Source organism: Williamsia maris, assembly GCF_024171815.1.
In the GTDB taxonomy this organism is placed as follows: domain Bacteria; phylum Actinomycetota; class Actinomycetes; order Mycobacteriales; family Mycobacteriaceae; genus Williamsia_A; species Williamsia_A maris.
The window spans coordinates 515,976-746,661 of sequence record NZ_JAMTCJ010000004.1 but is presented as its reverse complement, the minus strand read 5'-3'; the positions used below and the strand labels follow the sequence as shown (position 1 = coordinate 746,661).

The window sequence follows — 230,686 nt, the reverse complement described above, 5'->3', positions numbered from 1 at the left end:
GCGCCGACCGCAACACCAGCGACGGCACCCCGACATCGAGTCCGCGGTGCAGACGGGCGTGTCCACGGCGCACGGCGGAGAGGAACCCGAAGGTCACCGGGAACCCCGACAGCGGCTTGAGTCGGAGGTCGTAGTCCCACTCGCCGTGGGCCGAGGAGTGCAGACTCTGCCCGTACCCGCCGGGCAGTGTGCGCGGGATCACCCGCAGGCCGCCCAGTTTCGCGACAGCGTTGACGAAGACCGTTCCGTAGGAGCGCAATCCGGGCGGCCCCTGCAGGTCGAACCACGGACTGTTGAGCACCAGGCCGGTGACCCGGTTGTGTCGCTGCGGATCGCGGGTCCGGAGGCGGTCGAGCCACAGAGGTGTGATCAGACCGCCGGTCGAGTGTGCGGCCACCACGATCGGCGTCCCCGGGTGCGCGGCGTCGATGACGTCGAGGGCGGCGTCGAGTTCGGCGTCGTAGAGCGCGAGGTCGGAGATGTAGTGCGGCGTGTGCCCCTCGTGCAGCGACCGGCCGCATTTGCGCAGGTCGAGGGCGTGGAAGTCGTAGCCGGCCTCGCCGAAGGCGTCCGCGAGCGCGACCTGGAAGAAGTAATCGGTGAAGCCGTGGACGTAGAGCACCGACGGTCGTACGCCCTCGGTGTCGGCGGGCGTCGCGGTCCGGCGACGGCGCACCAGCGTCGCGTCGACCCGGGCCTCGCCGTCGGGATCGTCGCCGAGGTCGATCGTCAGGGCCTCGAAGCTGTCGCCGAGCAGGTCTGGACCCCACTGCGCGGACCCGGCCGCGAGGGGTGTGTCGGAGGTGGGGGGCACGGGTGTGTGCGATGTGGAAGCCACCGCCCAACTGTACTGAGCTGCCGGTGCGCTTTCCCACACCGACGTTTCGATCGGTGCTCTCATGGGGGACAATGGACCGGAGATGTTCCCGGACCAATCGGCCCGGAGTACGGCAAGGGAGTTGAGCGTCAAGTGTCTTCATCGTCTGCGGTCGTCAAAACCGACGTCGTCCTGGTCGGAGCAGGAATCATGAGCGCCACCCTGGGTGTGCTCATCCGATCGCTGCAGCCCGACTGGTCGGTCAGTGTCTTCGAGCGCCTCGACGCGGCGGCGGCAGAGAGCAGCGATCCGTGGAACAACGCGGGTACCGGGCACTCCGCCCTGTGTGAGCTGAACTACACCCCGCAGACGGCCGACGGTGGTGTCGACATCACCAAGGCGATCACGATCAACGAGCAGTTCCAGGTGTCGCGCCAGTTCTGGGCGCATTCCATCGAGAACGGCATCCTCAGCAACCCCAGCGAGTTCATCAACCCCATCCCGCACGTGAGCTTCACCCACGGCGCCGACGGGGTGGACTACCTGCGCAAGCGGTACGACGCGCTGGCCGGCCAGACGCTGTTCAAGGGCATGGAGTACATCGACGACCCGGCCGAGTTCACCAAGCGCCTGCCGTTGATGTCGACCGGTCGTGACTTCTCCGACCCGGTCGCGTTGAACTGGTTCGAGGGCGGCACCGACGTCGACTTCGGCGCGCTGACCCAGAAGCTGCTCAACACCGTCGCCGACGGCGGCAACGTCAACTTCGGGCACTCGGTCACCGACCTGAAGAAGCAGTCCGACGGCAGCTGGATGGTCAAGGTCGTCAACCTGCGCACCAAGCAGAAGACCACCGTGCACGCCGGCTTCGTGTTCGTCGGCGCCGGCGGTGGCGCCATCCACCTGCTGCAGAAGTCCGGCATCAAGGAGGCGCGTCAGTTCGGTGGGTTCCCGGTCAGCGGCGCGTTCTTCCGCTGCACCAACGCAGAACTCATCGACGAGCACCACGCGAAGGTCTACGGCCGCGCCGCGGTCGGTGCGCCGCCGATGTCGGTGCCGCACCTCGACACCCGTGTCATCAACCACAAGCCGGGTCTGCTCTTCGGCCCGTACGCGGGCTGGTCGCCGAAGTTCCTCAAGGAGGGCAGCAACCTCGATCTGCTCAAGTCGGTGACGCCCTTCAACGCGTTCCCGATCGCGAGCATCGCCCCCAAGGAGTTCGGGCTGCTGAAGTACCTCATCAGCGAGCTCGCGGCCAACTCGAACGACCGGGTCAAGACCCTGCAGGAGTTCGTCCCGCGCGCCCTCGGCGCCGACTGGGAGCTCATCACCGCCGGACAGCGTGTCCAGGTCATCCGCAAGAACGGCGCCATGAGCGGCGCCCTCGAGTTCGGCACCGCCGTGGTCAACTCCGAGGACGGCACGATGGCCGGCCTGCTGGGCGCCTCGCCCGGTGCGTCGACCGCGGTTCCCGCGATGCTCGACGTCCTAGAGCGCTGCTTCCCGCGGCACTTCGAGGCCTGGAAGCCGACCCTCGCCGAGATGATCCCGTCGTTCGGTCACAAGCTGTCCGACGACGAGTCGCTGTTCCGTGAGGTGTGGGACTGGACCTCGAAGGTGCTGGAACTGTCGAGCACCCCCGCCGACGACTCGGTCGCCGACGACGAGCGCCGCGTGGCGGCTCCCACCCCCGTGTGATAGTCACAACCACATGACTGCCACCGCGACCCTGCACCGGAGTTGGGCCCAGGACCTCGACACCGCTCTGATGTACAAGATCCTGAAGTTGCGGGTGGACGTGTTCGTCGTCGAACAGTCCTGTCCCTACGCCGAACTCGACGGACGGGACCTCGACCAGGACACCCGTCACCTCTGGCTGCAGCAGGAGGGCGAGGTCGTCTGCACCTTGCGTCTGCTCGAGGAGCACGACGACGGCAAGTCCTTCCGCATCGGGCGGCTGTGCACCGAACGCGGACACCGCGGACAGGGGCACACCACCCGACTGCTGCGGACCGCTCTGGCCGAGGTCGGGTCGCACGCCTGCCGCATCGACGCGCAGACGTACCTGGTGGACATGTACGCCAAGCACGGTTTCGCGCCCGAGGGGCCCGAGTACCTGCTCGACGGGATCCCGCATGTGCCGATGCGTCGTGGCGGCGGGGAGCCCTGGCAGGCCTCGTGACCGACTCCTCCCACCCCGATCCCGACCCCACCGACCGTCCTCTCGCCCCCTACCCGTTCACCGCGGTGGTTGGTCAGGACGCGCTCAAGCTCGCGTTGATCCTCTGCGCGATCGCACCGTCGATCGGTGGCGTGCTCATCCGCGGTGAGAAGGGCACGGCCAAGTCCACGATCGTGCGCGCACTGGCGCCGCTGCTGCCCGCCGACGACCGGACCGGCGCCGCCGGACGCGTCGTCGAACTCCCGATCGGTGCCACCGAGGACCGCGTCGTCGGATCGCTCGACGTGCAGAAGGTCCTGCGGGACGGCGACGCGTCGTTCACGCCGGGGCTGCTGTCGGCGGCCGACGGTGGCGTGCTCTACATCGACGAGGTGAACCTGCTCGCCGACCATCTCGTCGATGTCCTGCTCGATGCCGCCGCCATGGGACGGGTGACCGTCGAACGTGACTCGGTGTCGCGCAGCTACGCCTCCCGCTTCGTCCTCGTGGGCACGATGAACCCGGAAGAGGGTGAGCTGCGCCCACAGCTGCTCGACCGGTTCGGACTGACCGTCGCGGTCACCGCACCCCGTGACGTCGACGACCGGGTCGAGGTCATCACCCGTCGGATGGACTACGACGCCGACCCGACCGCGTTCGCCGACCGCTGGCGTACCTCCGACGAGTCGATCGCCGCATCGATCGCGACCGCGCGGGCCGCCGTCGGATCGGTTCGTCTGCCCACGTCGGAGATGCGTCGCATCGCCGCCATCTGCACCCAGCTCGACGTGGACGGCCTGCGTGGCGACATCGTCGTCGCCCGCACCGCCCGCGCCCACGCCGCGTGGCGCGGAGCCGACGAGGTCGACGAGACCGACGTCCGGGCCGCCGCGGAACTCGCGTTGCCGCATCGCCGCCGCCGAGATCCCTTCGACGACACCGACATGAGCCGCGACGACCTCGACTCGGCCATGGACTCCGCAGCCGAATCGGCCCAGCAGGACACCGACCGCGACGACGGCGACGGCGACACAGACGGGGACAGTGGTGGGCCGACGGATCCCGATGACGGCGGTCGGGACCCCGACGACGACCCGACCGACCCCGGTCCCGACGACGATCCGGGATCGGGATCGCCTGCCCCGGAGAGCTCGTCGCCCGCCGACGGACCCGCCCGCTCGGCCGACCCGTCACCCACCGACGACGCGGACTCGCGGCGTGACCCGATCCCGGTCGGGCCATCGCCGTCGAACCTCGCCCTGTCGCAGACCGCCTCGGTCACCCGCACCCTGCGGGTCTCCGGCGTCGGTGACGGCGACCCCGGTCGGCGTTCCCCGGCACGCAGCCGACGCGGGCACACCGTCGGATCGACCACGTCGGTCGACGGTTCCGGTGTCCACCTGCACGCCACCGTTCTGGCCGCAGCGGCCGGCCACGGTGAGCGCGGCGGCGGGCCACGACTGCGGGTGACGCCCGCGGACCTGCGGGGAGCGGTGCGCATCGGTCGTGAGGGCAACCTGGTGGTGTTCACCGTCGACCTGTCCGGGTCGATGACCGCACGTCGGCGACTCGACGCGGTCAGCGGCGCGTGCGCGGCACTGCTACGCGATTCCTACCAGCGACGCGACCGCGTCGCGGTGGTGGTGCTCCGCGGGTCGAGCGCCACCGTCGTCGTGCCGCCGACCCGGTCGGTCAGCATCGCCCTGCGAGGCCTGTCCGGGGTGGCCACCGGCGGCCGAACCCCGCTGGCCGAGGGGCTGATCGAGGCCACCGCACTGGTCGAACGTGCCCGACACACCGACCCTCGCCGCCGGCCGTTGGTCGTGGTCCTGACCGACGGCCGCGCCACCAGCGGTCCCGACGCGGTCGGACGCTCCGCATCCGCCGCCGCCCGCCTGCGCACCCGCGGTGTCGACAGCGTGGTCGTCGACTGCGAGCAGGGCATGATCCGTCTCGGCCTGGCCCGTACGCTGGCCGGACACCTCGGTGGCGGCTACGTGGCGATCGACGAGATCACCGCAGACGCCGTGACCGGCGCCGTCCGGGCCGCGGCCTGACCACGCCGCAGTTCACGACCGGACACCTATCGAGAGGAGTACGACTGTGCCGCAAGGAGTTCCCGCCGTCGTACCCGACGACGGTCTGACCACCCGCCAACGCCGCAACAGTGCGCTGCTCGCCGTCCACACCGGCGACGGCAAGGGGAAGTCGACCGCCGCGTTCGGCATGGCCATGCGCGCCTGGAACGCCGGCCTCGACATCGGCGTGTTCCAGTTCGTCAAGAACGCCAAGTGGAAGGTCGGCGAGGAGACCGCGATGACCGCGCTCGGCGAGCTGCACGACCGGACCGGACAGGGCGGGCCGGTGCAGTGGCACAAGATGGGCTCGGGTTGGTCCTGGATCCGGCACGGCGACGCCGAGACCGACCATGCCGAGCAGGCCCGCGAGGGGTGGACCGAGATCGCCCGCCGGCTCCGTGCGGAGACACACGACTTCTACGTCCTCGACGAGTTCACCTACCCGCTCGGCTGGGGCTGGATCGACCTCGACGAGGTCCTCGACGCCCTCGCCGAACGCCCCGGCAAACAACACGTCGTCATCACCGGTCGGCGGGCGCCCGAGGGCCTCGTCGCCGCCGCGGACCTCGTCACCGACATGACCAAGACCAAGCATCCGATGGACGCAGGACGCAAGGGACAGAAGGGAATCGAATGGTGACACCCGCGATCCCCACCGTGGTCGTCGCCGCGCCCGCATCGGGCAGCGGCAAGACCACCGTCGCGACCGGACTGATCGGGGCGCTCTCACGTGCCGGACACCGGGTGGCCCCGTTCAAGGTGGGCCCCGACTTCATCGATCCCGGCTACCACGCGGTCGCCGCCGGTCGTCCCGGACGCAATCTCGACCCGAACCTCGTCGGTCCCGACCGCGTCGCACCGCTGTTCGCCGCCGGGTGCGCGGGTGCCGACTTCGCCGTCGTCGAGGGCGTCATGGGCCTGTTCGACGGCAGGATCATCGACGACGATCTGGACGGGACGGGTACCGGCCCCGCACTCGGATCCACCGCGCACGTCGCGGCGCTCATCGGCGCCCCGGTCATCGTCGTCGTCGATGCATCGGGACACAGTCAGACCCTGGCGGCGATCCTGCACGGCCTGCGCAGCTTCGACCCGTCGGTCGACATCTGCGGCGTCATCCTCAACCGCGTGGGATCACCCCGCCACGAACACGTGCTGCGACAGGCGTGCGACCGCGTCGGCCTGCCGGTGTTCGCCGTGCTGGGCCGGGCCACCGAACTGGTCGTGCCCTCGCGCCACCTCGGGCTGATCCCGGCCGTCGAACACGGGGGAGCGGCGCGCACCGCCGTCGACGCGATGGCCCAACTGGTCTCCGCCACAGCCGATCTCCCCGCCGTGGTCGCCGCCGGCCGCGCCCGCCGGGCGATGTTGGGGCCGGTGTGGTCGGCCGCCGAGGAGGTTGCCGTCGCGCGGGCCCGCGCCGACGTCCGTGCGCCACGACGACCCATCCGGGTCGCGGTGGCCGGTGGCGCCGCGTTCACCTTCAGCTACGCCGAGCACGCCGAGCTGCTGGCAGCCGCCGGAGCCGAGGTGGTCGCCTTCGATCCGCTGCAGGACGGCCTGCCCGAGGGGTCCGACGCGGTCATCGTCGGTGGAGGGTTCCCCGAGGAACACGTGCACACCCTCGCCGCCAACGTCGGACTGCTCGACCAACTCCGCGCGCACGCCGACGCGGGCCGACCGATCCACGCCGAGTGCGCGGGCCTGCTCTATCTGGCCCGTGACCTCGACGGCCACACCATGGCCGACGTGCTCCCGGTTCGGGGGCACTTCGGCCCGTCGCTGACGCTGGGCTACCGCGACGCCGTCGCGCTCGCGGACTCCACGGTCTTCACCGCGGGCGCCCGGATCACCGGACACGAGTTCCACCGCAGCGTCGTCGAGCCGATCGGGCCCGCACAGGCCGCCTGGGGATGGCGACGTGTCGGGACGTCGATGACCGACGGTGTCATCGCGGGGTCGGTGCACGCCTCCTACCTGCACACCCACCCGGCGGGTGCGCCCGAGTCCGTTGTCCGACTGGTCGATTCCGCCGCCGCGGTGACCGGCGAGGCGGAATTGGTCCCCGGACACACCTCGTCGGTACGGTCTACGCATGTCCGCACCCACCCCTGACGACCCGGCCGTGGCCGACGGGTCCGGCGACGACCACTACCTGGTCGGCCTCGACCTGCGGGGGCGACGTGTCGTCCTCATCGGCGGGGGATCGGTCGTCACGCGTCGGCTCGGCACCCTCTCGGCCAGTGGCGCCGACATCCACGTCATCGCGATCGACCCGACGCCGACCGTCGAGTCGTTCCCCGGCATCACCGTCGAGCGCCGCGCCTACCGCGACGGTGACCTCGACGGCGCCTGGTACGCGCTCGCCTGCACCGACGACGCCGAGGTGAACGCCGCGGTGGTCGCCGAGGCCGAGCGTCGGCGGATCTTCTGCGTCCGCGCCGACGACGCCCGCCACGGCAGCGCCGTCACCCCGGCGTCGATCCAGCACGACCGCCTCAACATCGGGGTGCTCGCCTCGGGCGACCACCGACGTTCGGCCCGCATCCGCTCGGAGATCGGCCAGGGGCTCATCGACGGGACCCTGGGCACCGCGGTCCCGGGGACCTATCCGGCCGGCGTCGCGCTCGTCGGCGGCGGCCCGGGCGATCCGGAACTGATCACCGTCCGTGGCCGCCGGCTCCTCGCCGCGGCCGACGTGGTCGTCGCCGACCGCCTCGCACCGCCCGCGCTGCTCGCCGAGTTGGCGCCGTGGGTGGAGATCATCGACGCCGCGAAGGTGCCCTACGGCCGCGCCATGAAGCAGGAGGCGATCAACCAGGCGTTGATCGACCACGCGCGGGCCGGGAAGTTCGTGGTCCGTCTCAAGGGCGGTGACCCGTATGTCTATGGCCGCGGTTTCGAGGAACTGGCCGCGTGCGTACAGGCCGGAGTCGCGGTGACCGTCGTCCCCGGCATCACCAGCGCCATCGCCGCCCCCGCCGCGGCCGGGATCCCGGTGACCCACCGCGGGGTGACCCACGAGGTCGTCATCGTCTCCGGTCACCTGCGGCCCGGACACCCCGACTCGCTCATCGACTGGCCTGCCCTCGCTCGGCTGCGGGGCACCATCGTGCTGATGATGGCGGTCGAGCGGCTCGAGGAGTTCACGGCCGCGCTCATCGAGGGCGGCCGTGACCCGCAGACCCCGGTGGCGATCATCGAGCACGCGTCGATGCCCACCCAGCGGAGCGTCACCGCCGATCTCGCCACGGCCGGCGACACAGCCCGTGCGCAGGACATCCGACCGCCCGCGATCGTCGTGATCGGCGAGGTCGCCGCGTTCGACGCACTGACCGGGTCCCTGGGCCGGGTCTCGGCCTGACCGTCTCCCGCATCCGCGACGACCTCAGTCGGTGAGGATGACCAGTTCGGTCGCCGAGGCGATCTCGGTGCGCTGACCGCCGTCGGACACCACGGCGGCGAGCGAGTCGATGTCGCGGACCCGCTTGCGGGTCGTCACCAACGACCGCGCCATCACACCCTTGTAATGTTTGTTGAAATGGCTGACCACGCTGCGTGATCCGTCTGCGGCCTCGGTCAGCACGGTCACGTCCATGGCGCCGGGGATCGGACCCAACGCGCGGTAGCCGCCCGACCGCAGGTCGACCACGACCTCGTCGTCGAGGTCGGCCAGAGCATCGGTCAGATCCGGCTTCCACTGCGCCGCCAGCGTTCCCATCCCGGGCAGCTTCGATCCCGACGACAATCGGTAGGCCGGGATCAGATCGCGGGCCCGCACGACCCCGAACAGCGCGGATCCCACCGCCAGCCGCTCGTCGGCCTTGGTGCGCGACGCCCGGGTCAGGCCCCCGACGCCGAGGGCGTCGTAGAGCACCCCGGTGTACCGCTCGATGGCCGGTCGGGTCGGCGAGGTCCACAGCGCCGCGTTGCGGTCGACCTCGGCGAGTTGCCGCTGACCGAGACCCAGGACCGTCGCGCTGCGGGCCGGGTCACCGGCCAACTCCACCAGTGCCGTCGCTATGCGCTCGCGGACCGCCGTCAGTGACGGGAACGACAGCGTCGCCAGGTCCAGCGGGGCGCCACGCCCGCCGTCGGACTTGGTCTCCGAGGGCGGCAGAACGATGAGCACAGACGTTGACGGTAGTGCGCCCGTCCCCACGGCCCCCACCCGAGGGACGGCGGGGGACGACAGGGCAGCCGACCACTAGGGTTGGCGTTCGTGATCACCCGCATGTCGAACCTGTTCGTCCGCACTCTCCGTGACGATCCCGCGGACGCCGAGCTGCCCAGTCACAAGCTGTTGGTGCGCGCCGGCTACATCCGCCGCGTCGCCCCCGGCGTCTACAGCTGGTTGCCGCTGGGACTCAAGGTGTTGCGTCGTGTGGAGGCGGTGGTGCGCGAGGAGATGGACGCCATGGGCGGCCAGGAGATCTCGTTGCCCGCACTGCTCCCGCGTGACCCGTACGAGGTGACCCATCGGTGGTCCGACTACGGCGACGACCTCTTCCGGCTCAAGGACCGTCGCGGCGTGGACATGCTGCTCGGACCGACCCACGAGGAGCTGTTCGCCCTGCTGGTCAAGGGGGAGTACACCTCCTACAAGGATCTCCCCGTCACCCTGTACCAGATCCAGAACAAGTACCGGGACGAGGCGCGACCCCGCGCGGGCATCCTCCGCGGTCGGGAGTTCCTCATGAAGGACTCGTACTCGTTCGACCTCGACGACGCAGGCGCCAAGGTCTCCTACGCGAGCCACCGCGACGCCTACCAGCGCATCTTCGCCCGCCTGGGTATCCGTTACGTCATCGTCGCTGCGACGTCGGGTGCGATGGGCGGCAGCGCGTCCGAGGAGTTCCTGGCCGAGAGCAGCAACGGCGAGGACACCTACGTCCGGTCCACCGAGTCGGGTTACGCGGCCAACGTGGAGGCGGTCTTCACGCCCGCGCCTGCGCCCGTGCCGACCGACGGACTGCCCGCCGCCACCGTGCACGAGACGGGATCGACACCCACCATCGCGACGCTCGTCGACTGGGCGAACTCCGCCCTCGACCATCCGGTCACCGCCGCCGACACCCTGAAGAACATCCTGGTCAAGGTGCACCACCCGGCGGGGGAGACCGAGATCATCGGGATCGGCATCCCCGGTGACCGTGACGTGGACATGAAGCGACTCGAGGCATCCTTCGAACCCGCCACGGTCGAGCTGCTCGACCAGGCCGATTTCGACGCCAACCCGTTCCTGGTCAAGGGGTACATCGGCCCGAACGGGCTGCTGCACAACGGCGCCCGCTACCTCGTCGACCCGCGCGTCGCCGACGGCACCAGCTGGATCACCGGCGCCGACGAGGCGGGTAAGCACGTCGTCGGTCTGGTCGCGGGCCGCGACTTCGTCGCCGACGGCACGATCGAGGCCGCCGAGGTCCGCGACGGCGACCCCTCGCCCGACGGCAAGGGCACCCTGGTGGCCGCCCGCGGTATCGAGATCGGCCACATCTTCGCCCTGGGCACCAAGTACACCGACGCGTTCGGCGTCGACGTGCTCGGCGAGAACGGGAAACCGGTCCGACTCATCCAGGGGTCCTACGGGGTCGGGGTGTCCCGCCTGGTCGGGGTCATCGCCGAGCAGACCCTCGACGAGAAGGGCCTGGCGTGGCCGAAGTCGGTCGCGCCGTTCGACGTTCACGTCGTGATCGCGAACAAGGACGCCGGCGCGGCCGACGGTGCGCTGGAGATCGCGCAGAACCTCGACGCCTCCGGTCTGTCGGTCCTGCTCGACGACCGCAAGGCGTCGCCGGGCGTTAAGTTCAAGGACTCCGAACTGCTGGGCATGCCCACGGTGGTGGTCGTCGGCCGTGGTTTCGCCGACGGACTGGTCGAGGTGCGCGACCGTGCGACCGGTGAGGTCACCGAGGTCGGGCTCGACGCCGTCGGATCAGCGGTTGCCGGTACCCGGTAGCGCCACGGTGGACGGGGAGACCCGGAGGACCAGGCGCCACGCCGCCGCCCGGCGCGCGCTGTCGGTGAGCCCGCCCAGCCCGGCCCGGCGCTGCGGGTCGGAGTCGGCGCGCTCCAGCAGTGACCGGTGCGCCCGCGCGCAGTCCTCCTCGGCGACCAGCACGGCCCGGATCGCGGTGATCGGGTCGGTGACCGCCACCGGGATGACGTACCCCGGCGCGGATGCGGGTGCGGTACCGCCGGCCGCGACGATCAGACCCTCGAGTTCGTCGCGGCGCGAACGGTGTTCGGCGGTGAAGTCGTCGATGTCGGATCGCCGCGTCGTCGAGGCGTAGGCCACGGCCACGCCGTAGACGAACACGGCGGCGTTCTCGGAATCGATCGCGGCACCCAGGCCGTCGGTGGCGGTGCTCATCCGAGCTGCACCTCCACCTGGGCGTTGCATGCGGCGGCGATCGAGCCGAGCATCCCCGCGCGGTAGCCGCTCATGCCCACGGCCAGATCCCCGGTCGACGACGCGGCCGAGGCCAGTCGTTCCCGCAGCTGGTCGACGGTCGTGACCGCGGGCTCGGTGGGTGCGGCGGGTGCACCCGATGTCGGCGTGGCGCCGGAGGCGGGCACGGAGGCCGCCGCCACCCCGGAGGACGTACTCGGGCGGGCGAGATCGGGCGCGAGCCGGGCGATCTCGTCGTTGATGGTGGTGGCGTGCGTCTCACGTTCGGACGCGATCACGGCCAGCGCAGCGGACCGGTCCGGATTGCGCGCGCCGAGTGTCCGTGCCGCGGCCGCGTCGTCGGACGCGGTGAGCGACAGCGGAGCGAGCTGTTCGGCGATGCGGGTCGACTCACTGATCCCCGAGCCGCTGCCGCAGGCCGCGAGAACCGTGCCGGTCGCGGCGAGACCGCCGGTCACGGTTGCGGTGCGCACCAGCATCGAGCGGCGACTGATGGGTCGCGCGATGCGCGGGCGGAGGGGATGGGCCGCGACGGTGGGCCCGGGACGTGGCTGCGCGATGGTCACAGCCGCAATAGTGCCACCGCGCGCCCGCGTCGTTCGCGCCAGGCGACACCGTTCTCGGCCTGCGGCCGATCGCCGATGGCGGGATCGGCGCCGTGCGGGGGGTAAACTCCTGGGGCACCGCAGCGGCCCGCGGCGGGCGGATCCGGGTATCGCCGGGTCGCCCACGCGGTGAGCACCGTGAGACAACTACAGACGAGGAGGCCCAGATGTCCGGCGACACCGAGGCGATCACCGTCCTGATCTCACCCGTCGTGCACGCGCAGGGTTTCGACCTCGAAGAGGTCATCGTCCACCGATCCGGCGACCGCAGTGTGGTCCGCATCCTGGTCGATCGCGACAACGGGACCGAGCTCGACGTGTTGGCCGACCTGAGTCGCGAGATCTCCGCTGTCGTCGACGACGCCCCCCAGCCGATCCTGGGAGCGCTGGCCTACACCCTCGAGGTCACCTCGCCGGGAGTGGACCGTCCGCTGACCGCGCCTCGTCACTGGCGACGGGCCCACGGCCGCAAGGTCATCGCCCAGATCTCGTCGGGTGGCGCGGCCGATTCCCCGACCGAGAAGGTCGCGGGGCGCATCGGGCGACTGAACGAGGACGAGACGGTCGTCGACCTGGTGATCACCCACGGCGGACGCAGCGACGTCCGCCGGGTGGACCTGGCCGATGTCGCGTCCGCGGTGGTGCAGGTGGACTTCGGAGGGCCCAGTGCCGACGAACGCGAGCTGTGCGGACTGCTGGAGAAGAACGTGAAAGGAAACACATGAACATCGACATCGCCGCACTGCGCATGATCGAGGCCGACAAGGGCATCCCGGCCGACACGGTCATCACGGCGATCGAGACCGCCCTGATCACCGCCTACCGCCACACCGACGGCTATGCGCCGCACGCGCGCATCGACGTCAACCGCAAGTCGGGGGAGGTGCGCGTGATGGCGCAGACCCGCGACGAGAACGACCAGCTCATCTCCGAATGGGACGACACCCCCGAGGGCTTCGGGCGTATCGCGGCCACCACCGCCCGCCAGGTCATCCTGCAGCGGCTGCGGGACGCGGAGAACGAGAAGAACTTCGGCGACTTCGTCACCCACGAGGGCGAGATCGTCGGTGGTGTCGTGCAGCAGGACTCGCGCGCCAACGCCCGGGGTCTGATCATTGTCCGCATCGGCAGCGAGGCGACCGGTACCGAAGGCGTGCTCCCGTCGGCCGAGCAGGTCCCCGGTGAGACCTATGTCCACGGCGACCGGATCAAGTGCTACGTCGTCGGTGTCGCACGAGGTGCCCGCGGTCCGCAGATCACGCTCTCGCGCACCCATCCGAACCTGGTGCGCAAGCTGTTCTCACTCGAGGTCCCCGAGATCGAGGACGGATCGGTCGAGATCATCGCGGTCGCCCGCGAGGCCGGTCACCGGTCCAAGATCGCGGTGCACACCCGCGTGTCCGGTCTCAACGCCAAGGGTGCGTGCATCGGCCCGATGGGCCAGCGGGTGCGCAACGTGATGCGCGAGCTCAGCGACGAGAAGATCGACATCATCGACTACGCGCCCGACCCCGCGGTGTTCGTCGGCAACGCGCTGTCGCCGTCGAAGGTGGTCTCGGTGACGGTCATCGACCCGGTGGCCAAGGCCGCCCGCGTCGTCGTGCCCGATTACCAGCTGTCGCTCGCGATCGGCAAGGAAGGTCAGAACGCCCGGTTGGCGGCCCGGCTGACCGGATGGCGGATCGACATCCGGTCCGACGCCGAGGCGCCCGTGGAGGCGTCCGCCGACGCGGCGGAGAGCCCCTCCTGAACCGATGCCGGTGCGTCGCGACACGGCCCGTCGGGCTCTTGTCGTCGGCGATTTGCGGTGGGCGGTAGACTCTTCGATGGTAGAAAAAGCGCTGACGACCACCGGTCCCGTGCGAACGTGCATCGGCTGTCGGCAACGTGCCGCGATCGCAGAACTCGTGCGGGTCGCGGCGGCAGCAGAGCACGGTGCGACGGTCGCCACGATCGACCGCACCTCGACCATGCCGGGTCGGGGCGCCTGGCTGCATCACGATCCCGATTGTCTTCGGGCCGCGATGCGGCGGAAGGCGTTCGGTCCGGCGCTCAGGGTGCCAGGACTCGTGGTGGACGCCGACGTTCTCGAACGTGAGATGACGGCCGGACACCCACCGGGCGCGTAGGAAACCGATCGCGATGCGATCGGGGTGTGAGCCGGTCACAGACGTGACCGGTCGAGAGCGGGGGACTCAACAGTCCCTCCGCAGAACGGGTGGCAGAAGACATGAGCACACCGTGAAGTTCCCACGATGAGCACGTTTCTAACGTAATCCGAGGTCGCAGCGGGCAGCCCGCTCGACCTCCAAGTGAGGAGAGCAGTGGCAGGCAAGGCCCGCGTGCACGAGTTGGCAAAAGAACTCGGCGTCACGAGCAAAGAAGTCCTGGCTCGCTTGAGCGAGCAAGGCGAATTCGTCAAGTCGGCATCGTCGACGGTGGAGGCCCCGGTCGCACGACGACTGCGTGAGTCCTACCCCGCCGAGAAGGCCGCCGCACCCGCGTCGGCGTCCCCGGCACCCGCATCCAACGGTTCGACCGGCGCCGCGCCCACCCCGGGCGGCACCCGTCCGTCGCCGGCCAAGCCCGGCGCCCGCAAGCCCGCGGCACCGGCGGCCCCGACCCCGGCTGCGCCCACACCGAGCGCACCGGCCCCGGCCGCACCCGCAGCCCCGACACCGGCGGCTCCGACCCCGGCCGCGGCCGAGGCGACCCCCGCACCGGCCCCGAGCGCTCCCGCGCCGACGCCCGCACCGGCCGCTCCGGCTCCGCAGGCCCCCGCGGCCTCGGCCGATGCGCCGGCCGCACCCACCCCGGGTGCTGCTCGTCCCGGCCCGGCCGGACCGAAGCCGGGCCCGAAGCCTCCCCGCGTCGGCAACAACCCGTACTCATCGGCGCCCGCGCCCCGGCCGGCCGCTCGACCCGCTCCGGGTCAGGGTGCAGCCCCGGCTCGTCCGGGTGCAGGTCGACCGGCCGCAGGTCCCGGCGGTCCCCGCCCGGCCCCCGGTGCCGGTGGACCCCGTCCCAGCCCGGGCAGCATGCCTCCCCGCCCCAACCCCGGCGCGATGCCGTCGCGTTCGGCCCGTCCCGCACCCGGTGCGGGCGGTCCCGGTCGCCCCGGTGCCCGTGGCGGTCCCGGCGGTGCCGGTGGCGGTCGTCCCGGTGGCGGCGGCGGTGGATACCGCGGTGGCGGTGCCCCCGGTGGCGCCCCGACCGGTGGTCCTCCCGGTGGCTTCCGCGGTCGTCCCGGCGGCGGCGGAGTCCGTCGCGGTGGCGGTGCCGCAGGTGCGTTCGGTCGCCCCGGTGGTGCGCCCCGCAAGGGCCGCAAGTCCAAGCGCCAGAAGCGCCAGGAATACGACTCGATGCAGGCGCCCGCCGTCGGCGGCGTCCGGTTGCCCCACGGCGACGGTCAGACGATCCGACTGGCGCGCGGTGCGTCGCTGGTCGACTTCGCCGACAAGATCGACGCCAACCCGGCCGCCCTGGTCCAGGCCCTGTTCAACCTCGGCGAGATGGTCACGGCCACCGAGTCGGTGAACGACGAGACGCTGGAGCTGCTCGGCGGCGAGATGAACTACGTCGTGCAGGTCGTCAGCCCGGAGGACGAGGACCGCGAGCTGCTCGACAGCTTCGACCTCACCTACGGCGAGGACGAGGGTGGCGAGGACGATCTCGAGCAGCGTCCGCCGGTGGTGACCGTCATGGGTCACGTCGATCACGGTAAGACGCGACTGCTCGACTCGATCCGTAACGCGACCGTCCGTGAGGGCGAGGCCGGCGGCATCACGCAGCACATCGGTGCGTACCAGGTGCTCACCGAACTCGACGGCAACGAGCGTCTGGTCACGTTCATCGACACCCCCGGTCACGAGGCGTTCACCGCCATGCGCGCCCGTGGTGCGAAGGCCACCGACATCGCGATCCTCGTGGTCGCGGCCGACGACGGCGTCATGCCGCAGACGGTGGAGGCCATCAACCACGCGCAGGCGGCCGACGTGCCGATCGTCGTGGCGGTCAACAAGATCGACAAGGAAGGCGCGGATCCGCAGAGGATCCGTTCGCAGCTGACCGAGTACGGCCTGGTCGCCGAGGACTTCGGCGGCGAGACCATGTTCGTCGACATCTCCGCCAAGCAGGGCACGAACATCAACGCCCTGCTCGAAGCGGTGCTGCTGACCGCGGACGCGGCGCTCGATCTGCGCGCCAACCCCGACATGGACGCCCAGGGTGTCGCCATCGAGGCACACCTCGACCGCGGCCGCGGCCCGGTGGCCACCGTGCTGGTGCAGCGCGGAACGCTGCGGGTCGGCGACTCGATCGTGGCGGGCGACGCCTACGGTCGCGTCCGACGCATGGTCGACGAGCACGGTGCCGACGTCACCGAGGGCCTGCCCTCGCGTCCGGTCCAGGTCATCGGTTTCACCTCGGTGCCCGGTGCCGGCGACAACCTGCTGGTCGTCGACGAGGACCGGATCGCCCGTCAGATCGCCGATCGACGCAACGCCCGCAAGCGCAACGCGCTCGCTGCGCGCAGTCGTAAGCGGATCAGCCTCGAGGATCTCGATTCGGCTCTGAAGGAGACCTCGCAGCTGAACCTCATCCTCAAGGGTGACAACTCCGGAACCGTGGAGGCCCTGGAGGAGGCGTTGGTCAACATCGACATCGGCGACGAGGTGACGCTGCGCGTCATCGACCGCGGAGTCGGCGGCGTGACCGAGACCAACGTCAACCTGGCGTCGGCGTCGAACGCGATCATCATCGGGTTCAACGTCCGCGCCGAGGGCAAGGCCACCGAGCTGGCCAACCGCGAGGGTGTCGACATCCGGTACTACTCGGTGATCTACCAGGCGATCGACGAGATCGAGAAGGCCCTCAAGGGCATGCTCAAGCCGATCTACGAAGAGGTCGAGTTGGGCCGTGCGGACATCCGCGCGATCTTCCGCTCGTCCAAGGTCGGCAACATCGCCGGCTGCCTGGTCACGTCGGGCATCATGCGACGCAACGCCAAGGCGCGTCTGCTGCGTGACAACGTCGTGGTGGCCGAGAACCTCACGATCTCGTCGCTCAAGCGTGAGAAGGACGATGCGACCGAGGTGCGCGACGGCTACGAATGTGGTCTGACCATCACCTACGGTGACATCAAGGTCGACGACGTCATCGAGACGTACGAACTGGTGGAGAAAGCGCGCAGCTGACCCTCCCGTTCCGCCGACGCCCGACCGCCCCGGTTCGCCCGGGCCGGTCGGGCGTTTGGTTCACCCAGTGTTCTCGGACAGGAGTCCGGGGCCGACGAAAGACAAGGTGGTTCCCATGGCAGATCCAGCACGCGCACAACGGTTGGCCAAGCGGATCTCGGCGATCGTCGCGTCGGCCATCGCCACCGAGATCAAGGACCCGCGGCTCAACGGGGTCACGATCACCGACACCCGGGTGACCGGCGACCTGCACGACGCCACGGTGTTCTACACGGTGATGGGGGAGTCGCTGTCGGTCCCGCCGGACTACGTCGCCGCGGCCGCCGGGCTGCACCGCGCGACCGGCATCCTGCGGTCGAAGGTCGGTGCGGGTACCGGTGTGCGGTTCACTCCGACCCTGGCGTTCCAGCTCGACACCGTCCTCGACACCGCCCGCGACATGGAGGAACTCCTCGAGCGCACCCGCGTGGCCGACGAGCTGCTCGCCCAGCAGGCGCGCGACGCCGTGCCCGCGGGTGATCCCGATCCCTACAAGGAGCCCGAGTCGCGCGGTCACGATGACCACGACTCCACCGAAGAACGCTGACGACGTGCCAGGATTCGATGATGGGTCACACGGAGCGCACCCGATGAGCACGACCGGGGCTCGTCGATGAGTCAGGCCGTGGCGGGTCCACGGGCACAGGTCGCCCAGATCCTGCGCGAGGCGCAAGCGGTCACCGTGCTGTGTCACGTGCGTCCCGATGCCGACACCATCGGCAGCGGCCTCGCGTTGGCCCTCGCGCTCGACCGCGCGGGCGTCGAGGTGGAGGTCGGGTTCCCCGGACCGTGGTCGCTGCCGGACGCGCTCGGCGCCTTGCCCGGTGCGAAGCTGATCGTCGACCCCACCGAGCTGGTGGGCCACCGCGTCGCGGTGGCGATGGACTGCGCCTCGACCTCGCGCCTCGGTGATCTGGCCGAGCTGATCGAGCGCGCCGATCACGGGGTCGTCATCGACCACCACGCGTCCAACCGCGGCTTCGGCGACGTCAACGTCATCGACCCGTCGGCGGACTGCACCGCCGAACTGGTGCTGGAGTTGCTCGACGACCTCGAGATGCCGATCGACAGCGACATCGCCACCTGCCTGTTCGCCGGCCTGGTCACCGACACCGGGTCGTTCCGATGGGCGCGGGCGGGTGCGCACGAGGTCGCGGCCCGGTTGCTCGAGACCGGGGTCGACGGTCCGGCGTGGACCCGCCTGCTCCTCGACACCCATCAGTTCGGTTGGCTGACGATGGTTTCCGAGGCCCTGCAGTCGGCCGTCCTGGTCCCCGAGGCGTTCTCGGGTGCCGGTCTCGTCTACGCCCTGGTCGGTTTCGAGTGTTCCAAGCAGATCGACTGGGCCGAGGCGGAGAGCGTCATCGACCTCGTCCGTACGGTCGGCGACGCCGAGGTCGCGGTGGTGTTCAAGGAATCCGAGCCCGGGGAGTGGACGGTGTCGATGCGGTCGCGCTCCGACGTCGACCTCGTGCCCCTGGCCCGGACGCAGGGTGGTGGCGGACACCGCCACGCCGCCGGTTTCAGCATCACCGGCTCGGCCACCGAGGTCGTCGAGAAGCTGCTCGCCTCGGTGTGAGCACTCCCGCGGCCGACGCGACGACCGATCCGTCGGCGGTCCCCGGTGTGCGGGCCATCCTGCACCTGACCGTCTCGGCGCTCGCCGTGCTGGTCGCCGAACCGCTGTACCTGATGGAGGACCTCGCGGTCGTCGGTCGCCTCGGTGCCGTGGCGCTGGCCGCGCTCGGCGTCGGTTCGCTGATCCTCGGCGTCGTCAGCACCCAGCTCACCTTCCTGTCCTACGGGACGACGGCCCGATCGGCCCGGCTCTTCGGACGCGGGGACCGCGCGGGTGCCGTCGACGAGGGGATCGCGGCCAGCTGGATCGCGGTCGTCGTCGGGCTCGTGATCGTCGCGGTGATGCAGGTGATCGCCCCCTGGGTGGTGGGCGTCATCGCACCGTCCGGCGGGGTGTCGGGGGAGGCGACGGGCTGGGTCCGGATCGCGGTCTGCGGCGTCCCGCTGATCCTGTTGTCGATGGCGGGCAACGGGTGGATGCGGGGTGTGCAGGACACCCGACGGCCGGTGGTCTACGTCGTCATCGGTCTCGGTGTGAGCGCCGTGATCTGCCCGCTGCTCGTCCACGGACTGCTCGGCTTCCCGGACCTCGGGCTGCACGGGAGCGCGGTCGCCAACCTCGTCGGCCAGTCCATCAGCGGGCTGTTGTTCGCGCAGCGACTCCTGGCGGAGAAGACCTCGGGCGGGCTGCGGCCACGCTGGACGACCATCCGCGCACAGCTGGCGTTGGCCCGCGACCTCATCGTGCGCAGCCTGTCGTTCCAGGTCTGTTTCCTCTCCGCGGCCGCGGTCGCCGCGCGCTTCGGCGTCGCGTCGCTCGCCGCGCACCAACTGGTCCTGCAGCTGTGGAACTTCGTGTCGTTGCTGCTCGACTCGCTGGCCATCGCGGCGCAGTCGCTGGTCGGTGCCGCCCTGGGCGCGAAGGCGATCCCCGGCGCGATCGGGGTGGCCCGCAAGGTGACGGCGATGTCGGTGGCCGCGGCCCTCGCCCTGGTCGCCCTCTTCGCGGCCGGGCAGCCCGTGCTGGCGCGGATCTTCACCGACGACCGCGATGTGCTCGACGCCGTGGTCACCCCGTGGTGGTTCTTCGTCGCGATGCTGCCGGTCGCCGGCGTCGTGTTCGCCCTCGACGGGGTGCTGCTGGGTGGTGGTGACGCGGCCTACCTGCGGACCAGCACCGTTGTGTGCGCACTGGTGGGTTTCCTGCCGATGATCTGGGCCTCGCTGGTGTTCGACTGGGGACTGGCGGGAATCTGGACCGGCCTGTGTCTGTTCATGGTGTTGCGTCTCGTCGCCCTCGTGGCGCGGATGTCCACCGGCCGGTGGACGGCGATCGAGTTGCGCTGAGCCGGGTGCGTACCGGGTCGGTCGGACCCGCCCGGACCGGCCGATACAGTTGACGCCGACGGTGACCGCCCATCCGGGGCGCCCGTCATGGTGGGAAAGGAGACCGGTGGCCACCCTCTGGGCGATCAGCGACCTGCACGTCGGGCATCGCGGGAACGAGGCGATCCTCGACAAGATCCGACCGGAGAGCGACGACGACTGGCTCATCGTGGCCGGCGACGTCGCCGAGCGCACCGACGAGATCGCCGAGACCCTGCGCCGACTCAAGCAACGGTTCTCCACGGTCATCTGGACCCCCGGCAACCACGAGCTCTACACCACCGCGAAGGACCCGCTGCAGATCCACGGCGTCGCACGCTACGACTACCTGGTCGCGAGCTGCCGCGAGCTGCACGTCATCACCCCGGAGGACATCTACCCGCTGTTCGATCCCGGTGACGGCACCCCGCCGGTCCGGGTGGTCCCCATGTTCCTGCTCTACGACTACACCTTCCGGCCGGCCGGGACGACGAACAAGATCCAGGCTCTCGCGGTGGCGCGGGAGAACAACGTCGTCGCGACCGACGAGTTCCTGCTGTCACCGGAGCCGTTCGGGACGCGGGACGCGTGGGGTCGCGACCGGGTCGAACGCACCCGCACACGACTCGATGCCCTCGACCCGAGCGAGCAGACCGTCCTGATCAACCACTGGCCGCTCCGCCGGGAACCCACGGACACGCTGATGTATCCCGAGTTCGCCCTGTGGTGCGGCACCGAGCTCACCCACGACTGGCACACCCGCTACAACGCGGCCTGCGTCGTCTACGGCCACCTGCACATCCCGCGCACCACCTGGTACGACGACATCCGGTTCGAGGAGGTCTCGGTCGGGTACCCGCGCGAGTGGCAACGCCGTGGACTCCCGGATCCGTTGCTGCGCCGGATCACCCCGGACAACGGACTGCGTCCCGACGACCTGCCAGAGCACGGCGCCCGCTTCGAGCTCCCGCCCGACTACCGCGAACGCGCGGCCGAGTTCGCCGAGAACCTCGCGGCCAAGCGCGCCGAGGCCAAGGCCAAGCGTGAGGGTGGGCCCCGATGATCGACCAGGTCCTCCCGCGCGGCGTGGTGGCGGCCGAGGCGTTCGGTGACGACGGCGACGGCGCGCTGCTGCCCGCCGAGGAGTCGTTGGTGGCCCGTGCGGTCGGCAAACGTCGGACCGAGTTCACCACCGCCCGGACACTGGCGCGTCGTGCGCTCGGCGAGTTGGGGGTCGAGCCGGTGCCGATCCTGCGCGGCGACAAGGGCCAACCGCTGTGGCCGCGAGGCATCGTCGGGAGCCTGACGCACTGCGACGGGTACCGGGCCGCGGTGGTGGCCCACAAGTTGGCGCAGCGCTCCCTGGGCATCGACGCCGAACCGCACGGCGAGCTCCCCGAGGGGGTCCTCGACCACGTGAGTCTGCCCGCCGAGCGGGACGTCCTCGCGACCCGACCCGATGGGCTGCACTGGGACCGACTGCTGTTCTGTGCCAAGGAGGCCACCTACAAGGCCTGGTTCCCACTCACCGAACGGTGGCTGGGTTTCGAGGACGCGCACATCACCTTCACGCCGACCGGTCCGGACTCCGGGACGTTCCGCTCGCAGATCCTCATCGACGGTTCGGTCATCGACGGCGGCCCGCCGCTGTCGGTGCTCGACGGGCGGTGGCGGGTCGAGCGCGGTCTCGTCGTCACCACGATCAGCCTGTGAACGGTGACGCGCAGATGAGCACGGAGAACGCGAGCACCGAGAACCGCAGCATCGCGACGGCGGGACTGGTCGTCGTCGACAAGCCCGGGGGCATCACCAGCCACGATGTCGTCGCGCGGTGCCGAAAGGCGTTCAAGACCAGACGCATCGGGCACGCGGGGACCCTGGACCCGATGGCCACCGGGGTGCTCGTGCTCGGCGTCGAGCGCGCCACGAAACTGCTCGGGCTGCTGTCGCTGACCACGAAGTCCTATCAGGCCACCATCCGGCTCGGTGCGTCGTCGGACACCGACGACGCCGAGGGCGTCGTCTCCGAGCGTGCCGACACCACCGGCCTGACCCTCGCGCAGGTGACCGACGCGATCGGCGCCTTCGTCGGCGAGATCGATCAGGTCCCGGCGACGGTCAGTGCGATCAAGGTCGACGGGCAGCGCGCGCACGCCCTGGCGCGGCAGGGAACCGAGTTCGAACTGAACTCCCGTCGGGTGACGGTGACGCGGTTCGACGTCGTCGACCACCGGATCTCCGGCGGGTGGTTCGACCTCGACGTCGTTGTCGACTGCTCGTCGGGAACCTACATCCGTTCGCTCGCACGAGATCTCGGATCCTCGCTGGGTGTCGGCGGACACCTCACCGCGCTGCGTCGCACCGCGGTCGGACCGTTCGACCTCGAGCAGGCCACCCCGCTCGAGCAGATCGAACAGCACGGCGAACTGACCTTCGACATCGACCACGCGGTCGCGGTGGCGTTCCCGCACCGCGTCATCGGCGCCGACGAATCCGAGGCGATCAGTCAGGGCCGCTGGCTCGAACCCGTCGGCATCAAGGGTGTCCACGCGGCGATCGACGAGAACGGGCGGGCCATCGCGCTGCTGCAGGAGAAGGGCAAGCGCTCCGGATCGGTGATGGTGGTGCGGCCCGCGACGCTGCGCTGAGCTGCTGCCGCAGGGCTGAGCTGCGACCGCCGGGGCTGAGCGACCGAAGGGCTCAGGCGCTCCGGCCGGCGACGGGGTCGAGCCAGATGGCGCGGGTGGCGATGTCACCGAGGTCGATGGGCTCGGCGCCCTCCACCGCGACGGCGACCGTACCGGCGAACGGACGCTGCTCGACCACCTCGATGTGGCGGTCGAGTGCGATGCCGACGGAATCGAAGTAGCGCAACATGTCCGGGTCGGTGTCGGCGATGCGTGCGACCCGACCGAGGTCGCCGGGACCGAAGTCCGCGAGCTGACGGGCACTCGACTCGGGGACGGTCCCGTGCAGGTCGGGGATGGGATCGCCGTGCGGGTCGCGGGTCGGGTTGCCGAGCTTGGTGTCGAGGCGCTCCATCAACCGCTCCGAGACGGCGTGTTCGAGGACCTCGGCCTCGTCGTGCACCTCGTCCCAGCCGTATCCGAGTTCGCGGACCAGGAACGTCTCGATCAGACGGTGCCGGCGGACCATGAGCACGGCGGCCGACCGGCCGACCTCGGTCAGCGTCACCGACCCGTAGCGCTCGTGCGACACGAGTCCCTGATCGGCGAGTTTGCGGACGGCCTCGGACACCGTCGACGGCGAGACCGCCAGCTTCTCGGCGAGGAGTTTCGTGGTCACCTTCGTGGCCGACCACTCCTGCGCCGTCCAGATGACCTTCAGATAGTCCTGTGCGACAGCGGACAGTTCGGCGACCGGGATCGTTGCCGCCGGTGCATGACTGCTCGGCGCGCCGTCGGAGGAGGGCATTGTCCGAGCTTAGGTCAGGCTGCCCGATTCTCGGAAAGTACCGGTGCTCACACGGGGAGGTCTGGTCCGGTTCAGCGCACACCCGTAGGCTTGCCCCGTGTTGCGATGGCGAGGGTTGGAGGATATCCCCGCGGGATGGGGCCGATGTGTCGTCACCATCGGGGTGTTCGACGGCGTGCACCGGGGTCACGCACAGCTGATCAAGACCGCAACCTCGGCCGCGGCGAAGCGCGGCGTCCCCGCGGTTCTCATGACGTTCGATCCGCACCCGGCCGAGGTCGTCCGACCGGGCAGCCATCCACCGCAGCTGTCGACCCTGACCCGGCGCGCGGAACTGGCCGAGGAACTCGGCATCGACGTGTTCTGCGTGATGCCGTTCACCCCGGTCCTCGCGGCGCAGACCCCCAAGGACTTCGCCCACGGCGTCCTCGTCGAGGGACTGCACGCCGCCGACGTGGTGGTCGGCGCGAACTTCACCTTCGGCAAGAAGGCGGCGGGCACGGTCGAGGTGCTGACCGACCTCGGTCGAAAGTTCGGCTTCGACGTGCAGGCGGTGTCGCTGCTCGGGGAGGACGGCACCGACGGATCGACCAAGTCCACGGTCACGTTCTCCTCCACCTACATCCGGTCCTGTGTCGCCGCCGGCGACGTGGAGGCCGCGGCCGAGGCGTTGGGCCGACCCCATCGCGTCGAGGGCGTCGTCGTCCGGGGCGACGGTCGCGGACGTGAGCTCGGGTATCCGACCGCCAACGTGGCCCCGCCCATGTACTCGGCCATCCCATCCGACGGCGTCTACGCCGCCTGGTTCACCGTGCTCGGTGCCGGGCCGGTCGTCGGACAGGTCGTGCCGGGGGAGAGCTACCGCGCGGCGGTGTCGGTGGGGTCGAACCCCACGTTCTCCGGGCGGACCCGCACAGTCGAGGCGTTCGTCCTCGACACCAAGGCCGACCTGTACGGCCAGCACGTGGCGGTCGATTTCGTCGGACGCATCCGCGGCATGGAGAAGTTCGACTCGGTCGACGACCTGATCGTGCAGATGGACGACGACGTCGTGCGGACCCGCGCGGTGCTGTCCGACCCCACCGTCTGACCTGCGCCCGCTGATTTGGGCGGGGTGATCGGCGCTGGTAGATTCCCTCGTTGGCGCGCGCTGCGGTTCGCGGTGGCCACGCCCGGGGAGTCGACGACCATGTCGGCCGACTCCCACCCACCAGGACGCGAACATCATCACCAGGAGAATCACACGTGGCACTGACCGTCGATCAGAAGAAGACGATCCTTTCCGAGTACGGCCTGCACGAGACCGACACCGGATCCCCCGAGGCGCAGATCGCGATGCTCACCAAGCGCATCAGCGACCTGACCGAGCACCTCAAGACCCACAAGCACGATCACCACAGCCGTCGCGGACTGCTGCTGCTGGTCGGACGTCGTCGTCGCCTGCTCAAGTACATCGCCAAGGTCGACGTCGCCCGCTACCGCTCGCTGATCGAGCGCCTGGGCCTGCGTCGCTGACCTCCCTGCGTCGCTGACCTCGTAGTACCGGCTCGACCCACATCGTCACCGCGGACCGCGGCACTCCTCGAGTGTCGCGGTCCGCGTCGTTCGCCCCGCGTGCCGCGCGGCGAGCAGGTCCGGGAGTGTCCAGGTGATACCCTCGGCCACGGACCCGATGCCACGAGATGACAATCTCCTCACGCGTGCCCTGCGTTCGCGATCGGTCTTCGGTAGTGGCTGCCGGAACCCATGGGTTTGCCCACACGGTTCCGACCGCTTCGATCGACGGCCGTCGCCGAACCTCCTCCGCCTCCACAGCGCGGACATTCGCACCTGCGGCGATATCACCTCTCGGGCATCGACCCACAGCTCCCGTCCACCTGGACAGGCGCTGATACACCGATGCGCTGCGATCACTCGCGCGCATCGAACGAGAGGAATCACCCACACATGACCGATGTGACAAACGCGCCCGCGGAAGCGGACTTCGACGACGACGTCACCGAAGCCACCGCCGTCATCGACAACGGCAGCTTCGGCACCCGCACCATCCGCTTCGAGACCGGACGTCTCGCGCAGCAGGCCGCCGGCGCCGTCGTCGCCTACCTCGACGACGAGAACATGCTGCTCTCGGCCACCAGCGCCGGGAAGCACCCGAAGGACAACTTCGACTTCTTCCCCCTGACGATCGACGTCGAGGAGCGGATGTATGCCGCCGGCCGCATCCCCGGATCGTTCTTCCGCCGTGAGGGCCGCCCCTCGACCGACGCGATCCTGACCTGTCGCCTCATCGACCGGCCGCTGCGCCCGTCGTTCGTCGACGGACTCCGCAACGAGATCCAGGTCGTCATCACCGTCCTGTCGCTCGACCCGAACGACCTCTACGACGTCGTCGCGATCAACGCCGCCTCGGCGTCCACCCAGCTCGCCGGCCTGCCGTTCTCCGGCCCGGTCGGTGGCGTGCGCGTCGCGCTCATCCCGACCGAGTCCAACCGCGCCGGCCAGTGGGTCGCGTTCCCGACCGTCGAGCAGCTCGAGGGTGCGGTGTTCGACATGGTCGTCGCCGGTCGCATCGTCGGCGAGGGTGACACCGCCGACGTCGCGATCATGATGGTCGAGGCCGAGGCCACCGACAACGTCATCGAGCTCATCTCCGGTGGTGCGCAGGCGCCGACCGAGGCGATCGTCGCCGAGGGCCTCGAGGCCGCCAAGCCGTTCATCGCCGCACTGTGTGAGGCCCAGAAGAGCCTCGCCGCGCAGGCCGCCAAGGCCACCGGCGAGTTCCCGCTCTTCCCGGCCTACCAGCCCGACGCCTACACCGCCGTCGAGTCGGCGGGCAAGGACCGTCTGTCGGAGATCCTGACCATCGCGGGCAAGACCGAGCGCGACGACAAGACCGATGAGCTCAAGGCCGACATCCTCGCGTCGCTCGGCGATCAGTTCGCCGGACGCGAGAAGGAGATCGGCGCGGCGTACCGCTCGCTGACCAAGAAGCTCGTGCGTCAGCGCATCCTGACCGACCACTTCCGCATCGACGGCCGTGGCATCACCGACATCCGGTCGCTCTCGGCCGAGGTCGCGCTGATCCCGCGTGCGCACGGCAGCGCGCTGTTCGAGCGCGGCGAGACCCAGATCATGGGCGTCACCACCCTCGACATGGTCAAGATGGCCCAGCAGATCGACTCGCTCGGGCCCGAGACGTCCAAGCGCTACATGCACCACTACAACTTCCCGCCGTACTCGACCGGTGAGACCGGTCGCGTCGGTTCGCCCAAGCGTCGCGAGATCGGTCACGGAGCGCTCGCCGAGCGTGCGCTCATGCCGGTCCTGCCCAGCGTCGAGGAGTTCCCCTACGCGATCCGTCAGGTCTCCGAGGCGCTGAGCTCCAACGGCTCGACCTCGATGGGTTCGGTCTGTGCCTCGACGATGTCGCTGCTCAACGCCGGTGTGCCGCTCAAGGCCCCCGTCGCGGGTATCGCCATGGGCCTGGTGTCCGACGAGGTCGACGGTGAGACGCGCTACGTCGCACTGACCGACATCCTCGGTGCCGAGGACGCCTTCGGTGACATGGACTTCAAGGTCGCGGGCACCAAGGACTTCGTGACCGCCCTGCAGCTCGACACCAAGCTCGACGGCATCCCGTCCGCCGTGCTGGCCGGCGCGCTCGCGCAGGCCAAGGACGCCCGGACCACCATCCTCGAGGTGATGGCCGAAGCGATCGACGAGCCCGACGAGATGAGCCCCTTCGCTCCTCGCGTCACCACCGTCAAGGTGCCGATCGACAAAATCGGTGAGCTGATCGGGCCCAAGGGCAAGAACATCAACGCGATTACCGAGGAGACCGGCGCCAACATCTCCATCGAGGACGACGGCACCGTGTTCGTCGGAGCCACCGATGGCGTCAAGGCGCAGGCCGCGATCGACCGCATCAACGCGATCGCGAACCCGCAGCTACCCAAGGTCGGCGAGCGGTTCCTCGGAACCGTGGTCAAGACAACGGCTTTCGGCGCCTTCGTGTCGCTGCTGCCGGGTCGTGACGGCCTCGTCCACATCTCGAAGCTGGGTCAGGGCAAGCGCGTCAACAAGGTCGAGGACGTCGTCAACGTCGGCAGCAAGCTCCGCGTGGAGATCGCCGACATCGACGACCGCGGCAAGATCAGCCTCGTGCCGGTCGCCGACACCGAGTCCGAAGACGCGGCTCCGGCCACGGTCGACGCGTAACCGCGCGGGTAACGAAACACACTGAGTAAGAACTCCGTACGCACGCAGCCCACCGGGACCCCGGACGCCATCAGGCGATCGGTCCTCCCCGGTGGGCTGCGTGTCGTCACCGAGCAGGTTCCCGGCGTCCGGTCGGTGTCGGTCGGACTGTGGGTCGGCGTCGGCTCCCGCGACGAGAAGCCGTCGGTCGCCGGTGCCGCACATTTCCTCGAACATCTGCTGTTCAAGGCGACGCCGACCCGTACCGCGGCCTCGATCGCGCAGGACATGGACGCCGTCGGCGGCGAACTCAACGCCTTCACGTCGAAGGAACACACGTGCTTCTACGCGCACGTGCTCGACGAGCACGCCGACATGGCGATCGACATGCTTGCCGACGTCGTGTTGCGCGGACGGTGCGCGTCCTCCGACGTCGACACCGAACGTGATGTCGTGCTCGAGGAGATCGCGATGCGCGACGACGACCACGAGGACCTGCTCGCCGACGCGTTCATGACCGCCATGTTCGGCGATCACCCCATCGGCCGACCGGTCATCGGTTCCGCCGAGTCGATCACGGCCATGTCGCGCAGGCAGATCCATTCGTTCCACACGCGGCGGTACACGCCGGACACGATGGTGCTCGCCGTGGCGGGCAACATCACCCACGCGGCGGTCCTCGCGCAGGTGCGCACCTCGTTCGGTGCCCATCTGCGACAGGGCATCCCGGCCGCCGGTGTCCGGTCCGCGGGCACGGCACCACGGGCGAGTGCCGGGCTCGAGTTCATCCACCGCGACACCGAACAGACTCACCTGCTGTTCGGCATGCCCAGCCCGGGCGTCGGCCACCCCGACCGTTTCGCGCTGTCGGTGCTCAATGCGGCCATCGGTGGCGGCCTGAGTTCCCGGCTGTTCCAACAGATCCGGGAGGAACGCGGCCTGGCCTATTCGGTGTACTCCTCGGTCGACAGCTTCAGTGACGTCGGCACGTTCTCCGTCTACGCGGGCTGTTCACCCGATCGCGTCGCCGATGTCGCCGATGTCGCGATGAGTGTCCTGCGCGACGTCGCCGAGAACGGGATCACCGATGCCGAGTGCACTCGCGCCCAGGGGGCTCTACGCGGTTCGCTGCTGCTCGGACTCGAGGACACCCAGTCCCGGATGCACCGGCTCGGCAGCGCCGAACTCGACTTCGGTCGACGCCGACCGGTGAGCCGGTCGCTGACCCGGATCGAGGCGGTCCGTCCCGCCCAGGTGCGGGCCGTCGCGCGCCGAGTTCTCGCACAACGACCCGCGGTGGCGGTGGTGGGCCCGTATCGACGTGCTCGCGACCTGCCGAGATCGGTACGGACCCTGACCGAGCGCTGACCGCCTGCGCTCGGGCACGGTCGCTTGTTAGCATGGCGCAGAGGCCGGGGGGCCTCGTGTCATTTCTCAGCTCGTCCGGGGGGGTTCCGGTGTCCGATCCAGTTTCTGCCGTGTCCGTGTCGCGATCGACGTTCGAACGTCGATCACCTGATCGCCTCGACTCCTGGCGTTTCCGGTCCCTGGCCCAGGCGATCGCCGTGCACGCATTCGTCCGTCCCGACGGTGTCGCGCTGGTGACCGAGTCGGCGACGGTGACCTCGGCGCAGTTGTACGCCCGGATCGAGCAGGCCCTTCCGGTGATCGCCGATCTCGGCGGGACGGGGCGACGGCCGGTCGCGGTCGAGATGGACGGCTCGATCGAATCGGTGATCGCCGCGATCGCGGTTCTGATGTCGTCGGTGCCGCTGGTCCCGGTGGACCGCCACCAGCCGCAGTCGCGTCGGGCGTTGATCTCCGAGCTCACGGGGGCGATCGTCCTCGACCACCGTGAACTGTTCATCGCCCCGGCCCCGACCGAGCCCCGGTGGTCGCCGCCGGGCCCCGGTCCCATCGCCGATCCGGACCCCGACGAGGTGGCGATGATCCTGATGACCTCCGGGTCGACGGGTACGCCCAAGGGGGTGATGCTCAGTCACCGGATGTGTCTGGGCAAGGCCTACGACGTGATCGGCCCGCTGGTGTTGGCGCAGACGGATCGGTTGGGCAACGTCCTGCCGCTGGGGTTCGGCGCCGGGATCAACACCTTGACCGCCGGCCTGCTCGCAGGCGTGCCGGTCATGTGCCGCGATCCGCGTTCGACGGACCCGGCGGCGCTGCGACAGTGGTTGCGTGACTCAGGTGTCACGACCCTGCACTGTTCGGCGGCCCTCGGGCGGGCGCTGGCCACCGCGGGCGTGTCGGCGGCGGCCGTATCGACGGTGCTCCCGGAGCTGCGGGTGGTGGTCTACTACGGTGAGCCGCTCTCGGGTTCGGACCTGCGGACGACCCGTGCCGGGTTGGCGCCCCGGGCCACGGTCGTGAACTGGTACGCCTGCACCGAATGTGGGGTGGTCGCTTTCCGGTCGTTCGCCCCGGAGGACGAGGTGCCCGACGGGCGGCTCGCGGCCGGCCGGGCCGTACGTGGTCGCCGGATCATGATCGTCGACGCCCAGGGGCGTCCGGTCGAGCCCGGCGGGATCGGCGAGATATGGATCCGCGGAGGCGATTTCGCGGTCGGATACCTCGGGGAAGTGGCGCTGCCGACCACGCGGACCGCCGACGGCGAGCAGTGGTACCGGACCGGGGACCGAGGCCGTGTCGACGACGAGCGCGTCCTACACGTCATCGGTCGGTTGGGCTCGGCGGTGAAGATACGTGGGTACCTCGTGGAGCCGGGTGAGGTGGAGTCGGCGCTGCGACGGGTGTCGGGTGTCGTCGACGCCCACGTCACGGGAGTGGAATTCGAGGGGCACACCGAACTGGTCGCACACGTCGCGCTGGACGCGCCGGTCAACGGTCCGGCCGACGCGCGCTCGGTGCGTGCCCTCGTGCGCCGCGACCTCCCCGACTGGATGGTTCCGCGGTTCGTCGAGAGCTATGACCGGATCCCGCGCACCGACCGGGGCAAGATCGATCGAGAGCGGTTGCGCGCACCCGCATCACCCCGAGATGCCGTCGCCGGGTCCACGTCGCCGTTGCGTACGTCCGACCTGACGGTGCTGGGAGTTGCCGACATGGTGCGAGACGTGATGGGGCGCAATGACATCGGTGTCGACGACGACCTCATCGAACTGGGAGCCGACTCGTTGGCGCTCACCACCATCCTGGCCCGGGTCACCGCGAACTTCCACGTGCGTGTCGACGTCGCACGGGTCGCCGCGGCCCCGACGATCGCGACCGTCGCGTCGATGGTGCGTGACGAGGTGGCCGCGGACGCGCGTACCCGCGCCGGCCTGTCCGTCCTGGTGCCGCTGCGGAGCGGCGGTGACCGGACGCCGTTGTTCATCGTCGCCGGTGCCGGAGCGCCCGCGGTGTCGCTGATCCCGACGGCCCGCCACCTGGCCCCCGACCGTCCTGTCTTCGGGCTGCAGGCGTGGGGACTCGAGAACCGTGGCCGGCCGGATCGAACCGTGGCGGCCGCCGCCCGTCGGAACATCGAGGCCATCGGTGATGTCGCACCCCGAGGGCCGTATCTGCTCGCGGGTCACTCCATGGGCGCACACGTCGCGTGGGAGATGGCCGCCCAGTTGCGGGAACGCGGGCACGACGTCGCGGCGGTTATCCTGATCGACCCCCACCTGTCCGAGCCCATGCTGGCCGACCTGCGCGGCGGCGCCGTGAGCGCGCCTGCGGACGGGGTCACCGAGTCCGCACTGCACACCGGGGAGGCGCTGGACATCGGTCTGCGCCGACTGGTCGCGGTGCGGCTGAAGATGATGGTGGCCGGTCTGGTGCAGTTCGAACCGCTGACGCAGTGGCTGCTGTTCTACAACCTGGGCATGGCGACCCTCGGACGGCACCGGCCACGTCCACTCGATGTGCCGGCCGCGGTCCTGCGCACGTCGGACAACCCGCACGGCCGGGCCCACTGGTCTCTCCTCGCGCGTGGACCCCTGCACATCGATTCGGTTCCCGGCGGCCACACCGACCTGCTCCGCGAACCCTCGGTGTCCTCCGTGGCCGCGGCCGTCGACACCGCGATCACCGAGCTGGGGGCCGGCTGACGCCACGCGGCGCCGAGCGCACCATGCGTGTGCTCGGCGCCGCGCGGGGTTCCTAGGGGCGTGCTCCGTCGGATGCGGCGTTGTGCTCGCGCTCCTTGTCGGCCCACACAGACTTCAGCATTCCGCCGGTGTGTTCGGTGACCTGACCGCGGATCAGATACCAGCCACCGATCAGTGCGGCGGCGATCAAGGGGATGCCGACGACCACGACGTAGAAGTCGATCCTGCCGCCCTCCTTGTCGAGCCAGCCCGAGACCCCCAGTCCGATGATCACCGCGACGAGGAAGACCAACCCGAAGATCGATGTGTACGGATAGCCGGGTGCCTGGAATTTGGCCTTCGGGATGATGCCCTTGTTGACCAGGGATCTCAGTTTGAGCTGACACGCGAAGATGGTTCCCCACGTGAAGACGATGCCGATGGAGGAGGCCTCCAGGGCGATGTCGAAGGCGCGTCCCGGCACCAGCACGTTGAGGACGATTCCCAGCAGGTAGACAACCGTGGTCATCGCGATGCCGGCCCAGGGGACACCACCCGCGCTCATCGAGGTGGTGAAGCCCGGCGCCTGCTTGCTCATGCCGAGACTGCGCAGCACGCGTCCGGTGGAGTACAGACCGGAGTTCAGGCTCGACAGTGCGGCGACGATGAGAACGATCTGGATCACGTCGGCCATCCACGCGAAGCCGAGTTTGTCGAAGACCGTGACGAACGGACTGGTCCCGGATGTGTACGACGCGGTCGGGAGAATGGCGCAGAGCAACAGGATCGAGCCGATGTAGAACACGGCGATACGGAAGATGACCGCGTTGACCGCGCGCGGGACCTCCTTGTCGGAGTCCTCCATCTCGCCGGCCGCGACGCCGACCATCTCGATCGCGGCGTAGGCGAAGACCACACCGGACATCACCAGGATCGGGCCGTACCAGTTGTAGGCGCCGCTGGTCGGCCAGAACCCGCCCGGGTTGTCCCAGAGGTTGGAGAAGCCGGCCTGTGAATCGCCGACGTGGACTGCGCCGAGGACGACCACGAGGCCGACGATCAGGAACAGCACGATCGCGCCGACCTTGAGGATCGACGCCCAGAACTCGAACTCACCGAAAGCCTTGGCGCTGAGGAGGTTGACGACCAGGACCACGACGAGAGCGATCAACGCCGACAGCCAGTTCGGCATGGACTCGAACTTGTTGTGCACGTACACGCCGACCGCGGAGAGTTCCGCGATGCCGGTCAGCGCCCAGTTCAGCCAGTACATCCAGCCGGTGACGTACGCGGCCTTCTCGCCGAAGAACTCGCGCATGTACGAGACGAACGCGCCACTGGTGGAGCGGTGCAGGACCAACTCACCCAGGGCCCGCATCAGGAAGTACGCGACGAGCCCGGCGATCGCATAACTCACCAGCAGGGCGGGGCCGTTGGCGACGAGTCGTGAGGATGAGCCGAGGAAGAGGCCGGTACCGATGGCGCCACCGATGGCGATCATCTGCACCTGTCGGCGCCCGAGCGATTGTTTGTAGCCGACCTGTTCGGCGTCGAACTGTGAAGTATCCGGTGGTGCTGTCATGTCTGCCTCCGTCGCCGGATGAATCCCGGTTGATCGTGATCGGTGTCCGGATCCCGCAGATGCCACGGTGTTCGAGCCTGCCCGGAGTTGGTCAGTATCACGGCGATTCGTTTCGCTCGTATTACGTTTGGCGATACCAATATTTCGCAAAGCCGTAAAGCGGACACAGGCCCGTGTGGATGGCGACGTGGCGCAGGACGAGCCGACTTGCAAAGATGATCCGATGACCGCGGTCGCGCAATTCCTGGGGCTCCATCCGCCGTTCGATGCCCTCGAACCCGCGGCGCTCGAGCGACTGGCCGCCCGGGCCACGGTCGGCGAGTTCGCCGCGGGCGCGGAGATCTTCGACGGCTTCCGCGACACCGTCGAGGAGCTGGGTGTGGTGATCACCGGCGAGGTGGGTCTGTGGAGTCTCCCCGACCATCTCGACGGTGAACCCGACGAGATCCTCGGTCCCGGCGGCGTATTCGGCTATTTCTCACTGCTGACCAATGCCGCTCGTGGCCCACGCGCGGTCGCCACCGCGGTGAGCACGATCTGCCGGATCCCCAGTGACTCGGTCCACGCGGTCTTCTCCAGCATGGCCGGCGCGCGCTTTCTCGCGGGGCAGCTGCGGTTGCCGCGACGGACGGAGTCCGTGCGGCCGCGCGGGGGCATCGTCGACGAGTTGATCCGGACCGCGCCGGTGACGGGTACGCCGTCGATGTCGGTGAGCGAGGCCGCGCGGTTGATGACGGCACGATCACGTGACTACGTGGTGATCCCGGCGGGCGACGGAACCGTCGGGGTCCTGACCGATTCCGACATCCGGTCGCGGGTGGTGGCGGCGGGCGAGTCCGGCGACATCTCGGTGAGCCGGGTGGTCACCCCGCGTGCGCGCACCGTGGTCACCGGTACCCCTGCAGCCGACGCTCTCCTGCAGATCCTCGAGCACGGATTGGGATGTCTGCCCGTCGTAGACCCCGGGGGACGTGTGATCGGTGTCGTCGGTCCCGGCGATTTCATCTCCGCCCCGGGCGGCGCGAGCGTGACCCTTCGACATCAGATCGGCCGCGCCCGGTCGGTGGAGACCCTCGCCGAACAAGCACAACGGATGCCCTATGTGGTCGCCGACCTCGTCCGACAGGGGCAGCCCTCACACGAGGTCACCGCGATGTTGTCGCTCGTGCACGACGCCGTCGTGCGGCGGGCCCTGGAACTGGTTGTCGAGCGTCACGACGAGGTGGATCCCGACAAGCTGACCTGGCTCTCCCTGGGCAGCAACGCTCGTCGTGAGGCGGTGTTGAGCTCCGACGTCGACAGCGCGGTGGCGCTGGACGAGTCGGTGTCGACGCCCGAACAGATCGCCGTCTACCGTGCTGCGTTCGCCGAGGTCGACGAGATCCTGCGCCGATGCGGACTCGCCATCGACAACAACGGCGCGGTCGCCTCGTCGACGTTGTTCACCCGGACCCATACGCAATGGCGGACCGCTGCGCACCAGTGGTTGGCAGCACCCTTGGAGAACAAGGGCATGATCATGACCTCGCTGATGCTCGACGGACGCCCGATCTGGGGTGACCGGGGCCTGTCCGGTGTGGCCGAGGTCTTCGGAGATCTCCGGTCGCATCCCGGCACTCTGCGACTGTTGCTCGCGGAGTCGTTGTCGCACAAGGCGCGCATCCGGTCGGTGCGCGACGTGCTCGCCCGCCGCGGTGGCACCTTCGACATCAAGACGCACGCGCTCACGCCGCTGGTCAACATCGCCCGGTGGGCCTCGCTCAGCGTCGAGTCCATGGAACTCGACACCCGGTCGCGGCTCCGTGTCGCGGCGGGCAGTCCGATGCTGACCGAGGACAACGCGCAGGTCCTCATCGAGGTGTTCGATGTGCTGCAGAAGATCCGGATCGCCTATCAGGTGGCGCAACTCGACCGTCGCGAAGCCGCGGGCGACGTGCTCACCATGCGCAGATTGTCTCCGCTCGATCGGAGCCTGCTCGCTCAGGGTGTGCGTGAGGTGTCGGCGATCCAGCGGCGCATGACCAACCTCTCGCACTACACACCGGTCGGGGAGTGAGCCGCCGCAGCACATGACGCGAGCCCGGCTGACGTGGGGGCAGCCGGGCTCGTGTCGTATCGGGGGAGGCGGGTGCGCCTCAGTGCAGCGGCGACGCTCCCAACGGGAGGTCGAGCGCGGTCGCGACGGTGGGGCAGAGCAGCTCTCCTGCGTGGGTGCTGAGGCCGGCCGCGAGGCTGGGATCGGCCTGGCACGCGGCCTGGAAACCCTTGTCGGCCAGTGCGACGACGTAGGGCAGCGTCGCTCCGGTGAGCGCCGAGGTGGAGGTCCGGGCCACCGATCCGGGCATGTTCGCGACGCAGTAGAAGACCGAGTCGTGGACGGTGAAGATCGGATCGTCGTGCGTGGTGGGACGCGAGTCCTCGAAGCAGCCACCCTGATCGATCGCGATGTCGACGAGCACCGAGCCCGGCTTCATCTGTGCGACGAGGTTGTTGGAGACGACGATCGGGGCCTTGGCGCCCGGGACCAGCACCGCGCCGATGACGAGGTCGGCACGCTTCACGGCCTCCTCGAGCGCGAGGGCGGTGCTGTAGCGGGTGTGCACGCGACCGCCGAAGCGGGCGTCGATGGCGCGGAGCTTGGTGATGTCGAGGTCGAAGACGGTGACCTGCGCGCCCATGCCCATCGCGATGGTCGCGGCGTTGACACCGCTGACGCCGCCGCCGATGACCACGACGTCGGCCGGCTCGGTTCCGGGGACGCCGCCCATCAGGACGCCGCGGCCTCCGGCCGAGCGCATCAGGTGGTACGCGCCGACCTGCGGGGCGAGACGTCCGGCGACCTCGCTCATCGGGGCCAGCAGCGGCAGCGAACGGTCGGGCGCCTGGACGGTCTCGTAGGCGATCGAGGTGATGCCGGACGCGAGGAGGGCGTCGGTGCACGCGCGGCTGGCGGCGAGGTGCAGGTAGGTGAACAGGGTCTGCCCGTCGCGCATCCGGTGGTACTCGTCGGCGATGGGCTCCTTGACCTTGAGCACGAGGTCGGCCTGCTGCCACACCTGGTCGGCGGTGGAGAGGATCTGCGCGCCTGCGGCCTTGAAGTCGTTGTCCTCGATGGACGACCCGAGGCCTGCCCCGGCCTCGATGACGACCTCGTGGCCACGTCGGCTCAGTTCGGAGACGCCGGCCGGGGTGATGGCGACCCGGAACTCGTTGTTCTTGATCTCGCGGGGGATACCGATGCGCATGACATGTCCAATCGTGGTCGTCGGGTGGGCTCGTCGATGGTCCAAGCGTGAACACCATTCGGTCGGTCCGCAAGATCGATGAAGATAATTCTCTCAGCCGCGCCATCTGTGACGTTCATACGAGATACGGTGTCGGGATGACCGCTGAGTCGAAGATCGTTCGGACGCCGCCGGCGTCATCGGGGCTCGACGAGATCGACGCCGCGCTGCTCCGTCTCCTGCAGACCGATGCGCGGATGCCGAATCGTGAGTTGGCCGACCGTGTGGGTATCGCGGCCTCGACGTGTCACGGGCGGGTACGACGCCTCATCGATCTCGGCGTCATCCGCGGCTTCTTCGCCGACATCGACCCGGCCACCGTGGGTCGGACGCTGCGCGCCATGGTGGCGGTCAGTCTGCAGTCGGATGCGCGCGGGCAGATCCGGCATTTCGTCGGTCAGATCGGTGTGCGCGACGAGATCATCGACGTGTTCTTCCTCGCCGGCACCGACGACTACCTGCTGCACGTCGCGGTGGCCGACACCGAGGAGCTCCGCGGGTTCGTCGAGATGCTCAACGCGCGTCCCGAGGTCGCGGGCACGACGACCTCACTGGTGTTCGAGCACGTGCGCGGCTCGGCCCCGATCTACTGAGATCGCCTCGCGCGCCGCGGCGTCCATCGCCTTGCGTGCGCGCATGAAGGTGCGGGGACTGTCGACCGCGGCGACCGCCAACGGCCCGGCCGGGTCGCCGAAGACGGCGACGAAACGGTCCTGCGCGACATCGCCTTCGACAACGGTGGGGGCCAGGCCCACCGGGATCTCGCCGCAGACCTGGATGCGGTGCCCGTACTGGTCGCTCCAGAAGTAGCGGGACCGCACGGCAGGCGCGGGTGCCCCCATGATGCGGTGGGCCACCCGTCGTCCCTGATCCACCGCGGCGCTCCAGTGCTGGTGTCGCACATGCAGACCGGTGCGCTCGTCGAGTGGTCGTGCGCAGTCGCCGATGGCGTAGACATCGGGCATCGAGGTCGCACCGTCGGCGTCGGCGACGAACCCGTCGTCGATCGCGATGCCCGACGCCGCGGCCCATTCGGTGTTCGGGACCGATCCGATACCGATGATCACGAGATCGGCGGGCAGCACCGTCCCGTCTCCCAGGGTCACCGACCGGACGTGGTCGTCGCCGACGAGGGTGTCCACCGCGGCGCCGGTGATCAGATGCACCCCGGCGCGGGTGTGCAGCGTCGCCGCCCACCGGGCGATGTCGGGGCCCAGGGTGTTGGCGGCCGGGACCGCGGCCGCCTCGACGATGGTGACGTGTTTCCCCAGAGCGACGGCGGTCGAGGCGATCTCGGCTCCGATGAACCCCGCGCCGATGATCACGACGGTGCGCGCGGTGGCGAGGCGGGCACGGATCGCCCGGGTGTCGTCGACGGTCCGCAACACGTGCACACCGTCGAGGTGATCGCCGATCAGCGATCGCGGCCGGGCGCCGGTGGCGACGATGAGGTGATCGGCCGCGGGGAGGTCGATCTCGGGGCACGTGTGGACGCGGTACCCGTCGCTCGACGACTCGAGGCCGTCGGCCCGGACCCCGAGCTGCCACGAGAAGTTCTGGTCCTCGCCCTCGGTCAGCAGTCCCGTCGCGCCTGCGTGTGGAGCACTGCCCGACCCGACGGTCTCGTCGGTCAGCGCGTCCTTCGACAGCGGCGGGCGGTCATAGGGGAACCACGGTTCGTCCCCGATCAACGTGATCGGGGCGTCGCACCCCAGCGACCGCAGCTCGCGGGCGGCGGTCAGGCCGGCGAGCGAGGCGCCGACGACGGTGATCACGCGGCATCGGTGGCGTCCTGCGCGGAGGTGTTCGAGAGGGATGCGCTGCGGGCGAGCAGCACGTAGACGAGCCCGTCGACCACCGACACCGGGTGGGTGGCCACCGCGCGGGTCGCCGGCGGCCCCTGCGGGATCCCGGTACGCAGGTCGAAGCACGTCTCGTGCAGCGGGCACTCGATGGCGCAGTTCTCGACCCATCCGTCGGACAGCGAGGTGTCCTGGTGGGTGCATGTGTCGTCGATCGCGAACACGCCGTCGTCGGTGCGCACGACGGTGATGGCGGGATGGTGCTCGGGTGCACAGCGCACAGGGGTGTCGAGCTCCATCTCGGACAGGACGGAGACGTAGTAGGACGTCGTGTCGGACAGTGTGGTCATGAGGTCACCTCGGAAGAGAACGGACGTCGTCGAGTCGCGGTCGCGTCGTTGCGTCCAGTGCAACACTGTGCGACTTGCGCAACAGAGTGACATCCGTGGCGGTACACGTCAAGCGTGCCTGGCGGTTAGCCGACGCAACGGTTGCGGGCAACTAAGGTGAATGGAATATGGACATCAACGACAACGTGGCCGAGGAGCGACCCGACGGCGCTCGCGCGCGGACCGCGTCCATCCAGTCGGTCGACCGCGCCCTCGAGGTCCTCGAGATCCTGGCCCGCCACGGTGAGGGCGGCGTGTCCGACATCGCCGATACCCTCGGGGTGCACAAGTCGACGATCTCGCGGCTGGTCTCGGTCCTGGAACGTCGCGGGTTCGTCGAGCAGGTCGCCGATCGCGGCAAATACCGACTCGGTTTCACCATCGTCCGACTGGCCGGCGCGACCATGGCCACCCGCGACCTCGCGCGGGAGAGCCGCGACATCTGTCAGCCGCTGGCCGACGAGGTCGGCGAGACGGTGAATCTCGCCGTTCTCGACAACGGTCGGGCCGTCAACGTGACCGAGGCCAGCGGGTCGGCCGGCATCGGGCTGCGCACGTGGGTCGGGCAGAGCTGTCCGGCACACGCCACCTCGAGCGGCAAGGTGCTGCTCGCCGGACTGCCCAAGGACGACCTCGAGCCGTACGTCGCCGCGCCCTTGGAACGCTTCACCGACGAGACGATCACCGAACCGGATCTCGTGCGCGCCGAACTCGACGACATCCGGGGTCGCGGCTGGGCGCTGGCCCGACAGGAACTCGAAGAGGGGCTCAACGCCATCGCGGCGCCGGTGCGCGACCAGACCGGTGAGGTCGTCGCCGCGCTGAGCGTGTCCGGTCCGACCTTTCGTCTCGACGACGACCGCATGACCGAACTCGTCGGCCGCGTCACCGATGCCGCCGACCGCATCAGCATGCGCCTGGGCCACTCCGGCTGACCGGCCCCCCCGCGCGACTTCCTCCACACCCCTCCTCGTCGTGTCCCTGCGCGCGCCGAGTTGACTCGACGCGCGCTACGTCCCACGATGTGTTGCACATGCGACATCACGTTGCATAAAGCGCAACAATGTCAGGAGCGGCGGATGAGCAACCCGCACGTCGTGATCATCGGTGCCGGCATCGTCGGCACCTCCCTCGCCGACGAACTCGCACTGCGCGGCTGGACCGATGTCACCGTCGTCGACCGTGGACCGCTGCCCGCGACCGGCGGATCGAGTTCGCACGCACCCGGCCTCGTCTTCGCGACCAACGCATGCGAGACCCTGTCGGGTTTCGCGCAGTACACCATCGACAAACTGGTCTCCCTCTCGACGCCGGATCGGTTGTGTTTCAACCAGGTCGGCGGTCTCGAGGTCGCCGCGACGGCGGCCCGGATGGACGATCTGCACCGCAAGGCCGGGTGGGCCCGCTCGTGGGGCGTCAGCGCCGAGGTCGTCGACGCGGACCGCTGCGCGCAACTGCATCCGCTGCTCGATCCGTCGCGGGTCCTCGGCGGGCTGCACACCCCCGACGACGGGCTCGCCGACGCCCAGGCCACGGTCGACGCGCAGCGTGCCCGGGCGACGGCGGCGGGGGTGCGGTTCCGTGGCGACGAACAGGTGCTCGCCATCGAGACCGGCGGCGGACGGGTGACCGGCGTCCGCACCGCACGCGAGACGCTGCCCGCCGACATCGTCGTGTCCTGCGCCGGGTTCTGGGGTGTCGAGGTGGGGGCGATGGTGGATCTCGCCGTGCCGCTGGTGGCGATGGGCCACCAGTACGTCACCACCGGCGCCGTCGAGAACATGGGCGGTTACGTCGACGAGCGGCCGGGAAAGGCCGCGGCGGCGATGCCGATCCTGCGCCATCAGGACTCCGACCTCTACTACCGCCAGCACGGCGACCGGATCGGCATCGGCTACTACGGTCACCGCGCGATGCCCGTCGCCATGGACGAGCTGTACCGCGACACCGCCGGACAGCCGATGCCCTCGATGCTCCCGTTCACCCCCGAGGATTTCGACCCGGCGTGGACCGAGTCCACCCGGCTGCTGCCCGCGCTCGCGAAAACCCATGTCGCCGAGGGCTTCAACGGGATCTTCTCGTTCACCCCGGACGGCAGCCCGCTCCTCGGCGCGCACCCCGGGCTCGACGGGTTCTGGATCGCCGAGGCGGTCTGGGTCACGCAGTCCGCGGGCGTCGGTCGGACGATGGCCGAGTGGATCACCACCGGGACGCCCGACGTCGACGTCTCCGGGTGCGACATCGCCCGGTTCTCCGCCCTCGAGGTCGAACGCGACCACGTCGACGTGCTCAGCGCCCGCGCCTTCGACGAGGTGTACGACATCTCCCATCCCCGCGAGCAACGCACCGTGGCGCGCGACCGGCAGACCAGCCCGATGCACGCCGGGCACCTGCGTCGGGGTGCACAGTTCGTCACCTCCCACGGATGGGAGCGACCCGCCTGGTTCGAGGCGAACGACCCCCTCGCAAGCGGTGGACGAGATGCTTTGGGCGACGAATGGTTTCGCAGGTGGTGGTCACCGACCGTCCTCGCCGAGGCGGCCGCGACCCGCACTGCGATGGGTCTCTACGACATGACCTCCCTGATGCGCGTCGAGGTCACCGGAGCCGATGCGGCGAGGTTCCTCGCCCCACTGCTGACCCGCGACCCGGACCGGCCGATCGGCACGGTGCTCTACGCGCTGATCCTCGACGACACCGGCGGGATCCGCAGCGACGTGACCGTCGCCCGCACCGCCGCCGACCGATTCCAGATCGGCGTGAACGGCCCCGTCGACATCGCGTGGCTGACCGCACACGCCCGTCGGGCGCGGGCGGGCGGCATGTCGGTGTCGGTGCGCGAGACCACCACGGAGACCAGCTGTCTCGGTGTGTGGGGGCCCCGCGCGGAGTCGGTCATCGCGCCGCTGACGACGACCGCCGTCGACGCTACGTCGTTGCCCTTCTATCGATGCGCGCCGGCCACGGTGGCCGGTGTCGAGGTGTTGCTGATGCGGGTGTCCTACGTCGGCGAATTCGGCTGGGAGATCTACGCCGACGCCGCCGACGGCGCCGAACTCGCCGATCGGATCACCGAGGCGGCGCAGCCCGTCGGAGCGGTCTGGGCGGGCCGAGGTGCACTGGACTGTCTGCGCATCGAGAAGGGTTTCCGTTCGTGGGGGACCGACATGAGCGCCGTCGACTCGCCCGACGAGGCCGGGCTGGCGTTCGCGGTGGCCAAGAACCACGAGTTCGTCGGCCGCGCAGCGATGCTCGAGCGGCCGGTTCGGCGGCGACTGCACACCGTCATCGCCGACGACCCCGCCACCGTTCTGATGGGATCGGAACCGGTGTCCACCGCCGACGGGCCCGTCGGACACATCACATCGGCGGCCTTCTCCCCGACGATCGGGCGGACGATCGCCTACGCCTGGGGGCCGGCCGACCTGCGTACCGGTGATCAGGTCGGCGTCGACTGGTTCGACACCACGGCGTCGTTCACCGTCTCGCCGACCACCACCGTGGACCCGGAGAACGCTCGGATCAAGGGAAGGTACTGATGAGCTCATCGCAGCGGTACGACGTCATCGTCGTCGGACTCGGGGGCATGGGATCGGCTGCGGCATACCACCTCGCGGCGCGCGGACAGCGCGTCCTGGGTCTGGAACGGTTCACACCGGCGCACGACCGGGGGTCCTCGCACGGCGGGTCGCGGATCATCCGCCAGTCGTACTTCGAGGACCCCGCGTACGTGCCGCTCCTGCTGCGCGCCTACGAGCTGTGGGAGGAACTCGCCCGTGACTCGGGTCGCGAGGTCTACTGCATCACCGGAGGACTGTTCGTCGGTCCACCGACCTGCGCGACGGTGTCGGGGTCGCGCCACGCGGCGCAACTGTGGGGACTGCCCCACGAGGTGCTCACTGCCGACGAGGTCCGCCAGAGGTTCCCCGCGTTCGCGCCCGCGCCGGGGCAGGTGGCGGTCTACGAGCCGATGGCCGGGTTCGCCCGACCCGAGGAGACGGTCACCGCGCACATCGAGCTCGCCAGCCGCGCCGGAGCCGATCTGCGTTTCGGCGAGACGGTCACCGGGTGGACGGACTCGGACACCGGCGTCGAGGTGACCACCACCTCCGGCGTCTTCGCCGCCGACCGTCTCGTGGTGTGTCCCGGGGCGTGGGCCCCGGAGATGCTCGCCGACCTCGGCGTGCCCATCGAGATCGAACGACAGGTCATGTACTGGTTCGAGACCGAACCGGCCCCCGAGGGCGACGGTGTCCCGATGGACGACATCCCGATCTACATCCACGAGACCGACGCGGTCGAACAGATCTACGGGTTCCCGGCCATCGACGGCCCCGGCGGCGGCGTGAAGGTGGCGTTCTTCCGCAAGGGCCGGACGTGTTCACCCGACACCATCGATCGTGTGGTGGGCGAGGACGAGACCGCGCAGATGCTCGACCGCGTCCGACAGTTGCTCCCCGGCGTGCGCGGGCCGGCGCTGGACGCCGCAACCTGTATGTACTCGACCACCCCCGACCACAACTTCGTCATCGCCGAACACCCCACCCAGCGCAATGTGGTGGTGGCGTGCGGATTCTCGGGCCACGGTTTCAAGTTCGTCCCGGTGGTCGGGGAGATCCTCGCCGATCTCGTGATCGACGGCGCGACCCGGCACCCGATCGACATCTTCGATCCGCGCCGGGCCTCGGTGACCACGGTGGACGCCCGATGACGGCCATCGATCCGGACACCCGTCCCGCGGGCGTGTCGACCCCGGTGGCCGACGAGCTGCCGCCGACGCTGTTGCGCACCCTGCCCGGCGGCGCCTACACCGACGCCGGGTTCTTCGCGACCGAACAGGAGCGGATCCTCGAGCGCCGCTGGATGTGTGCCGTACGCGTGGCCGATCACCCGAACGCCGGCCAGTTCGCCACCGTGCACGTCGGTCGCGAGAGCGTGCTGGTGGTGCGCGGTCGCGACGGGGGACTGCGGGCGTTCCTCAACAGCTGTCGCCACCGCGGCGCACTGATCTGCACCGAGGACGCGGGCGCGGTCCGACGGAACCTGCAGTGCCAGTACCACGCCTGGACCTACGGCCTGGACGGCAAGCTGGTCGCCGCGCCCAACCTGAGCAGCCTGGGCGACATCGACCGCAGCGCCTACGGACTCATCCCGGTGGCCTCCCGGGAGTGGCTCGGATACCTGTGGGTCTGTCTCGACGACGACCCCCCGTCGTTCGACGAGACCGTCATCGGTGCGGTCGTCGAGCGCCTCGGCGACGCCACGATGATCGACAACTACCGGGTCGGCGATCTGGCGCTGGCGCACCGGGAGACCTATCGGGTCGCGGCGAACTGGAAGCTCATCGTGGAGAACTTCATGGAGTGCTACCACTGCGCAACGATCCACCCCGAGCTCACCGAGGTGCTACCGGAGTTCGCCGACGGCCTCGCCGCGCAGTACTACGTCGGTCACGGCGCCGAATTCGCCACGGAAGCCGACGGGTTCACCGTCGACGGGTCGGCGGGGTTCGACCGGCTGCCCGAGCTGGCCCCCGAACAGGACCGGCGCTACTACGCCATCACCGTCAACCCGACCGTGTTCATCAACCTGGTGCCCGACCACGTCATCGTCCACCGGATGTTCCCGGTCTCGGTCGACGAGACCCTCGTGGTCTGTGACTGGCTGTTCCATCCCGACGTGGTCGCGGCCGGCGCCGACGTCGGGGCGGGGGTCGAGCTCTTCCATCGCGTGAACCAACAGGACTTCGAGGCGTGCGAGCGCACCCAACCGGCGATGGGTTCCCGGGCCTACCGCCGGGGTGGGGTTCTGGTACCGGCCGAGCACCACATCACCGCGTTCCACGATTGGATCACCGAAATGTGCTCCGAGGGGTAAGGATGGGACCGTGCAGAACGACGCCGTGAGGTGGTCGTCCGTGTTCGACGATGTGTGAGACGAGGGTGCCGGTGACCGCTGACCTGTTCATCGACGGCAGCTGGACCGATTCGTCGACCGGTTCCCGGCGCGACTGCATCGACCCGGCCGACGGCACGGTGATCCGATCGGTGTCCGAGGCGTCACCCGACGATGCGCTCGCCGCGGTGGCCGCGGCCCGTGCGGCGTTCGATCGTGCCGAATGGCGGGACACCACCGTCGCCGACCGCTCCGATCTGCTCCGCCGCATCGCCGACCTGCTGGTCCGCGACCGCGAGAAGATCGCGCTCATCGAGACCCAGGACACCGGGAAGACCCTGGTGGAGAGTCGGATCGACATCGACGACGTGGTGTCGGTGTTCCGGTACTACGCCGACCTCGCGACCACGACCGCCGATCGTCTCGTCGACGTCGGCAACCCGGCGGTGATCAGCCGCGTGGTGGCCGAACCCATCGGCGTCTGCGTGATGATCGCCCCGTGGAACTACCCGCTGCTGCAGATCTCCTGGAAGATCGCACCCGCCCTGGCCGCCGGCGCGACGATGGTCCTCAAACCCAGTGAGGTGACGCCGCTCTCGACGATCGCGCTGACCGAACTGCTGATCGAGGCCGGCGTCGGACGCGGCGTGGTCAACCTGCTGCTGGGCAGCGGGGCCGACCTCGGCCCGGCCCTCACCGACAACCCCGACGTCGACCTGATCTCGTTCACCGGAGGCCTCGCCACCGGGCAGATCATCGCCGAGACCGCGGCGAAGCACGTCACCCGCGTGCTGGTCGAACTCGGCGGCAAGAACCCGCATGTCGTGTTCGCCGACGCGTGCGCCACGCGCGAGTCGTTCGACGCGACCGTCGACCAGGTCCTCACCGGCGTGTTCCTGCACTCGGGCCAGGTCTGCTCGGCGGGTACACGTCTGATCGTGGAGGAATCGGTGGCCGACGATGTCGTCGCCGCCCTGGCCGACCGGGCCGGCCGCATCGTGATGGGACCCGGTGTCGACCCGGCGAGTCTGACCGGCCCGCTCGTGTCGGCGGCGCAGCTGACGAAGATCACCGACTACGTCGCACTCGGGATCGACGAGGGTGCCGAGCTGGTGGTCGGTGGGGAGCAGCCGTCCGATCCCGACCTCGCCGACGGATACTTCTTCCTGCCCACGATCTTCGACCGCTGCGACCGCTCGATGCGGATCGTCACCGACGAGACCTTCGGGCCGATCCTGACCGTCGAACGTTTCGACACCGAGGCCCTGGCGCTGGAACTGGCCAACGACACCGACTACGGACTCGCCGCAGGTGTCCGCACCTCCGATGCGGCGGTCGCCGAACGGATGGCGCGGGGGCTACGACACGGCACCGTGTGGATCAACGACTTCGGGTACTACACCCCCGCGGCCGAGTGGGGTGGTTTCGGCCGGTCCGGCAACGGCCGGGAACTGGGGCCGTCCGGGCTCGCCGAATACCAGGAACAGAAACACATCTGGAACAACACCGCCGCCCCGCCCGCGGGGTGGTTCCCGCCCTGAGCAGACCGCGGGACCGTTCTACCGCGTCACGAGTTCGTCGTATCTCACCGTAGAGAGCAGTCGTCGCCACATCTGTCACACCAGTGCTAGGGGCCCACATGACCATCGAGAAGAGCGTCGATCCCGACAACGGGATGGAACACTTCGGATACAAGGAAAGTCTCGATCGCAGCATCGGGAAATTCGCCAGCTTCGCCGCGGGCGTCAGCTACATCTCGATCCTCACCGGCACGTTCCAGCTCTTCTACTTCGGCTTCGGAACCGCAGGCGCGGCGTACCTGTGGTCGTGGCCGATCGTGTTCGTCGGGCAGTTCGCCGTCGCACTCTGCTTCATGGAGCTCGCCGCGAAGTATCCGATCGCCGGGTCGGTCTACAACTGGGCGAAGATCCTGGGCAACAAGGTCGTCGGCTGGTTCTCCGGATGGATGATGCTCACCGCATCGATCGTCACGATGTCGGCGGTGGTGCTCGCCATCGACTCCACGCTGCCCAAGATCTGGAGCGGTTTCCGCCTCATCGGGTCCGAGGATCTGGCCGTGGTCTCACCGTCGAACGCAGTCCTGCTGGGGTCGATCCTGGTGGTGGTCACCACCGCGATCAACGCCTTCGGCGTACGCCTGATGTCCATCATCAACAGCACCGGGGTGTTCATCGAACTCATCGCCGCGGTCCTCATCGCGGTGATCCTCGCCTTCAACATCGAGCGCACACCCGCGGTGTTCTTCTCCACCAACGGGTACGGGGCGGGCCAGAGCGGCGGGTATCTCAGCGCCTTCCTGATCGCCTCTCTCGCATCGGGTTACGTCATGTACGGCTTCGACACCGCCTCGTCGCTGGGGGAGGAGACGGTGAACCCGCGCAAGACCGCGCCGACGGCCATCCTGCGCGCCATCCTGGCCTCGTTCGTCATCGGCGGTGCCATCCTCGTCTTCGCGATCCTCGCCGCCCCCAACCTGTCCGATCCGGCGCTGGGTGTCCAGGGTGGTCTCCAGCAGATCGTTCTCGACGTCATGTACGGCCCGGTCGGCAAGATCTTCCTGATGTGCATCGTCGTCGCGGTGTTCGTGTGCACGCTCGCCGTGCACACCGCGGCCATCCGCCTGACCTTCGCGATGGCTCGCGACAACGCGCTGCCGTTCGGCGAGTCGTTGGCCAAGGTCCACCCGAAGACCCAGGCCCCGGTCATCCCGGCCGTGCTGATCGGGGTGCTGTCGATCCTCATCCTGGTGATCAACATCAACCAGCCGACGATCTTCCTGCTGCTGACCTCGGTGGCGATCATCATGATCTACATCGCGTATCTGATGATCACCGGACCGCTGCTCCTCAAACGACTCAAGGGTGAGTGGCCGCCGAAGGACCTCAAGGAGGGCGGGTACTTCACGATGGGCCGCTGGGGACTGCCGGTCAACATCGTCGCCGTCGTGTGGGGCATCGGCATGGCCCTGAACCTCGCCTGGCCGCGAACCGCGGTCTACGGATTCAACTGGTACAACACCTGGGCGGCGTTCCTCTACATCGGTGTCATCGGCGGTGTCGGGTTGCTCTGGTATCTCGTCAAGGGCAGCAAGGGCATGGGTACGCTGAAATCCCATGCGTCGGAAACGAAAGCAGACGCACCCGCGGCCGATGCCGCACAGCCGTTCCCGGGACCCGAAGGAGTCTGAAGAGCCCATGGCAGATCCGTTGCGCGACGACGCAGTGACCGCAGGAACCTTCGACTACGTCATCGTCGGCGGTGGGACCGCGGGGTGCGCACTGGCGGCTCGCCTGACCGAGGATCCGGATGTGACCGTCTGCGTCCTCGAAGCGGGCCCGACCGACGTCGGCAACGACGACATCCTGGTGCTCAGCGAGTGGATGCATCTGCTGGACTCGGGTTACGACTGGGACTACCCGATCGAACCGCAGGAGCGGGGCAACGATTTCATGCGTCACGCCCGGGCCAAGGTGCTCGGCGGATGTTCCTCGCACAACTCGTGCATCGCGTTCTGGCCGCCCGCGGAATACCTCGACGAGTGGGAACGCATCGGCCTGACCGGATGGGGTGCTGCCGACATCCATCCGCTGACCCGCCGGTTGGAGAACAACGACGCCCCCGGCGACCACGGGCACGACGGCCCGGTGCGTCTGCGCGACGTCCCGCCCCTCGATCCCTGTGGCGCAGCGATTCTCGAGGCCGCGGCCGCGGCCGGACTGCCGACGGTCGGGTTCAACCGCGGCGAGACGGTTCGCAACGGTGCGGGCTGGTTCCAGATCAATGCGGGTGAGGACGGTCTGCGGATGTCGACCTCGCACGCCTACCTCCACCCCATCATCGGGCAGCGGCCGAACCTCGAGGTGCGTACCGGCTGCTGGGCGCAGGGCATCACGTTCGACGGCGTCACCGCGACCGGTGCGCGTTACCAGCGTCCCGATCTCACCGGTTTCGACGTCGTGGGTGCGCGGCGCGAGGTCATCGTCACCGCCGGTGCGATCGACACCCCGAAGTTGTTGATGCTCTCCGGGATCGGGCCGGCCGCGCAACTGCGTGAGTTCGGGATCGACGTCCGGGTCGACCTGCCCGGCGTCGGCGAGAACCTCGACGACCACGTCGAGGGTCTGGTGTTCTGGGAGGCCGCGCAGCCCATGGTCACCGAGTCGAGTCAGTGGTGGGAGATCGGCGTGTTCGCCACCACGAAGGACGGCCTGGAGATCCCGGACGTGATGATGCATTACGGCAGCGTCCCGTTCGACATGAACACCCTGCGGTGGGGATATCCGACCACCGACAACGGTTTCTGCCTCACGCCGAACGTGACGCAGGGGCTCTCCCGCGGCACGGTCAAGCTGCGCAGCCCGGACTTCCGTGACCGCCCGCGCGTCGACCCGCGGTACTTCACCGACCCCGACCACCACGACGAGACGACCATGCTGGCGGGTCTGCGTCTGGCCAGGGAGATCGCCGCCCAGGCACCGATGAAGCCCTGGGTGGCAGCCGAACTCGCACCCGGACCCGACGCGGTCACCGACGACGAGTTGATCGACTACATGCACAAGACGCACAACACCGTTTACCACCCGGCCGCGACGGCGAAGATGGGTGTCGATTCCGACCCGATGGCGGTGCTCGATCCGCAGCTGCGTGTGCGCGGCACCCAGCGCCTTCGGGTCGTCGACGCCTCGGCCATGCCCAAGCTGCCCTCGGTCAACCCCAACATCACCGTCATGACGATGGCGGAGAAGTGCGCCGACCTGCTCAAGGCGGCGTCCGCCTGAGGCCGACCGCGCCCGCCCGTGTCGTCGACCCGCACCGATAGAATCGTCGGACGTCCTCGGCGTCTGCCGCGGGACCTTTCGACGACGAGGAGTCTGTGCGTGAGCAACGGCACTGTGGGTGACCGGATCCGGGTCGGCGTACTCGGCAGCGGCGGCAAGGTCGGTCAGGCCATCGTCGACGCGGTGTCCGCCTCCGACGACCTCGAGTTCACCGTCGGCATCGACAAGGACGACGACCGCGCCGCGCTCGTCGACTCCGGCACCCAGGTCGTCGTCGACTTCACGCACCCGTCGGTCGTCATGGACAACCTCGAGTTCCTGATCGGCAACGGGATCCACGCCGTCGTCGGGACGACCGGGTTCGACGACGATCGCCTCGAGGCGGTGCGCGAGTGGTTGAGCGCGCAGCCGGGCGTCGGCGTCCTCATCGCCCCCAACTTCGCGATCGGCGCCGTGCTGAGCATGCGATTCGCCGCCGCGGCCGCCCGCTTCTACGACTCGGTCGAGGTCATCGAGCTGCACCATCCGCACAAGGCGGACGCCCCCTCGGGCACCGCGTTCCGTACCGCACGCCTGATCGCCGAATCCCGGGCGCAGGCAGGATGTGCCCCGATGCCCGACGCCACCACGAGTTCGCTCGACGGCGCGCGCGGCGCCGATGTCGAGGGTGTCCGGGTGCACTCGGTGCGGCTCGCCGGCCTCGTCGCCCACCAGGAGGTGCTTCTCGGCACCGAGGGAGAGACGTTGACGATCCGCCACGACTCGCTCGACCGCACCTCGTTCGCGCCCGGTGTGCTGCTCGGTGTGCGTCAGATCGCGCAGCGGCCCGGCCTCACGGTGGGGCTCGACGAGCTCCTGGATCTGTAGGCCGACCGTGACGGACCTGCGATGAGCGGCGGCAAGCGCGACTTCTACACCCGCGACTCCCGACCGATCGTGCTGGTGATCGTGCTGATCGTCATCGCGTTGATCTTCTACATCGGGCTGCTCGGCTATCGCGGCATCGAACTGATCCAGGACGGGTCGGTGGTCGGCATCGGACTCGGGGTCGGTGTCCTGCTGCTCCCGCTGTTGGGGATCTGGATGCTGGTCGCGACACTGCGGGCAGGCATCACCCATCAACGCCTCGGTCGCCGCATGCGCGAGGAGGGGCGGGAACTCGACGTCTCCTCGCTGCCTCGGCGTCCGTCCGGACGGCTCGAACGTGACGCCGCCGACGAGCTCTTCGCCACCGTTCGCACCGAATGGGAAGCCGATCCGGACAACTGGCGCAACACCTACCGGATCTCGCGGGCCTACGACTACGCGGGCGACCGCACCCGTGCTCGCGCGATGATGAAACGTGCTGTCGCCCAAGAAAAAGCCGAGAGCTCCTGAAGACGTATGGCCACCCTGCTGATCGTGCACCACACGCCGTCGCCGCACTGCCACGAGATGTTCTCCGCCGTCGTCGCCGGGGCGACCGACCCCGAGATCGAGGGGGTCGACGTACTCCGCCGACCGGCATTGACGGTCTCACCCGCGGAGATGCTCGCCGCGGACGGGTATCTGCTGGGTACCCCGGCGAACCTCGGCTACATCAGCGGAGCGTTGAAGCACGCGTTCGACACCGCCTACTACCAACTCCTCGACGCGACGCAGGGGCGCCCGTTCGGGCTCTATCTGCACGGCAACGAGGGCACCGAGGGCGCGCAGCGCGCGGTCGACTCGATCACCACCGGGCTCGGTTGGACCCGCGGAGCCGAGGACGTCATCGTCTCGGGCAAGCCGACCAGGGATGATCTCGAGGCCTGCTGGAATCTCGGCGCGACGGTGGCCGCGTCGTTGATGCCCTGAGTCGACCACGAGCCGCAGTTCCTGTTCACCGACGTCCTGATGCCCGGCGTCACACCGCGGTTCTAGACTCTCAGGCGTGACCGTGTCCCACAGTGCAGCCATCCCCACCCCGGCAGCCATCCCCACCCCGTACGAGGATCTGCTCGCGCTGGTCCTGCGCGACGGGGTCGCGAAGTCCGACCGCACCGGCACCGGCACCCGCAGTCTGTTCGGCCATCAGCTCCGCTACGACCTGAACGACGGCTTCCCGCTGATCACCACCAAACGTGTGCACCTCAAGTCGATCCTCTACGAACTGTTGTGGTTCCTGCGCGGCGACTCCAACGTGCGCTGGCTACAGGAGCGGGGCGTCACGATCTGGGACGAATGGGCCGACGAGGCCGGTGAACTCGGACCGGTCTACGGCGTCCAGTGGCGCAGCTGGCCGACGCCGTCCGGTGACCACATCGACCAGATCTCGAACGCGCTGGCCCTCTTGAAGTCCGACCCGGACTCGCGACGCAACATCGTCTCCGCCTGGAACGTGGGGGAGATCCCGCAGATGGCGTTGCCGCCGTGCCACGCGTTCTTCCAGTTCTACGTCGCCGACGGCAAACTGTCGTGCCAGCTCTACCAGCGCAGCGCCGACCTGTTCCTCGGGGTCCCGTTCAACATCGCGTCCTACGCACTGCTCACCCACATGATGGCCGCCCAGGCGGGGCTGCAGGTCGGGGAGTTCGTCTGGACCGGCGGCGATTGCCACATCTACGACAACCACGTCGAACAGGTCGAACTGCAGCTCTCCCGGGAGCCCTACCCCTATCCGACGCTCCGGCTCGCCGAGCGATCATCGCTGTTCGACTACGAGTTCACCGACATCGAGGTCGTCGACTACCAGCACCACCCGGGCATCAAGGCGCCCGTCGCGGTATGACCGTCGCGCTCATCTGGGCACAGGGCAACGGCGGGGTCATCGGTCGCGACAACACCATCCCCTGGCGGGTCCCCGAGGACGCACGCCACTTCCGTGAACGCACCACCGGGCACCCGGTCGTGATGGGACGCCGGACGTGGGATTCGCTGCCGGAGCGATTCCGTCCGCTCCCGAATCGGATGAACGTGGTGCTGACGGCCGATCGGTCGTGGACCGCCGAGGGGGCGGTCGTCGCGCACGACCTCGCCGACGCACTGCGTCGTGCCGCCGACGCCGACCCTGAACTCACCGTCGTCATGGGTGGCGCGCAGATCTACACCGCGGCACTGCCCGTGGCCGACCTCCTGATCGTCACCGAGATCGACGTCGACGTGCCCGGAGGCGATGCCTTCGCCCCCGCGATCGACGTGACGCGGTGGCGACCGCAGAACGACGGCGAGTGGATGACATCGGAGAAGGGGCCGCGCTACCGGTTCTGCGACTACCGCAGGATCGACGGCTGATGGCCCGGATCGGCGACCGGCTGTCCATCGAACGTGCACGACGTATCGCCTTGACAGCACAGGGTTTCACCGATCCGCTCCCGTCCGGCCCGGTCACCCGTCGCCATCTCCAGCGGGTGCTCGCACGCACACGGTTCCTGCAGATGGACTCGGTCAGCATCGCGGTCCGCGCGCACTACATGCCGCTGTTCAGCCGACTCGGGCCGTACGACCGCGACCTGCTCGATCGTGCGGCCGGCGAGTCCACCGCCCGCGCCCCGCGCCTGCTGGCCGAGTACTGGGCGCACGAGGCCGCACTGATCCCGGTGCAGGACTGGCCCCTGTTCGGGTGGAGGATGGCCGACTACCGGTTCGGTCGCTACGGGTCGGCCGTCGACGAGCCGGCCGAACGCACCGCATTGCGCGCCGAGATCGCCACGGCGATCGACGATCTGGGGCCGTCCACCGGTGGCGAGCTGGAGGAGTACCTCGGACGCCGCCGAGAAGGACCCCGCCGCGGGACCTGGTGGGACCGCAGCGAGGTCAAACACGTCTGTGAGGTGATGCTCGCCGCGGGGGAGCTGTCGGCCATCCGCCGGGGCGGGTTCAACCGACACTACGATCTGGCCGCGAACATCGTCGGACCGGAGATCGCGGCCACGGTCATCGACCGCGACGTGGCCATCCGCACCCTGGTGGGCAAGGCCATCGGCGCCCTCGGCGTCGCCACCGAGACCGACCTACGCGACTACTACCGACTCCCGGTCGCCGACGCCCGGTCGGCCGTCGCCGATCTCGTCGACTCCGGTGACCTCGTGTCGGTGGAGGTCGAGGGCTGGGACCGACCGGCCTTCGTCGACCCGGGCGCGACGGTGCCCCGGCGGGTCGAGCGTTCGGCACTGCTGGCGCCGTTCGACCCGCTGGTGTTCTTTCGTCCCCGGCTGCTCCGACTGTTCGACACCCACTACCGCATCGAGATCTACGTACCCGAACACAAGCGAGTCCACGGGTACTACGTGTTCCCGTACCTGCTGGACGAGACCATCGCCGCCCGTGTCGACCTCAAGGCCGAGCGCGCCGATGGTGTCCTGGCCGTTCTCGGAGCCTTCGCCGAGGAGGGAGTCGACCGCGCACACGTCGCGACGGCACTGGCCGCCGACCTGAGGTCGATGGCGACGTGGTTGGGCCTCGACGGCGTACGCGTCGGACACCGGGGCGACCTCGCGCCCGGGTTGCGTGCGGCACTGCGCAGCGCCGGCTGAGCGGGGACGATCAGCGGCGCGTCGGCGTGAGCAGAACCGACCGCAGCGTCGTGATGTCGCGTGCGCTCAGGCCGAGCCCGGCGCGCACGTAGCCGTCGATGCTGCCGTACCTCGCGTCCGCGGTCGCGAACGACGACCGCAGCCACGCGACGTCGACGCCGTTGATCCGGTCCGACGCCGAGGTGTGGCGGTAGGTGTTGCTGGCCAGGAAATCGGCCTCGATGGTCGGGCGATCGACGCCGAGCACGCTCAGCAGCACCGCCGACACCCATCCGGTGCGGTCCTTGCCCGCGGTGCAGTGGATGAGCGTGGTGCCCCCGGCGGCGGCGGTGGACTCGATACCGCGCAGGGTCGCGGCGATCGCGACGCGCGCGCCGGAGTCGGTCACGAAGGAGCGGTAGGCGGACGGCAGGTCGACCAGCGTGGTGATCGGAGAACGCCCCAAGACGTCGTGGGTGACCTCGACGGCGCCGGGCAGACGACGGTCCGGCTGTAGGGCTCGCTCGACCCCGGTGCGCAGGTCGACCACCGAGCGCACCGACCGAGTGGTCAGCCGCGCGACGTCCTCGGAGGTGATGCGGGACAGGTTGTCGCTGCGAATCACCTTCGAATTGACCTGCGCGCCTTCGATTCCGCGGTAACCGGCGAAGTCGCGGGCGTTGGGTGCGCCGGTCAGGTGCAGGGACCGATCCGTCGCCTCGCGCGTGGTCGGTGACGGCGCCGCGCCGGCCGGGGCCCCGAGCGTCGGTGCGGCGACCGGGATCAGGAGGAGGGCGGCGGAGGCGAGCAGTCCTGCGATGGCGCGCCGCGGTGTCGTCGATTTCACGAACCGATTGTTCCCCCGCATCGGTCGTTCGCACCAGAGATCGAACGGTCCCCGTCGGATAACTCGTGACATTCACTAACTGTTTGCCATCCGTATTCCCCTGCGCCCCATCGGAGATGGCGTGAGTCGCTATTGGCGGATCGGGGTGTCGTAGGGCACAATCACGGCGTTGGTACTGCAGGGGACCAGGGGAGTACCACGAACGACCAGGGGGAATTCACATGCGCTTTGTGCCGTCGACGTCACGTCGCACCACACCCGTTCCGGCTGCGCCACCGCGTGCCCACACCGGCGAGACCCGCGAGGCGCTCGTCGCCCACGCGGGACATCACGGGTGGGATGTCGTCGGGCATCGGTGGCTGCGGATGACCCGGGGCACCGTCACCGTCGAGGTGTGGTTCGCCGACATCTCGACGCGCGTGGTCCGGGCGCGGCACAGCATCGGCGGTGTCCAGACCCGCGAGATCGACATCGTCCACAACCGCGAGTACCGGCTGTCGCTGGGCGCCCTGGTCATGCAGTGGCTCGGGGTCACCGATCCGGAGAGTGTGCCCGCCCGTACGTCGCATCGGCCCGCATCGGCCGCGCACTCCCGCGAGTTCGAGGCCATCAGCGCCACGGTGGTCGACCGCGTCGGCGGTCCGATCGCCGGAACCGGCGTTCGCGGCCTCGCGCCGCGTGCCTCGGACCGGGTGCGTACCGACCTCAGTCCCGCCTGAGCGGACCCCGAGGCGAGCGGACACGGGGGCGGCGGCAGTCGGTCGCGGTCGACGCGGGACAATCGACGCCTGCGCCGTGTGGCTGTGCTCGGTGAGCGCGGCGGCGGTGCCGCCGATCTGATCCGAGGAGTCGCAGGTGTCGCAGTTGGTCCCGTTGCAGGTGCACATGATCGCGCACACGGAATTCCACGCCCCGGCGGAGGTCGACTGGTCGACCGACGTCGACGGGGGCGAGGCGCTCGTCGAGTTCGCGGGCCGGGCCTGCTACCAGAGCTGGGACAAGCCGAACCCGCGCACCGCGACCAACGCCGCCTACCTCCGCCACATCCTCGAGGTCGGGCACCTGTCGCTCCTCGAACACGCGTCGGTGACCTTCTACATCACCGGTATCTCGCGGTCGTGCACACACGAGCTGATCCGTCACCGTCACTTCTCGTACTCGCAGCTGTCGCAACGTTTTGTGCCCGAGCATGATTCGAATGTGGTGTGCCCCCCTGCGATTCGAGGCGACGAGGAGCTCGAGGCCTTGTTCGTGACGGCCACCGACGCCGCACGCGCCGCCTACGTCGAGCTGCTGGGAGCCCTGGAGGCCAAGTTCGCCGATGTGCCCAACGCGATCCTGCGCCGCAAACAGGCCCGCCAGGCCGCCCGCTCGGTCCTGCCCAACGCCACCGAGACGAAGATCGTCGTGTCGGGCAACTACCGGGCATGGCGCCACTTCGTCGGCATGCGGGCGACCGAGCACGCCGACGTCGAGATCCGGCAGCTCGCCATCGAATGTCTGCGTCAGTTGTCGGCTCTGGCGCCCACGGTTTTCGGCGATTTCGAGATCGGGACGCTCGCCGACGGCACCGAGGTCGCGACATCTCCGTTCGTCATCGAGGGTTGAGCGGGATGCGATGTCGTCGGACGGTAGCCTGACCACCATGAACAGCGGCCATACGCAGCATGGGCTGCATCCGTTCGGAACCGTGGGTGTCGCGATGGTGACCCCGTTCGCACCGGACGGCAGCCTTGACATCGGCAAGGCCGTCGAACTCGCGACGCATCTCGTCGATCGGGGAGTCGACGGGCTCGTGATCTCCGGGACCACCGGTGAGTCGCCGACGACCACCGTCGACGAGAAGCTCGACCTGCTCAGCGCGGTGCTCGCCGCGGTCGGCGATCGTGCACGCATCACCCAGGGCGCGGGAAGTTACGACACCGCCGAGAGCGTTCGGTTCGCGATCGAGGCCGCCGCGCGAGGGGCCCACGGTCTGCTCGTGGTCACGCCGTACTACTCCCGGCCGCCGCAGACCGGGCTGCTCGCGCACTTCACCGCGATCGCCGACGCCACGGAACTCCCGGTGCTGCTCTACGACATCCCGCCCCGGTCGGTCGTGCCCATCGAGCACCGCACTCTGCTCGAGCTCGCACGCCACCGTCACATCGTCGGCGTCAAGGACGCCAAGGGAGACCTCAACTCGGCCGCCGCACTGATGGCCGACGCGGGTCTGGAATATCTGTCCGGAGAAGACGCCCTCAACCTGCCCTGGTTGGCGGTCGGCGCGTCCGGATTCGTCTCGGTGATCGGCCATCTCGTGCCCGATCGCCTTCGTGAGCTGCTCGAATCGGTCGACAAAGGCGACATGGTCCGGGCCCGCGAGATCAACCTGTCACTGATCCCTCTCGTGAATGCGATGGGTCGCCTCGGAGGAGTCACCATGGTCAAGGCCGCACTACGCATCATCGGACTGGACGTGGGTGATCCGCGCTTGCCGCAGATGCCCGCAACCGGGCCGCAGATCGAAGCTCTCATCGCCGATTTGCGTGCAGCGCAGGTTCTTTCGTGACCGAGACCCCGAACGCCGGACGTCGCCCCCGGCGCGCCGCCACCCGACGCAGCGGCCCGCCCGAGCCCACCCCCGAGGTCAGCGCCGCGCCGCAGCCCGTCGCCGAGACCGCGCCCGCCGCGGCCGAGCCTCAGTCGTCCCCGGCGCAGTCGTCGGCTCCGGCCGATCAGCAGACGGCACCGGCCAAGTCGCGACGGCAGAAGTCCGGATCGGCGAAGTCGGCTCCCGCAAAGGGATCCGGCGATCGCGCCCCGGCGAAGTCATCGCGCTCGGACAACCGCACGGGCGGCGGCAACCGCCGGTCCGAACCCGGCCGCGACCGCTCGCCCCGCGCCGCGTCGCAGCCGATCGGGGACGCCACCGATCGCCTCGGTCTGCCCAACAAGCTCCCGCGCGGCGGACTGCGTGTGGTCGCGCTCGGCGGCATCGGCGAGATCGGCCGCAACATGACCGTCTTCGAGTTCGACGGCAAGCTGCTCATCGTCGACTGTGGCGTGCTGTTCCCCGAGGACCAGCAGCCCGGCGTGGACCTGATCCTGCCCGACTTCCGCTACATCGAGGACCGGATGGACGACGTCGTCGCCATCGTCCTCACCCACGGTCACGAGGACCACATCGGCGCGGTCCCGTTCCTGCTGCGCCTGCGCGCCGACATCCCGGTCGTCGGGTCCCGCTTCACCCTCGCCCTGCTCGCCGCCAAGTGCCGCGAACACCGTCAGCGACCGAAGCTGGTGCAGGTCACCGAGGGCGAGACGTCGAAGTACGGGCCGTTCGCCCTCGAGTACTTCGCGGTCAACCACTCCATCCCGGACGCACTCGCGATCGCCATCCGCACCCCGGCCGGCCTGGTCCTGCACACCGGTGACATCAAGCTCGACCAGCTGCCCCTCGACGGTCGGCTGACCGACCTCGCCGGTTTCAGCCGTCTCGGCGACGAGGGCGTGGACCTGTTCCTGGTGGACTCCACCAACGCCGAGGTCCCCGGGTTCGTCACCCCCGAGCGCAACATCGGCACGGTCCTGGACCAGGTCATCGGCAAGGCCAGACAGCGCGTGATCGTCGCGTCGTTCGCCAGCCATGTGCACCGCATCCAGCAGGTCGTCGACGTCGCCGCGGCGCACGACCGCAAGGTCTGCTTCGTCGGACGGTCGATGGTGCGCAACATGCAGATCGCCCAGGAACTCGACTACCTCCGCGTGCCCGACGGCGTCGTCGTCGAGATGGACGCCGCCGCATCGCTTCCCGATCACCGGGTCGTGTTGGTGTCCACCGGATCGCAGGGCGAGCCGCTCTCGGCCCTGTCGCGGATGGCGCGCGGCGAACACCGCCAGATCAACATCCGGGCCGACGATCTCGTCGTGCTCGCGTCGTCGCTGATCCCCGGCAACGAGAACTCGGTCTTCGCGGTCGTCAACGGTCTGGCCAAGCGTGGCGCCACCGTCGTCACCCAGCAGAGCGCCAAGGTGCACGTCTCCGGACACGCATCGGCGGGTGAGCTGCTCTACCTGTACAACGCGGTCCGCCCGTCCAACGCGATGCCGGTGCACGGCGAATGGCGCCATCTGCGCGCCAACGCCGCGCTGGCCGAGGCCACCGGCGTCGACCCGGATCGGGTCGTGCTCGCCGAGGACGGCGTGGTCGTCGACCTGGTCGACGGTCGCGCGGGCATCGTCGGACGCGTGCCCGTCGGGTTCGTCTACGTCGACGGCCTGTCGGTCGGCGACGTGGGGGAGTCGACCCTGTCGGAGCGTCTGGTCCTCGGCGAGGGTGGCTTCATCGCAATCACCGTGGTCATCGACGCCGCGGACGGAACCCTGGTCAGCACCCCCGAGGTGTCCGGACGCGGCTTCTCCGACGATCCGGCGGCGCTGAAAGAGGCCTCGGACATGATCCACACCGCGCTGTCGGAGCTCGCCGCCGAAGGTGTCACCGACACCCATCGCATCGCACAGATGATCCGGCGCTCGGTGGGCCGCTGGGTGGCCGACACCTACCGTCGCCGGCCGATGATCGTGCCCACGGTGCTCTCGGTGAACACGGACCCGGCCAAGAAGAAGCGCTGAGTGCGACCGCACGGTTCGCCCGGTGGGGCGGGCCGTGCGGACGTTAGGGTCGACAGATGACCGCTGCACGCGCCGAACGCGCCGCTCTCGTCGAGACCCTGCGCCTGTCCGGGCCGGACGCCCCCACCCTGTGTGAGGGGTGGGTCACCCGGGACATCACCGCGCACATGGTGATCCGCGAGGTGCGACTCGACGCAGCCCCGGGGATCCTCCTGCCGCCGTTGGCGGGTTACACCGAGCGGGTGCAGAAGGGCTACGCCCGGCGGGACTGGACCGGGCTCGTCGATCAGCTCGCGTCCGGCCCGCCCTGGTATTCGCCGCTGCGCCCGCTGGACCGGTTCGTCAACGCCGCGGAGATGTTCGTCCACCACGAGGACGTCCGTCGCGCGGTCGCCGGGTGGACTGTCCGACCGTTGGACCCCGATCTGACCGCGGCCCTGCGACGGCCGCTGCCGTTGATCGCCAAGAAGAGTCTCGGATCGGCGCCCGCTCGTGTCGAGTTGCGCACCCCCGACGGCTCGACGGTCACCACGGTCGGCTCCGGCCCGTCGGTCACCGTCACCGGGGAACCGGGTGAACTGCTGCTGTTCGCGTTCGGTCGCGACGAGGTCGCATGCGCGTTCACCGGGGACGACGACGCGATCGCCGCGGTGAAGGCGTCGGACCGCAGCGCGTAGTCCGTCGCGGCGAGATCGTGACGCCGAGGAACGGCGTCGGGTCACAAAAGGGACACGCCCCCGGTAACCAGTGAGGCGCGCGAGGCTTATGTGACAGATGCGGTTTATCCTGAGCTGCATGAGCCCCAAGTCCACGGCCCGCGGTTCCACTGCGGCCGCGAAGCGCACATCGTCGGGGTCGTCTACTCGTCGTGCCTCCGGAAAGCCCAGTTCAGCGGCATCGTCGACCCGGTCGCGGTCGGCCTCGACGGCCGGCGGTCGGTCCACCGGTTCCCGCTCCACCGGGTCGCGCGCGACCGGGCGGACCGCCGCCAAGCGGCCTCCGGCGTCGACTCGCTCCACCGGCAGGTCCCAGACCGCCCGTACGGCCACGATCGCGCCGACCGACGAGGCTCCCCGCGGCTCGGTCGTCCGATCGGTGGGCCGCGGCGTCGGGGCCGGGTGGCTGATGATGGCCCGCGGCGTCGGTGGCATGGCCCGCGTCGGATCGTCGTCGCGTGCCGGGGCGCGAACCGCCCGTGCCGACGTCGACGACCGATACGACGATCTCGAGATCCCCGACCTGGACTTCGACGATGACGAACCCGCCCCGGCCGCGTCCGCGGCGACGCCGGCGCCTGAACACACCCACCGCCGCGACGGGGTCGCCCTGGCGTTGATCGCCGCCGCCATCCTGATCGGGGCAAGCGTCTGGTTCCACGCCGCCGGTCCGATCGGTGCCTTCGTCGACACCGCCGTGCGCTCGATCGTCGGGCAGGCCGCGCTGGTCGTGCCCGTGGCGGCCGCGGGTCTGGGCATCGCCCTGATGCGTCGCGGTCCGAATCCGACGCAGCGCGGTCGGCGCATCGGCACCGCGCTGTTGATCGGGCTCCCCGTCCTCGGCCTCTGGCATCTGGTGGCGGGTGCACCCGTGGCGTTCGACGGACGTCTCCGGGCCGGTGGCTTCCTCGGGTTCGCCGCCGCGGGACCGCTCACCAGCGGACTGACGGTCTGGGTGTCCATCCCGATCCTGCTGCTGTGCATCGTGTTCGGTGTGCTCCTCGGTCTGCGGATGACCGTGCGCGAGGCGGTCGACCGGTCGCGTGACTACCTCGGGATCGGCCGGATGCGAGACGACCTCGACGAGCTCGACGACCTGGGTCCGGAGCGTTTCGACGACGACGACCGCTACGCCGACGACCCGGCCGACGCGCCCTACGGCGACGACCCGTACGCGAACTACCCGCCCGACGACACGCTCACCGACATCGCACCGACCACGCGGCTGCGTCGGCGCAGTGGCGTCAGCGCGGGCGACGCCCTGACCGAACCGCTCATCGACGACGGTGACCGCACGGTGCCCGCCGCGGAGGCGGACCGGCCGACCGAGGTGGTGGCTCGTCGCCCCAAGCGCACCTCGGTGCCGAAGAAGCCCGCTCCCGTCGCAGCTCCGCCAACATCGGAGGACGTCGCCGAGTTCGTGGAACGGGCGATCGAGGGTGACTACCGCCTGCCGCCCACGTCGCTGCTCATCGACGGTGAACCGGCAAAGCTGGGCAGCGCGGCCAACGACGACATGATCGACCGGATCACCGCGGTGCTCGAGCAGTTCAAGATCGACGCCGCGGTCACCGGCTTCACCCGGGGACCCACGGTCACCCGGTACGAGGTCGAGCTCGGTCCCGGCGTGAAGGTCGAGAAGATCACCGCGCTGGCCCGCAACATCGCCTACGCGGCGGCCACCGACAACGTCCGTCTGCTGGCCCCCATCCCGGGCAAGTCGGCCGTGGGCATCGAGGTGCCCAACAGCGACCGCGAGATGGTCCGTCTCGCCGACGTGCTCAAGGACCCCTCGACCCGTAAGGACTCCCATCCGCTGGTCATCGGCCTGGGCAAGAACATCGAGGGTGAGTTCGTCAGCGCCAATCTGGCGAAGATGCCGCACCTGTTGGTCGCCGGTTCGACCGGGTCGGGCAAGTCCAGCTTCGTGAACTCGATGTTGGTGTCGCTGCTGACCCGTGCGACACCCGACGACGTCCGGATGATCCTCATCGACCCCAAGATGGTGGAACTGACGCCCTACGAGGGCATCCCGCACCTGATCACGCCCATCATCACCGAGCCGAAGAAGGCCGCCGCGGCGCTGGCCTGGCTGGTCGAGGAGATGGAGCAGCGCTATCAGGACATGAAGGCCTCGCGGGTCCGCCACATCGACGACTTCAACTCCAAGGTGCGTTCCGGCGAGATCAGCACCCCACTGGGATCCGAGCGCGTCTATCGCCCGTACCCGTACATCCTCGCCATCGTCGACGAGCTCGCCGACCTGATGATGACCGCACCGAAGGACGTCGAGGACGCGATCGTCCGCATCACCCAGAAGGCCCGTGCCGCCGGCATCCACCTCGTGCTGGCCACCCAGCGCCCGTCGGTCGACGTCGTCACCGGTCTGATCAAGACCAACGTCCCGTCGCGCCTGGCCTTCGCCACCTCGTCGCTGACCGACTCGCGCGTCATCCTCGACCAGCCCGGCGCGGAGAAGCTGATCGGTATGGGCGACGGCCTGTTCATCCCGATGGGCGCCAACCGTGCGATCCGCATGCAGGGTGCGTTCATCACCGACGAGGAGATCTCGGCGGTCGTCGAGTTCGCCAAGGAACAGGGCGACCCGCAGTACCAGGAAGGCGTCACCGCGCAGAAGGTCGCGGACTCCAAGGACATCGACGGCGACATCGGCGGCGACCTCGACGACCTGTTGCAGGCCATCGAGCTCGTCGTGAGCAGTCAGTTCGGATCGACGTCGATGCTGCAGCGCAAACTACGCGTCGGGTTCGCCAAGGCGGGCCGGTTGATGGACCTGATGGAGACCCGCGGGGTCGTCGGCCCGAGCGAGGGGTCGAAGGCGCGCGAGGTGTTGGTCAAGCCGGAGGATCTCGCCGGGGTCATCGCCTCGATCAACGGCGGCGTGGCGGGCGGCGACGACTCCGACTGAACACCTCGTGACGGATTTGCCCGAACCCGAAAGCCCCTGACCTGTGCATGTGGCAGCACCGTCGGCCCAAAGGTAAAGTAAATTTTGCTTTCGAGGGGAGTATCCCTGTCGCGGCGATCTCGTCAATACGTTCGTCACCGGACCGGTGCCATCACCGGGACCATGTGGCGTTCCGGGACGTCGGCCGAGTGGTCAGCCACACGGCGGGAGAGACCTCTGGCACCCGTGTTCGGTCAGCTGGAGGATTTTCTGTATGAACGTGTCCGCAACAACCTGGATCATCACCCTCGTGGTGATCCTCGGGTTGTTCATCTTCGACTTCTTCGCCCACGTGCGTACGCCACACGCCCCGTCGCTCAAGGAGTCCGGCGCCTGGTCGGCGGTCTACATCACGATCGCCCTGATCTTCGGCGGCTTCGTCTGGTGGCAGTGGGGTGGGACCTACGGCGGTGAGTACTACGCCGGATTCGTCACCGAGAAGGCGCTGTCGGTCGACAACCTGTTCGTGTTCGTCATCATCATGGCGAAGTTCGCGGTCCCCAGGGAGTACCAGCAGAAGGTGCTGCTCCTCGGCATCGTGATGGCCCTGGTCATGCGCGGCGGCTTCATCGCCGTCGGTGCGGCCGCGATCAACGCCTACAGCTGGGTCTTCTACCTGTTCGGCGCGTTCCTGATCTACACCGCCGTCAAGCTCATCCGCGAGGCCACGTCGTCCGAGGACGACGAGGAGGAAGGCGACAGCGCGATCATGCGCTTCGTCAAGCGCTACCTGCGGACCACCGACGAGTACAACAGCGACAAGCTGTTCACCAAGGTCAACGGCAAGCGTCTCGCCACCCCGATGCTGATGGTCCTCATCGTCATCGGCTTCACCGACGTTCTCTTCGCGCTGGACTCGATCCCGGCGATCTACGGCCTGACCACCGAGCCGTACATCGTCTTCACGGCGAACGCGTTCGCCCTGATGGGTCTGCGTCAGCTGTTCTTCCTGCTCGACGGACTCCTCGATCGCCTGGTGTTCCTGTCGTGGGGCCTGTCGATCATCCTCGGCTTCATCGGTGTGAAGCTCGTGCTGCACGCACTGCACGAGAACACCCTGCCGTTCCTCAACGGAGGCGAACACATCAAGGTCCCGGAGATCTCGACCGGACTGTCGCTGGGCATCATCGTCGGCGTCCTGGTGATCACCACGGTGGCCAGCCTCGTCAAGGCCAAGTCGAACGACAAGAAGGAACAGGAAGAGGTCTCGAGCACCTGATCGCGGCCGACGATCGCGTCGCGGACCCCGCCCACCTCACGGTGGCGCGGGGTTCGCCCGTCTCAGGGGGCGAGAGGCCCGAAGAGCGGCTTCCACTCCGTGACCCGGGTCCCCGCGATCGCGTCGACGTCGGAGAACGGGTCCTGGGTCAGGATCGTCGCGAGCGCGTCGGCGTCGTCGGCGCGAAATATCAGCAGGGCGCCGCTCCCGTCGGGGTACGGGCCGGACTCGAGGACGGTGCCCTCGTCGACCAGGCGGGCCAGCCACGCCCGGTGGTCGGACCGGTGCTCGTCGCGCAGGCCGGTGGTGGTCTCGGAGTACGTGTACTCCACTGCGAACACGGTCATCGTGTGTTCTCCGTTCCCCGGCGATCGCCGGCGGTAGGGCCGGGCGGGCTAGAGCGCGGCGATCATGCGGGTGTTGCCCAGGGTGTTGGGTTTGACGTAGCTCAGGTCCAGGAACTCGGCGACACCGGCGTCGTACGAGCGGCACATCTCCTCGTACACCTCGGCGGTCACCGGGGTGCCGTCGATCTCGGTGAAACCGTGCCGGGCGAAGAAGTGGGTCTCGAAGGTCAACACGAAGACCCGCGTCAGTTGCAGTTCACGCGCCACGTCCATCAGCCGTGCGACGAGTCGGTGGCCGATGCCCCGCCCGGCGTGGGAGGTGTCCACGGCCACCGTGCGCACCTCGCCGAGGTCGGCCCACAACACGTGCAGCGCACCGCATCCCACGATCACGCCGTCGATCTCGGCGACCCAGAACTCCTGCACCGCCTCGTACAACGTGACGAGGTTCTTCTCCAGCAGGATCCGGCCCGCGTACTGGTCGATGACCTCTTTGATGCGCGGGACGTCGGAGGTACGAGCCCTGCGAACCACCATGTCGGTGCCGGCGGAGTCGTCGTCTGCCATGCGAGCACAGTAGTACGGTCGCACCGGTTCGAGGACACATGGCCGCGTGCAGGTGGACCTGCGCGGTCGGGTGGGGTGATGCACGGATATTCTGACCGAGTGGGTGATCTGCGACGCATGGACGCGCGACCGCGATGTCGTGACGCCGCGGCATCGGTACCGATGCGCGGTGGGTGCGTGCGATGACCGATCGCCTGCGGAACTCGATGAAGCCGACCGACGCGGATCCGATCGCCGATCCGGTCAGCAACGTCCCCATCGTGAACATCGCCAACATCCTCACCGTCTTCCGCATCGTGCTGGTCCCGGTGTTCCTGGCCGCACTGTTCGCCGACGGTGGTCACAACCCGTGGTGGCGGGTGGCGGCCTGGGCCGTGTTCGCCCTGGCCGCGATCACCGACCGATACGACGGTCGGATCGCCCGGCAGCGTGGTCTGATCACCGACTTCGGCAAGATGGCCGACCCCATCGCCGACAAGGCCCTCATCGGTTCCGCACTGGTGGCGCTCTCGCTGCTGGGGGACCTGAACTGGGCGATCACCGCGGTGATCATCGCGCGCGAGGTCGGGGTGACGCTCCTGCGGTTCTGGGTGCTGCGCCACGGGGTGATCCCGGCCAGTCGCGGCGGCAAACTCAAGACTCTGTTGCAGGTGGTGGCGATCGGGCTCTACATCCTGCCGCTGCCGGGCCCGCTGCACTGGATCGCCGTCGCGGTGATGGTCGCGGCGATCGTGGCCACCGTCATCACCGGCTTCGACTACGTGTGGCGCGCGGTACGCCTCCGGGCCGAGGGCACGGCGCGCGCACGTGACGCCGGGTGAACCGATCTCGGCGGATCAACGAGAATAGGACGGGGATCGGGAACTGTATCGACCCTCGCCGCGTTGAACCCGGAGTACGTGAGGAGGACTCAAATGGCAGTGCTACTTCGTGAGGCTCTGGGTGGCAGTCTGCGCCGGGTCCGGACGGATCAGGGACGCACACTGCGCGAGGTGTCGAGCAACGCCCGGGTGAGCCTCGGGTATCTGTCCGAGATCGAGCGTGGTCAGAAAGAGGCGTCGAGCGAACTGCTCGCCGCCATCTGTGATGCGCTCGACGTGGAGATCGCCGAGGTGTTGCTCGATGTCGGCAACTCGCTCAAGCTGCGGACGACCATCGCCGAGGACACGCGCGTCGTGATCCCGGCCCCCACCGACTCCTCCACCCTCACCGCGGCCTGAGACCGCGGCACGCCGTCGGCGATCGCCCACACGAGCCCGGAGTCAACCGCGCCGGTGTGCGTCGGTCACGGCCACGCCCGGGTGCCGAGCGGCTAGATTGGTGCCAAGCAGATCCGTCCGTGGATCGGGGCGGGGCCTCCGATCCGGTAATCGAGAGATCGAGGAACCAATGGCAAACCCATTCGTGAAGGCCTGGCGGTACATGATGGCGTACGGCAACGCCACGATCGACGAGAAGGCCGACCCCAAGATCCAGATCCAGCAGGCCATCGAGGACGCCCAGCGTCAGCACCAGGCGCTGTCGCAGCAGGCCGCCGCCGTGATCGGCAACCAGCGCCAGCTCGAGATGAAGCTGAACCGCCAGCTCGGCGAGGTGGAGAAGCTCGGGGCCAACACGCGACAGGCCATCACCCTGGCCGATCAGGCGACCGCCAACGGCGATACCGCCAAGTCGCTCGAGTACAGCAACGCCGCAGAGGCCTTCGCCGCGCAGCTGGTGACCGCCGAGCAGAGTGTCGAGGACCTCAAGAACCTGCACGACCAGTCATTGCAGGCGGCGACACAGGCCAAGAAGGCGGTCGAGCAGAACTCGATGATGTTGCAGCAGAAGCTCGCCGAGCGCACCAAGCTCCTCAGCCAGCTCGAGCAGGCGAAGATGCAGGAACAGGTGTCGTCCTCGCTGCAGCAGATGAGTGAGCTGTCGGCGCCGGGGAACACCCCCAATCTCGAACAGGTCCGCGAGAAGATCGAGCGTCGTTACGCGACGGCGCTCGGTTCGGCGGAGCTGTCGCGCAACACCGTCGGCGGTCGGATGATGGAGGTCCAGCAGGCGACGGTGCAGATGGCGGGACACTCCCGGCTCGAGGAGATCCGCGCGAAGATGCAGAACGAGGCGATCTCGGGTCCGAGCGCCTCGACGCCGGCCGTCGAGCAGGGCAACCCGGATCTGCGCAAGCGCCCCGAGCAGTCCTGACGTATCTCGTCCACCCCCGTCAGGGTCATCCCTGATCTTTCCCCCGTCTTCGCTCCGCAGCGGTGACGCGGCGTGTCCGCGCTGCCACCCTGGATGCATCGGGCCGGTATCCGACCGGCGCGGGCAAAGGAGAGATGTCATGTGGTGGAAGATCGCACTCGCAATCGTGGTGGTGTGGTTGTTCTTCGGTCTGATCGTGGCGGCGGTGAAGGGATTCGTCGCCGTCGCGGTCATCGGTCTGCTCGCCGTCGGTGCGTTCACCGTCGTGAAGTGGTTCGGCCGATCGGGTGAATCGTCCGAGAAGTTGTCGGGTCCGCCGACGATCTAGCAGGATCTCACGGAAGGAACGCATCGGTGCGGATCGCGATCGTCGCAGGACCCGATGCGGGACACGCCATCCCGGCGATCGCCCTCGCGCAGCGGCTCGTCGCGGCAGGGGAGTCGGTCACGGTGTTCACCGGGACGGCGTGGCTCCCCGGCACCGGACCGACGCGGCCGATCCCCGACGGCGTCGCGGTGGCCGAACTGCCGGGTCTCGACGTCCTCGACACCGAGGACGACTCCGACGCCGGCGCCAAGCTCAGCGTCCGCGCGGCACGGATGTGCACCGAACTCGTCCCGGTCCTGCAGGCCGACCCGGTCGATCTGGTGATCTGCGACGTCATCACCGTCTGCGGCGGATGGGCCGCCGAGCGTCTCGGCATCCCGTGGATCGAGTTGTCACCCCACCCGCTCTACGAACCGTCGGTCGGTCTGCCGCCGATCGGCAGCGGACTGGCCCCGGGGACCGGACTGTCGGGCCGACTGCGGGATCGCCTGATGCGGGCCGCGACGACACGCTCACGGGCACAGGGGGACCGCCAGCGGGGAGCCGCCCGTGAATCGATCGGCCTGCCCGCCGCGTCCCCCGGACCGGCGGCACGACTCGTCGCCACACTCCCGGCACTCGAGGTCCCCCGCCCGGACTGGCCCGCGGACGCACACGTCGTCGGCCCCCTGCTCTGGGAGCCGACCCGGCAGGTGTTCACCCCGCCGGACGGAACAGGGCCGCTGGTCGTCGTCGCGCCGTCCACCGCCACGACCGGGGTCGCCGACCTCGTCGACACCGCACTCGAGGCCCTCGATCCCACCCACACCGGCGTCGCCGTGCGCGTGGTGATCTCGGCGCTGCGACACGGCGATCGGACGTTGCCGCCCTGGGCGGTCGCGGGCACGGGCCGCCAGGACGCCCTGCTCGCGCACGCCGACCTCGTCGTCTGCGGTGGGGGACACGGGATGCTCGCGAAGTCGTTGCTCGCCGGCGTACCCGTGGTGACCGTCCCCGGCGGCGGCGATCAGTGGGAACTCGCCAACCGGGTGGTCCGCCAGGGTGGTGGCGCGCTCGTGCGCCCGTTGGACACCGAGACCCTGCGGGCGGCATGCCTGGCTGTCCTGGCCGATCCCGACACGGCGGCCGCGGCACGCCGTGCCGCCGACGGTGCGGCCGACCTCGCCGACCCGGTCGCGGTGTGCCGATCGGTGATCGACGACTAACCTCGACGGCGATGCGTCTCACCGAGTTCTCCGAGCTGATGCAGACCGAGTTCGGCAGCCTCACCGCCGATTCGATGCTGCGCGACCACGTGCTGATCGACTTCGGCGGCCGCACGGGTGCCGAGGCCCTCGAGGCCGGCATCGACCCGAAGCTGGTCTGGGTCGCCCTCTGTCGCGAGTTCGACGTCCCCCGCGAACGCTGGTGACGGTCGCCGGTCCACCCTCGTGGGTCGGATCGGCGACACCCCGGCGTGTCACGGCGTCACGTGCTTGCATCGAACAGATGTTCGCCTAGTCTGGGGTTGTTCGAACACGTGACCTCCACCGAGGTGACCGCCGGATCTCTCCACAGATGCTGTTCATCCACAGCACGTCGTGAGGATTTTCCGCCGCTGTCGGTGGTCCGGTTTAGCGTGACGCACACCGACGATCGCAGTGGCGATCCGCAGGCCACCTCATGCCGATGACCATCGGTGGAGAACAACCACCGATGAACCGATGATCAGGAGACACCCCATGGCAGGATCGCAGGATCGCGAGAAGGCGCTGGATCTGGCGCTGGCGCAGATCGACAAGAACTTCGGCAAGGGCTCGGTGATGCGCCTGGGCGACGAGGTCCGTGCGCCGATCGAGGTGATCCCCACCGGGTCGATCGCCCTCGACGTCGCGCTGGGTATCGGCGGGCTGCCCCGCGGCCGTGTCGTGGAGATCTACGGCCCGGAGTCCTCGGGTAAGACCACCGTCGCGCTGCACGCGGTGGCCAACGCGCAGGCCAACGGCGGCATCGCCGCCTTCATCGACGCCGAGCACGCGCTCGACCCCGACTACGCGCAGAAGCTCGGTGTCGACACCGACGCGCTGCTGGTGTCGCAGCCCGACACCGGTGAGCAGGCCCTCGAGATCGCCGACATGCTGATCCGCTCCGGCGCGCTGGACATCCTGGTCATCGACTCCGTCGCGGCGCTCGTGCCCCGCGCCGAGATCGAGGGCGAGATGGGCGACAGCCACGTCGGCCTGCAGGCACGTCTGATGAGCCAGGCGCTGCGCAAGATCACCGGCGCCATGAGCAACTCGGGCACGACGGTCATCTTCATCAACCAGCTGCGCGAGAAGATCGGCGTCATGTTCGGCTCGCCGGAGACCACCACGGGCGGCAAGGCGTTGAAGTTCTACGCGTCGGTCCGCCTCGACATCCGTCGTATCGAGACCCTCAAGGACGGCACCGACGCCGTGGGCAACCGCACCCGCGTCAAGGTCGTCAAGAACAAGGTGTCGCCGCCGTTCAAGCAGGCCGAGTTCGACATCCTCTACGGCCACGGGATCAGCAAGGAGGGCTCGCTGATCGATCTCGGCGTCACCGAGGGATTCATCCGTAAGTCCGGCTCGTGGTTCACCTACGAGGGTGACCAGCTCGGACAGGGCAAGGAGAACGCCCGCAAGTTCCTGCTCGAGAACGTCGACGTCCGTGACGAGATCGAGAAGAAGATCAAGGAGAAGCTGGGTATCGGTGCGGTCCTGACCGCCGACGACACGATCCCGGCTCCGGCACCCATCGACTTCTGATCCTGCGCACATCATGACGGACCCGGATGTCCGAGCGCGTCTCGACGACGCGACCCGCGAGATCCTCGCCCGTACCGAGCAGACCTCCCTGCCGACGACGCCGAACCCGGCGCCGTCGGCAGGGTCGTCTCGCAATGCACAGGGCGGCGGTGCGAGCGCCTACGACAGCGCCCTGCGGCTGCTCGGGGTCCGGGCCCGCAGTCGTCACGAGCTCCGTACCCGACTTCTCGACAAGGACTTCGAGCCGACCGAGGTCGACACCGTTCTCGACCGGCTCGCCGGCGTCGGTCTCGTCGACGACCGCGATTTCGCCCACCAGTGGGTCCGTGCCCGACACACCTACAGCGCCAAGGGACGTACCGCCCTGCGCCACGAACTGCGCACGAAGGGAGTCGATCCCGGCGTCATCGCCGAGGCGCTGGGCACCATCGACGACGACGACGAACGCACCCGGGCCGCGGAGTTGCTCGAGAAGAAGATCGGACGCGTTCCGGTCGACGCACTCGACGACCCGGCCGAACGCAACAAACATCTCCGGCGGCTCGTCGGCATGCTCGCCCGGCGCGGTTACGGTCCAGGGATCGCGATGGAACTGGTCCGCACCGCGCTCGACGAGCGCCGCCGCAACTGAGAGCCTCGGCGCTCGTCGCCGGCCGGACTCACTTCCCGATGGCCACACCCGGGATCGCGTCCTGCTCGGTGGGCAGGTCGTCGGATTTGGCCCGTTTGCCCTGGCGGAGTCGTCGCTCGACGTTGGTCGCGAGAGTGGACAACGTGAAGTTGATGATGATCATCACGATCGCCACCACGACCAGCGCAGGCAGATAGTTGCCGTAGTACGACGCCGACTGGATGCCCGAGCGGACCACCTCGATGTAGCCGATCACATAGCCCAGCGCGCTGTCTTTCAAGGCGATGACCATCTGCGAGATGAGAGCCGGAAGCATGGCGGTGACCGCCTGGGGGAGCAGGATCAGTCGCATCAACTGAGACTTGCGCAGCCCCAACGAGTTCGCGGCCTCCGCCTGGCCGGACGGCAGCGAGTTGATGCCTGATCGGATGATCTCGGCGATGACCGAACCGTTGTAGAGGGTCAGCCCGGTGACCACCGCGGCCAGAGCCAGTTGTTGCGATGGGAACACCGCGTATTTGGCGAACAGGTAGTAGGCGAAGATGATCAGGATCAGAACCGGGATGGCCCGGAAGAACTCCGCGACCGCGCCACTGAGCCATCGGGTCGCCCGGTGGTCGGAGAGTCGACCGATGCCGAGTACGGCCCCCAGGATCAGCGCGAAGACGATCGACAACGCCGCTGCCTTCAACGTGCCCCACAAGCCGGGCAGCAGGTAGGTCGTCCAGGTGTTGCCCTCGATGAACGGCTTCCACTTCTCCGAGGTCAACTGATCATTGCCGGCAAGCGTGACGATCACGAAGACCGCCACAGCCACGAGGATGATGCCGAAGATCGCCGCGATCCCCACGTTACGACGGCGGGCGCGGGGCCCGGGCGCGTCGTAGAGAACCGTCGCGCCGCTCATCGTGTGCCGCCCGTCATCGTGTGACTGCCGTTCATCGCTTGACCGCCAATCTCTTTGCGAAGTAACCGAACACGAAGCCCTCGAGCAGCGTGATGATCATGAATCCGATCGCGATGATGACGAAGATCGCGACGATCTGATCGGCATGGTTCTCGATCTGCTCCTTCATCAGCAGCGAGGCCTCGGCCACGCCGATGGCCGAGGCGATGGTTGTGTTCTTGGTGAGTGCGATCAGCACACTGCCCATCGGTCCGATCACCGACCGCGTCGCCTGGGGCAGCACGATGGTGCCGAACACCCGGCTGAAACCGAGACCCAACGAGCGTGCCGCCTCGGCCTGGCCGAGCGGCACGGTGTTGAAACCGGAACGCAACGTCTCGCACACGAAGGTGGACGTGTAGATCACGAACCCCAGCACCGCGAGCCAGAAATTGTTGTTCTCGATGAAGTTCTCGTTCTCCGGCGCGAGTGTCAGACCGAGGTTCTGATAGAGCCCGATCGAGCAGAAGATGATGATCAGCGTGAGCGGTGTGTTCCGGACAACGTTCACGTAGGACGTCCCGAACAGCCGCATCACCGGTACCGGGGACACCCGCATCCCGGCGAGGATCGTGCCCCACACCAGCGACCCGACGGCCGCGAAGAAGGTCAGCTTGATCGTGACCCAGTACGCGGGCCACAGTTCGGGACCTATGTCGCTCCACAGTTCGTTCATGACAGACCCGCCGGACACGGCGTCGACTTCGAGTCGAGGAACGACAGATCGCCGGGTTTCGGGGTGAACGTGAACGGTGAGTCCGGCGCGTCGGCCCGCTTCATCAACGTGTCGACCTCTTCGTCACCGACGGACTCGCGCAGCGCGCGTTCCCACGGCGACGACCCCGAGCCATCCGGCGTGAGCATCTTGTCCAGCGCCTTGTTGGCGGCGGTCACGTTGGCCGGGTAGTTCTTCGGCATGCCGATGCCGTACCGCTCGGTGGAGAACGGTGCGCCCTCCTTGCGGAGCGCCTTCTTCCCGGACGAGGTGACGCAGGCGTCCTTGGGGTAGGTCATGTCGACGATCTTGAACTGATCGTCGTAGATGTCGAAGTTGGCGAAGCCGGCGAGGATGACCTCGTCGGTGGTCAACGCGTCGATCTTCTTCAACCTCAGCGCCTCCACACAACCGGAGTAGGAGTCGTACTCCTGCAACTGGATGCGGGGGAGCTGCGCCTTGACGTTCTGCGCCGACGTCGAGCCGGTCACCGAACAGAGCTTCTTGCCCTTGTCGAGATCGGTGAGCGTGCCGATGCTGTCGTCGTCCTTGCGGACCAGTAGTCCCTGATAGTTCACCAGGTAGGGGCCGGCGAAGGCGACGCGCTCCGAGCGTGCGGCGTTGATCGAGTAGGTGGCGGCGATCATGTCGACCTCGCCGTTCTCGATGAGGGTCTCGCGCTGGGCGGACGGTGTCTCGCGCCAGGTGATCTCGGGATGCTTGACGCCGAGGTCGTCGGCGATCGAGTTGACCACGTATCGCGAGACGAGCGTGTCGAAGCCGGTGAAGTCCTTGCTCGGTTCCCGGAGTCCGAGGCCGGGCTGGTCGTATTTGGTGCCGAGGATGACCGATCCGTTCTTGATCGAGTCGATCAGATCGCGCGGATTGGTGTTGCCGCAGGCGGTCAACGATGCCGCGGTGACGGCGAGTGTCATGGTGAGAATGCCGAGGGTCGACCATCGACGCCGGCGGGGATGTGCAGTCGTCATCAGTGGCCCAGGATCTTGCCGAGGAAGTCACGGGCGCGATCGGATTCGGGCCGGGTGAAGAAGCTCTCCGGATCGGTGTCCTCCACGACCGCTCCGTCGGCCATGAAGATGACGCGATCGGCGGCCTTGCGGGCGAAGCCCATCTCGTGGGTGACCACCACCATGGTCATCCCCTCCTTGGCCAACGACACCATCACGTCGAGGACCTCGTTGACCATCTCCGGGTCGAGCGCGGAGGTGGGCTCGTCGAACAACATCACCTTCGGCTCCATCGCGAGTGACCGCGCGATGGCGACGCGTTGCTGTTGACCGCCGGACAGCTGCGCGGGGTACTTGTCCTTCTGGGCGGCGATGCCGACACGCTCGAGCAGTTCCATCGCGCGCGTGCGTGCCTCGTCCTTGCTCTTGCGACGCACCTTGATCGGCGCCAGCGTGACGTTGTCGAGGATGGTCTTGTGTGCGAAGAGGTTGAACGACTGGAAGACCATGCCGACCTCGGCGCGCAGCGCGGCGAGTCCCTTGCCCTCGGACGGGAGCAGGTCTCCGTCGATGCGGATCTCGCCGTTGTCGATCGGCTCGAGACGGTTGATGGTGCGACACAGCGTCGACTTGCCCGATCCCGACGGACCGAGCACGACGACCACCTGACCGGCGGGGATCTCGAGGTTGATGTCCTTGAGAACGTGGAGTTCACCGAAGTGCTTGTCGACTCCCCGCAGCGAGATCATCGGCGGTCTGTCGGTCTGCGGCGCCGGTGCGGCGGATCCGGGTTGCGAAGCGGTCATGGGTGGCAACCTTACGTTTGCGAGTACCGGAATCGGCGCACAATCACCGCCTTGGGTAACGAAAACTTTACTGTGTCGTCCCCGATCTCGCCGGGCTGCGCGCCCGTGGACGACCACCTCCGATCCGCTGAGTACCCTGGTCACGATGAGTGCCACCGCCATACACAGCCCCCGTGGCGCCGAACGTCCGGCGCCGACGACCGGTGCCACCGGGTCCCCGCGCAGCTACCAGGTCCGCACCTACGGCTGTCAGATGAACGTGCATGATTCCGAGCGCATCTCGGGTCTGTTGGAGGACGCCGGGTACGTCCGTGCCGTCGACGGATCCGACGCGGACCTGGTGGTCTTCAACACCTGTGCGGTGCGCGAGAACGCCGACAACAAGCTCTACGGCAACCTGTCTCACCTGGCGCCGATCAAGGAGCAACGCCCGGACATGCAGATCGCCGTCGGTGGCTGCCTCGCGCAGAAGGACCGTGCGACGGTGGTGGACAAGGCGCCGTGGGTGGACGTGGTGTTCGGTACCCACAACCTCGGGTCCCTGCCCGCCCTGCTCGATCGCGCACGGCACAACGAGACCGCCCAGGTCGAGATCCTCGAATCGCTCCAGGAGTTCCCGTCCACGCTCCCCGCGCGACGGGAGTCGTCCTACGCGGGGTGGGTGTCGGTGTCGGTGGGCTGTAACAACACCTGCACGTTCTGCATCGTTCCCGCGCTGCGCGGCAAGGAGGTCGACCGGCGTCCCGGCGACGTGCTGGCCGAGGTGCAGGCGCTCGTGGACCAGGGCGTCGTCGAGGTCACCCTGCTCGGGCAGAACGTCAACGCCTACGGGATGTCGTTCGCCGACCCGGAGCTCGGACGGTCCCGCTCGGCGTTCGCCGACCTGCTGCGTGCGTGCGGCGACATCGAGGGCCTCGAGCGGGTGCGGTTCACCTCGCCGCATCCGGCGGAGTTCACGACCGATGTCATCGACGCGATGGTGGAGACCCCCAACATCTGCCCGCAACTGCACATGCCGCTGCAGTCGGGGTCCGACCGGATCCTCAAGTCGATGCGTCGCAGCTATCGCCGGACGAAGTTCCTCGCCATCCTCGACGAGGTGCGTGACCGGCTGCCCGACGCCGCCATCACCACCGACATCATCGTGGGTTTCCCGGGGGAGACCGAGGAGGACTTCGAGCAGACCCTCGACCTCGTCGCCCGCGCCCGGTTCACCTCGGCCTTCACCTTCCAGTACTCGCCGCGTCCCGGCACCCCCGCCGCGACGATGACCGATCAGGTACCCAAAGCGGTTGTCACCGAACGGTATCTGCGGCTGACCGCGCTGCAGGACGAGATCTGCCTGGAGGAGAACCGACGCCGGATCGGCTCGACGGTGGAGTTGCTCGTCGTCGCCGACGCCGACGGCAAGAACGGCGGCCGCAAGAACTCCGAGACCAACCGGATCTCCGGCCGCGCCCGGGACGGGCGGCTCGTGCACTTCGTGGGCGACCGCGCGGAGATCCGGGCCGGCGACGTCGTCGAGTCCGTGGTCACCGGCGCGATGCCGCACTACCTGATCGCCGACGGACCGCTGCGCTCGCATCGGCGCACCCGCGCCGGGGACGCGTCGCAGGCGGGACGGACCGCCCAGACACCACCGATCGGTGTCGGGCTGGGCATGCCGACGATCGGCCGAATCGATTCGCCACCCGCAGCAGCGGTCGGCGGCTGTGCAGGAGGATGTGACGTATGAGCGAAGGAACGAATCGGGCGCCGGGAGCGGACGGATCCGACGGGTTCTCCCAGTTCGAGGGGGACCTGCGTCGTGCCGAACGCAAGGTCGCCGGTGAGATCGACCCGGGTGCGCGGGCGGTGGTCGTCGCGGCCGCCGTGCTCGTCGCGATCCTGTCGATGATCCTGCCGCACACCGGGTCGGCGAACGGTATCGACGTCCTCACCTTCGCCGCGGACGCCACGACCGAACGGGTGACGATCACCTCGCGCGTCTTCGTGTTCCTCGTGGTGATCTTCGGTATCGGGTTCTCCATGCTCGCGCTGGTGACCCGCCGATGGGTTCTCGCGTGGATCGCGTTGTGCGGCAGCGCCGTCGGGTGCGTCGCGGGGATGCTCGCCTGGTGGTCGCGCAACACCCCCGGGGTCGACGGCATCGCGCCGCCCCACGGTGTCGGCATCGGTCTCGCGCTGGGATGGCTGGCGATGTTCGTCATCACGTTCCACTGGGCGCGGGTCGTGTGGGCGCGCACGAACTATCAGCTCGCCCTGGAGGAGCGGCGTCGGGCCGACGCCGCGGCCGCCGAGGACCGGGCCCGCGCACTGCAGCGCAACGTCACCCCCACCACCGCGCACACGCGTCCCGCCCCCGAGGATCGACCTGCTTCCGACGACCTGGCCGGACCGCCGTCCGCCTGACCTGAGGGGCTCCGGGGACTAGCGGTCGGAGACGGCGCTCGCCGCCGCCTGCGCCCACTCCCGCCACTGCTGGGCCTGTGCCCGCAGATCCGCCGCCTCGCGGTCCCGACCACGGGCGTCGGCCTTCTCGGCCTGTTCCTCGAGCTGTGCCACCCGCGCCTCGAACTGCTGCGCGCGGGCGATGACCTCGGGATCGGTCGAGCGCCAGTGCTTCTCCTCGGCGTCGGAGATGCGCTTCTCGATCGCCCGCATGCGCTTCTCGAGGCTCTGCATGTGCTCGCGTGGCACCTTGCCGATGGCGTCCCACTGCTCGCGGATGGTGCGGAACTCGCGGCGGGCGGCCTCCAGATCGGTGGCCGGGTCGACCGTCTTCTCGGCCGTGGCCAACAGATCGCGCTTGGCGGCGGCGTTGGCGTCGAACTCGGCGTCCCGTTCACTGCCTGCGGCGTTGCGCGCGGCGAAGAACACGTCCTGCGCGCCCTTGAACCGTTCCCACAGCGCATCGTCCTGATCGCGCGGGGCGCGTCCGGCCGCCTTCCAGTCGGTCAGCAGATCCCGGAACTTCCCGGCGGTCGGACCCCAGTCGGTCGATCCCGACAGCGCCTCGGCGGCGGCGATCAACTCCTCCTTGCGCGACTTTGCGCCCGCACGTTCCCGGTCGAGGTCGGCGAAGTGCGCACCGCGGCGCCGGTTGAACGCATCACGCGCCTTCGCGTAGCGCTTCCACAGGACGTCGTCGGTCTTGCGGTCGACCCCCTTGATGGTCTTCCACTCGTCGAGGATCGCGCGGAGACGGTCGCCCGCGGACTTCCACTGTGTCGTCTCGGCGCCGATCTGCTCTGCCTCGGCGGCCAACTCCTCCTTGCGGGCGATCGCGGCGGCGCGCGAGGCATCGCGATCTCGGGTGCGCTGCGCCGCCACCGAGTCCGCGTCGTCGATGATCGCGGTGAGCCGCGTCTCGAGTGCGGGCACGTCGCCGAGGACCGCGGCGGTGGGCAGGGTCTCCCGCAGTGCGATCGCGGCGGTCTTGGTCTTGCGGGGATCTCCGGTGCCCGCCGCGAGACGTTCCTCGAGGATCTCGACCTCGGTGGCCATGTCGTCGAACCGACGTCCGAAGTGGGCCAGCCCCTCCTCGGGCGCGCCGGCCTGCCACGAGCCGACCTGTCGTCGGATGTCGCCGACCTCCAACCAGACCGCACCGTCGGTGTCGATGTGGCCGAATTTGCTCGGGTCGGTCTGCGGTTGATGGTGCGCGTGCACGACGACCTCGGGGGCCGCGGGCGCATGCGGTCGTGGGCCCGGGCGGGGACCGGGCTTGGGCGGTCCCGGGGTCGGGCGCGGCGGTGCCGGTACCTCGGATGCGGCCGGCTCGGTGGCCTGCGCGTCGTGCGGTGTCGGATCGGTCATGTCGGTGTCCTCGTCCCTGCCGCGCGTCACGGCTGCCGTGTACCTGAAGCGGATACGCCCGGCCCGAGGGCCGGTTGCGGTGTCCATTCAAACAGGTGGGCGCCGTTTTCGTGTGCACTCGTCACAGGACGCCGCGGCGTCCCGCGGGCGCTGCGGCGCCGCTCGGTCGACTAGCGTTGCGAACTGTGTTGACCGCAGCCGCTTTCGTGCCCGGTGCGCCCCTGGTGGTCCCGGCCCTGGCCGGCCCCGGTGCCACCGACGTCGTCGACCTCCGCGCCGCGGTTCTCGAGGCGGTCCGGCGCCTGTCGGACACTGCGCAGCGATGGGTTGCGATCGGGGTGGGCGACACCGCCACCGCAGACCTCACGCGGGGCACGTTCGCGGGTTTCGGTGTCGACGAGATCGTGTCGTTGCGACCCGGCGTCGGCGAGCCCGCGTCGGCTGTCATGGCCACCCCGATGCTCGTCGCCGGCTGGCTGCGTGGACAGATCGCACCGTCGGCACAGGTGTGCGCGACGCTGGTCGACCCGTCGACCAGCCCGGGGGAATGCGCCCGGATCGGGGCCGAACTGGGCGCCCGGGTCGCCGGCACCGATGACGCCGTCGGAGTGCTGGTGGTGGCCGACGGCTCCTTCGGGTTGTCCCTCGGCGCGCGCGGTGGGGAGATCGCCGGCGCCAGGGAGATCCAGGACCGACTCGATGCGGCCGTCGCGACCGCCGACCTCGACGCCATCGAGGCGCTGGGCCGGACGGAGACGGCGCGGGCCGGGATCGACGGTCGCGCCGCGTGGCAGGTGGCGTCCGCGGTGTGGCGGACCGCGACCCCCGAGGGGTTCTCGACCGAATCCCTCTACCGCGCCGCCCCGTTCGGCGTCGGCTATCAGGTGGCGTGGTGGGGTCCCCGACCGTGAGGACACCGGTCGCGGTGATCGGGCCCACCGGGACCGGGAAATCCGACCTCGCGCTCGATCTGGCCGAGCGGTTCGACGGCGAGATCGTCAACATCGACGCGATGGCGCAGTACCGCGGTATGGACATCGGCACCGCGAAACCCGCACCGGCGCAACGTCGTGGCATCCCACACCACCAACTCGACGTCCTCGACGTGACCGAGACGGCGACCGTCGCGCGCTATCAGCAGGCCGCCCGTGCCGACGTGGAGACGGTCTTGGCCGCGGGGCGGCTGCCGGTCATCGTCGGCGGCTCCATGATGTACATCCAGTCACTGCTCGACGACTGGAGCTTCCCGGCCACCGACGCCGGCGTGCGGGCGCGTCTCGAGGCGGAGCTCGCCGACGTCGGGGTCGCGGAGATGCACCGACGTCTCGGCACGGTGGACCCGGCCGCGGCCACGGCCATTCTCGACACCGACGGCCGCCGGATCGTCCGCGCTCTCGAGGTGGTGGAGCTGACCGGCGAGCCCTTCGCCGCGTCGGCGCCGCAGAAGGGGACCCCGCGATGGTCGACCGCGATCGTGGCGCTCGACCGGGACACCGACACACTCGACGACCGGCTGCGCGTGCGGACGGACGCGATGTTCGACGCCGGGCTCGTGGACGAGGTCACCCACCTGATCGATCTCGGACTGCGGGACGGACTGACCGCCTCCCGGGCGATCGGCTACGCACAGGTGCTCGATGTCATCGACGGGACGCTGGACCTCGACACCGCCCGCGAGCTCACCTTCACCGGCACCCGCCGCTACGTCCGAAGGCAACGATCGTGGTTCCGTCGCGACGACCGCATCCGCTGGTTCGACGCCGCCGACGACCGGTTGCTCGACCACGTCACGACCCACCTTCGCGACCACGACGTCCGGTAACCTGGGCGGATGCGCAGCAGTGGGCGGTCGGCAACCGAGTCCCTCGATGCCGCCGGGATCGACTTCCTCAAGGGGCACGGGACGCAGAACGACTTCGTGCTGCTCCCGGACGCCACCGCGTCGATCGATCTGACCCCCGACCTCGTCCGGGCGCTGTGCGACAGGCAGCGTGGCATCGGCGCCGACGGTGTCCTCCGTGTCGCCCGGGCCGACGCCTTGTGCGCCACCGGTGTCCTGACGGAACTTCCCGCCGGCGTCCGTACCACCGACTGGTTCATGGACTACCGCAACTCCGACGGCTCGGTGGCCGAGATGTGCGGCAACGGCGTCCGCGTGTTCGCGCACTACCTCGCGTCCTCCGGCGCGGTCTCGGGGTCGACGTTCACCGTCGGCAGCCGGGCGGGCGGCCGACGCGTCGAGGTGCACCACGCCGACGACACCACCGCCGACGTCAGCGTCGAGATGGGCGCGGTGAGCACCGGTGTGGAGAGCAAGGCGGTCCTCGGTGACACCACGGTCGCCGGACTCGCCGTGGACGTCGGAAATCCCCACCTCGCCTGTGTCGTCAGCGGTCTCGATGTGGCGACACTGGCCGGGATCGACCTCGCCCACGGAGCAGAGTTCGACCCGGCGGTGTTCCCGGACGGGGTCAACATCGAGATCATCACGCCCGTCGCCGACGGTTCGGTCGACATGCGCGTCCTCGAACGCGGTGTCGGCGAGACGCGTAGCTGCGGCACCGGGACCGTCGCCGCGGCTGCGGCCGCACTGCGTGCGAGCACCGGGACGCAGGTGGGCACGGTCGACGTCCGTGTGCCGGGCGGTCAGGTGACGGTGCGCATCGACGAGACCGGTGCCGTGCTGCGGGGGCCGTCGGTCCTGGTGGCCTCGGGCACCCTGCGCGCCGGGTGGAACACCCCGTGACCGGGGACGCCGACGGAAATAGACATGCGCCGTGCACGGTTTGCATGAGATACATGAGTGAGACCCGCGAGGCCCCGGCACCCAGCCGGTGAGTTCTCGACACAGATCAGGAGAACACCTTCATCTTCGACACACACACCTCAGATGACGCGACCGCCACCGACGTGACCGACGCGCTTCACGACGACGACACGCTCGACACCGATGCGCCGACAGCCCGGGTGCCGTGGCGATCCCCGACCACCGGTGAGTTCCAGCTCGACGAGCGGTCGTCTCTGCAGCGTGTGCCCGGTCTGTCCACCGAGCTCGAGGACGTCACCGAGGTCGAGTACCGCCAGCTGCGACTCGAGCGGGTCGTGCTCGTCGGTGTGTCGCTCGACAGCTCGGTGGCCACCGCCAACGCACGGATGGCCGAGCTCGCCGCACTGGCCGAGACCGCGGGGTCGGAGATCCTCGACGCCGTCATGCAGCGTCGCGACAAGCCCGACCCGGCCACCTACATCGGCTCGGGCAAGGCCCACGAATTGCGTGAGGTCGTCCTGGCGACCGGCGCCGACACCGTCATCTGCGACGGTGAGCTCACACCCGCCCAGCTCAACGCACTGGAGAAGGTCGTCAAGGTCAAGGTCATCGACCGGACGGCACTGATCCTCGACATCTTCGCCCAGCACGCCACCTCCCGGGAGGGCAAGGCACAGGTGGCGCTCGCCCAGATGGAGTACATGATCCCGCGGCTGCGTGGCTGGGGTGAGTCCATGTCCCGACAGGCGGGTGGTCGCGCAGGCAGCAACGGCGGTGTGGGTCTGCGCGGACCCGGCGAGACGAAGATCGAGACCGATCGTCGGCGCATCCGTGAGCGGATGGCCAAGCTGCGTCGTGAGATCCGGCAGATGAAGACCTCGCGGAACACCAAGCGCAGCAAGCGCAGGGATTCCTCGGTGCCGTCGGTGACGATCGCCGGCTACACGAACGCAGGCAAGTCCAGCCTCATCAACGCCATGACCGGCGCCGGTGTACTGGTGCAGAACGCCCTGTTCGCGACGTTGGATCCGACCACCCGCCGGGCCACCCTCGACGACGGTCGTGAACTCGTCCTCACCGACACCGTCGGGTTCGTCCGACACCTGCCGACCCAGCTCGTCGAGGCCTTCCGGTCGACGCTGGAGGAGGTCGTCGACGCCGACCTCGTGCTGCACGTGGTCGACGCCTCCGATCCGCTGCCGATGGAGCAGATCTCGACCGTGCGGACCGTGATCGACGACGTCGTGCGTGCCGAGAACGCCACGGCGCCGCCGGAGGTGTTGGTGATCAACAAGATCGACGCCGCCGACCCGACCACCCTGACCGCGCTGCGCAGCGAGTTCCCCGACGCGGTGTTCGTCTCCGCGCTCACCGGCGCCGGACTCGAGGAACTGTTCGACCGTGTGCGTGACGTGGTCGGTCGCGACGACGTCGAACTCACCGTCGAGGTCCCGTACTCACGTGGAGACCTGGTGTCGCGCATCCACGCCCAGGGCGATGTGCTGTCCACCGAGCACCGCACCGAGGGGACGTTCATGCGTATCAAGGTGCCCGCGGCACTCGCCGGGGAACTGGCCGGTCTGGCACTCAGCGGCTGACCGACGCCGGCCGCGGCCGGGCGTCAGACGTCTGGGCCGTGGCCGCATCCACCGACACGAGAACGCCCCGGGGACCATGTCCCCGGGGCGTTCGTCGTCGAGACGTGTCTACTCGGCGTCGAGATCCTTCGCGACGAGACCCGCGATCGAGTCCAACGTCTCCTGGTCGTCGGCGCTGACCACGACCGAGGTGCCCTTCTCGGCACCGAGGGTCATGATCATCAGGGCCGAACCGGCGTCGACCGGCTCGCCGCCCTCGACGGCGAGGGTGACCGCAGCCCCGGCCGCGGCGACGGCCTCGGCGATGATGGTCGCCGGTCGGGCGTGCAGGCCGACGGCGGATCCGACGGCGATGGTGGTGCTGGGCATATCAATTCCTCCTGGTTGTGGGGTCTGGTGGTCCGGGGTGGATCAGGCTGCGACCGGCTGGGCCGCGACGGTCGCCGGGGTGGCGACGACGGGCTTGCTGCGCATCTGCTTGGCGGCGACCACCAGAACCGCTCCGACCACTGTGCCCGCCGCGAGGGAGATCAGGAAGCCCAACACGTTGGTCATCGCGAAGAAGACGAAGATACCGCCGTGCGGGGCACGCAGGCCCACGTCGAAGGCCATCGTCAGAGCGCCGGTCACGGCGCCGCCGGCCATCATCGAGGGGATGACCCGCAGGGGGTCGGCCGCCGCGAACGGGATCGCGCCCTCGGAGATGAACGACGCTCCCAGCAGCCAGGCCGCCTTGCCGTTCTCCCGCTCGGGCTCGGTGAAGAGCTTCGGACGGATCGTGGTGGCCAGGGCCATCGCCAGCGGCGGGACCATGCCCGCACACATCACGGTGGCCATGATGCGCAGGTCCGCGGACCCGCCGATCGCCAGCCCCTGGACCGCGAAGGCGTAGGCCGCCTTGTTGACCGGGCCGCCGAGGTCGAAGCACATCATCAGGCCGAGGATGACACCGAGGATGATCACCGAGCTGCCCGACATCGACGAGAGCGCGTCCTGCAGCGAGGTGGTGATCCACTTGAGCGGTCGACCCAGCACCATGAACATCAACGCGCCCGTGATCAGTGTGGCGAGCAGCGGGATGATGACGACGGGCATCAGGCCTCGAGCCCACTGCGGCAACGGGATCCGGCTGATCCACAGGGCGACGAAACCGGCGATCAGACCACCGACGAGACCGCCGATGAAGCCGGCGCCGACGACCGACGCGATATAGCCGGCGGTGAAACCGGGGGCCAGACCGGGCCGGTCGGCGATCGCGAACGCGATGTAGCCGGCCAACGCGGGGACGAGGAAGAAGAAGGCCAGCGAACCGATCTCGAAGAAGACGCCGCCGAGGTACTGCAGGAACCCGCCGGAGGGCAGGTTGGTCAGGCTGTTGGACAGCGCGATGGTCGCACCGATGGGATCGGTGGCCCCGTTGGGCTTGAGCGCCATCTCGTATCCGCCGAGCAGGAACCCGAGCGCGATCAGCAGTCCGCCTGCGGCGACGAACGGGATCATGTAGCTGACGCCGGTGAGCAGGATCTGCCGGGTACGGGTGCCCCAGCCGAGCTCGCTGGAGCCCGACGCCGCCGCCGTGGCCGTCGATGCCGATCCGCCGACCTTCTTGGCGTTCGGGTCCTTCGACGCCGCAACGGCTTCGGTGATCATCACGTCCGGCTCGTTGATGGCCCGCTTGGTGCCCGACTCGATGACGGGCTTGCCGGCGAACCGCTCGCGGCCCTTGACGCCCACGTCGGTGGCGAAGATGACCGCATCGGCCCGGGCGATGACGGCCGGATCGATCGGGGTGGTCTTCGACGACCCCTGGGTCTCGACCACGAAGTCGACGTCGAGACGCTCGGCGGCGTAGGTGAGTGAGTCCGCGGCCATGTAGGTGTGCGCGATCCCGGTGGGGCAGGCGGTGATCGCCACGACGGTCGGGCGATCGGCTGCGGGCGCGTCCGCGACGGGCGGCGGGGTCACCGCCGCGGGGGCGGTCGCGGGTGCACTCGGCGCGGCCGGTGCGGGCGAGACGACGCCCTGCACCAGGTCGACGATGGTCGCCGCGTCCTTCGCCGAGCGCAACTGCGCGACGAAGTCGGGGCGGACCAGCGCGCGGGCCAGCGAGCTGAGCAGCTTCATGTGCTCGGAGCCGCCGGACGCCGGTGCGGCGATGAGGAAGACGATGTCGGCCGGTGCGTCCTTGGCGCCGAAGTCGACCTTGGGGGACAGGCGGGCGAAGGCGAGGCTGGCGCGCTGGGCGGCGTCGGAGCGGCAGTGCGGGATCGCGATCCCGCCGGGCAGTCCGGTCGCCGACTGGGCCTCGCGGGCCATCGCCGGGGTGACGAGACCCTCGACGTCGGTGGCCCGACCCGCGGCGACGAGCCTCTGGGCGAGATAGGTGATGACGGCCTGGTTGTCGCGGCCTGCGTCGACATCGAGTGCGACCGTGTCGATCTCGATGATCTGGGTGGGATCCGGACCCTGCGCACCCCCGTGCGCGGTGCCGGCGGTATGTGTATCGGACATCGTTGTGCCTTTTCTGATGAGTGGATGACGCTGTTGGGAGTTGTGGTGGAGAGGGGAGCGCGGGCGCGCGCTCAGACCGCGTGGGTCGCGACCTCGCTCACGTGCACCGCGGCGAGTGCGAGATCCGAGGGAGTCGGTGGTTGCGTCCCGGCCAGCGCCGCTGCGGCCGATCCGTAGGCGACCGCGCGGCGCAGACGCTCCGCCGGTGTCGCCTCGTCGAGGGTGGCGAGCAGGTAGCCCGCCAGGGTTGCGTCGCCCGCGCCGACCGTGCTGACCGGGACGATGGGGGGCGGCGTCGCGAGCCACGCGCCCTCGGCGGTCACCAGCAGTGCGCCGGCGGCGCCGAGCGTCGCCAGTACCGCGCACCCGGCGAACTGCTGCAGGGAGCGGGCGGTGTCGAGAGTGGGCCCGAAGTCGCCCGCATCGGCGGACCGTTCCAGCAGATCGAGGTCGGCGCCGGTCATCTCGCACAGCTCCTCGACGTTGGGCTTGATGACGTCGACGGCCACGTCGGGCATCGCGGCGCGGAACGCGGTCAGCGGGGCACCGGAAGTGTCCACGGCGACCCGGCAGCTCAACGGAGCGAGGAGCGAGGCCACCTCGGCGTACCAGGAGTCGGGCACCCCCGGCGGCAGGGAGCCGCACAGGGCCACCCAGCTCGCCGTGGCGGCGGACTCCACGATCAGCGCGGTCAGCGCGGACAGATCGGCGGGGCTCATCGGGTTGCCGGGGAGGTTGAGCTTGGTGGTGGTGCCGTCCGGTTCGGTGACGGTGAGGTTGCTCCGTACGTCGGCGGCGACATCGACCGTGCGGTACCGCAGTCCGACGGTGTCGAGTCCGGTCAGCAGGGGGTCGCCGGAACGGGCGGGCAGCAGTGCGGTGGTGGCCACCCCGGCCATCTGCACGGCGCGGGAGACGTTGACGCCCTTGCCGCCGGGCTCGGCGCGGGAGGCGAGCGCTCGGGTCACCGAGCCGCGGACCAGCGGTCCGGGCAGGGTGACGGTGCGGTCGACGCTCGGGTTGGCGGTGACGGTGACGATCATGCGATCACCACCTCCACCCCGCGCGCGGACAGCCGCGCGGAGAAGCCGGCGTCGATGCCGGCGTCGGTGATCAGGACGTCGACGCGGGACAGATCGGCGAAACCGGTCATGTCTTCCTTTCCGAGCTTCGATGAGTCCGCCAGGACGACAACGCGATTGGCGGCATTGATCATGGCCGACTTCATCGCACCCTCGTCCGGGTCCGGGGTGGACAGCCCGTGGCGTTCGGTGATGCCGTTGGTGCCGATGAAGGCGACGTCGACGCGGTAGTTCGACAGGGCCGCGATCGGCGCGGCCCCGACGGCGGCCTGGGTGAGACCGCGGATGCGGCCACCGAGGAAGTGCAGGTGCGCGCTCGGGTGATCGGCGACGGTCGACGCCACGGGCAGCGAGTTGGTGAAGACGGTGATGGTCCGGTCGCGGGGGAGGCAGGCCGCGGCCTGGATGGTGGTCGTGCCCGCGTCGATGACGAGGCTGCCGCCCTCGGAGGGGACGAACCGGCAGGCCGCCATCCCGATACGGATCTTCTCGTCCGGGCGGGCGGTCGCACGCTCGGCGACACCGAGCTCGGTGACCCGTACCGCGTCGACCGGTACCGCGCCACCGTGTACCCGGCGCAGGAACCCGGCGCGTTCGAGGAACGCGAGGTCGCGACGCACGGTCTCACTCGTGACGTCGAATTCCTCGGCCAGCGCCGCCACCGACGCGCGACCGTGGTGATGCACCTGGTCCGCGATGGCTTGCTGTCGCTCTTCGGCGTACATGGGAGAACGTCCCCGTTTCGGTTGGATTGTGTTGCTTTTGATGTTGATATGAGTCTGTTTACGCCTGGATGTGTTGACAAGTCAAGCTTTTCTTGTAATTTGAATCACATGGCACCGCAGAATGACGTTCAGCTCGCTCATCGCACCCCGTCGACGGACACGTCGTCCGAGTCGCCGTCCGTGCTGTCCGGGACCCCGGTCGTGGCCGGCGTCGCCTACGCGCCGGTGATGTGGCCCGGCCCGCGACCCGAACTACCCGGTGCGGGAGCGCCGCCTGCCGACGTCGAGGCCGAGTGCGACCGCTTCGCCGCCGCGACGGTGATCGTCGCCGACCGACTGCGGGTGCGGGCCTCGGCCAGTACCGGCGTCGCCTCGGAGGTGCTCTCGGCGACCGCCGCGCTCGCCGAGGACCGCGGCTGGATCGGCGCCGCGCAGAAGCTGATCCGGGCGGGCTCGCCCGCGCCGAACGCCGCGGTCGACGCCACCGAGCAGTTCGCCGCGGTGTTCACCAAACTCGGCGGACTGATGGCCGAGCGGGTCACCGACCTCATGGACGTCCGCGACCGCGTACTCGCCGAACTCGCCGGTGACCCCGAACCCGGACTGGCCCAACCGACGTCGGAGGTGATCCTCTTCGCCGACGATCTCGCTCCCGCCGACACCTCCGGCCTCGATCCGTCGATGGTGCGGGGACTGGCCACCCGGTTCGGCGGACCGACCAGCCACACCGCGATCATCGCCCGCCAGCTGGGTATCCCGTGCGTGGTCGCCGTCGCCGATCTCGCCGCGGTGTCCGCAGGGACCCCGGTGATGCTCGACGGCACCGCGGGTACGGTCACCCTCGGGTGTGACCCCGACGACGCACGCGCCCAGGTCGCGGAGTCGTTGCGTCAGTCGGCGTTGGTGTCGCGGTGGACCGGACCCGGTCGGACCGCCGACGGGGTCGAGGTCTCCATCCTGGCCAACGTGCAGGACGGCGCATCGGCCCGCACCGCGACCGACTTCCCGGTGGCCGGCATCGGACTGTTCCGCACCGAGCTCGCGTTCCTCGATCGTGCCTCGGAGCCGACGGTCGCCGAACAGACCACCCTCTACCAGGAGGTCGTCGACGCGTTCGCGACCGATTCGGGCGCCCACACCGCGAAGATCGTCATCCGCACCCTGGACGCCGGATCGGACAAGCCGCTGCTGTTCGCCGACCAGGGAACCGAGGCGAACCCCGCGCTCGGTGTCCGTGGCCTGCGCATCGCGTTCGCCGATCCCGGCCTGCTGGACCGTCAGCTCGACGCGATCGCCGCGGCCGCCCGCGCGACCGGTGGGTCACCCTGGGTGATGGCGCCGATGGTGGCGACCGCGGCCGAGGCGCGGGGTTTCGCGGCCAAGGTGCGTGAGCGTGGCCTGACCGCCGGGGTGATGATCGAGATCCCGTCGGCCGCCCTGCTGGCGCCCGCGATCCTCGCCGAGGTGGACTTCGTGTCCATCGGCACCAACGATCTGACCCAGTACACGATGGCCGCCGACCGGATGTCGTCGGAACTGGCCGGTCTGACCGACCCGTGGCAGCCCGCGGTCCTGGCCCTCATCGATCGCGTCGCGTCCTCCGGTGCGGCGGTCAGCAAATCGGTCGGGGTGTGCGGCGAGGCCGCCGCCGATCCGCTGTTGGCATGCGTCCTGGTGGGCATGGGCGTCACCTCCCTGTCGAGCGCGCCGGCCGCGGCTGCAGGCGTGGGTGCTGCGCTCGCCGACGTCACGCTCGCGCAGTGCCAGGCTGCCGCCCGTGCGGCGCTGGCCACGGCCGATCCGGCCGCCGCGCGTCTCGCCGTCGCAGACGCGTTGCACGCCTGACGATCTCGATCACCAACCGGTGCCCTTTCGGGGGCCTCGACCGCTGCGGTGACAGCCGTGCGGCGGGGTTCGCACCACATGGGCACTAGAGTCGTGGGGCGAGGTGAGGAGGACGTCGAGGTGGTCGAGGAGACAGGCCGGCGCTACGCCGGGCGGGACCCGGCGACTCGTCGTGCAACACGGCGCGAGAAGTTGATGGCCGCCGGCCTCGACCTGTTCGCCACCCAGGGGTACACGCGGGTGTCGGTCAAGCAGGTCTGCGACGCCGCGAGACTGACGCAGCGGTACTTCTACGAATCGTTCGTCGATCGCGAAGATCTCCTCCTCGCCGTGTACGACTCGGTCGTCGCCGACACCCGTGCGACGATCGACGGTGCGCTCGCCGAGAGTGCCTCGGATGTCGTCGATCTCGCGCAGTCGGCCCTCGGCGCGTTCATCGGACACCTCACCGACGACCCGCGGCTCGCCCGCATCATGCTGCTCGAGGTGGTCGGTGTGAGCCCGCGGCTGGAGGATCGTCGGTATCGCGTCATCCACGACTTCGCCGACCTGATCCTGGCCGCCGGGATGACCTCGACACAGATCGAGGACACGTCGGCGCCGGAGTTCCGTCTGGTGGCGGTCGGTCTGGTGGGGGCGGTCAACCAGTTGTTGGTCGACTGGGTCCTCGGCAACGGGTCGCACGATCCCGATGCGATCCTGTCGGTGTGCACCGGCCTGTTCGCGGCGTCGTTCGAGCGGTTCTACGACCGGGCCTGATCGGCCTGCCGAACACGGTTGCGCCTCAGCGCAATCGACGTCCGGAGCGTGTCTCCACCTGGCGGACGAGGTCGAGCAGCGTCGCATCGCGACGCAGCGACCGGTCCAGCAGCGGGTTGACGATGCCCCGCAGTGTCGCGACCGGGATCCAGCGGCGCGGGATCTGCACGCGCGCGGCGCGTCGTTCGATCCCGGCGGCGACCGCACGCCCCACCCGCTCCGGGGCGATGGGGGTGCGCAGCGGGGCCGGGAACGCCCGCGCGACCAGAGCGGTCGCCAACTCGTCCTTGCCGAAGGCCACATCGGCGATGGGGGTGGCGACCCACCCCGGGTACAGCACACCCGCGGAGGCCCCGTGTGCCGCCAGTTCGACGCGGAGCGCCCGACCGATCTGTTCGACCGCGGCCTTGGTCGCCGCGTAGGGCGCGTTGACCATGCCGTTGAGGTAGGCGTAGGTCGAGGAGGTGATCAGCAGATGTCCCTGCGACTCGACGATGTACGGAAGCGCCGCGCGCACCGTGTTCCACACACCGGCCAGGTTCACGGCGATGACTCGCTCGAACGTGCCGTCGGCGACACTGAGCACCGTGTCGGCGGATTCACCGCTGGAGATGCCCGCGTTCGCGTGGACCACGTCGATGCGGCCGAAACGCGCTGCGGCAACGGTCATCACGTGGCGCAGATCATCGGGAGAGGTGACGTCGGCCCGCAGGGCCACAGAGCGGGAGTGGCCCAGTTCGGCGGCCACCGCATCCACCGAGCCCTGATCCAGATCGACCAGCACGACGATCCCGCCGCGACCGTGCAGCTCGCGCGCGACGGCTCGACCGATCCCGCCGGCGGCGCCGGTGATCACGACGACCGCACCGGACAGGTCGATCTTCTTCTCGCTCATGCGGTCAGTGTGACACGCCGTCGGGTCAGATCGGCGGGTCCAGGTCCGGCCGCGACGCCTCAGATGCGACGCATGACGGTGACGACCTTGCCCAGGATGGCGGCCTCGTCTCCGGGGATGGGATCGAACAGCGGGTTGTGCGGCATCAGCCACACCGTGCCGTTCGTCCGCTTGAAGGTCTTGACCGTGGCCTCGCCGTCGATCATCGCGGCCACGATGTCGCCGTTGTCGGCCACGTTCTGCTGCCGGACTACGACCCAGTCGCCGTCACAGATGGCCGCGTCGATCATCGATTCACCCACCACCTTGAGCATGAACAGGGCGCCGTCGCCGACCAGCTCGCGGGGGAGCGGGAAGACCTCCTCGACGGCCTGCTCGGCGAGGATCGGACCACCGGCGGCGATGCGGCCGAGGACCGGCACGTAGGTCGGTGTCGGCAGCGCGTCGGCCTCGGGCGTGATGTCGGCGGGATCCTGGTCCTGGACGTTGACCGCGCGGGGGCGGTTGTGGTCGCGCTTGAGGAAGCCCTTGCGCTCGAGCGTGCGCAGCTGATGGGCGACCGAGGACGTGGAGGTGAGGCCCACGGCGTCACCGATCTCACGGATGCTCGGCGGGTATCCCCGCTCGCGGACCGACGCGCGGATGACCTCGAGGACCTTCGCCTGCCGCGAGGTCAGATCGGCCTCGCTGATGGGTCCCTCGGCGGCCTCGGTGGTGCTGACGGTGGTGTCGGACACGGTGTCCCTCCTGTCGCGGTCCGCCTCCGACGGGCCTGTGGGGCCTGTTCGAGGAGCGCGCGGACCTGCTGTCACCTGGGACAGTAGTGGACTTGATAACAACTTTCAAACATTTGTTCGATCGTGTCGGGACATTGTCGGACCCCCGTGATCTAATCGAACATACGTTCATTCGAACGTCTGGTCGATGAGGAGAACGTCATGAATCAGACTCTCACGCGTCACACGAGCACCACAGCCGATGCGCCGGTCCGTCCGTCTGAGCCCGCCCGCCGGGGCGCGTCGCACGGTGCACCCGCGCGTCGACGCACCACCACCGACGGTCTGCGCCCGGATGTCCGTCGTCCCGCGGGACGACGCCCCGAGGTCGTGCGTCCGCGGTCCGGTGTCGTCTGTGGTGACGCCCGTCGGCAGGCCCCGCAGTCGCTGCGGCCCGCCCCGATCGGCTGGGCGGTCGCCGTCGTCGTGGGCATCGGGCTCGCGGTCGTGATGTGGATGATGGTCGTCAGCGGCTCGGTGTTCGCGGACTCCACCGCGCCGGCGGTCAGCGGTACCGAACTGGTGCACGTGCGCGGGGGCGAGTCGCTGGGTGAGCTCGCCACCCGGGTCGCACCGGATCAGCCGATGTCCTCGGTCGTCGCGACCATCAAGGACCTCAACCACCTGAGCGGATCGGCGGTCACCGCCGGCCAGCCTCTGCTCGCCCCGACCTACCTGCGCTGAGCGGTCCGGTGGGCGTCGAGGACGGTCGGCGGGTGCGTCGGAACCCCGATGTCACCACGGCCGTTCACGCCGTGTCCGGCCTCGGATACACATCGGTATCCTGGGCACCAGGGGTTCGTCTCGGACTCCGCGTCGACGCCGGGGGCATGTTCCCGTCGTCCCGCCCACGGACCCGGCTCGAGGACACATCGATGCATTGCCCCTTCTGCAAGAACGAGGACACCCGTGTGGTCGACTCGCGTGTTGCCGACGAGGGACAGGCCATTCGCCGGCGCCGCTCCTGTTCGGAGTGTGGTCGCCGCTTCACGACGGTCGAGAGCGCGGTGCTCGCGGTGGTGAAGCGCAACGGTGTCACCGAGCCCTTCAGTCGCGAGAAGGTCATGCTGGGCGTGCGTCGGGCGTGCCAGGGCCGTCAGGTCGACGAGGACAGCCTGCGCCAACTCGCCCAGCAGGTCGAGGACTCCGTGCGGGCGTCCGGATCGGCCGAGATCCCCAGCAACGAGGTGGGTCTGGCCATCCTGCAGCCGCTTCGTGAGCTCGACGAGGTCGCGTACCTGCGTTTCGCCTCGGTCTACCGCTCGTTCGAGTCGGTCGAGGACTTCCAGCGTGAGATCGATGATCTGCGCGCGCTCCCGTCTCGCGCCGCGAACGCCCACGCGACGGTCGGCTCAGCCGCCGAGGGCGTCGATCGCCCGTAGTATCCGCTTCTCCGACACCGGGTAGGCCGTCCCGATCCGCTCCGCGAACAAGCCGATCCGGAGTTCTTCGACCATCCAGTGGATCTGTTCGTTGACCGCTGCGCGCCGTGCGGGCGTGGCTCTCGCCACCGCGCTGTTCCACCGGGCGGTGACGGTGTCGACGGCGCTCATGGCGCGGGCATCCTGCGCTGCCGCCGCGGGCAGCTTCGCGAGTCGGACAACGATCGCGTCGAGGTAGGCATGCAGCCGTAGGAGGTGGTCGAATCCCGTGTCGGCGATGAACCCCTCGTAGACGAGGTGGTCGAGCTGCTCCATGACGTCGTCGGACACCGCCCCGGGACCGACCCTCTCGAGATCGGTACGGATCGGCGCCATCCGGGTCATCGCGTCGCCCACGGCGGCGAGCACCCGCCGTGCCGACTGCGGCACGTCGCGGGCCACGCGTGCTCGCAGGGCGGCGTACCCGGCACTGTCGGTGACGGTGTCGGTCGGACCGAGCGCGCCGCGGATGGCCGCTCCGGTGCAGTCTCGTAACAGTGCGTCGGTGCTCGCGTACGGACTCTGCGACAGCGCGATCCGGTCTCCGACCGGGAGTTGCCCCACCGCACTGGGTTTGAGCTGCGGGATGGACAATTCGAGCAACGCGATGATGCCCTGACGTGTCTGGGCGCGTGCCTGCGCCGGTGACGAGGCCATGTCGACGACCACACCACCCGGCACCGCACGCAGCGACGGGTGACTGGTGACGCGTTGCCCGGCGATGGTGTCGACCACGGACTCCGCGAGAGTCCCGATGGTGGCCGGCGTCCACTCGGTCACGACCGTCGGGGCGGGTTGCGTCACGGCACGATCGGCGGTGGGCCGTTCCGTTGTGCCCTTCGTGGCCTGCCGCCGAGACGTCCGGGGTTCGACAGCGGCCACACGCGGTCGGTCGGCCGCCGCGACGGCCGCGGCGAGGTCGGTCAGCGACGACGCGGACGCGACGGGCGTCCCGTCGTCGGTCTCGGCGGCGTAGGTCATCCGCAGGTGATCCGGCAGACCGGCCGGATCGAAGTCGGTCGGTGCGATCACGACCCCGGTGCGTCGGGTCAGCTCACGGGCGAGGCCGGTCGCGATGGGCTCACTGCGTGGGGTGAGCGCGGCGAGGGCGGGACCCGCGGCATCGGCTGCCGGCGGCAGCCTTCGACGGATGGCCTTGGGAAGGGTCCGGACCAGCGCGACCGCGAGTTCGGACCGCAGACCCGGTACCAGCCAGTCGAATCCGGACGGCCGGATGCGGGGGAGCAGCGCGACGGGGATGTGCACGGTGACGCCGTCGCGATCGGTGCCGGGGCGGAACTCGTACGTCAGGGCCAATCGAGCCTCGCCCTGCTGCCAGTGGTCGGGGTACTCGTTCGCCGAGATCGCGTCGGGATCGGCGACGGCGTCCGCAGTCAGGTCGAGGAGGTCGGGATCGGCGGCGCGCGCGGTCTTCCACCAGGTGTCGAAGTGTGCGCCGGACACCACCTGCGGACCGATGCGGTCGTCGTAGAAGTCGAACAGCTGATCGTCGTCGATGACGAGATCGCCACGCCGAGCGCGGTGTTCGAGGTCGCGGGCGTCGTCGAGCAGTGCGCGGTTGCGTTCGAAGAACGGATGCCGGGTGCGCCACTCGCCGTCGACCAGCGCGTGGCGGATGAACAGCTCGCGCGAGACCTCGGGGTCGATCCGGCCAAACGGCACCGGCCGGTTCACCACCAGTGGCACGCCGTAGAGCGTGACCCGCTCGTAGGCCATCGCGCACGCACGCTTGATCGACCAGTGCGGTTCGCTGTACTGGCGTTTGGCCAGCGGCCCGGCGATCTTCTCCGCCCATTCGGGTTCGATGCCCGCGGCGGTGCGTGCGAACAGCCGTGACGTCTCGACGATCTCGGCCGCCATCACGAAGCGCGGCGGTTTCTTGGCCAGGGGGGACCCCGGGAACACGACGAACCGGGTACCGCGGGCGCCCAGGAACTCGCGCGCCTCACCCTCCCGGATCCCGAGATGTCCCAGGAGGCCGGCGAGCAACGACTGGTGCACGGCCGCGGGCGCCGCGGCGGTGGAGTTCGGCGACCACCCCTTGTCGGCGGTGATGCGCTCGAGCTGACGGTGCAGTTCCCGCCACTCGCGGATCCGCAGCCAGTGCAGGAACTCCCGCTCGCATTGCCTGCGGAACTGGTTGTTAGACAGGTCGCGGCGGGCCTCCTCGAGGTGGTCCCACAGCGCGAGGATCGACAGGAAGTCCGACCCGGCGACCGAATATTTCTTGTGCGCCTCGTCGGCGGCCTGACGGTGCTCGGCCGGCCGCTCTCGGACGTCGGGCAGCGACAGCGCCGAGACGATGACGAGCACCTCGGCCAACGCGCCGTTGTCGCGGGCGGCCACCAGCATCCGAGCCCACCGGGGATCCACCGGCAGGTCCGAGAGGTCGCGGCCCACGGGCGTGAGGGTCCGCTCTGCGCCCTGTCCCTGGACCGCACCGAGCTCGTCGAGCAGTCCGACGCCGTCCCGGATCGAGCGGGCATCGGGGGCCTCGACGAACGGGAAGGCCGCGATGTCGCCGAGACCGAGCGCGGTCATGGTGAGGATCACCGAGGCGAGATTGGTGCGCAGGATCTCCGGTTCGGTGAACTCCGGCCGTGCGTCGAAGTCGTCCTCGCCGTACAGCCGGATGCAGATTCCGTCCGCCACGCGGCCGCAGCGACCGGCCCGTTGTCGGGCGCTCGCCTGCGAGACGGGTTCGATCGGCAGCCGTTGCACCTTCGTGCGCAGCGAGTACCGCGAGATCCGGGCGGTACCGACGTCGACGACGTACCGGATGCCGGGCACCGTCAACGAGGTCTCGGCGATGTTGGTGGACAAAATGATCCGTCGCTTCGCCGACGTGGTGAACACCTCGTGCTGCGCCGCGGTCGAGAGCCGGGAGAACAGCTGCAGGATCGTCACACCGGAATCGGCCAGACCGCGTAGGGCATCGGCGGTGTCGCGGATCTCTCGTTCGGTCGCGAGGAACACCAGGATGTCGCCCGGGCCGTCACGGCTGAGCTCGTCGATCGCCGCCCGGATGGCCTGGATCTGGTCGAGGTCCTCGTGGTCGTGTTCGGGGTCGTCGGATTCGACCGACAACGGTCGGTACCGGACCTCGACCGGGTAGGTGCGCCCGGACACCGCGATGATCGGCACCGGGTTGCCCGGCGTCGCGAAGTGCTCGGCGAAGCGGCCGGGATCGATGGTCGCCGAGGTGATCACGACCTTCAGATCGGGCCGGCGGGGGAGCAGCTGCTTGAGGAAGCCGAGGATGAAGTCGATGTTCAGACTCCGCTCGTGCGCCTCGTCGACGATGATCGTGTCGTAGGCACGCAACAGCGGATCGCGCCCGATCTCGCGCAGCAGGATGCCGTCGGTCATGACCTTGACCAGGGTGTCGTCGCCGGACTTGTCGTCGAAGCGGACCGAGAACCCCACGGTCCGTCCGAGTTCGGTGGCGGTCTCCTCGGCGATGCGGGCGGCGACCGCGCGGGCGGCGATGCGACGGGGCTGGGTGTGGCCGATCGTGCCGCGGACGCCGCGGCCGAGTTCCAGACAGATCTTGGGCAGCTGGGTCGTCTTGCCCGATCCGGTCTCGCCGGCCACGACGATCACCTGATGGTTCGCCAGTGCCTCCGCGATTTCCTCCCGGGCGGCCGAGATCGGGAGCTCGGGCGGATAGTCCAGCGCCGGCACGGACTCCCGACGGCGGACGAGTCGCGCCTGGGCGGACCGCAGGGCGCCGGTGAAACGATTCCGGTCGGTGTCGGTGCGCAGGCGTGACCGGCGGCGTCGCAGCCGGTGCTCGTCGGCGATCGAGACCTCGTCCCAGGCGATCGCCTCGCCGTCGGGGTCGGCGCTCGGACGGGGCCGACGGGTCTGGTTGGACATGATGTTCCCCAGGATATTCGTCCTCGCCGAGGCGGTGCCGGTGGCGTCGGAATCGGCGGCTGCGGACGCCGCAGGCATGATGTGTGCCATGACATCGACGTTGTGGCATGGATTCGCCGACATGGGCGCAGTGAGCGCGAACGGTCCGTTCGCCATCGCACGGGGCGAGGGCGTCCACATCTGGGACACCGAGGGCAAGCAATACCTCGACTCCACCGCAGGCCTGTGGTTCACCAACGTCGGACACGGCCGGACCGAGATCGGCGACGCCGTCGGACGCCAGCTCGGTACGCTCGCCCATTACTCCGGCTTCGGCGACATCGCCCCGGCGATCACCATCGAACTCGCGGAGCGTCTCGGTGAGATCGCTCCGGTGCCGGGCAGCAAGGTGTTCTTCACCTCCGGTGGCAGCGACTCCATCGACACCGCCGCCAAGCTGGCCCGACGGTACTGGCACGAGAAGGGCCTGCCCGACAAGAAGCTGATCGTCGGCCGGACCAAGGCCTACCACGGGATGCACGTCGCGGGCACCGCGCTCTCCGGGCTGCCGCCGAACCGCGACGGGTACGGCGAGCTGATGGCCGACGCCGCCACCATCGACTGGGACGACGCGAAGAGCCTGCTCGGCCTCATCGAGCGTGTGGGCGCCGACTCGGTGGCCGCGTTCTTCTGTGAGCCGGTCATCGGTGCGGGTGGCGTCTACCTCCCGCCGGAGGGCTACCTCTCCGAGATCCGGCAGATCTGCCGCGACCACGACGTGCTGTTCGTCGCCGACGAGGTGGTCACCGGGTTCGGTCGTATCGGTGGATCCTGGTTCGCGTCACAACGATTCGACCTCGCTCCGGACATGGTGACCACGGCCAAGGGCCTGACGTCGGGGTACGTCCCGATGGGCGCGGTGTTCATCGCGCCGCACATCGCCGAGCCGTTCTACTCCGGCGGCGTCTGGTGGCGCCACGGCTACACCTACGGCGGTCACGCGGGCGCGGCGGCCGCGGCGATGGCCAACCTGGACATCATCGAACGCGAGGGTCTCGTCGGGGAGGCGAAGCGTATCGAGTCCGATCTGCACACCGCACTCGCACCGCTGGCCGACCATGTGGCGGTCTCCGAGGTCCGCAGCGGCATCGGCGCGATCGCCGCGGTCCAGCTGGCCGACCCCGCCACCGCCCCCGCCGCCGTTGCCGCACTGCGCGCCCACGGTGTCAGCGGTCGGGCCGCGGGTCAGGGTGCGCTGCAGATCTCGCCCGCGTTCGTGATGACGACCGAGCAGGTCCACGAGCTGGCGCAGCGTATCGGCGATGCGCTCGACCACCTGGTCTCCTGACGCCCGGGGCTGACGGTTGGTTCGACATCCCGGTGTCGGCCACGACCGTGCGCGGAGCCATCGAGCTCGAGGAGACCGGGCAGGGAACCCTGCCGCACCGGCTACCACGGTGGGCCCTCGAGCAGGTCGGAGACGACCGCCTGGCCATGTCCGAGACGCAGCCCGCCGGGGTGCGACTCGCGTTCCGCTCGGCCGCCACGTCGGTCGAGGTGGACGTCCGCGCGACCAGGGTCGTCTACCCGGGACTCCCGGCCCGTCCCGTGGGGCTGCACGACCTGCTCGTCGACGGCCGACTCGTGGCGCAGGCGAGCGCGGTGACGCCCACGACGGTGTCGGTCGACATGGCCACCGGAGGAGTGAACACCCGGCCGGGTGAGGTGTCCACGCTGCGGTTCGACGGGTTACCGGGGCGCGCCGAGGACATCGTGATCTGGTTGCCGCACAACGAGACCACCGAGATCGTCGCGATCCGGGCCGACGCCGCGATCGAACCCGTGGACGTCTCCGGTCGCCGCAGGTGGCTCCATCACGGCAGCTCCATCAGCCAGGGCTCGAACGCCGAGTCCCCGTCGAGCACGTGGCCCGCCCTGACCGCCACCGCAACCGGCCTCGAACTGACCAACCTCGGCTTCGGCGGCAACGCGTTGCTCGACCCGTGCGTCGCCCGGGTCATGCGGGACACCCCGGCCGACCTGATCAGCGTGGAGATCGGCATCAACCTGGTCAACACCGACCTGATGCGCCTGCGTGCGTTCGGTCCGGCCGTCCACGGATTCCTCGACACCATCCGCGACGGACACCCCGACACCCCGCTGGTGGTGGTGTCGTCGATCTGCTGCCCCATCCACGAGGAGACCCCGGGCCCGGGTGCGTTCGACCCCGCCGCTCTGGCCACCGGGCAGGTCCGGTTCCGTGCGACCGGCGATCCCGCCGAGATCGCAGCCGGGAAGCTCACGCTGCGGGTGATCCGGGATCGTCTCACCGACATCGTCGCGCAGCGGCGCCGTCACGACCCGGCCCTGCACCACGTGAACGGTCTCGACCTCTACGGCCCCACCGACGCCATCGAACTCCCGTTGCCGGATGCGCTGCACCCGGACACTGCGGGACACCGACGGATCGCCGAGCGCTTCGGCACGCTGGCGTTCGGACCCGGCGGGCCGTTCGCGCGCTGACATGTCCGACGCGACGTCGCCGGGCCGCGTTCGACCAGTGTGTGACCGCCGCCACGATCGGTCGTCTCATCACCGAGGACGAGGTCGCGCAGTCGGTCGTTCATCTGCTGCTCAACGGCGCGATGACGGGCTCGGTGGTCTACCCCGACGGCGGCTACTCGTTCCGCTGACGTCGTCGAACCCGGGTCGTTCCGTACTGCGAGGTCCGGGCAGCTCTGGTTGAATCCCGGCAAATGCGGCAGAGACTCGATGCGGTGCGGTCATCGGAGAACGCGGACACGGTCGGCGATCTCCTGACCGTCGCCGCGCGTTCGGTTCCGGACATGATGGCGATCGTCACCTCCACCGGTCGGATCGCCTACCGCGACCTGCACCTCGCCGCGGCCGCGCACGCCCGCCGACTCCGCCTCGACGACGAGCGGTCGCCAGTGACCGTGCTCCAGGACGGGACCGCCGACGCGGTCGCTCGGTCGCTCGGCGTCATGATGTCGGGCCGCGCACTGGTCGCGATCGACACCGGCCTGCCCGCCGAGCGGGTCGCCCGCATCGTCGACGCATGTGCGGCGTCGACCATGTCGCCGCACTCGACACCGGATCCGGCGGCCCACGATGTCGAGCCCGGCGATCGCGTGGACCCCGACGCGATCGCGATGATCTGTTACACCTCGGGATCGACGGGAGATCCCAAGGGCGTCATGCTCAGCCACCGGACCTTGGTGGCGAAGGTGCTCGACATCGTCGAGGGCCAGGGACTGCGCCCCGACGATCGTCTCGGGGATCTGCTCCCGTTGGGGTTCAGTGCCGGGATGAACACCGTTCTCGCCGGGATCGCCTGCGGTGCAACGGTGGTGTGCGCCGATCCGCGCGACACCGATCTCGGTTCGTTGGCCACCTGGCTGCGCTCGGAGTCGGTGACGACCCTGCACAGCTCGGTGGTGGCGGCCCGGTCGCTCGGCGCGGCCGTACGGTCCGGGGCTGCCGGACCCATCCCGACCGTCCGGCAGGTCGCCTACTACGGAGAGGCGGCCACCGGTGCCGATGTGGCCTGGACCCGGCACATCGCGGAACCGGCCCCGTCCATCCTGAACTGGTACGCCGCCACCGAGGTGGGGATGATCGGGCATTGCGTCCTCACCCCGCGCGACGACCTCCCGACCGGGCGTATCGCCGCCGGGCATCCACTGCCGGACCGCGCCGTCCGCATCGTCGACGAGCATGGGAACCGGATCGGTGACGGCTCGGTCGGCGAGGTGGTCGTGGTCGGTGGGCCGATCGCCGCCGGCTACCTCGGTCGGTCGTCGGCGCGGTTCTTCACCGATGACGCGGGAATCGCCGGATACCGGACCGGCGACCGCGGACATCTCGATCCCGGCGGCGGTCTCCACCTGGCCGGTCGGATGGACGACGCCGTCAAGATCCGGGGGTATCTCGTCGAACCCAGCGAGGTGGAGTCGGCGCTGTATCGCCACGACGGCGTGCACGAGGCCGTGGTCTGCGCCACCGACGTCGGCGGCGGCAGCGACCTGGTCGCCTACATCGGTGGGCCGATCACCTCGGAGGCGAACCTGGACAACCGGATCCGTGGTCACCTGCGCTCGGTGCTGCCCGAGTGGATGGTGCCGCGGTACGTCGTCGGTGTGACGGCGCTCCCGAGAACCGAACGCGGCAAACTCGACCGGTCGGCACTGCCCGCCCCGGCCGTGCGCACCACGGCACCCAGACGTCGTGCGGCCCCCGACATCGTCGACTCGGTCGCCCGCTTCGCGGTCGCGCTGGCGATGGGGACCGACGACATCGACGCCGATCAGGATCTGATGGCACTCGGCGCCGACTCGCTGGCGCTCGCCCGGATCGCGACGACCGTCCGTCAGCGGATCAACGGCGACATCGACTTCGCCGCGTTCACCACCACCCCCACGATCGCCACGTTGGCGGCGAGCATCCGTGACCACTACCGCAACGGCGGCGGGGTCCGCGAGGGCAACGGTGTCCTGGTACCGATCCGCGCCGCGTCAGCCGAGACCCCCGAGATGACCCCGCTGTTCGTGGTCGCCGGTGCCGGCGGCCCGGCGTCGTCACTCATGGCGATGGCCCGGCACCTCGTACCCGGCCGGCCGGTCCACGGCCTGCAGGCGCTCGGCCTCGAGCGGACCGGGCGGCCGGATCGCAGCGTCACCGCGATGGCGCGCCGCTACGTCGACCTGATCACGACGGTGCAGCCGCACGGTCCGTACCTGGTGGCCGGACACTCGATGGGTGGGGTCGTGGCGCTGGAGATGGCGGCGCAGCTCGCCGACCGGGGTGAGCAGACGCGTCACCTGATCGCGATCGACACGTCGTTGTCGGAGAAGCTGATCGCCGATCTCGACCCCGCCGATTCGCCTGACGCCGAACCGGGTGAGGTCGGCGAACCCGAGGTGCCGTATCAACCCGACGTGTCGGTGTCGAAGCGGCAACTGCTCACGTTGGTCGCGAAGATCCCGCTCGCCGGTCGGGTGATCTTCGACCCGGTGACGCAGTGGATCATCTTCTACCGCCTCGGCGGACGCCTCACCGACCGACACCGACTGCGCCGGGTCGATGCGCCGATCACCGTGCTCGCCGCGCCGGGAACCCGTCACCGACGTCACTGGTGGCAGGCCGTGACCGGCGGCGAGGTCAACATCCGACCGGTGCGCGGCGGGCATGTCGAACTGCTGCACGAGCCCTTCGTGGCCGAGGTGGCGAGGATTGTCGACGACGTTCTCGACGGGTGACCACGGCGGTTCAGCCGGGGTGTATCTCCATGTCCGTCATGCGGATTCGGTCGGCTTCGTCGACGTCCGGGTCGGTCGCGATCTCCACCTGCGCGGTGAGCGACCACCCGCGGTCGCCCTGCGGGTCGTCGAAGGTCTGACGCACCCGCCAGGTTTCGTCGCTCTCGTCGAGGGCGAACAGCTGCGGGCTCCGGGCCTGCGGACCCGCGTCGAGCTCGCCGTACTCGTCGAAGTACTCGGCGAGCTCCTCGCTCCACGCGACGTCGGGGTGGGTTCGGTACAGCGTGGGCCAGTCTCGACGCGAGATCGCGCTGATCAACGCGAACATGTGGTTGCGGATCTGTACGCGGCACGCGCGGAGGTTCGGACCCGTCGTCGGCGGCCGGGCGTCGGTGGGGGCACCGTCGTCGTCGGGGTGGGTGAGCTGTTCCCACTCGTCGATCAGGCTGGAGTCGACCCGGCGCACCAGGTCGCCGAGCCACTCGATCAGGTCGTCGAGCTCGGGGGTGTGCTGCGCGGTCGGTAGACCGTGGCGTGCCGAGCGGTAGACGTCGGTGAGGTAGCGCAGGACGACCCCCTCGCTGCGTGCGAGTTTGTAACGGGCCACGAAGTCGTTGAAACCCATTGCCTGCTCGACCATCTCGCGGACGATCGACTTCGGTGACGGGGGAGTGCCGGAGACCCACGGGTGTCCGCGACGGTAGATGTCGAACGATCCCTCGAGGAGGTCGAACAGCGGCATGGGCCACGTGATCTCCTCGAGCAGCTCCATCCGCTCGTCGTATTCGATGCCGTCGGATTTCATCTCCGCGATGGCGACGTCGCGAGCGGCGCTGCGTTGGGCCCGCAGGATCGGTCGGGGGTCTTCGATGGTCGACTCGATGACCGACAGCGCGTCGAACGCATAACCGGGATCCTCGGTGTCGAGGATCTCCATCGCAGCGATCGCGAAGGAGGACAACGGGTTCGACAGCGCGAAGTTCGCCGGGAGGTCGGTGGTCAACCGCACCGCTTTGCCCGAGGCGTCCGGCTCCATCGACTCGACGAGACCCGCGGTGCGCAGTCCCCGGTAGATCTCGATGGCCCGCAGGATGTGTTTGCGCTGTCGCTCGCGCGGTTCGTGGTTGTCCTCGAGGAGATGGCGCATCGAGGTGAAACAGTTGGCCGGCCGGGCGATCACGTCGATCACCATCGAGGTGGTGACCTTGAAGTGTGACCGCAGGGGCTCGGGTGGTGCGGCGATGAGCCGCTCGAAGGTGGGCTCGCCCCACGAGACGAAACCCTCCGGGGCCTTCTTGCGCTGGATCTTTTTGAGCTTCTTCGGATCGTCGCCGGCCTTCGCGGTGGCCCGCGCGTTCTCGACGTCGTGCTCGGGGGCCTGGGCGACGACGAAACCGCGCGTGTCGTAGCCGGCACGGCCTGCGCGTCCGACGATCTGATGGAACTCGCGTGCCTGTAGGTGGCGAGTCTTGACGCCGTCGTATTTGGTCAGACCGGTGAGCAGCACCGTGCGGATCGGGACGTTGATCCCGACGCCGAGGGTGTCGGTACCGGCCACCACCTTGAGCAGTCCCTGCTGCGCAAGACGTTCCACGAGTCGTCGGTAGCGGGGGAGCATGCCGGCGTGGTGCACCCCGATCCCCGCGCGGACCAGTTTGGAGAGCGTGTTGCCGAACCCGGAGGTGAACCGGAAATCGCCGATCGCGACCGCGATGGCGTCGCGCTGCTCCCGGCTGCAGATGTTGGCACTGAGCAGGGCCTGGGCACGTTCGACCGCCGAGGCCTGGGTGAAGTGCACGACGTAGACCGGCGCCCGGTCGGCCTCGATCAAGCGCTCGATCGTGTCGTGCACCGAGGTCAGCACGTAGGAGTAGTCGAGGGGGACCGGTCGTTGGGTACCGGTGATCGACGCCGTCTCGCGGCCGGTGCGGCGTCGGAGATCGTCGGCGAAGAAGGTGACGTCACCGAGGGTGGCCGACATCAGCAAGAACTGCGCGCGCGGCAACTCGACGATCGGGACCTGCCAGGCCCACCCGCGTTCGGTGTCGCCGTAGTAGTGGAACTCGTCCATGACGATCAGTCCGACGTCGGCATCGGCCCCGGTGCGCAGCGCAAGGTTGGCGAGCACCTCGGCGGTGGCGCAGATGATCGGGGCACCGGCGTTGACGGTGGCGTCGCCGGTCATCATGCCGACCGAATCGGCCCCGAACTGAGCGCACAGGTCGAAGAACTTCTCGCTGACCAAGGCCTTGATGGGCGCCGTGTAGAACGTGCGCTGACCGCGGCCGAGCGCGAACGACGTCGCGCCCGCCGCGACCAGGGACTTCCCCGATCCGGTGGGGGTGGACAGGATGACGTTGGCCCCGGAGACCAACTCGATGAGGGCCTCCTCCTGCGCGGGGTAGAAGGTCAGTCCGCGTGACTCCGCCCAGCGGGAGAACTCGTCGAACAACTCGTCGGGGTCCGACGTCCCCGAGGGGATGAAGGTGGCCGGTGCGTCACCGCTCACGCATCACCCGGCAGAACCCGGCTGTGCATCGTCGTCGGAGTCGTCGTCCGGGGCCGCATCCGGCTGATCTGCCGTCGACGTGTCGACCTGATCTGCCGTCGACGTGTCGACCTGATCTGCGAGGAAGCGCTCGAGCTCCGCGCCGAGCTCGTCCGGGGACGGCAGTGCCTCCTCGGCGGCGAGCAGCGAGGCCTTCTCGGTCTGCGCGGTGTTGAACGCGTCGTACTGGTTCTCCAGCGCGGAGACCACCGACTCGACCTCGGAGTTACCCGAGACCTCGGCGTCGACCTGGGTGCGCACCTTGGCCGCTGCGTTCTCGAGGGCGGCGACCGGCAGGTCCAGTCCGGTGACCTGGGCCAGCGACTGGATCAGCGTGGCCGAGGCACCCGGGTACTGCGCCTGCGAAAGGTAGTGCGGCACGTGCACCGACAGGCCGGCGGTGTCGTATCCGCTCTGCGCCATCCGCAGCTCGACGAGCATCGAGGCGCTGGCGGGGATCTTCAGCTCGCTGCCCCATCGGGGCAGGTCGCCGAGCATCTCCTGATCGGATCCGTGTGCGGTGATCGACGACGGCCGGGTGTGCGGGATCGCCATCGGGATCGCGTTCAGGCCGACCACCGACGACACCTGGAAGTGATCGGACAGGCGCCGCACGGCCTCGACGAACCGCTCCCACCGGAGATCGGGTTCGGCGCCCGCGAGCAGCAGGAACGGGCGACCGGCGTTGTCGCGGATCGCGTGGATCGTCAGCGTGGGCATCTCGACGTCGGTGAACTCCTGCCCGGAGAACTCCATGGTGGGACGACGCGAGCGGTAATCGATCAGCTCGTCGGTGGAGAACGTCGCGACGAGCTCGGACTCGAGGCTGTCGCGCAGGTGCTCGGCCGCCAACGCGACGGCGTGCCCGGCGTCGGCGAAACCCTCCATGGCGTGGACCAGAACCGGGCCGTTGCCCTCGTCGCCGGTCACCTGGGGTACGGGAAACTCCAGCTCGTACAACGTGGATTTCTCGTCCATCATGGCCTCCTTGTCGGCGCAATTGTCGCCCACCGCCGTGTCGACGGCCAAATGACCCGCGGCCGGGGCCGGAGGGACTCGTGTGGGGACGTTCGCCTCTGTGCAACGACCGCGACGGGGTCAGGTGTTCCCCGCGACTCAGGTATGCCTGTTCGCGCATGACAAACTCGGAGATGCACGACACACTGGTCGCGAGACGTTCTGGACAGGTGTCCATCGACCGGATGTGCCCGACAGATGTCACGAAAGGGCGGAAAACGCATGCCACAGCAGGTTCGCGGGGTTGTCTCGATGAGCAAGGGGGCGCCGACCGAGGTGGTCACGATCACCCTGCCCGATCCCGGCCCGCGCGATGTGATCGTCGACATCGCCGCGTGCGGGGTCTGCCACACCGATCTCGCCTACCGCGAGGGTGGCATCAACGACGAGTACCCGTTCCTGCTGGGACACGAGGCGGCCGGTGTCGTCGAGCAGATCGGCGACGAGGTCACCCACGTCGCGGTCGGGGACTTCGTCGTCCTCAACTGGCGCGCGGTGTGCGGACAGTGTCGGGCGTGTAAGCGGGGTCGTCCCTGGTACTGCTTCGACACCTTCAACGCCAGCGTCCCGATGACCCTCGAGGACGGAACAGAACTCACCCCGGCGCTGGGGATCGGCGCGTTCGCCGACAAGACCCTCGTCCACGAGGGCCAGTGCACCAAGGTCGCCCCCGACGCCGACCCCGCCGTGGTCGGTCTCCTCGGATGCGGCGTGATGGCAGGTCTGGGCGCGGCGATGAACACCGGTGAGGTGGGTCGCGGTGACAGTGTCGCGGTCATCGGCTGCGGTGGCGTCGGCGACGCGGCGATCGCGGGTGCCCGTCTGGCCGGCGCGACGACGATCATCGCCGTCGACCGGGACCGACGGAAACTGGACTGGGCCACCGACCTGGGGGCCACGCACACCATCGACGGGTCGCAGGTCGACGACGTCGTCGCTGCGATCCAGGATCTCACCGACGGCAACGGCGCCGACGTGGTCATCGACGCGGTCGGTCGCCCGGAGACCTACGAGACCGCGTTCTACGCGCGCGACCTGGCCGGGGTCGTGGTGCTGGTCGGGGTGCCGACACCGGAGATGAAACTCGAGTTGCCGCTGGTGGACTTCTTCTCCCGCGGCGGCGCGTTGAAATCGTCCTGGTACGGCGACTGCCTGCCCGAACGTGACTTCCCGATGCTGGTCGACCTCTACCAGCAGGGACGTCTGCCGCTGGAGAAGTTCGTGACCGAGCGGATCGGGCTCGACCACATCGAGTCGGCCTTCCACAAGATGGAGGCCGGCGAGGTCCTGCGTTCGGTGGTGCTGCTGTGAGCCTGCGCATCGACCACGTCGTCACCTCCGGGAAGTTCGAACTCGACGGCGGGAGCTGGGACGTCGACAACAACATCTGGATCGTCGGTGACGACCACGAGGTGGTCATCATCGACGCGGCCCACTCCGCGGATCCGATCGTCGAGGCCGTCGCCGGGCGGACGGTGCGCGCGATCGTCGCCACGCACGGCCACAACGACCACATCACCGTGGCCCCGGAACTGCGCGACCGCCTCGACGCGCCGATCCTGCTCCATCCCGGTGACGACATGCTGTGGCGCGACACCCATCCCGACGTCGACCACGGTGACATCACCGACGGCCAGCGGATCTCGGTCGCCGGTACCGAGTTGATCCTGATCAACACCCCGGGTCACTCACCGGGCTCGTGCTGCCTCTACGCACCGGAGGCGGGTGTCCTGTTCAGCGGCGACACGCTGTTCTCCGGCGGCCCGGGGGCCACGGGTCGATCGTTCTCGAGCTTCCCGACCATCATCGAGTCCATCCGCGACAAGATCTTCACCCTCGACCCGGAGACGTCGGTGCGCACCGGACACGGCGATTCCACGTCGGTGTCGGCGGAGGCCCCGCACCTCGAGGAATGGATTGCGCGCGGGAACTGACAGCGGCGTGATCGTGTCGGTCACCTCCCGCACCGTGCTCCGGTGGCACAGTTGCGTCGTGACATCCGTGCCCCGCCGCCCAGGCGTCCGTCCCGTCCGACGGTCGTGGATGCGGTCGTCGGTGGGTGTCGGTGCGCTGGCGCTGTGCGCGATGCTGACGGTGGCCGGGTGCGCCGACGGCGTCGACGGCGACCCGGTGGCGGCCTCCGGTGCCGCCTCGGGGTCGTCGGATGGGTCGTCGGCCCGACTCGACCGTCTGTCGCTGACGCCGTCGGACTTCCCGGCGTCGTACCCCGCCACCCGATTACGCAGTGAGCAGGCCGGTCAGGCGCTCGCCGATCTCAGCGGACACGCTCCGGGGACGACGGTGACCCCGTCGGAGTGCGAGCCCCCGCAGATCCCGTCGGGCGACGGCGAATCGGTGGTGCTGGTCGGCATGTCGAGCACCGGCGGCGCCCTGACGGTCGTCACCACCACATCGCAGACACCGTTGTCCGACCTCGCCGATCAGATCCGCCGGTGCGGGTCGTACACCACCGACATCGGCGGCGTCACCGCGCAGGTGAGCACGGAGGTGCTGCCGCCGTCGCCGATCGACTCCCCGCAGTCGCTGGCCTACCGCCGGGTCGTACGCTCCGGACAGTCGCCGGTCACTCTCACCCAGTCGACCACCGTGCTCGCGGCGCAGAACGACGGCGTTCGTGTGTTCGCGAGCTACCTGTCGTTCTCCGGCTCACGGCCCGACGGGGCCGCGCTCGACGCGATCTTCACCAAGGCGGTCCAGAGGTCCCGGTCGGGGTAGAGGCGACACTGTGGGTGTCGGCCGTCATGTGCACAACCTGACCGTCGCGCCCCGCCGGAGCCCGGTCACGTCGTCGTCGGGACGCAGAGTGGCCGACATGACCACAGACCCGCGCACCGTCACCTTCCGCGACCCCGGTGACCTCATCGCCGCCGTGCCCGCCATGGTGGGCTTCATCCCGGAACGATCCCTGGTCCTGCTGGCGTTCGATGCGAGCGGCACCAGGATCGGCGTCACCATGCGTCACGATCTCGACCTCGACGCCGACGGCATCGCCACCGAGGCGATGGAGGTGATGATCGCTCACCTGTGTGAGATATGTCTGCGCGACAACACATCCGGCGTCTTCGCCCTCGTCATCGACGATCGTTTCGAGATCGACGCCCCGTCCTGGGACCACCTCTTCGCCCTCATCGACACCGGTCTCGACCACCTGGGTCTGTACACCGGGTTCGTGGTCGCGGACATGGCTCTGGGCCAACCGTGGCGGACCCGCTGGGGAGCGATGGGCACCCATGGTGACCGAGGCATCCTCGATGATCCACGGTCCAGCCCGATGGCCGTGGCGCACGCGGTCACCACCGGCCGCGTCGTGCTCCGATCGCGCAGCCAGATGGTCGACTCGACGGCCCGCACGACGCATTGCGGCGACCCCTCGTGCACCTACGCCGTCGACTCACGGACGAAGGCCGCGGCGGTCGGTCTCGGCGAGAGCGAACTGCTGCGGCGAGTGCTCGACGCCGTCCTGCACGGGTTGGACACCCACATCGGTTGCACGCAGCTGCGGGTCCTGGAGGCGGCGATCCGCCGACCCCCGGTGCGCGATGCGCTGCTGGCCCTGGCGGTCTCCGACGTCGCCGACGCGGCCGAGGCGGTGTGGGCCGAGCTGACCCGCCGGCTGCGTGGGGGCGGCCGCGCCTGTGCGGCAACGCTGTTGGGCCATCTGCACTATGTGCGCGGAGACGGGGCGATGGCGGGGGTCGCCCTCGACTGCGCACTCGACTCTGACGTGGGTCACTCGCTGGCAGCGCTTCTCGACCGGTCGCTGCGGGCCGGACTGCGACCGTCGACCCTCGAGGAACTTCTCCCGACCAGCTACGCCGCCGCGGACAAGCTCGGCGTGATCATGCCCGCGCCCGCTGAGCGCGCGGCCGGCTGAGGCAATCGGGCGGGGGCGATTGGGCGGGGGCGATCAGGCGGGGGCGGAGTGGGCGCGGTCGCCGAGGGCTCGGGTGTACTCCCACGCGTCGGCCACGATCGTCGGCAACGCGGTGTTGGTCGGCTCCCAGCCGAGGTCGCCGATGGCCTTGTCGCTCGATGCGATCAGTACGGCCGGATCGCCCGCGCGGCGAGGTGCGTACACGACCGGGATGTCGAGACCGGTCACCTCCGAGCACGTCTCGATGACCTGCCGTACGGAGAAGCCGGATCCGCTGCCGAGGTTGTAGATCGCATGGCGGCCGGCTATCGCGGCCTCGAGTGCCAGGGCGTGCGCACGAGCCAGGTCGTAGACGTGGATGTAGTCGCGGACCGCGGTGCCGTCGTCGGTGTGATAGTCGGTCCCGAAGATCTTCACCGACTCGCGGTGTCCCATCGCCGCCTGCAGGACGATCGGGATCAGATGTGTCTCCACGCGGCGGTTCTCCCCGGCGCCGCCGTGGGCGCCCGCGACGTTGAAGTACCGCAGGCTGATCGCGGCCAGCCCGTGGGCGTTGGCGTAGGAGGTGATGGCGTGATCGATCGCCAGCTTGGTCGCGCCGTACGGGTTGGTCGGTCGCGTCGGCGACGACTCCACGATCGGCACCGCATCGGGCTCGCCGTAGGTCGCGGCGGTCGAGGAGAACACCAGTCGTGGCGTCCCGGTGGTGCGGATCGCCTCGAGCAGCTTCAACGACTCGACGACGTTTCCCTGCCAGTACTTCTCGGGCTGCTCCACCGATTCGCCGACCAGCGACTGCGCCGCGAAGTGCAGCACCCCGTCGAAGGATCCGCCGCCGAGGATCTCCGGTGCGAGCGCACCGACGTCCCCCTCGACGAAGGCGGCCGCCTCGGGAACCGCGTCCCGATTACCCGTGGTCAGATTGTCGACGACGGTGACGTCGTGCCCGGCGTCGATCATGACGCGGGCACAGACGCTTCCGACGTAACCGGCGCCGCCGGTCACCAGGAGCTTCACTGTTCTCAGACCTTCTCGACGTGCACCGAGTGGGCCATCTCCGAGGACAGCCGCAGTCCGGCGTGTCCGGGGGTGTTGATGGTCACCGATCCCGGGTCACTGGTCACGGTCACGCGGGCGTTCGGGACCACACCGGCCTCACGGAGTGCCGTGATGAGGCTCGGGTCGTCCTGGGCGTGCTCGGAGAGTCGGCGGATGATCACCGCGACCGGCTCCCCCTCGGGGAGGTCGGACAGCCGGGTGGCGTCACCGACCGCCGGGCCGCTCTCGACGCCGAGCAGTTCGAGGCCGGGAATCGGATTGCCGTACGGCGAGGTCGTGGGGTGCTCGAGGACCTCGACGAGGCGGCGCTCGACGTTCTCGCTCATCACGTGCTCCCAGCGGCAGGCCTCGGCGTGGACGTCCTCCCAGGGCATCCCGATCACGTCGACGAGCAGGCGTTCGGCGAGCCGGTGCTTGCGCATCACCGAGATGGCCAGCGTGCGGCCGTGTTCGGTGAGCTCGAGCTGCCGGTCACCCGCGACGCGCAGGAGGCCGTCACGTTCCATCCGGGCCACCGTCTGCGACACCGTCGGGCCGCTCTGATCGAGGCGCTCGGCGATGCGTGCGCGCAGGGGAACGATGCCCTCTTCTTCCAGGTCATAGATCGTGCGTAGGTACATCTCGGTGGTGTCCACCAGATCGTTCACAGTGCCAACCCTCCGTCATACGGCCAGTCCCATCGAGCCGGTGACCAGATTACCCGTATCCGACCCACATCTTTCACAGCCGCGGACCACTACCGTTGGGCTCATGAGTTCTGACACGGTCGCGAGCGCCGGCACCGGTCCCGCGGCGGACGACTCGCTGATCGTGTGGAGCGAGGACTTCCTGCGCTATCGGTGGGGGGAGACCCACCCGATGAACCCGATCCGGTTGGCACTGACCATGTCCCTCGCGCACGGTCTCGGGGTCCTCGACGGTGTCGAGATGCGGGCGCCCGCCTCGGCCGACGACGCTCTGCTCGAGACCGTGCACCGCCGGGAGTACATCGCCGCGGTGCGGGCGGCGGGGGAGATGGCCGCAGGTGGATCGGTGGCGGGCTTCTCACCCGCGGTGGCCGAACGGATCTTCGGACTCGGCAGCGTCGACAACCCGGTGTTCCCCGGGATGCACGAGGCCTCGGCCCTGCTCGTGGGCGGCACGGTGGCGGCCGCGGACGCGATCGCGAGCGGGTCGGTACGCCGCGCGGTCAACATCGGAGGGGGGATGCACCACGCCCTGCCCGCCCGCGCGTCGGGTTTCTGCGTCTACAACGACTGCGCCGTGGCGATCGCCCACCTGCTGGAGCGCGGATTCGACCGGATCGCCTACATCGACATCGACGCCCATCACGGCGACGGCGTGCAGAACCGGTTCTCCGGTGACCCGCGGGTGCTGACGGTGTCGGTGCACCAGCACCCCGCGACGCTCTGGCCGGGCACCGGATATCCCGAGGACATCGGCCCGGAGACCGGACACGGCACCACCGCCAACGTCGCGTTGCCCCCGAACACGCCGGACCGGTTGTGGCTGCGCGCGTTCCACGCCGTCGTGCCGTCGCTGGTGGCGAGCTTCCGACCCCAGGTGATCGTCAGTCAGTGCGGTGCCGACAGTCACCGCGCCGACCCGCTCACCGACCTCGGGCTCACCATCGACGGGCAACGGGCCGCGATCCTGGCCATGCGCGACCTCGCCGACACGTACTGCGACGGGCGCTGGCTCGCGGTCGGCGGTGGCGGTTACGGCGTCGCCGACGTCGTGCCGCGCATCTGGACCCACCTGATGGCCGCGGCGTTGGGACGGGACATCGACCCCTCGACCCCCACCGGCGACGACTGGTGCGACTCGGCGGCCCTCGCCGCCCGCACCGTGCACCCCGACTTCGTCACCGAGGTCCCCGCGCACACCATGTCCGACGGTGGGGACACCGATTTCCACGCGTGGGAGGGCAACTGGGGGCAGGAGGCCCCCGACGGGATCTCGGCGCACCTGCACCAGTCCACCGACGCGGCCATCCTCGCGACCCGGTCCGCGGTGTTCCCGCTGCACGGACTCGACCCGGCGGATCCCCGTGACTGACGCCGATCCGGATGGGGGCGCGGTCTCCTCGGCGGTGACCGGCCCGATCGAGACCGGTGGCGGTCCCTGGGATTTCCCACGGCACTGGATCGCCGACGTGCTCGCCTCCGACGGGGGCGCGGTGCACCTGCGGCCGATCGTCCCGGCCGACGCCGATCGGATCGTCGCGTTCCACTCCAAGCTCTCCGAACGCACCCGCTACATGCGGTATTTCGGCCCGTATCCGGTCATGTCACCGCGCGACGTCGTCCACATGACGACTCTCGACCACCGCACTCGCGTCGCGTTGGTCGCGTTGCTCGGCGGCGAGATCATCGCCGTCGGCATCTACGAGGGCCTCTCGAGTCTCGGGCGGCCGGAGTCGGCCGAGGTGGCGTTCGTCGTCGCCGACGACCACCAGGGCCGCGGTCTGGGCACCGTGCTGCTCGAACACCTCGCCGGCGCGGCCGCCGAGAACGACTTCACCCGGTTCGAGGCCGAGGTCCTGACCGAGAACCGCGCCATGCTGTCGGTCTTCCGGGACGCCGGTTATCAGCTGACCCGCAGCTTCGACGGGTCGACGGTGCACGTCGAGTTCCTGATCGACCCGACCGACGCCCTGCGCACGGTCCGCAACGCCCGCGAACTCGGCTCGGAGTCCCGCAGTGTCGCCAACCTGCTGCGGCCGTCGTCGGTGGCGATCATCGGCGCGTCGACCGATCCGAGCAAGGTCGGGAACGCGTTGTTGGCCAACGTGATCAGCGGTGGGTTCACCGGACCGGTGTTCCCGGTCAACGCCGAGGCCCGTGCGGTCCACGGCATCCGCGCCTATCCGTCGGTCCGCGACATCCCCGACCCCGTCGACCTCGCGATCGTCGCCGTGCCCGCCGACACCGTCGGTGACGTGCTGCAGGACTGTCTGACCAAACGGGTCAAGACGATGGTCGTCGTGTCGGCCGGCTTCGCCGAGTCCGGCGATGTCGGTGCCCTCGCCGAACGGACGCTGGTCCACGAGATCCGCGCGCATGGGATGCGGCTGGTCGGACCCAATGCGCTGGGCGTGATCAACACCAGCCCCGACGTGGCGCTGAACGCCACCCTCGCGCCGCGGGTGCCGGGTCGGGGCCGCATCGGGTTCTTCTGCCAGTCCGGTGCTCTGGGCATCGCGATCCTCGACACCGCCGCCCGCCGACAACTCGGCCTGTCGACGTTCGTCTCCGCGGGCAACCGGGCCGACCTGTCCGGCAACGACCTGCTGCAGTACTGGGACACCGACCCGCAGACCGACGTGATCCTGTTGTACCTGGAGAGCTTCGGCAACCCGCGCAAGTTCTCCCGCCTCGCGCGGCGGGTGTCGCGCAACAAGCCCATCGTCGCGGTGAAGTCGGGACGATCGTCGGTGGCGCCGTCGCAGGTGCGTCGCGACTCCACCCTCGACGACGCGAGTGCTCGGGCGGTGCTCGAACAGTCCGGGGTCATCCAGGTCGACACGATCGCCGACCTCTTCGACTGCGCCACCGTGCTCGCCTACCAACCTCTGCCCCGCGGTCCGCGTGTCGGCATCGTCGGCAACTCGACCGTGCTCGGGGTCCTCGCGGCGACCGCGGGGGAGCGCTTCGGGCTGCGCGTGGTCGAACAGATCGACCTCGGACCCGCCGCCGGCGCCGACGAGTTCTCCCTGGCGCTGCACCGCGTGATCGCCGACGACGGCGTCGACGCGGTCATCGCGGTGTTCGTCCCGCCGGTCGCGGTCGCGGCCGACACCTACGCGCGGGCACTGACCGAGGCGACCGCCGGTGCCGACAAGACCGTCGTGTCGACGTTCCTCGCCGTCGAGGGCATCCCGGACAACCTGACCGTGCGCGACGAGTCCGGCGTGCCGACGTGGGGTTCGATCCCGTCCTACCCCGCACCGGAACGCGCCGCGTCCGCCCTGGGCCAGTCGTGGCGCTACGCGCAGTGGCGCGCCACACCGGAGTCGGAGGTCATCCGTCCGGCCGACGTCGACTCCGACACCGCGCGCGAGATGGTGCGTGCCGCGATCGTCTCGACACGGGTGGGAACCGACGAGACGTTGGCCTTCGACGAGCGGGACTCGGCACGGCTGCTGTCGCGCTACGGCGTACACGTCACCGACTTCGCCGAGGTCTCCGACGCCGATGCGGCCGCCGAGGCCGCACAGACCCTGGGGTTCCCGGTCGCGGTCAAGGCGATCTCGTCGCGCTGGCGGGGACGCCTCGACGGCGAGGGTGCGCGTCTCGATCTGTCCGGACCGGCCACCGTCCGGGCGGCGTTCGACGAACTCGTCGCGCTCACCGGCGACCGGCAGCTGCACGTGCAGCGCATGGCGCCGCGTGGTGTCGCGACCGTCATCCGGGTGCGCGACGACCCGTCGTTCGGGTCGCTGATCGCGTTCGGACTGGCCGGGGCGACGTTCGACCTGCTCGGCGACCACGCCTACCGGGCCATCCCGCTCACCGAGGCCGACGCCCGCGACCTCGTGGCCGCGCCGCGATCGGCACCGTTGCTGGCCGGCTACCGGGGCGAGCCCGCGGTCGACACCGACGCTCTGGTCGATCTGTTGGTACGGGTCTCGACACTCGTCGACGACATCCCGGAGGTGCGTGAGCTGGTGCTCGATCCCGTCCTGGCGTCGGGATCGGGGGCAGTCGTGCTCAGCGGCCGCGTCCGGGTCGGTCCGGTGCCGTCCCGTCGCGACGCGGGACCCCGCCGACTGAGCTGAACGGCGCCGACCGGATTGGTTCTGGTGCACCGACGACGACGGCCCCCGATCATCGGATGATCGGGGGCCGTCGTGTCGGTACGGGACTCAGCTGGCGTAGGCGCGCAACCGCTCGGCGCGGTCACCCTGACGCAGCTTCGCCATCACCTCACGCTCGATCTGACGGACCCGCTCGCGAGACAACCCGAAGAGCCGGCCGATCTGGTCGAGGGTGCGCGGCTGACCGTCGTCGAGGCCGAAACGCAGGCGGATGACCTGCTGCTCACGCTCGTCGAGGGTCGAGAGCACGCTGCGGACGTCGGTGTGGAGCAGACCGGCGATGACGGCACTCTCGGCCGAGGTGGCCTCGGCGTCCTCGATGAAGTCGCCCAGGGGCGCCTCCTCGTCGCTGCCCACCGGCATGTCCAGGCTCACCGGGTCGCGGCTGTGGTCGAGCAGATCGGCGATCTTCTCCGCCGGGATGCCCGACTCGGCGGCGAGCTCGTCGTCGGTCGCCTCACGGCCGAGCTGCTGGTGCAGCTCACGCTTGATGCGGGCGAGCTTGTTGACCTGCTCCACGAGATGGACGGGGAGCCGGATGGTCCGGCTCTGATCGGCCATGCCGCGGGTGATCGCCTGACGGATCCACCAGGTGGCGTACGTCGAGAACTTGAAGCCCTTGGCGTAGTCGAACTTCTCCATCGCGCGGATCAGACCGAGGTTGCCTTCCTGGATGAGGTCGAGCAACGGCATGCCGCGACCGGTGTAGCGCTTGGCCAGGGACACGACGAGACGGAGGTTGGCCTCCAGCAGATGCGACCGCGCCGACTCACCCTCGCGGATGAGCTGCGCGAGATCGCGCTTCTTCGTCGGTGACAACCGCTTCTTGGTGGCCAACACGTGCTTGGCGTAGAGGCCGACCTCGATCGCCTTCGCGAGTTCGACCTCCTGCTCGGCGTTGAGGAGAGCGGTTCGACCGATCCCGTTGAGGTACACCCGGACAAGGTCTGCAGCCGGGCTCTGGGCATCGAGATCCGCATCGGTCATCTGCGGCCGCACGGTGTCTGCGGGCCTTGTCGTGGTGGCGGTGGTGATGGTCATATCGGCCTCCTCGCGAGCGTGTGTCTTCATAGGGTCCAACGGTTCGCCGTCCGCGAATAGTTCCCCCGCCCGTTCCCGCCGAACCCCGGCTGACCTGGGCAGATGCGTTCGGTGGTCTGAGAAGATGCTGAGAACTCGTGAGACATCCCGATATCGGGAACCAGTGAGATGCCCGTCACACCCGTGGAGACGGTTGCGACGTCCGCGTCAGCGGGCCGGGAGGAGCAGTCCGTGGCGCACCAGCGCCGCGACGAACCCTTCGATCGCGCCGGGCTCGGGTTCCTCGCCGGTCGCGGCGGCCAACAGCGCTGTCACATCCCCGAGGGGCAGACCGTCGGCACGCAGGCCGGCGACCAGCGACCGGCCCCACGAGTCGATCTCATGGGTCCAGCGTGGTCCGTCGGCGCGATGCAGCCGGGCGACGACCTCGCCCCAGCCGAGACCGTCGGCGGCCGAGCCGGCGGACAGGGTCGAGATCTGCTCCAGCGCAACACCGTCGGCGGCACGGAACCGTGACGCCTCCAGGTCGGCCGTCCGCAGCCAGGCGACACGGTCGAGGTACTCCGATGCCTCCGGGCCCAGTGGATCGTCGAGCGCGTGGCTCAATTCCTCGGCCAGCAGATCGGTGGGCTCGCCCGTGGAGCGCAGGAACACGAAACCGAAACCGATGCCCTCGACCCCGGATCGCTCGAAGTGCGCCAGCCAGTCGTCGGCGAGCGCCGCTCCCGGGCCGGAGCGGGGGTCGTATCCGGCGTCACGCAGCCAGGTCCCGACGTAGAGCGCAGGATCGGCGACATCACGCTGCACGACCCACGCGTCGACACCGTGGTCGGGGATCCACGACGCGACCCGGTCGCGCCAGTCGTCGCCGGTGATGACCCAGGAGGCGAGCATGCAGGCGGTCCCGCCGTCGGCGAGGTGATCGGCCGCGCCGGACACGACCAGTTCGCTGGCGCCGTCGAGGTCGAGTCCGGAGTCCCGATAACTGTGGGTCACGGTCGGTGGTCCCACCACGAACGGCGGGTTCGCCACGATCCGATCGAACCGCTGCGATCCGGCCGGGGAGAACCACGGACCGGACCGCAGGTCGTACCGGTCGGGGGCGATGTCGTTGATGGCCAGACCCGCGCGGGTCATCGCCAGCGATCGCGCGGTGATGTCGGTGGCGGTGACTTGGTCTGCCGACGACAACGCGTGGACCGCCTGCACGCCGCAGCCGGTTCCCAGGTCGAGGACCCGTCCGGCGGGTGCGACCGTGGCCCGCAGCAGCGACAGCGACGCCTGCCCGACCCCGAGGACGTGATCAGGGGTGATCGTGGTCGGTCGCATGGCGCCGTCGAGGTCGGAGAACAGCCATCGGGTGCCGTGTCCGGAGTCGAGTGGACGCACGTCGATTGCCGCGCGGACGTCGTCCCCGTCGGCGTGCAGCATTCCCACCGCGACGGCCGCGTCGATGTCAACCGATCCGAGCGCCGCGGCCACCTCGGCCCGCGGGCACGAGTCGTTCAGGAGCAGCAGCCGGATCAGGGTGCCGAGCTCACCGGCGTCGCGGCATGCCCGCCGCACGGGCACCGGCTCGGCCCGTCCGAGCGCGGCGTGGGCGTCGACCCCGAGGAGGTCGAGCACCCCGTCCGCGTCGTAGCGGTGCGCTTCGAACGCCTGCCGGAGACCGGGGGTGATGGTGTGCAGGTCATCGACCGGGGTGATCGGCGGTGAGGTCATGGGGGATCAGGGTGCCACGTGCGGCGACGAGATCAGCTGTCGTGACCTTTGAGCTGGCGGAAGTGGGTCGGCTCGACCGCGGGAGGGTTGGCGTCGCCGGACCACTTGTACCGGGGGATCTCGCCCTTCTCGCGCGGCGGGCGGTCGTTGGCGATCAGGACCGCCACCCACGGGATCGGGATCGACAGGGCGATCACGGCCAGCGCGAGCAGTCCCGAGCCGGTGGCGCCGTAGACGATGCCGGCGATGACGAGGGCTGGTACGCGGAAGGCCATGAGCGTCAGATATCGCCGCACCCGGGCCTTGTGCTGGGCGTCCTGGGACACCTGTGCCTGGGTGATGAGAATCGCTTCACGTGCCTCTTCATGTGCCACGTCCTCCACTGTTGCACTTTCTGTTCAGTAATGCATCGGTGCAGCTCAGATGAACGTGTTGAGACCCTGAGACATCGGGCACAATGACTGCCATGGACACCCAGACGATCGAGCGCCCCGACGTCGACACCGATGAGACGACCGACGACGAAACACCGAAATTCTTCCACTACGTCAAGAAGCACAAGATCGCCGAGAGCGCGGTCATGGGCAGTCACGTGGTGGCGCTCTGCGGCGAGGTCTTCCCGGTGACCCGGTCGCCGAAACCCGGATCGCCGGTGTGCCCCAAGTGCAAGAAGATCTACGAGAAGATGAAGAAAGACCAGTGAGTGCGTCCGCCGGTCACTGCGGCGGGCGCGTCTGCTTGCGGATGGGTCCGGTCTGCATCCGTTTGGGCATCGACTTCAACTGATCGGTGAGGTCGGTGGTCTGCTGGGAGACCCAGTCCTTGACCTGCTCGACGTGGGTGGGCGCCAGGGAGGGCCAGGTGGCCTGGATGGCGGCGTTGAACTGGGCACCGATCACGATGGCGAATCCCAGGAAGAACGTGAACAGCAGGAACGCGATGGGTGTCGCGAGCGCACCGTAGGAGTAGCCGGTCTTGGTAATCGTGCCGAGATAGACGCGGAGCGCCGCGCTGGCGCACCAGAACACCACCGCGGCCAGCACCGCGCCCGCGACGAGTCGGTGCCACGGCAGCGGCTTGGGCAGCGAGATCCGGTAGAGCGTGGTCAGCGCGACGATCAGCAGTACGCCGACGGCGGGGTAGTAACCGAAGTCGATCAGGTTCGTGCTGACCGGATGCCACGAGTCCGGGATGATGTCGTTGATGTAGGTCGGGCCCAGCGCGACCAACGGCAGCATGAAGATCGACACGACCAGGAACACGATGTAGAGGTTCAGCGCGAACACCCGCTGCCACACCGCGTTTCGCACGTCGTGCTGGTCGTGGGCCTTGTTGATCGAGTCGACGAAACTCGACATCGCCGAGGACCCCGACCACAGCGACAGGACAAATCCCAGTGAGATCAGCTCACCGCGCCCCCGCGCCAGGACATCGTTGACGGTCGGCGTGATGATCTCGTCGACGACGTTGTCGCTGAACACCCCGCCCGCGAATTCGACGATGCCGCTGCGGATCGTCTCGAGGGTGTCGGGCCCGAACCATCCACCGACGTAGCCCAGACTGCCGAGCAGACCCAGCAGCAGGGGTGGCAGGGACAGCGTCTGCCAGAAGGCGGCCTGCGCCGACATGCCGAAAATCGAGTCATCCCAGGCCTTGACGATGGTGCGCCAGAACACTCGCGGCAGGCTGCGCAGGACGGGCGGGCCGCTCCGGGACGCGGAGCGCCCAGGACCCGTCTCGTCAACATCACCGGTGGCATCGATGTCATCAGCATCCCCGATCGGGTCCACGGATGGGCGACCCGGGCCGTTCGCGTGTCGGTGGGACGTCCCCCCGGCGGGGTACGATCATGCACGACCCGCGTGCCGTCGAAGCGGCCGTTTCACGCCTGTCACAAGCCGCAGTACGTCGAGGAGTTGTCGATTTCCGAGGTTATGGTTCCGGACGCGTCCGCGTCGCTCCGGACATGGCAGCGCCGCGCTCTGACGAAGTACCTGGCCACCGCGCCACGGGACTTCCTCGCCGTCGCGACGCCCGGCGCAGGCAAGACCACGTTCGGTCTGCGGATCGCCAGTGAGCTCATCCGCGACCGCACCGTCGAACAGATCACGGTGGTCGCACCCACCGAGCACCTCAAGTACCAGTGGGCTCAGGCCGCGTCCCGCGTCGGCATCGCGCTCGACGCCCGGTTCAGCAACTCCGCGGGCGCCACCAGCGCCGACTACGACGGTGTCGTGGTCACCTACGCCCAGGTCGCCGCCCATCCGTTCCGGCACCGCGTGCGCACCGAGAACCGCAAGACGCTTGTGATCATGGACGAGATCCACCACGGCGGCGACGCCAAGAGCTGGGGCGACGGCATCGCCGAGGCGTTCTCCGACGCGACGCGTCGGGTCGCGCTCACCGGGACACCGTTCCGGTCCGACGACTCGCAGATCCCGTTCGTCACCTACGAGCCCGACGGCGACGGCGCGCTGCGCTCGAAGCCCGACCACAGCTACGGCTACGCCGACGCCCTCGCCGACGGTGTGGTGCGCCCGGTGGTCTTCCTGGCCTACTCGGGTCAGGCCAGCTGGCGGACGAACGCGGGGGAGGAGTTCTCCGCCCGTCTCGGCGAACCGTTGTCGGCCGAGCACACCGCCCGCGCCTGGCGTACCGCGCTCGATCCGCACGGCGACTGGATCCCCGCCGTGCTCACCGCGGCCAACACCCGTCTCGGTCAGCTCCGTGCGGGTGGCGTGCCCGACGCCGGCGGACTGGTCATCGCCACCGATCAGAAGACCGCCCGCGACTACGCCGAACTGCTCGAGGAGATCTCGGGGTCGCCGGTGACGCTGGTGTTGTCCGACGATCCGAGCTCGTCGTCACGGATCGACGAGTTCGGTGCGTCCGACGACCGCTGGATGGTCGCGGTCCGCATGGTCTCCGAGGGCGTCGACGTGCCGCGGCTGGCCGTGGGCGTCTACGCCACGTCCGCCTCGACCCCCCTGTACTTCGCGCAGGCCATCGGACGGTTCGTGCGGTCGCGGCGGGCGGGGGAGACGGCCAGCGTGTTCCTGCCGTCGGTGCCGGTGCTGCTGCGGCTGGCCAGCGAACTCGAGGCCCAACGTGATCACGTGCTGGGCAAACCGCACCGCGAGGAGGAGGGGTTCGACGACCAGCTGCTCGCCGAGGCGAACAAGGTCGCCGACGAGCCCGGTGACGACGAGCCCGCGTTCATCTCGTTGCACGCCGACGCCGAGCTCGATCAGGTCATCTACGACGGATCCTCGTTCGGTACCGCGACGTTCGCGGGCAGCGACGAGGAATCGGACTATCTGGGGCTGCCCGGACTGCTCGACGCCGATCAGGTCCGGGATCTGCTGCGCAAACGTCAGACCGAGCAGGTCGCGGCACGATCGGCGGAACCGGTCCCACCCACGCCGCGACCCGATGTGGGCACGGGTCCGCAGCTGGCGGCGCTTCGTCGGGAACTCAACGGACTGGTCGCCATGCACCATCACCGGACCGGCAAACCCCACGGTCTGGTGCACAACGAACTGCGGTCGCGGCTCGGTGGGCCGCCGACGGCGATGGCCACCGTCGATCAGCTCAAGGAACGCATCAGCGCACTTCGTCAGTGGAAGTGACGCCACGTCGCCCGAGTCGCCGACGTCGAGTCGGGCGCGGCGAACCGGGTCCGGATAGCACTGACCTCCGGCACCCGTGGGGGACACCGGAGGTCAGTGGCTATGAGGTCAGACCAGTTCTTCTTCGGAACGGGTCACTGTGGCACCGAGGTCCGCCAGGCGCGCCTCGTGCTCGTTGTAGTGGTGGCGGCAGAACAGCAGTTCGCCTCCCGCGGGAAGGTTGGCGCGTACGCGTGCTGCTGCCCCGCAACGGTCACAACGGTCGGCAGCGGTGAGGGGCATGGAGATCGAGGTGGTGGTGATGACATCTGACATGGTTCCTCCGTCCCGGGCGAGCGCGAACGCTTCCCTTCGCGAGCTGACCCACCAGGAATGGTGGGCTTCTCTCACTCTCTCAGACGATTCGCGTCCCCGTATTGTTCCCGCGCCCGGGGAGTCGTCTCGTCATGCACCCGTAACACGTGGTCGGAGCGGGCGGTGAGTGTGCTCACGTCGCGCCTCGGTCGGCGGCCGTCGGGCGATCCGGTGCGGTTCGTCTGGGTCCTGTTCGTCGTCAGCGCGGTGTGCCAGTACCTCGGTGCCGGCATCGCGGTGCCGCTGTTCGACCACACCGACCCGGCGGTGATCGCGTGGTTGCGCACCGTCACCGGCGGGATCGTGCTCGTCGCGATCACCCGGCCGATCTGGGTGGTGCGCGACCCACGACGTCTGCTGCGCGCGACGATGTTCGGTCTGGTCACGACCGGGATGAACGTCGCGTTCTACCTGGCCATTTCCGACATCGATCTGGGCGTGGCGGTGGCCATCGAGTTCATCGGTCCGACCGCCGTCGCCGCCGTCTCGACCCGCGGGCCACGCGGCGTCGCGGCCATCGTCGCGGTGGTGCTCGGTGTCGTCCTGGCCAGCGGGGCGTCACCGAGCGGTTCGGTGTTCGGGGTGTCGTTCGCGGTCCTCGCAGGGGTTCTGTGGGCCGGGTACATCGTCCTCGGGGCGCGAGTCTCGGGTGCGACGGCGACCGAACTCGGTGGACGCCGACGCTGGCGAACCGGGGTGGAGGATCTCGGCGTAGGCCTTGCGGTCGCGGGCCTGCTCACCGCGCCGGTGGTACTCGGCGTGAGTGAGATCACAGGCTCGATCGGGTTGTCGGTCGGTGTGGTCGCGGCGGTCGCGGCGGTGGGGGTGCTGTCCAGTGTCATCCCCTACGTCCTCGACCAGGTGGTGCTCACCCGGATCGGACGCGGGCGATTCGCCCTCATGCTGGCGCTGCTACCCGCCACCGCGGTTCTCGTCGGGGCGGTCGTGCTCGCGCAGGTCCCCACGATCACCGAACTCGTCGGTATCGCGCTGGTCATCGTCGCGATCACCCTGTCCGCGGGTACCGACCGTGCCGACGAGGTGGGTTCGGAGCCCGCGGTGCCGGGCTGATGTGGCACCGTGGAGAGCGATGACCGATTCCACTCGATCTCCCTCCTCCGAGTCGTCCGCGTCGCGGGCGCACCCGTCGACGCCGCTCGTGCACCTGTGCGCCAAGCCCGACTGGGTCCGTGCGCACGCGTACGGGCGGCTCGCACCCGAGTCGCTGGATGAGGTGGGGTTCATCCATCTCTCGGCGCTCGAGCAGGTGCACATCCCCGCCAACGCGATCTTCGCCTACCGCACCGATCTGGTCCTGCTGGAGATAGACCCGGCGCGTGTGCCCGCCGACATCGTCTGGGAGGACGGCGATCCGCCGCACCCCGACGGGATCCAGTTCCCGCACCTCTACGGCCCGTTGCCGGTCACCGCGGTGTCGCGCGTGCATGACTATCTCCCCGGGTCGGACGGCACCTTCGCGCCTCGTACGACCTTCGACTGATCTCGACAACTCAGCTGCAATCGCAACAGTCGCCACAATCACAACAGTCGCAGCCGTCGCAACAACAGTCACCGCAGCAGTCGCCGCCGCAATCTTTTCCGACCCTCGCGCACCATCCCTCCTCGGACCCGTCGGCCGCAGACGGGCCGGGACCGACCGCACACAGCGCCGCTCCGACGGCGAGGAGCGCGCGGGGTCCGCTGCCCGCTCGGCTCGCGCCGGTCGCGGACGGCGCTGCAGGGGCGAAGGCGTCGGAGATGGAATGCCCGAGGCCGCGCACCAGCATCGCGCGTACCAGGCGGTCGTCGCGGAGTTCGAGCCGACCGATCTCGTCGGAGATGACGCGATGGAGTCGACGGCACTCGGTGTGCACCTCCTCGATCGACACCCCGGTGGCGTCGATGAGGTTGTAGGCACCTGAGGCACGATCGGCCCTGCGGTCCTCGACAGCGTCGACGAGATGTCCGCATCGCCCGAACGCCGCACCGATGGTCGCCAGCCGCGCGCGATTGTCCGGACGGCCGGCCAGGTCGGCCGTGGCCGCGAACACCTCGGCACACGCACGCTCGGTTTCCGCGACGATCTCGTCGAGATCGACCGACCGCTGCTCGATGGCCGCCTGTCCGGTGATCCGCTCGATGACCCCTGCGGTGTCGAGAGCCGTCCCGACGGCCGGGTCTCGTCCTGCGTGTCGCCGTAGCGGTCCGACGACCCCCCGAGCCACCGCGGCCCGTGCGCGTGTGTGGCCGGACGAGTTCAGTTCGTGTTCGCCCACCTCGTCGGCTGCCTTGGCCGCAGCGAGAGTCAGTGACGTAGCCGCCCCGATCCGGACGCTCAGTGAGTTCGCGCTGATCACCTCCGCCGGTTGCATTCCGCGCAGTGCGCACCGTCCGGCCCTGACGCGGGAGTCAGAGATCGGTTGTTGCGCCTCGAGGAGCACCGACGCCGCGATGGCGTCGGTGTTGAGGGTGGCCCTGGCCCACTGGCCGTGCCGGTCCCGCAGGGTGAGGCACACGCCGCACATGTGCGCGCGCCACAGCTCGATCACATCGGGATCGGATGTACGCAGGCATGGTCGGAGTAGTCCCAGCACCGCACGATTGGATCACAAACACACCACCGGGATCGGGTTGAGTCCGAGGTCAACGGGACTCGCGCGCGACGATCGCCGCCTGCACGCGGGACTGCAGGTCGAGTTTGGTCAGGATGTGCGACACGTGGGTTTTCACGGTGGTGGGGGAGATGAACAGGGTGCGGGCGATGTCGGCGTTGGACTGCCCCTCACCGAGGCAGTCCAGGACGCCCCGCTCCCGCTCGGTGAGCACCCCGAGGTCGACGCCCTGCCGGTCCGGGGTCGTCGGACGGGAGGTGGTCGGTCCGGTCGCGCGGGCGATGACACGGCGAGTCACCTCGGGCGCGAGCACCGCGTCGCCGCGTGCGACGGCACGGATGGCGTCGATGATGTCCTCGGTCTCCGCGGTCTTGAGCAGGAATCCGCTCGCACCGGCGCGTAGGGCGTCGAAGACGTTGTCGTCGATGTCGAACGAGGTGAGGACGAGTACGGCGGAGGCGTCCGCGCGGGTGATCGCCGCGGTGGCCGCGATGCCGTCAGTGCCGGGCATCCGGATGTCCATGAGCACCACCTCGGGGCGCAGTCGGTGGACCATCTCGATCGCCTCGTCGCCGTCACGGGCCTGACCGACGATCTCGATGTCGTCGACCTGACCGAGCAGCAGCGCCAGGCCGGAACGGATGGCCGCGTGATCGTCGGCGATCACCACGCCGATGCTCACCGCGATACCCCCGGGGCGTCGACGCCCGGTGTGTGATCGACAGGTGTGCCGTCGGATCGCAGGGGGAGCGAGGCATCGACCACCCACCAGTCGCCCTGCGGCCCGCCCGAGCAACGCCCGCCCACGGACTCGGCCCGCAGCGCCATGTTCACCAGACCGTGTGACGGCCGCCCGGTGTCGGCCGGGTGATCACCGCCGGTCAGCGGGTTGCGCACCGTCACGGCCAGGTCGGTGCCGGTTGCATCCAGGGAGACCGAGATCGGCTGTGCCGGAGCATGCCTGGCGGCGTTCGTGAGCGCCTCGGCCACGATCCGGTAGGCGCAGACGTCGACCGACGGCGGGAGTGCCGGCGGCGCCGACCCGGTGATCGTCACCGGTGACCCCGCGGTGCGCGCAGTGGTCACGAGACGGTCCAGTCGACGCAGGGATGCCGTCCGTCGGCTCTGTTCCTGTTCGCCGTCGGTCCCGGTCTCCGCATCGACGCCGCCGAGGACCTCGATCATGGTGCGCATCTCACCCAGTGCTTCCACGCTGTTGCTGCGCACCGACGCGAGTACCTCGGCGGTGATCGGTGAGCCGGGCCCGGCCCGCAGGGCCGCGGCCGACTGCAGCGCGATGCCGGAGAGGTGCCCGGCGACGATGTCGTGGAGATCGCGGGCCAGCCGGCGGCGTTCGTCGGCGACGGCGTCGGCGCGATCACGCGCGGCGAGCTGGGCGACGGCGAGTGATCGTTCGCGTTCGCTCTGCGCGGCCAACCGGTGCTCGGCGATGGCCCGTCCGTATCCGATGGGGGAGATGACCAGCGCCAGCAACCACAGCAGGATCAGCAGGACCGAACGCCAGCTGCCGTCGACGGCGAGCACCGATGCGACCGCGAGGACGGTGATCGCGCCGACCGTCGCGTACATCACGTGGACGGTACGACGGCCGGCGTACAGCGCGACCGCGTAGGCGACATCGGACAGCACCAGCCACACCGAGATCGACTGCGCGAGGGCGACATCGACCCCGACGACGACGAGACACAGGGCGAACGACAGTCCGGGTTCGGTGGACCGCATCGACTGGACGGCGCACGCGGCGGCCAGGGTGATCAGCGCGAGCCAGCGCGGCATGTCGAACGGTGATCCGGAGTTGCCGCCGATGACGGTCAGATCAGCGGCGTAGAGGACGAGGCCGAGTGCGAGGAACGCGAGACACACGACGAGGTCACGCAGACGCGGCCGCCCGGCCATCCGACTCCACATCCTCGCCGCCTCCTTCCCGTCCGGACCGACCCATCACACCATGTGCGACACGGTGGGCGGATCGTCCGAAGTGATGACGGGGGCGCGGTGATCTCGTGCGCGCGGCCGATGTGCACGCCGGGCATCCGTATCAGGCTGAGGGACATGGAATCCCCCGTGCTCCTCGTCATCATCGGTTGTGAGATCGGCTTCTGGGTCGTCGTGTTCGCCGGACTCGCGGTGCGCTACGGCCTCCGCGCGCCCCGCGCGTCGACGATCATCCTGCGCATGGTGCCGGTCGTCGATCTGGTGCTCCTCGTGGCGGTCGCCCTGGACCTGCACTCCGGCGCGACGGTGGAACAGATCCACCGGATCGCGGGCATCTACCTCGGGGTGACGGTCGCGTTCGGGCACTCGATGATCCGGTGGGCCGACGTGCGGTGTGCGCACTGGTTCTTCGACGGCCCCGCGCCGACACCGCGTCCGAAGCGCGGCCCGGAGGCCGTGCGGAACGAGATCGTCGGATTCGGACGATGGCTGCTGGCCGCCGGTGTCGCCGGGATCGCCGTCCTGGGTCTGGCCGTCACCGTCGCCGACACCGACCAGGCCCACGACCTGTACGGCATCTTCCCGCTGCTCGGCATCATCACCGCGATCTGGTTCGCGACCGGACCCGCCTGGGCATGGTTCGACCAGGGGAGCAGGGTCCGCTCGTAGGCGTGAGCAGCGTCCGTCGGTCCACAGACGACAGCGCCGCCCCGGAGGATCTCCGGGGCGGCGCCGTCGTGCGTACGGATGCGACTAGTCGAGGTAGTCGCGCAACACCTGAGAGCGCGACGGGTGGCGCAGCTTCGACATCGTCTTCGACTCGATCTGGCGGATACGCTCGCGCGTCACGCCGTAGACCTGGCCGATTTCGTCGAGGGTGCGCGGCTGACCGTCGGTGAGACCGAAGCGCAGACGCACCACGCCCGCCTCGCGCTCGGACAGCGTCTCGAGCACCGACTGCAGCTGATCCTGCAGCAGGGTGAACGACACGGCGTCGACGGCCACGACGGCCTCGGAGTCCTCGATGAAGTCACCGAGCTGGCTGTCGCCCTCGTCGCCGATGGTCTGGTCGAGCGAGATGGGCTCACGGGCGTACTGCTGGATCTCCAGCACCTTCTCCGGCGTGATGTCCATCTCCTTGGCGAGCTCCTCGGGGGTGGGCTCGCGGCCCAGGTCCTGGAGGAGTTCGCGCTGAATGCGACCGAGCTTGTTGATGACCTCGACCATGTGCACCGGGATGCGGATGGTGCGGGCCTGGTCGGCCATGGCGCGGGTGATGGCCTGACGGATCCACCAGGTGGCGTACGTCGAGAACTTGTAGCCCTTGGTGTAGTCGAACTTCTCGACCGCTCGGATCAGGCCGAGGTTGCCCTCCTGGATCAGGTCCAGGAACGCCATGCCGCGACCGGTGTAGCGCTTGGCCAGCGACACGACGAGGCGCAGGTTGGCCTCGAGCAGGTGGTTCTTGGCGCGGTTGCCGTCACGGGAGATCCAGCTCAGGTCGCGACGCTGGGCGACGGTCAGCTTCTCGCCGGCGTCGGCGATGCGACGCATCCGCTCGGTGGCGAAGAGTCCGGCCTCGATGCGCTTGGCGAGCTCGACCTCCTCCTCGGCGTTGAGCAGGGCGACCTTGCCGATCTGCTTGAGGTAGGCGCGGACGGAGTCGGCCGATGCGGTGAGCTCGGCGTCCTTACGGGCCTGCCGCAGCGCCTCGGACTCGTCCTCGTCCCACACGAAGTCGCCGGACTTCTTGTCTTCCTCGGTGGGCTCTTCGATCTCCTCGGCGTCGGCCTTCGCGGCCGGCTTCACCTTGGCGGTCGTGGTGTCGTCGTCGTCATCGACCTCGACGTCGTCGACGACGATCTCTTCGGCATCGATCTCACCCTCGGGTGCGTCGATGTCGTCGATGGTGTCGGCGTTGGCCTCGTCAGGGGCCGAACCGTCGGCCGCCTTGGCGGGCGCCTTCTTCGCGACGGCCTTGCGCGCGGCCTTCTTGGCCGGGGCCTTCTTCGCGGGTGCCTTCTTGGCGGCGACCTTGCGGGCCGAGGTCTTCTTCGCCGGCGCCGGTGCGGTCACGTCCTGTGACTCGCTCTCGGTTTCCTGGCGAGTTTTGGTGGCTGCCACGTACGACCTTTCACAGACTTCAAACATGTGGCTTCACACCGAGCGATCACCTCGGCGGAGCGGGGACTTGAGGGCCGGTAACTGGTGCCGACTGACACATTGTAACGATTCTCGGGCCGCTCGGTCTCCACACCACGCCCACCGACCCCGACCGATGGCCCGGACCTGCGTCGATGGGGACCGGTTCAGACCTTCAGACGGGCGTTGACGGCCATCGCGGCGCCGACGATCCCTGCGGTGTTCTGGAGCGTGGCCGGCACCACCGGGGTGCGATTGGTGAGGTGTGGGATCCACTTGTGTGCCTTGCGGCTGATGCCGCCACCCGCGATGAACAGATCGGGCCAGAAGAGGTTCTCGTAGGCCGTGAGCACCGTCGACACATGCCCGGCCCACTTCTCGTAGGACCAGTCGTTGTCCTCTTTGATCTTCGACGACGCCTGGTGCTCGGCCTCCTTGCCGCCGACCTCCATGTGTCCGAGTTCGGTGTTGGGCAGCAGCTTGCCGTGGAACAGGATCGCCGAACCGATGCCGGTCCCGAGCGTCAGCAGCATGACCATGCCCTTGGCGTCCTTGCCCGCGCCGTACGCGTCCTCGGCCATGCCGGCCGCGTCGGCGTCGTTGAGGACCGCGAGCGGACGGTCGCCGAGCACGCCCGTCAGCAGCGCGTAGGGATCGCTGTCGATCCAGCCCTTGTCGATGTTCGCGGCCGTCTTGACCACGCCCCCGGACACGACGCTGGGCAGGGTGACCCCGACGGGGCCGTCCCAGGAGAAGTGGTCGACGACCTCCTTGATGCCCTGGGCCACCGCGGCCGGGGTGGACGGCTGCGGGGTGAGCACCTTGAACCGGTCGCCGATGAGTTCACCGGTGTCGAGATCGACGATGCCGCCCTTGATGCCGGATCCGCCGACGTCCACGCCGAAGGCGCGTCCGAGCGTGTCGGTGATGGGTGCGTCCGCACCCGGGCTGGCGGCTTGCGACATGACGTGTGTCCTCCATGCGATCGTCCGACTCCGGTACGCGCTCAAGGCTAGTCATGCCGTCGGCGCGCCGCTTGCTCTCGGTGATTCGGCCCGACCCCGTCCGACCACCCCACCGGGCGGAGACGACACCGCGATGCATCGTGTGCTGAGGTTGTCCGGTGACATCCGCCGCGGAACTGACCGCCATCGCCATCGAGATCGCCGAGACCGCCGCCGACCACGCCCGCGTCCGCCGGGGCGAGTTGTTCGACGATGCGGGGGCCCCGCCGCGGTCGTCGTCGGTCAGCACGAAGAGCACGCCGACAGATCCGGTCACCGTGGCCGACACCGAGACCGAGACCCTGATCCGTGCGGCGCTGACCCGCCTGCGGCCCGACGACACCGTCCTGGGCGAGGAGGACGGCGGCACCCTGGAGGTGCCCGAGGGGGTCCGCTGGGTGGTCGACCCGATCGACGGCACGGTGAACTTCCTCTACGGCATCCCGGCGTACGCGGTGTCGGTGGGCGCGCAGGTCGACGGCGTCTCGGTCGCCGGTGCCGTGGTCGACGTGGCCCGTCGGATCACCTACTCGGCGACGCGGGGTGGCGGTGCGTTCCGCGACGACGGGTCCGGGCCGACGCCGTTGCGCTGCACCGACGTGAGCTCGGTGGCGCTGGCGTTGGTGGCGACCGGTTTCGGCTACGACGAAGACCGTCGCCGCGCGCAGGGAACGGTCATCGCCGAGTTGCTCCCGCAGGTCCGCGACCTGCGGCGCGTCGGATCCGCTGCGCTCGATCTGTGCATGGTCGCGTCGGGCTCGGTCGACGCGCACTTCGAACACGGACTCAACCCGTGGGACTGGACCGCCGGCGCCCTGATCGCCGAGGAGGCCGGGGCTGTCGTGACCGTGCCCGGACCGGCGACACGCGGATCCGACGGTGCGGTGACCATGGCCGTCGCCCCCGGGATCGCCACCGAGTTCACCGCGCTGCTCGAGCGGATCGGCGCGCTGGGCTCCCTGCCCTGATCCGGGTCGGCGTGTGTGATCTGCGTCGGATGGGACGCGGCGGTCAGCAGGAGGAGTTGTGCACCGCGCGGACCAGGGCCGGATCGGCGCCGGTCTTGGGGTTCTTCGGGTCCGCCGACCGGAGGGACTCGAGCGCGGCCTGGGCGTCCTGCGACTGCTCCTTGCTGGTGAACGCGGTGCCCAGCACCAGGTCGACAACCGCGCCGCTGCGGCCGTCGTCGATCAGTTCGGCGCACGGCTCGGCCAGCCAGAGGGCGGCGGCCGCGGCGCGACTGGCCTGCCCGAACCGGATCTGTCCGATGCAGGCGAGGTTCTGGTCGTAGATCGTGTCGTCGGCGTAGGGGGTGTCGGTGGCCGGGGTGAACCCCTGCGACGTGAGGTCGTCGAGCACGGTCCGAGCCTGACCCCGCTGTGCCGACGCGTTGAGCACGCGGACCTGGAAGGTGGACAGCGCGCCCGGTGCCACGTCGATCAGGTCGGCCGCGGGGACGGTCGTCAGCGACGGGGCGGCCGCCGCGGAGGTCGGGGTGCCCGCGGCCGCCGAGGGGTCGGTGGACGCTGCGGGCGGCTGATTGCAGGCCGTGTTCACCGACGAGGAGTCGCCGTCGGCGAGCGCGCTCGCCCAGATGACGATGCCCGCGACGAGCAGCACGACCGTCGCGATGGCGAACGGTATGTAGCGGCGACGTCGGAACGGCCGCCCGTGATCGTCGGTGGGGAATCCGGTGGTGATCTGCGAAACCACGGGTCTGACATCCTTCCGGAGGGTCGGCCGCGCCCGCGACGTCGTCGTGGCCGACATCGTCGTGTCGACACCTTCCGGGGCAGCGCATCACACTCTAAACGTCGACCGGCCCTCACCACCCTGCGACTCGCTGTTGACCCTGGGAATCCATTGCGCTACGCTTCGCCCGCTCCCCGGGTTCCAGCCTCAGAAACACGGTTTCGCCGGGTGTGGCAGACATCACTGAAGTTCCGCCCCGCTGGGGCAACAAATTGCCCATAACCGTCGTTGTGTTGGGGCAGAGCGGCCGACTCGAAGAAACCGGGTCGACGGCAGTGATGGCGCCGTCGGACACGAAGTGAGATGTCCGAGCGGCAGCGCTAGTCGGAAGTATTGAAGTTAAGGCGGAAACCCATGGCAACTGATTACGACGCCCCACGTCGCACCGAGACCGAGGACCTCAGCGAGGACTCGCTCGAGGAACTGAAGGCACGCCGCAGCGAGGCGCAGGCCGCATCGGTCGACGTCGACGAAGCCGACACCGCCGAGTCGTTCGAACTCCCGGGAGCAGACCTCTCCGGTGAAGAACTCTCGGTGCGTGTCGTGCCCAAGCAGGCCGACGAGTTCACCTGTACGAGTTGTTTTCTCGTGTACCACCGCAGCCGTCTGGCTCGGGAGAACGGCAACTCGCGCATCTGCGTCGACTGCGCCTGACAACTACACAAGCGATGCGCCGATCCGCCCACGGGCGGGTCGGCGCATCGTCGTTTCCGGACGAGCGGGGTCGGCCTCAGGCCTCGTCGGCCGCGGCGTCGGGCATCCCGAGGGCGGCGATGAGCTCACCGGGCCGGCGCGTGCTGACCAGCCAGTAGGGGGTCGGATCGTCCGGATCGTCGAGCACGAGCAGGACCATCGTCTTCACCCAGGCTCGGTGCATCATGAACGCGGCCGGATCGAGCTGTCGTCCCAGTGCCGAACTCTTGGCCGTCGCGGGGATGGTGGCCGCCCGGGTGATCACCGTGGCGGGCAGACGCGCCTTGTGCGCGAACAGTTCGCCGTCAGGGCTCACGCGGATCTGCGCCCGGCCCATCGACCACAACATCCACGCGCCCAGCAGGGCCAGGATCACGTAGACGACGGGGCTCCACGACGCCTTGTGCAGTGAGAGTTGCAGCTCGTACCCGAAGACGGCGACGACCACGGCCCCGGCGAGCCACCACCACCACGGGACGCGCAGACGCTCGCTGAAACGGTCGGTGACCGGCGGGGAATTCCTTGCGTCGGTCGATGAAAACGAAGCCACCGCTCCAGCGTAGTCTGCGTTCGTGGCAGTCGATGTGCAGGTGGGGACGGTCGCGTTCAGGCGACTCGATCCCACGATCCCCGTCCCCGTGCGCGCCCATCCCGGTGATGCCGGCGTCGATCTGTGCAGTGCCATCGACACCGTCCTCGCGCCCGGCGCACGTGTGTTGGTGCCGACGGGCATAGCAATAGCGCTCCCCGTGGGGACGGTCGGACTGATCCATCCCCGCTCCGGTCTCGCGGCCCGTGCGGGCCTGTCGATCGTGAACACGCCGGGCACAGTGGACGCCGGCTACCGGGGCGAGATCAAGGTGTGTCTGATCAACCTCGACCCGAGCGAACCGATCTCGATCGCCCGTGGCGACCGGATCGCGCAGCTGCTCGTGCAGCGGGTCGAGCTACCGGAATTCGTCGAGGTGGACTCACTCGACGAGACCAGCAGGGGTGCAGGCGGTTACGGTTCCAGCGGCGGACATGCGCTGCTGTCGGCGACCGACCGACCCGCCCCGGACGAAGAAGGCTGAGGAGATATGGCCGCGCGACGCGGATCCCGTTCCAAGGACACCACCGACGTCGATCCCGCTGCGGGGTCGGATACCGGACCCGGCGAGGAGATCGGCGCCGGACGCGGTCCCTACGACATCGAGGACCTCGCGTCCGAGATCGACCTCGGCAACTCGCATCTCGACCTGGGGTCGGTTCTCGTCCCGGTGGTCGAGGGCGGACAGGTGACCGTCGAGATGACCGCCGACCACCAGCCGCAGGCGGTGTATCTCGTGACGCCACACGGACGGATCAGCGTCGCAGCCTTCGCCGCGCCGCGGTCGCCGGGCATGTGGCGTGAGGTCGTGGGCGAACTCGTCGAGTCGCTGCAGACCGAGGGCGCCCAGACCGCGATCGAGGACGGGCACTGGGGCCGCGAGGTGGTCGCCACCGTCCCCGGTGCGGTGCACCGGTTCATCGGTGTCGACGGCCCGCGGTGGATGGTGCGCTGCGTGTGCAGCGGTCCACCCGAACTCGCCGACGACCTGGCCCCGGTCGGGCGTGCCGTGCTGAGCGAGTCGGTCGTGCGTCGTGGCTCCGATCCGCACCCGCCCCGCGATGCGCTGCCGGTCATCCTGCCGCCGGTGTTGGCCGAGCAGGTGGCCGCGGCCCAGGAACACATCATCGCCGAGGGAGTCGAGCCCGGCGCGGTGGCATCCGACGTCGAGGAGCAGACCTCGTCCGACGAGCTGGTCATCGACTCACTGACCGAGGGTGAGGGAGCGCGTGAGCAGATCGCCCGCGCCCAGGTGATCGCCGAGTCCGATCCGGCCCCCGAGCCCGTCGCCGAGGTCGAACCGGAACCCGAGCCCGATCCGGAACCGGCCCGCCGCTCGTCGGGGTCGGCTCTGCAGCGTCTGCGTCGCCGTCAGGGGCGCTGAGACCCCGACGGATCGTCCCCATCGGTCATCGCGATCCATCCCTGGACGCTCTCTCGACCGAGGATCGCGGCGTCGGCGCCCCACTGTTCGAGGGTGACCGAGCGCAGGACCGACATGGTCGCGCACTCCGCCCAGCGTCGGGCGACCGCGATCGGGTGGACCGGGTCGTCGACGGCGGCGGTGATGATCAGCGGGACCCGCAGCGCGGCGATCCTCTCGTGGGTCGGGACGGCCATCTCCGCGGCCTCGCCGAGGTGTGCCCGCAACGCCGGCCCGATGGCCGACCACGAACGACGCAGCTCCGCACCGAGCCACGCCGGGCTGCCCGCGACCATGTCCTCGATCGCGCCGTCCAGGCCGAGGCGGTCGATGAGCGCCGCGGTGGCCCGGGCGCTGTGCGAGGCCGGGGCGTCGCGCGCGGAGTCGATCCAGGGCGGCAACGCCGCGAACACACCGACACACCGGTCGTCGTCCACGGCCCAGTCCAGGGCCACGCACGCCCCGATCGACACGCCGCCGACGAGCAGGTGTCGGTGCCGTGCGGCCGCGGCGTCGAGCGCCCGTCGGTATCCCGCCTCGATGCCGTCGGCCGTCGGGTCCACCGCGATCAGCTCGACCCCCAGTGCTTGCGCGGCCGGAGCGAAGGCCCGCCGGGCGTAGTCGGCGTCGGATCCCGTCCCCGGCAGCGCGACCAGCGCAGATGGCCTCGACAGAGTGGCCGCGGACACGGCGTCGGAGTCGGTCATACCGCGATCCTGCCCCGCAGGTGGTGGGTTGTGCGGACGGGGGTTACGCTGGCGCAAGAGGGGCACCGCAGCCCCAGTGCCGTAGGCACCGAAAGGGTGGAGATGACCGCAGCCGGATACCTCAAACGCCTCACGAAGAGGCTCACCGAGGATCTCGAGCAGCTCGACGCCGAGAAGATCTCCGAGGAGTCGCAGGCGACCGGAGCCCAACGCGCATGTGACTGCGCGCGGGGCGAAGAGGTCAGCATGCTCGGCGAGCTCCGCTCGGTCCAGACCTGTTCCAAGGCAGCCAAGACCGGCGTGGTCGCCGAGTTCTTCGACGGCACCGACGTGGTCAACCTGAAGTGGATCGGTCGTAACCGCATCCCGGGCATCGAGCCCGGCCGCAAGCTCACCGTGCGCGGTCGTCTGGGCGAGAAAGACGGCGCGAAGGTGATCTACAACCCGTACTACGAGCTCCTCGGTGACGACTGATCCCGAGTCCGACCCGACGGTGACGGCCGAGGTGGAACGGGTCGCCCCGACCCTGCTCGAGCAGATGGGCGGCATCGCCGGCCTCATCTACTCGACGGTCCCCATCGTCGTGTTCGTCACGGTCAACTCGATCTTCGACCTCACCCCGGCCATCGTCGCGGCCGTCGCGGTCGCCATCGCCGTCCTCGCGTTCCGACTCCTGCGTCGCGAACCGATCCAGCCTGCTGTGTCCGGACTGTTCGGCGTGGCGATCTGCGTGTTCATCGCCCACCGCACCGGCGATGCCAAGGGCTTCTTCCTGTTCGGCATCTGGACGTCCCTGCTGTACGCCGGGGTGTTCGTGCTGTCCATCGTGGTGCGCTGGCCGTTGGTCGGTGTGATCTGGAACGTGGTGAACGCCAACGGAACCGCGTGGCGCAAACACCGCCGCACGCTGATCGCCTACGACATCGCCACCGCGATCTGGGCCGCGTTGTTCGGGGTGCGGTACCTGGTCCAGTCGTTCCTCTACGACTCGGACCAGACCGGCCTGCTCGCCGCAGCTCGTATCGGGATGGGCTGGCCCTTGACCGCACTTGCCGCCCTCGCGACCGTGCTACTGGTACGTCGGGCCGAACGCATCGAGGAGTCGGTGCTCGACCCCGAGGTCACCGACGTCGATGTCACCGACACCGACACCGATTCCGAGCCGAGCGGCGAGATCTCCTCTAGAGATTGAGAATCGCCTCGCGGAGAGCTTCCTCGACCTCCGCGGGTGCGATGAAGACCAACTCGTCGCCACCCTCCACCGGGTCGTCGGACTGCGGCACGATCACGCGTCCGCCCCGCAGGATCGCCACCAGCGCTGCATCACGCGGTAGATCGAGCTTGCGCACGGGTTTTCCCGCGAACGCAGTGTTGGGCGGCAACGTCATCTCGACCAGGTTCGCCTGCCCCTGCCGGAACGTCATCAGTCGCACCAGATCGCCCACCGACACCGCCTCCTCGACCAGCGAGGCCAGGATGCGCGGGGTCGAGACCGCCACGTCGACACCCCATGCCTCGTCGAACAGCCACTCGTTGCGGGGGTCGTTCACGCGGGCCACGACGCGTCCCACGGCGAACTCGGTCTTGGCCAGCAGGCTGACGACGAGGTTCGCCTTGTCGTCACCGGTCGCGGCGACCATGACGTCGTAGGTCTGCAACTGAGCCTGTTCGAGGTTGTCGAGCTCGCACGCGTCGGCGTTGACCCAACTCGCACCCGGCACGGCCGAGGAGTCGATGTGGTCGAGCTGACGTTCGAGGAGCATCACCTCGTGGGAGTTGCTGAGCAGTTCGCGGGCGATCGAGCGCCCGACCGCGCCGGCGCCGGCGATGGCGACCTTCATCGACGTGTTCCCTCGGTTGTGCTGGTGCCGCGCATGGACGGACGGGTGGACCGGGACATCTGTGCCCGGGGTCGGGACGCGGTCACGCGCCTGCGTCCCGCTGTGCGCCGGCGATGGACTCGGCGTTCTCCCGGTTGTCGCGCAGCACCGCCACGAAGACGTTGTCGTCCTGCTGCAGCACGGTGCGGGGTTCGGGGAGCAGGGCGTTGCCGAGGCGGTTGATGAACGCGACCCGGGCGCCGGTCTCCTCCTGGAATGCCTTGACCGTCTGGCCGACCCACGACTCGTGGAACGCCATCAGCGTGACGACCACCGATCCGGACGGGTCGCGCCACGCGGTGGCGGGGCTGCCCTCGCCGAGCGCGGCGACGAATCGCTGTGTGGTCCAGGGGACGGTGGCGACGGTCGGGATACCCAGCCGTTCGTAGACCGCGGCGCGTTTGGCGTCGTAGATCCGGGCGACGACCTTCTCGACACCGAAGGTCTCGCGGGCCACGCGCGCGGCGATGATGTTGGAGTTGTCGCCGGAGGACACCGCGGCGAACGCGTCGGCCTCGGCGATGCCCGCCGACCGGAGGATGTCCTGGTCGAAGCCCACACCACGCACCGTCGTACCCCGGAAACCGGGGCCGAGACGACGGAACGCCGACTCGTCACGGTCGACGACGGCGATCGAATGTCCCTTGTCCTCGAGGGCGAGGGCCAGCGACGAACCGACCCGGCCACACCCCATGATCACAACCCGCACCTGCGGCCTCCTCGGTAGGCGCTTCGACCTGCGCATCGAACCGTACCGCCCCGCGTCGCCCGGGGACTCACCACGCCCTATGGTTGCCACGTGTCCCGAATGTCGAAGGTGTCCGTCGCAACGAAGCGGATGGTTCTGGGTACCCCGTTTCGCAGCGACAAACTCGGGCACACGCTGCTGCCGAAGCGCATCGCGCTGCCGGTGTTCGCCTCGGACGCGATGTCCTCGGTGGCCTACGCCCCGCAGGAGATCTTCCTGGTCCTCTCGGTCGCGGGCCTCTCGGCCTACACCTACACACCGTGGATCGGTCTCGCCGTCGCGGTGGTGATGGTCGTCGTGGTCGCCAGCTACCGGCAGAACGTGCACGCCTACCCGTCGGGCGGCGGCGACTACGAGGTGGCGACGGTCAACCTCGGGCCCCGCGCCGGACTGACCGTGGGCAGTGCCCTGCTCGTGGATTACATTCTCACCGTTGCGGTCTCGATCTCCTCGGCTGCGGAGAACATCGGTTCGGCGATACCGTTCGTCGAGCAGCACCGCGTGCTGTTCTGCATCGCGGCCATCGTGTTGATCACGAGTATCAACCTGCGCGGTATCCGCGAATCGGGCACCGCGTTCGCCATCCCCACCTACGCGTTCATCGCCGGCATGGTCGTCATGCTGGTCTGGGGCTTCATCCAGATCTTCATCCTGGGCACCGACGTCTCCTCCGACACCGCCGATTTCGGCGTGAAGGCCGAGAACAGTCACCTCGTCGGCATCGCGTTCGTCTTCCTGATCGCGCGTGCCTTCTCGTCCGGATGTGCGGCGCTGACCGGTGTCGAGGCGATCAGCAACGGCGTCCCCGCCTTCGAGAAGCCCAAGTCGCGCAACGCGGCCACCACGTTGCTGCTGCTCGGCGGGATCGCCGTCGTGCTGCTGATGGGCATCATCGTGCTCGCCCGCGAGATCGGCGCGAAGTACGTGGAGAACCCGGCCAAGGACCTGATCGGTGCACCGGCCGACTACCAGCAGAAGTCGCTCGTGGCGCAGCTCGCACACGCGGTGTTCCGCGACTTCACGCCCGGCTTCTACTTCATCACCATCGTCACCGCGCTCATCCTCGTTCTCGCGGCGAACACCGCGTTCAACGGTTTCCCGGTCCTCGGTTCGGTGTTGGCGCAGGACCGCTACCTGCCGCGTCAGCTCCACACCCGCGGCGACCGGTTGGCGTTCAGCAACGGCATCCTGTTCCTCGCCATCGCCGCGATCGTGTTCGTCGCGGCCTTCGGGGCCCAGGTCACCGCACTGATCCAGCTCTACATCGTCGGTGTGTTCGTGTCGTTCACCCTCAGCCAGATCGGCATGGTCCGGCACTGGACACGTCACCTGCGCACCGAGACCGACCCGAGCGCGCGCAACCGTATGCAGCGGTCGCGGGTCATCAACTCGATCGGCCTGCTCATGACCGGCACGGTGCTCATCATCGTGCTCATCACCAAGTTCCTGGCCGGTGCGTGGATCGCGATCGTCACGATGGTCGCCATCTACATCCTGATGCAGCTCATCCACCGGCACTACGCGTCGGTGCAGACCGAGCTCGACAACACCGACTTCGAGACGATCCTGCCCAGCCGTACGCATTCGGTGGTCCTGGTGTCGAAGCTGCACCTGCCCACCAAGCGGGCGCTGGCCTACGCACGGGCGACCCGTCCGGACAACCTCGAGGCCATCACGGTCAACGTCGACGACCGTGACACCCGTCGCCTCGTCGCCGAGTGGGAGGGCAGCGACATCTCGATCCCGCTCAAGGTGATCGCCTCGCCGTATCGCGAGATCACCCGTCCGGTCATCGATTACGTGCGGCGGCTGCGACGTGAGTCGCCCCGCGACGTCATCACCGTGTTCATCCCGGAATACGTCGTCGGTCACTGGTGGGAGCAGATCCTGCACAACCAGTCGGCGCTGCGACTCAAGGGCCGCCTGCTGTTCGAGCCGGGCGTGATGGTGACCTCGGTGCCGTGGCAGTTGAGTTCGTCGGACCGTCGCAAGAACCGCGATCGCGTCTACAACGCACCGGGCGACACCCGCCGCGGCATGGTCCCCGGTGACGGCCCCTCCGGTCCGGCCGACACATGAGCGAGCAGCGACCCGACTCGACGGTCACCGCCGGTGACCGGTTCGAGATCGACGGCCTGCGCGCGGCCCACGGCGGTGTGGTGGTCGGACGCCACGACGGCCGTGCGGTGTTCGTGCGCAACGCCCTCCCGGACGAGCGGGTGCTCGTCGAGGTCACCGACGCCCGCAAGCCCTCCTTCTGTCACGCCAGGGTCATCGAGATCCTCGACCCCTCACCCCATCGGATCGACCCGCTCTGTCCGGCCGCGGCGGCCGGGGCGGGGTGTTGCGACCTGTCCTTCGTCGACGACACCCACGCCCGTTCGATGAAGAGCCTCGTGGTCGGCGACCTGCTGGAGCGTGTCGGCGGGTTCGACGCCGGGCAGTTCGAGGTCCCGGTCCGATCGCTCGGGGCACCCACCGGGTGGCGTACCCGCGTCCGGATGGGTGTCGACGCCACCGGCACCCCCGGGATGCGCGTACACGCCTCCGACGCGATCGTCGTCGGCGTCGACTGCGCGCAACCCGTCGACGGGCTGCTCACCGACCTCACCGCGCACCGATATCGTGCCGGCTCCGAACTCGTCGTCGTGCGCGACGCGGACGGGGCGCGACATCTCACCGAGATCACCGCCTCGGGAGCACCCGAGCCGGCCGATCGACGGTCTCGTGACCGGCAGGGACGCCGACGCAGCAACCGGTCCTTCAGCGGCGATCGCGGCCGCGCACAGCGCTCACGCGCCGCCCGACCGCGCAGCGTGGAGACGGTGATCGCCGGCGGCGCCATGGCCGTGCACCGTGTCGGCGACCGACGCTGGGATCTCCCGGTGACCGCGTTCTGGCAGGCCCATCGGGAAGCGCCCGGCCGCTACGGCGCCACGGTGGTGTCGATGGCACAGGCCTACGCACCGGGCGCACGCGTGGCGTGGGACCTCTACGGAGGCGTCGGCGTGTTCGCCGGGCAGCTCGTGGACGAGCTCGACGGTCTCGACCGGGTACTCGTCGTCGAGGCCGACTCGGCCGCGGTCACCGCGGCCGAGGCCACGTTCGCCGATGACGACCGGGTGCGGCTCGTCCGCGCGCCCGTCGCCGACGCCCTCGACACCCTCGACGCGCCCGACATCGTCGTCGTCGACCCGCCGCGCTCCGGTGCCGGACGCGGGGTCGTCGGCGCCATCTGCGACGCGGAGCCCGAACTCGTCATCCACGTCGGGTGCGACGCAGCCACCTTCGCCCGCGACCTCGGCACCTACCGGGAACTCGGGTACCGGCCGGTCGAGATCGAGGGCTTCGACGCCTTCCCGATGACCCATCACGTCGAGGCGATCGCGGCACTCGTCCCGACCCGGTGAAGTCCGCCACGGTGGGCCACGACACGTGACGGTGACGCCGCAGGCACCCCGCCTTTCCGTAGACTGGCCGAACGCACGTGGAAGGAGCGTCGATGGGTGTGTTGGATCGGATCGATTCGCCGCAGGACCTCAAGGACCTGTCGGCCGCTGAGTGCATCGATCTGGCCGGCGAGATCCGCGCGTTCCTCATCGACAAGGTCGCGGCCACCGGGGGACACCTCGGCCCGAACCTCGGCGTGGTCGAGCTGACGCTCGCGATCCACCGGATCTTCGATTCCCCGTCCGACGCAGTCATCTTCGACACCGGGCATCAGTCGTATGTGCACAAGATCGTCACCGGTCGTCGCGAGCAGTTCGACACCCTGCGCCAGCGCGGCGGCCTGACCGGATACCAGGAACGCGCCGAGAGCGAGCACGACTGGGTCGAGTCGTCGCACGCGTCGGCGTCGCTGTCCTACGCCGACGGGTTGTCGAAGGCCTTCGAGCTCCGGGACGAGCAGCGCCACGTCGTCGCCGTGGTCGGGGACGGTGCACTCACCGGTGGCATGTGTTGGGAGGCGCTGAACAACATCGCCGCCGGAGATCGCCCGCTGGTCGTGGTGGTCAACGACAACGGCCGCTCCTACGCGCCGACGATCGGTGGCCTGGCCAGTCACCTGGCCGGCCTGCGGCTGCAGCCGGGCTACGAGAAGCTCCTCGACGACGGTCGCCGCGTACTCACCGGGCTGCCGATGGTCGGATCGCTCGCCTACGCGGTGCTGCACAGCATGAAGAGCGGCATCAAGGACTTCCTCGCCCCGCAGGCGATGTTCACCGACCTCGGCGTGAAGTACGTCGGCCCCGTCGACGGGCATGATCTCGAGGCACTCGAAACCGCGCTCGCGCACGCCAAGTCGTTCGGCGGCCCGGTGATCGTGCACACCGTGACCCGCAAGGGCATGGGGTACGCACCCGCCGAGGCCGACGTGGCCGACCAGATGCACGCCATCGGCATCAGCGACCCGCTCACCGGGCGCGCGACCAGCGTCCCGCCCCAGGACTGGACGTCGGTGTTCTCCGCCGCCCTGCTCGAGGCCGGCTCGCGACGCGACGACATCGTCGCGATCACCGCGGCCATGGCCGGCCCCACCGGCCTGGCACCGTTCGGAGAACGTTTCCCGGACCGTCTGTTCGACGTCGGCATCGCCGAGCAGCACGCCCTCACCTCGGCCGCAGGCTTGGCGCTGGGTGGGATGCACCCCGTCGTCGCCATCTACTCGACGTTCCTCAACCGCGCGTTCGACCAGTTGCTCATGGATGTCGCGCTGCTCAAGCAACCGGTGACGCTGGTCCTCGACCGCGCCGGCGTGACCGGTCCGGACGGCCCGAGTCACCACGGCATGTGGGACCTGTCCCTGATGGCGCTGGTCCCGGGACTCCGCGTCGCCGCACCCCGCGACGCGGTCCGGCTGCGCGAGGAACTCGGCGAGGCCCTCGACACCGACACCGGGCCCACCGCCCTGCGGTACTCCAAAGGAGCCGTGCCCGAGGACATCCGGTCGGTCGAACGTCTCGGCGACGGTACCGACATCCTCTACCGTTCCAGCCCGCAGGCCTCCGACGTGCTCATCGTGGGCGTCGGCGCGTTCTGCGCGTTGGCCGTCGACACCGCCGAACGTCTCGCCCGGCAGGGGATCGAGTCCACGGTCGTCGATCCGCGCTGGGTGCTGCCGGTCGCCGACTCGATCGTCGACGTCGCGCGGACCCACCGGCTGGTGGTCACGGTCGAGGACAGCGGAGTGCACGGCGGGGTCGGATCGGCGATCGGGGACCGGCTGCGCACCGCCGGTCTGGACGTCCCGGTCCACAATCTCGGCATCACGCAGGAGTTCCTGACCCACGGGAGTCGGGGAGAACTGCTCGGCGATCTGGGCCTCACCGCCCAGGACATCGCCCGGACCATCACCTCGACGGTGTCGACGATGCAGTCGTCGTCCCCGGTCGACGACGTCACCGACCCCCAGCCCGCCGACCAACAGCCTGCCCCGCGCCGCCGCGCCGAACAGCAGTAGTCGGTCAGGCCTCCGAGGCGGGTTCGACCTCGGGTGGCTCGGTGAACGCGGTCAGCAGCAGCGGCGCGCACAGATCGCGCTGCCACGGCCGGGCCCCGCCCTTCGCGAGTCGATCGTCGATCGCCTCGATCGTGACCGGTTCGGCCACCCCGTCCCAGCAGATCTGCCGCAGCAGGTCAGGCTGTAGCAAGTTCTCCACCGGTGTGCCGACCCGCTCGGACGTCTCCGCGAGACCGGTGCGAGCGGCCGAGAGTCGTTGCGCTGCTTCTGGATTGCGTCCCGCCCAGCGGTTGACCGCGGGCAGGCCCACGCCGCCGGCCGAACGTGGTGGCAGTTCGGAATCGGGGAGGCGTCGGGCACGCTCGAGCGCATCGAGCCAGCGACGTGCCTGACGGCGCTGGCGGTGGCCGCCGAACACCGGGAGGGCGGTCAGGTCGTCGACGGTGCGCGGAGCGGCAAGGGCCGCCGCGACGATCGCCGAGTCGGGCAGGACCCGACCCGGGGCGATGTCGCGGGCGACCGCGATCTCCTCACGCGCGGTCCACAACTCGCGCACCGCGGCGAGGGCACGGGTCGACTTCACCGTGTGCAGCGACGAGGTCCGCCGCCAGCGATCCACCCGCGGTGCGGGGTCGGGCTTGATGCGTACGTGGTCGAACTCCTGCTCCGCCCAGGTGTCCTTGCCCGTCGCGACGAGCTCGGCGGCCACCGCGTCGCGCAGTTCCACCAGCACCTCGACGTCGAGGGCGGCGTAGTTCAGCCAGTCGTCGGGCAGTGGGCGGCGGGACCAGTCGGCGGCCCCGTGGCCCTTGGCCAGGCCGAGCCCGAGGTGGTGGGCCACCATCGCCGCCAGGTTGACCCGGGGGATGCCGAGCAGGCGTCCGCCGAGTTCGGTGTCGAAGAGGTCGGCGCACACGAAACCGAGCTCGCGCAGGCACGGCAGATCCTGATCGGCGGCGTGCAACACCCACTGCGGACCGTCGAGCGCCTCGATCACGGGGCCGAGGGCATCGGGGTGGTCGATCGGGTCGATCAACAACGATCCGGTCCCGCGCCGACGGATCTGGATCAGGTAGGCCCGGCCGGAGTAGCGGAAACCCGAGGCACGCTCGGTGTCCAGGGCGATGGGTCCCTCACCGGCGGCGAGACGCGCACCCGCGTCGGCGAACTCGGCCGGGGTGCTGAGTACGGGCGGGACACCCTCGACCGGCTCGGTGAGCGGCGTGATCTCGGGCTCGTCGACCACGGGGGAGTCGACGGACTCGTTCTCGGGTGTGGGGACGTCGGGGGGACCGGATTCGGTCATCGGGTGCCTTGTCTACGGGGCGGTGGTGCCGACGCCGAGGTTGGTGACCCCGGTCGGCGGAAGCCCCGCTGCGGACGAGAGGACCTCACAGAACGCCTCGACATGACCGGCGAGGGCGATCCCGGTGGCCGTCCACGACGCGCGGAGTTCGAGTTGATGCGCACGTGGCGGACCGGAGATGTCGCCGTATCGGACCGAGGTGGTCGATGTGACGGTACCCCCGAGCGCGGTGATCTCGGTGTCGGCGAGCGCCTCGGCCAACCAACTCCACGCCACCTCGGGCAACAGCGGATCGGTGGCGAGCGCGGCTTCGACCTCGGCCTGGACGAAGGCCACGAGACGCATCGTCCCGTTCCAGGCCTCGTGGCCGTCAGGGTCGTGCAGCAGGATCAGGCGGCCGAAGGCGCTGCCCTCGGAGTCGGTGGGCACCTCGCCGTCGGGTTCGGGCTGGCGCACCTCGGCGCCGAGCGCATGGCTGTAGGGGGCCAGACGTTGCGGCGGTCGGATGCTGCCGACCTCGATCTCCGGACGGATACGGGCCTGATGCATCGAGTCGACAGCGCTACGGAAATCGACAGGCTCCGCGCAAGCCCCGGGTGAGGTCACACGAGCGACCGTAGGCGGCCCGGGCGGCCGGAGGTAGGAGGCGCGCCGCAGCCGTGGCAGCATTGAGACCGTGATGACCCAGCTCCGGAAGCCGTTGATCGCCGCCGCCACCGGAGAGCGACCCAGCCGTCGCCCCGTGTGGTTCATGAGGCAGGCGGGACGATCGTTGCCCGAGTACCGGGCGCTGCGGTCCGGTCGCGGGATGTTGGAGTCCTGCTTCGACCCCGACATGGTCGCCGAGATCACGATGCAGCCGGTCCGCAGGCACGACGTGGACGCGGCCATCCTGTTCTCCGACATCGTCGTGCCGCTCAAGGCCGCCGGCATCGACCTCGACATCGTGACCGGCACCGGCCCGGTCATCGCCTCGCCGGTCCGTGACCGCGCCGCAGTCCGTGCGCTTCCGCGCCTCGTCCCCGAGGCGGTGGGGTCCATCGGCCATGCGATCGGCGCGATCCGCGAGCAGCTCGACGACGCCACGGCCCTCATCGGCTTCGCCGGTGCGCCCTTCACGCTCGCCTCGTATCTCGTCGAAGGCGGGCCGAGCCGCAACTACGAGCGCACCAAGGCACTGATGCACGGCGATCCCGACACCTGGCACGAGCTGGTCGGCGCCCTGGCCGACATCACCATCACCTTCCTGCGCGTGCAGCTCGAGGCCGGCGTCGACGCGGTGCAGCTGTTCGATTCCTGGGCGGGGATGTTGTCGCTGGCCGACTACGAGCACTTCGTGGCCCCGCACAGCAGGCGGGTGCTGGCCGAGGTCGCCGACTTCGGCCGCCCGCGCATCCACTTCGGGGTCGGGACGGGTGAGCTGCTGCACGCCATGGGTGACGTCGGTGCCGATGTGGTCGGCGTCGACTGGCGGATCCCGCTCGACGTGGCCGGTCGCCGTGTCGGCGGGGGCAAGGCACTGCAGGGCAATCTCGATCCCGCGATGCTCGCCGCGTCCTGGGACACCGTCGCGGCGTCGGTGCGCCGCATCGTCGCCGAGGGGGATCGGGCGGTCGCCGCCGGTGCCGGCGGGCACATCTTCAACCTCGGCCACGGCGTCCTGCCCGCGACCGATCCCGACGTCCTGACCAAGATCGTCGAGCTGGTCCACTCACTGTGAGCCCGTCGCGCGATGAGTGAGTCCGAACCGCGGGTGGCGGTGATCGGCGGCGGGGTGTCCGGGCTGGTCGCCGCGCTGCGTCTGCGACAACGTCTGGGGCCGCACGCGGTCATCGACGTCTTCGAGGCGTCGTCGTCGCCCGGCGGGCTGCTCGCGTCGCAACGGGTCGACGGACTGCTCCTCGACTCCGGCGCCGAGTCGTTCATCGTGCGCAGACCGGAGGCCGTCGCGCTCATCGACGAGCTGGGGCTGACCGATCACGTCGTCACGCCCACGACACGTCGGCCCGCGGTGCTGGCCGGTGGGCGCCTGCATCCGCTGCCCCGACCCACCCTCATGGGTGTCCCCGCCGACGTGTCGGCGGTCGACGAGCTGATCATCCCGGCCGATCGGGACCGGATGCGTGGCGAGGCCACCCGCGAGTTGGACTGGTCGTCCGACGGTGACGTCTCGATCGGGGAGTTCGTCGCCGACCGTTTCGGACGCTCGGTCGTCGACCGCAGCGTCGATCCCATGCTGTCGGGGGTCTACTCCAGCCGGTCGGACGACATCGGCCTGCGCGCGGCGTTGCCGCAGTTGGCTGCCCGTCTCGACGCCGGCGCGGACAGCCTCGGCGCCGCGGTCACCTCGCTGCTGCCGCCGTCGTCGTCCGCACCCGTCTTCGGGGCGCTGGACGGGGGATACCGGCTGCTCGTCGATCGGCTTGTCGAGACATCCGGGGCACGTCTACATCTCGACCACCCGATCGGCGCGCTGACCCCGGACGACCACGGCTGGACTGTCGACGAGGTGGCCTACGACGCCGTGATCGTGGCGCTGCCCGCGCCGGCGGCGGCGAACCTGCTCGCGGTCGGTGCGCCCGGCCTCGCCGCGCCACTGGGACGCATCGAGACCGCGAGTTCGGCACTGGTCCTGCTCGCGATCGCCCCCGGCGTCGACCTGCCGGACCATTCGGGGGTACTCGTGGCCACCGGTGAGACGACCACGGCAAAGGCCATCACCCTGTCGTCGCGTAAGTGGTCGCATCTGGCCGGTGGCCCCGGCCTGGTGCGGGCGTCGTTCGGTCGTTTCGGCGATCCCGTGGACGACACACCCGACCGGGCCCTGATCGACGCCGCGATCACCGACCTGGGCACCGTCGTCGAGCTGACCGGCTCCGGACCGGTGTTGACACCGGGCGACGTGATCGACGCGGCCGTCCAACGCTGGCCGGTGGGACTGCCCCGCTACGCCCCGGGCCACCGCGACGTCATCGCGGAGCTGGCCGCGCACCGCCCGTCGGGCCTGGCCCTGTGCGGGTCGGCCTACGACGGGGTCGGTGTACCTGCCTGCATCGCCCGGGCCGGGGTGGCCGTCGGGCAGGTGGTGACCGATCTCGCGTCGGCGGGCGCGAGCGCCGGTGGCACGATGGAACCATGACCCGCCTCGACTACGCCGAACTCAACTCGACGGTCCGCTACCTGATGTTCTCGGTCTTCTCGGTTCGTCCCGGTGAGCTACCGGAACAGCGCGACGAGCTGATCGCCGACACCCGCACGTTCTTCGAGAAGCTCGAGACCACGAACGTGGTCGTCCGTGGCCTCTACGACGTCGCAGGTCTGCGCGCCGACGCGGACTACATGATCTGGTGGCACGCCGAGGACGTCGAGGACCTGCAGCGCGCGTACGCCGACTTCCGGCGCACCACCGCGCTAGGTCGCGCGAGCAACGCCGTGTGGAGCAACGTCGCGCTGCACCGTCCGGCCGAGTTCAACAAGAGTCACCTGCCCGCGTTCATCACGGGCGAGGAGCCCGGGCGCTACATCTGCGTGTACCCGTTCGTCCGGTCCTACGAGTGGTACCTGCTGCCCGACGCCGAACGCCGCACGATGCTGGCCGATCACGGCAAGGCCGCGCGGGAGTACAAGGACGTCCGCGCGAACACGGTCTCGTCGTTCGCCCTGGGCGACTACGAGTGGCTGCTGGCCTTCGAGGCGCCGGAGCTGCACCGGATCGTCGACCTGATGCGCGATCTGCGTGCCACCGAGGCCCGGATGCACGTGCGGGAGGAGACCCCGTTCTTCACCGGGCCGCGGGTCGAGGTCGAGCAGTTGGTGAGCGCGCTGCCCTGACCGGTCCGGTCAGGCCTCTTCGAGGCGCATCGACACCGAGTTGATGCAGTACCGCAGGTCGGTGGGGGTGTCGTAGCCTTCGCCCTCGAAGACGTGTCCGAGGTGGCTGCCGCAGTTCGCGCACAGCACCTCGGTGCGCTTCATGCCCATCGAGCGGTCGACCTTCTCGATGATCGACTCACCGGCGAGCGGGCTGAAGAACGACGGCCACCCGCAGTGCGATTCGAACTTCTGGTCGCTGCGGAAGAGTTCGGCGTCACACGCCCGGCAGCGGTAGACACCGGTGGTGGTGGTGTCGGTGTACTCGCCGACGAACGGCGCCTCGGTGCCCGCCTGCCGCAGCACGCGGTACTCCTCCGGGGTGAGCTTCTCGCGCCACTGCTCGTCGGTCAGTTCGGTACCGGTGTGGCCTGTGTTGGACTCTGTGCTCATACCTCTACGGTAGCGCGATCGCGCCGCAGGTCCAGATGACGGAACAGCAGCACGCAGAACACGACGATCATCAACAGCGACCAGCCCCAGGTCACCTTGTTGTATTCGAGTGCGCGTCCGAATGCCGCCCAGCGCGTGGAGTAGAAGGCGTCGAACGTCATGCAGCCGTACACACCGAGCCATGCGGGCCAGTTGCGCATCACCGAACCGGGACGCACGACGGTCATCAGGAGCGGGAACAGCATCATCGAGTAGTAGCCCTGGCCCAGTCCGAGAACCAGGAACGACGTGCCGAGCAGGACACCCGACGACGTCGCCATCCACAGCAGCTCGTCGGTCTTGCGGTAGTGCTTGTAGAGGAACCACAGGCTGAACACGGCCATCAGCACGAACGCGATGCGCAGCACATAGATCAGCCACGACTGCACCCCGAAATAGGCGCCGTTGCCCGCGATCGAGCTGTTGTAGTAGTCACGCGCCTCGGTCAGATACGGGACGGTCCGCTTGACGAACGACATCGGGTCGACGCTGATCGGCCAGGCCAGAGCGGTCAGCACCAGCGGCACACCGACGGCACCGATGAAGACCTTCCACTGACGGTTCAGCAGCGGCAGCAGGAGCAGCACCGCGAGCACCGGCTTGACCGCGAACGTGATGCCCAGCGGGACACCGGCCCACAGATCGCGTCGGCGAAGCGCGAGCAGCATGAACGCCAGCTCGCCGAGCAGCACGAACGAGTTGAAGTTGGTGAAGATCAGCGTGTGCGCGACCGTCTCGGTGCTGAAGAAGAAGAACAGCACGGCCGGGAACGCGACCGACGACACCGCGAAACCGAAGAGTTTGACCAGCAGCCAGGCCGAGACGACGAGGGCGACGACCGAGACCCCGATGAACAGCCACCGCGCGCGTTCGGGGTCGATGTAGGCGAACGGCGCCATGAGCAGCGTCCCCGACGGCGGGTACAGGTAGTGCGGATCGACGGTGTTGTAGTTCTCGGCGTACACCGGCTGATCGCGCAGGAACCGCAGCGCGGCGTTGTAGACCGGGGTGAAGTCATCGGTCCGGTCGCCGTTGACCCCGAGGATGATCGACCGTTGGATGATCAGGAGTATGGAGATCGGCCACAGCACCACAGACGCTATCCGCGATATGTCCATGGTCGGGAACAGACGTCTGTCGGCAACCGGCACCCGCGAACCGTACTACGGCGTGCGCCCGATCTGCCCGCGGCACCCCGAGGACTAGGACGGGCAGGCGCCGGTGTCCGGCACGGTGCCGGTGTTCGCGTAGCGCCCGACGATGTCGGCCGCGCAGTCGGAGTGGGCGGCGACCGAGTAGCCCAGGCCGTCCCAGGTGACGGTGCTCGAGGTTCCCCTCGCCGCGAGGATGAGTGGTTCGACCGCACCGACGCCGGTGGCGCCGTTGATCGTGTCGGTGCCCCCGTTGAGGACCAGGACGGCGACGTCGAAACCGGTGGGTCGCGGCGCGGCCGGTCCGGCCGGCCACCCGTTGCATCGCAGCAGCGACAGCGCCGTGTCGGCGCCGGTGAGCGGGTACTGCTGGGTCCACGAGGTCACCAGGTCGCCGATCTCGTTCTGGCCCACCGGTTGCGAGGTGTCGTTACAGCGCGACAGCAGTTGTCCGTCACTGCCGCGGATGGCCCGTGCGCGCGCGACCGCTGCGGTCAGCGGGGCGACGTCGCCGGTGATGGCCGACTGCAGCAGTGTCGCGACACGGGTCACGGTCGCGGCACGATCGGAGGTGGTCACCGCCAGCTCGGTGGTGAGCGCGCTGAGCACGTCGGCGTCCGACAGCGTCGCCAACCGCCCCTGGGCGGCCTGCGCGATCAGTCCGGTGATGGCTCGGCGCGGGTCGGACCCCAGCGCGCAGCGCGCAGCGGCGCAGAGGGTGGCGAACTGGGCCAACGCCGCGTCGGTGCCTGCGGCGAGTTGCTGGCCGCGTACCCGGGCGGAGGTGAGATAGGGGGTGGGGGTGTCGAGGACAACGCGTCCGACGCGGTTGCGGTAGAGGCCCGAATAAGCGAGCGCAACATCGGCCCCGGATCCGACACCCAGCAACCCGATCCGATCGACCTTCCAGATGGTGCGGAGTCGTTCGATGTCGCTCGCGGCGTTCGCGGCGGTGAACGCCACCTGGTACGGACTGATCGTCTCCGAGCACCCGTCCGCGGCCTCGGCTGCGGTCGAGATCAGTCGCTGCTGTCGAGATGCGTCACCGCCGGCGATGTCGCTGCTGTCGAAACCGTTGTCCAGCAACGCGTTGCGCTCGCGGACGGTCAGGCAGTCCAACGGCGAGCTCTCACCGATGCCGCGGCGGTCGACGGCGACGATCGGGTGGTCGGACAGCAGGGAGCGGCCCGGAGCGGACGCGAGCAACATCGCGGTCAGCGCCGACGGCATGTCGGTGCCCGAGGTGAGGACCAGCGGAGCGGCCGTGGCGGGGGTCGCGGCGAGGCGCACACGCACGGCTGACACGACGACCGCGTCGATGGTGGCGACGCCGGGGGTGATGCTCGACTGGTAGTCGGCGCAGTCGACCAGCACGCCCGCAGGTACCGCGGGCAGACCGAAGCGGGCGGTGACCGGACTCGCGCACGGCTTCCACGCCAGGTCCGCGTTCGGTGCCGTCAGTTGCGGCGGCGGGGGCGGGCCGGCACTCGAGGCCGGTCCGTTGCCGTCGTTGCCGTTGTCGATGACCAGCGCCGGGCCGGTGTCCGGGCCGACGGCGCATCCGGTGGCCAGCGCCACGACCACCGACAGCGCGCACAGCAGTCGAACCGGCAAGACAGAGCGCATGCCGCGAGCCTAGTGGCTCCGTCGGCGGTGCCGGCGTGGGCGCGTCGGCACTAGGCGCGCACCCACCTCGTGAACAAGTAGCCCTCGTCGTCGGCGAGCACGTGGGCCCGACGCATCTGTCGGGTCGGTGCACCGTCGGGACCATGGGTGATGCGCCCGGCCGAGCCGCCGACGATGGTGGGCCCGATGGTGACGCAGAGGTCGTCGACCAGGTCGGCGGCGTACAGGTTGGCCAGCAGACCCGGCCCGCCCTCGCACAGCACCCGATTGCGGCCGCGGTCGGCCAGTGCGGACAGGACGCGGGGGAGTTCGACCTCGGTCTCGCCGCAGTCGACGAGTGTCGCGCCGACGTCGAGCAGGCGACGGCGATTCTCCTCGGGCGCCGAAGCGCAGGTCATGATCACCGTGGTGGGTGCGGCGACACTGCCCTGCGCGGGATCGATGCTCAGCGACCCCGACACCATGGCCAGCCGTGGCGCGGTGTCGGCATCGGAATCACCGCGGATCGGTCCGTAGTCCTCGCCGATGACGGTTCCCGACCCCACCAGCACCACGTCGCACAGTTCCCGGAGGAGTTCGAAGATCTCGTGGTCGCCGTCGCCGCCGAGGGCACCCGAGACCCCGCCGACCATGGCGGCACCGTCGAGGGAGGTCACCATGTTCGCGACCAGGTGGCACCGCCCGTCGAGGTCCGGGGCCGGCGGGTACGCGTAGAGGTCGGTCAGCGTCGCGCGGTCGACTGTGAGCTGGGTCGCTTTATCCAAGAGGTACACGAGATCATTCTTACGGCCTGGCTACTGTCGGGACATGACGGCACGGTTGAGCGATCGCACTCCCCAGGTGCCGCCCGAGGCACTGGTCGACGAGATGGTTCCGCCATCGATGTTCGACGAGGTCAGCTTCGAGAGCTACATCCCTGATCCGAACGAGCCGAGCCAGGCCGCCGCGGTCGAGGCCGGGCGCGAATTCGTGACCAAGGCACGCAAGGCGCGTGAGGGCAAACGCAGCATGCTCGGCAAGCGCAGCCCCAGCCAGGGCGTCGGCATCTACCTCGACGGCGGCTTCGGTGTGGGCAAGACCCACCTGCTGGCCTCGATCTACCACCTCATGCCCGAGCCGAAGGCGTTCGCGACGTTCGTCGAGGTGACCCATGTCGTCGGGGCACTCGGCTTCACCGCATCGGTCGAGCGGCTGTCGAAACACAGTGTGATCTGCATCGACGAGTTCGAACTCGACGATCCCGGAGACACCATGCTGGTGTCGCGACTGCTGACCGAGCTCACCGCGCAGGGCGTGTCGATCGCGGCCACGTCGAACACCCTGCCGGGACAGCTCGGAGAAGGTCGGTTCGCCGCACAGGACTTCCTGCGCGAGATCCGCAAGCTCTCCGGCGTGTTCGAGACCATCCGGGTCGACGGCCCGGACTACCGCCATCGCGACCTCCCGCCGGCACCCGATCCCGCCTCCGACGAGGACCTGCGCGCGCTCGCCGAGAAGACCGAGGGTGCCACCCTCGACGACTTCGACGAGCTGTGCGCCCACCTCGCCAAGCTGCACCCGTCGAAGTACAAGGCACTTGTCGACGGGGTGACCCTGGTGTGCGTGTCGAACGTGCACCCGGCGTCGGATCAGACCGTCGCGCTGCGGATGGTCGTCCTCGCCGACCGGCTGTACGACGCGGGCATCCCGTTGATGGTCTCCGGGTGCAAGCTCGACGAGATCTTCACCGAGGAGATGTTGGCAGGCGGATACCGCAAGAAGTATCTGCGCGCGACCTCTCGTCTGTTGGCCTTGTCGCGCTTCGCGGAGAAGGCCACCTAGTCCATCGGCCGGAGCATCACGAAGTCGCGCTGCTCGTCTCCGTTGAGCCAGAACGACTTGTGGCCCACCTGGGTGAAGCCCATCTTGGAGTAGAACCTCTGCGCACGTAGGTTCACGTTGCTCACGCCCAACCACGTTGCGACACTGCCGCGTTCACGCGCCGAGATCAGCGCCCGGTCCATCAGTGCGTGCGACGCCCCCGTGCCGTGGGCCTCGGGGAGGACGTACATCTTCGACACCTCCGACACCGGGCTCGCGGTGACCACCGCACACACCTCGGGATCGGTGGGGCCGGTGTGGTCGACAAGCGCGTAACCGACGAGTGCGCCGTCGACGCGCGCCCCGAGGACGTCGTGGTCCGGTGATGCGAGATGGTCGCGGAAACGCGCGGCGGTCAGGTGCCGGGCGATGTGTTCGGCCGTGTCGGCGTCGGTGGTGCCGGGCGGACATGCCAGCGGGAACGTGACCGCGGCGACGGCCGCGAAGTCGTCGGCGAGCTCGGCGTCGGTGTCGATGGTGACGATCAGATCTGCGGGCACGGTCACTGATTCCAGCACACGCGCGGCGGCGACGGCCCAACGGTTCAGCTCACACCGCGTCCGTCGTAGATGTCAACTGCTCTGTCCACAGGAAAGACGCCTGTGGACAACATCTTTGGCGAATCCGCGCCGTCGGCGCACAGTGCTCCGCATGACATCGAACCCCACGTCCTCGCCCGACCCCATCCCGAACATCGCCACGGCCTCGGAGGCCTTTCACACCGGCGACGAACTCCGTGAGCGCTGGCGGGCCCTGATGGGGCCGCTGGGGTTCTCCGAGAGACTGCTGTGGTTCGCCTTCGTCGACACCACCGGGCACATCCTGCCCGCGCTCAACCAACTCCCACTCGACGGACCGCCCGAGCCCTACCTCGCCGACCTGCTGATGTACCGGTTGTCCGACGTGATCGACGGACACGACGTGGTGAGCGTCGCGATGCTCATCACCCGGCCCGGCGCCGACGCGATCACCCCCTGGGATCGGGGCTGGGCCCGGCTGTTCACCACCGCGGCCGACCTCGCCGGCGTGGCGATCGAGCCGATCTTCCGGGCCAACGCCGTGGATCTGGTTCAGGTGAGCGATCCCCGAGCCGACGGCCGGTCGGTCGCCTGACGTGGCACGTGTCCGCGGTCAGTGGCCGTGCGGCATGGGGCCCCAGGCGGGCAGCGGGTCGTCGTACCGCCGCCAGGCGCCCGCGCCCGCGGCGACCTCGTCGTCGGTCAACAGCGCTGGATCGAGCAGGCCTGCGATCGCACTCGGGTCGAGGTGGACGCCGATGAACACGATCTCCTGACCGGGAGTCTCGTCGGGGACGGCCGACCAGAGGGCCGCGGGTTCGATCACCAGATTCGGTCCCGCCTGCGACCAGATCGCCACCACGTCGGCCCGCGACGCCACCCAGCAGAAACCCTTGCTGCGCAGGACGCCCCGCAGTTCGCCGAGCGCCACTGCCAGGCGGGCGGCGTGGAACGGGCGGTCGGCCCGGTAGGTGGTCGACGAGATGCCGTATTCCTCGGTCTCCGGCGTGTGACCGCCCGCGAGTTCGGTCGCCCAGTCGGGATGGTCGGCGGCGAGATCGGGGTCGAAGAGCCCGGTCTCGAGGACCCGGTCCAGCTCGACCACGCCGCCACGGGCGCGGATGATCTGCGCGTGCGGGTTCAGCAGGCGCAGGGTCGCCTCGACGGCGCCGACGACGGTGTCGCTGACCAGATCGATCTTGTTCACGACGAGGACGTCGGCGAACTCGACCTGGTCGACCAACAGGTCGGAGATCGTGCGTTCATCGCCCTCGGCCGCCTGCAGGGATCGGCGCTGCAGGGTGTCGCCCGTGGCGATCTCGCGCAGGATCGTCGACGCGTCGACCAGGGTCACCATGGTGTCGAGTCGCGCGACGTCGCCGAGGCGGGTGCCGTCCTCGAACTCCCAGTCGAAGGTGGCCGCGACGGGCATCGGTTCGGAGATCCCGGTGGACTCGATGATCAGCTGATCGAATCGCCCCTGTGCCGCAAGGGCTCCGACCGATTCGACGAGATCCTCGCGCAGGGTGCAGCAGATGCACCCGTTGGTCAGCTCGACGAGCTTCTCCTCGGTGCGATCGAGTCGGCTCTTGCCGCGAGGGCCGTCGATCAGCGCGGCGTCGATGTTGACCTCGCTCATGTCGTTGACGATGACGGCCACACGGCGTCCCTCTCGGTTCGCCAGCACGTGGTTGAGCAGTGTCGTCTTCCCGGCGCCGAGGAAGCCGGACAGGACCGTGACGGGAAGGAGAGGGGTTGCGGTCATCGCTAGATGATAACCATTGTCATTAAGCGGCGGCTTCTCGAGGCCGCTCCGATGGCCTCAGTCGATGAACCGGCTCTCGACCAGGCGACGTTGCGGGCCGGACTGTAGGAACTGCCGGTGGCTCTTGCGGGTACCCGATCGCAGCTCGTCGATGCGGTCCAGGGTGCTCTGAAGGTCGAGCCCCTGTGCGCCGAGCCAACACGCGACGACAGTGCTGGTCCGCCCCACGCCTCCCCAGCAGTGCACGTAGACCCGTCCGTCACGGGCGATCTCGTCATCGATGTACGCGAGGATCGCGTCGTAGCCGGCATTGTCGATCACCCCGAGATCCGGGATCGGGAAAGACCAGTGGGCGATGGTGTCGGGCAGGTGCTCGGCGTAGGGGAGCAGGGGATCGTCGCGCGTCGTCAGGTCGACGATCGCGGTGACCCCGGCGTCGGACAGCAGATCGATCTTGGCGCGCGCGGCGTCGGATCGCTTGTCGCCGGGGTACTCACCGGCGAGAAGGTCCGGTGTGACCCACCACGCATGTAGTTGCCGGTCATGTGGCCACGTCGGGTGGGTGGTCATCGGTTCTCCTCGTCGTTGATGGCAGCGGCGATACGGGCGCCGAGGTCGGTTCGATCCCGTCGCACGACCACCGATTTGGCGATCGTCATGGATTCATCGCAGCGCACGAACTCGATACCGAGAGCGGTGGTGTTGAGCTGCCGGGCGTGGGCCGCGAAGAACACGCTCCAGGCATGGGTGACGGTGGTCAGCGCGCTGAGCGGATCGGCGCCGGGGGACAGCACCTGCAGGCGCGGCTCGATCCCCGCCCGTCGACACGACGCGATCGTGGTGGTGCACACGGGTTCACCGATCGCGTCGACGGTGAAGACGAGCGGATGCTCGGCGAGATCAGCGAGACGTACTCGATCGACGGATATCGCAGGATGGCCTGTCGCGACCACCACGAGAAGCTCATCGGCGGGTAGCGCGTAGCTGACGAGGTCTGAGTGCGTGGGGTGTGTGCGGACGATGGCCGCGTCCAGTTCTCCGTCGACGACCTTCTGCTCGCGGTCGGGGCTGGGGACGCCGATCACCTCGACGGGTGCGGGCAACACTCTCGGCGGCACGGCACTGATCGCTGCGGTGACGAGTGCACCCAGTCCGGTCGGCACGCCGATTCGCGTCGGTCCTGTCGGGCTGGACGGCGACAGTGCGCTCCGAGCGGCACGCTCGGTGTCGAGCATCGACCGGGCGAACGGTTCGAACTGTCTGCCGGTGACGGTGAGCTGCACTGTTCGGCGCTTCCGGTCGAACAGGTCGGTGCCGAGCTCGCGTTCGAGGCGGGAGATCTGTTGGCTCACCGCGGATTGCACGATGGACAACGACGCGGCGGCACCGGTGAAACTCCCGGTGTCGATCACCGCGATGAAGTACCGCACCTGCCTGAGTTCCATGCGCCCACCCATCAGTTCTCGTGATGAGACTAGTCGCGAAGTGCTCGTTGTTCGTGCGGCTGCGCGACGGTGTGCTGATCACATGCCTCTCATCGACATGGATCACACCGTCCTTCACTACACCGATCGACCCGCTGACACATCTGTCGAGCGTGGGGTCGACATCGTCCTGCTGCACAGCTTCGGTACGACCGCCCGTGTGTGGGAACCGATGCTCGCGATGCTCGATCGTCGTCACCGCGTCGTCGCGCTGGACGCACGCAACCACGGTCGATCAGGCGCCTCGACCTCGAGTTCACTGAACGACAACGTGTCCGACGTGACCGCCGTGATCGGTCGGTTGTCGCTCGATCGTCCTGTCATCGTGGGTAGTTCGGTCGGAGCCCTCGTCGCCGTCGCGGTGGCTGCGCGGGCCCCGGAGTCGGTGCGCGCCGTGGTCTCGGTCGGTGGCGCCTCGCACGCGCCGGTCACCGTCCCCGAGCTCGCCGCCGCGATGACCGCGATGGTCGAGGGGCTGCGCACCGATCCGGAATCGACGATCAAGGCTGTCACGCCCGGGTGGTTCGGCCCGCTCGTCGGACCGCGTGTCCATGACTGGGTCGCCGAGCAGATGCGGGAGATGCGCGCCGAGGCGATCGCGATCGCCGACGACGCGCTGATCGCGGATCCTCGCGCAACTCTCGCCGCACTGCCGGTTCCGGTCCATCATCTACACGGGGCGCTCGACCCCATCCCGGCCGCGATCGCCCGTGAAAGCGCGGAACTGTCGCCTCTGGCGACCATCACCGTGCTCGAGCGGGTCGCGCACATGCCGCACATCGAGATGCCGGGGTGGTTCGCCGGGTGGTTGGGGGATGTCGTGGGCGCCGCCGACGATGACCATCGTCTGGGCTCATCGCGGTGGGCGCGGCCCTGACAACAAGAAAGGCACCCGAGTCGGGTGCCTGACCTGCGTGAAACGTGGTGCGCGATACTGGGATTGAACCAGTGACCTCTTCCGTGTCAGGGAAGCGCTCTCCCACTGAGCTAATCGCGCGGGTATGTAGTTGGAAAACACTGCGTGGAGGCGGCGACGGGAATCGAACCCGTGTGCACGGCTTTGCAGGCCGTTGCCTCACCACTCGGCCACACCGCCACGGTGACATCTTCTCCGAGCGGACGACGGGATTCGAACCCGCGACCCCAACCTTGGCAAGGTTGTGCGCTACCAGCTGCGCCACGTCCGCGTGCCCCGCGCTGCCGTAAACGGCTTCGCGGTGCGCTGTGAAACATTATCCGAATCCAGGGCTACGCAACAAATCCGCAGGTCACAAGCGAAGCTGAGGTGAAAGTCCGGTGAATCCGGGAGTTCCGGCACATCGATCGTGCTCCCAGGTGTGGCCCGGGTGGCGATTTGGGGCGGGGGTGCACCCGCGTGATAAAGTTCAGCGGTCGTCGGCGCGTTGGTATTTCGCCGCAACGGTCCCGTGGCTCAGTGGAAGAGCGTCCCGTTCACACCGGGAAGGTCGCTGGTTCGATCCCAGCCGGGACCACCCCCTCGCATCGCGAGTTCCATCTTCCGATCGATTCCTGCCGGAGACCGGTGACCGTAGGGTTGAACCCGACATATCCGCCGCACACGCGGATCGGCACCGAGTGAGGACCACGCCAGCGATGACCGACCAATCGGAGTCCACCGCCCGCCCCGATGCCGACGCACCGTCCGACGATCCCGGCGGTCTGCTGCCCGACGCGCTGCAGCGTCGGCGGGACAAGATCGCCGAGAAGCCCACGCTCAACCTGGTCTACCGGATCGGCGTCGGCGTCATCGGCGCCGCGGTCCTCGTCGTCGGCATCATCGCGATCCCGTACCCGGGCCCCGGCTGGCTGATCGTCTTCGCCGGCCTCGGCATCCTCGCGACCGAGTTCTCCTGGGCGCACCGACTGCTGATCTTCGCCCGCGCCAAGTACGACGCGTTCGCCGACTGGCTCAAGAAGCAACACTGGTCCGTCCAGCTGCTCTTCGGCGTGTTCACCTTCGCGATCGTGCTCGCGACCCTGTGGATCCTCGGTGCCCTGAAGCTCGCCGGGGGTTGGGTCGGCCTCGAATGGAGCTGGCTCCAGAGCCCGATCTTCTGATCGTCGGGACCGCACCGGGGTCGACGCGCGCGAAAAGCCGTGGCCGGGGCCGATACGATCATGGGGTTGATTGCCGCGGCCGGTCGCCGTGGTGGTCGATTTTGTCTGTGATCACCGAGGTCACCACATCTGAGGAGCTGACACCGTGCCCGAGAATTCCGTAGTCGCCAGTCCAGCCACGATTCGTGTGCCGGCCGGGACCACGGCGGGCACCGCGCTCCGCGAGGCCGGCGCCGAGAACAAGGGGCCGGGCGCGGTCGTGGTCGTCCGCGATCCCGAGGGCGCCCTGCGCGATCTCTCGTGGACCCCGGACGTCGACGTCGACGTCGAACCGGTCATCGCGGCCAGCGATGCGGGCCGCAGCGTCATCCGGCACTCGGCGGCGCATGTGCTGGCCCAGGCCGTCCAGGAACTGTTCCCCGACGCCAAGCTCGGCATCGGGCCGCCGATCACCGACGGCTTCTACTACGACTTCGACGTCGCCGACCCGTTCACCCCGGACGACCTCGTGGCGCTCGAGAAGAAGATGAAGCAGATCATCAAGTCGGGTCAGCGGTTCTCCCGACGGGTCTACGACTCTCTCGACGCGGCGAAGGCCGAACTGGCGGACGAGCCGTACAAGCTCGAACTCGTCGACGACAAGGGCTCGGCCGACGACCCCGAGGTGATGGAGGTCGGCGGCGGTGAACTCACCGCGTACGACAACCTCAATCCCCGTACCGGCGAACTGATCTGGTGCGATCTGTGCCGCGGGCCGCACGTCCCGACCACCAAGTACATCGCCGCGTTCAAGATCACCCGCAGCTCCGCCGCCTACTGGCGCGGCGACCAGGCCAACGCAGGCCTGCAGCGCATCTACGGAACGGCGTGGGAGTCCAGCGAGGCGCAGGATGCCTACCTCGAGCTGCTCGCCGAGGCTGAGCGTCGCGACCATCGTCGTCTCGGCGTCGAACTGGACCTGTTCAGCTTCCCCGACGAACTCGGCTCGGGACTGCCGGTGTTCCACCCCAAGGGCGGGATCATCCGCAAGGAGCTCGAGGACTACTCGCGGGCCCGTCACTCCGCCGCCGGCTATGAGTTCGTCAACACCCCGCACATCACCAAGGGACACCTGTTCGAGGTCTCCGGTCACCTGGACTGGTACCGCGACGGCATGTTCCCGGCGATGCACGTCGACGAGGAACTCAACGACGACGGCACGATCCGCAAGCCCGGCCAGGACTACTTCCTCAAGCCGATGAACTGCCCGATGCACAACCTGATCTTCCGGGCGCGTGGGCGTTCCTACCGCGAACTGCCCCTGCGGCTCTTCGAGTTCGGGTCGGTCTACCGGTACGAGAAGTCCGGCGTCATCCACGGGCTGACCCGCGTCCGCGGGATGACCCAGGACGACGCGCACATCTACTGCACCCGCGACCAGATGGCGGGGGAGCTGACCTCGCTGCTCACCTTCGTCCTCGACCTGCTCAAGGACTACGGACTCGACGACTTCTACCTGGAGCTGTCGACCCGCAACCCGGAGAAGTCGGTCGGCTCCGACGAGGTCTGGGAGGAGGCGACCGCGACGCTCGCTGCGGTCGCGGCCGACTCGGGTCTGACCCTCGTGCCCGACCCCGGGGGCGCGGCCTTCTACGGCCCGAAGATCTCGGTGCAGGTCAAGGACGCCCTGGGGCGCTACTGGCAGATGTCGACGATCCAGCTCGACTTCAACCTGCCCGACCGCTTCGAGCTCGAGTACACCGGCAACGACGGCGCCAAGCACCGGCCGGTGATGATCCACCGCGCACTGTTCGGATCGATCGAGCGCTTCTTCGGAGTCCTCACCGAGCACTACGCCGGCGCGTTCCCGGCCTGGCTGTCCCCGGTTCAGGTGGTCGGCATCCCGGTGGCCGAGGACTACGCCGCGCATCTGCAGGGCGTGGTCGGGAAGCTGCGCGCCGCCGGTATCCGCGCGGAGGTGGACCACTCCGAGGACCGCATGCAGAAGAAGATCCGCAACCACACGACCGGTAAGGTCCCGTTCATGATGCTCGCCGGCGACCGCGATCTGCAGGCCGACGCCGTCAGTTTCCGCTTCCGCGACGGCACCCAGGTCAACGGTGTTCCGGTCGATCAGGCGGTCGCCGCGGTGTCGGACTGGGTGTCGGCACGACGCAACGAGTCGCCGAGCGCGGAGTACTTCGCGCACCTCGCCGACACCGCGACCACGAGCGGCGCCGGAGCACAGTGACCGAGGAGCAGATCCGCGACAGCGGCGCCGGCGAACCCGACCGGCTGTCGCGTCTGTGGAGTCCGCACCGGATGTCCTACATCACCTCCGCGGTCAAGGGATCCGACTCCGGGTCGGCGGCGTCGAGCCACCCGTTCCTCGACATACCACGGCTGTCCGACGAGGACGGTCTGGTCGTTGCGCGCGGGGAGTCGGTGTACGCGGTGCTCAACCTCTACCCCTACAACCCGGGTCATTCGATGATCGTGCCGTATCGGCAGGTGGCCGACCTCGAGGATCTGACACCGGCCGAGAGCGCCGAGTTGATGGCCTTCACCCAGAAGTTGATCCGGGCCATCAAGACGGTGTCACGACCGCACGCGTTCAACGTGGGGCTGAACCTCGGGACCGCGGCCGGCGGGTCGCTGGCCGAGCACCTGCACCAACATGTCGTCCCGCGGTGGGGCGGCGACGCCAACTTCATCACGGTGATCAGTGAGACGAAGGTGATGCCGCAGTTGCTGCGCGACACCCGCTCGTTGCTCGCCGACGCCTGGACGGCACTCGGGGACTGACATGGCACGCTTTCTGAGCATCACCGGCCGGGCAGGCATGAGCAAGATCACCGTGCCCATCGCCCGCAGCCTCCTCAAGGTCGGTCTGACCCCGGACGCCATGACGATCATCGGCACCGTGGCGTCGGTCGCGGCTGCGGTCACCCTGTTCCCGATGGGTTACCTGCTGGCCGGTGCGCTGGTCATCTGGCTGTTCGTCATGTTCGACATGATCGACGGCGCCATGGCCCGCGCCCGCGGCGGCGGAACGCGCTTCGGAGCCGTCCTCGACGCCACCTGCGATCGCATCGCCGACGGCGCCATCTTCGCCGGACTCGGCTGGTGGGCCGTCGTGCACGAGGAGCACACGATCCTGTTCATCGGGTTGATGATCTGCCTGGTGACCTCGCAGGTGATCTCCTACGCCAAGGCCAGGGCCGAGGCGAGCGGTCTGAACGGCAACGGCGGGCTGATCGAGCGGCCCGAACGGCTCATCATCATCCTGGTCGGCGCCGGACTCAGTCAGCTCGCGATGCCGTGGCTCGTCCACGTCGCGGTGTGGGCCCTCGCCGCGGGCAGCATCGTCACCGTCGGCCAACGCATGCTCTCCATCTCGAACTCCCCGGGTGCCCGCGACCTGCTGCCGATCGAGGACAAGTCGGAGCAGACCGCCACCGGGCAGCCCACCACCGAGCAGACCACCGAATCCGAGCCGCCCAGGTGAGTCTCGGCGGACGGGTGGCCGATTGGGGTTACGGCGCGGGGTGGTCGCTGGTACGCCGACTCCCCGAGCGGACCGCGCGGCGCGCGTTCGACGCCGTCGGGTCGCGGGTCGGCTCACGCGGCGGACCGGACCAGCTGCGACGCAACCTCTCCCGAGTGTTGGGCGTTGCGCCCGAGGACGTCCCGGCCGACCTCATGCGCGATGCCATGCGGTCCTACGCCCGGTACTGGTGCGAGGCGTTCCGTCTTCCCGCCATGGACTTCGCCACCGCGGCGTCCCGGGTGTACGTCGCGCCACCGGATCTGGCGAACTTCGAGACCGCCTACGCCAAGGGCAAAGGCGTGGTGTTCGCGTTGCCGCACAGCGGCAACTGGGACATGGCCGGCGTGTGGCTCGTCCAGCGGACCGGACAGTTCGCGACGGTCGCCGAACGACTCGAGCCCGAGTCGCTGTTCCGCAAGTTCGTCGACTTCCGTGAGAGCCTGGGCTTCGAGATCTTCCCGCTCTCCGGAGGCGAACGCCCACCCTATGAGCAACTGGCGCAACGCCTCCGCGACGGCGGTGTCGTCTGCCTGCTCGGTGAGCGGGACCTCGCGAAGCACGGCGTCCCGGTGGAATTCTTCGGCGAGCCGACCCGCATGCCCGCGGGCGCGGCCAAACTGGCCATCGACACCGGCGCCGCATTGATGCCGGTGCACCACTTCTTCACCGACGGCGCCGACTCGCAGATCCTGTGCGACCCGCCGATCGACGTCTCGGACGGCATCGGACCGGCCACGCAGGCCGTGGCCGACGCCTTCGCCCGCAACATCTTCGCGCACCCGCAGGACTGGCACATGCTCCAGCCGCTGTGGGAGGCGGACTGGTCCGACGAACGACGCGCACGCATCGAGAGTCCCGGCCGATGAAGATCGGGATGATCTGTCCGTACTCCTTCGACACCCCGGGCGGTGTGCAGGCCCACGTGGTCGAACTCGCGCAGGTGTTCATCGAGCGCGGACACACGGTGAGCGTCCTCGCGCCCGCGAGCGACGACACCACGTTGCCGGACTACGTAGTCTCGGTGGGGCCGGCGTTGGCCGTGCCCTACAACGGGTCCATCTCCCGGGTGAACTTCGGGCCGAAGGCCTACGCCCGGATCCGGGAATGGTTGCGCGACGGCGAGTTCGACGTGCTGCACGTCCACGAACCGAACGCCCCGAGCATCTCCATGCTGTCGTTGATGGTGGCCCAGGGGCCGATCGTGGCGACCTTTCACACCTCGACCACGAGGTCCTGGTGGCTCAGCACGTTCCAGGGCATCCTGCGTCCGTACCACGAGCGCATCGTCGGCAAGATCGCCGTCTCCGAGCTGGCCCGCCGCTGGCAGATGGAATCACTGGGGTCGGATGCGGTCGAGATCCCCAACGGCATCCACGTCGCCGCCTTCGCCGAGGCGACGCCGCTCGAGGGGTTCCCTCGCGAGGGACGGACGGTGCTGTTCCTCGGCCGGTACGACGAGCCGCGCAAGGGCATCGACGTGCTGATGCGCGCGCTGCCCGCGATCGTCTCCCGGTTCCCCGACGTCACCGTCCTCGTCGTCGGCGGCGGCAACGAGCGCGCGCTGCGCCGTCGCGCGGGCACGCTGGCCGATCACCTCGTCATCCTCGGACAGGTCGACGACGCGACGAAGGCTCGCGCGCTGGCGTCGGCAGACGTCTACTGCGCGCCCAACCTGGGCGGCGAGAGTTTCGGGATCGTGCTCGTGGAGGCCATGGCCGCGGGTGCTGCCGTCGTCGCCAGCGAACTCGACGCGTTCCGTCGGGTCCTCGACGACGGCCGATCGGGACGACTGGTGACCACCGGCAACGGGCAGGCCCTCGCCGCGGGCGTCATCGACCTCCTCGGCGACGACGCCGCCCGCGCCGAGCTGACCGCCCGCGCGTTCGACCGCGCCCAGCGCTACGACTGGTCGCGTATCGCCGACCAGATCCTGCAGGTCTACGAGACCGTCACCGTGGGCGCCGACCCCGTGTTCGTCAGTGACTGACCCGCAACCGACCTCAGCGCGACCCGATCGAAGAACCGACCACCGGCCAAGGGGTAGAAGATGACTGTTTCGGCGTTGACGATCCTGGTCACCGGCATCGTCGTGCTGGTGGTGGTGATCGTGTTCGGGTGGATCTACAAGACCGCCAACCGACTCGACCGGCTACACGTCCGTGTCGACCTGGCCTGGCAGTCCCTCGATGCCGCGCTCGCCCGTCGCGCCGTGGTCGCCCGCACGATCGGTGCCGGACTCGGTGCCGACGGACGGGAACTGATCGCCGCCGCCGACCGAGCCGAACGCGCCGACCGGACCGCACGGGAGTCCGCCGAGAACCAGGTGTCGTCGCATCTCGCGCAGGTCGACACGTCCACCCTGCGTGCTCAGGTGGTCGCCGAACTCGCCGACGCCGACGCTCGGGTGATGATCTCCCGGCGGTTCTACAACGACGCGGTACGCGACACCCTCGCACTGCGCGGCCGCCGACCGGTGCGGTGGCTGCAGCTCGGTGGGACCGCCGAGATGCCGCGGTACCTCGAGATCGTCGAACGCGTTGTGATCTGAATCATCACCCAGCCGGTCGTCGCGGGATCGCTCTCGCGAACCGGACGGCCGTGTGCAGGTCAGCGCACGGTGTGGGCCTAGAATTGTCCCGACACCCCGGCGCGGTCGGACCGCACCGCGGCCCCGACACCGCCCGAACACAGCGAGAATCGCGGCGCCGCACGGCACCCGTGGAGGAGAGCATCACAGTGAGTAACAGCCAGGGACCCGAATCCACCCAGCCGACCGGCGCGGGCACCGCACGGGTCAAGCGCGGCATGGCGGAGATGCTCAAGGGCGGCGTGATCATGGACGTGGTCACCGCCGACCAGGCGAAGATCGCCGAGGACGCAGGCGCGGTCGCCGTGATGGCGCTCGAGCGCGTCCCCGCCGACATCCGCGCCGAGGGCGGCGTCTCGCGCATGAGCGACCCCGACATGATCGACTCGATCATCTCCGCGGTGTCCATCCCGGTCATGGCCAAGGCCCGCATCGGTCACTTCGTCGAGGCGCAGATCCTGCAGAGCCTGGGCGTCGACTACATCGACGAGTCCGAGGTCCTCACCCCGGCGGACTACCGCAACCACATCGACAAGTGGAACTTCACCGTCCCGTTCGTCTGTGGCGCGACCGGTCTCGGCGAGGCGCTGCGACGGATCACCGAGGGCGCGGCCATGATCCGCTCGAAGGGCGAGGCCGGAACCGGTGACGTGTCGAACGCCACCACGCACATGCGCACCATCCGCGACGAGATCCGACGCCTGACCTCGATGCCGCAGGACGAACTGTTCGTCGCCGCAAAGGAACTCGGCGCCCCGTACGACCTCGTCGTCGAGGTCGCCACGGCAGGCAAACTGCCGGTCACCCTGTTCACCGCGGGCGGCATCGCCACCCCGGCCGACGCGGCGATGATGATGCAGCTCGGCGCCGAGGGCGTGTTCGTCGGCTCGGGCATCTTCAAGTCGGGCAACCCGGCCGAGCGTGCCGTCGCCATCGTGCAGGCCACCACCTTCCACGACGACCCGGACGTGCTGGCCAAGGTGTCGCGCGGACTCGGCGAGGCCATGGTCGGCATCAACGTCGAGCAGCTCCCGGTGGATCACCGCCTGGCCGAGCGCGGCTGGTAACGGCGCGATGGGGCGGGGGCCTGTGAACGCGCGCGTGAACCCGGACGTCGTCGTCGATCCCGTGGGGGAGTGGCGATGACCGGCCGGCCGTTCCCGACGGTGCGCAACGCATCGACGTCGGGAACGCACGACTTCGCCGGCCTGCGGGTCGACTGGGCCGCGGTCAGCGACCGCGGTCTGGTGCGCGAGGCCAATGAGGACGCCGCCCTGGTGACGGACCTGTCGTACCTGCTCGCCGACGGCATGGGCGGGCACGACGCGGGCGAGATCGCCAGCGAGGCAGCGTTACACGCCCTCGGCGCGGTTCACCCCAGCGATCGGTCGACGACGAGAGCAGCGGTGCTCGACGCCCTCGACACCGCTCGACACGACATCGAGAACATCGATTCCAGTCACGGTCGCCGCGCCGGGACCACGGTCAGCGGCGCACTGCTGGTGACCTTCGACGAGCAGCCGCACTGGTTGGTCCTCAACATCGGCGACTCGCGTACCTACCGCTGGTCGGCGTCGGACATCGAACAGGTCACCACCGACCACTCTCAGGTCCAGGAACTGATCGACGCCGGCTACCTGACCCCCGAGGCGGCCCGGACGGACCCGCGGCGCAACGTCATCACACGCGCACTGGGTGCCGGGATGGACGCCGAAGCCGACTTCTTCACCTTTCCGGTCATCCCCGGCGACGTGGTCCTGGTCTGCTCCGACGGCCTCACCGGAGAGCTCCCGGATTCCGAGATCGCGCAGATCATCACCGACACCACCCCGGACGCGGCAGCCATCGCGGCCGAGCTGGTCGGGGCGGCACTGTCGTTGGGCGCACGGGACAACGTGACCGTCGTCGTCGCCGTCGTGGCCTGAGCCACGGGTATGGCGGACATCACCGCGTCGACCGGGTGACACACTGAGCCGTTGAGAAAGCCACGTGACCAGCCGCGTGCGCATGCATGAGGAGGAGTCACATCATGGCGACCATCGAGGAGATCCTGCAGCTCGAGACGATCGACGCGGACATCTACCGCGGCGGGGCGCACGCCAGCCAGCTGCAGCGCACGTTCGGCGGACAGGTCGCGGGGCAGGCGCTGGTGTCGGCGACGCACACCGTCGACCCGGCCTACCGGGTCCACTCGCTGCACGGATACTTCCTGCGCCCGGGCAACCCCGATCAGCCGACGATCTTCCTGGTCGACCGCGTCCGCGACGGACGGTCGTTCTGCACGCGACGCGTCACCGGCATGCAGGGAGGCGAGGCCATCTTCTCGATGTCGGCGTCCTTCGGCATCCCGTCCGACGGTCTGGAGCATCAGGACGAGATGCCGCCCGCGCCGGACCCCGAGAGCATCGCCGACCCGTTCCTCACCCGCACCGAGGCCCAGAAATCGGTGTTCCGCGAGTGGGAGAACTTCGACATCCGGATCGTCCCGCACGAGCAGATGGTGCGCTACGAACGGTTCGCCGCACAGCAGCGTGTGTGGTTCCGCTACCGGCACCGGCTGCCCGACGACCAGGTCTTCCACGTCTGCACCCTGGCCTACATGAGCGACATGACGTTGCTCGGTTCGGCGAAGGTCGCCCACCCCGACGCCAACCCGCAGAGCGCCTCGCTCGATCACGCGATGTGGTTCCTCCGGCCGTTCCGCGCCGACGAGTGGTTGCTCTACGACCAGACCTCGCCCTCGGCCGCCGACGGCCGCGCCCTGACCCAGGGCCGCATCTTCGACGCCGCCGGCCGCATGGTGGCCGCGGTGACCCAGGAGGGACTCGCTCGCGTCGGTCGGCAGATGCCCGTCGACCAGCACGCGAGGCGCGCCCAGGACTCGAAGTGACCGACACGCGGTGAAACCCATCGTCGGCGTACTCGCCCTGCAGGGTGACGTGCGCGAGCACATCGCCGCCCTCGACGAGGTGGGCGCGCGCGGGGTCCTGGTCCGGCGTCCGGCCGAACTCGCCGCGGTCGACGGCATCATCATCCCCGGTGGGGAGTCCACCGCGATGAGCCGACTTCTCGAGTTGCTCGACCTGCTCGATCCCCTGCGCGACCGGTTGGCCGAGGGGCTGCCCGCCTACGGATCCTGCGCAGGGATGATCCTGCTCGCCTCCGACGTCCTCGACACCCGACCGGACGCCCATCATCTCGACGCGCTCGACATCACGGTGCGGCGCAACGCCTTCGGGCGACAGGTGCAGTCGTTCGAGACCGATCTCGAGCTCTCCGGGATCTCCGGTGGCCCGATGCGGGCGGTCTTCATCCGCGCCCCCTGGGTGGAGGCGACCGGCGAGGGCGTCGAGATCCTGGCGCGCGTGCCGAACGGACCGGCCGCCGGACGGGTGGTCGCGGTGCGCCAGGGCCAGGTGTTGGCCACCTCGTTCCACCCGGAGGTGACCGGCGACCGGCGCGTCCACCGCCACTTCGTGGAGATGATCACCCGGTCGGCGTGACGACCGCGGGTCCTCGATCGGCGACGGGTGTGAATGCGTGGTGGCGCAGGGGTGTCCGGGTAGGATCGCTTCGGCACCGACGCCGCTGCGCGCCCCGATGACGACGGGCGCGGCGTGGCCGCACAGGTGTGAGACGACGCGAAGAAACCCCGACACGCCGTGGGCGTGATCGGGTGAGAAAGGGGCACCTGCGATGAGCGGCCATTCCAAGTGGGCCACCACCAAGCACAAGAAGGCGGTGGTGGACGCCAAGCGCAGCAAGATGTTCGCGAAGCTGGTGAAGAACATCGAGGTCGCCGCGCGGACCGGCGGCGGCGACCCCGTCGGCAACCCGACCCTGTTCGACGCGATCCAGAAGGCCAAGAAGTCCTCGGTGCCCAACGAGAACATCGAACGCGCCCGCAAGCGCGGCGGTGGCGAAGAGGCCGGCGGCGCCGACTGGCAGAACATCACCTACGAGGGGTACGGCCCCAACGGTGTCGCACTGCTCATCGAGTGTCTGACCGACAACCGCAACCGCGCCGCCGGCGAGGTCCGCACCGCGATGACCCGTAACGGCGGCAACATGGCCGACCCCGGGTCGGTGGCCTATCTGTTCACCCGCAAGGGCGTGGTGACGTTGGAGAAGTCCGACCAGTCCGAGGACGACGTGCTCGACGCGGTCCTCGAGGCCGGTGCCGAGGAGATCACCGACCTCGGCGACTCCTTCGAGATCATCAGCGAGCCGACCGATCTCGTCGCGGTCCGCTCCGCCCTGCAGAGCTCGGGCATCGACTACGACTCGGCCGAGGCCAGCTTCCGTGCGTCGGTCGAGGTGCCGGTGGACGCCGACGGCGCCCGCAAGGTGTTCAAGCTGATCGATGCCCTCGAGGACTCCGACGACGTGCAGAACGTCTACAGCAACGTCGACATCAGCGACGACGTACTCGCGGAACTCGACGAGGACTGACCCACCTGCCTCGCTGACGCCCGTAGGAGTCAGTCGTCGACGGGTGGGTGCTCGGCGACGCAGAACAAATTGCCCTCCGGGTCGGCGAGCGTCGACCACTGCACCCAGGGCACCTCGTCGAGTACGTCCCACCGATGGGTGGCGCCGAGTGCGACGAGTCTGTCCACCTCGGACCCGCGCGTGCCCCATACGGCGGTGAGGTCGAGATGAGTGTCCTGGTCGGCGGGTCGCGGATGAGTCCGTGGCCGGAAGAACATGGCGAAACCGCCGTCACCGGCGGCGACGAAAACGCTCTCACCCGCGGTGCCGGCGACGCGTCCCCCGATGACCTGTGCCCAGAAAGCCGCGAGGTCGGCGGGACGTTCGGCGGTCATGTTGACGGCGCCCAGCGCGAGGTGGGCGGTGGGGACGGATGCGTGGGTCACGCACCGACCGTACGGGTCGTGGGTCAGACCTCGGTCCTGATGGCCGGCCGGTCGGCGTGCTCGTAGCGCACGGTCAGGTCGGCCTCGTCGTGCACGGAGCGCTCGTGCTCGATGACCGCCTCGACAGTCCACTCGTCGTCCGACGGTGTGGTCCGTCGTAGCGCTGCCGCACTCATCGTCAGTCGGACGGTCGGGGAGAGGGCCAACCCGCGCCCCAGCAGCATCGGGCCCGCGACGATCACCACCTGATCGGGTCCGGCCGTCATCGGTCGATCGCGAGGGGAGCGATCGGTGCGTTCGTCCCAGAGTCGGGGGAGCCACACGCCCGAGCCCCGGACCGCGGTGATCACCTCGCGGTCGAGGGCGTCGTAGTCGAACCACAGCGTCCGGTAGCTCTCGGTGTCGGTGCGGCCGAACTCCATCCGCACCGAGGCGGGGCGGATGTAGTCGACGACGCGGACGACCGCGGCCGGACGCCCGGATGCGCGCAACGCCGCCGCGACATCGTCGGCGAGTCGGTCGGGGTGTGCCGCGTCCGCGCCGTCGATCGCCCCGACGACCGGGCCGCTGCGTTCGGCGAACGCCGTGACACACGCCTGCACGAGGTCGGCGGGAGTGGTCGGTCGGTACGTCGGCATCGGTGTCGATTGTCCCGTGTTGCTGCCGTGCGGCCGTCACGGACCCCGCTAGACTCTCGAACAACTGTTCGCTTCTGCTCGGAGGTACATGTGCGTGTCATGGGTGTCGACCCGGGTCTGACCAGGTGCGGTATCGCGCTGGTCGAGTCCGGTTCCGGGCGGTCGGTGACGGCGCTCGACGTGGACGTGGTGCGGACCCCCGCCGACATGGACCTCGCCGAACGGCTCCTGGCCATCCACACCGCCGCCGTGCACTGGCTCGACACCCACCACCCCGACGTCGTCGCCGTGGAGCGGGTCTTCGCGCAGAACCAGGTGAGCACCGCGATGGGCACCGCCCAGGCCGCCGGCGTGATCGCACTCGCCGCGGCGCAGCGGGGCGTGCCCGTCCGCTTTCACACCCCCAGTGAGGTGAAGGCCGCGGTGACCGGCAGCGGACGCGCGGACAAAGCGCAGGTGACGACCATGATCACCCGCATCCTCGGGATGCAGGAGAAGCCCAAACCCGCCGACGCGGCCGACGCGCTGGCATTGGCCATCTGTCACTGCTGGCGCGGTCCCGCCGCCGAACGCCTCGCGCAGGCCGAGGCCCGGGCCGCCGCGATCACCGCGTCGCGGCTCGCCGCGGTCAAGGCCGCGGGCACGCCCGTCCGGGCCCGGGTGCGTCGATGATCGCGTCGTTGCGCGGCCCGGTGCTGCACATCGCACTCGACCACCTGGTGATCGAGTGCGCAGGCGTCGGCTACCGCGTACTGGCGACCCCGTCGACCCTGGGCGCGGTCTCACGCGGCTCGGAGATGACGCTGCTCACGACGATGATCGTCCGCGAGGACTCGATGACCCTGTACGGGTTCACCGAGCCCGACGCGCGGGAGCTGTTCGCGCTGCTGCAGACGGTGACCGGCGTCGGCCCGCGGTTGGCGATGGCCACCCTCGCCGTCCTCGAGCCCGACTCCCTGCGGATGGCGCTGGCCGACTCCGACATCAAGGCGCTGTGCACGGTCCCGGGCATCGGCAAACGGGTCGCCGAGCGACTCACGGTCGAGTTGCGCGACAAGGTCGACCGCCCCAGTGCCGGACCGCGGTCCCTCGGGGGCGCCGGCGTCCCGATGGGTGTCAACGACCAGGTCGTCGAAGCGCTCACCGGTCTCGGATTTCCCCTGCCTGCGGCCGAGCGGGCGGTGGCGAGCGTCCTCGCCGACGAACCGGACGCGGACTCGGCGAAGGCGCTGCGCGCGAGCCTCGCCCTGCTCGGGAAGGGCACGCGATGACCGACGGAGCAGAGCCGTACCCCGGCACCGACGCGTTCGGTGAGCCCGACGACCGCGACATGAGCCCGTTCTCGGTGACCGGTGACGGCGACTTCGACACCAATCTGCGGCCACGGAGCCTGGGCGACTTCATCGGACAACCACGGGTGTGCGAGCAACTCGAACTCGTCCTCGCCGGCGCCCGCGGTCGCGGTGGCACGCCGGACCACATCCTGCTGTCCGGCCCGCCCGGACTCGGCAAGACCTCGCTGGCGATGATCATCGCCGGGGAGATGGGGGCGGCGATCCGCGTGACGTCGGGTCCCGCTCTCGAACGCGCCGGTGACCTGGCTGCGATGCTCTCCAACCTCGTCGAGGGCGACGTGCTGTTCATCGACGAGATCCACCGGATCGCCCGGCCGGCCGAGGAGATGCTCTACCTCGCGATGGAGGACTACCGCGTCGACGTCGTGGTCGGCAAGGGCCCGGGTGCGACGTCGATCCCGCTGGACGTGGCCCCGTTCACGCTGGTCGGGGCGACCACACGTTCAGGATCACTCACCGGACCGCTGCGCGACCGGTTCGGTTTCACCGCGCACATGGAGTTCTACGAGGCATCCGAGCTTCTGCAGGTGATCACCCGGTCCGCCGGGATTCTCGGCATCACCATGAACCGCGAAGCGGGCGCCGAGATAGCCGGACGGTCCCGCGGCACACCGCGTATCGCCAACCGACTCCTGCGTCGAGTGCGCGACTACGCCGAGGTGCGCGGGGACGGCGTGGTCACCCTCGACGTCGCGCGGGCCGCTCTCCGGGTCTACGACGTCGACGAACTGGGTTTCGACCGCCTCGACCGCGCGGTCCTCAACGCGTTGGTGAAAGGTTTCGGCGGGGGACCGGTCGGGGTCTCGACGATCGCGGTGGCGGTCGGCGAGGAGCCTGCGACCGTCGAGGAGGTCTGCGAGCCGTTCCTGGTGCGGGCCGGGATGATCGCACGCACCCCGCGCGGCCGGATCGCGACCGCGGCCGCATGGCACCACCTGGATCTCACCCCGCCCGCCGGTGCCCTCAACGCGTCGTTCGGCGTTCGGGTGCGCGACGACGACACCCTGTTCGGCCCGGACCTGTAGAACCGTCATCGTGCGAGGTCATGCCGCGGATTCTGGACGTGCCGGGAGAAGGTGGCACACTGGTACATCAGCGTGACCCATGTCGCGTTCTTCGATGCACCACCCGAGACGACCGCTTTTCCCCAGACAACCCTGACGAGGACTGAACGACACCATGGAATTCCTGTTCCCGATCCTGCTGATCTTCCTGGTCGGCTTCATGTTCCTGTCCGTCCGGCGCCAGAAGAAGGCCGCCACCGCCGCGCAGGAGATGCAGGACTCCCTGCAGCCGGGCGCGCGGGTGCAGACCACCTCGGGCACCTACGCGACCGTCGTCGGCCTCGCCGACGGCGTCGTCGACCTGGAGCTGGCGCCCGGCGTCGTGTCCCGCTGGAACCGACTGGCCGTCCGTGAGGTCGTGCACGCCGACGACCTCGCCGCATCGTTCCCCGGTGCCGCCACCGAGCGTCTCGACGATCTCGACGCCGACGACGAGCTCGAGGCCCACGACGACTTCGAGTCGATCGATCACGACACCGACGACACGGTGACCCTCGACAAGAGGGCCGACAGCGACAAGTGACGCAGTGGCCGCGACCCTCGGGTCGCGGCCATCGCCACGTCCGACAGGGCTACGTACCCGGTTCGCGAGACCGGGCACGTAGCCTGTCGTGCGGGCCGACGACTTTTCACCCGTCGTCGGTGAGTGGATCCAGCCCGGGTCGGCACACCAGTTCATACGAGGAGACGTAAGCAGCGTGGCATCGTCCAATCGCGAGATCCCGCCCGTGCGGATGTTGACCATCTTCTTCCTGTTGATGGCCATCGTCTTCGGGCTGGTGTTCTTCACCGGCGGCGGCAAACCCGAACCGAAGCTCGGCATCGACCTGCAGGGCGGCACCCGCGTGACGCTCACCGCGCGCACACCGGACGGGAGTGCGCCGGCCAAGGACCAGCTCGACAAGGCCAAGCAGATCATCGAGCAGCGCGTCAACGGCCTCGGTGTCGGCGGTTCCGAGGTCATCACCGACGGCAACAACCTCGTGATCACCGTCCCGGGCACCGACGGACGGCAGGCCCGGTCTCTGGGCCAGACCGCCCGTCTCTACGTTCGTCCGGTCGAGACCGTGCAGGCCGCCGCACCGCAGCAGCCCGTGACCCCGCCCGCGGATCAGACCGCCGCGCAGGCCATTGCCGCGGCGAAGGCACTGCGTCAGGCCCCGGCCGGTGACGCCGCGGCCAACCAGGCGGCGGTCGCGAAACTGACCCCGCAGCTGGCCAAGACCGACTGCAGCACCCGCGCCACCGACCCGCTGCAGGGCAACGACGACCCCTCCCAGTACCTCGTCGCGTGCAGCCAGGACGGCACCCAGGTCTACCTGCTCGGCCCGCAGATCATCGACGGCCGCGACATCGCCGACGCGAGCGCGACCACCAGCTCGCAGGGTGGCGCGTGGATCGTCAACGTCGAGTTCCGCAACCGGGCCAAGGACTTCTGGCCGCAGTACACCGGCGCCAACATCGGCAAGCAGACCGCGTTCACCCTCGACTCCCGTGTCGTCAGCGCCCCGCAGATCCAGGGCGCGATCAACACCCCGAGCACCGAGATCAGCGGAAACTTCAACCAGTCCGGCGCCAAGGACCTCGCGAACGTGCTCAAGTACGGCTCGCTGCCCCTGTCGTTCAGCTCGTCGGACGCCGAGACTGTCTCCGCCACACTGGGACTCGCATCACTGCGGGCCGGCCTGATCGCCGGCGCGATCGGACTCATCGCCGTCCTCGCCTACGCGCTGCTGTACTACCGCATGCTCGGTTTCCTCACGATGCTGTCGCTGATCGTGGCCGGGCTGATGGTCTACGGGATCATGGTGCTGCTCGGCCGCTACATCGGCTTCACCCTCGACCTGTCCGGCATCGCCGGTCTGATCATCGGTATCGGCATGACCGCCGACTCGTTCGTCGTCTACTTCGAACGAATAAAGGACGAGATGCGTGAGGGCCGAAGTTTCCGGTCCGCGGTGCCCAGAGGCTGGGTGCGGGCGCGGAGAACGGTCTGGTCGGGCAACGCGGTCAGCTTCATCGCCGCCGCCGCGATCTACTTCCTGGCCATCGGTGAGGTGCGTGGTTTCGCGTTCACCCTCGGCCTGACCACCATCCTCGACCTCGTCGTGGTGTTCCTCGTGACCCATCCGTTGGTGGCGCTTGCGAGCCGGTCGACGTTCCTGTCCAAGCCGTCGGTCAACGGCCTCGGTGCCGTCACCGACGTGGCCAAGGAACGCCGTCAGGCGGCCGCCGACGCGGCCTCGTTGCAGAAGGAGACCGTCTGATGGCCAGAGAGACCTCAGGACGCGACGACTCGGGTCGCGAGGACTCCGGGCGCTCCGTCCGCGACGAGACCCCGGTCTTCGACCAGACCACCGAGGACCGCAACCGCGCCGTCGCCCAGAAGCACTCACTGTTGTCGCGGCTCTACACCGGCACCGGCGCCTTCGAGATCGTCGGCAAGCGCAAGATGTGGTACCTCGTCAGCGCCGCGATCATCGCGATCTGCCTGATCAGCATCGCCGTTCGTGGCTTCACCCTCGGCATCGACTTCGAGGGCGGCACCCAGATCTCGTTCAAATCGACCAGCCAGACCTCGGTCTCGGCCGTGGAGGACACGTTCTCCGAGGCGATGGGCAGCGACCCGCAGACGGTGCAGACCGCCGGGTCGGGTGCGTCGAAGACCGTCCAGATCCGCACCGAGACGCTCAACCAGGCCGAGACGGAGAAGATCACGGCGGCACTGGCGCAACGGTTCGGCCCCGAGCTGACCCCCAACGACATCAACTCGTCCGACGTCAGCTCGACGTGGGGCGGTGAGATCACCGAGAAGGCGCTGCTCGCGCTGGCCGTGTTCCTGGTGATCGTCCTGATCTACATCGCGGTCCGCTTCGACAAGGAGATGTCGGTCGCGGCGATGGCGTCGCTGATCTTCGACATCGTCTGTACCGCAGGCGTGTACTCGCTGGTCGGTTTCGAGGTCACCCCGGCCACCGTCATCGGACTGCTGACGATCCTGGGCTTCTCGCTCTACGACACCGTCGTCGTCTTCGACAAGGTCGAGGAGAACGTCCGTGCCGTGCTGCACACGACCCGAAGAACCTACGGCGAGCAGGCCAACCTCGCCGTCAACCAGACACTGATGCGGTCGATCAACACGACCATCATCTCGGTGCTGCCGATCATCGCGCTGATGATCATCGCCGTCTGGTTGCTCGGCGTCGGAACGCTCAAGGACCTCGGTCTGATCCAGCTCGTCGGTGTCGTCGTCGGTGCGTACTCGTCGATCTTCTTCGCCACGCCGCTGCTGGTCACGCTCAAGGAACGTCGCACCGACATCAAGCAGCACACCGCGAAGGTGCTGGCCCGTCGCTCGGGATCCGACATCGCACCGGTCCCGGCCGGTGTCGGCGCGGGTTCGGGATCGCGTCGGTCGGCCGCGGTGGACACCACCAAGCGGTCCACTGCCGACGACGTGCGTCCGTCCGGCAAACGCCGCCGCAGCAACTGACCCGCCCCGAATCGGTGGGCGCCTCGACACGGATCCGCCCCGCACGGCGCGGCGTCATGGTGATCGCGATCGTCGCGGCCGTGATCGCCGGAGTGACCTCGTGTTCAGGTGCGTCCGAACCCGACGGGATCGACTACGTCACCGACGCGACCCTGAGCACCTACAACTCCGCGAGCACGGCCGGCTCCTCCGGCGGTGCGCTGATGGCGTTCACCCGTACGCTCGGCGGGTTCAGCTATCTCGGCCCGGACGGACGAGTCGTCGCCGACCCCGACGTGGGCACCGCCACCGTCGTGCCGGGTGACCCCGATCGGCTGGTCGTGCGCTATGACGTCAACCCCGCCGCGACCTTCTCCGACGGCTCGGCCCTCGACTGCGACGACCTCGTGCTCGCGTGGGCGGCGAACAGCGGACGGTTCCCCGGATTCGCGCCGGCCACGACGGCCGGTTACCGCGACATCGACACCGTGGACTGCGCCGACGGGCAGCGTTCGGCCACGGTGACGTTCGCCGCCGATCGCCCGTACCGCGACTGGGCCGCACTGTTCGGTGCGGGCACCCTGATGCCGGCGCACGTCGCGGCCCGCGCGGCCGGGGTCGGCTCGGTCATCTCACCCATCCGGGCCCGCTCGACCGGCCCGCTCGGCGCGATCGCCCGGTTCTGGAACACCGGGTGGGATCTCAAGGCAGGATCGGTCGACGAGAAACTGTTCCCGTCCGCGGGGCCCTACCGCCTCACCTCGGTCACCCGGGACGGCGCGGTGCAGCTCGAGGCGAACCCGCGCTGGTGGGGTGAGGCGCCGCAGGAGAAGGCGATCACCGTCTGGCCGCGTGGGTCGGCCGGATCGTCGGTGCTCGCCGACGACGACGCCGAGGTCGTCGACGTGGCCACCGGTACCTACGAGAGCACCGACGGAGCGTCGACCTCGACCACGACACCGACCGTGGGACAGCCGGCCACCCAACAGGATCCGGGACCCGCGGTGGACCAGCTCGTGTTCGCGACCACCGGGGTGTTCGCCGACCCGGCCACCCGCCGGGCGGTGGCGGCCTGCGTGCCCCGCGACCGACTCGCCGCTGATTTCGGGTACGGCGCCGACCCGTGGAATCTGCACCTGATCGGCCCGGGCGACGTCGCCGCGGCCGAACTCAACGCGCAGTACGGTTCCGACTTCGCCCGCGTCGACATCCCCCGGGCCCGCGGTGCCCTCGGCCGGGAGATCACCGTACGGATCGGGTTCGTCGAACCGGACGCCCGCCGCGCCGCGATGATCGCCGCGATTGCCGAGTCGTGTTCGGCCGCAGGCGTACGGGTGCAGGCCGTTCCGCAGGCCCGTCCCACCTTCGACGCGGGTGTCGACGCGCTGGTCCTGACCACCGGATCGTCCACTGCGGCGTCGGGAGCCCTCGACCCGACCCGCGACAGCTACGCCTTCGTCGCCGGCGACCCCGCCGACATCGACCGCTTCGTCGACCCGCAGGTGTCGGCGGCGATCAACCGCCTCGCGGTCAGCGATGACGAGGAGCTGCGGCTGAACCTCGTGCGGTCGGTCGAGAACGCCCTGTGGACCAAGCTGCCCGCGCTCCCGCTGTTCGCCACCCCGCGCACCCGAGGCGGCAGCGCCGAGATGACCGCCGCGGTGCCGGGTGTCGCCCGCAGCGGCACCGGCTGGAACATGGACCGGTGGAGCCGCAACTGATGCGCCCGTGTCCCGACCCGCGACCGACCACCCCACCCACCGCATCACCGGAGGCCAGATGACCGACACCCAGATCACCGACGCCGCCGACCGGGCCCGGGCGGCCATCGCCCGGCACACCCGTCTCGTCCCGGACTTCCCGAGCCCGGGGATCGCGTTCAAGGACCTCACCCCGGTGCTCGCCGACGCCGAGGGCCTGTCGGCGGTGACGACGGCGCTGGCGCAGGCCGGTGGCGACATCGACCTCGTCGCGGGGATCGACGCGCGTGGCTTCCTGCTCGGCGGTGCCATCGCGCTGCAACTCGGTGTCGGGGTGCTGGCCATCCGCAAGGCGGGCAAGCTGCCGCCGCCGGTGCGCAGCGCCGACTACGACCTGGAATACGGCACCGCCAGCCTCGAGGTGCCCGCCGACGGAGTCGATCTGCACGGCCGGCGGGTGCTGGTCGTCGACGACGTACTCGCCACCGGTGGAACACTCAACGCCGCCATCGGGTTGTTGGAGGCGGCGGGCGCGGTCGTGCCCACCGCGGTGGTGGTCATGGAGATCGACGGCCTGCCGGGACGCGACGCCGTGGAGTCCGCGCACCGCGACCTCGTCCTGACCAGTCTCGCGGCAGGGTGAGGACTACGATCGCGAGGAAGTCCGACAGTCCGGTCCGGCCCGACCGACGAGCAGTTCACGACCCCGTGGCGAGGAGGTGCGCATGACCGAGCCCCCGACGGTCCGCGAATCGAACGAGTCGTCGCCGACCGAGGCGTCCGGCGAGAACGGGACCGGTGAGACGTCCGGACTGCGCTCCACGGTCGCGTCGTCGTCCTCGACCTCACGCCGGGTGCGGGCCCGCCTGGCGCGGCGGATGACCGCCACCCGCAACCCCATCCGGCCGGTCCTCGAGCCGCTCGTCGCCCTGCACCGCGACCTGTACCCCAAGGCCGACGTGGTCGTGCTGCAGCGCGCCTACGACGTCGCCGACCAGTACCACGAGGGCCAGTTCCGCAAATCCGGTGATCCCTACATCACCCATCCGCTGGCCGTCGCGTCGATCCTCGCCGATCTCGGCATGGACACCACGACGCTGACCGCGGCCCTGCTGCACGACACCGTCGAGGACACCGGCTACAGCCTCGACGCGCTGGCCGCCGACTTCGGCGACGAGGTGGCGCATCTCGTCGACGGGGTCACCAAGCTGGACAAGGTCGCGCTGGGCAACGCGGCCGAGGCCGAGACCATCCGCAAGATGATCATCGCGATGGCCCGCGACCCCCGCGTGCTGGTGATCAAGGTCGCCGACCGTCTGCACAACATGCGCACGATGCGTTTCCTGCCGCCGGAGAAGCAGGCCCGCAAGGCCCGCGAGACGTTGGAGGTCATCGCGCCGCTGGCCCATCGACTCGGCATGGCCACGGTCAAGTGGGAGCTCGAGGACCTGTCGTTCGCGATCCTGCACCCGAAGCGGTACGAGGAGATCGTGCGCCTCGTCGCCGACCGGGCGCCGTCGCGCGACACCTACCTCGCCAAGGTGCGCACCGAGATCACCAAGGCGCTCGACGGGTCCCGGATCGACGCCACCGTCGAGGGCCGCCCGAAGCACTACTGGTCGATCTACCAGAAGATGATCGTCAAGGGCCGCGAGTTCGACGACATCCACGACCTGGTCGGCATGCGGATCCTGTGCGAGCAGATCCGCGACTGTTACGCCGCGGTCGGAGTCGTGCACTCGCTGTGGCAGCCGATGGCCGGCCGGTTCAAGGACTACATCGCCCAGCCGCGTTTCGGTGTCTACCAGTCGCTGCACACCACCGTCATCGGACCCGAGGGCAAGCCGCTCGAGGTGCAGATACGCACCCGGGACATGCATCGCACCGCCGAGTTCGGGATCGCCGCGCACTGGCGCTACAAGGAGACCCGGGGTCGTAACGGCGGCAAGACCGACGACGCCGCCGAGATCGACGACATGGCGTGGATGCGCCAACTGCTCGACTGGCAGCGGGAGGCCGCCGACCCGGGGGAGTTCCTCGAGTCGCTGCGTTACGACCTCGCGGTCAAGGAGATCTTCGCGTTCACCCCCAAGGGCGACGTCATCACACTGCCCGCCGGGTCCACGCCGGTCGACTTCGCCTACGCCGTGCACACCGAGGTCGGCCACCGATGCATCGGTGCCCGCGTCAACGGTCGGCTGGTCGCCCTCGAGCGCACGTTGGAGAACGGCGAGGTGGTCGAGGTGTTCACCTCCAAGGCCCCCAACGCCGGGCCGTCGCGCGACTGGGCGACGTTCGTGGTGTCGCCGCGGGCGAAGACCAAGATCCGTCAGTGGTTCGCCAAGGAGCGCCGCGAGGAGGCGCTCGAGAACGGCAAGGACGCGATCACCAAGGAGGTCCGCCGTGGCGGACTGCCCTTGCAGCGCTTGATGAGTGCCGAGTCCATGGGGTCGATCGCCACCGAGTTGCGCTACGCCGATGTGTCGGCGCTGTACACCGCGATCGGTGAGGGACATGTCTCGGCCCGACACGTCGTCGGCCGGTTGGTCGCGGCACTGGGCGGACTCGAGGACGCCGAGGAGGAACTCGCCGAACGGTCGACGCCGTCGACGATGCCGACCCGGCCGCGTCAGACCGGTGACGCCGGTGTCGTGATCCCCGGGGCCGACGGGGTGCTGGCCAAATTGGCGAAGTGCTGTACCCCGGTGCCCGGGGACGAGATCCTCGGGTTCGTCACCCGCGGTGGTGGCATCAGCGTGCACCGCACCGACTGCACGAATGCCGATGCGCTCCAGGAACAGTCCGAACGCATCATCGAGGTGAAATGGGCCCCGTCGCCGTCGTCGGTGTTCCTCGTGGCGATCCAGGTCGAGGCCCTCGACCGTTCGCGTCTGCTCTCGGATGTGACAAGGGTGCTGGCCGACGAACGGGTGAACATCCTCTCGGCGTCGGTGACGACGAGCCGGGACCGGGTGGCCATCAGCAAGTTCACCTTCGAGATGGGCGACCCGAAGCACCTCGGACACGTGCTGAACGTGGTGCGCAACGTCGAGGGCGTCTACGACGTCTACCGGGTGACCTCGGCCTCCTGAGACCGCGGGAAGACCGACGAGAGTCGGTCCGACCGCACCGGATCCGGCGCGGTCGGACCGGTCGGTGTCAGCTGACGGTGACCGTCTTGATCTCGACGGGCAGCTTCGGCGCACCGTCACCGGGGGTCGGTGCGTAGGTCACGGCGCCGGTGTTCGGGTCCTGGCTCGGCCGGATACCCGGGTTGATGCCGCCCTTGTAGACGGTGTCGAGCACCTTGAGGCCGTTCTCGTCGACCTTGCCCACGACGCTGTAGTTCGGCGGGAGCTCACTGTCGTTGATCACCAGGAACATCTGCGCCGAACCGGTGTTCGTGCCGCTGGCCTGACCGCCCTGTCCGGGCTGGTAGCTGTTGGCGATCGCGACGGTCCCGCGCGGATAGATCGCCGAGTTGGGCAGTCCCATAGCGGCGAGCTGCTGGCTCTGCGGGATCACCTTGAGGTCGGTGGGGAACTCGTCGGGGCTGCTCCAGCCCGGCGCGCCCGCACCGGTCCCGGTGGGGTCGCCACACTGCAGCACGGCGATCTTGCCGGTGCCGCCCTCGGTCATCCGGTGACACGTGGTGTTGTCGTAGTACTTCTGCTTGATCAGCGTGGTCACCGCGGCCACGTTGCAGGGGGCCGACGACCGGTCGAGGGTCATCGTGATCGGCCCCTGGCTGGTGGTGAACTGTGCGGTCAGCTCGCCCTTCTTCAGTTCACGGTCGGCGGGGATCGTGGCCGTGCGCTGCTTGGACTTGCCCGCGGTGAAGTTGTCGACGAACTCCTTGGCCAGCACCTGCTGGGCGGCGGGGAGGTTCGGCGGGACCTGCGGCGCCTGGGCGAACGGGTTCGCGTCCGCCGGGGTCGGTGTGTAGGCGCAGGCGGTGTAGCGGGCCTTCTCGCGGTCGTCGAGCACCTTGTTGACCACGAGGGTGGTCACCGCCGCGGCGACGACCAACACCACGATCACCGACGACGACACGATGATGATCTTGCGTTTGCGTGCTGCGGCCTGCTGGGTCTCCAGGCGCTGCTCGAGCTTGCGTTTCGCGTCCTGGCGGCGCTGCTCGTTCGTGGGCTGGTCGTTGCTGGGTTGCTCGTTGCTGGGCAAGCCGCGATCCCTCCATCGACAGATGCGGAACGCATCGCGCATTCCGATCGTCGAACTCGTAGATGAGGCGCCGGTGGCACCACTGCCGGTGAAAGTGTGCCAGGACACCCTGTGAACATCCTCAGTGGGCACCGGCGGGTCGCCCCGGACGGCACCCGCACGAATGTTTGCGATGATGTACCCCGACCAACCCGAAGGAGCACTCGATGCTGATCACCGGTTTCGCCGCCGGCATGTTCGCGACCAACTGTTACGTGGTCGCCGAGCAGCCGGGCTCCGAAGCCGTCATCATCGATCCCGGACAGGATTCCGCCGCCCAGGTGCGGTCGATCCTCGCCGAGCACTCGCTGACGCCGGTGGCCGTCCTGCTCACCCACGGTCATCTCGATCACACCTGGGACGCCGCGGATCTGTGTGACGAGTACTCGATCCCCGCCTACATCCATCCCGAGGACCGCCCGATGCTCGCCGACCCCGCATCCGGGATCGGTCCGGCCCTCGGATCGGTCATCGGCGGCATGGTGTTCCGTGAGCCGGAGAAGGTCATCGACTTCGTCGACGGAGAGGACGTCGAACTCGCCGGAATCGACTTCGACGTGGTCGCGGCGCCCGGGCACTCCCGCGGCTCGGTCCTGCTCACCGTCGACGTCCCGACCGAGGGCGCGACACTGCCCGTGTGTTTCTCCGGCGACGTGCTGTTCGCCGGGTCGATCGGGCGGACCGATCTGCCCGGTGGGGACCACGAGCAGTTGCTGAGGAGCATCGCCACCACCCTGTTGCGGCGCACCGACGACACCCAGGTCCTGCCCGGCCACGGTCCGCAGACCACGGTGGGCCAGGAGCGGACCACCAACCCGTTCCTCGTCGGACTCCCCGGGGTGTCCGACGCCGCGGCCGATTCACCCACGAAAGGACGTCACGGACTGTGACTGCGCAATTCCAGGCGCCGCGAGGGATTCCCGACTACATCCCACCGGCGTCGTCGCGATTCGTCGCCGTCCGGGACGAACTGACGCGTGCCGCGCGGCTCGCCGGCTACGCCCACATCGAACTGCCGATCTTCGAGGACACCGCGCTGTTCGCGCGCGGGGTCGGGGAGTCGACCGACGTCGTCTCCAAGGAGATGTACACCTTCGCCGATCGCGGGGACCGCTCGGTCACCCTACGACCCGAGGGGACCGCGGGCGTCATGCGCGCGGTGCTGCAGCACGGGCTCGATCGTGGTGCCCTGCCGGTCAAGCTGAGCTACGCAGGCCCGTTCTTCCGGTACGAGAAGCCGCAGACCGGTCGGTACCGGCAGCTCCAGCAGGTCGGTGTCGAGGCCATCGGAGTCGACGACCCCGCACTCGACGCCGAGGTGATCGCGATCGCCGACGAGGGTTTCCGTCGGTGCGGGCTGACCGGCTATCGCCTGGAGATCACGACGCTGGGGGACGACACCTGCCGCCCGGCCTACCGCGAGGCGCTGCAGGCGTTCCTGTTCGGTCTCGACCTCGACGACGAGACCCGCCGGCGTGCCGAGATCAACCCGCTGCGCGTCCTCGACGACAAGCGGCCGGAGATCAAGGCCGCCACCGCCGACGCCCCGCTGATGATCGACTTCCTGTCGGACTCGGTCCGCGAGAACTTCGAGTCCGTCCGCGGACACCTCGACCGCCTCGGCGTCGCCTACGAGGTCAACCCGCGCCTGGTCCGCGGGCTCGACTACTACACGAAGACCACGTTCGAGTTCGTCCACGACGGGCTCGGCGCGCAGTCGGGTATCGGTGGCGGCGGTCGTTACGACGGGCTGATGAGTCAGCTCGGCGGCAAACAGGAGCTGTCGGGCATCGGTTTCGGACTCGGCGTCGACCGCACGGTGCTCGCACTGGAGGCCGAGGAGGTCGCCGATCTCGGGGCGGCCCGCTGCCAGGTCTACGGCGTGCCGATGGGCGCCGCGGCCCTCGACCGTCTCGTGGTCCTCGCCGGCGAACTGCGCGCCCAGGGCGTCAGCACCGACCTCTCCTACGGCGGCCGTGGGCTCAAGGGCGCCATGAAGGGCGCCGACCGGTCCGGGGCACGGTTCGCGCTCGTGCTCGGTGACCGGGAGCTCGACGCCGGTCAGATCGAGGTCAAGGACCTGGCCGACGGGTCGCAGCGCACCGTGGCACTCGACGCGGTCGTCGCCGACGTCGCGGCCGGCCTGCGCGGGTAGCCGCGACGGACCGCTCTACGTCCGGCCGATCAGCTCCGCACGCAGCACGTCGAGGCTGACCCCTCCCAGGCGCAACGCCCGGGAGTGGAAGTCCTTGAGGTCGGCGTCGGGGTGCGTGCGCAGGAACTCCGCGCGCGCCTGCTCCCAGACCCGCTGTCCGAGAGCGTAGGACGGCGCCTGCCCGGGCCATCCGAGGTAGCGGTTGAGCTCGAAGCGCAGGACCGACCGGTCCATCGCAACCGCGTCGCACAGGAACGTCCACGCCTTGTCGGCGTCCCAGGTGCCGCCGCCGACGGAGTCGGGGGCCGTGAGACCGCAGTGCACGCCGATGTCGACGACGACGCGGGCGGCCCGGAGGCGTTGCGAATCCAGCATTCCCATCCGGTCACCGATGTCGTCGAGCCAGCCGAGTTCGGACATCAGGCGCTCGGCGTAGAGCGCCCACCCCTCGCCGTGACCGGAGGTGAACGACGCGAGTTTGCGCCACCGGTTGAGCTCGGGGCTGGTCATCGCCTGGCCCAGCTGCAGGTGGTGTCCCGGCACACCCTCGTGGAAGACCGTGGTGGTCTCCTGCCAGGTGTGGAAGACCGTCTGTTCCGGCGGCACCGACCACCACATGCGGCCGGGACGGCTCAGGTCCTCGCTGGGCATCGTGTAGTAAATGGTCCCGGTCGCCGAGGGCGCGAGCCGACACTCGATGCTGGTCAGCGCGGTAGGGATGTCGAAATGGGTGCCCGCGAGCCCGGTCGTCGCCCGGTCGGAGAGCTCCTGCATCCAGGCGACGAACGCGTCCCGGTCGGTCATCTGGTAGCGGGGGTCGGCGTCGAGGGCGGCCAGTGCGCCGGCCACCCCCGCTCCCGGCGCGATCTGCTCGGCGAGCGTCTTCTGTTCGGCCACAATCGATTCGAGGTGGTCGAGGCCCCACAGGTAGGCCTCGTCGGGGTCGATGTCGGTGCCGACGAACTCCGCCGAGTGCAGTCGGTACCGATCGCGCCCGACCCCGTCGGCCTCGGTCGCGGTCGGCAGCACCTCGTCGGTGAGCACGGCACGCAGTCTGTCGAACGCGGCGCCCGCACGGCTGTGGCCGGCGGCGAAGTCGGTCGAATACCTGGAGTCGGTGTCGAGGGCGCGGTCGATGTTGCTCAGCAGCGCGGACGCCGCGTCCGCCGCCTGCCCGGCCACCAGCTCGACCTGGCGGCGCGCCGGTGGTGGTCCGGCGGCGATCCGATGCCGTAGGCCCTCGACGATCGAGTCCACGCTCTCGGGGACGGCGCGGACACGGGCGAGCATCGTCGAACGATCCTCGTCGGTGTCGACGGGCATGAGATCGAACACATCCCGGATCGACTGCAGCGGGGACTCGATGACGTTGACCTCACCGGTCCGCAGGCCGGCCTCGTCCACGGCGAGTCCGCGGCCGAGCTGATCGGTCATCGTCGCCACCGTCACCCGGTCGACCTCATCGACCGGGGTGGCTGAGGCCAACGCACGCACAGTGTCCCGGGTGAGTGCGGCGCGGTCGTCGATGGCGCCGGGGGAGTAGTCGGTCAGGGCGTGGTCGTTTCCGCTCACCCCGGTCAGGGTCGAGAACACCGGATCGGCGACACACGCCCGGGTGAGGAAGTCGTCGGCGATCGCGTCGATGGCGGTGGGGGTGCGCGGGGAGTCGGGACCGGTCATGGCATCCATGCAATCAGATGGTCATGCCGGATGCATCGCTGATCGCCCTCGCGCGGTGGGCCGTGACGTTCGCGTGTTGGGCCCTCGTTCCCGCGTGTTGGGCTCTTGTTGTCGTGTGTTGGGCCGTGGCGCCCGACACAGCGAAACGATGGCCCAACACAGCGAAACGATGGCCCAACCCGGAGCAACGACGGCCCAACCCGGCGAGACGACGGCCCAACAGCGGTGGGGTCAGAGGCGGTTAGTGGAGAAGGTGTCGCAGCTCGCGGGGTCGCCGGACCGGTAGCCCGTGGTGAACCACCTCGTCCGCTGCGCCGCCGACCCATGCGTCCACCCCTCGGAATCGTTCTTGCCCGACAGGGTGTCGTCGCCGATGGCCTTCGCGGTGGTGATCACGTCACCGATCTGCTGCTGGGTCAGCGGTTCGAGCAACGCGTCCGGCCCCTTGTCGGCGTGCTCGGCCCAGACGCCCGCGTAGCAGTCTGCCTGCAGTTCGAGACGCACGGATCCCGATGTGGCACCACGGGATCCGAGCTTCTGCGCCTTGTCCATGGTCCCCTGCAGGTTCTGCACGTGGTGCCCGAATTCATGGGCCACCACGTACTCCTGGGCCAGCGGCGCATCGCTGCCACCGAGCTGGTCGGCGAGAGTGGTGAAGAAGGTGGGGTCGAAGTACGCCGTCTGGTCGCCCGGGCAGTAGAACGGCCCGACCGCCGACGTCGCCGAGCCGCACCCGCCGGTGTCGACGGCATCGGCGAAGATCACGGTCTCGGGCTTCGTGTAGTTCGGCATCAGGGTCGGCCAGACACGGTCGAGACTGTTCTTCGTGGCGACGATGCGGCAGATGGTGTCGGAGTTCGCCTTCTCGATGGTGCAGCTGTCGATCTGGCTCTGGATGGCGCTGTTCGACGATCCGGAGCCGGCGGTCGAGCCACCGCTGCTGTCGCCGCCGAGGATGTCGCCGGGGTTGACCCCGAACAGGATCGCGACGATCGCCACCACGATGCTCGCGCCGCCGCCGAGGGCGATCCGGCCGCGACCACCGCCCCCGCCGCCCCCGGAGACACCGCTGGTGTCCAACGGTCCGTTGCCCTGGAACGTCATGACTCTCCTGTTCGACGACAACGCATTCGTGATGGGTTCCTCATGCTACGTAGGATGACCCTCGTCCCGTACCCAAGACCCATGCATCCACATCGGCGATCGCCACGGCGACGCCATCGGAAGGACTCCCGTGCTGCGCACCCATTTCGCCGGATCATTGCGAGCCGACAACGCCGGTGACACCGTCACCGTCGTCGGCTGGGTGGCGCGTCGCCGTGATCACGGCGGGGTGATCTTCATCGATCTGCGCGACAGCTCGGGTCTGCTGCAGGTGGTCTTCCGTGACGAGCAGGTCGCCGAGGCGGCCCACCGACTGCGCGCCGAGTACTGCGTGCAGGTGACCGGCACGATCGAGGCACGCCCCGAGGGCAGCGAGAACCCGAACCTCTCCTCCGGCGCGGTCGAGCTCAACGCCGGGGAACTGGTGGTGCTCAACGAGTCCGCGCCCCTGCCGTTCCAGCTGGACGAGAAGCCCGGCGAGGAGGCGCGCCTGCGCTACCGCTACCTCGACCTGCGTCGTGAGGGCCCGGGCAAGGCCCTGCGTCTGCGGTCGAAAGCCAACGCCGCCGCGCGCTCGGTGCTCGCCGGCCACGACTTCATCGAGGTCGAGACCCCGACGCTGACCCGGTCGACGCCCGAGGGTGCACGTGACTTCCTCGTCCCCGCCCGTCTGCGCCCCGGCTCGTTCTACGCCCTTCCGCAGAGTCCGCAGCTGTTCAAGCAGCTGCTGATGGTCGGTGGGCTCGAGCGGTACTACCAGATCGCGCGCTGCTACCGCGACGAGGACTTCCGCGCCGACCGGCAGCCCGAGTTCACCCAGCTCGACGTCGAGATGAGCTTCGTCGACCAGGACGACATCATCGCGCTCGCCGAGCAGATCCTCGTCGCCCTGTGGGACCTCGTCGGCTACCAGGTGCCCACCCCGCTGCCGCGGATCACCTACGCCGAGGCCATGCGTCGCTTCGGCAGTGACAAGCCCGACCTGCGCTTCGACCTCGAGCTCGTCGAGTGCACCGAGTTCTTCGCCGACACCCCGTTCCGCGTGTTCCAGGCCGACTACGTCGGCGCCGTCGTCATGCCCGGCGGTGCGGGTCAGCCCCGTCGCCAGCTCGACGCCTGGCAGGAGTGGGCCAAGCAGCGCGGCGCTCGCGGTCTCGCCTATGTCCTTGTCCAGGAAGACGGTTCGTTGGGCGGCCCGGTCGCCAAGAACCTGTCCGACGCCGAGCGCGACGGACTCGTCGCCCATGTCGGGGCCGCTCCCGGCGACTGCGTGTTCTTCGCCGCGGGCCCGGTGAAGGCGCAGCGCGCACTGCTCGGTGCCGCCCGTGGTGAGATCGCCTCGCGCCTCGGCCTGATCGACGAGAACGCCTGGGCCTTCACCTGGGTCGTCGACGCCCCGCTGTTCGAACCGGTGGCCGAGGCCACCGCCGGAGGCGACATCGCCGTCGGGTCGGGCGCCTGGACCGCGGTGCACCACGCGTTCACCGCACCCAAGCCCGAGTCCCTCGACACCCTGGAGTCCGATCCCGGCTCCGCGCTCGCCTTCGCCTACGACATCGTCTGCAACGGCAACGAGATCGGCGGCGGCAGCATCCGTATCCATCGTCGCGACGTGCAGGAGCGGGTGTTCGCGATCATGGGCATCGACAACGCCGAGGCGCAGGAGAAGTTCGGGTTCCTGCTCGACGCCTTCGCCTTCGGCGCACCGCCGCACGGCGGCATCGCCTTCGGCTGGGACCGCATCACCGCGCTACTGGCCGGCGAGGGATCGATCCGTGAGGTCATCGCGTTCCCGAAGTCCGGCGGCGGTGTCGACCCGCTGACCGACGCGCCCGCCCCGATCACCCCGGCGCAGCGCAAGGAGTCGGGGATCGACGCAGTGGCCAAAACGGGTCCCGCAGACCGGTCGCAGACACCGGAGGCCGACTCGGCCTCCACTCCGGAGGCCTGACCGCCCAGGTGTTGCACCTCCGGATCGTCGCGCCCACCGAGCGGGGGACCGCGGTGGTCGACCTGCTGCGTGAGGCGCTCGGTGTCACCCACCTCATCGTGCATCCCGGCGCCGCACTCGAGCCGGCCGGTGATCTCGTGGAGGCCGACATCACCCGTGAGGCCGTCAACGACGTGCTCGACGGCCTCCTCGCCCTCGGTCTCGTCCACGACGGTGCCATCACCATGGAGCCGCTCGACACGGTCATGTCCGATGCCGCGGTGCGCGCCGAGAAGCAGGCGCCCGGCGACCCCGACGACTCCATCGTCTGGGAGGAACTCACACGCCGAACCCGTGAGGACGCGACGCTGAGCGTCACGTTCGTCACCTTCCTGGTCCTGGCGTGCCTGCTCGCCGCAGTCGGCGTGATCACCGACTCCCCGGTCACCGTGGTCGGTGCGATGGTGGTCGGCCCCGAGTTCGGGCCGCTCGCGGGGATCGCGGTCGGACTGGTGCGGCGTCGGTTCGACCTCGCCCGCAGGTCGGTGTACGCGCTGATCATCGGGTTCCCGGTGGCGATGGTGGTCACCGGTGTGGCTGCCGTCGTCGGAGAGGCCACCGGCACCGTGGACATCACCGACGTCACCGCGGCCGACCAGGTGGATTTCATCTATCAGGTGGGCCCGTTCTCCCTCGTGGTGGCGGTTCTGGCCGGTGCCGCGGGCATGTTGTCGTTGGTCTCGGCCAAGTCGGCGGCGCTGGTCGGCGTGTTCATCTCGGTGACGACCGTGCCCGCGGCCGGATACGCGGTGGTCGCCGCGACCCTCGGCCAGTGGCAGGTGGCGGCGGAGTCGACGGCGCAGCTCGCGGTGAACATGGTCGGCATCGTGGTGTCCGGCGTCGGTGTCCTCGCCGTGCACCGGCTGCTCGCCCGTCGGCGCGCGGCGACCCCCGCCCATCTGTGATGGGATCGGTGGGCGTCCGATCGCGGCGCGTCGAGGCGAGGAACAGGGGTACGTGGCGTTGACCATCAAGGTGGCACTGGAACACCGGACCAGCTATTCCTTCGACCGCCCGGTCAAGGTGTACCCGCACGTCGTCCGGCTCCGGCCGGCGCCGCATTCACGGACCCCTATCGAGGCCTACACGCTCACCGTCGAGCCGTCGGGCCACTTCGTCAACTGGCAGCAGGACGCGTTCAGCAACTACCAGGCACGCCTGGTGTTCCCCGAACCGACGACCTCGCTGAGCATCACCGTCGGCCTGGTCGCCGACCTCACCTCGATCAACCCGTTCGACTTCTTCATCGAGGACTGGGCGGAGAACTACGGGTTCGCCTACCCCGAGCAGATGCGCACCGACCTCGAGGCCTATCTGCGACCCGTCGGCGGTGAGAGCGGGGGACGACACTCCTCGGACGAGGAGGACGACAGCTCGCTGGTCGCCGCCTGGGTCGAGCGGCACCGTCCCACCACCGGCGCGCGCATCATCGACACCCTGGTGGCGCTGAACCAGGCCGTCCGTGACGACGTCGGCTACACCGTCCGTCTCGAGGCAGGCGTCCAGTCACCCGAGTACACGCTGTCCAGCGCGATCGGATCGTGTCGGGACTCGGCGTGGCTGCTGGTGGCGATCCTGCGCCGGCTCGGTCTGGCGGCGCGGTTCGTGTCCGGCTATCTGGTCCAGCTGACCTCCGACGTCGCGTCGCTCGACGGACCGTCCGGGCCGTCGGCGGACTTCACCGACCTGCACGCGTGGACCGAGGTGTTCCTCCCCGGCGCGGGGTGGGTCGGCATGGATCCCACGTCGGGACTGTTCGCGGGCGAGGGCCACATCCCGCTGGCCGCGACACCACAACCTGGTGGGGCGGCGCCGATCACCGGCGCGACCGGTCCGTGTCACGCCACGATGGATTTCTCCAACACCGTCACCCGTTTCCACGAGGACCCGCGGGTCACGCTGCCCTACACCGACAGTCAGTGGGCGGGCGTCGTCGATCTCGGTGCGCTGGTCGACGGGCGGATGGCCGAGCGCGACGTCCGGCTGACCATGGGCGGTGAACCCACGTTCGTCTCGATCGACAACCAGACCGCGCCGGAGTGGTCGACGACCGCAGACGGCGGTCACAAACGCCGCCTGGCCTCGGTGCTCGCCGAACGACTGCGCACCATCTACGCGCCGTCCGGTCTGGTGCAGCGCAGCCAGGGCAAGTGGTACCCCGGAGAACCGTTGCCGCGCTGGCAGATCGGTCTGCTGTGGCGGGCCGACGGCGAAGCCCTGTGGCAGCGACCGGAGCTGTTGGCCGATCCCTGGGCCGACGAGACCACCGCCGCGGCGTCGATGGACACGGAACCGCCGGTGGCGACCGCGGACTCCGCCACGCGCAGCGCCGCGTTCCTGTCCGCGTTCGCCGGCGCCCTCGGACTACCGGACACGACCGTCACCCCTGCCTACGAGGACCCGTTGGTACGGCTGGCCGAACTGCTGCGCTCACCGCCGGGGGAGCCGACGGCCGAATCCGGCCCGGAACCCGATGAGGACGAGGACGATCCCACCGCAGGCCGACGCGGTCGTGGGCCGGACCTGACTCCCGAACAGGACACCGTCGCCGCCCGGAAGGCGTTGCTGGCGCGACTCGACGAGCCGGTCAGCGCCGCGACCGCGCACGTGCTGCCGGTCAGCCGCACCGACGACGACACCGCATGGCGCAGCGTCGGGTGGTTCACCCGCCGTGGACGTCTCGTGCTCACCGCGGGCACCTCACCCGCAGGACTCCGCCTGCCCCTGGACTCGCTGTCGTGGGGTCCCGCCCCGGTGGTCCACGAGACCGATCCCACCGCCCCCACCCGACCGCTGCGAGCGCCCCTGGCCGCCGTCGTCGGCCCGGATGACGACGGTGACACCCACAAAGCGGACACCCGAGAAGCAGACGCCGACAAGGACGACACGGTCGACCTGTTCGACGGCCCGGTCCCGCGGACCGCTGTGGTCGCCGAGGTGCGCGCCGACATCCTGCACGTGTTCCTGCCGCCGACCGAACGACTCGAGGACTACGTCGAACTGGTCGAGACCACCGAGGCGGCCGCGGCCGCCGTGGGCACCCCGGTCATCGTCGAAGGCTATGGGCCGCCGTCGGATTCGCGCGTGCAGTCGCTCACGGTGACCCCGGACCCCGGGGTGATCGAGGTCAACATCCAGCCGACCGCGTCGTTCGCCGAGCAGTCCGAGCTGCTCGAGACGCTCTACCACGAGGCCCGCGTCGCCCGTCTGGGCACCGAGTCGTTCGACCTCGACGGCAGCCACGGCGGTACGGGCGGCGGCAACCACATCACCCTCGGCGGCATCACACCGTCGGAATCGCCGATGCTGCGTCGACCCGACCTGCTGGTGTCGATGCTGAGCTACTGGCAGCGGCACCCGTCGCTGTCGTACCTGTTCTCCGGTCGCTTCATCGGGACGACCTCGCAGGCGCCCCGCGCCGACGAGGGGCGCGAGAGTGCGCTCTACGAACTCGAGATCGCGTTCGCCGAGATCGATCGGCTCTCGGCGACGGGCGCCGAGGCAGGCCCGTGGATGATCGATCGCGCGCTGCGCCATCTGCTCACCGACATCACCGGCAACACCCACCGGGCCGAGTTCTGCATCGACAAGCTCTACAGCCCGGGGGCGGCCCGCGGACGTCTCGGACTGCTCGAGCTCCGCGCGTTCGAGATGCCGCCGCACCACCGGATGGCGATGGTGCAGTCGCTGCTGGTGCGCAGCCTGGTCTCGTGGTTCTGGGACGACCCCTTCCGCGGCCGACTGCTGCGCCACGGCGCGGATTTGCACGGCAAACACCTGCTGCCGCACTACGTGATCAACGACATCTCCGAGGTGGCCGAGGACCTGCGCGAGGCCGGATACGACTTCGACACCGCATGGCTCGACCCCTTCACCGAGTTCCGGTTCCCGCGACTGGGCACCGTGGCGATCCGCGACCAGGAGATCGAGCTGCGCGGCGCCATCGAGCCGTGGAACGTGCTGGGCGAGGAGTCCACCGCCGGCGGCACCGCCCGCTACGTCGACTCCTCGATCGAGCGCGTCCAGGTGCGGGTACAGGGCAGTGACGACGACCGATACCTGTTGACCTGCAACGGGTATCCGCTGCCGCTGACGCCCACCGGGCGCCCGGGGGAACGGGTCGCGGGCATCCGGTTCCGCGCCTGGCAGCCGCCGAGTGCGCTGCACCCGTCGATCGGCATCGACTCCCCGCTGGTGTTCGACATGGTCGACACCGCCAACGGCCGATCCGTCGGCGGCGCGACCTACCACGTGGTGCATCCCGGGGGCCGCGCCTACGAGCGGCCGCCGGTCAACGCCGTCGAGGCGGAGTCACGACGCAACGGCCGGTTCGAGGCCATCGGGCACACCCCCGGCGTCGTCGACGTCGCGGCGTTGCGGGAGATGCAGGCCCGGCTGGCCACCGACCTCGGGGTGCCGACGATCCTCGATCTACGGCGGGCACGTACGGTTCTGCGGTGACGTCGCCTTCCCCCACACCTGCGGAGACGCCGTCTGCGGTGGTGGACCGCTATCGGTCGGATCGGTTCGCGCTCTTCGACATCGACGGTCCGGAGGCGGGCTCGCCGCCCTACGACGAGATGATCGACGCCGACGGCGCGATCCGTCCCCAGTGGGCCGATCTGGTGGCCGGGTACGCCCGCGCCGGGACCGTCGGGATGGCCCGCACGGCCATGCGCCTGCGGACGATGGTGGCCGACGAGGGCATCACCTACAACCTCACCGGCGACCGCGTCGCGAGCGGTGCTGCCGAGGTCACCGACACCACCCGCCTCTGGGAGCTCGACAGCGTCCCGCTGGTGGTCGACGGCGACGCCTGGGCTGCGGTGGAGGCCGGGATCGCGCAGCGGTGCCTGTTGCTCGACGCCCTGCTCGTCGACCTCTACGGCGAACGACGCACGATCACCGAGGGTCTCGTCCCGGCGGAGATGGTCTACGGCCATCCCGGATACGTCCGCAAGGCGGGCCGGCTGGGCATCGCCGGACCGCACGCGCTGTTCTGTCACGCCGCCGACATCGGCCGCACCGCCGACGGTGGTTTCGCCCTCTGGGGCGACTACACCCAGGCGCCGTCGGGCATCGGGTACGCGATCGCCGACCGACGCCTGACCTCGCGCGCGGCGTCCGCACTGTTCGGTGCGGTCGGACCGCGCCCCATGACGACGTTCGCGGGCACCCTTCGGCTGGCCCTGTTCGACTACGCACCCCCCGGCGCGGACGACCCGACGGTGGTGGTCCTGAGTCCGGGCAGCCTGTCGGAGACCGCGTTCGACCAGGCCTACCTCGCCTCGGTCCTCGGCTTCCCGCTCGTCGAATCCGCCGACCTGCTCGTCCGCGACGGCGCGGTGTACATGCGGTCGCTGGGCAGTTTCAAACGCGTCGACGTCATCCTGCGGCGCGTCGACGCGACGTTCTGCGACCCGCTCGATCTGCGGTCGGACTCCCGCCTCGGGGTGGCCGGCCTGGTGGAGGCCGTCGCCCGCGGCGCGGTCACCGTGGTCAACACACTGGGCAGCGGGGTCATCGAGAACCCGGCGCTGCACACCGTCGTCGAGCGGCTCGCACCCGCCCTGATCGACGAGGAGTTGGCGCTGCCGACGGTCGAGACCTACTGGGGTGGTGCCGGTTCCGAGCACACCAAGATCATGGCCGACCTGGCAGGCCTGGTACTCGACAACTTCCGCACCGGTGAGCAGTTCATCGGCGCCGCGCTCGCGCAGGCCGACCTCGAGACGTTGCGTCGTCGCGTCGAGAGCGACCCGTGGCAGTGGGTCGGCCGACGCCCCGGACAGTTCTCCGTCGCCCCGTCGATGACGCCCGCCCACGCAGGTGCGGCCGCCCGGTTGCGGGCCGCACCGGTCGGGATCCGCACGTTCGCCGTCGCCCAGGGGTCGGCCTACGCCGTGATGCCCGGCGGCATGGGACAGGTGCTCGCCACCGGCGCCGAGGGCGCCGCGATGGGCGCGATCGCCGCGAAGGACGTCTGGGTCGCGAACACCGAGGCCGTCGGCGACACCACCCGCGTGGCCGAGTCGGTGTCGTCGTCCGTGTCGCCCGCGGTCACCGCGTCCGACCGTTCCGCCGCGTCACCGCGAGTGCTGGCGGACCTGTTCTGGCTCGGCCGCCACGGCGAGCGCGCCGAACTGACCGTGCGGATGGTCAAGGTCGCCCGCGAGCGCTACCAGGATCGCGACCGACTGTGGATGTCGGGCACCGGGTCGCTGCCGTTGTTCCTCGCGGGCATCGCCACGACCACGGCGACGACCGTCCACGTGGGTGTCGTGCCCGACGCCGCGACCACGGACAACGGCGCGGCGGTCGCGCTGGCCGCGATCGGTCGGCTGACGATGTCGCGGTCGGTGCCCGGGACCGTCGCCCACTCGGTCGACCGTCTCGTCGCCTCGGCGCGCGCGGTGCGCGATCAGATGTCGACGAGCACGTGGATGGTGCTGGGCACCATCGAGCGCGCGTTCGCCGACCTCGCCCACACCGTCGCCGAATCCACCCCGCTCACCGGGGGACAGGCCGGGACGAGCGCGGCCGTCGACACCGTCGACGTCGACGAACTCGCCAGGGCACACGAGTCGATCCTGCACGGCCTGCTCGCACTGGCCGGCCTGCAGGCCGAGTCGATGGTGCACGACCCGGCCTGGCTGTTCATGGACGTCGGTCGCCGGATCGAGCGGGCCGTCATGCTCGCCGACCTGACCCGTGCCGTCCTCGTCGAGCGCCACGACCTCGACGTCGAGCAGGGACTCATCGAGGCCTATCTCGTGGCCAACGAGTCCGCGGTCATCTATCGCCGTCGGAACCGCGGACTGCACCGGCTGCGTCCGGTGATCATGCTGGCCATGTTCGACGAGACCAACCCGCGGTCGATGATCTATCAGCTCGCGCGTCTGCGGTCGGACCTGTCGGCCATGCCCGACGAGATCCGTTCCGCGGCCGCCGAACGCGTGGTCGAGGAGATGATCGCCGAACTGCGCCGCGTCGATCCCACCGATCTGACCACCGTCGGCGACACCGACCGCCGCGACGAACTCGCCGAGCTGATGACCACCCTGGCCACCGGTGCCCGCGAGATCTCCGACGTACTCGGCCGGACGCGTTTCGCGCCGCCGCGCGACATCCAGCCGCTGTGGGGCGGTGGCAGCCGGTGACCGGCCGCACCGGGACCGACGTCGCCACCACGCGTCGCTACCGCGTCACCCATCGGACCACCTACGACTACGACGACGTCGTCAGCGCGTCGTTCGGTCGCTGCTTCCTCATGCCCAGAGACGTACCGGGACAACGGGTCCTGGAGGCCGCGATCGGCGTCGACCCGGAACCGGCCGACCGGTCCACCGGCACCGACATCTTCGGCAACACCGACACCTACTTCCACGTCCGCACGCCCCATCACCGTCTCGAGGTGACCGGGACGTCGCTCGTCGACGTCGATCCTCTCGATCCCGGTCTTATCTCCTCGGCCGCGGCGACCGCACCCTGGGAGGACGCCCGTCCGTCGAGACCGGCCGACGCCCGCGAGGTCGAGTACGTGCTCGACCTGTACCCGCCGGAGATCACCGAGGCCGTCCGCGAGTACGCCGCGACCGTCTTCCGACCCGGTGTCGCCCTGCTCGACGCCGTCGTCGACCTGACCACACGCATTCACACCGATTTCACCTACCGCTCCGGCTCGACCGCGATCAGCACCAAGGTCGACACCGTGATGTCGCGGCGTGAGGGTGTCTGTCAGGACTTCGCGCGTGTCGCGATCGCGTGTCTGCGGTCCCAGGGGCTCGCGGCGCGGTACGTGTCGGGATATCTCGCGACCGAGCCTCCGCCCGGCCGCGAGCGCGTGATCGGGGCCGATGCGTCGCACGCATGGGCCGCGGTGTGGCTCCCGGGCGGTCGCTGGCTGCCGTTCGATCCGACCAACGACAAGCTGGTCGACGAGAGGCACGTCACATTGGCGTGGGGACGTGACTATGATGATGTACCGCCGCTGCGTGGAGTCATCTACACCGAATCGACCAAGAGCAAGATCACCGTCTCCGTCGACGTGGCGCCGCAGGAACTGCCGACCGTGTCGCAAGAAGTGCCGACCACGTCGAACGAGTCGTCAACGGGCTCGTGAACCGTCGCAGTTCATCGCAGGGACCCGCCGACCGGCGCAACAGGCTGCCGGCCGCATGACCTGCGTGAATGTCCCTCGGGACGCCGCCTGAGGTCGACTCGCATTGCGATCGGGCCGGGCGTGACACGTGCCACCTGTGGGTGGCGTTGGGTAGGTTTACACGTAATGACTGTCATCGCCGAGAACCGCATGTCGGGTGCGGTCCGGGCCGCCGAGCAGGTTCTGTCCGCTCGCGCGGGCGCCCGGGTGACCCTGGCCGACCCGGTGGAGTTGGGCGGCAGCGGTCGCACCGACGTCGTCCGCGCGCGGGTCGCCCAGAACCCCCTGTCGATGGACCGGAGTCTGGTCATCAAGGTGGTCCCCACCGACGAACCCGCCGACGCGTTCGCTCGCGAGCTGGCGTCGTACAAGTACGCCAACGCGCTGCCGATGCACTCCCGCCCCGGCCCGCAGCTCATCGCCTTCGACAACACCGCCCGGCTCATCGTGCTCAGCGACCTCGGCCACGGTCGCTCGATGAGCGATCTGCTCGGCAGCTCCGACTGGGCCGATCCCAGTCACGCGATCAGCGCGTGGGGGCAGGCGTTGGGCCGGATGCACGCGGCCACCGTCGGCGGCGAGAACGACTTCGACGCCCTGCTGCGGCACGGCCCCGGAGGTGGCTCGGTCGAGGTGCTGCCCGCGCAGGCGCGCATGGCGGTCGACCTCGCACCCGAGGTGATGACCCGTCACCTCGGTCTGCCCGCACACGACGAGTTCCTCGCCCTGCTGCGTCGCGGGGAGGCGTTGTTCGCCGAGGGCGACCATCGCGCGTTCAGCCCGTCCGACGTCGGACCGCCCAACATCCTCATCAACGACGAGGGCGTGCAGTTCATGGACTACGAGTGGGGCGGGTTCCGCGACGCCTCCCTCGACATCGCCTACGCGATCGTCACCTTCACCCCCGACCTCGCCCGGCGGTGGACCGACCGTCGCACCGATCTGGAGACCGCGCTCGTCGACGGATGGCGCTCGGAGATCCAGGCCATCTGGCCCGCCCTCGGGCACGACGGCGAACTCCACCGCAAGGTGCTCACCGCCCGTGCCCTGTGGGTGTGGATGAGCACCGTGTGGATGTTGCCGGTCGACCTCGAGGTCGACGCGCAGTCGCACGGCCTGGCTCTGCACACCACCGACCCCACGATCGTCGTCGGCCGGTGGACCGACCTCGCCGCCGCGGCCGAGCGTGCCGGACTGACCGACATCGCGGAGTTCGGTGTCGCCGCGGCATCGGCGCTGGACGCGGCCTGGCTGCGGTGACCTTCGCGCCCGGCGGGGACGGGCTGTTCGATCCGCCGGCCCCACCCCCCACATCGGGGTCGTTCGCCGATTCGCAGACGCGGTCGGCCACGTCCGGGCCCCTCGCCGTCCGCATGCGTCCCCGCGGTCTCGACGAGATCGTCGGCCAGCAGCACCTGCTCGCGGCGGGTTCACCGTTGCGCCGACTCATCGAGGGGTCCGGGGCGGCGTCGGTGATGCTCTACGGCCCGCCCGGCACCGGCAAGACGACGATGGCGTCGCTGATCTCGACCGCCACCGGTGGTCGGTTCGAGGCGCTCTCGGCGTTGTCGTCGGGTGTCAAGGAGGTGCGGTCGGTCATCGAGGTCGCCCGACGCGCCCTCATCGACGGCCGACAGACCGTGTTGTTCATCGACGAGGTGCACCGCTTCTCCAAGACACAGCAGGACGCGTTGCTCGACGCCGTGGAGAACCGCATCGTGCTGCTGGTCGCCGCGACGACCGAGAACCCGTCGTTCTCGGTGGTGTCGCCGCTGCTGTCGCGGTCGCTGGTGTTGCAGTTGCAGCCGCTGTCCGATGACGACATCCGCGAGGTGCTCACCCGAGCGGTGATCGACGAGCGGGGACTGGCGGGGTCGGTGGAGATCGCCGAGGATGCGCTCGACCACATCGTCGCGCTGTCCGGCGGCGACGCCCGGCGCGGCCTGACCGCGCTCGAGGTGGCAGCCGGTGCCGCACTGGGCCGCGACGGCGACGCGGGGACCTCGATCCCGACCATCGGTCTGGCCGACGTCGAATCAGCGGTGAACCGCGCCGCGGTCCGCTACGACCGCGACGGGGACCAGCACTACGACGTCATCAGTGCGTTCATCAAATCCATCCGCGGGTCCGACGTGGACGCCGCGGTGCACTACCTGGCGCGGATGATCAGCGCGGGGGAGGACCCCCGGTTCATCGCGCGGCGACTGATGATCCACGCCAGCGAGGACGTCGGCATGGCCGACCCGACCGCGATCGGCGTCGCCGTCGCCGCGGCGCAGGTGGTCGCTCTCGTCGGGATGCCCGAGGCCAGACTCGCGCTCACCCAGGCCACCATCCACCTCGCGAGCGCGCCCAAGTCGGGAGCGGTGGTCTCCGCGATCGGTGCGGCGATGGCCGATGTGGCCGCGGGCAAGGCCGGAGCGGTCCCGCCCCACCTGCGCGACGGGCACTACCCGGGCGCGGCCGCCCTGGGCAACGCCCAGGGGTACCGGTATCCACACGACGACCCCGACGGAGTCGTCACCCAGCAGTACCCGCCCGACGAGCTGGTCGGGACCGACTACTACGAACCGACCGACCACGGCCACGAGCGCGAGATCTCGGCCCGTCTCGGGAGGCTGCGCTCCATCGTCCGCAGGGCCACCGCCCGACGCTGATCGCCCCCGGCGTCGCCTTCGGGGACCCATCGGACCCACCCGGTAGGGTGGACTCGCCCCGACCCGCCCAGGCGCACCCCCTGGTGCGTGTGTCGCGACGAGGCAGACCAGGGCGCTGTCCGACGACGGTGGCCGCGAATCGGCGTGAGGACACCAGGTGCAGACCCATGAGATCAGGAAGCGATTCCTCGATCACTTCATTCGTGCCGGTCACACCGAGATCCCCAGCGCGTCGCTGATCCTCGACGATCCGAACCTGCTGTTCGTCAACGCGGGCATGGTCCCGTTCAAGCCGTACTTCCTCGGCGAGCAGACGCCGCCGTCCGAGCGCGCCACCAGCATCCAGAAGTGCGTGCGCACACTCGACATCGAGGAGGTCGGCATCACCACCCGCCACAACACCTTCTTCCAGATGGCGGGCAACTTCTCCTTCGGCGACTACTTCAAACGCGAGGCCATCGGCTTCGCGTGGTCGCTGCTGACCGGCTCGGTCGACGACGGCGGGTTCGGCATCGACCCGACCCGGCTCTGGCCCACGGTGTACCTCGACGACGACGAGGCCGAGGCCATCTGGCGCGACGAGATCGGTGTCCCCGCCGAGCGGATCCAACGCCGCGGGATGGCCGACAACTACTGGTCGATGGGGGTCCCCGGGCCCTGCGGCCCCTGCTCGGAGATCTTCTACGACCGCGGACCCGACTACGGCGTCGAGGGCGGACCCGAGGCCGACGAGGACCGCTACATCGAGATCTGGAATCTCGTCTTCATGCAGAACCAGCGTGGGCCGGGCATCGGCAAGGACAACTACGAGATCCTGGGCCCGCTGCCGCGTCAGAACATCGACACCGGCATGGGCATCGAGCGCGTCGCCTGCATCCTGCAGGACGTCGACAACGTCTACGAGACCGATCTGCTCAAGCCGGTCATCGACGTCGCCGCCCGGCTGACCGGCCGCGCCTACGGCTCGTCGGCCGCCGACGACGTGCGTTTCCGCGTCATCGCCGACCACACCCGGACCGCGGTCATGCTCATCTCCGACGGGGTGCTGCCGGGGAACGACGGCCGGGGCTACGTGCTGCGGCGACTGCTCCGCCGCATCGTGCGTTCGGCCCGTCTGCTCGGTGCCTCCGAGGCCACCATGGGCGAGTTCGTCGACACCGTGCTCGCGACCATGGCGCAGTCCTACCCGGTGCTGACCTCCGACGCCGCACGGATCCGGACGGTCGCCGTCCGCGAGGAGGACGCCTTCCTCGCCACCCTCTCGGCCGGATCGAAGCTGTTCGACGACGCGGCCGCGTCGACCGCGGGTGCCGGGCGCACCCAGATCTCCGGCCGCGACGCCTTCGCTCTGCACGACACCTACGGGTTCCCGATCGACCTGACACTCGAGATGGCCGCCGAGGCCGGGCTGTCGGTCGACGAGCAGGGATTCGCCGATCTCATGGCCGAGCAGCGCAAGCGCGCCAAGGCCGACGCGAACGCCAACAAGAAGTCGCACGCCGATCTCTCGGTGTACCGGGAGTTCCTCGATCGCGGACCCACCGAGTTCACCGGTTTCGACGAACTGGTCTCCGAGGCACGGGTTCTGGGGATCGTCGACGGCGGGGTGAGCCTGCCGGTGGCGGGCGCCGGACGCGACGTCGAGATAATCCTCGACCGCAGCCCGCTCTACGCCGAGTCGGGTGGACAGACCGCCGATCTCGGGGCCATCACCACCAGCTCGGGCATGCGTGCACGGGTCACCGATGTGCAGAAGATCGCCAAATCCGTGTGGAGCCACGCCGTCACGATCGAGTCCGGCGAGATCACCGTCGGTGACGACGTGATCGCACAGGTCGACTCGCAGTGGCGACGCGGTGCCACCCAGGGACACTCCGGCACCCACCTCGTCGGTGCCGCGCTGCGTCAGGTCCTCGGATCCGATGCGACACAGGCGGGTTCGCTCAACCGACCCGGCTATCTGCGTTTCGACTTCCGCGCCCAGGGCCCGGTCACCGATTCCCAACGCGACGAGATCGAGGAGATCGCGAACACCGCGGTCGAATCCGATTTCCCCGTCCACACCTTCGAGACCGGTCTCGACGAGGCCAGGGCGATGGGTGCGATGGCGTTGTTCGGCGAGAACTACGGCGACGTGGTGCGCGTGGTCGAGATCGGCGGACCGTTCTCGATGGAACTGTGCGGCGGAACGCATGTCGGTTCGTCGGCGCAGGTAGGGCCGGTCACGCTGCTCGGTGAGTCGTCGGTCGGATCGGGCATCCGCCGCGTGGAGGCCTACGTCGGTCTCGACTCCTACCGGTACCTCGCCAAGGAGCGGGCGCTGCTCGGGGCGCTCTCGTCGTCGCTGAAGGTGCCCAGCGATCAGGTGCCCGACCGCGTCGCGAACATCGTCGAGCGACTCCGCGACGCCGAGAAGCAGATCGAGCGGATGCGAGCCGAGTCGGCGCGGGCGTCGGCGGCGTCGCTGATCGACGACGCGCAGCGGATCGGCTCGGTCCTCGTGGTCGCCGCGCGTCTCCCCGACGGCCTGGCGGCGGGCGATCTGCGCGCACTGGCCACCGATCTGCGCGGTCGTGTCGCGGCCGAATCGGCCGTGGTCGCCCTGTTCTCGGTCGCCGGCGACAAGGTGCCGTTCGTCGTCGCCGTGACCGACGCGGCCCGCGACTCCGGCGTGGCCGCCGGGGCAGTCGTCACCGAGATCGCGCCACTGGTCGGGGGACGGGGCGGCGGGAAGCCGGATCTGGCCCAGGGCTCGGGCAGTGACGCCGCAGGCATCGACGCCGCGCTCGCCCGGATCCGCGAGCTCGCCGACGTCACCCGAGCCGGGGCAGGCGGGTGAGCGGGCTCGTCCCGCGCGGTCGTCGACTCGCCGTCGACGTCGGGAGTGTGCGGATCGGGGTCGCCTCGTGTGATCCTGACGGCATGCTCGCCACCCCCGTCGAGACCGTCGCGCGCTCCTCCGACGGCCGCGACCTGACCCGCATCGCCGAACTCGTGGCGGAGTATGAGGCGATCGAGGTCATCGTCGGACTGCCGACGACACTGCGTGGCGAGCACGGTGCCGCCGCCGACGCGGCCACCGGTTTCGGCGCCCGCATCGCCCGACGCATCGATCCGGTTCCCGTGGTCTTCCACGACGAGAGGTTGACCACCGTCGCCGCCACTGCGATGCTGCGCGCGAGCGGACGATCGACGCGATCGCACAAGGCGGTCATCGATCAGGCGGCCGCCGTGGCCATCCTGCAGTCCTGGTTGGATCAGCGCGCCCGCCAGTACCCGGTCGGCGGGGCTGCCGGTGAGTGATCAACCGAATCGGCACCGTCGCCGGGCCCCGGGTGAGGACCAGACCCCGGAGGAAGCCGACCGTCTGCGCCGACTCCTCGAGAACGGTGGCAGCGGACCGCAGCGACACCGTCGCGCCGGCCGCGGTCGCCCCGACGACTCGGGCGTGATCCCACGGGTCCCGCGAGACGCTCCCCGCCCCGGTGGCGACAGCGCCTGGCAGGAACCGGACCGTCGCGCGCGACCCCGCGTCATCCCGCCCGCGGCACCCGGACAGGTCCCACCCGGCCCGCCGCCGATCGGCGACACCCGCCGGGACCCGTACCCGGCCGACGGCCCACCGCCCGCCCCGCGTCGGATGCCGCCGGAACCCCGTCGGTACGAGGCGCCTCCCGCGCCGTCCTACGTCGACCCGCCGCTCCCGCCGTCCGACGAACCCACCACGTTCATCGAGCGTCCGGTGCCCCCGGCCGACCCGGATCCCGCCGCCGACGAGACGCGCACCCGGCCGCCCGGCCGCAATCGCGGATCCCGATCGAGCGGTCACATGCACCGACGCAAGCGCCGACGACGCATCACCCTGGCGTTCGTCCTCGTGTTCATGATCGCGGTCGTCGGAGCCCTCGGTTACACCGGTCTGCGGATGACCGGCTACTTCGTCAACGACGACAACTACTCGAACGCATCGGGCACCGGCGACGTGCTCGTGCAGATCCCGCAGAACTCGTCGCTGACCCGGTTCGGACAGATCCTGCAGGACAAGGGCGTCGTCGCCAGCGTGCAGGCGTTCACCGACGCGGCCGGCGACGCACCGATATCGGCCGGCTTCTACAAGCTGCGCACCGGTATCCCGGCCGCCACCGCGGTGTCGATGCTCGGCGGCGACAGCAACCGGGTCGGGCGGCTGGTGATCCCACCGGGACGTCAGCTCGACACCAAGCAGACCGCCGACGGGTCCCCGAGCATCGGCATCTTCGAGATGCTCGCGCAGGCGACCACCGTCACCATCAACGGGCAGCGCGACGGCGTCACCGCCGAGGAGCTCGCGCAGGCGGCGGCCACCGCGTCGCCGGCCGATCTGGGCGTGCCGTCCTGGGCGACCGACGCCGTCTCGGCCCTGAACGGCGACCACCGGCGTATCGAGGGACTCATCGCGCCGGTCGCGTGGGAGATGATCGACCCGTCGCTCACCCCGGTGCAGATGCTGCGTTACCTGATCTCCGGTAGTGCCGACCTGTTCTCGCAGTGGGGTCTGACCGAGCCGAACCAGACCGGCCTGACGCCATACCAGACCCTGGTCTCGGCCTCGGTGGTCGAGAAGGAGGTCGCCGATGCCGACGACTACGGCAAGGTCGCCCGCGTCATCCTGAACCGGCTGGGCAAGAACCAACGCCTCGAGATGGACTCGACCGCCAACTACACCGCGGCCGTGGTCAACATCGACGTCTCCGGTGACGCGTACACCGCGCCGACCAAGTGGAACACCTATCAGGTCCGCGGCCTGCCGGTGACACCGATCGGCTCGGTCGGCAAGGAGCCGTTGGCCGCCACCGAGGCTCCGCCGGAGGGCAACTGGATCTACTTCGTGGCCGTCGACTCCCAGGGCACGACGTTGTTCACCGACAACTACGAGGAGCATCTGCGCAACCGGCAGAAGGCCTGCGACAACAGGGTTCTCGCGGTCGGATGCCGGTAACGCCGGACAGCCCGTCGACTCGGGTGCGGCGCGCGGCGGTCCTCGGATCGCCGATCGGGCACTCCCGCTCACCGGATCTGCACCTCGCCGCCTACCGCGCGCTCGGTCTCGTGCACTGGTCCTACGAGCGGATCGAGTGCACCGCCGAGGCGTTACCCGCGCTCGTCGACGGACTCGACGACAGCTTCATCGGCCTCTCGGTCACCATGCCCGCCAAGGTGGCCGCGCTGCAGTACGCCTCGACGGTCACCGACCGTGCCCGTCTCGTCGGTTCGGCGAACACCCTGGTGCGCACCGATTCCGGTCGGTGGCACGCCGACTGCACCGACATCGACGGTGTGACCGGTGCACTGGCCGAACTCGGCGTGACCGACGTGGCGGGGGAGCCGGTCGTCCTCGTCGGGGCCGGTGGCACCGCGCGTCCGGCGCTGGCCGCGCTGGCGTCGGCGGGGGCCGGCCCGGTCACGGTCGTCGTCCGCGACATCGCGCGCGCCGCCGGGCTGCGCCGACTCGCCACCGACCTGGGCATCACCCTGGCCACACTCCCGTTCGAGCCGTCGGTGGAGCTGACCGCGGCGTGCGCGCGGTCGTCCGTCGTCGTCAGCACCGTCCCGGCCGACGCGGCCGCGCACATCACCGAATCGATGGCGGCCGCATCCCGACTGCTCGACGCGATCTACCACCCGTGGCCCACCCCGGCCGCCGCCGCGGTCACCGACGCCGGCGGACGTGTGGTCGGTGGTCTCGTGATGCTGCTGAACCAGGCCGTCACCCAGGTCGAGGCGTTCACCGGCCTGCCCGCGCCGCGCGCGCAGATGGCCGCCGCCCTCACCGACTGACGCGCCGCATACCTCCGCCGCGAGCCGATGTCACCGCATGCGGCCGGGGCTGGGGACAACCGGTCACCGAACCGGGTGGGTGTCGCATCGCTGCACAGACGGACTCGCCGACGCTGCCGCCGGCACCGATCGGCGGCCACGATGACAGGGTGATGATCGTCTCGTTCGCGGTGGTGTCCTGGTTGATCGTCCTGTGTGTCCACGATCTGCGCACCCACGTCCTCCCGAACCGCCTGACGGTGCCCGCCGGTGTCGCGGCCGTCGCCATGGGTGTCGCCGACCCGCACGTCGGGATGTCGATCATAGTGCTGGCCGCGCCGTATCTCGTCGCGACCACGCTCGGGGCCTGCGGCGGTGGCGATCTCAAGTTGGCCGTCGGACTCGGTGGGGTGGTCGCCGACCCGACGCTCGCGCTGCTCGTCGTCGGAGCCGCCGCCCTCACGACCCTCGCGGTCGTCACACTGCGGGGTCCGCCGGCGCGCCGGGCGGGTGTCGCGCACGGTCCCGCGCTCGCGGGCGCGGCCATCGCACTCGGCGGTGTGTGGGTCTGAGGCGCCGCGCGTTCGGGGCACGGTGCACCACATGGAACAATAGGAACTCGTGTTGCGCTGGATAACTGCCGGAGAATCCCACGGCCCCGCCCTGGTCGCCCTCGTCGAAGGGATGATCGCCGGGGTCGAGGTCACGACGGACGACATCTCGTCCCAACTCGCACGTCGCCGCCTCGGCTACGGGCGCGGTGCGCGGATGAAATTCGAGGCCGACAAGGTCACCGTGCTCGGCGGTGTCCGCCACGGCCGCACCCAAGGTGGACCGGTCGCGATCGAGATCGCCAACACCGAGTGGCCCAAGTGGGAGACCGTGATGTCGGCCGATCCGGTCGATCCGGCCGACCTCGCCGACGTCGCGCGCAACGCGCCGCTGACCCGTCCCCGCCCCGGCCACGCCGACTACTCCGGGATGCTCAAGTACGACTTCGACGACGCGCGTCCGGTGCTCGAGCGTGCCAGTGCCCGCGAGACCGCGGCCCGCGTCGCCGCCGCCACCGTGGCGCGGAACTTCCTGGCGCAGGTGCTCGGCGCTCACGTGGTGTCGCACGTGATCTCCATCGGTGCCTCCGAGCCGTTCGACGGCGCCACCCCCGGTCCCGACGACCTCGACCGCATCGACGCCAGCCCCGTCCGGGCGGCGTCGGCCGAGGCCGAGGCGTCGATGATCGCCGAGATCGAGGCGGCCAAGAAAGAGGGGGACACCCTCGGTGGTGTCGTCGAGGTCGTCGTCACCGGCCTGCCCGTCGGCCTCGGGTCCCACGTCAGCGGCGAGACCCGTCTCGACGCCCGTCTGGCCGGCGCCCTCATGGGCATCCAGGCCATGAAGGGGGTGGAGATCGGGGACGGCTTCCTCACCGCACGCCGCCGCGGGAGCCAGGCCCACGACGAGATGGTCCCCGGTCCCGACGGCGTCCTGCGCTCGACCAATCGAGCGGGCGGACTCGAGGGTGGGATGACCAACGGCGAGGCCCTGCGTGTGCGGGTGGCGATGAAACCCATCTCGACCGTGCCCAAGGCGCTCTCCACGGTGGACATGTCCACCGGCGAACAGGCCAGCGCCATCCATCAGCGATCCGACGTCTGCGCCGTGCCCGCCGCGGGTGTCGTCGCCGAGGCCATGGTCGCGCTCGTCGTCGCCCAGGCCGCGCTCGACAAGTTCGGGGGCGACTCGGTCACCGAGACCGCCGACAACGTACGCCGGTACCGCGAGCGCGCCGCGGCGCGGCTCCCCGGCACGGACCACCCCGCCACCCCGTGACCGCCGGACCCGTGTCGGATCACGCCCCGGTGGCCGTCCTCATCGGGTTCATGGGCGCGGGCAAGTCGACCGTCGGTGTCGCACTGGCGGATCTGCTCGGCGTCGGGTTCTGCGACACCGACCACGAGATCGTTGCCCGAGCCGGCCGCACCGTGGCCGAGATCTTCGTCGACGAGGGCGAGCCCTACTTCCGGCAGTTCGAGGCCGAGGTGGTGGCCGACGTGCTCACGACCCACTCGGGCGTGATCGCGCTCGGCGGTGGGGCCGTCATGACCCCGGCGGTGCGCGCGGTCCTCGCCGGTCACCGTGTGGTCCACCTCGCCGTTTCGCCCGACGCCGGGTTCGCACGAGTCCGTTCGTCGAAGCGACCCCTGCTGCGTGCGGGGCCGGGCACCGGATCCGTCGACACCACCCCCGAGGACCGGTACCGCGCGCTGCTCGCCGAGCGCGCGGAGACCTACCAGCGGGTCGCCGACATCACCACCGACACCACCGGCCGCGCCCCCGCGGCACTGGCCGACGAGATCGCGCGCGCACTGGGGGTTCTCCCCGCGTCGGCGCCCCGAGACGAAGGACTCCCGTCATGACCGAGCCCATCCGCATCCATGTCGCCACCGAGCGCCCCTACGACGTCGTCATCGGGCGCGGACTGCTCACCGACGTCGTCGAGGCGGCCGCGGGTGCCGATTCGATCGCGATCCTCTACCAACCGCCACTGATGGCGACGGCCGAGGCGGTTCGCGAGGCCCTGGCCGCGGCCGGTTTCGACGCGCACCGCATCGAGATCCCCGACGCCGAGGCAGGCAAGGACCTCTCGGTCGCCGCCTTCTGCTGGGAGGTGTTCGGGCGGATCGGCATGAAGCGCAACGACATCGTCATCGGACTGGGCGGGGGAGCGGCCACCGACCTCGCCGGGTTCGTCGCGGCCACCTGGATGCGCGGGGTGCCGGTGATCAACATCCCGACGACGCTGCTCGGGATGGTCGACGCGGCCGTCGGCGGCAAGACGGGCATCAACACCGACGCCGGGAAGAACCTGGTGGGCTCGTTCCACGAGCCCCGCGCAGTGCTCATCGACACCGCGACGCTGGAGACGGTGCCGCCCAACGAGATCATCGCCGGGCTCGCCGAGGTCATCAAGACCGGCTTCATCGCCGACCCGGAGATCCTGACGCTCATCGAGGCCGATCCGGCCGCGGCCCGCGACCCCCTCGGCACGGTGCTGCCCGAGCTGATCCGCCGTTCGGTGCAGGTCAAGGCCGACGTCGTGGCCGCCGATCTGCGGGAGTCGTCGCTGCGCGAGATCCTCAACTACGGCCACACCCTGGCCCACGCCATCGAGCGGCGCGAGCAGTACCGCTGGCGCCACGGCGCGGCGGTGTCGGTGGGGCTCGTCTACGCCGCCGAGCTGGGACGGCTCGCGGGTCGGCTCGACGACGCGACCGCGGATCGGCACCGGGAGATCCTGGAGTCGGTCGGTCTGCCCACGGGCTACGACGACGACGCGTTCGGGGATCTGCTCAAGACGATGTCGGGCGACAAGAAGAACCGCTCGGGCGTGCTGCGTTTCGTGGTTCTCGACGGGCTGGCCAAGCCCGGACGGCTCGAGGGGCCGGACCCGAGCCTGCTCGTCGCGGCCTACGGGGCGATCGCACGGACCGCCTCGCCGTCGGGACCCGTCCTGCTCTGACCCGAGGGCGCGGGACCGACCGGGCGATCAGACGGTCTGGTGCTCGCGGGTGTCGTCCTGCGCGGTGCGTGCGTCCTTGCGGGACTGGCGGTGGGCGAGGAAACGACCGACCCCGACACCGGCCAGGGCGGGCACGAAGACCAGCAGCGCGGTGAACGAACCACCGGCGAAGAGCTCGACGAAGAAGCTGTTCTGCCCCATGCCGCCGAACACGTAGTTGCTCAGCGCCCAGGACACGATGCCGGACACCACACCGGCGAGTACACCGGCCTTGAGCCACATGACGGTGAGGTCGGCGTAGTCGTCGGGATCGTCGTGCGCGCGTCCGTCGATGATGCCGTCGACGCCACCCCAGATCAGGGCGATCAACACGACCGCGGCGACCGCCGCCGTCTTCCACAACGACCCGTGCAACGGGGAGTGAACGATCGCCATACCGAGCAGAACTCGGGCGACGATGTGCACGGCCGACATGGACAGACCGCGAAGCAACCACGAAACCATGGGCGAAGCGTACCCAACGGGCGCTCGGGCATGTGCGCCAACACACACTTGGCGACGGTAGCGTTGGCGAGATGACCGCACTGACGCCTTCGGTGACCGATCCACACGCCGCCCACCAGGCACGACGCGACCTGCTCCGCGTGCACTTCACAACCCTCGGGGCCGATGCGGCGGTGATCAGCGACCTGGTCAACGTGCGCTATCTGACCGGTTTCACCGGCTCCAACGCCGCGCTGCTCGTCTCGGCGTCGGCGCAGGGGGACCGGATCTGCACCGACGGTCGCTATGTGACGCAGGTCGGCGAGCAGGTTCCCGACGTCGAGCCGGTCATCGGTCGCGACTGTCCGGCGACCCTGCTCGACCTCGTGGCGCCGTCGGGCCCCACGGTCGCCGTCGAGGAACACGCACTGACGGTCACCGCATGGCGGGCCCTGACCGACCGAACGTCCGGATCGGAGCCGCCGGTTCGGCTCGTCGCACTCGGTCGGGCGGTCGAGAACCTGCGGATGATCAAGGACGACGGCGAGGTCGAACTGCTGCGTCAGGCCTGTCAGGCCGCGGATGTCGCGTTGGCCACGATCATCGAGCGTGGCGTCATCACCCCCGGACAGACCGAACGACAGGTCGCACGCAGCCTGGAGTGGGAGATGTACGCGTGCGGCGCCGACGACATCTCGTTCGAGACGATCGTCGCCGCCGGCGCCAACTCCGCGGTCCCGCACCACCGCCCCACGGACGCGATTCTGGCCACCGGTGACTTCGTCAAAATCGACTTCGGGGCCGTCGTCGGTGGTTATCACTCCGACATGACCCGTACCTACGTGCTGGGGTCGGCCGCCGACTGGCAGCACGAGATCTACGAACTCGTCGCCACCGCCCAGGCCGCCGGACGGGCCGCGCTGACACCCGACGCCCCGGTGGTCGAGGTCGACGCCGCGGCGCGATCGGTGATCGACGACGCCGGCTACGGGGAGAACTACGTGCACGGACTCGGCCACGGCGTGGGTCTGGAGATCCACGAAGCGCCGGGAATCGGCAAGTTGGGGACGGGTACACTTCCGTGCGGTGCGGCAGTCACCGTCGAACCCGGTGTCTATCTGCCCGGCAGAGGCGGTGTCCGTATCGAGGACACGCTGGTGGTCCGTGCGGGCGCTCCCGAGCTCCTGACCACCACCGACAAGACATTTTCTGTCATCTGACGATCGCGTTCGCGCGCGACGGAGATGACCAGCGCCCGATGTTCGGGTGAGAGGAAGAGACACACGTGGCAAGTACCGCAGATTTCAAGAACGGCCTCGTTCTCCGGATGGACGACCAGCTGTGGCAGATCCAGGAGTTCCAGCACGTCAAGCCCGGCAAGGGTCCGGCCTTCGTGCGCACCAAGATCAAGAACGTGCTCTCGGGCAAGACCGTCGACAAGACGTTCAACGCCGGCGTGAAGGTGGAGACCGCGACGGTCGACCGTCGCGACATGACCTACCTGTACAACGACGGCAGCGATTTCGTGTTCATGGACGCCGAGAACTACGAGCAGGTCTCGATCTCGCCGGAGACGATGGGCGACGAGTCCCGTTTCCTGCTCGAGGAGATGCGCGTGCAGGTCGCCATGCACGAGGGCAACCCGCTCTACGTCGAGCTCCCGGTCACGGTCGAGCTGATCGTGTCGCACACCGATCCCGGCGTGCAGGGCGATCGTTCCACCGGTGGCACCAAGCCGGCGACGCTCGAGACCGGCGCCGAGATCGCCGTGCCGCTGTTCATCAACACCGGCGACAAGCTCAAGGTCGACTCGCGCGACGGCAACTATCTGGGGCGCGTGAACTCGTGATCCGTGCGGCGACCCCGAGATGGGTGCACGCGGTGCGCTGTGCCCGACCCGTGATCCGGTGAAGAAGCCCGGAACCCGGCACAAGGCACGCCAACGCGCCGTCGATCTGCTGTTCGAGGCGGAGGCGAAGAACGTCGCCGCACTCGATCTCGTCGCCCAGCGACGCGAGTTGGTCGTCGACGACGAGAGCATCGGGATGATCCACCCGTACACCGCGCGCGTCATCGAGGGCCTGGCCACCGACCGCGCGCAGATCGACGCGGTGCTCGAGTCGCACCTGCGTGAGTGGACGTTGCCCCGGCTGCCCGCGGTCGACCGCGCGATCCTCCGCCTGGCCGCATGGGAGTTGTTCAACACCCACGACGTCCCGCCGGTCGTCGTGGTCGACGAAGCCGTGGAACTGGCCAAGGAGCTGTCCACCGACGACTCACCGGCGTTCGTCAACGGTGTCCTCGGTCGCATCGTCGAGCTCGCCCCGCAGGTGCGTGCCGCGGCCCAGGCCACCGCGCCGACCGCCGATGCCGACGGCGAGTGATCCACCTCGCACGATCAGGGGCCCACGCGGCACGACTGCTAGTGTTCTCGGCGACAGACATCCTTTAACGATCCGTCCAGTGAGGCGGAGAAGGAGGTCGGTTGGTGACACCGACTGACGGCGCTCCCGGCACCTCTCGAGTTCTTCTCGACGCCGGGGACGTGACCCGAACCATCGCTCGCATGGCGCATCAGGTGATCGAGAAGACCGCCGTCGACGCCCCCGACGCCCCACGGGTCATCCTCATCGGGATCCCCACCCGCGGAACCAGTCTCGCGAGGCGACTCGCCGCCCGCATCCAGGAGTTCTCCGGAGTCGACATCCCGGTGGGATTCCTCGACATCACCCTCTACCGCGACGATCTGCGCGCCAAGCCGCATCGCCCGCTCGAACGGACCTCGGTCCCGCCGGGCGGTGTCGACTCCGCGCTGGTGATCCTCGTCGACGACGTCCTGTTCTCCGGCCGGACCATCCGCGCCGCCCTCGACGCGCTCCGCGACCTCGGTCGCCCCGCCGCGGTACAGCTGGCCGTGCTCATCGACCGCGGCCACCGCGAACTGCCGTTCCGGGCCGACTACGTCGGCAAGAACATCCCGACCTCGCGCTCGGAGGACGTCTCGGTGCAACTAGACGAACACGACGGCATCGACCAAGTGGTTCTCGCCGAACGGCGGACCAGCTGATGCGGCACCTGTTGTCGGTCACCGACCTCGACGTGTCCGAGGCCGTCGGTCTGCTCGACGGGGCCGAGCGGTTCGAGCAGGCGCTCGTCGGCCGTGAGGTCCGCAAGCTGCCCACCCTGCGTGGACGCACCGTGATGACGATGTTCTACGAGAACTCGACCCGTACCCGGGTGTCGTTCGAGGTCGCGGGCAAGTGGATGAGCGCCGACGTGATCAACGTGAGCGCATCGACGTCGTCGGTGGGCAAGGGGGAGTCGTTGCGCGACACCGCCAAGACCCTGCACGCCGCGGGCGCCGACGCACTCATCATCCGACACCCCGCCTCGGGCGCGGCCCATCAGATCGCCCGATGGACCGACGAGGACGGGGACGGCCCCGCGATCATCAACGCCGGCGACGGCACGCACGAACACCCGACCCAGGCGTTGCTCGACGCGCTCACGCTGCGCCAGCGCCTCGGATCGCTCGACGGTGCGCGCGTCGCGATCGTCGGCGACATCCTCCACTCGCGGGTCGCGCGGTCCAACGCGCACCTGCTCGCGATGCTCGGTGTGCAGGTGGTGCTCGTCGCACCGCCCACCCTGCTGCCGGTCGGTGTCGAGTCGTGGCCGGTCGAGGTGTCGCATCACCTCGACGCCGTGCTGCCCGGACTCGACGCGGTGATGGTGCTGCGGGTGCAGGCCGAGCGCATGAACGGCGGCTTCTTCCCGTCGGCTCGTGAGTACTCCATCCGCTACGGACTCAGCGACAGGCGCATGGCGATGCTCGACGACCACGCGGTGGTGCTGCATCCCGGACCGATGTTGCGCGGCATGGAGATCGGATATTCCGTGGCCGACTCGCCGCGCGCCACCGTGCTGCAACAGGTGAGCAACGGCGTGCACATGCGGATGGCGGTGCTGTTCCGACTCCTCGTCGGGACCGATGATCAGGAAGGTGGCGGGATATGACGCGCGCGACGGGTGCGAGCACCTCGCTGCTCATCACCGACGTCCGGCTCTACGGGGAGGGCGACCCGGTGGACGTCCGTGTCGTCGACGGGGACATCGCCGAGATCGGGACCGGTCTCGCCGGTGCCGACGAGACCGTCGACGGTGGCGGCGGCGTGCTGCTGCCCGGCTTCGTCGACCTGCACACCCATCTGCGTGAACCCGGCCGCGAGGACACCGAGACCATCGAGACCGGCTCGGCCGCAGCGGCTCTCGGCGGCTACACCGCAGTGTTCGCGATGGCCAACACCGACCCGGTCGCCGACACCGCGGTGCTCACCGACCACGTGTGGCGGCGCGGTCAGGCCGTCGGACTGGTCGACGTCCATCCGGTGGGAGCGGTGACCGTGGGGCTGCAGGGCACCCAACTCGCCGAGCTCGGCGCCATGGCCGACGGCGACGCGCACGTGAAGATGTTCAGCGACGACGGCAAGTGCGTGCACGACCCGCTGCTGATGCGTCGCGCGCTGGAGTACGCCCGCGGGCTCGGTGTCCTGATCGCCCAGCACGCCGAGGAACCGCGCCTGACCGTGGGCGCGATCGCCCACGAGGGACCGAACGCGGCGCGCCTCGGTCTGGCCGGCTGGCCGCGCTCGGCGGAGGAGTCGATCGTCGCCCGCGACGCGATCCTGGCCCGCGATGCCGGTGGGCGCGTGCACATCTGCCACGCGTCGACGGCAGGGACGGTGGAGCTGCTCCGGTGGGCCAAGGCCCAGGGCATCGCCATCACCGCCGAGGTCACCCCGCACCACCTGCTGCTCGACGACTCCCGGCTGGCGACCTACGACGCCGTCAACAAGGTCAACCCGCCGCTGCGCGAGGACTCCGACTGCGTCGCCCTGCGGGCAGCGCTGGCCGAGGGTGTCATCGACTGTGTCGCCACCGATCACGCACCGCACGCCGAACAGGAGAAGTGCTGCGAGTTCGCCGCGGCCCGCCCCGGCATGCTCGGTCTCCAGACGGCGCTGTCGGTGATCGCCGCGACCATGGTCGCCGACGGCGCCCTCGACTGGCGTGGCGTCGCCCGCGTCATGAGCGAACGGCCCGCGGCGATCGTCGGCCTACCCGACCAGGGCCGCCCGATCGCAGTCGGCGAACCCGCCAACCTGACCGTCGTCGATCCCGACGCCACCTGGACGGTGGACGCATCGGCACTGGCGAGCCGCTCGGCGAACACGCCGTTCGACTCGATGACCCTGCCCGCGCGGGTGGTCGCGACCGTTCTCCGCGGACGGGTCACCGCGATCGACGGAGAGGTGCGTGCCCGGTGAACTCCATCGTGATCATCGCGATCGTGATCGTGGCGTGGGGCGGGATCGTCGGTCTCATGCTGCTCGGCTGGCGCAACCGCGGGCGACGTCAGCAGGACGTCATCGGCGCCTTCCCGGACGTCCCGACCGATCCGGGTGCCCTCCTGCTCGGCCCCGACACCGGCGTCTACGTCGGGTCGACGGTCGCACCGAGCTGGCAGGACCGGGTCGCGGTCGGCGACTACGGCGACCGCGCGTCGGCGGAGTTCTCGAACTTCGACACCGGGATCCTGATCAGCCGGTCCGGCGCGAACCCCATCTGGATCCCGCGTGAATCCATCACCGCGATCCGCACCGAACGTGGACTCGCGGGCAAGGTGATGACCGCCGACGGCGTGCTCGTCATCCGCTGGACGCTGCCCTCGGGCACCGAGATCGACTCGGGTCTGCGTGGCGACGACAAGCTGCGCTACCCCGAATGGACGGCGCTCGACCCCCGCGCGTCCGACGTCCGGGGCGGGATGACCACCGAATCCGACACCACCACCCCCGGCGACGCGGCAGCCCCGACCGCCGACGAGACACCGAAGGACGACCACTCATGACCACCGCCCTACTGATCCTGGAGAACGGCCAGGTGTTCACCGGGCAGGCCTACGGTGCCACCGGTCAGACCCTGGGCGAAGCCGTGTTCTGCACCGCGATGACCGGGTACCAGGAGACGCTGACCGATCCCAGCTACCACCGTCAGATCGTGGTCGCGACCGCACCGCAGATCGGCAACACCGGGTGGAACGTCGAGGACGACGAGAGCCGCGGCGGGAAGATCTGGGTCGCCGGATACGCCGTGCGCAATCCCACCCGCAGGGTGTCGAGCTGGCGCGCCACCAGCACCCTCGACGACGAGCTGGTGCGGCAGGGGATCGTCGGGATCTCCGGCATCGACACCCGGACGCTGACCCGCGTCCTGCGCGACCACGGGTCGATGCGGGCCGGGGTCTTCTCCGGGGACGCCCTCGCCGAGACCGACGTGCTGCTCGACCGGGTCCGCACGGCCCCGTCCATGGCCGGCGCGGATCTCGCAGGCGAGGTCAGCACCGACGCCGACTACGTCGTCGAGCCCGACGGAGAGCACCGGTTCACCGTCGCCGCCATCGACCTCGGCATCAAGACCAACACCCCGCGGATGTTCGCCCAGCGCGGTGTCCGGGTGCACGTGTTCCCGTCGACCGTCGACCCGCAGGCGGTCATCGACCTCGCCCCGGACGGGGTGTTCCTGTCCAACGGACCGGGTGACCCGGCCACCGCCGACGGCGCGGTCGCGCTGACCCGCAGCGTTCTCGAACAGCGGATCCCGTTGCTGGGCATCTGCTTCGGCAACCAGATCCTCGGTCGCGCACTGGGCCGCGGGACCTACAAGATGAAATTCGGTCACCGCGGTATCAACATCCCGGTCATCGACCACACCACCGGACTGGTCTCCATCACCGCGCAGAACCACGGTTTCGCCCTCGAGGGCGAGGCGGGCGAGGAGTTCGACACCGACTTCGGACGCGCCCGCGTGAGCCACACCTGCGCCAACGACGGCACCGTCGAGGGCGTCGAACTGCTGGACGGCCAGGCGTTCTCGGTGCAGTACCACCCGGAGGCCGCGGCCGGTCCGCACGACGCCGCCTACCTCTTCGACCGTTTCTCCACCGTGATGCAAGGAGCCCGTGCCTGATGCCCCGCCGCACCGACATCTCCCACGTCCTGGTGATCGGGTCGGGTCCGATCGTCATCGGACAGGCCTGCGAGTTCGACTACTCCGGCACCCAGGCGTGCCGCGTCCTGCGCGCCGAGGGGTTGCGCGTCAGTCTGGTCAACTCGAACCCGGCCACGATCATGACCGACCCCGAGTTCGCCGACGCCACCTACATCGAGCCGATCACCGCCGAGTACGTCGAGAAGGTCATCACCACCGAGCGTGACGCCGGACATCCTATCGACGCCGTCCTGGCCACCCTCGGCGGACAGACCGCGCTCAACTGCGCTGTCGCACTGCATGAACAGGGCATCCTGGAGCGTTACGACATCGAGTTGATCGGTGCCGACTTCGAGGCCATCCAGCGCGGCGAGGACCGGCAGAAGTTCAAGGACATCGTCGCCAAGGTCGGCGGCGAGAGCGCCCGCTCGCGTGTCTGTTTCACCATGGCCGAGTGCCACGACACCGTCACCGAGCTCGGCTATCCCGTCGTGGTCCGTCCGTCGTTCACCATGGGCGGTCTGGGGTCGGGAATGGCCTACGACGCCACCGACCTCGAGCGGATCGCAGGCGGCGGACTGGCCGCGTCCCCGACGGCCAACGTGCTGATCGAGGAGTCCATCCTCGGGTGGAAGGAATACGAGCTCGAGCTGATGCGCGACGGCAAGGACAACGTCGTCGTGGTCTGTTCCATCGAGAACGTCGACCCGGTCGGCGTGCACACCGGCGACTCGGTGACCGTGGCGCCGGCGATGACGCTGACCGACCGCGAGTACCAGATCATGCGCGACCTCTCCATCGACATCCTGCGCGAGGTCGGCGTCGACACCGGCGGCTGCAACATCCAGTTCGCGATGGACCCCGCCGACGGCCGGCTGGTCGTCATCGAGATGAACCCCCGCGTGTCCCGGTCGTCGGCGCTGGCGTCGAAGGCGACCGGCTTCCCGATCGCGAAGATCGCCGCGAAGCTCGCCGTCGGCTACCGACTCGACGAGATCGTCAACGACATCACCGGCGAGACCCCCGCGTGTTTCGAGCCGACCCTGGACTACGTCGTCGTCAAGGCCCCGCGGTTCGCGTTCGAGAAGTTTCCCGGTGCCGACGACACGCTGACCACCACCATGAAGTCGGTGGGGGAGGCGATGTCGTTGGGCCGCAGCTTCGCCGAGGCGCTCGGCAAGGTCATGCGGTCGATGGAGACCAAGGCGGGCGGCTTCTGGACCGACGCAGGCACCGAGGGCTCGGTCGAGGAGATCCTCGCCGACATCGCCATTCCGCGTGACGGGCGGCTCTACAAGATCATGGCGGCGTTCGACCTCGGCGCGACGGTCGAGCAGCTGTTCGACGCGACCAAGATCGACCCGTGGTTCCTGGCCGAGATCGAGGCCGTCGGTGAGCTCGGCCGTCGCGTCCGCGCGGCCGACACCCTCGACGCCGAACTGCTGCGCGAGGCGAAGTCCACGGGTCTCTCCGACCGCCAGATCGCGGTGCTGCGCCACGATTTCGCCGACGACGCGGCCGTGGCCGCCCACCGGCGAGCGCTCGGTGTCCGGCCGGTCTACAAGACGGTCGACACCTGTGCCGCGGAGTTCGAGGCCAAGACGCCGTACCACTACTCGACCTACGAGATCGATCCCGCGGCGATCAGTGAGATCGCGCCGCAGACCGAGCGCGGCAAGGTCCTGATCCTCGGATCCGGTCCCAACCGCATCGGGCAGGGCATCGAGTTCGACTACTCGTGCGTGCACGCCGCGACGACGCTGTCGGAGGCCGGCTACGAGACCGTGATGGTCAACTGCAACCCCGAGACCGTCTCGACCGACTACGACACCGCCGACCGCCTCTACTTCGAGCCGCTGACGTTCGAGGACGTCGTCGAGGTCTACAACGCCGAGAGCGCGTCCGGGACCGTCGTCGGGGTCATCGTCCAGCTCGGTGGCCAGACCCCACTCGGGCTGGCCCGACGGCTCGAGGAGGCAGGCATCCCGATCGTCGGGACGAGCCCGGCGGCCATCGACCTCGCCGAGGATCGCGGCGAGTTCGGCAAGGTGCTCGACGCGGCCGGACTGCCGGCCGCGAAGTACGGGATGGCCACGACCTTCCCCGAGGCCCGCGCGATCGCATCCGACATCGGCTACCCGGTCCTGGTCCGACCGTCCTACGTCCTGGGTGGTCGCGGCATGGAGATCGTCTACGACGAGCCGTCCCTGGAGGGCTACATCTCGCGCGCGACCGAACTGACCGCCGAGCACCCGGTGCTCGTGGACCGCTTCCTCGAGGACGCGGTCGAGATCGACGTCGACGCGTTGTGCGACGGCACCGAGGTCTACATCGGCGGCGTCATGGAACACATCGAGGAGGCCGGTATCCACTCCGGTGACTCGGCCTGCGCGCTCCCGCCGGTGGCGCTGGGCCGCGCCGACGTGGCCGCGGTCCGCCGCTCGACCGAGGCGCTCGCCCGCGGCATCGGCGTCAAGGGACTCCTCAACGTCCAGTACGCGCTCAAGGACGACATCCTCTACGTGCTCGAGGCCAACCCGCGGGCGAGCCGCACCGTGCCGTTCGTGTCGAAGGCCACGGCCGTCCCGTTGGCCAAGGCGTGTGCCCGGGTGATGCTGGGGGAGACGATCGCCGAACTGCGCGAGCAGGGACTGCTGCCCGCCACCGGCGACGGCGGCGACCTGCCGGTGGGCGCGCCGATCGCGGTCAAGGAGGCGGTGCTGCCGTTCAACCGGTTCCGTCGTGCCGACGGCAGCGGGGTCGACTCGCTGCTCAGCCCGGAGATGAAGTCCACCGGCGAGGTGATGGGCATCGACGCCGACTTCGGCCGCTCCTTCGCCAAGTCGCAGACCGCGGCGTACGGCTCCCTGCCCACCTCCGGTGCGATCTTCGTCTCGGTGGCCAACAAGGACAAGCGTGCGCTGATCTTCCCGGTGAAGCGGCTCGCCGCATTGGGATTCGAGGTCCTGGCGACGGAGGGCACCGCGGATGTGCTGCGCCGCAACGGCATCGCCTGCACGATGGTCTACAAGCACTCCGACACCGACTTGCCCGAGGGGGCGCGCACGATCGTCGAGACCATCCGCGCGGGGGAGGTGTCGATGGTGATCAACACCCCGTTCGGCAACTCCGGTCCCCGTATCGACGGCTACGAGATCCGCAGCGCGGCGGTGTCGGTGAACATCCCGTGCATCACGACCGTGCAGGGTGCCAGCGCGGCCGTGCAGGGCATCGAGGCCGCCATCGAGGGTGACATCGGCGTGATGTCGCTGCAGGAGCGTCACCGCGCCATGCGCACCACGTGAGCGCAGGCGCGCCCGCCGACTTCGCGACCCGATACCGGGCCGCGGTGGCCGACCGTGGTCGCCTGTGTGTCGGCATCGACCCGCATCCGGGTCTGCTCGACGCCTGGGGTCTCACCGACGACGTCGACGGCCTGCGTCGGTTCGCCGACATCGCCGTCGCGGCCCTCGCGCCCGTCGCCGCGCTGATCAAGCCGCAGGTCGCGCTGTTCGAACGCTTCGGCTCGGCGGGGTTCGCGGTGCTCGAACAGACCATCGCCGGCATCGGCGCGGGCGGCGCGCTGGTCGTCGCCGACGCCAAACGCGGTGACATCGGGTCCACCATGGACGCCTACGCGAGCGCGTGGTTGCGTGACGGTTCCCCGCTGTGCTCGGACTCGGTCACGGTCTCGCCGTACCTCGGCTTCGGATCGCTCGATCCGGCCGTGCGGGCCGCCCAGGAGACCGGTCGTGGGGTGTTCGTACTCGCGCGGACCTCGAACCCGGAGGGCGCCGCGGTCCAGACCGCGCGCGGTGAGCGAACCAGCGTCGCCCAGGCGATCGTGGACGCCGCCGCCGAGCTCAACCACGCCGGCCCCGCCGCGGTGGGTCTGGTCGTCGGGGCCACCCGCGCCCACGGGCTCGATCTCGAGGCCGTCGGGGGCCCGATCCTCGCCCCGGGGGTGGGTGCCCAGGGCGGTACCCCCGCCGACGTCGCCCGGATCTTCGCCGGTGTGCACGAGTGGGTCCTGCCCGCGGTCTCGCGGGAGATCCTGCGCCGCGGACCCGACCACGCCGCGCTGTCCGACGAGGTGGCCCGGATGCGCGACGACGTCGAGGCCCACCTGCGCGGGTGAACCCGGCCCGTCGCACTCCGACGCAGCTCAGCGCGCCAAACGACACGCTCGACTCACCCGACGAGAATCCATCGGAGGGGTTTCGGCACACGCGTCACATCCGTCACATCAGCACCCCGCCCGGGTCGGTCCGGCAGGGATCGCCACTGCCTCCGTTTTCCGTTGTCGCACAGCCATTCTCGTGATCCGAAGACCGGATTCGGGTGCGGTGGCCGGAAAATCCGTCCGGTCGACACCCGTGCGCCTACAACACCGTCCGTACTGCACAAATGCCGGGGTGGGACTCGCAAATCCCTGTTCACGTCGGTACGGTCGCAGACGCTGCGGAAACGCAGCTCCGACAAGACTCATGTTCTACGAATACGGAGGAACCCGTGGCCCTTCCCCAGTTGACCCCTGAACAGCGCGCTGCTGCTCTGGAGAAGGCGGCTGCCGCTCGCCGAGTGCGCGCGGAGCTCAAGGAGCGGCTCAAGCGCGGCGGCACCGATCTGCAGCAGGTGCTCAAGGACGCAGAGTCCGACGAGATCCTGGGCAAGATGAAGGTGTCCGCCTTGCTCGAGGCCCTTCCCAAGGTCGGCAAGGTCAAGGCTCAGGAGATCATGACCGAGCTCGAGATCGCACCGACCCGCCGCCTGCGCGGCCTGGGCGACCGTCAGCGCAAGGCGCTGCTCGCCAAGTTCGACCAGGGCTGAACGCCCTGAGCTCAGACGTTCGGAGGGGTCGACTGGTTGTTTTGGTCGGCCCCTCCGCCGTCGGCAAGTCCAGCGTCGTGCGACGCCTGCGCGAGCTGATGCCCGACCTCGTCTTCAGCGTCTCGGCCACCACCCGGGCCCCGCGGGCCGGTGAGGTGGACGGTCGCGACTACCACTTCGTCGGCGCCGATCGCTTCGCCGAGATGATCGCCGACGGGGACCTGCTGGAGTGGGCCGAGATCCACGGCGGCCTGCAGCGGTCGGGAACACCCGCACGACCGGTCTTCGAGGCCCTGGAGGCCGGCTCGCCCGTCCTGGTCGAGGTCGACATCGCGGGTGCCCGCGCCGTGCAGGCCCGACTCGCCGACGCCATCACGGTGTTCCTGACCCCGCCCAGCTGGGAGGTGTTGGTCGAACGCCTGACCGGACGAGGCACCGAGACCGCCGAGGTGATCGAGCGCCGGCTCGAGACCGCGCGGGCCGAACTGGCCATCGCGCACGAGTTCGACCACGTCATCGTCAACGACGATGTCGACCGGGTGGCACAAAACTTGGTAAGCTTGCTGGTCGGGCGTGAGGATTCCCGGACGCCGTGATCGGCAACCGTTGTGTACACCCGCCTGAACAGTGCGTTTCGACCGACGAGATGTCACAGACAGTACGAAGTGAGGACTTTGCGTGAGCAGTCAGACCAGCGTCGAACCGACCGACATCGCCGACGCCCCGGCTTACGACACCCCGTTGGGCATCACCAACCCGCCCATCGATGAGCTGCTCGAGCGTGCCTCCTCGAAGTACGCCCTGGTGATCTACGCGGCCAAGCGCGCCCGCCAGATCAACGACTACTACAACCAGCTCGGCGACGGGATCCTGGAGTACGTGGGCCCCCTGGTCGAGCCGGGCATGCAGGAGAAGCCGCTCTCGATCGCGATGCGGGAGATCCACGCCGATCTGCTCGAGCACACCGAAGGCGAGTAGTCCCATTCGCGGTGAGCGGGACGAGGCGGCGTGAGCGGTAGTGGCACGTCGCGGCGAATCGTCGTCGGGATCGGTGGCGGCATCGCCGCCTACAAGACCTGTTCGGTCATCCGGCACTTCACCGAGGCGGGTCACGACGTCCGGGTCATCCCGACGCGAGCCGCCCTCGAGTTCATCGGGGCCGCGACGCTCGAGGCGCTGAGCGGCAACCCGGTCAGCGCCGAGGTGTTCGACGACGTCGAGCACGTCCCGCACGTCCGCATCGGACAGCAGGCCGATCTGGTGATCGTGGCGCCCGCGACCGCCGACCTGATGGCCCGCACGGCCACCGGTCGTGCCGACGACCTGCTCAGCGCGACCCTGCTCACCGCGCGGTGCCCGGTGCTCTACGCCCCGGCGATGCACACCGAGATGTGGGAGCACCCGGCCACCCAGCACAACGTCGAGACGATCCGCGCACGCGGCGGTGTCGTCATGACACCGGCGTCGGGACGACTCACCGGCAAGGACACCGGCGCGGGCCGCCTGCCCGACCCGTCGGAGATCGCCCTGATGGGTGAGGTGTTGCTCAGCGACCCCGACGCGCTGACCTACGACCTGCGCGGCACGCGGGTCCTGATCACGGCCGGCGGCACCCGCGAACCGTTGGACCCCGTCCGCTACCTCGGCAACCGCAGCAGCGGCAAACAGGGGTTCGCGCTCGCCCGCGCGGCGTCCCATCGGGGCGCGACGGTCACGCTGATCGCCGGCGCCACGGCGGAACTGGCCGTCCCCTCGGGGGTCGAGTTGATCCCGGTGGTGACCGCGGCCCAGATGTCCGAGGAGATCGCCAAGCGGTCCGACGAGGCCGACGTCGTCATCATGGCGGCCGCGGTCGCCGACTTCCGTCCCGTCAGCGTCGCGGACTCCAAGATCAAGAAGGGCGCGGCCGGTCCCGCCCCGATCGAACTCACCACCAATCCCGACATCCTGCGCACCCTCGTGGCCGCGCGCACCGCGGGTGACGTCGCCGCGTCGACCGTCATCGTCGGGTTCGCCGCCGAGACCGGGGACGCCAGCGGGGGAGTGCTCGACCACGGTCGGGAGAAGTTGGCGCGCAAGGGGTGTGATCTGTTGGTGGTGAACGCGGTCGGTGACGGCAAGGCGTTCGGCACCGACGACAACACCGGCTGGCTGCTGGCGGCCACCGGAACCGAGACGGCACTGCCGCTCGGATCGAAAACACTCATGGCGAGCCGAATACTGGACGCCGTCACCGATCTACTACCCGAGGATCGATGTAGCTGAGGATCGACCTCGCACCGGCTGGCCAGGTCACCGATCCGCCACCGGTATGTGTACCTTGAACAATCGTTACTCGGGGGACACACGAACACCTGCGGGTACACACCTGCCGTCACCACCACCTGCCACTCCCGTGCAATCTCGAGAGGAAATGATGACCAGTTCCGGCCACCGTCTCACCGGAGCCTCCCGGCTCTTCACCAGCGAATCGGTCACCGAGGGCCATCCAGACAAGATCTGCGATGCCATCAGTGACTCGATCCTCGACGCGCTGCTCGAGCAGGACAAGCACTCCCGCGTCGCGGTGGAGACGCTGGTCACCACCGGCCAGGTCCACGTCGCCGGTGAGGTCACCACCTCCGCCTACGCCGACATCCCGAAGATCGTGCGCGACAAGGTCCTCGAGATCGGTTACGACTCGTCGTCCAAGGGCTTCGACGGCGCCTCGTGCGGCGTCAACGTCGCGATCGGCGCGCAGTCGCCCGACATCGCGCAGGGTGTCGACAACGCCTACGAGGCGCGCGTCGACGGCGAGACCGACGAGATCGACAAGCAGGGTGCCGGCGACCAGGGCCTGATGTTCGGTTACGCCACCGTCGAGACCCCGGAGTACATGCCGGTCCCGATCGCGCTGGCCCACCGGCTCTCGCGTCGTCTCACCGAGGTCCGCAAGAACGGCACGCTGCCGTACCTGCGTCCCGACGGCAAGACCCAGGTCACCATCGAGTACAACGGCGACCAGCCGGTCCGTCTCGACACCGTCGTCCTGTCGACCCAGCACGCGGCCGACATCGACCTCATCAAGATGCTCACCCCCGACATCAAGACCCACGTCGTGGACACCGTGCTGGCCGATCTGGACCTCCCGACGCTCGACACCTCCGACGTGCGCCTGCTGGTCAACCCGACCGGCAAGTTCGTCCTCGGTGGCCCCATGGGCGACGCCGGCCTGACCGGCCGCAAGATCATCGTCGACACCTACGGCGGCATGGCCCGTCACGGTGGCGGCGCCTTCTCCGGCAAGGACCCGTCGAAGGTCGACCGCAGCGCGGCGTACGCGATGCGGTGGGTGGCCAAGAACGCGATCGCCGCCGGTCTGGCACAGCGCATCGAGGTCCAGGTCGCCTACGCGATCGGCAAGGCCGCCCCGGTCGGGCTGTTCGTCGAGACGTTCGGCACCGAGACGGTCGACCCGGCCAAGATCCAGGCCGCGATCGCCGAGGTCTTCGACCTGCGTCCGGGTGCGATCATCCGCGACCTCGACCTGCTGCGTCCGATCTACGCGCCGACCGCGGCCTACGGTCACTTCGGTCGTACCGACATCGACCTCCCGTGGGAGAACACCGACCGCGCCGACAAGCTGAAGGCGGCCGCCGGCCTGTGACGACCCGGACCGTCACGACGGTCCGTCTGATCACCATCCACACAGACGCCACCGATCGATGAGCGCACGCGCTGCCACCCGCACGCCCGCTGCTCATCGGCCGGTGGCGTCCGTGCTCCCCATGTTGGGTCTCGCACACCTGGACCGGCCGTTCGACTACCAGGTCGACGCCGACCAGGACGAGGCCGCGGTTCCCGGTGCGCGCGTGCGTGTCCGGTTCTCCGGGCGCCTCGTCGACGGTTACGTCCTCGAGCGCCTCGAGACGAGCGAGCACCCGGGCAAGTTGGGGTGGCTCGATCGGGTGGTGTCACCCGAACCTGTCCTGACCCCGGAGGTCGCCGCGCTCTGCCGCGCGGTCGCCGACCGGTACGCGGGCACGATGACCGACGTCCTCCGCCTGGCCATCCCCCCACGACACGGACGGACCGAGCAGGCCCCCGACACCACCACGGACACCACGACCGCGGACGGGTCGGTGCCCGCTGAACCGGACCCGGCCGGGTGGGCGCGCTACCGCAACGCCGAGTCCTTCACCGGCGTGGTCGGTGCCGGCGGACCCGGCCGCGCCGCGTGGCAGGCGCTTCCGGGGGAGGACTGGTCGCGACGACTGGCCGAACTGGCCACCCACGCGGTGCGCTCCGGCCACGGCGTCCTGATCGTCGTCCCCGACCAACGCGACCTCGACCGCGTCGAGCGCGCGTGTCGTGAGGTGCTCGGCGACACCGTGGTCGCCCTGTCCGCCGGTCTCGGGCCGGCCGCGCGCTACCGCCGGTGGCTGCGGGTGCTGCGCGGAACCGCCACGGTGGTCGTCGGCACCCGCAGCACCGCCTTCGCCCCCGTACACCGCCTGGGCCTGATGGTCGTCTGGGACGACGGTGACGACAGCCTGACCGAACCCCGCGCGCCCTATCCGCATCCGCGGGAGGTCGCCGTCCTGCGCGCCGCCGAGAGCGGGTGTGCGCTCGTGATCGGCGGACTGACCCGTACCGCCGAGACGCAGACCCTGGTCGACTCCGGATGGATGCACGACCTGGTCGCCGACCGGTCGACCGTCCGCGCCCACGCGCCCCGGATCCTCGCGATCAGCGACGAGGACCGCCGCGTCTCCCGCGACCCCAATGCCCGGATCGCGCGCATCCCGGAGATCGCCTTCGACGCGGCCCGTGCCGCGCTGGCCGCGCAGACGCCGGTACTCATCAGCGTGCCGCGACGCGGCTACCACCCGTCACTGGCCTGTGAGCGGTGTCGCACCCGCGTCCGCTGCCGCCGCTGTCGCGGTCCGATGTACGCCGACGGTCCCACCGCCCGCGGCGAACCCGTCCGGATCACCTGTCGGTGGTGCGGACACCACGAGTCGTCGTTCCGGTGCGCCGAGTGCGGCGACACCCACCTGCGCGCCCTCACCTCCGGCTCGCGACGCACCGCCGAGGAACTGGGCAAGGCGTTCGCGGGTGTCCCGGTGATCACCTCCGGCGGCGACCACATGGTCGACACCGTTCCCACCGGTGCGCGTGTGGTCGTCGCGACCCCGGGGGCCGAACCGGTCGCCGAGGGCGGGTACGGCGCGGCCGTGCTCCTCGACACGTGGGCGCAGATGGACCGGCCCGACCTCCGCGCGGGCGAGCAGACCCTGCGCCGCTGGTTCGCCGCGATCACCCTGGTCCGTTCGGCGGCCGACAACGGGACCGCGGTCATCGTCGCCGACGCCGGGATCCCGGTGGTCCAGGCCGCCATCCGGTTCGACGCGGTCGGTTTCGCCGCCGACGAGGTGCGACAGCGCGCCGAACTCGGACTACCGCCGGCGGTGACGATGGCGTCGGTCGACGGCTCGGCGACGTCGATCGCCGCGTTCGCGGACTCGGTGGCCCTGCCCGCAGGCGGCGAGGTACTCGGACCGGTCGACCTCCCGCCCGACGCCCGACCGCCCGCGGGCGCCGATCGCACCGTCGACGGCGGCGATGTCGCGCGAATCCTGTTGCGCGTCAAGCGGTCCGAGGGCCGAGCGCTCGTCCGGGCGCTCCGGGACGCGCAGATCGCGCGCACCACCCACCACGACGCCGGGGCGCTGCGGGTACAGGTCGACCCGCCGACGATCGGCTGACGTCGGCGCCGGGACGATCGGCGTCGATACGCGCCCGGTCGAGCCCATAGACTCGTACGCGCCCGGTGCACCACTGCGCCGGGACCGAGGGAGAGGATCCAGACGTGTCGGTGGTGCCCATCCGGTTGTTCGGCGATCCGGTGCTGCGCACCCGCGCGTCCGAGGTATCCGATTTCGGCCCCGAACTCGGCCGTCTGATCGACGACATGTTCGAGACGATGGACCGACACAACGGCGCTGGTCTCGCCGCGACGCAGATCGGTGTCGAATCCCGGGTCTTCGTGTTCAACTGCGGCGGGATGCGCGGCCACATCGTCAACCCGGTCTGGTCGGCCGAGGGCGACGACACCCAGACCGGCGCCGAGGGCTGCCTGTCGATCCCGGGGATCCAGGCCTCCTGCACCCGCGCCGCGGTCGTGACGGTCAGCGGCGTCAACCGCGACGGCACCCCACTGCACTTCACCGCCGACGACATCGTCGCCCGCGCAATCCAGCACGAGACCGACCACCTCGACGGCGTGCTGTTCCTGCAACGCCTCGACCCGGCGATCCGCAAGGGCGCGATGCGCGCGGTGCGTGAATCGGAATGGTTCGCCGCGGGCGTCACCAGCAGCGATGACCCCGGTGCGTACCCGACGACGTGGATCCACGAGCCCGACGAGTCGGCATGAGAATTGTCTTCGCGGGAACCCCTGATCCCGCCGTGGCGTCGCTGCGCCGGCTCATCGACTCGCCCGATCACGAGGTCGTCGGTGTGATCACCCGACCCGATGCCGAATCCGGCCGTGGGCGCAAGGTGCTGCGGTCCCCGGTGGGGACGCTGGCCGACGAGGCGGGCATCGAGGTGATCACGCCGCGCCGACTGTCCGAGCCGGATGCGGTCGCGTCGCTGACCGATTGGGCGCCGGACTGCTGTGCCGTCGTCGCCTACGGGGCGCTGGTGCCGAAGGCATTGCTCGATCTGCCGCGGCACGGGTGGATCAACCTGCACTTCTCGCTCCTGCCGGCCTGGCGAGGCGCGGCCCCGGTCCAGGCCGCCATCGCCGCGGGCGATGAGATCACCGGCGCCAGCACCTTCCAGATCGAGGCGGGCCTCGACACCGGGCCGGTGTTCGGCACACTCACCGAGCGGATCCGCCCCACCGACACCAGCGGCGACCTCCTCGACCGGCTGGCCGAGCACGGGTCGCACCTGCTGGTCTCGACCCTCGACGGGATCGAGCGCGGCGAGCTCGTGGGACTTTCACAGCCCACGGACGGGGTCAGCTTCGCACCCAAGATCGACGTCGCCGACGCGCGCGTCCGATGGGATCGGCCCGCACACATCGTCGATCGTCAGATTCGTTCGGCCACACCGGCTCCCGGTAGCTGGACCGAGTTGGGAGAAGTCCGTTTGAAGATCGGCCCCGTCACCACGACCGACGGCGAACCGCTGCCCGCGGGCGCGCTCGCGGTGTCGAAGAAGTCGGTGCTGGTGGGTACCGGCTCCGCCCCGGTGCGGCTGAGCACGGTGCAACCGCCCGGGAAGAAGCCGATGGCCGCGGCCGACTGGGCCCGCGGCGCACACCTCGCATCCGGCGCGGTGCTGTCATGATCCACCGCTACTGCGCGTTCACACTGCAATCCGGACCAGTCGACGGGGTGGTCGGATGACCCGCCCGGCGCACGTCCGCGACAAGGCTGTCGACCCGGTCCGCAAGGCCGCCCGCGACGTGTTGCGTGCGGTGCGCGAGCGGGATTCCTACGCCAACCTCGTGCTGCCGAAACTGCTGCGCGACCGGGGTATCACCGGCCGCGACGCGGCACTGGCCACCGAGCTCGCCTACGGCACCTGTCGGGCGACGGGGGTCCTCGACGCGATCATCGCCTCGGCGGCGGGGCGACGGGTCGACGAGATCGACGGTCCGGTCCTCGACGTGCTGCGCCTCGGGGCCTACCAGCTGCTGCGGACCCGCATCGGTGCGCACGCGGCGGTGTCGACATCGGTCGACCTCATCCGCAGCGAGGCGGGTCAGGGCCCGGCCGGATTCTGTAACGCGGTGCTGCGCAAGATCTCCCAGCGCGACGAAGAACTGTGGACCGAGGAGCTCGCGCCGTCGATGGCCGACGACGTGGTCGGTCATCTCGCGTTCCGCTACGCCCATCCGCGCTGGATCGCGCAGGTGTTCGCCGACGCCCTGGCGGGTCCGGACGGCGGTGTGCGCGCGGGTGAACTGCAGTCGGCGCTCGCGGCCGACGATGAACGACCGATCGTGCACCTCGCCGCGCGTCCGGGTCTGATCAGCGCCGAGGAACTCGCGCTGGCGACCGGGGGAGAGGTCGGGGCGTTCTCCCCGTACTGCGTCTATCTGCCCGGCGGCGACCCCGGCAAGCTCGACGCCGTGCGCGACGGGATGGCCGGCGTGCAGGACGAAGGCAGTCAGCTGGTGGCCCGTGCGGTCACCGTCGCCCCGATCGAGGGGGACGACACCGGTCGCTGGCTCGACCTCTGCGCCGGTCCCGGCGGGAAGGCCGCCATGATCGGTGCCCTCGCCGAGATCGACGCCGCCGACCTCGACGCCGTCGAGCCGTCCGAGCACCGTGCCGAACTGGTGCGGACGTCGGTGAAGGGACTGCCGGTCACCGTGCACGTCGCCGACGGCCGTGACAGCGGCCTGCCCCCCGGATACGACCGCGTGCTGGTCGACGCCCCGTGTACCGGTCTGGGCTCGTTGCGTCGACGCCCCGAGGCCCGGTGGCGACGCACGCCGTCCGACGTCCCCGAACTCGTGGCGCTGCAACGCCA

At 69.4% G+C, this 230,686-nt stretch carries 207 protein-coding genes, 4 tRNA genes and 1 pseudogene (2 of these 212 only partly in view); 150 read left to right on the top strand and 62 right to left on the bottom strand.

Annotated elements, in window-relative coordinates; all coding sequences use genetic code 11:
* Nucleotides 1-838, bottom strand: the 5' portion of a protein-coding gene (locus tag LX13_RS22125) for an alpha/beta hydrolase (RefSeq protein ID WP_372499995.1). Its footprint begins 284 nt before the window's first position; only the first 838 of its 1,122 coding nucleotides appear in the window; its start codon is at nucleotides 836-838; its stop codon lies beyond the left edge, outside the window.
* 132 nt (nucleotides 839-970) lie between these two features.
* Between LX13_RS22125 and mqo the strand changes: the two genes are divergently transcribed.
* From mqo to cobA, 6 genes are read left to right on the top strand one after another with little or no spacing between them, the layout of a single operon-like run.
* Nucleotides 971-2,515 carry a malate dehydrogenase (quinone) gene (gene mqo, locus LX13_RS22120; RefSeq protein ID WP_308214781.1) on the top strand — a complete coding sequence of 515 codons (1,545 nt, stop codon included), beginning with the start codon at nucleotides 971-973 and terminating at the stop codon, nucleotides 2,513-2,515.
* 13 nt (nucleotides 2,516-2,528) lie between these two features.
* Nucleotides 2,529-2,999 carry a GNAT family N-acetyltransferase gene (locus tag LX13_RS22115; RefSeq protein WP_253663445.1) on the top strand — a complete coding sequence of 157 codons (471 nt, stop codon included), beginning with the start codon at nucleotides 2,529-2,531 and terminating at the stop codon, nucleotides 2,997-2,999.
* Entirely contained in the window at nucleotides 2,996-5,035 is a 2,040-nt protein-coding gene (locus tag LX13_RS22110; protein WP_253663444.1) for a VWA domain-containing protein, read from the top strand. Before LX13_RS22115 ends, LX13_RS22110 begins: the two co-directional genes overlap by 4 nt.
* Before the next feature lie 46 nt (nucleotides 5,036-5,081).
* On the top strand, nucleotides 5,082-5,696 hold the full coding sequence (gene cobO / locus LX13_RS22105; protein ID WP_253663443.1) for a cob(I)yrinic acid a,c-diamide adenosyltransferase: 615 nt from the start codon (nucleotides 5,082-5,084) through the stop codon (nucleotides 5,694-5,696).
* A complete protein-coding gene (locus LX13_RS22100; RefSeq protein ID WP_253663442.1) occupies nucleotides 5,690-7,171 on the top strand; it encodes a cobyrinic acid a,c-diamide synthase CobB in 1,482 nt (493 codons plus the stop codon). Before cobO ends, LX13_RS22100 begins: the two co-directional genes overlap by 7 nt.
* Nucleotides 7,152-8,420, top strand: coding sequence for a uroporphyrinogen-III C-methyltransferase (gene cobA, locus LX13_RS22095; RefSeq protein WP_253663441.1), 1,269 nt, complete (start codon nucleotides 7,152-7,154; stop codon nucleotides 8,418-8,420). The genes LX13_RS22100 and cobA overlap by 20 nt, the downstream gene beginning before the upstream one ends.
* Before the next feature lie 24 nt (nucleotides 8,421-8,444).
* Here cobA and yaaA read toward each other — a convergent pair whose 3' ends face one another.
* On the bottom strand, nucleotides 8,445-9,188 hold the full coding sequence (yaaA, locus tag LX13_RS22090; RefSeq protein WP_253663440.1) for a peroxide stress protein YaaA: 744 nt from the start codon (nucleotides 9,186-9,188) through the stop codon (nucleotides 8,445-8,447).
* Nucleotides 9,189-9,278: 90 nt separating this feature from the next.
* Here yaaA and LX13_RS22085 point away from each other — a divergent pair, with 90 nt between their 5' ends.
* Complete coding sequence (locus LX13_RS22085) at nucleotides 9,279-11,015, top strand: proline--tRNA ligase (RefSeq protein ID WP_253663439.1); 1,737 nt, start codon at nucleotides 9,279-9,281, stop codon at nucleotides 11,013-11,015.
* Here the strand turns inward: LX13_RS22085 and LX13_RS22080 are convergent.
* On the bottom strand, nucleotides 10,992-11,429 hold the full coding sequence (locus LX13_RS22080; protein ID WP_253663438.1) for a ferritin-like domain-containing protein: 438 nt from the start codon (nucleotides 11,427-11,429) through the stop codon (nucleotides 10,992-10,994). The genes LX13_RS22085 and LX13_RS22080 overlap by 24 nt on opposite strands.
* Entirely contained in the window at nucleotides 11,426-12,034 is a 609-nt protein-coding gene (locus LX13_RS22075; RefSeq protein WP_253663437.1) for a hypothetical protein, read from the bottom strand. Before LX13_RS22075 ends, LX13_RS22080 begins: the two co-directional genes overlap by 4 nt.
* 206 nt (nucleotides 12,035-12,240) lie before the next feature.
* Here LX13_RS22075 and rimP point away from each other — a divergent pair, with 206 nt between their 5' ends.
* The 10 genes from rimP (at nucleotide 12,241) to truB (ending at nucleotide 22,898) form a co-directional block, all read left to right on the top strand.
* Nucleotides 12,241-12,798 carry a ribosome maturation factor RimP gene (gene rimP / locus LX13_RS22070; protein ID WP_253663436.1) on the top strand — a complete coding sequence of 186 codons (558 nt, stop codon included), beginning with the start codon at nucleotides 12,241-12,243 and terminating at the stop codon, nucleotides 12,796-12,798.
* Nucleotides 12,795-13,823: a transcription termination factor NusA gene (gene nusA, locus LX13_RS22065; protein ID WP_253663435.1), complete on the top strand. Its 1,029-nt coding sequence runs from the start codon at nucleotides 12,795-12,797 to the stop codon at nucleotides 13,821-13,823. Before rimP ends, nusA begins: the two co-directional genes overlap by 4 nt.
* 4 nt (nucleotides 13,824-13,827) lie before the next feature.
* Nucleotides 13,828-14,202 carry a YlxR family protein gene (locus LX13_RS22060; RefSeq protein WP_308214780.1) on the top strand — a complete coding sequence of 125 codons (375 nt, stop codon included), beginning with the start codon at nucleotides 13,828-13,830 and terminating at the stop codon, nucleotides 14,200-14,202.
* A gap of 195 nt (nucleotides 14,203-14,397) precedes the next feature.
* Nucleotides 14,398-17,268, top strand: coding sequence for a translation initiation factor IF-2 (gene infB, locus LX13_RS22055; RefSeq protein WP_253663433.1), 2,871 nt, complete (start codon nucleotides 14,398-14,400; stop codon nucleotides 17,266-17,268).
* 115 nt (nucleotides 17,269-17,383) lie between these two features.
* On the top strand, nucleotides 17,384-17,854 hold the full coding sequence (gene rbfA, locus LX13_RS22050; protein WP_253663432.1) for a 30S ribosome-binding factor RbfA: 471 nt from the start codon (nucleotides 17,384-17,386) through the stop codon (nucleotides 17,852-17,854).
* A 66-nt stretch (nucleotides 17,855-17,920) separates the two neighbouring features.
* Nucleotides 17,921-18,886, top strand: coding sequence for a DHH family phosphoesterase (locus LX13_RS22045; RefSeq protein WP_253663431.1), 966 nt, complete (start codon nucleotides 17,921-17,923; stop codon nucleotides 18,884-18,886).
* The gene (locus LX13_RS22040) at nucleotides 18,883-20,232 is read left to right on the top strand and encodes an MATE family efflux transporter (RefSeq protein WP_253663430.1); all 1,350 of its coding nucleotides are present in this window, start codon (nucleotides 18,883-18,885) and stop codon (nucleotides 20,230-20,232) included. Before LX13_RS22045 ends, LX13_RS22040 begins: the two co-directional genes overlap by 4 nt.
* 106 nt (nucleotides 20,233-20,338) lie before the next feature.
* Nucleotides 20,339-21,313, top strand: a complete 975-nt coding sequence (locus tag LX13_RS22035; protein WP_253663429.1) for a metallophosphoesterase family protein — start codon at nucleotides 20,339-20,341, stop codon at nucleotides 21,311-21,313.
* Entirely contained in the window at nucleotides 21,310-21,963 is a 654-nt protein-coding gene (locus LX13_RS22030; protein WP_253663428.1) for a 4'-phosphopantetheinyl transferase family protein, read from the top strand. The genes LX13_RS22035 and LX13_RS22030 overlap by 4 nt, the downstream gene beginning before the upstream one ends.
* A 14-nt stretch (nucleotides 21,964-21,977) precedes the next feature.
* The gene (truB, locus tag LX13_RS22025) at nucleotides 21,978-22,898 is read left to right on the top strand and encodes a tRNA pseudouridine(55) synthase TruB (protein ID WP_253663427.1); all 921 of its coding nucleotides are present in this window, start codon (nucleotides 21,978-21,980) and stop codon (nucleotides 22,896-22,898) included.
* Between the two features lie 52 nt (nucleotides 22,899-22,950).
* Here truB and LX13_RS22020 read toward each other — a convergent pair whose 3' ends face one another.
* A complete protein-coding gene (locus LX13_RS22020; RefSeq protein WP_253663426.1) occupies nucleotides 22,951-23,685 on the bottom strand; it encodes a metal-dependent transcriptional regulator in 735 nt (244 codons plus the stop codon).
* Between the two features lie 97 nt (nucleotides 23,686-23,782).
* Here LX13_RS22020 and LX13_RS22015 point away from each other — a divergent pair, with 97 nt between their 5' ends.
* From LX13_RS22015 to LX13_RS21995, 5 genes are all read left to right on the top strand, one after another.
* Nucleotides 23,783-24,775: a bifunctional riboflavin kinase/FAD synthetase gene (locus tag LX13_RS22015; protein WP_253663425.1), complete on the top strand. Its 993-nt coding sequence runs from the start codon at nucleotides 23,783-23,785 to the stop codon at nucleotides 24,773-24,775.
* A 155-nt stretch (nucleotides 24,776-24,930) separates the two neighbouring features.
* Nucleotides 24,931-25,200 carry a 30S ribosomal protein S15 gene (gene rpsO / locus LX13_RS22010; protein WP_253663424.1) on the top strand — a complete coding sequence of 90 codons (270 nt, stop codon included), beginning with the start codon at nucleotides 24,931-24,933 and terminating at the stop codon, nucleotides 25,198-25,200.
* Nucleotides 25,201-25,632: 432 nt separating this feature from the next.
* On the top strand, nucleotides 25,633-27,903 hold the full coding sequence (locus LX13_RS22005) for a polyribonucleotide nucleotidyltransferase (RefSeq protein WP_253663423.1): 2,271 nt from the start codon (nucleotides 25,633-25,635) through the stop codon (nucleotides 27,901-27,903).
* A 21-nt stretch (nucleotides 27,904-27,924) separates the two neighbouring features.
* The gene (locus LX13_RS22000; protein ID WP_253663654.1) at nucleotides 27,925-29,250 is read left to right on the top strand and encodes a M16 family metallopeptidase; all 1,326 of its coding nucleotides are present in this window, start codon (nucleotides 27,925-27,927) and stop codon (nucleotides 29,248-29,250) included.
* Nucleotides 29,251-29,360: 110 nt separating this feature from the next.
* Nucleotides 29,361-31,952: an AMP-binding protein gene (locus tag LX13_RS21995; RefSeq protein WP_253663422.1), complete on the top strand. Its 2,592-nt coding sequence runs from the start codon at nucleotides 29,361-29,363 to the stop codon at nucleotides 31,950-31,952.
* A gap of 52 nt (nucleotides 31,953-32,004) precedes the next feature.
* Here LX13_RS21995 and LX13_RS21990 read toward each other — a convergent pair whose 3' ends face one another.
* Nucleotides 32,005-33,513: an amino acid permease gene (locus LX13_RS21990; RefSeq protein WP_253663421.1), complete on the bottom strand. Its 1,509-nt coding sequence runs from the start codon at nucleotides 33,511-33,513 to the stop codon at nucleotides 32,005-32,007.
* A 580-nt stretch (nucleotides 33,514-34,093) separates the two neighbouring features.
* Between LX13_RS21990 and LX13_RS21985 the strand changes: the two genes are divergently transcribed.
* Nucleotides 34,094-35,569 (top strand): DUF294 nucleotidyltransferase-like domain-containing protein, encoded by a 1,476-nt coding sequence (locus LX13_RS21985; RefSeq protein WP_486389602.1) that lies wholly within the window; start codon nucleotides 34,094-34,096, stop codon nucleotides 35,567-35,569.
* A gap of 79 nt (nucleotides 35,570-35,648) precedes the next feature.
* On the opposite strand, the gene ald is transcribed toward LX13_RS21985, so the two are convergent.
* Entirely contained in the window at nucleotides 35,649-36,758 is a 1,110-nt protein-coding gene (gene ald / locus LX13_RS21980; protein ID WP_253663419.1) for an alanine dehydrogenase, read from the bottom strand.
* Nucleotides 36,759-36,895: 137 nt separating this feature from the next.
* On the opposite strand from ald, the gene LX13_RS21975 reads away from it, so the two are divergent.
* On the top strand, nucleotides 36,896-37,390 hold the full coding sequence (locus LX13_RS21975; protein ID WP_253663418.1) for an Lrp/AsnC family transcriptional regulator: 495 nt from the start codon (nucleotides 36,896-36,898) through the stop codon (nucleotides 37,388-37,390).
* On the opposite strand, the gene LX13_RS21970 is transcribed toward LX13_RS21975, so the two are convergent.
* Together LX13_RS21970 and LX13_RS21965 are read right to left on the bottom strand one after the other, a co-directional pair.
* On the bottom strand, nucleotides 37,346-38,572 hold the full coding sequence (locus LX13_RS21970) for an NAD(P)/FAD-dependent oxidoreductase (protein WP_253663417.1): 1,227 nt from the start codon (nucleotides 38,570-38,572) through the stop codon (nucleotides 37,346-37,348). The two genes, LX13_RS21975 and LX13_RS21970, sit on opposite strands and share 45 nt — an antisense overlap.
* Entirely contained in the window at nucleotides 38,569-38,949 is a 381-nt protein-coding gene (locus LX13_RS21965) for a bifunctional 3-phenylpropionate/cinnamic acid dioxygenase ferredoxin subunit (RefSeq protein WP_343947355.1), read from the bottom strand. Before LX13_RS21965 ends, LX13_RS21970 begins: the two co-directional genes overlap by 4 nt.
* Before the next feature lie 167 nt (nucleotides 38,950-39,116).
* On the opposite strand from LX13_RS21965, the gene LX13_RS21960 reads away from it, so the two are divergent.
* The 13 genes from LX13_RS21960 (at nucleotide 39,117) to LX13_RS21900 (ending at nucleotide 54,175) form a co-directional block, all read left to right on the top strand.
* On the top strand, nucleotides 39,117-39,923 hold the full coding sequence (locus LX13_RS21960) for an IclR family transcriptional regulator (RefSeq protein ID WP_253663416.1): 807 nt from the start codon (nucleotides 39,117-39,119) through the stop codon (nucleotides 39,921-39,923).
* Nucleotides 39,924-40,067: 144 nt separating this feature from the next.
* A complete protein-coding gene (locus LX13_RS21955) occupies nucleotides 40,068-42,527 on the top strand; it encodes a GcvT family protein (protein ID WP_253663415.1) in 2,460 nt (819 codons plus the stop codon).
* Complete coding sequence (solA, locus tag LX13_RS21950) at nucleotides 42,527-43,699, top strand: N-methyl-L-tryptophan oxidase (protein ID WP_253663414.1); 1,173 nt, start codon at nucleotides 42,527-42,529, stop codon at nucleotides 43,697-43,699. Before LX13_RS21955 ends, solA begins: the two co-directional genes overlap by 1 nt.
* Complete coding sequence (locus tag LX13_RS21945; protein ID WP_253663413.1) at nucleotides 43,696-44,865, top strand: aromatic ring-hydroxylating oxygenase subunit alpha; 1,170 nt, start codon at nucleotides 43,696-43,698, stop codon at nucleotides 44,863-44,865. The genes solA and LX13_RS21945 overlap by 4 nt, the downstream gene beginning before the upstream one ends.
* Nucleotides 44,866-44,936: 71 nt before the next feature.
* Nucleotides 44,937-46,424, top strand: a complete 1,488-nt coding sequence (locus LX13_RS21940; protein WP_253663412.1) for an aldehyde dehydrogenase family protein — start codon at nucleotides 44,937-44,939, stop codon at nucleotides 46,422-46,424.
* A 98-nt stretch (nucleotides 46,425-46,522) separates the two neighbouring features.
* A complete protein-coding gene (locus tag LX13_RS21935) occupies nucleotides 46,523-48,091 on the top strand; it encodes an APC family permease (RefSeq protein WP_253663411.1) in 1,569 nt (522 codons plus the stop codon).
* Between the two features lie 7 nt (nucleotides 48,092-48,098).
* Nucleotides 48,099-49,682, top strand: a complete 1,584-nt coding sequence (locus tag LX13_RS21930) for a GMC family oxidoreductase (protein ID WP_253663410.1) — start codon at nucleotides 48,099-48,101, stop codon at nucleotides 49,680-49,682.
* 114 nt (nucleotides 49,683-49,796) lie between these two features.
* On the top strand, nucleotides 49,797-50,549 hold the full coding sequence (gene dapB / locus LX13_RS21925; protein ID WP_253663652.1) for a 4-hydroxy-tetrahydrodipicolinate reductase: 753 nt from the start codon (nucleotides 49,797-49,799) through the stop codon (nucleotides 50,547-50,549).
* 21 nt (nucleotides 50,550-50,570) lie between these two features.
* Complete coding sequence (locus tag LX13_RS21920; protein ID WP_188492244.1) at nucleotides 50,571-51,059, top strand: hypothetical protein; 489 nt, start codon at nucleotides 50,571-50,573, stop codon at nucleotides 51,057-51,059.
* Between the two features lie 6 nt (nucleotides 51,060-51,065).
* Nucleotides 51,066-51,518 (top strand): flavodoxin family protein, encoded by a 453-nt coding sequence (locus LX13_RS21915; RefSeq protein ID WP_253663409.1) that lies wholly within the window; start codon nucleotides 51,066-51,068, stop codon nucleotides 51,516-51,518.
* 82 nt (nucleotides 51,519-51,600) lie between these two features.
* Complete coding sequence (locus LX13_RS21910; RefSeq protein ID WP_308214785.1) at nucleotides 51,601-52,431, top strand: thymidylate synthase; 831 nt, start codon at nucleotides 51,601-51,603, stop codon at nucleotides 52,429-52,431.
* Nucleotides 52,428-52,934, top strand: a complete 507-nt coding sequence (locus tag LX13_RS21905) for a dihydrofolate reductase (protein ID WP_253663408.1) — start codon at nucleotides 52,428-52,430, stop codon at nucleotides 52,932-52,934. The genes LX13_RS21910 and LX13_RS21905 overlap by 4 nt, the downstream gene beginning before the upstream one ends.
* On the top strand, nucleotides 52,934-54,175 hold the full coding sequence (locus tag LX13_RS21900; protein WP_253663650.1) for a winged helix-turn-helix domain-containing protein: 1,242 nt from the start codon (nucleotides 52,934-52,936) through the stop codon (nucleotides 54,173-54,175). The genes LX13_RS21905 and LX13_RS21900 overlap by 1 nt, the downstream gene beginning before the upstream one ends.
* 10 nt (nucleotides 54,176-54,185) lie before the next feature.
* On the opposite strand, the gene LX13_RS21895 is transcribed toward LX13_RS21900, so the two are convergent.
* Nucleotides 54,186-55,001 carry a tyrosine-protein phosphatase gene (locus tag LX13_RS21895; protein WP_253663407.1) on the bottom strand — a complete coding sequence of 272 codons (816 nt, stop codon included), beginning with the start codon at nucleotides 54,999-55,001 and terminating at the stop codon, nucleotides 54,186-54,188.
* 221 nt (nucleotides 55,002-55,222) lie between these two features.
* On the opposite strand from LX13_RS21895, the gene LX13_RS21890 reads away from it, so the two are divergent.
* From LX13_RS21890 to LX13_RS21860, 7 genes are all read left to right on the top strand, one after another.
* Complete coding sequence (locus tag LX13_RS21890; RefSeq protein WP_253663406.1) at nucleotides 55,223-55,720, top strand: hypothetical protein; 498 nt, start codon at nucleotides 55,223-55,225, stop codon at nucleotides 55,718-55,720.
* 136 nt (nucleotides 55,721-55,856) lie between these two features.
* On the top strand, nucleotides 55,857-56,609 hold the full coding sequence (gene thyX, locus LX13_RS21885) for an FAD-dependent thymidylate synthase (RefSeq protein ID WP_253663405.1): 753 nt from the start codon (nucleotides 55,857-55,859) through the stop codon (nucleotides 56,607-56,609).
* A gap of 37 nt (nucleotides 56,610-56,646) precedes the next feature.
* Nucleotides 56,647-57,552, top strand: a complete 906-nt coding sequence (gene dapA, locus LX13_RS21880) for a 4-hydroxy-tetrahydrodipicolinate synthase (protein ID WP_253663404.1) — start codon at nucleotides 56,647-56,649, stop codon at nucleotides 57,550-57,552.
* On the top strand, nucleotides 57,549-59,615 hold the full coding sequence (locus LX13_RS21875) for a ribonuclease J (RefSeq protein WP_308214779.1): 2,067 nt from the start codon (nucleotides 57,549-57,551) through the stop codon (nucleotides 59,613-59,615). The genes dapA and LX13_RS21875 overlap by 4 nt, the downstream gene beginning before the upstream one ends.
* Nucleotides 59,616-59,671: 56 nt before the next feature.
* Complete coding sequence (locus tag LX13_RS21870) at nucleotides 59,672-60,292, top strand: TIGR03085 family metal-binding protein (protein WP_253663403.1); 621 nt, start codon at nucleotides 59,672-59,674, stop codon at nucleotides 60,290-60,292.
* 118 nt (nucleotides 60,293-60,410) lie between these two features.
* Complete coding sequence (locus LX13_RS21865; protein WP_253663402.1) at nucleotides 60,411-63,260, top strand: DNA translocase FtsK; 2,850 nt, start codon at nucleotides 60,411-60,413, stop codon at nucleotides 63,258-63,260.
* Between the two features lie 253 nt (nucleotides 63,261-63,513).
* Nucleotides 63,514-64,518: a TerC family protein gene (locus tag LX13_RS21860; RefSeq protein ID WP_253663401.1), complete on the top strand. Its 1,005-nt coding sequence runs from the start codon at nucleotides 63,514-63,516 to the stop codon at nucleotides 64,516-64,518.
* A gap of 62 nt (nucleotides 64,519-64,580) precedes the next feature.
* On the opposite strand, the gene LX13_RS21855 is transcribed toward LX13_RS21860, so the two are convergent.
* Together LX13_RS21855 and LX13_RS21850 are read right to left on the bottom strand one after the other, a co-directional pair.
* Nucleotides 64,581-64,865, bottom strand: coding sequence for a YciI family protein (locus tag LX13_RS21855; protein WP_253663400.1), 285 nt, complete (start codon nucleotides 64,863-64,865; stop codon nucleotides 64,581-64,583).
* A gap of 48 nt (nucleotides 64,866-64,913) precedes the next feature.
* On the bottom strand, nucleotides 64,914-65,432 hold the full coding sequence (locus LX13_RS21850) for an amino-acid N-acetyltransferase (protein WP_253663399.1): 519 nt from the start codon (nucleotides 65,430-65,432) through the stop codon (nucleotides 64,914-64,916).
* Nucleotides 65,433-65,614: 182 nt separating this feature from the next.
* On the opposite strand from LX13_RS21850, the gene pgsA (LX13_RS21845) reads away from it, so the two are divergent.
* The 8 genes from pgsA (LX13_RS21845) to LX13_RS21810 all read left to right on the top strand — a co-directional run bounded on the left by pgsA (LX13_RS21845) (nucleotide 65,615) and on the right by LX13_RS21810 (nucleotide 71,352).
* Complete coding sequence (gene pgsA, locus LX13_RS21845) at nucleotides 65,615-66,253, top strand: CDP-diacylglycerol--glycerol-3-phosphate 3-phosphatidyltransferase (RefSeq protein WP_253663398.1); 639 nt, start codon at nucleotides 65,615-65,617, stop codon at nucleotides 66,251-66,253.
* A 93-nt stretch (nucleotides 66,254-66,346) separates the two neighbouring features.
* On the top strand, nucleotides 66,347-66,652 hold the full coding sequence (locus tag LX13_RS21840; RefSeq protein WP_188492275.1) for a helix-turn-helix domain-containing protein: 306 nt from the start codon (nucleotides 66,347-66,349) through the stop codon (nucleotides 66,650-66,652).
* A 169-nt stretch (nucleotides 66,653-66,821) separates the two neighbouring features.
* A complete protein-coding gene (locus LX13_RS21835; RefSeq protein ID WP_253663397.1) occupies nucleotides 66,822-67,625 on the top strand; it encodes a PspA/IM30 family protein in 804 nt (267 codons plus the stop codon).
* A 139-nt stretch (nucleotides 67,626-67,764) separates the two neighbouring features.
* Nucleotides 67,765-67,953, top strand: coding sequence for a hypothetical protein (locus LX13_RS21830; protein ID WP_253663396.1), 189 nt, complete (start codon nucleotides 67,765-67,767; stop codon nucleotides 67,951-67,953).
* A 26-nt stretch (nucleotides 67,954-67,979) separates the two neighbouring features.
* The gene (locus LX13_RS21825; protein ID WP_253663395.1) at nucleotides 67,980-69,158 is read left to right on the top strand and encodes a glycosyltransferase; all 1,179 of its coding nucleotides are present in this window, start codon (nucleotides 67,980-67,982) and stop codon (nucleotides 69,156-69,158) included.
* Between the two features lie 11 nt (nucleotides 69,159-69,169).
* Nucleotides 69,170-69,364, top strand: coding sequence for a DUF3046 domain-containing protein (locus tag LX13_RS21820; protein WP_253663394.1), 195 nt, complete (start codon nucleotides 69,170-69,172; stop codon nucleotides 69,362-69,364).
* Between the two features lie 310 nt (nucleotides 69,365-69,674).
* The gene (gene recA, locus LX13_RS21815) at nucleotides 69,675-70,721 is read left to right on the top strand and encodes a recombinase RecA (RefSeq protein WP_253663393.1); all 1,047 of its coding nucleotides are present in this window, start codon (nucleotides 69,675-69,677) and stop codon (nucleotides 70,719-70,721) included.
* Between the two features lie 13 nt (nucleotides 70,722-70,734).
* Nucleotides 70,735-71,352 (top strand): regulatory protein RecX, encoded by a 618-nt coding sequence (locus LX13_RS21810; RefSeq protein WP_253663392.1) that lies wholly within the window; start codon nucleotides 70,735-70,737, stop codon nucleotides 71,350-71,352.
* Between the two features lie 28 nt (nucleotides 71,353-71,380).
* Here LX13_RS21810 and LX13_RS21805 read toward each other — a convergent pair whose 3' ends face one another.
* Genes LX13_RS21805 through gluA form a run of 4 tightly spaced genes read right to left on the bottom strand, consistent with a single transcriptional unit; the run spans nucleotide 71,381 to nucleotide 74,730 of the window.
* Complete coding sequence (locus tag LX13_RS21805; RefSeq protein WP_253663391.1) at nucleotides 71,381-72,259, bottom strand: amino acid ABC transporter permease; 879 nt, start codon at nucleotides 72,257-72,259, stop codon at nucleotides 71,381-71,383.
* 31 nt (nucleotides 72,260-72,290) lie between these two features.
* Nucleotides 72,291-72,974, bottom strand: a complete 684-nt coding sequence (locus LX13_RS21800; protein ID WP_253663390.1) for an amino acid ABC transporter permease — start codon at nucleotides 72,972-72,974, stop codon at nucleotides 72,291-72,293.
* Entirely contained in the window at nucleotides 72,971-74,002 is a 1,032-nt protein-coding gene (locus LX13_RS21795) for a glutamate ABC transporter substrate-binding protein (protein WP_505011332.1), read from the bottom strand. Before LX13_RS21795 ends, LX13_RS21800 begins: the two co-directional genes overlap by 4 nt.
* Nucleotides 74,002-74,730: a glutamate ABC transporter ATP-binding protein GluA gene (gene gluA, locus LX13_RS21790; protein ID WP_253663648.1), complete on the bottom strand. Its 729-nt coding sequence runs from the start codon at nucleotides 74,728-74,730 to the stop codon at nucleotides 74,002-74,004. The genes LX13_RS21795 and gluA overlap by 1 nt, the downstream gene beginning before the upstream one ends.
* Nucleotides 74,731-74,932: 202 nt before the next feature.
* On the opposite strand from gluA, the gene miaB reads away from it, so the two are divergent.
* Both miaB and LX13_RS21780 read left to right on the top strand, forming a co-directional pair.
* The gene (gene miaB, locus LX13_RS21785; protein WP_253663388.1) at nucleotides 74,933-76,522 is read left to right on the top strand and encodes a tRNA (N6-isopentenyl adenosine(37)-C2)-methylthiotransferase MiaB; all 1,590 of its coding nucleotides are present in this window, start codon (nucleotides 74,933-74,935) and stop codon (nucleotides 76,520-76,522) included.
* The gene (locus LX13_RS21780; RefSeq protein ID WP_253663387.1) at nucleotides 76,519-77,199 is read left to right on the top strand and encodes an Rv2732c family membrane protein; all 681 of its coding nucleotides are present in this window, start codon (nucleotides 76,519-76,521) and stop codon (nucleotides 77,197-77,199) included. The genes miaB and LX13_RS21780 overlap by 4 nt, the downstream gene beginning before the upstream one ends.
* Before the next feature lie 18 nt (nucleotides 77,200-77,217).
* On the opposite strand, the gene LX13_RS21775 is transcribed toward LX13_RS21780, so the two are convergent.
* A complete protein-coding gene (locus tag LX13_RS21775) occupies nucleotides 77,218-78,606 on the bottom strand; it encodes a DUF349 domain-containing protein (RefSeq protein ID WP_253663386.1) in 1,389 nt (462 codons plus the stop codon).
* A gap of 185 nt (nucleotides 78,607-78,791) precedes the next feature.
* On the opposite strand from LX13_RS21775, the gene LX13_RS21770 reads away from it, so the two are divergent.
* The 4 genes from LX13_RS21770 (at nucleotide 78,792) to hflX (ending at nucleotide 82,971) form a co-directional block, all read left to right on the top strand.
* Nucleotides 78,792-79,517: a class III extradiol ring-cleavage dioxygenase family protein gene (locus LX13_RS21770; protein ID WP_253663385.1), complete on the top strand. Its 726-nt coding sequence runs from the start codon at nucleotides 78,792-78,794 to the stop codon at nucleotides 79,515-79,517.
* On the top strand, nucleotides 79,499-80,428 hold the full coding sequence (gene miaA / locus LX13_RS21765) for a tRNA (adenosine(37)-N6)-dimethylallyltransferase MiaA (protein ID WP_372499992.1): 930 nt from the start codon (nucleotides 79,499-79,501) through the stop codon (nucleotides 80,426-80,428). Before LX13_RS21770 ends, miaA begins: the two co-directional genes overlap by 19 nt.
* A gap of 9 nt (nucleotides 80,429-80,437) precedes the next feature.
* Nucleotides 80,438-81,352 carry a diaminopimelate epimerase gene (dapF, locus tag LX13_RS21760; RefSeq protein WP_253663383.1) on the top strand — a complete coding sequence of 305 codons (915 nt, stop codon included), beginning with the start codon at nucleotides 80,438-80,440 and terminating at the stop codon, nucleotides 81,350-81,352.
* 221 nt (nucleotides 81,353-81,573) lie between these two features.
* On the top strand, nucleotides 81,574-82,971 hold the full coding sequence (gene hflX, locus LX13_RS21755; protein ID WP_253663647.1) for a GTPase HflX: 1,398 nt from the start codon (nucleotides 81,574-81,576) through the stop codon (nucleotides 82,969-82,971).
* Nucleotides 82,972-83,079: 108 nt separating this feature from the next.
* Here the strand turns inward: hflX and LX13_RS21750 are convergent, their stop codons facing one another.
* From LX13_RS21750 to LX13_RS21735, 4 genes are all read right to left on the bottom strand, one after another.
* Nucleotides 83,080-83,340 carry an HPr family phosphocarrier protein gene (locus LX13_RS21750; protein ID WP_253663382.1) on the bottom strand — a complete coding sequence of 87 codons (261 nt, stop codon included), beginning with the start codon at nucleotides 83,338-83,340 and terminating at the stop codon, nucleotides 83,080-83,082.
* A 42-nt stretch (nucleotides 83,341-83,382) separates the two neighbouring features.
* Nucleotides 83,383-85,482, bottom strand: a complete 2,100-nt coding sequence (locus LX13_RS21745) for a PTS fructose transporter subunit IIABC (RefSeq protein ID WP_253663381.1) — start codon at nucleotides 85,480-85,482, stop codon at nucleotides 83,383-83,385.
* Nucleotides 85,483-85,553: 71 nt separating this feature from the next.
* Nucleotides 85,554-86,525, bottom strand: a complete 972-nt coding sequence (locus LX13_RS21740) for a 1-phosphofructokinase family hexose kinase (RefSeq protein WP_253663380.1) — start codon at nucleotides 86,523-86,525, stop codon at nucleotides 85,554-85,556.
* Complete coding sequence (locus LX13_RS21735; RefSeq protein WP_253663379.1) at nucleotides 86,522-87,289, bottom strand: DeoR/GlpR family DNA-binding transcription regulator; 768 nt, start codon at nucleotides 87,287-87,289, stop codon at nucleotides 86,522-86,524. The genes LX13_RS21740 and LX13_RS21735 overlap by 4 nt, the downstream gene beginning before the upstream one ends.
* A gap of 108 nt (nucleotides 87,290-87,397) precedes the next feature.
* On the opposite strand from LX13_RS21735, the gene LX13_RS21730 reads away from it, so the two are divergent.
* Entirely contained in the window at nucleotides 87,398-89,134 is a 1,737-nt protein-coding gene (locus LX13_RS21730) for a putative PEP-binding protein (protein WP_253663378.1), read from the top strand.
* A gap of 120 nt (nucleotides 89,135-89,254) precedes the next feature.
* Nucleotides 89,255-89,893: a TetR/AcrR family transcriptional regulator gene (locus LX13_RS21725; RefSeq protein ID WP_253663377.1), complete on the top strand. Its 639-nt coding sequence runs from the start codon at nucleotides 89,255-89,257 to the stop codon at nucleotides 89,891-89,893.
* A 25-nt stretch (nucleotides 89,894-89,918) separates the two neighbouring features.
* Here LX13_RS21725 and LX13_RS21720 read toward each other — a convergent pair whose 3' ends face one another.
* Nucleotides 89,919-90,788, bottom strand: a complete 870-nt coding sequence (locus LX13_RS21720; protein ID WP_253663376.1) for an SDR family NAD(P)-dependent oxidoreductase — start codon at nucleotides 90,786-90,788, stop codon at nucleotides 89,919-89,921.
* Between the two features lie 59 nt (nucleotides 90,789-90,847).
* Complete coding sequence (gene lexA / locus LX13_RS21715; protein WP_253663375.1) at nucleotides 90,848-91,525, bottom strand: transcriptional repressor LexA; 678 nt, start codon at nucleotides 91,523-91,525, stop codon at nucleotides 90,848-90,850.
* A gap of 201 nt (nucleotides 91,526-91,726) precedes the next feature.
* Between lexA and LX13_RS21710 the strand changes: the two genes are divergently transcribed.
* Both LX13_RS21710 and nrdR read left to right on the top strand, forming a co-directional pair.
* A complete protein-coding gene (locus LX13_RS21710; protein ID WP_253663374.1) occupies nucleotides 91,727-92,248 on the top strand; it encodes a LysM peptidoglycan-binding domain-containing protein in 522 nt (173 codons plus the stop codon).
* Nucleotides 92,249-92,439: 191 nt separating this feature from the next.
* Nucleotides 92,440-92,946: a transcriptional regulator NrdR gene (gene nrdR, locus LX13_RS21705; protein WP_253663373.1), complete on the top strand. Its 507-nt coding sequence runs from the start codon at nucleotides 92,440-92,442 to the stop codon at nucleotides 92,944-92,946.
* On the opposite strand, the gene hrpA is transcribed toward nrdR, so the two are convergent.
* Nucleotides 92,917-96,885, bottom strand: coding sequence for an ATP-dependent RNA helicase HrpA (gene hrpA / locus LX13_RS21700; RefSeq protein ID WP_372500024.1), 3,969 nt, complete (start codon nucleotides 96,883-96,885; stop codon nucleotides 92,917-92,919). The genes nrdR and hrpA overlap by 30 nt on opposite strands.
* An 88-nt stretch (nucleotides 96,886-96,973) precedes the next feature.
* On the opposite strand from hrpA, the gene LX13_RS21695 reads away from it, so the two are divergent.
* The 4 genes from LX13_RS21695 to LX13_RS21680 all read left to right on the top strand — a co-directional run bounded on the left by LX13_RS21695 (nucleotide 96,974) and on the right by LX13_RS21680 (nucleotide 102,143).
* The gene (locus LX13_RS21695; protein WP_253663371.1) at nucleotides 96,974-98,212 is read left to right on the top strand and encodes an aminotransferase family protein; all 1,239 of its coding nucleotides are present in this window, start codon (nucleotides 96,974-96,976) and stop codon (nucleotides 98,210-98,212) included.
* Between the two features lie 32 nt (nucleotides 98,213-98,244).
* Entirely contained in the window at nucleotides 98,245-99,387 is a 1,143-nt protein-coding gene (locus tag LX13_RS21690) for an SGNH/GDSL hydrolase family protein (RefSeq protein ID WP_253663370.1), read from the top strand.
* A 41-nt stretch (nucleotides 99,388-99,428) separates the two neighbouring features.
* Nucleotides 99,429-99,557, top strand: coding sequence for an SDR family oxidoreductase (locus LX13_RS21685; RefSeq protein ID WP_253663369.1), 129 nt, complete (start codon nucleotides 99,429-99,431; stop codon nucleotides 99,555-99,557).
* Between the two features lie 84 nt (nucleotides 99,558-99,641).
* Nucleotides 99,642-102,143, top strand: coding sequence for an alpha/beta fold hydrolase (locus LX13_RS21680; protein ID WP_253663368.1), 2,502 nt, complete (start codon nucleotides 99,642-99,644; stop codon nucleotides 102,141-102,143).
* A gap of 10 nt (nucleotides 102,144-102,153) precedes the next feature.
* On the opposite strand, the gene LX13_RS21675 is transcribed toward LX13_RS21680, so the two are convergent.
* Together LX13_RS21675 and LX13_RS21670 are read right to left on the bottom strand one after the other, a co-directional pair.
* On the bottom strand, nucleotides 102,154-104,652 hold the full coding sequence (locus LX13_RS21675; protein ID WP_253663367.1) for a DEAD/DEAH box helicase: 2,499 nt from the start codon (nucleotides 104,650-104,652) through the stop codon (nucleotides 102,154-102,156).
* A 3-nt stretch (nucleotides 104,653-104,655) separates the two neighbouring features.
* Nucleotides 104,656-105,669: a proteasome assembly chaperone family protein gene (locus LX13_RS21670; protein ID WP_253663366.1), complete on the bottom strand. Its 1,014-nt coding sequence runs from the start codon at nucleotides 105,667-105,669 to the stop codon at nucleotides 104,656-104,658.
* A 261-nt stretch (nucleotides 105,670-105,930) separates the two neighbouring features.
* Between LX13_RS21670 and LX13_RS21665 the strand changes: the two genes are divergently transcribed.
* The 4 genes from LX13_RS21665 to LX13_RS21650 all read left to right on the top strand — a co-directional run bounded on the left by LX13_RS21665 (nucleotide 105,931) and on the right by LX13_RS21650 (nucleotide 109,603).
* Nucleotides 105,931-107,019, top strand: coding sequence for an S-(hydroxymethyl)mycothiol dehydrogenase (locus tag LX13_RS21665; RefSeq protein WP_253663365.1), 1,089 nt, complete (start codon nucleotides 105,931-105,933; stop codon nucleotides 107,017-107,019).
* The gene (locus LX13_RS21660) at nucleotides 107,016-107,642 is read left to right on the top strand and encodes an MBL fold metallo-hydrolase (RefSeq protein ID WP_253663364.1); all 627 of its coding nucleotides are present in this window, start codon (nucleotides 107,016-107,018) and stop codon (nucleotides 107,640-107,642) included. The genes LX13_RS21665 and LX13_RS21660 overlap by 4 nt, the downstream gene beginning before the upstream one ends.
* Nucleotides 107,643-107,700: 58 nt before the next feature.
* Entirely contained in the window at nucleotides 107,701-108,444 is a 744-nt protein-coding gene (locus LX13_RS21655) for a hypothetical protein (protein ID WP_253663363.1), read from the top strand.
* Between the two features lie 97 nt (nucleotides 108,445-108,541).
* Nucleotides 108,542-109,603 (top strand): DUF4192 domain-containing protein, encoded by a 1,062-nt coding sequence (locus LX13_RS21650; RefSeq protein ID WP_253663362.1) that lies wholly within the window; start codon nucleotides 108,542-108,544, stop codon nucleotides 109,601-109,603.
* Between the two features lie 33 nt (nucleotides 109,604-109,636).
* Here LX13_RS21650 and galE read toward each other — a convergent pair whose 3' ends face one another.
* Nucleotides 109,637-110,620, bottom strand: coding sequence for a UDP-glucose 4-epimerase GalE (galE, locus tag LX13_RS21645; RefSeq protein ID WP_253663361.1), 984 nt, complete (start codon nucleotides 110,618-110,620; stop codon nucleotides 109,637-109,639).
* 5 nt (nucleotides 110,621-110,625) lie between these two features.
* Nucleotides 110,626-111,309, bottom strand: coding sequence for an iron-dependent transcriptional repressor DtxR (locus LX13_RS21640; RefSeq protein ID WP_253663360.1), 684 nt, complete (start codon nucleotides 111,307-111,309; stop codon nucleotides 110,626-110,628).
* Between the two features lie 103 nt (nucleotides 111,310-111,412).
* Between LX13_RS21640 and LX13_RS21635 the strand changes: the two genes are divergently transcribed.
* Nucleotides 111,413-112,720 carry an acetoin utilization protein AcuC gene (locus tag LX13_RS21635; RefSeq protein ID WP_253663359.1) on the top strand — a complete coding sequence of 436 codons (1,308 nt, stop codon included), beginning with the start codon at nucleotides 111,413-111,415 and terminating at the stop codon, nucleotides 112,718-112,720.
* Entirely contained in the window at nucleotides 112,713-115,442 is a 2,730-nt protein-coding gene (locus LX13_RS21630) for a bifunctional acetate--CoA ligase family protein/GNAT family N-acetyltransferase (RefSeq protein ID WP_372499990.1), read from the top strand. Before LX13_RS21635 ends, LX13_RS21630 begins: the two co-directional genes overlap by 8 nt.
* An 87-nt stretch (nucleotides 115,443-115,529) precedes the next feature.
* On the opposite strand, the gene LX13_RS21625 is transcribed toward LX13_RS21630, so the two are convergent.
* The 3 genes from LX13_RS21625 to LX13_RS21615 form a co-directional block, all read right to left on the bottom strand.
* Nucleotides 115,530-116,522: a sigma-70 family RNA polymerase sigma factor gene (locus LX13_RS21625; RefSeq protein WP_188492346.1), complete on the bottom strand. Its 993-nt coding sequence runs from the start codon at nucleotides 116,520-116,522 to the stop codon at nucleotides 115,530-115,532.
* 207 nt (nucleotides 116,523-116,729) lie between these two features.
* Nucleotides 116,730-118,244 (bottom strand): DUF7782 domain-containing protein, encoded by a 1,515-nt coding sequence (locus LX13_RS21620; RefSeq protein WP_253663358.1) that lies wholly within the window; start codon nucleotides 118,242-118,244, stop codon nucleotides 116,730-116,732.
* Between the two features lie 32 nt (nucleotides 118,245-118,276).
* Nucleotides 118,277-118,627, bottom strand: a complete 351-nt coding sequence (locus LX13_RS21615; RefSeq protein ID WP_253663357.1) for a DUF3099 domain-containing protein — start codon at nucleotides 118,625-118,627, stop codon at nucleotides 118,277-118,279.
* An 83-nt stretch (nucleotides 118,628-118,710) separates the two neighbouring features.
* Here LX13_RS21615 and LX13_RS21610 point away from each other — a divergent pair, with 83 nt between their 5' ends.
* Entirely contained in the window at nucleotides 118,711-118,947 is a 237-nt protein-coding gene (locus LX13_RS21610; protein ID WP_253663356.1) for a DUF3039 domain-containing protein, read from the top strand.
* Between the two features lie 13 nt (nucleotides 118,948-118,960).
* Here LX13_RS21610 and LX13_RS21605 read toward each other — a convergent pair whose 3' ends face one another.
* Nucleotides 118,961-119,920, bottom strand: a complete 960-nt coding sequence (locus tag LX13_RS21605; protein ID WP_372499989.1) for a YihY/virulence factor BrkB family protein — start codon at nucleotides 119,918-119,920, stop codon at nucleotides 118,961-118,963.
* 258 nt (nucleotides 119,921-120,178) lie between these two features.
* On the opposite strand from LX13_RS21605, the gene LX13_RS21600 reads away from it, so the two are divergent.
* Nucleotides 120,179-121,873, top strand: a complete 1,695-nt coding sequence (locus LX13_RS21600; protein WP_253663355.1) for a DEAD/DEAH box helicase — start codon at nucleotides 120,179-120,181, stop codon at nucleotides 121,871-121,873.
* Between the two features lie 108 nt (nucleotides 121,874-121,981).
* Here the strand turns inward: LX13_RS21600 and LX13_RS21595 are convergent, their stop codons facing one another.
* Nucleotides 121,982-122,188 (bottom strand): DUF7455 domain-containing protein, encoded by a 207-nt coding sequence (locus tag LX13_RS21595; protein WP_188492358.1) that lies wholly within the window; start codon nucleotides 122,186-122,188, stop codon nucleotides 121,982-121,984.
* 162 nt (nucleotides 122,189-122,350) lie between these two features.
* Here LX13_RS21595 and LX13_RS21590 point away from each other — a divergent pair, with 162 nt between their 5' ends.
* Nucleotides 122,351-123,298, top strand: a complete 948-nt coding sequence (locus tag LX13_RS21590) for an EamA family transporter (protein ID WP_253663354.1) — start codon at nucleotides 122,351-122,353, stop codon at nucleotides 123,296-123,298.
* Between the two features lie 19 nt (nucleotides 123,299-123,317).
* On the top strand, nucleotides 123,318-123,728 hold the full coding sequence (locus LX13_RS21585; RefSeq protein ID WP_253663353.1) for a DUF952 domain-containing protein: 411 nt from the start codon (nucleotides 123,318-123,320) through the stop codon (nucleotides 123,726-123,728).
* A gap of 10 nt (nucleotides 123,729-123,738) precedes the next feature.
* On the opposite strand, the gene LX13_RS21580 is transcribed toward LX13_RS21585, so the two are convergent.
* From LX13_RS21580 to LX13_RS21570, 3 genes are all read right to left on the bottom strand, one after another.
* Nucleotides 123,739-124,776, bottom strand: coding sequence for a DUF5685 family protein (locus LX13_RS21580; protein ID WP_253663352.1), 1,038 nt, complete (start codon nucleotides 124,774-124,776; stop codon nucleotides 123,739-123,741).
* Nucleotides 124,777-124,870: 94 nt separating this feature from the next.
* Nucleotides 124,871-125,521: a response regulator gene (locus LX13_RS21575; RefSeq protein WP_253663351.1), complete on the bottom strand. Its 651-nt coding sequence runs from the start codon at nucleotides 125,519-125,521 to the stop codon at nucleotides 124,871-124,873.
* A complete protein-coding gene (locus tag LX13_RS21570; protein ID WP_253663350.1) occupies nucleotides 125,518-126,756 on the bottom strand; it encodes a sensor histidine kinase in 1,239 nt (412 codons plus the stop codon). The genes LX13_RS21575 and LX13_RS21570 overlap by 4 nt, the downstream gene beginning before the upstream one ends.
* Before the next feature lie 156 nt (nucleotides 126,757-126,912).
* On the opposite strand from LX13_RS21570, the gene LX13_RS21565 reads away from it, so the two are divergent.
* Entirely contained in the window at nucleotides 126,913-127,464 is a 552-nt protein-coding gene (locus tag LX13_RS21565) for a hypothetical protein (protein ID WP_253663349.1), read from the top strand.
* A gap of 84 nt (nucleotides 127,465-127,548) precedes the next feature.
* Here the strand turns inward: LX13_RS21565 and LX13_RS21560 are convergent, their stop codons facing one another.
* Nucleotides 127,549-128,919: an RNA polymerase sigma factor gene (locus LX13_RS21560; RefSeq protein ID WP_308214778.1), complete on the bottom strand. Its 1,371-nt coding sequence runs from the start codon at nucleotides 128,917-128,919 to the stop codon at nucleotides 127,549-127,551.
* Nucleotides 128,920-129,104: 185 nt separating this feature from the next.
* Nucleotides 129,105-129,902, bottom strand: a complete 798-nt coding sequence (gene ppgK / locus LX13_RS21555; protein WP_301301536.1) for a polyphosphate--glucose phosphotransferase — start codon at nucleotides 129,900-129,902, stop codon at nucleotides 129,105-129,107.
* 158 nt (nucleotides 129,903-130,060) lie between these two features.
* Between ppgK and LX13_RS21550 the strand changes: the two genes are divergently transcribed.
* Nucleotides 130,061-130,909 (top strand): inositol monophosphatase family protein, encoded by an 849-nt coding sequence (locus tag LX13_RS21550; protein WP_253663347.1) that lies wholly within the window; start codon nucleotides 130,061-130,063, stop codon nucleotides 130,907-130,909.
* A gap of 43 nt (nucleotides 130,910-130,952) precedes the next feature.
* On the opposite strand, the gene cei is transcribed toward LX13_RS21550, so the two are convergent.
* Nucleotides 130,953-131,654, bottom strand: a complete 702-nt coding sequence (cei, locus tag LX13_RS21545; protein WP_253663346.1) for an envelope integrity protein Cei — start codon at nucleotides 131,652-131,654, stop codon at nucleotides 130,953-130,955.
* Between the two features lie 393 nt (nucleotides 131,655-132,047).
* Here cei and LX13_RS21540 point away from each other — a divergent pair, with 393 nt between their 5' ends.
* Nucleotides 132,048-132,347 carry a DUF4193 domain-containing protein gene (locus LX13_RS21540; protein ID WP_188492388.1) on the top strand — a complete coding sequence of 100 codons (300 nt, stop codon included), beginning with the start codon at nucleotides 132,048-132,050 and terminating at the stop codon, nucleotides 132,345-132,347.
* Between the two features lie 76 nt (nucleotides 132,348-132,423).
* Here the strand turns inward: LX13_RS21540 and LX13_RS21535 are convergent, their stop codons facing one another.
* Nucleotides 132,424-132,936 carry a DUF3093 domain-containing protein gene (locus tag LX13_RS21535; protein WP_253663345.1) on the bottom strand — a complete coding sequence of 171 codons (513 nt, stop codon included), beginning with the start codon at nucleotides 132,934-132,936 and terminating at the stop codon, nucleotides 132,424-132,426.
* 22 nt (nucleotides 132,937-132,958) lie between these two features.
* Here LX13_RS21535 and dut point away from each other — a divergent pair, with 22 nt between their 5' ends.
* Together dut and LX13_RS21525 are read left to right on the top strand one after the other, a co-directional pair.
* Complete coding sequence (gene dut / locus LX13_RS21530; protein WP_253663344.1) at nucleotides 132,959-133,459, top strand: dUTP diphosphatase; 501 nt, start codon at nucleotides 132,959-132,961, stop codon at nucleotides 133,457-133,459.
* Nucleotides 133,460-133,465: 6 nt separating this feature from the next.
* The gene (locus LX13_RS21525) at nucleotides 133,466-134,359 is read left to right on the top strand and encodes a DUF3710 domain-containing protein (RefSeq protein WP_253663343.1); all 894 of its coding nucleotides are present in this window, start codon (nucleotides 133,466-133,468) and stop codon (nucleotides 134,357-134,359) included.
* On the opposite strand, the gene LX13_RS21520 is transcribed toward LX13_RS21525, so the two are convergent.
* Entirely contained in the window at nucleotides 134,347-135,105 is a 759-nt protein-coding gene (locus tag LX13_RS21520; protein WP_253663342.1) for an alpha/beta hydrolase, read from the bottom strand. The two genes, LX13_RS21525 and LX13_RS21520, sit on opposite strands and share 13 nt — an antisense overlap.
* A 102-nt stretch (nucleotides 135,106-135,207) precedes the next feature.
* Here LX13_RS21520 and LX13_RS21515 point away from each other — a divergent pair, with 102 nt between their 5' ends.
* Both LX13_RS21515 and LX13_RS21510 read left to right on the top strand, forming a co-directional pair.
* Entirely contained in the window at nucleotides 135,208-135,579 is a 372-nt protein-coding gene (locus tag LX13_RS21515; RefSeq protein WP_188492396.1) for an OB-fold nucleic acid binding domain-containing protein, read from the top strand.
* 64 nt (nucleotides 135,580-135,643) lie between these two features.
* Nucleotides 135,644-136,297 (top strand): DUF3159 domain-containing protein, encoded by a 654-nt coding sequence (locus LX13_RS21510; protein ID WP_253663644.1) that lies wholly within the window; start codon nucleotides 135,644-135,646, stop codon nucleotides 136,295-136,297.
* On the opposite strand, the gene LX13_RS21505 is transcribed toward LX13_RS21510, so the two are convergent.
* Complete coding sequence (locus LX13_RS21505) at nucleotides 136,287-136,946, bottom strand: potassium channel family protein (protein WP_253663341.1); 660 nt, start codon at nucleotides 136,944-136,946, stop codon at nucleotides 136,287-136,289. The two genes, LX13_RS21510 and LX13_RS21505, sit on opposite strands and share 11 nt — an antisense overlap.
* An 82-nt stretch (nucleotides 136,947-137,028) precedes the next feature.
* Nucleotides 137,029-137,694, bottom strand: a complete 666-nt coding sequence (locus LX13_RS21500; protein WP_253663340.1) for a potassium channel family protein — start codon at nucleotides 137,692-137,694, stop codon at nucleotides 137,029-137,031.
* A gap of 90 nt (nucleotides 137,695-137,784) precedes the next feature.
* On the opposite strand from LX13_RS21500, the gene LX13_RS21495 reads away from it, so the two are divergent.
* The 3 genes from LX13_RS21495 to dxs all read left to right on the top strand — a co-directional run bounded on the left by LX13_RS21495 (nucleotide 137,785) and on the right by dxs (nucleotide 143,194).
* Nucleotides 137,785-139,812 carry an APC family permease gene (locus LX13_RS21495; protein ID WP_253663339.1) on the top strand — a complete coding sequence of 676 codons (2,028 nt, stop codon included), beginning with the start codon at nucleotides 137,785-137,787 and terminating at the stop codon, nucleotides 139,810-139,812.
* A complete protein-coding gene (locus tag LX13_RS21490) occupies nucleotides 139,809-141,143 on the top strand; it encodes a class I SAM-dependent RNA methyltransferase (protein WP_253663338.1) in 1,335 nt (444 codons plus the stop codon). Before LX13_RS21495 ends, LX13_RS21490 begins: the two co-directional genes overlap by 4 nt.
* A 92-nt stretch (nucleotides 141,144-141,235) precedes the next feature.
* Entirely contained in the window at nucleotides 141,236-143,194 is a 1,959-nt protein-coding gene (gene dxs / locus LX13_RS21485) for a 1-deoxy-D-xylulose-5-phosphate synthase (RefSeq protein WP_253663337.1), read from the top strand.
* Nucleotides 143,195-143,198: 4 nt separating this feature from the next.
* Here the strand turns inward: dxs and LX13_RS21480 are convergent, their stop codons facing one another.
* Entirely contained in the window at nucleotides 143,199-144,500 is a 1,302-nt protein-coding gene (locus tag LX13_RS21480; protein WP_253663336.1) for an HRDC domain-containing protein, read from the bottom strand.
* Between the two features lie 12 nt (nucleotides 144,501-144,512).
* Nucleotides 144,513-145,106 carry a DUF3000 domain-containing protein gene (locus tag LX13_RS21475; RefSeq protein WP_188492404.1) on the bottom strand — a complete coding sequence of 198 codons (594 nt, stop codon included), beginning with the start codon at nucleotides 145,104-145,106 and terminating at the stop codon, nucleotides 144,513-144,515.
* Nucleotides 145,107-145,179: 73 nt separating this feature from the next.
* On the opposite strand from LX13_RS21475, the gene hemE reads away from it, so the two are divergent.
* From hemE to hemQ, 3 genes are read left to right on the top strand one after another with little or no spacing between them, the layout of a single operon-like run.
* Nucleotides 145,180-146,220 carry a uroporphyrinogen decarboxylase gene (gene hemE / locus LX13_RS21470; RefSeq protein ID WP_253663335.1) on the top strand — a complete coding sequence of 347 codons (1,041 nt, stop codon included), beginning with the start codon at nucleotides 145,180-145,182 and terminating at the stop codon, nucleotides 146,218-146,220.
* Nucleotides 146,221-146,232: 12 nt separating this feature from the next.
* Nucleotides 146,233-147,639, top strand: a complete 1,407-nt coding sequence (locus LX13_RS21465; protein ID WP_253663334.1) for an FAD-dependent oxidoreductase — start codon at nucleotides 146,233-146,235, stop codon at nucleotides 147,637-147,639.
* The gene (gene hemQ / locus LX13_RS21460; protein ID WP_253663333.1) at nucleotides 147,636-148,331 is read left to right on the top strand and encodes a hydrogen peroxide-dependent heme synthase; all 696 of its coding nucleotides are present in this window, start codon (nucleotides 147,636-147,638) and stop codon (nucleotides 148,329-148,331) included. The genes LX13_RS21465 and hemQ overlap by 4 nt, the downstream gene beginning before the upstream one ends.
* Before the next feature lie 9 nt (nucleotides 148,332-148,340).
* Here hemQ and msrB read toward each other — a convergent pair whose 3' ends face one another.
* The 4 genes from msrB to LX13_RS21440 are packed head-to-tail and all read right to left on the bottom strand — an operon-like array spanning nucleotide 148,341 to nucleotide 152,352.
* A complete protein-coding gene (gene msrB, locus LX13_RS21455) occupies nucleotides 148,341-148,763 on the bottom strand; it encodes a peptide-methionine (R)-S-oxide reductase MsrB (RefSeq protein ID WP_253663332.1) in 423 nt (140 codons plus the stop codon).
* The gene (locus tag LX13_RS21450) at nucleotides 148,760-149,953 is read right to left on the bottom strand and encodes a glycosyltransferase family 87 protein (RefSeq protein WP_253663331.1); all 1,194 of its coding nucleotides are present in this window, start codon (nucleotides 149,951-149,953) and stop codon (nucleotides 148,760-148,762) included. Before LX13_RS21450 ends, msrB begins: the two co-directional genes overlap by 4 nt.
* A gap of 51 nt (nucleotides 149,954-150,004) precedes the next feature.
* Nucleotides 150,005-151,579 carry an alpha/beta hydrolase gene (locus tag LX13_RS21445; RefSeq protein WP_253663330.1) on the bottom strand — a complete coding sequence of 525 codons (1,575 nt, stop codon included), beginning with the start codon at nucleotides 151,577-151,579 and terminating at the stop codon, nucleotides 150,005-150,007.
* Between the two features lie 50 nt (nucleotides 151,580-151,629).
* Nucleotides 151,630-152,352, bottom strand: coding sequence for a pyrimidine reductase family protein (locus tag LX13_RS21440; protein ID WP_253663329.1), 723 nt, complete (start codon nucleotides 152,350-152,352; stop codon nucleotides 151,630-151,632).
* A 34-nt stretch (nucleotides 152,353-152,386) separates the two neighbouring features.
* On the opposite strand from LX13_RS21440, the gene zapE reads away from it, so the two are divergent.
* Nucleotides 152,387-153,400, top strand: coding sequence for a cell division protein ZapE (zapE, locus tag LX13_RS21435; protein ID WP_253663328.1), 1,014 nt, complete (start codon nucleotides 152,387-152,389; stop codon nucleotides 153,398-153,400).
* Here the strand turns inward: zapE and LX13_RS21430 are convergent.
* Entirely contained in the window at nucleotides 153,397-153,945 is a 549-nt protein-coding gene (locus tag LX13_RS21430) for a GNAT family N-acetyltransferase (protein ID WP_308214777.1), read from the bottom strand. The genes zapE and LX13_RS21430 overlap by 4 nt on opposite strands.
* Nucleotides 153,946-154,090: 145 nt before the next feature.
* Here LX13_RS21430 and LX13_RS21425 point away from each other — a divergent pair, with 145 nt between their 5' ends.
* Complete coding sequence (locus tag LX13_RS21425; protein WP_253663327.1) at nucleotides 154,091-154,552, top strand: hypothetical protein; 462 nt, start codon at nucleotides 154,091-154,093, stop codon at nucleotides 154,550-154,552.
* Between the two features lie 18 nt (nucleotides 154,553-154,570).
* Here LX13_RS21425 and LX13_RS21420 read toward each other — a convergent pair whose 3' ends face one another.
* From LX13_RS21420 to LX13_RS21410, 3 genes are read right to left on the bottom strand one after another with little or no spacing between them, the layout of a single operon-like run.
* The gene (locus LX13_RS21420; RefSeq protein ID WP_253663326.1) at nucleotides 154,571-155,722 is read right to left on the bottom strand and encodes a GTP-binding protein; all 1,152 of its coding nucleotides are present in this window, start codon (nucleotides 155,720-155,722) and stop codon (nucleotides 154,571-154,573) included.
* Nucleotides 155,723-155,779: 57 nt separating this feature from the next.
* The gene (locus LX13_RS21415; RefSeq protein WP_253663325.1) at nucleotides 155,780-156,292 is read right to left on the bottom strand and encodes a protein-tyrosine phosphatase family protein; all 513 of its coding nucleotides are present in this window, start codon (nucleotides 156,290-156,292) and stop codon (nucleotides 155,780-155,782) included.
* Entirely contained in the window at nucleotides 156,289-157,167 is an 879-nt protein-coding gene (locus tag LX13_RS21410; protein WP_301301534.1) for a LysR family transcriptional regulator, read from the bottom strand. The genes LX13_RS21415 and LX13_RS21410 overlap by 4 nt, the downstream gene beginning before the upstream one ends.
* Before the next feature lie 82 nt (nucleotides 157,168-157,249).
* On the opposite strand from LX13_RS21410, the gene LX13_RS21400 reads away from it, so the two are divergent.
* Nucleotides 157,250-158,083, top strand: coding sequence for an alpha/beta fold hydrolase (locus tag LX13_RS21400; RefSeq protein ID WP_253663324.1), 834 nt, complete (start codon nucleotides 157,250-157,252; stop codon nucleotides 158,081-158,083).
* Between the two features lie 45 nt (nucleotides 158,084-158,128).
* Here the strand turns inward: LX13_RS21400 and LX13_RS21395 are convergent.
* From LX13_RS21395 to LX13_RS21385, 3 genes are all read right to left on the bottom strand, one after another.
* Nucleotides 158,129-158,203: transfer RNA gene (locus LX13_RS21395), tRNA-Val, on the bottom strand.
* Nucleotides 158,204-158,228: 25 nt separating this feature from the next.
* Nucleotides 158,229-158,302 (bottom strand) — tRNA-Cys (locus LX13_RS21390).
* A gap of 18 nt (nucleotides 158,303-158,320) precedes the next feature.
* Nucleotides 158,321-158,393 (bottom strand) — tRNA-Gly (locus tag LX13_RS21385).
* 234 nt (nucleotides 158,394-158,627) lie between these two features.
* Between LX13_RS21385 and LX13_RS21380 the strand changes: the two genes are divergently transcribed.
* The 13 genes and pseudogenes from LX13_RS21380 (at nucleotide 158,628) to LX13_RS21320 (ending at nucleotide 169,853) form a co-directional block, all read left to right on the top strand.
* Nucleotides 158,628-158,699: transfer RNA gene (locus LX13_RS21380), tRNA-Val, on the top strand.
* A gap of 121 nt (nucleotides 158,700-158,820) precedes the next feature.
* Entirely contained in the window at nucleotides 158,821-159,285 is a 465-nt protein-coding gene (locus LX13_RS21375; RefSeq protein ID WP_253663323.1) for a TIGR02611 family protein, read from the top strand.
* Between the two features lie 145 nt (nucleotides 159,286-159,430).
* Nucleotides 159,431-161,515 carry a threonine--tRNA ligase gene (gene thrS, locus LX13_RS21370; protein WP_253663322.1) on the top strand — a complete coding sequence of 695 codons (2,085 nt, stop codon included), beginning with the start codon at nucleotides 159,431-159,433 and terminating at the stop codon, nucleotides 161,513-161,515.
* Entirely contained in the window at nucleotides 161,512-162,069 is a 558-nt protein-coding gene (locus tag LX13_RS21365) for an ATP adenylyltransferase (RefSeq protein ID WP_253663321.1), read from the top strand. The genes thrS and LX13_RS21365 overlap by 4 nt, the downstream gene beginning before the upstream one ends.
* 1 nt (nucleotide 162,070) lies before the next feature.
* Complete coding sequence (pgsA, locus tag LX13_RS21360) at nucleotides 162,071-162,772, top strand: phosphatidylinositol phosphate synthase (RefSeq protein ID WP_253663320.1); 702 nt, start codon at nucleotides 162,071-162,073, stop codon at nucleotides 162,770-162,772.
* A complete protein-coding gene (locus LX13_RS21355) occupies nucleotides 162,769-163,680 on the top strand; it encodes a phosphatidylinositol mannoside acyltransferase (protein WP_253663319.1) in 912 nt (303 codons plus the stop codon). Before pgsA (LX13_RS21360) ends, LX13_RS21355 begins: the two co-directional genes overlap by 4 nt.
* Nucleotides 163,677-164,801: a glycosyltransferase family 4 protein gene (locus tag LX13_RS21350; protein WP_253663318.1), complete on the top strand. Its 1,125-nt coding sequence runs from the start codon at nucleotides 163,677-163,679 to the stop codon at nucleotides 164,799-164,801. Before LX13_RS21355 ends, LX13_RS21350 begins: the two co-directional genes overlap by 4 nt.
* Nucleotides 164,802-164,861: 60 nt before the next feature.
* A pseudogene (locus tag LX13_RS21345) lies at nucleotides 164,862-165,350 on the top strand (exopolyphosphatase); the annotation flags it as partial.
* A gap of 200 nt (nucleotides 165,351-165,550) precedes the next feature.
* Nucleotides 165,551-166,468: a pyridoxal 5'-phosphate synthase lyase subunit PdxS gene (pdxS, locus tag LX13_RS21340; RefSeq protein ID WP_308214776.1), complete on the top strand. Its 918-nt coding sequence runs from the start codon at nucleotides 165,551-165,553 to the stop codon at nucleotides 166,466-166,468.
* 75 nt (nucleotides 166,469-166,543) lie between these two features.
* Entirely contained in the window at nucleotides 166,544-167,326 is a 783-nt protein-coding gene (locus tag LX13_RS21335; protein WP_253663317.1) for a PP2C family protein-serine/threonine phosphatase, read from the top strand.
* A gap of 104 nt (nucleotides 167,327-167,430) precedes the next feature.
* Entirely contained in the window at nucleotides 167,431-168,291 is an 861-nt protein-coding gene (locus LX13_RS21330) for an acyl-CoA thioesterase (protein ID WP_253663316.1), read from the top strand.
* Nucleotides 168,292-168,301: 10 nt separating this feature from the next.
* The gene (pdxT, locus tag LX13_RS21325; RefSeq protein WP_253663315.1) at nucleotides 168,302-168,904 is read left to right on the top strand and encodes a pyridoxal 5'-phosphate synthase glutaminase subunit PdxT; all 603 of its coding nucleotides are present in this window, start codon (nucleotides 168,302-168,304) and stop codon (nucleotides 168,902-168,904) included.
* 193 nt (nucleotides 168,905-169,097) lie between these two features.
* Nucleotides 169,098-169,853 carry a YebC/PmpR family DNA-binding transcriptional regulator gene (locus tag LX13_RS21320; RefSeq protein ID WP_188492453.1) on the top strand — a complete coding sequence of 252 codons (756 nt, stop codon included), beginning with the start codon at nucleotides 169,098-169,100 and terminating at the stop codon, nucleotides 169,851-169,853.
* A gap of 29 nt (nucleotides 169,854-169,882) precedes the next feature.
* On the opposite strand, the gene LX13_RS21315 is transcribed toward LX13_RS21320, so the two are convergent.
* Both LX13_RS21315 and LX13_RS21310 read right to left on the bottom strand, forming a co-directional pair.
* A complete protein-coding gene (locus LX13_RS21315) occupies nucleotides 169,883-170,278 on the bottom strand; it encodes a VOC family protein (RefSeq protein ID WP_253663314.1) in 396 nt (131 codons plus the stop codon).
* 23 nt (nucleotides 170,279-170,301) lie between these two features.
* Nucleotides 170,302-170,916 carry a nucleoside/nucleotide kinase family protein gene (locus LX13_RS21310; RefSeq protein WP_253663313.1) on the bottom strand — a complete coding sequence of 205 codons (615 nt, stop codon included), beginning with the start codon at nucleotides 170,914-170,916 and terminating at the stop codon, nucleotides 170,302-170,304.
* A 90-nt stretch (nucleotides 170,917-171,006) separates the two neighbouring features.
* Between LX13_RS21310 and ruvC the strand changes: the two genes are divergently transcribed.
* From ruvC to LX13_RS21265, 9 genes are all read left to right on the top strand, one after another.
* A complete protein-coding gene (ruvC, locus tag LX13_RS21305; protein WP_253663312.1) occupies nucleotides 171,007-171,588 on the top strand; it encodes a crossover junction endodeoxyribonuclease RuvC in 582 nt (193 codons plus the stop codon).
* On the top strand, nucleotides 171,585-172,187 hold the full coding sequence (ruvA, locus tag LX13_RS21300) for a Holliday junction branch migration protein RuvA (RefSeq protein ID WP_253663311.1): 603 nt from the start codon (nucleotides 171,585-171,587) through the stop codon (nucleotides 172,185-172,187). Before ruvC ends, ruvA begins: the two co-directional genes overlap by 4 nt.
* Nucleotides 172,188-172,246: 59 nt before the next feature.
* Nucleotides 172,247-173,296, top strand: a complete 1,050-nt coding sequence (gene ruvB / locus LX13_RS21295) for a Holliday junction branch migration DNA helicase RuvB (RefSeq protein ID WP_372500023.1) — start codon at nucleotides 172,247-172,249, stop codon at nucleotides 173,294-173,296.
* 154 nt (nucleotides 173,297-173,450) lie between these two features.
* The gene (gene yajC / locus LX13_RS21290; protein ID WP_253663309.1) at nucleotides 173,451-173,858 is read left to right on the top strand and encodes a preprotein translocase subunit YajC; all 408 of its coding nucleotides are present in this window, start codon (nucleotides 173,451-173,453) and stop codon (nucleotides 173,856-173,858) included.
* 211 nt (nucleotides 173,859-174,069) lie between these two features.
* Nucleotides 174,070-175,602: a protein translocase subunit SecD gene (gene secD, locus LX13_RS21285; RefSeq protein WP_372500022.1), complete on the top strand. Its 1,533-nt coding sequence runs from the start codon at nucleotides 174,070-174,072 to the stop codon at nucleotides 175,600-175,602.
* Nucleotides 175,599-176,828 carry a protein translocase subunit SecF gene (gene secF, locus LX13_RS21280; RefSeq protein WP_372500020.1) on the top strand — a complete coding sequence of 410 codons (1,230 nt, stop codon included), beginning with the start codon at nucleotides 175,599-175,601 and terminating at the stop codon, nucleotides 176,826-176,828. The genes secD and secF overlap by 4 nt, the downstream gene beginning before the upstream one ends.
* 56 nt (nucleotides 176,829-176,884) lie before the next feature.
* Nucleotides 176,885-178,528, top strand: coding sequence for an ABC transporter substrate-binding protein (locus LX13_RS21275; protein ID WP_253663307.1), 1,644 nt, complete (start codon nucleotides 176,885-176,887; stop codon nucleotides 178,526-178,528).
* Between the two features lie 58 nt (nucleotides 178,529-178,586).
* Entirely contained in the window at nucleotides 178,587-179,150 is a 564-nt protein-coding gene (locus LX13_RS21270) for an adenine phosphoribosyltransferase (protein WP_188492469.1), read from the top strand.
* Nucleotides 179,151-179,232: 82 nt separating this feature from the next.
* Nucleotides 179,233-181,599 (top strand): RelA/SpoT family protein, encoded by a 2,367-nt coding sequence (locus LX13_RS21265; protein ID WP_253663306.1) that lies wholly within the window; start codon nucleotides 179,233-179,235, stop codon nucleotides 181,597-181,599.
* 67 nt (nucleotides 181,600-181,666) lie between these two features.
* Here the strand turns inward: LX13_RS21265 and LX13_RS21260 are convergent, their stop codons facing one another.
* The gene (locus tag LX13_RS21260) at nucleotides 181,667-182,689 is read right to left on the bottom strand and encodes a peptidylprolyl isomerase (protein WP_253663305.1); all 1,023 of its coding nucleotides are present in this window, start codon (nucleotides 182,687-182,689) and stop codon (nucleotides 181,667-181,669) included.
* Nucleotides 182,690-182,895: 206 nt separating this feature from the next.
* Here LX13_RS21260 and LX13_RS21255 point away from each other — a divergent pair, with 206 nt between their 5' ends.
* Nucleotides 182,896-183,618 carry an MBL fold metallo-hydrolase gene (locus tag LX13_RS21255; RefSeq protein ID WP_253663304.1) on the top strand — a complete coding sequence of 241 codons (723 nt, stop codon included), beginning with the start codon at nucleotides 182,896-182,898 and terminating at the stop codon, nucleotides 183,616-183,618.
* Nucleotides 183,615-184,883 (top strand): histidine--tRNA ligase, encoded by a 1,269-nt coding sequence (gene hisS / locus LX13_RS21250; RefSeq protein WP_253663303.1) that lies wholly within the window; start codon nucleotides 183,615-183,617, stop codon nucleotides 184,881-184,883. The genes LX13_RS21255 and hisS overlap by 4 nt, the downstream gene beginning before the upstream one ends.
* 15 nt (nucleotides 184,884-184,898) lie before the next feature.
* Here the strand turns inward: hisS and LX13_RS21245 are convergent, their stop codons facing one another.
* Together LX13_RS21245 and ypfJ are read right to left on the bottom strand one after the other, a co-directional pair.
* Nucleotides 184,899-186,563, bottom strand: coding sequence for a DUF885 domain-containing protein (locus LX13_RS21245; RefSeq protein WP_372500019.1), 1,665 nt, complete (start codon nucleotides 186,561-186,563; stop codon nucleotides 184,899-184,901).
* Between the two features lie 231 nt (nucleotides 186,564-186,794).
* On the bottom strand, nucleotides 186,795-187,667 hold the full coding sequence (gene ypfJ, locus LX13_RS21240; protein ID WP_253663301.1) for a KPN_02809 family neutral zinc metallopeptidase: 873 nt from the start codon (nucleotides 187,665-187,667) through the stop codon (nucleotides 186,795-186,797).
* A 130-nt stretch (nucleotides 187,668-187,797) separates the two neighbouring features.
* Here ypfJ and aspS point away from each other — a divergent pair, with 130 nt between their 5' ends.
* The 15 genes from aspS (at nucleotide 187,798) to aroB (ending at nucleotide 209,791) form a co-directional block, all read left to right on the top strand.
* Entirely contained in the window at nucleotides 187,798-189,618 is a 1,821-nt protein-coding gene (gene aspS / locus LX13_RS21235; protein WP_253663300.1) for an aspartate--tRNA ligase, read from the top strand.
* Between the two features lie 8 nt (nucleotides 189,619-189,626).
* Nucleotides 189,627-190,562, top strand: a complete 936-nt coding sequence (locus tag LX13_RS21230; RefSeq protein ID WP_253663299.1) for a DUF389 domain-containing protein — start codon at nucleotides 189,627-189,629, stop codon at nucleotides 190,560-190,562.
* A 58-nt stretch (nucleotides 190,563-190,620) separates the two neighbouring features.
* Nucleotides 190,621-194,118 (top strand): transglutaminase family protein, encoded by a 3,498-nt coding sequence (locus LX13_RS21225; protein ID WP_253663640.1) that lies wholly within the window; start codon nucleotides 190,621-190,623, stop codon nucleotides 194,116-194,118.
* On the top strand, nucleotides 194,115-196,817 hold the full coding sequence (locus LX13_RS21220) for a circularly permuted type 2 ATP-grasp protein (RefSeq protein ID WP_253663298.1): 2,703 nt from the start codon (nucleotides 194,115-194,117) through the stop codon (nucleotides 196,815-196,817). Before LX13_RS21225 ends, LX13_RS21220 begins: the two co-directional genes overlap by 4 nt.
* Nucleotides 196,814-197,779: a transglutaminase family protein gene (locus tag LX13_RS21215; RefSeq protein ID WP_253663297.1), complete on the top strand. Its 966-nt coding sequence runs from the start codon at nucleotides 196,814-196,816 to the stop codon at nucleotides 197,777-197,779. Before LX13_RS21220 ends, LX13_RS21215 begins: the two co-directional genes overlap by 4 nt.
* Before the next feature lie 165 nt (nucleotides 197,780-197,944).
* Complete coding sequence (locus tag LX13_RS21210; RefSeq protein WP_253663296.1) at nucleotides 197,945-199,078, top strand: phosphotransferase; 1,134 nt, start codon at nucleotides 197,945-197,947, stop codon at nucleotides 199,076-199,078.
* Entirely contained in the window at nucleotides 199,075-200,475 is a 1,401-nt protein-coding gene (locus LX13_RS21205) for a replication-associated recombination protein A (protein ID WP_253663295.1), read from the top strand. The genes LX13_RS21210 and LX13_RS21205 overlap by 4 nt, the downstream gene beginning before the upstream one ends.
* 157 nt (nucleotides 200,476-200,632) lie before the next feature.
* Nucleotides 200,633-203,314, top strand: a complete 2,682-nt coding sequence (gene alaS, locus LX13_RS21200) for an alanine--tRNA ligase (protein ID WP_253663294.1) — start codon at nucleotides 200,633-200,635, stop codon at nucleotides 203,312-203,314.
* The gene (gene ruvX, locus LX13_RS21195; protein WP_253663293.1) at nucleotides 203,311-203,778 is read left to right on the top strand and encodes a Holliday junction resolvase RuvX; all 468 of its coding nucleotides are present in this window, start codon (nucleotides 203,311-203,313) and stop codon (nucleotides 203,776-203,778) included. The genes alaS and ruvX overlap by 4 nt, the downstream gene beginning before the upstream one ends.
* A complete protein-coding gene (locus LX13_RS21190; RefSeq protein ID WP_253663292.1) occupies nucleotides 203,771-205,453 on the top strand; it encodes an endolytic transglycosylase MltG in 1,683 nt (560 codons plus the stop codon). Before ruvX ends, LX13_RS21190 begins: the two co-directional genes overlap by 8 nt.
* Nucleotides 205,444-206,292, top strand: a complete 849-nt coding sequence (locus tag LX13_RS21185; RefSeq protein WP_253663291.1) for a shikimate dehydrogenase — start codon at nucleotides 205,444-205,446, stop codon at nucleotides 206,290-206,292. Before LX13_RS21190 ends, LX13_RS21185 begins: the two co-directional genes overlap by 10 nt.
* A 152-nt stretch (nucleotides 206,293-206,444) precedes the next feature.
* The gene (locus tag LX13_RS21180; RefSeq protein WP_253663639.1) at nucleotides 206,445-206,843 is read left to right on the top strand and encodes an A24 family peptidase; all 399 of its coding nucleotides are present in this window, start codon (nucleotides 206,445-206,447) and stop codon (nucleotides 206,841-206,843) included.
* A 49-nt stretch (nucleotides 206,844-206,892) separates the two neighbouring features.
* A complete protein-coding gene (gene aroC / locus LX13_RS21175; RefSeq protein WP_253663290.1) occupies nucleotides 206,893-208,101 on the top strand; it encodes a chorismate synthase in 1,209 nt (402 codons plus the stop codon).
* Between the two features lie 50 nt (nucleotides 208,102-208,151).
* Complete coding sequence (locus LX13_RS21170; protein ID WP_253663638.1) at nucleotides 208,152-208,688, top strand: shikimate kinase; 537 nt, start codon at nucleotides 208,152-208,154, stop codon at nucleotides 208,686-208,688.
* Entirely contained in the window at nucleotides 208,685-209,791 is a 1,107-nt protein-coding gene (aroB, locus tag LX13_RS21165) for a 3-dehydroquinate synthase (protein WP_253663289.1), read from the top strand. The genes LX13_RS21170 and aroB overlap by 4 nt, the downstream gene beginning before the upstream one ends.
* Before the next feature lie 27 nt (nucleotides 209,792-209,818).
* Here the strand turns inward: aroB and LX13_RS21160 are convergent, their stop codons facing one another.
* Nucleotides 209,819-210,295, bottom strand: coding sequence for a B-4DMT family transporter (locus tag LX13_RS21160; protein WP_253663288.1), 477 nt, complete (start codon nucleotides 210,293-210,295; stop codon nucleotides 209,819-209,821).
* A 71-nt stretch (nucleotides 210,296-210,366) separates the two neighbouring features.
* Here LX13_RS21160 and LX13_RS21155 point away from each other — a divergent pair, with 71 nt between their 5' ends.
* The 19 genes from LX13_RS21155 to LX13_RS21065 all read left to right on the top strand — a co-directional run.
* Complete coding sequence (locus LX13_RS21155) at nucleotides 210,367-211,494, top strand: M24 family metallopeptidase (RefSeq protein WP_253663287.1); 1,128 nt, start codon at nucleotides 210,367-210,369, stop codon at nucleotides 211,492-211,494.
* A gap of 65 nt (nucleotides 211,495-211,559) precedes the next feature.
* On the top strand, nucleotides 211,560-212,123 hold the full coding sequence (gene efp, locus LX13_RS21150; protein ID WP_253663286.1) for an elongation factor P: 564 nt from the start codon (nucleotides 211,560-211,562) through the stop codon (nucleotides 212,121-212,123).
* A gap of 58 nt (nucleotides 212,124-212,181) precedes the next feature.
* Entirely contained in the window at nucleotides 212,182-212,658 is a 477-nt protein-coding gene (gene nusB / locus LX13_RS21145) for a transcription antitermination factor NusB (RefSeq protein ID WP_253663637.1), read from the top strand.
* Nucleotides 212,659-212,759: 101 nt separating this feature from the next.
* Nucleotides 212,760-213,341, top strand: a complete 582-nt coding sequence (pyrR, locus tag LX13_RS21140) for a bifunctional pyr operon transcriptional regulator/uracil phosphoribosyltransferase PyrR (RefSeq protein ID WP_301301530.1) — start codon at nucleotides 212,760-212,762, stop codon at nucleotides 213,339-213,341.
* Nucleotides 213,341-214,291, top strand: a complete 951-nt coding sequence (locus LX13_RS21135) for an aspartate carbamoyltransferase catalytic subunit (protein WP_253663285.1) — start codon at nucleotides 213,341-213,343, stop codon at nucleotides 214,289-214,291. Before pyrR ends, LX13_RS21135 begins: the two co-directional genes overlap by 1 nt.
* Nucleotides 214,288-215,601: a dihydroorotase gene (locus LX13_RS21130; RefSeq protein ID WP_253663284.1), complete on the top strand. Its 1,314-nt coding sequence runs from the start codon at nucleotides 214,288-214,290 to the stop codon at nucleotides 215,599-215,601. The genes LX13_RS21135 and LX13_RS21130 overlap by 4 nt, the downstream gene beginning before the upstream one ends.
* A gap of 56 nt (nucleotides 215,602-215,657) precedes the next feature.
* Nucleotides 215,658-216,185, top strand: a complete 528-nt coding sequence (locus LX13_RS21125; protein ID WP_253663635.1) for a PH-like domain-containing protein — start codon at nucleotides 215,658-215,660, stop codon at nucleotides 216,183-216,185.
* Complete coding sequence (gene carA / locus LX13_RS21120; RefSeq protein WP_253663283.1) at nucleotides 216,182-217,303, top strand: glutamine-hydrolyzing carbamoyl-phosphate synthase small subunit; 1,122 nt, start codon at nucleotides 216,182-216,184, stop codon at nucleotides 217,301-217,303. The genes LX13_RS21125 and carA overlap by 4 nt, the downstream gene beginning before the upstream one ends.
* Nucleotides 217,303-220,629, top strand: a complete 3,327-nt coding sequence (gene carB, locus LX13_RS21115) for a carbamoyl-phosphate synthase large subunit (RefSeq protein ID WP_253663282.1) — start codon at nucleotides 217,303-217,305, stop codon at nucleotides 220,627-220,629. The genes carA and carB overlap by 1 nt, the downstream gene beginning before the upstream one ends.
* Nucleotides 220,626-221,462, top strand: coding sequence for an orotidine-5'-phosphate decarboxylase (gene pyrF / locus LX13_RS21110; protein ID WP_253663281.1), 837 nt, complete (start codon nucleotides 220,626-220,628; stop codon nucleotides 221,460-221,462). The genes carB and pyrF overlap by 4 nt, the downstream gene beginning before the upstream one ends.
* A gap of 374 nt (nucleotides 221,463-221,836) precedes the next feature.
* Nucleotides 221,837-222,154: an integration host factor, actinobacterial type gene (mihF, locus tag LX13_RS21105; RefSeq protein ID WP_188492521.1), complete on the top strand. Its 318-nt coding sequence runs from the start codon at nucleotides 221,837-221,839 to the stop codon at nucleotides 222,152-222,154.
* The gene (gmk, locus tag LX13_RS21100) at nucleotides 222,151-222,750 is read left to right on the top strand and encodes a guanylate kinase (protein ID WP_253663634.1); all 600 of its coding nucleotides are present in this window, start codon (nucleotides 222,151-222,153) and stop codon (nucleotides 222,748-222,750) included. Before mihF ends, gmk begins: the two co-directional genes overlap by 4 nt.
* 82 nt (nucleotides 222,751-222,832) lie before the next feature.
* Nucleotides 222,833-223,132, top strand: a complete 300-nt coding sequence (gene rpoZ, locus LX13_RS21095; RefSeq protein ID WP_188492523.1) for a DNA-directed RNA polymerase subunit omega — start codon at nucleotides 222,833-222,835, stop codon at nucleotides 223,130-223,132.
* A gap of 30 nt (nucleotides 223,133-223,162) precedes the next feature.
* Nucleotides 223,163-224,419: a bifunctional phosphopantothenoylcysteine decarboxylase/phosphopantothenate--cysteine ligase CoaBC gene (gene coaBC / locus LX13_RS21090; RefSeq protein ID WP_253663280.1), complete on the top strand. Its 1,257-nt coding sequence runs from the start codon at nucleotides 223,163-223,165 to the stop codon at nucleotides 224,417-224,419.
* 151 nt (nucleotides 224,420-224,570) lie between these two features.
* A complete protein-coding gene (metK, locus tag LX13_RS21085) occupies nucleotides 224,571-225,800 on the top strand; it encodes a methionine adenosyltransferase (RefSeq protein ID WP_253663279.1) in 1,230 nt (409 codons plus the stop codon).
* A gap of 58 nt (nucleotides 225,801-225,858) precedes the next feature.
* Nucleotides 225,859-227,901: a primosomal protein N' gene (locus LX13_RS21080; protein WP_253663278.1), complete on the top strand. Its 2,043-nt coding sequence runs from the start codon at nucleotides 225,859-225,861 to the stop codon at nucleotides 227,899-227,901.
* A 104-nt stretch (nucleotides 227,902-228,005) separates the two neighbouring features.
* Nucleotides 228,006-228,572, top strand: a complete 567-nt coding sequence (def, locus tag LX13_RS21075; protein WP_253663277.1) for a peptide deformylase — start codon at nucleotides 228,006-228,008, stop codon at nucleotides 228,570-228,572.
* A complete protein-coding gene (fmt, locus tag LX13_RS21070; protein ID WP_253663276.1) occupies nucleotides 228,569-229,495 on the top strand; it encodes a methionyl-tRNA formyltransferase in 927 nt (308 codons plus the stop codon). Before def ends, fmt begins: the two co-directional genes overlap by 4 nt.
* Before the next feature lie 55 nt (nucleotides 229,496-229,550).
* Nucleotides 229,551-230,686: the 5' portion of an RsmB/NOP family class I SAM-dependent RNA methyltransferase gene (locus LX13_RS21065; protein ID WP_253663275.1), read on the top strand. The gene runs 244 nt beyond the window's last position; only the first 1,136 of its 1,380 coding nucleotides appear in the window; its start codon is at nucleotides 229,551-229,553; its stop codon lies off the right edge, out of view.

Excerpts from the sequence above, each read along its gene's own strand:
- LX13_RS21155 (WP_253663287.1), top strand. The coding sequence starts at position 210,367 with ATGACCGCACTGACGCCTTCGGTGACCGATCCACACGCCGCCCACCAG.
- LX13_RS21180 (WP_253663639.1), top strand. The coding sequence starts at position 206,445 with ATGATCGTCTCGTTCGCGGTGGTGTCCTGGTTGATCGTCCTGTGTGTC.
- LX13_RS22005 (WP_253663423.1), top strand. The coding sequence starts at position 25,633 with ATGACCGATGTGACAAACGCGCCCGCGGAAGCGGACTTCGACGACGAC.
- LX13_RS21330 (WP_253663316.1), top strand. The coding sequence starts at position 167,431 with ATGGCGACCATCGAGGAGATCCTGCAGCTCGAGACGATCGACGCGGAC.
- recA (WP_253663393.1), top strand. The coding sequence starts at position 69,675 with ATGGCAGGATCGCAGGATCGCGAGAAGGCGCTGGATCTGGCGCTGGCG.
- LX13_RS21695 (WP_253663371.1), top strand. The coding sequence starts at position 96,974 with ATGACATCGACGTTGTGGCATGGATTCGCCGACATGGGCGCAGTGAGC.
- LX13_RS21410 (WP_301301534.1), bottom strand. The coding sequence starts at position 157,167 with ATGGAACTCAGGCAGGTGCGGTACTTCATCGCGGTGATCGACACCGGG.
- LX13_RS21375 (WP_253663323.1), top strand. The coding sequence starts at position 158,821 with ATGACCGACCAATCGGAGTCCACCGCCCGCCCCGATGCCGACGCACCG.
- LX13_RS21665 (WP_253663365.1), top strand. The coding sequence starts at position 105,931 with ATGCCACAGCAGGTTCGCGGGGTTGTCTCGATGAGCAAGGGGGCGCCG.
- LX13_RS21400 (WP_253663324.1), top strand. The coding sequence starts at position 157,250 with ATGCCTCTCATCGACATGGATCACACCGTCCTTCACTACACCGATCGA.
- LX13_RS21865 (WP_253663402.1), top strand. The coding sequence starts at position 60,411 with ATGAGCCCCAAGTCCACGGCCCGCGGTTCCACTGCGGCCGCGAAGCGC.
- LX13_RS21490 (WP_253663338.1), top strand. The coding sequence starts at position 139,809 with ATGAGCGAGCAGCGACCCGACTCGACGGTCACCGCCGGTGACCGGTTC.
- LX13_RS21255 (WP_253663304.1), top strand. The coding sequence starts at position 182,896 with ATGCTGATCACCGGTTTCGCCGCCGGCATGTTCGCGACCAACTGTTAC.
- LX13_RS22100 (WP_253663442.1), top strand. The coding sequence starts at position 5,690 with ATGGTGACACCCGCGATCCCCACCGTGGTCGTCGCCGCGCCCGCATCG.
- LX13_RS21905 (WP_253663408.1), top strand. The coding sequence starts at position 52,428 with ATGACCGTCGCGCTCATCTGGGCACAGGGCAACGGCGGGGTCATCGGT.
- LX13_RS21130 (WP_253663284.1), top strand. The coding sequence starts at position 214,288 with ATGACGCGCGCGACGGGTGCGAGCACCTCGCTGCTCATCACCGACGTC.
- LX13_RS21985 (WP_486389602.1), top strand. The coding sequence starts at position 34,094 with ATGGCCGGCGCGCGCTTTCTCGCGGGGCAGCTGCGGTTGCCGCGACGG.
- msrB (WP_253663332.1), bottom strand. The coding sequence starts at position 148,763 with ATGAGCACAGAGTCCAACACAGGCCACACCGGTACCGAACTGACCGAC.
- LX13_RS21265 (WP_253663306.1), top strand. The coding sequence starts at position 179,233 with ATGACCGAGCCCCCGACGGTCCGCGAATCGAACGAGTCGTCGCCGACC.
- LX13_RS21080 (WP_253663278.1), top strand. The coding sequence starts at position 225,859 with ATGAGCGCACGCGCTGCCACCCGCACGCCCGCTGCTCATCGGCCGGTG.
- LX13_RS21720 (WP_253663376.1), bottom strand. The coding sequence starts at position 90,788 with ATGAGCGAGAAGAAGATCGACCTGTCCGGTGCGGTCGTCGTGATCACC.
- solA (WP_253663414.1), top strand. The coding sequence starts at position 42,527 with ATGAGCTCATCGCAGCGGTACGACGTCATCGTCGTCGGACTCGGGGGC.
- pgsA (WP_253663398.1), top strand. The coding sequence starts at position 65,615 with ATGACCGATCGCCTGCGGAACTCGATGAAGCCGACCGACGCGGATCCG.
- ruvA (WP_253663311.1), top strand. The coding sequence starts at position 171,585 with ATGATCGCGTCGTTGCGCGGCCCGGTGCTGCACATCGCACTCGACCAC.
- zapE (WP_253663328.1), top strand. The coding sequence starts at position 152,387 with ATGACGGCACGGTTGAGCGATCGCACTCCCCAGGTGCCGCCCGAGGCA.
- LX13_RS22020 (WP_253663426.1), bottom strand. The coding sequence starts at position 23,685 with ATGCCCTCCTCCGACGGCGCGCCGAGCAGTCATGCACCGGCGGCAACG.
- LX13_RS21955 (WP_253663415.1), top strand. The coding sequence starts at position 40,068 with ATGAGCAACCCGCACGTCGTGATCATCGGTGCCGGCATCGTCGGCACC.
- miaB (WP_253663388.1), top strand. The coding sequence starts at position 74,933 with ATGAGTGCCACCGCCATACACAGCCCCCGTGGCGCCGAACGTCCGGCG.
- hemQ (WP_253663333.1), top strand. The coding sequence starts at position 147,636 with ATGACCCGCCTCGACTACGCCGAACTCAACTCGACGGTCCGCTACCTG.
- LX13_RS21600 (WP_253663355.1), top strand. The coding sequence starts at position 120,179 with ATGGTTCCGGACGCGTCCGCGTCGCTCCGGACATGGCAGCGCCGCGCT.
- LX13_RS21525 (WP_253663343.1), top strand. The coding sequence starts at position 133,466 with ATGGCCGCGCGACGCGGATCCCGTTCCAAGGACACCACCGACGTCGAT.
- LX13_RS21730 (WP_253663378.1), top strand. The coding sequence starts at position 87,398 with ATGGCACCGCAGAATGACGTTCAGCTCGCTCATCGCACCCCGTCGACG.
- LX13_RS21160 (WP_253663288.1), bottom strand. The coding sequence starts at position 210,295 with ATGGTTTCGTGGTTGCTTCGCGGTCTGTCCATGTCGGCCGTGCACATC.
- LX13_RS21855 (WP_253663400.1), bottom strand. The coding sequence starts at position 64,865 with ATGACCGTGTTCGCAGTGGAGTACACGTACTCCGAGACCACCACCGGC.
- LX13_RS21975 (WP_253663418.1), top strand. The coding sequence starts at position 36,896 with ATGACCGCTGAGTCGAAGATCGTTCGGACGCCGCCGGCGTCATCGGGG.
- LX13_RS21935 (WP_253663411.1), top strand. The coding sequence starts at position 46,523 with ATGACCATCGAGAAGAGCGTCGATCCCGACAACGGGATGGAACACTTC.
- LX13_RS21445 (WP_253663330.1), bottom strand. The coding sequence starts at position 151,579 with ATGCGCTCTGTCTTGCCGGTTCGACTGCTGTGCGCGCTGTCGGTGGTC.
- LX13_RS21805 (WP_253663391.1), bottom strand. The coding sequence starts at position 72,259 with ATGAGCGGCGCGACGGTTCTCTACGACGCGCCCGGGCCCCGCGCCCGC.
- dapF (WP_253663383.1), top strand. The coding sequence starts at position 80,438 with ATGCGCAGCAGTGGGCGGTCGGCAACCGAGTCCCTCGATGCCGCCGGG.
- LX13_RS22045 (WP_253663431.1), top strand. The coding sequence starts at position 17,921 with ATGAGTCAGGCCGTGGCGGGTCCACGGGCACAGGTCGCCCAGATCCTG.
- LX13_RS22080 (WP_253663438.1), bottom strand. The coding sequence starts at position 11,429 with ATGAGCACCGCCACCGACGGCCTGGGTGCCGCGATCGATTCCGAGAAC.
- secD (WP_372500022.1), top strand. The coding sequence starts at position 174,070 with ATGTTGACCATCTTCTTCCTGTTGATGGCCATCGTCTTCGGGCTGGTG.
- LX13_RS21835 (WP_253663397.1), top strand. The coding sequence starts at position 66,822 with ATGGCAAACCCATTCGTGAAGGCCTGGCGGTACATGATGGCGTACGGC.
- LX13_RS22060 (WP_308214780.1), top strand. The coding sequence starts at position 13,828 with ATGCCGGTGCGTCGCGACACGGCCCGTCGGGCTCTTGTCGTCGGCGAT.
- LX13_RS21595 (WP_188492358.1), bottom strand. The coding sequence starts at position 122,188 with ATGTCAGATGTCATCACCACCACCTCGATCTCCATGCCCCTCACCGCT.
- gluA (WP_253663648.1), bottom strand. The coding sequence starts at position 74,730 with ATGATCTCGCTGCGGGGAGTCGACAAGCACTTCGGTGAACTCCACGTT.
- LX13_RS21565 (WP_253663349.1), top strand. The coding sequence starts at position 126,913 with ATGGAATCCCCCGTGCTCCTCGTCATCATCGGTTGTGAGATCGGCTTC.
- ppgK (WP_301301536.1), bottom strand. The coding sequence starts at position 129,902 with ATGTCGCAAGCCGCCAGCCCGGGTGCGGACGCACCCATCACCGACACG.
- LX13_RS21650 (WP_253663362.1), top strand. The coding sequence starts at position 108,542 with ATGACCACAGACCCGCGCACCGTCACCTTCCGCGACCCCGGTGACCTC.
- rbfA (WP_253663432.1), top strand. The coding sequence starts at position 17,384 with ATGGCAGATCCAGCACGCGCACAACGGTTGGCCAAGCGGATCTCGGCG.
- rimP (WP_253663436.1), top strand. The coding sequence starts at position 12,241 with ATGTCCGGCGACACCGAGGCGATCACCGTCCTGATCTCACCCGTCGTG.
- nrdR (WP_253663373.1), top strand. The coding sequence starts at position 92,440 with ATGCATTGCCCCTTCTGCAAGAACGAGGACACCCGTGTGGTCGACTCG.
- aroB (WP_253663289.1), top strand. The coding sequence starts at position 208,685 with ATGACCGAGCCCATCCGCATCCATGTCGCCACCGAGCGCCCCTACGAC.
- dapA (WP_253663404.1), top strand. The coding sequence starts at position 56,647 with ATGAACAGCGGCCATACGCAGCATGGGCTGCATCCGTTCGGAACCGTG.
- LX13_RS21960 (WP_253663416.1), top strand. The coding sequence starts at position 39,117 with ATGGACATCAACGACAACGTGGCCGAGGAGCGACCCGACGGCGCTCGC.
- LX13_RS21620 (WP_253663358.1), bottom strand. The coding sequence starts at position 118,244 with ATGACCTCACCGCCGATCACCCCGGTCGATGACCTGCACACCATCACC.
- LX13_RS21750 (WP_253663382.1), bottom strand. The coding sequence starts at position 83,340 with ATGCCCAGCACCACCATCGCCGTCGGATCCGCCGTCGGCCTGCACGCC.
- LX13_RS21870 (WP_253663403.1), top strand. The coding sequence starts at position 59,672 with ATGACCGCTGCACGCGCCGAACGCGCCGCTCTCGTCGAGACCCTGCGC.
- dxs (WP_253663337.1), top strand. The coding sequence starts at position 141,236 with ATGGGTGTGTTGGATCGGATCGATTCGCCGCAGGACCTCAAGGACCTG.
- LX13_RS21710 (WP_253663374.1), top strand. The coding sequence starts at position 91,727 with ATGAATCAGACTCTCACGCGTCACACGAGCACCACAGCCGATGCGCCG.
- LX13_RS21170 (WP_253663638.1), top strand. The coding sequence starts at position 208,152 with ATGGGCGCGGGCAAGTCGACCGTCGGTGTCGCACTGGCGGATCTGCTC.
- LX13_RS21740 (WP_253663380.1), bottom strand. The coding sequence starts at position 86,525 with ATGATCGTCACCGTCACCGCCAACCCGAGCGTCGACCGCACCGTCACC.
- LX13_RS21510 (WP_253663644.1), top strand. The coding sequence starts at position 135,644 with ATGGGCGGCATCGCCGGCCTCATCTACTCGACGGTCCCCATCGTCGTG.
- LX13_RS21420 (WP_253663326.1), bottom strand. The coding sequence starts at position 155,722 with ATGACCGCAACCCCTCTCCTTCCCGTCACGGTCCTGTCCGGCTTCCTC.
- LX13_RS21585 (WP_253663353.1), top strand. The coding sequence starts at position 123,318 with ATGACCGATTCCACTCGATCTCCCTCCTCCGAGTCGTCCGCGTCGCGG.
- LX13_RS21540 (WP_188492388.1), top strand. The coding sequence starts at position 132,048 with ATGGCAACTGATTACGACGCCCCACGTCGCACCGAGACCGAGGACCTC.
- LX13_RS21125 (WP_253663635.1), top strand. The coding sequence starts at position 215,658 with ATGCTGCTCGGCTGGCGCAACCGCGGGCGACGTCAGCAGGACGTCATC.
- cobA (WP_253663441.1), top strand. The coding sequence starts at position 7,152 with ATGTCCGCACCCACCCCTGACGACCCGGCCGTGGCCGACGGGTCCGGC.
- ypfJ (WP_253663301.1), bottom strand. The coding sequence starts at position 187,667 with ATGACGTTCCAGGGCAACGGACCGTTGGACACCAGCGGTGTCTCCGGG.
- truB (WP_253663427.1), top strand. The coding sequence starts at position 21,978 with ATGAGCACGGAGAACGCGAGCACCGAGAACCGCAGCATCGCGACGGCG.
- LX13_RS22030 (WP_253663428.1), top strand. The coding sequence starts at position 21,310 with ATGATCGACCAGGTCCTCCCGCGCGGCGTGGTGGCGGCCGAGGCGTTC.
- yajC (WP_253663309.1), top strand. The coding sequence starts at position 173,451 with ATGGAATTCCTGTTCCCGATCCTGCTGATCTTCCTGGTCGGCTTCATG.
- LX13_RS21350 (WP_253663318.1), top strand. The coding sequence starts at position 163,677 with ATGAAGATCGGGATGATCTGTCCGTACTCCTTCGACACCCCGGGCGGT.
- pgsA (WP_253663320.1), top strand. The coding sequence starts at position 162,071 with ATGGCACGCTTTCTGAGCATCACCGGCCGGGCAGGCATGAGCAAGATC.
- LX13_RS21335 (WP_253663317.1), top strand. The coding sequence starts at position 166,544 with ATGACCGGCCGGCCGTTCCCGACGGTGCGCAACGCATCGACGTCGGGA.
- LX13_RS21310 (WP_253663313.1), bottom strand. The coding sequence starts at position 170,916 with ATGCCGACGTACCGACCGACCACTCCCGCCGACCTCGTGCAGGCGTGT.
- LX13_RS21735 (WP_253663379.1), bottom strand. The coding sequence starts at position 87,289 with ATGTACGCCGAAGAGCGACAGCAAGCCATCGCGGACCAGGTGCATCAC.
- LX13_RS21610 (WP_253663356.1), top strand. The coding sequence starts at position 118,711 with ATGGACACCCAGACGATCGAGCGCCCCGACGTCGACACCGATGAGACG.
- ruvB (WP_372500023.1), top strand. The coding sequence starts at position 172,247 with ATGAGCCCGTTCTCGGTGACCGGTGACGGCGACTTCGACACCAATCTG.
- LX13_RS21570 (WP_253663350.1), bottom strand. The coding sequence starts at position 126,756 with ATGGCCGGGCGGCCGCGTCTGCGTGACCTCGTCGTGTGTCTCGCGTTC.
- LX13_RS21795 (WP_505011332.1), bottom strand. The coding sequence starts at position 74,002 with ATGACGACTGCACATCCCCGCCGGCGTCGATGGTCGACCCTCGGCATT.
- LX13_RS21245 (WP_372500019.1), bottom strand. The coding sequence starts at position 186,563 with ATGACCGGTCCCGACTCCCCGCGCACCCCCACCGCCATCGACGCGATC.
- LX13_RS21930 (WP_253663410.1), top strand. The coding sequence starts at position 48,099 with ATGGCAGATCCGTTGCGCGACGACGCAGTGACCGCAGGAACCTTCGAC.
- LX13_RS21780 (WP_253663387.1), top strand. The coding sequence starts at position 76,519 with ATGAGCGAAGGAACGAATCGGGCGCCGGGAGCGGACGGATCCGACGGG.
- LX13_RS21900 (WP_253663650.1), top strand. The coding sequence starts at position 52,934 with ATGGCCCGGATCGGCGACCGGCTGTCCATCGAACGTGCACGACGTATC.
- LX13_RS21415 (WP_253663325.1), bottom strand. The coding sequence starts at position 156,292 with ATGACCACCCACCCGACGTGGCCACATGACCGGCAACTACATGCGTGG.
- LX13_RS21515 (WP_188492396.1), top strand. The coding sequence starts at position 135,208 with ATGACCGCAGCCGGATACCTCAAACGCCTCACGAAGAGGCTCACCGAG.
- LX13_RS21850 (WP_253663399.1), bottom strand. The coding sequence starts at position 65,432 with ATGGCAGACGACGACTCCGCCGGCACCGACATGGTGGTTCGCAGGGCT.
- LX13_RS21270 (WP_188492469.1), top strand. The coding sequence starts at position 178,587 with ATGACCGACACCCAGATCACCGACGCCGCCGACCGGGCCCGGGCGGCC.
- metK (WP_253663279.1), top strand. The coding sequence starts at position 224,571 with ATGACCAGTTCCGGCCACCGTCTCACCGGAGCCTCCCGGCTCTTCACC.
- LX13_RS21210 (WP_253663296.1), top strand. The coding sequence starts at position 197,945 with ATGACTGTCATCGCCGAGAACCGCATGTCGGGTGCGGTCCGGGCCGCC.
- LX13_RS21465 (WP_253663334.1), top strand. The coding sequence starts at position 146,233 with ATGAGTGAGTCCGAACCGCGGGTGGCGGTGATCGGCGGCGGGGTGTCC.
- LX13_RS21820 (WP_253663394.1), top strand. The coding sequence starts at position 69,170 with ATGCGTCTCACCGAGTTCTCCGAGCTGATGCAGACCGAGTTCGGCAGC.
- LX13_RS21320 (WP_188492453.1), top strand. The coding sequence starts at position 169,098 with ATGAGCGGCCATTCCAAGTGGGCCACCACCAAGCACAAGAAGGCGGTG.
- hrpA (WP_372500024.1), bottom strand. The coding sequence starts at position 96,885 with ATGTCCAACCAGACCCGTCGGCCCCGTCCGAGCGCCGACCCCGACGGC.
- LX13_RS22115 (WP_253663445.1), top strand. The coding sequence starts at position 2,529 with ATGACTGCCACCGCGACCCTGCACCGGAGTTGGGCCCAGGACCTCGAC.
- LX13_RS21965 (WP_343947355.1), bottom strand. The coding sequence starts at position 38,949 with ATGACCACACTGTCCGACACGACGTCCTACTACGTCTCCGTCCTGTCC.
- ald (WP_253663419.1), bottom strand. The coding sequence starts at position 36,758 with ATGCGCATCGGTATCCCCCGCGAGATCAAGAACAACGAGTTCCGGGTC.
- LX13_RS21625 (WP_188492346.1), bottom strand. The coding sequence starts at position 116,522 with ATGACCATCACCACCGCCACCACGACAAGGCCCGCAGACACCGTGCGG.
- LX13_RS21185 (WP_253663291.1), top strand. The coding sequence starts at position 205,444 with ATGCCGGTAACGCCGGACAGCCCGTCGACTCGGGTGCGGCGCGCGGCG.
- LX13_RS21830 (WP_253663396.1), top strand. The coding sequence starts at position 67,765 with ATGTGGTGGAAGATCGCACTCGCAATCGTGGTGGTGTGGTTGTTCTTC.
- LX13_RS21635 (WP_253663359.1), top strand. The coding sequence starts at position 111,413 with ATGAGTTCTGACACGGTCGCGAGCGCCGGCACCGGTCCCGCGGCGGAC.
- LX13_RS21505 (WP_253663341.1), bottom strand. The coding sequence starts at position 136,946 with ATGAAGGTCGCCATCGCCGGCGCCGGCGCGGTCGGGCGCTCGATCGCC.
- LX13_RS21670 (WP_253663366.1), bottom strand. The coding sequence starts at position 105,669 with ATGGACGAGAAATCCACGTTGTACGAGCTGGAGTTTCCCGTACCCCAG.
- LX13_RS21810 (WP_253663392.1), top strand. The coding sequence starts at position 70,735 with ATGACGGACCCGGATGTCCGAGCGCGTCTCGACGACGCGACCCGCGAG.
- LX13_RS21425 (WP_253663327.1), top strand. The coding sequence starts at position 154,091 with ATGACATCGAACCCCACGTCCTCGCCCGACCCCATCCCGAACATCGCC.
- carA (WP_253663283.1), top strand. The coding sequence starts at position 216,182 with ATGACCACCGCCCTACTGATCCTGGAGAACGGCCAGGTGTTCACCGGG.
- LX13_RS21860 (WP_253663401.1), top strand. The coding sequence starts at position 63,514 with ATGAACGTGTCCGCAACAACCTGGATCATCACCCTCGTGGTGATCCTC.
- LX13_RS21945 (WP_253663413.1), top strand. The coding sequence starts at position 43,696 with ATGACGGCCATCGATCCGGACACCCGTCCCGCGGGCGTGTCGACCCCG.
- carB (WP_253663282.1), top strand. The coding sequence starts at position 217,303 with ATGCCCCGCCGCACCGACATCTCCCACGTCCTGGTGATCGGGTCGGGT.
- LX13_RS21890 (WP_253663406.1), top strand. The coding sequence starts at position 55,223 with ATGCGCTTTGTGCCGTCGACGTCACGTCGCACCACACCCGTTCCGGCT.
- LX13_RS21480 (WP_253663336.1), bottom strand. The coding sequence starts at position 144,500 with ATGACCGAATCCGGTCCCCCCGACGTCCCCACACCCGAGAACGAGTCC.
- LX13_RS21775 (WP_253663386.1), bottom strand. The coding sequence starts at position 78,606 with ATGACCGATCCGACACCGCACGACGCGCAGGCCACCGAGCCGGCCGCA.
- LX13_RS21800 (WP_253663390.1), bottom strand. The coding sequence starts at position 72,974 with ATGAACGAACTGTGGAGCGACATAGGTCCCGAACTGTGGCCCGCGTAC.
- LX13_RS21275 (WP_253663307.1), top strand. The coding sequence starts at position 176,885 with ATGGTGATCGCGATCGTCGCGGCCGTGATCGCCGGAGTGACCTCGTGT.
- nusA (WP_253663435.1), top strand. The coding sequence starts at position 12,795 with ATGAACATCGACATCGCCGCACTGCGCATGATCGAGGCCGACAAGGGC.
- fmt (WP_253663276.1), top strand. The coding sequence starts at position 228,569 with ATGAGAATTGTCTTCGCGGGAACCCCTGATCCCGCCGTGGCGTCGCTG.
- hemE (WP_253663335.1), top strand. The coding sequence starts at position 145,180 with ATGACCCAGCTCCGGAAGCCGTTGATCGCCGCCGCCACCGGAGAGCGA.
- LX13_RS21915 (WP_253663409.1), top strand. The coding sequence starts at position 51,066 with ATGGCCACCCTGCTGATCGTGCACCACACGCCGTCGCCGCACTGCCAC.
- LX13_RS21990 (WP_253663421.1), bottom strand. The coding sequence starts at position 33,513 with ATGACAGCACCACCGGATACTTCACAGTTCGACGCCGAACAGGTCGGC.
- LX13_RS21920 (WP_188492244.1), top strand. The coding sequence starts at position 50,571 with ATGAGCGGCGGCAAGCGCGACTTCTACACCCGCGACTCCCGACCGATC.
- LX13_RS21745 (WP_253663381.1), bottom strand. The coding sequence starts at position 85,482 with ATGTCCGATACACATACCGCCGGCACCGCGCACGGGGGTGCGCAGGGT.
- LX13_RS21520 (WP_253663342.1), bottom strand. The coding sequence starts at position 135,105 with ATGACCGACTCCGACGCCGTGTCCGCGGCCACTCTGTCGAGGCCATCT.
- LX13_RS21840 (WP_188492275.1), top strand. The coding sequence starts at position 66,347 with ATGGCAGTGCTACTTCGTGAGGCTCTGGGTGGCAGTCTGCGCCGGGTC.
- LX13_RS21135 (WP_253663285.1), top strand. The coding sequence starts at position 213,341 with ATGCGGCACCTGTTGTCGGTCACCGACCTCGACGTGTCCGAGGCCGTC.